Origin of the sequence: Leuconostoc mesenteroides subsp. mesenteroides, from assembly GCA_009676745.1 — a bacterium.
GTDB lineage: Bacteria > Bacillota > Bacilli > Lactobacillales > Lactobacillaceae > Leuconostoc > Leuconostoc koreense.
Map to the genome: position 1 here is coordinate 723751 of CP046062.1, position 230686 is coordinate 954436.

231 protein-coding genes, 8 tRNA genes, 2 other RNA genes and 2 other annotated features (1 of these 243 cut by a window edge) are annotated in these 230686 nt (G+C 37.3%); of the genes, 204 read left to right on the forward strand and 37 right to left on the reverse strand.

All coding sequences use genetic code 11. From position 1 onward, the window contains the following. Positions 1 to 93: 93 nt before the first annotated feature. From nrdH to nrdF, 4 genes are all read left to right on the forward strand, one after another. Positions 94 to 324 carry a glutaredoxin-like protein NrdH gene (gene nrdH, locus GJV51_03685; protein QGM25106.1) on the forward strand — a complete coding sequence of 77 codons (231 nt, stop codon included), beginning with the start codon at positions 94 to 96 and terminating at the stop codon, positions 322 to 324. A 167-nt stretch (positions 325 to 491) separates the two neighbouring features. Beyond that, positions 492 to 2663: a class 1b ribonucleoside-diphosphate reductase subunit alpha gene (gene nrdE, locus GJV51_03690; GenBank protein ID QGM25107.1), complete on the forward strand. Its 2172-nt coding sequence runs from the start codon at positions 492 to 494 to the stop codon at positions 2661 to 2663. A gap of 35 nt (positions 2664 to 2698) precedes the next feature. Beyond that, positions 2699 to 3139: a class Ib ribonucleoside-diphosphate reductase assembly flavoprotein NrdI gene (locus GJV51_03695; protein ID QGM25108.1), complete on the forward strand. Its 441-nt coding sequence runs from the start codon at positions 2699 to 2701 to the stop codon at positions 3137 to 3139. Between the two features lie 2 nt (positions 3140 to 3141). Continuing rightward, positions 3142 to 4119 (forward strand): class 1b ribonucleoside-diphosphate reductase subunit beta, encoded by a 978-nt coding sequence (gene nrdF / locus GJV51_03700; GenBank protein QGM25109.1) that lies wholly within the window; start codon positions 3142 to 3144, stop codon positions 4117 to 4119. 32 nt (positions 4120 to 4151) lie between these two features. On the opposite strand, the gene GJV51_03705 is transcribed toward nrdF, so the two are convergent. Both GJV51_03705 and GJV51_03710 read right to left on the reverse strand, forming a co-directional pair. Then, the gene (locus GJV51_03705; GenBank protein ID QGM25110.1) at positions 4152 to 4817 is read right to left on the reverse strand and encodes a phosphatase PAP2 family protein; all 666 of its coding nucleotides are present in this window, start codon (positions 4815 to 4817) and stop codon (positions 4152 to 4154) included. 114 nt (positions 4818 to 4931) lie between these two features. Further along, positions 4932 to 5927, reverse strand: a complete 996-nt coding sequence (locus GJV51_03710) for a 2-dehydropantoate 2-reductase (protein ID QGM25111.1) — start codon at positions 5925 to 5927, stop codon at positions 4932 to 4934. Between the two features lie 179 nt (positions 5928 to 6106). Here GJV51_03710 and GJV51_03715 point away from each other — a divergent pair, with 179 nt between their 5' ends. The 28 genes from GJV51_03715 to galE all read left to right on the forward strand — a co-directional run bounded on the left by GJV51_03715 (position 6107) and on the right by galE (position 25155). Continuing rightward, positions 6107 to 6757, forward strand: coding sequence for a VanZ family protein (locus tag GJV51_03715; protein QGM25112.1), 651 nt, complete (start codon positions 6107 to 6109; stop codon positions 6755 to 6757). Further along, entirely contained in the window at positions 6729 to 6950 is a 222-nt protein-coding gene (locus GJV51_03720) for a DUF1146 domain-containing protein (protein ID QGM25113.1), read from the forward strand. The genes GJV51_03715 and GJV51_03720 overlap by 29 nt, the downstream gene beginning before the upstream one ends. A gap of 148 nt (positions 6951 to 7098) precedes the next feature. After that, a complete protein-coding gene (locus GJV51_03725; GenBank protein QGM25114.1) occupies positions 7099 to 8091 on the forward strand; it encodes an MreB/Mrl family cell shape determining protein in 993 nt (330 codons plus the stop codon). Beyond that, positions 8091 to 8300: a DUF2969 family protein gene (locus tag GJV51_03730; GenBank protein QGM25115.1), complete on the forward strand. Its 210-nt coding sequence runs from the start codon at positions 8091 to 8093 to the stop codon at positions 8298 to 8300. The genes GJV51_03725 and GJV51_03730 overlap by 1 nt, the downstream gene beginning before the upstream one ends. Positions 8301 to 8422: 122 nt before the next feature. Next, on the forward strand, positions 8423 to 9637 hold the full coding sequence (locus GJV51_03735; protein ID QGM25116.1) for a rod shape-determining protein RodA: 1215 nt from the start codon (positions 8423 to 8425) through the stop codon (positions 9635 to 9637). Beyond that, positions 9637 to 10641, forward strand: coding sequence for a DUF2785 domain-containing protein (locus GJV51_03740; protein ID QGM25117.1), 1005 nt, complete (start codon positions 9637 to 9639; stop codon positions 10639 to 10641). The genes GJV51_03735 and GJV51_03740 overlap by 1 nt, the downstream gene beginning before the upstream one ends. Positions 10642 to 10684: 43 nt before the next feature. Next, entirely contained in the window at positions 10685 to 11818 is a 1134-nt protein-coding gene (locus GJV51_03745; GenBank protein ID QGM25118.1) for a D-alanine--D-alanine ligase, read from the forward strand. An 82-nt stretch (positions 11819 to 11900) separates the two neighbouring features. Then, positions 11901 to 12485, forward strand: coding sequence for a TetR family transcriptional regulator (locus GJV51_03750; protein QGM25119.1), 585 nt, complete (start codon positions 11901 to 11903; stop codon positions 12483 to 12485). Between the two features lie 40 nt (positions 12486 to 12525). Further along, complete coding sequence (gene rpmG / locus GJV51_03755) at positions 12526 to 12675, forward strand: 50S ribosomal protein L33 (protein QGM25120.1); 150 nt, start codon at positions 12526 to 12528, stop codon at positions 12673 to 12675. A 10-nt stretch (positions 12676 to 12685) separates the two neighbouring features. Continuing rightward, on the forward strand, positions 12686 to 12862 hold the full coding sequence (secE, locus tag GJV51_03760) for a preprotein translocase subunit SecE (protein ID QGM25121.1): 177 nt from the start codon (positions 12686 to 12688) through the stop codon (positions 12860 to 12862). 79 nt (positions 12863 to 12941) lie between these two features. Continuing rightward, positions 12942 to 13520: a transcription termination/antitermination protein NusG gene (gene nusG / locus GJV51_03765; protein ID QGM25122.1), complete on the forward strand. Its 579-nt coding sequence runs from the start codon at positions 12942 to 12944 to the stop codon at positions 13518 to 13520. 127 nt (positions 13521 to 13647) lie between these two features. Continuing rightward, positions 13648 to 14112: a 50S ribosomal protein L11 gene (gene rplK / locus GJV51_03770; GenBank protein QGM25123.1), complete on the forward strand. Its 465-nt coding sequence runs from the start codon at positions 13648 to 13650 to the stop codon at positions 14110 to 14112. Then, positions 14112 to 14804 (forward strand): 50S ribosomal protein L1, encoded by a 693-nt coding sequence (gene rplA, locus GJV51_03775; protein QGM25124.1) that lies wholly within the window; start codon positions 14112 to 14114, stop codon positions 14802 to 14804. The genes rplK and rplA overlap by 1 nt, the downstream gene beginning before the upstream one ends. Positions 14805 to 14841: 37 nt before the next feature. Next, positions 14842 to 14958: a sequence feature (ribosomal protein L10 leader region), on the forward strand. A 27-nt stretch (positions 14959 to 14985) separates the two neighbouring features. Further along, positions 14986 to 15522 (forward strand): 50S ribosomal protein L10, encoded by a 537-nt coding sequence (locus GJV51_03780; GenBank protein ID QGM25125.1) that lies wholly within the window; start codon positions 14986 to 14988, stop codon positions 15520 to 15522. 46 nt (positions 15523 to 15568) lie between these two features. Then, the gene (gene rplL, locus GJV51_03785; protein QGM25126.1) at positions 15569 to 15934 is read left to right on the forward strand and encodes a 50S ribosomal protein L7/L12; all 366 of its coding nucleotides are present in this window, start codon (positions 15569 to 15571) and stop codon (positions 15932 to 15934) included. Between the two features lie 100 nt (positions 15935 to 16034). Continuing rightward, positions 16035 to 16670: a methyltransferase gene (locus GJV51_03790; GenBank protein ID QGM25127.1), complete on the forward strand. Its 636-nt coding sequence runs from the start codon at positions 16035 to 16037 to the stop codon at positions 16668 to 16670. Next, a complete protein-coding gene (locus tag GJV51_03795; protein QGM25128.1) occupies positions 16648 to 17154 on the forward strand; it encodes a tRNA-specific adenosine deaminase in 507 nt (168 codons plus the stop codon). The genes GJV51_03790 and GJV51_03795 overlap by 23 nt, the downstream gene beginning before the upstream one ends. 63 nt (positions 17155 to 17217) lie before the next feature. Further along, a complete protein-coding gene (locus tag GJV51_03800; protein ID QGM25129.1) occupies positions 17218 to 17736 on the forward strand; it encodes an HD domain-containing protein in 519 nt (172 codons plus the stop codon). A gap of 25 nt (positions 17737 to 17761) precedes the next feature. Then, positions 17762 to 17844: signal recognition particle sRNA small type (gene ffs, locus GJV51_03805), an RNA gene on the forward strand. A gap of 142 nt (positions 17845 to 17986) precedes the next feature. Next, positions 17987 to 19714, forward strand: coding sequence for a DNA polymerase III subunit gamma/tau (gene dnaX, locus GJV51_03810; GenBank protein QGM25130.1), 1728 nt, complete (start codon positions 17987 to 17989; stop codon positions 19712 to 19714). Positions 19715 to 19768: 54 nt separating this feature from the next. Then, positions 19769 to 20374: a recombination protein RecR gene (recR, locus tag GJV51_03815; GenBank protein QGM25131.1), complete on the forward strand. Its 606-nt coding sequence runs from the start codon at positions 19769 to 19771 to the stop codon at positions 20372 to 20374. After that, positions 20371 to 20631 (forward strand): DUF2508 family protein, encoded by a 261-nt coding sequence (locus tag GJV51_03820; protein QGM25132.1) that lies wholly within the window; start codon positions 20371 to 20373, stop codon positions 20629 to 20631. The genes recR and GJV51_03820 overlap by 4 nt, the downstream gene beginning before the upstream one ends. 30 nt (positions 20632 to 20661) lie before the next feature. Continuing rightward, positions 20662 to 21303 carry a dTMP kinase gene (locus GJV51_03825; protein QGM25133.1) on the forward strand — a complete coding sequence of 214 codons (642 nt, stop codon included), beginning with the start codon at positions 20662 to 20664 and terminating at the stop codon, positions 21301 to 21303. Then, positions 21300 to 21629 (forward strand): hypothetical protein, encoded by a 330-nt coding sequence (locus tag GJV51_03830; protein ID QGM25134.1) that lies wholly within the window; start codon positions 21300 to 21302, stop codon positions 21627 to 21629. Before GJV51_03825 ends, GJV51_03830 begins: the two co-directional genes overlap by 4 nt. Next, entirely contained in the window at positions 21629 to 22531 is a 903-nt protein-coding gene (locus GJV51_03835; protein QGM25135.1) for a DNA polymerase III subunit delta, read from the forward strand. The genes GJV51_03830 and GJV51_03835 overlap by 1 nt, the downstream gene beginning before the upstream one ends. Position 22532: 1 nt before the next feature. Then, the gene (gene rsmI, locus GJV51_03840) at positions 22533 to 23402 is read left to right on the forward strand and encodes a 16S rRNA (cytidine(1402)-2'-O)-methyltransferase (protein QGM25136.1); all 870 of its coding nucleotides are present in this window, start codon (positions 22533 to 22535) and stop codon (positions 23400 to 23402) included. A 1-nt stretch (position 23403) separates the two neighbouring features. After that, positions 23404 to 24135: an acyl-ACP thioesterase gene (locus GJV51_03845; protein QGM25137.1), complete on the forward strand. Its 732-nt coding sequence runs from the start codon at positions 23404 to 23406 to the stop codon at positions 24133 to 24135. A gap of 27 nt (positions 24136 to 24162) precedes the next feature. Continuing rightward, the gene (gene galE / locus GJV51_03850) at positions 24163 to 25155 is read left to right on the forward strand and encodes a UDP-glucose 4-epimerase GalE (protein QGM25138.1); all 993 of its coding nucleotides are present in this window, start codon (positions 24163 to 24165) and stop codon (positions 25153 to 25155) included. A 332-nt stretch (positions 25156 to 25487) separates the two neighbouring features. On the opposite strand, the gene GJV51_03855 is transcribed toward galE, so the two are convergent. After that, positions 25488 to 26453, reverse strand: a complete 966-nt coding sequence (locus GJV51_03855) for a LacI family DNA-binding transcriptional regulator (GenBank protein QGM25139.1) — start codon at positions 26451 to 26453, stop codon at positions 25488 to 25490. Between the two features lie 158 nt (positions 26454 to 26611). Here GJV51_03855 and GJV51_03860 point away from each other — a divergent pair, with 158 nt between their 5' ends. The 8 genes from GJV51_03860 (at position 26612) to GJV51_03895 (ending at position 34990) form a co-directional block, all read left to right on the forward strand. Then, positions 26612 to 28573, forward strand: coding sequence for a PTS beta-glucoside transporter subunit IIBCA (locus GJV51_03860; protein ID QGM25140.1), 1962 nt, complete (start codon positions 26612 to 26614; stop codon positions 28571 to 28573). A 51-nt stretch (positions 28574 to 28624) separates the two neighbouring features. Further along, positions 28625 to 29890, forward strand: coding sequence for a sucrose-6-phosphate hydrolase (locus GJV51_03865; protein QGM25141.1), 1266 nt, complete (start codon positions 28625 to 28627; stop codon positions 29888 to 29890). 100 nt (positions 29891 to 29990) lie between these two features. Next, positions 29991 to 30857: an ROK family protein gene (locus GJV51_03870; GenBank protein ID QGM25142.1), complete on the forward strand. Its 867-nt coding sequence runs from the start codon at positions 29991 to 29993 to the stop codon at positions 30855 to 30857. Positions 30858 to 31238: 381 nt separating this feature from the next. Further along, positions 31239 to 31311 (forward strand) — tRNA-Lys (locus tag GJV51_03875). A 67-nt stretch (positions 31312 to 31378) separates the two neighbouring features. Then, on the forward strand, positions 31379 to 32140 hold the full coding sequence (locus GJV51_03880) for a D-alanyl-D-alanine carboxypeptidase family protein (GenBank protein QGM25143.1): 762 nt from the start codon (positions 31379 to 31381) through the stop codon (positions 32138 to 32140). A 98-nt stretch (positions 32141 to 32238) separates the two neighbouring features. Then, positions 32239 to 32886 carry an AAA family ATPase gene (locus tag GJV51_03885; GenBank protein QGM25144.1) on the forward strand — a complete coding sequence of 216 codons (648 nt, stop codon included), beginning with the start codon at positions 32239 to 32241 and terminating at the stop codon, positions 32884 to 32886. A gap of 69 nt (positions 32887 to 32955) precedes the next feature. After that, positions 32956 to 33744: a glutamate 5-kinase gene (proB, locus tag GJV51_03890; protein ID QGM25145.1), complete on the forward strand. Its 789-nt coding sequence runs from the start codon at positions 32956 to 32958 to the stop codon at positions 33742 to 33744. Between the two features lie 4 nt (positions 33745 to 33748). Beyond that, positions 33749 to 34990: a glutamate-5-semialdehyde dehydrogenase gene (locus GJV51_03895; protein QGM25146.1), complete on the forward strand. Its 1242-nt coding sequence runs from the start codon at positions 33749 to 33751 to the stop codon at positions 34988 to 34990. 78 nt (positions 34991 to 35068) lie between these two features. On the opposite strand, the gene GJV51_03900 is transcribed toward GJV51_03895, so the two are convergent. Continuing rightward, positions 35069 to 36025 carry a nucleoside hydrolase gene (locus GJV51_03900; protein QGM25147.1) on the reverse strand — a complete coding sequence of 319 codons (957 nt, stop codon included), beginning with the start codon at positions 36023 to 36025 and terminating at the stop codon, positions 35069 to 35071. A gap of 138 nt (positions 36026 to 36163) precedes the next feature. On the opposite strand from GJV51_03900, the gene GJV51_03905 reads away from it, so the two are divergent. Beyond that, positions 36164 to 37174 carry a SidA/IucD/PvdA family monooxygenase gene (locus GJV51_03905; protein QGM25148.1) on the forward strand — a complete coding sequence of 337 codons (1011 nt, stop codon included), beginning with the start codon at positions 36164 to 36166 and terminating at the stop codon, positions 37172 to 37174. A gap of 46 nt (positions 37175 to 37220) precedes the next feature. Here GJV51_03905 and GJV51_03910 read toward each other — a convergent pair whose 3' ends face one another. Continuing rightward, complete coding sequence (locus GJV51_03910; GenBank protein ID QGM25149.1) at positions 37221 to 38090, reverse strand: DNA-entry nuclease; 870 nt, start codon at positions 38088 to 38090, stop codon at positions 37221 to 37223. 75 nt (positions 38091 to 38165) lie between these two features. Continuing rightward, positions 38166 to 38819, reverse strand: a complete 654-nt coding sequence (locus GJV51_03915) for an HD domain-containing protein (GenBank protein ID QGM25150.1) — start codon at positions 38817 to 38819, stop codon at positions 38166 to 38168. Positions 38820 to 39056: 237 nt separating this feature from the next. On the opposite strand from GJV51_03915, the gene metG reads away from it, so the two are divergent. The 18 genes from metG (at position 39057) to GJV51_04005 (ending at position 55356) form a co-directional block, all read left to right on the forward strand. Beyond that, complete coding sequence (metG, locus tag GJV51_03920) at positions 39057 to 41165, forward strand: methionine--tRNA ligase (GenBank protein ID QGM25151.1); 2109 nt, start codon at positions 39057 to 39059, stop codon at positions 41163 to 41165. Positions 41166 to 41503: 338 nt separating this feature from the next. Then, positions 41504 to 42523, forward strand: coding sequence for a type I glyceraldehyde-3-phosphate dehydrogenase (gene gap / locus GJV51_03925; protein ID QGM25152.1), 1020 nt, complete (start codon positions 41504 to 41506; stop codon positions 42521 to 42523). Positions 42524 to 42728: 205 nt separating this feature from the next. Further along, positions 42729 to 43538, forward strand: a complete 810-nt coding sequence (locus GJV51_03930; GenBank protein QGM25153.1) for a phosphohydrolase — start codon at positions 42729 to 42731, stop codon at positions 43536 to 43538. Positions 43539 to 43673: 135 nt separating this feature from the next. Then, on the forward strand, positions 43674 to 44120 hold the full coding sequence (fabZ, locus tag GJV51_03935; GenBank protein QGM25154.1) for a 3-hydroxyacyl-ACP dehydratase FabZ: 447 nt from the start codon (positions 43674 to 43676) through the stop codon (positions 44118 to 44120). Further along, a complete protein-coding gene (locus tag GJV51_03940) occupies positions 44113 to 44571 on the forward strand; it encodes a MarR family transcriptional regulator (GenBank protein QGM25155.1) in 459 nt (152 codons plus the stop codon). Before fabZ (GJV51_03935) ends, GJV51_03940 begins: the two co-directional genes overlap by 8 nt. Before the next feature lie 11 nt (positions 44572 to 44582). After that, positions 44583 to 45554 carry a beta-ketoacyl-ACP synthase III gene (fabH, locus tag GJV51_03945; protein QGM25156.1) on the forward strand — a complete coding sequence of 324 codons (972 nt, stop codon included), beginning with the start codon at positions 44583 to 44585 and terminating at the stop codon, positions 45552 to 45554. Between the two features lie 75 nt (positions 45555 to 45629). Next, the gene (locus tag GJV51_03950; GenBank protein ID QGM25157.1) at positions 45630 to 45869 is read left to right on the forward strand and encodes an acyl carrier protein; all 240 of its coding nucleotides are present in this window, start codon (positions 45630 to 45632) and stop codon (positions 45867 to 45869) included. A 51-nt stretch (positions 45870 to 45920) separates the two neighbouring features. After that, positions 45921 to 46886 carry an enoyl-[acyl-carrier-protein] reductase FabK gene (locus GJV51_03955; protein QGM25158.1) on the forward strand — a complete coding sequence of 322 codons (966 nt, stop codon included), beginning with the start codon at positions 45921 to 45923 and terminating at the stop codon, positions 46884 to 46886. A gap of 58 nt (positions 46887 to 46944) precedes the next feature. Continuing rightward, positions 46945 to 47883: an acyltransferase domain-containing protein gene (locus GJV51_03960; GenBank protein QGM25159.1), complete on the forward strand. Its 939-nt coding sequence runs from the start codon at positions 46945 to 46947 to the stop codon at positions 47881 to 47883. Between the two features lies 1 nt (position 47884). Continuing rightward, positions 47885 to 48616, forward strand: coding sequence for an SDR family oxidoreductase (locus tag GJV51_03965; protein ID QGM25160.1), 732 nt, complete (start codon positions 47885 to 47887; stop codon positions 48614 to 48616). A 121-nt stretch (positions 48617 to 48737) separates the two neighbouring features. After that, complete coding sequence (fabF, locus tag GJV51_03970) at positions 48738 to 50000, forward strand: beta-ketoacyl-ACP synthase II (GenBank protein QGM25161.1); 1263 nt, start codon at positions 48738 to 48740, stop codon at positions 49998 to 50000. A gap of 3 nt (positions 50001 to 50003) precedes the next feature. After that, complete coding sequence (gene accB / locus GJV51_03975) at positions 50004 to 50462, forward strand: acetyl-CoA carboxylase biotin carboxyl carrier protein (protein ID QGM25162.1); 459 nt, start codon at positions 50004 to 50006, stop codon at positions 50460 to 50462. A gap of 79 nt (positions 50463 to 50541) precedes the next feature. Next, positions 50542 to 50973: a 3-hydroxyacyl-ACP dehydratase FabZ gene (fabZ, locus tag GJV51_03980; GenBank protein QGM25163.1), complete on the forward strand. Its 432-nt coding sequence runs from the start codon at positions 50542 to 50544 to the stop codon at positions 50971 to 50973. A 1-nt stretch (position 50974) separates the two neighbouring features. Beyond that, positions 50975 to 52351 (forward strand): acetyl-CoA carboxylase biotin carboxylase subunit, encoded by a 1377-nt coding sequence (accC, locus tag GJV51_03985; GenBank protein ID QGM25164.1) that lies wholly within the window; start codon positions 50975 to 50977, stop codon positions 52349 to 52351. 56 nt (positions 52352 to 52407) lie between these two features. Then, on the forward strand, positions 52408 to 53250 hold the full coding sequence (gene accD, locus GJV51_03990; protein QGM25165.1) for an acetyl-CoA carboxylase, carboxyltransferase subunit beta: 843 nt from the start codon (positions 52408 to 52410) through the stop codon (positions 53248 to 53250). Continuing rightward, a complete protein-coding gene (locus tag GJV51_03995) occupies positions 53251 to 54054 on the forward strand; it encodes an acetyl-CoA carboxylase carboxyl transferase subunit alpha (protein ID QGM25166.1) in 804 nt (267 codons plus the stop codon). It abuts the gene before it with no gap. Between the two features lie 52 nt (positions 54055 to 54106). Continuing rightward, positions 54107 to 54464: a transfer-messenger RNA gene (gene ssrA / locus GJV51_04000) on the forward strand. Positions 54465 to 54726: 262 nt separating this feature from the next. Beyond that, positions 54727 to 55356 carry a pyridoxamine 5'-phosphate oxidase family protein gene (locus tag GJV51_04005; protein QGM25167.1) on the forward strand — a complete coding sequence of 210 codons (630 nt, stop codon included), beginning with the start codon at positions 54727 to 54729 and terminating at the stop codon, positions 55354 to 55356. A gap of 76 nt (positions 55357 to 55432) precedes the next feature. On the opposite strand, the gene GJV51_04010 is transcribed toward GJV51_04005, so the two are convergent. The 6 genes from GJV51_04010 to GJV51_04035 all read right to left on the reverse strand — a co-directional run bounded on the left by GJV51_04010 (position 55433) and on the right by GJV51_04035 (position 58946). Further along, the gene (locus GJV51_04010; GenBank protein ID QGM25168.1) at positions 55433 to 55969 is read right to left on the reverse strand and encodes a 5-formyltetrahydrofolate cyclo-ligase; all 537 of its coding nucleotides are present in this window, start codon (positions 55967 to 55969) and stop codon (positions 55433 to 55435) included. Between the two features lie 28 nt (positions 55970 to 55997). Beyond that, on the reverse strand, positions 55998 to 56570 hold the full coding sequence (locus GJV51_04015; GenBank protein ID QGM25169.1) for a uracil-DNA glycosylase family protein: 573 nt from the start codon (positions 56568 to 56570) through the stop codon (positions 55998 to 56000). 200 nt (positions 56571 to 56770) lie between these two features. Further along, positions 56771 to 57238: a tryptophan-rich sensory protein gene (locus GJV51_04020; protein QGM25170.1), complete on the reverse strand. Its 468-nt coding sequence runs from the start codon at positions 57236 to 57238 to the stop codon at positions 56771 to 56773. Positions 57239 to 57652: 414 nt separating this feature from the next. Further along, positions 57653 to 57868, reverse strand: coding sequence for a hypothetical protein (locus GJV51_04025; GenBank protein QGM25171.1), 216 nt, complete (start codon positions 57866 to 57868; stop codon positions 57653 to 57655). Between the two features lie 46 nt (positions 57869 to 57914). Then, the gene (locus GJV51_04030) at positions 57915 to 58271 is read right to left on the reverse strand and encodes a hypothetical protein (protein ID QGM25172.1); all 357 of its coding nucleotides are present in this window, start codon (positions 58269 to 58271) and stop codon (positions 57915 to 57917) included. A gap of 60 nt (positions 58272 to 58331) precedes the next feature. Continuing rightward, positions 58332 to 58946, reverse strand: coding sequence for a peptidase E (locus GJV51_04035; protein ID QGM25173.1), 615 nt, complete (start codon positions 58944 to 58946; stop codon positions 58332 to 58334). Positions 58947 to 59506: 560 nt separating this feature from the next. Here GJV51_04035 and GJV51_04040 point away from each other — a divergent pair. The 11 genes from GJV51_04040 to GJV51_04090 all read left to right on the forward strand — a co-directional run bounded on the left by GJV51_04040 (position 59507) and on the right by GJV51_04090 (position 74606). Further along, entirely contained in the window at positions 59507 to 62191 is a 2685-nt protein-coding gene (locus GJV51_04040) for a valine--tRNA ligase (GenBank protein ID QGM25174.1), read from the forward strand. A gap of 178 nt (positions 62192 to 62369) precedes the next feature. Next, positions 62370 to 63338: a beta-ketoacyl-ACP synthase III gene (fabH, locus tag GJV51_04045; GenBank protein QGM25175.1), complete on the forward strand. Its 969-nt coding sequence runs from the start codon at positions 62370 to 62372 to the stop codon at positions 63336 to 63338. A gap of 318 nt (positions 63339 to 63656) precedes the next feature. Then, positions 63657 to 64958: a LysM peptidoglycan-binding domain-containing protein gene (locus GJV51_04050; protein QGM25176.1), complete on the forward strand. Its 1302-nt coding sequence runs from the start codon at positions 63657 to 63659 to the stop codon at positions 64956 to 64958. Next, complete coding sequence (locus GJV51_04055; protein ID QGM25177.1) at positions 64918 to 65313, forward strand: hydrolase; 396 nt, start codon at positions 64918 to 64920, stop codon at positions 65311 to 65313. The genes GJV51_04050 and GJV51_04055 overlap by 41 nt, the downstream gene beginning before the upstream one ends. Positions 65314 to 65504: 191 nt before the next feature. Continuing rightward, positions 65505 to 66608, forward strand: coding sequence for a LysM peptidoglycan-binding domain-containing protein (locus GJV51_04060; GenBank protein ID QGM25178.1), 1104 nt, complete (start codon positions 65505 to 65507; stop codon positions 66606 to 66608). Positions 66609 to 66683: 75 nt separating this feature from the next. After that, a complete protein-coding gene (locus GJV51_04065; protein ID QGM25179.1) occupies positions 66684 to 67937 on the forward strand; it encodes a peptidoglycan bridge formation glycyltransferase FemA/FemB family protein in 1254 nt (417 codons plus the stop codon). Between the two features lie 78 nt (positions 67938 to 68015). After that, entirely contained in the window at positions 68016 to 70058 is a 2043-nt protein-coding gene (locus GJV51_04070; GenBank protein ID QGM25180.1) for a penicillin-binding protein 2, read from the forward strand. Between the two features lie 119 nt (positions 70059 to 70177). Continuing rightward, positions 70178 to 70444, forward strand: a complete 267-nt coding sequence (locus tag GJV51_04075) for an autorepressor SdpR family transcription factor (protein QGM25181.1) — start codon at positions 70178 to 70180, stop codon at positions 70442 to 70444. Continuing rightward, a complete protein-coding gene (locus GJV51_04080; protein ID QGM25182.1) occupies positions 70434 to 71069 on the forward strand; it encodes a DUF1648 domain-containing protein in 636 nt (211 codons plus the stop codon). The genes GJV51_04075 and GJV51_04080 overlap by 11 nt, the downstream gene beginning before the upstream one ends. A 201-nt stretch (positions 71070 to 71270) precedes the next feature. Further along, positions 71271 to 73259 carry an ATP-binding cassette domain-containing protein gene (locus tag GJV51_04085; GenBank protein ID QGM25183.1) on the forward strand — a complete coding sequence of 663 codons (1989 nt, stop codon included), beginning with the start codon at positions 71271 to 71273 and terminating at the stop codon, positions 73257 to 73259. Between the two features lie 186 nt (positions 73260 to 73445). Continuing rightward, positions 73446 to 74606 carry a LytR family transcriptional regulator gene (locus GJV51_04090; protein QGM25184.1) on the forward strand — a complete coding sequence of 387 codons (1161 nt, stop codon included), beginning with the start codon at positions 73446 to 73448 and terminating at the stop codon, positions 74604 to 74606. 45 nt (positions 74607 to 74651) lie between these two features. On the opposite strand, the gene GJV51_04095 is transcribed toward GJV51_04090, so the two are convergent. Further along, on the reverse strand, positions 74652 to 75053 hold the full coding sequence (locus tag GJV51_04095) for a DUF454 family protein (GenBank protein QGM25185.1): 402 nt from the start codon (positions 75051 to 75053) through the stop codon (positions 74652 to 74654). A gap of 58 nt (positions 75054 to 75111) precedes the next feature. On the opposite strand from GJV51_04095, the gene GJV51_04100 reads away from it, so the two are divergent. The 21 genes from GJV51_04100 (at position 75112) to GJV51_04200 (ending at position 93943) form a co-directional block, all read left to right on the forward strand. Continuing rightward, on the forward strand, positions 75112 to 76035 hold the full coding sequence (locus GJV51_04100; GenBank protein ID QGM25186.1) for an exopolyphosphatase: 924 nt from the start codon (positions 75112 to 75114) through the stop codon (positions 76033 to 76035). Then, a complete protein-coding gene (locus tag GJV51_04105; GenBank protein ID QGM25187.1) occupies positions 76028 to 77233 on the forward strand; it encodes a hydroxymethylglutaryl-CoA reductase, degradative in 1206 nt (401 codons plus the stop codon). The genes GJV51_04100 and GJV51_04105 overlap by 8 nt, the downstream gene beginning before the upstream one ends. Then, positions 77217 to 78167 carry a nitrate ABC transporter ATPase gene (locus GJV51_04110; protein ID QGM25188.1) on the forward strand — a complete coding sequence of 317 codons (951 nt, stop codon included), beginning with the start codon at positions 77217 to 77219 and terminating at the stop codon, positions 78165 to 78167. The genes GJV51_04105 and GJV51_04110 overlap by 17 nt, the downstream gene beginning before the upstream one ends. A 41-nt stretch (positions 78168 to 78208) precedes the next feature. Next, entirely contained in the window at positions 78209 to 78913 is a 705-nt protein-coding gene (locus GJV51_04115) for an NAD-dependent protein deacylase (GenBank protein QGM25189.1), read from the forward strand. A gap of 99 nt (positions 78914 to 79012) precedes the next feature. Continuing rightward, a complete protein-coding gene (locus tag GJV51_04120) occupies positions 79013 to 79930 on the forward strand; it encodes a cation diffusion facilitator family transporter (protein ID QGM25190.1) in 918 nt (305 codons plus the stop codon). A gap of 375 nt (positions 79931 to 80305) precedes the next feature. Continuing rightward, entirely contained in the window at positions 80306 to 81700 is a 1395-nt protein-coding gene (gene mntH, locus GJV51_04125; protein QGM25191.1) for an Mn(2+) uptake NRAMP transporter MntH, read from the forward strand. A 40-nt stretch (positions 81701 to 81740) separates the two neighbouring features. Then, positions 81741 to 82208 (forward strand): universal stress protein, encoded by a 468-nt coding sequence (locus tag GJV51_04130; GenBank protein ID QGM25192.1) that lies wholly within the window; start codon positions 81741 to 81743, stop codon positions 82206 to 82208. A gap of 86 nt (positions 82209 to 82294) precedes the next feature. Next, entirely contained in the window at positions 82295 to 82609 is a 315-nt protein-coding gene (locus GJV51_04135; GenBank protein ID QGM25193.1) for a metalloregulator ArsR/SmtB family transcription factor, read from the forward strand. A gap of 75 nt (positions 82610 to 82684) precedes the next feature. Continuing rightward, positions 82685 to 82768 (forward strand) — tRNA-Leu (locus tag GJV51_04140). A gap of 318 nt (positions 82769 to 83086) precedes the next feature. Beyond that, the gene (gene rihC, locus GJV51_04145) at positions 83087 to 84034 is read left to right on the forward strand and encodes a ribonucleoside hydrolase RihC (GenBank protein QGM25194.1); all 948 of its coding nucleotides are present in this window, start codon (positions 83087 to 83089) and stop codon (positions 84032 to 84034) included. A gap of 76 nt (positions 84035 to 84110) precedes the next feature. Then, a complete protein-coding gene (gene rsmG / locus GJV51_04150) occupies positions 84111 to 84830 on the forward strand; it encodes a 16S rRNA (guanine(527)-N(7))-methyltransferase RsmG (protein QGM25195.1) in 720 nt (239 codons plus the stop codon). An 18-nt stretch (positions 84831 to 84848) separates the two neighbouring features. Beyond that, positions 84849 to 85610, forward strand: a complete 762-nt coding sequence (locus tag GJV51_04155) for an AAA family ATPase (protein ID QGM25196.1) — start codon at positions 84849 to 84851, stop codon at positions 85608 to 85610. Beyond that, positions 85600 to 86499, forward strand: a complete 900-nt coding sequence (locus GJV51_04160) for a ParB/RepB/Spo0J family partition protein (protein ID QGM25197.1) — start codon at positions 85600 to 85602, stop codon at positions 86497 to 86499. The genes GJV51_04155 and GJV51_04160 overlap by 11 nt, the downstream gene beginning before the upstream one ends. After that, a complete protein-coding gene (locus tag GJV51_04165) occupies positions 86499 to 86708 on the forward strand; it encodes a DUF951 family protein (protein QGM25198.1) in 210 nt (69 codons plus the stop codon). The genes GJV51_04160 and GJV51_04165 overlap by 1 nt, the downstream gene beginning before the upstream one ends. A 1-nt stretch (position 86709) precedes the next feature. After that, positions 86710 to 87810 carry a redox-regulated ATPase YchF gene (gene ychF / locus GJV51_04170; GenBank protein QGM25199.1) on the forward strand — a complete coding sequence of 367 codons (1101 nt, stop codon included), beginning with the start codon at positions 86710 to 86712 and terminating at the stop codon, positions 87808 to 87810. Positions 87811 to 87854: 44 nt separating this feature from the next. Continuing rightward, entirely contained in the window at positions 87855 to 88553 is a 699-nt protein-coding gene (locus tag GJV51_04175) for a DUF1129 family protein (GenBank protein QGM25200.1), read from the forward strand. 37 nt (positions 88554 to 88590) lie between these two features. Beyond that, positions 88591 to 89283 carry a response regulator gene (locus GJV51_04180; GenBank protein ID QGM25201.1) on the forward strand — a complete coding sequence of 231 codons (693 nt, stop codon included), beginning with the start codon at positions 88591 to 88593 and terminating at the stop codon, positions 89281 to 89283. Then, complete coding sequence (locus GJV51_04185; GenBank protein QGM25202.1) at positions 89280 to 90365, forward strand: GHKL domain-containing protein; 1086 nt, start codon at positions 89280 to 89282, stop codon at positions 90363 to 90365. Before GJV51_04180 ends, GJV51_04185 begins: the two co-directional genes overlap by 4 nt. A gap of 7 nt (positions 90366 to 90372) precedes the next feature. Beyond that, positions 90373 to 91707 carry a D-alanyl-D-alanine carboxypeptidase gene (locus GJV51_04190; GenBank protein ID QGM25203.1) on the forward strand — a complete coding sequence of 445 codons (1335 nt, stop codon included), beginning with the start codon at positions 90373 to 90375 and terminating at the stop codon, positions 91705 to 91707. 134 nt (positions 91708 to 91841) lie between these two features. Further along, a complete protein-coding gene (gene nagB, locus GJV51_04195; protein ID QGM25204.1) occupies positions 91842 to 92543 on the forward strand; it encodes a glucosamine-6-phosphate deaminase in 702 nt (233 codons plus the stop codon). A 47-nt stretch (positions 92544 to 92590) separates the two neighbouring features. Next, positions 92591 to 93943 (forward strand): glucose-6-phosphate isomerase, encoded by a 1353-nt coding sequence (locus GJV51_04200; GenBank protein ID QGM25205.1) that lies wholly within the window; start codon positions 92591 to 92593, stop codon positions 93941 to 93943. 119 nt (positions 93944 to 94062) lie between these two features. Here GJV51_04200 and GJV51_04205 read toward each other — a convergent pair whose 3' ends face one another. Next, the gene (locus GJV51_04205; protein ID QGM25206.1) at positions 94063 to 94677 is read right to left on the reverse strand and encodes a GntR family transcriptional regulator; all 615 of its coding nucleotides are present in this window, start codon (positions 94675 to 94677) and stop codon (positions 94063 to 94065) included. Positions 94678 to 94891: 214 nt separating this feature from the next. Here GJV51_04205 and GJV51_04210 point away from each other — a divergent pair, with 214 nt between their 5' ends. Further along, on the forward strand, positions 94892 to 96085 hold the full coding sequence (locus GJV51_04210) for a betaine/proline/choline family ABC transporter ATP-binding protein (GenBank protein QGM25207.1): 1194 nt from the start codon (positions 94892 to 94894) through the stop codon (positions 96083 to 96085). Continuing rightward, positions 96072 to 97793: an ABC transporter permease subunit gene (locus GJV51_04215; protein QGM25208.1), complete on the forward strand. Its 1722-nt coding sequence runs from the start codon at positions 96072 to 96074 to the stop codon at positions 97791 to 97793. The genes GJV51_04210 and GJV51_04215 overlap by 14 nt, the downstream gene beginning before the upstream one ends. A 37-nt stretch (positions 97794 to 97830) precedes the next feature. Here GJV51_04215 and GJV51_04220 read toward each other — a convergent pair whose 3' ends face one another. Genes GJV51_04220 through GJV51_04240 form a run of 5 tightly spaced genes read right to left on the reverse strand, consistent with a single transcriptional unit; the run spans position 97831 to position 101111 of the window. After that, a complete protein-coding gene (locus GJV51_04220) occupies positions 97831 to 98310 on the reverse strand; it encodes a substrate-binding protein (GenBank protein ID QGM25209.1) in 480 nt (159 codons plus the stop codon). 14 nt (positions 98311 to 98324) lie between these two features. Next, a complete protein-coding gene (locus GJV51_04225) occupies positions 98325 to 99545 on the reverse strand; it encodes an ABC transporter permease (protein ID QGM25210.1) in 1221 nt (406 codons plus the stop codon). Then, positions 99538 to 100431 carry an ATP-binding cassette domain-containing protein gene (locus tag GJV51_04230; protein ID QGM25211.1) on the reverse strand — a complete coding sequence of 298 codons (894 nt, stop codon included), beginning with the start codon at positions 100429 to 100431 and terminating at the stop codon, positions 99538 to 99540. Before GJV51_04230 ends, GJV51_04225 begins: the two co-directional genes overlap by 8 nt. Positions 100432 to 100443: 12 nt before the next feature. Beyond that, positions 100444 to 100911 (reverse strand): hypothetical protein, encoded by a 468-nt coding sequence (locus tag GJV51_04235; protein QGM25212.1) that lies wholly within the window; start codon positions 100909 to 100911, stop codon positions 100444 to 100446. Further along, complete coding sequence (locus tag GJV51_04240) at positions 100911 to 101111, reverse strand: helix-turn-helix domain-containing protein (GenBank protein QGM25213.1); 201 nt, start codon at positions 101109 to 101111, stop codon at positions 100911 to 100913. The genes GJV51_04235 and GJV51_04240 overlap by 1 nt, the downstream gene beginning before the upstream one ends. A gap of 140 nt (positions 101112 to 101251) precedes the next feature. On the opposite strand from GJV51_04240, the gene GJV51_04245 reads away from it, so the two are divergent. The 5 genes from GJV51_04245 to GJV51_04265 all read left to right on the forward strand — a co-directional run bounded on the left by GJV51_04245 (position 101252) and on the right by GJV51_04265 (position 103293). Continuing rightward, complete coding sequence (locus GJV51_04245; protein ID QGM25214.1) at positions 101252 to 101467, forward strand: hypothetical protein; 216 nt, start codon at positions 101252 to 101254, stop codon at positions 101465 to 101467. Between the two features lie 93 nt (positions 101468 to 101560). Then, positions 101561 to 101632 (forward strand) — tRNA-Glu (locus GJV51_04250). 265 nt (positions 101633 to 101897) lie between these two features. Then, the gene (locus GJV51_04255; GenBank protein QGM25215.1) at positions 101898 to 102272 is read left to right on the forward strand and encodes a hypothetical protein; all 375 of its coding nucleotides are present in this window, start codon (positions 101898 to 101900) and stop codon (positions 102270 to 102272) included. Positions 102273 to 102521: 249 nt separating this feature from the next. Next, positions 102522 to 102713, forward strand: a complete 192-nt coding sequence (locus GJV51_04260; GenBank protein QGM25216.1) for a hypothetical protein — start codon at positions 102522 to 102524, stop codon at positions 102711 to 102713. A gap of 7 nt (positions 102714 to 102720) precedes the next feature. Then, positions 102721 to 103293 (forward strand): hypothetical protein, encoded by a 573-nt coding sequence (locus tag GJV51_04265; GenBank protein ID QGM25217.1) that lies wholly within the window; start codon positions 102721 to 102723, stop codon positions 103291 to 103293. 140 nt (positions 103294 to 103433) lie between these two features. Here GJV51_04265 and GJV51_04270 read toward each other — a convergent pair whose 3' ends face one another. Both GJV51_04270 and GJV51_04275 read right to left on the reverse strand, forming a co-directional pair. Beyond that, complete coding sequence (locus GJV51_04270; GenBank protein ID QGM25218.1) at positions 103434 to 103724, reverse strand: hypothetical protein; 291 nt, start codon at positions 103722 to 103724, stop codon at positions 103434 to 103436. After that, complete coding sequence (locus tag GJV51_04275; GenBank protein ID QGM25219.1) at positions 103721 to 104323, reverse strand: helix-turn-helix domain-containing protein; 603 nt, start codon at positions 104321 to 104323, stop codon at positions 103721 to 103723. Before GJV51_04275 ends, GJV51_04270 begins: the two co-directional genes overlap by 4 nt. 137 nt (positions 104324 to 104460) lie before the next feature. On the opposite strand from GJV51_04275, the gene GJV51_04280 reads away from it, so the two are divergent. From GJV51_04280 to GJV51_04460, 37 genes are all read left to right on the forward strand, one after another. Then, positions 104461 to 104661 (forward strand): hypothetical protein, encoded by a 201-nt coding sequence (locus tag GJV51_04280; protein ID QGM25220.1) that lies wholly within the window; start codon positions 104461 to 104463, stop codon positions 104659 to 104661. A 245-nt stretch (positions 104662 to 104906) separates the two neighbouring features. After that, positions 104907 to 106286, forward strand: coding sequence for a hypothetical protein (locus tag GJV51_04285; protein ID QGM25221.1), 1380 nt, complete (start codon positions 104907 to 104909; stop codon positions 106284 to 106286). A gap of 279 nt (positions 106287 to 106565) precedes the next feature. Further along, positions 106566 to 106757, forward strand: coding sequence for a hypothetical protein (locus tag GJV51_04290; GenBank protein ID QGM25222.1), 192 nt, complete (start codon positions 106566 to 106568; stop codon positions 106755 to 106757). A gap of 22 nt (positions 106758 to 106779) precedes the next feature. Further along, on the forward strand, positions 106780 to 107127 hold the full coding sequence (locus GJV51_04295) for a hypothetical protein (protein QGM25223.1): 348 nt from the start codon (positions 106780 to 106782) through the stop codon (positions 107125 to 107127). A 1-nt stretch (position 107128) separates the two neighbouring features. After that, positions 107129 to 107539, forward strand: coding sequence for a DUF722 domain-containing protein (locus GJV51_04300; GenBank protein ID QGM25224.1), 411 nt, complete (start codon positions 107129 to 107131; stop codon positions 107537 to 107539). 76 nt (positions 107540 to 107615) lie between these two features. Continuing rightward, complete coding sequence (locus tag GJV51_04305; GenBank protein ID QGM25225.1) at positions 107616 to 108116, forward strand: HNH endonuclease; 501 nt, start codon at positions 107616 to 107618, stop codon at positions 108114 to 108116. Between the two features lie 365 nt (positions 108117 to 108481). After that, on the forward strand, positions 108482 to 108958 hold the full coding sequence (locus GJV51_04310) for a phage terminase small subunit P27 family (GenBank protein ID QGM25226.1): 477 nt from the start codon (positions 108482 to 108484) through the stop codon (positions 108956 to 108958). Continuing rightward, positions 108955 to 110790: a terminase large subunit gene (locus GJV51_04315; GenBank protein QGM25227.1), complete on the forward strand. Its 1836-nt coding sequence runs from the start codon at positions 108955 to 108957 to the stop codon at positions 110788 to 110790. Before GJV51_04310 ends, GJV51_04315 begins: the two co-directional genes overlap by 4 nt. A gap of 185 nt (positions 110791 to 110975) precedes the next feature. Further along, positions 110976 to 112049, forward strand: coding sequence for a phage portal protein (locus GJV51_04320; protein ID QGM25228.1), 1074 nt, complete (start codon positions 110976 to 110978; stop codon positions 112047 to 112049). Beyond that, positions 112046 to 112606: an HK97 family phage prohead protease gene (locus GJV51_04325; GenBank protein ID QGM25229.1), complete on the forward strand. Its 561-nt coding sequence runs from the start codon at positions 112046 to 112048 to the stop codon at positions 112604 to 112606. Before GJV51_04320 ends, GJV51_04325 begins: the two co-directional genes overlap by 4 nt. Positions 112607 to 112616: 10 nt before the next feature. Next, positions 112617 to 113777: a phage major capsid protein gene (locus GJV51_04330; GenBank protein ID QGM25230.1), complete on the forward strand. Its 1161-nt coding sequence runs from the start codon at positions 112617 to 112619 to the stop codon at positions 113775 to 113777. A gap of 55 nt (positions 113778 to 113832) precedes the next feature. Continuing rightward, a complete protein-coding gene (locus GJV51_04335; protein ID QGM25231.1) occupies positions 113833 to 114132 on the forward strand; it encodes a phage gp6-like head-tail connector protein in 300 nt (99 codons plus the stop codon). Then, a complete protein-coding gene (locus tag GJV51_04340; protein QGM25232.1) occupies positions 114125 to 114487 on the forward strand; it encodes a phage head closure protein in 363 nt (120 codons plus the stop codon). Before GJV51_04335 ends, GJV51_04340 begins: the two co-directional genes overlap by 8 nt. A gap of 8 nt (positions 114488 to 114495) precedes the next feature. Beyond that, on the forward strand, positions 114496 to 114693 hold the full coding sequence (locus tag GJV51_04345) for a hypothetical protein (GenBank protein QGM25233.1): 198 nt from the start codon (positions 114496 to 114498) through the stop codon (positions 114691 to 114693). Next, positions 114693 to 114881: a hypothetical protein gene (locus tag GJV51_04350; GenBank protein QGM26104.1), complete on the forward strand. Its 189-nt coding sequence runs from the start codon at positions 114693 to 114695 to the stop codon at positions 114879 to 114881. Before GJV51_04345 ends, GJV51_04350 begins: the two co-directional genes overlap by 1 nt. Positions 114882 to 114989: 108 nt before the next feature. Beyond that, positions 114990 to 116117, forward strand: coding sequence for a tyrosine-type recombinase/integrase (locus GJV51_04355; protein QGM25234.1), 1128 nt, complete (start codon positions 114990 to 114992; stop codon positions 116115 to 116117). A gap of 441 nt (positions 116118 to 116558) precedes the next feature. Next, positions 116559 to 117779: a tRNA guanosine(34) transglycosylase Tgt gene (tgt, locus tag GJV51_04360; protein ID QGM25235.1), complete on the forward strand. Its 1221-nt coding sequence runs from the start codon at positions 116559 to 116561 to the stop codon at positions 117777 to 117779. Between the two features lie 91 nt (positions 117780 to 117870). Then, positions 117871 to 118233: a preprotein translocase subunit YajC gene (gene yajC, locus GJV51_04365; protein QGM25236.1), complete on the forward strand. Its 363-nt coding sequence runs from the start codon at positions 117871 to 117873 to the stop codon at positions 118231 to 118233. A gap of 57 nt (positions 118234 to 118290) precedes the next feature. Continuing rightward, the gene (locus tag GJV51_04370; GenBank protein ID QGM25237.1) at positions 118291 to 119025 is read left to right on the forward strand and encodes an alpha/beta fold hydrolase; all 735 of its coding nucleotides are present in this window, start codon (positions 118291 to 118293) and stop codon (positions 119023 to 119025) included. Next, entirely contained in the window at positions 119012 to 121546 is a 2535-nt protein-coding gene (gene mprF / locus GJV51_04375; GenBank protein QGM25238.1) for a bifunctional lysylphosphatidylglycerol flippase/synthetase MprF, read from the forward strand. Before GJV51_04370 ends, mprF begins: the two co-directional genes overlap by 14 nt. 56 nt (positions 121547 to 121602) lie before the next feature. Continuing rightward, positions 121603 to 122256 (forward strand): HD domain-containing protein, encoded by a 654-nt coding sequence (locus tag GJV51_04380; GenBank protein QGM25239.1) that lies wholly within the window; start codon positions 121603 to 121605, stop codon positions 122254 to 122256. 1 nt (position 122257) lies between these two features. Next, positions 122258 to 122752, forward strand: a complete 495-nt coding sequence (locus tag GJV51_04385; protein ID QGM25240.1) for an NUDIX domain-containing protein — start codon at positions 122258 to 122260, stop codon at positions 122750 to 122752. Next, positions 122749 to 123405 carry a histidine phosphatase family protein gene (locus GJV51_04390; GenBank protein ID QGM25241.1) on the forward strand — a complete coding sequence of 219 codons (657 nt, stop codon included), beginning with the start codon at positions 122749 to 122751 and terminating at the stop codon, positions 123403 to 123405. Before GJV51_04385 ends, GJV51_04390 begins: the two co-directional genes overlap by 4 nt. A 196-nt stretch (positions 123406 to 123601) precedes the next feature. Continuing rightward, positions 123602 to 124792 (forward strand): MFS transporter, encoded by a 1191-nt coding sequence (locus GJV51_04395; GenBank protein ID QGM25242.1) that lies wholly within the window; start codon positions 123602 to 123604, stop codon positions 124790 to 124792. A gap of 2 nt (positions 124793 to 124794) precedes the next feature. After that, positions 124795 to 126273: a sucrose phosphorylase gene (gene gtfA, locus GJV51_04400; GenBank protein QGM25243.1), complete on the forward strand. Its 1479-nt coding sequence runs from the start codon at positions 124795 to 124797 to the stop codon at positions 126271 to 126273. A 195-nt stretch (positions 126274 to 126468) separates the two neighbouring features. Continuing rightward, on the forward strand, positions 126469 to 128187 hold the full coding sequence (locus GJV51_04405) for an ATP-binding cassette domain-containing protein (GenBank protein QGM25244.1): 1719 nt from the start codon (positions 126469 to 126471) through the stop codon (positions 128185 to 128187). Beyond that, positions 128187 to 129968 (forward strand): ATP-binding cassette domain-containing protein, encoded by a 1782-nt coding sequence (locus GJV51_04410; GenBank protein QGM25245.1) that lies wholly within the window; start codon positions 128187 to 128189, stop codon positions 129966 to 129968. The genes GJV51_04405 and GJV51_04410 overlap by 1 nt, the downstream gene beginning before the upstream one ends. 174 nt (positions 129969 to 130142) lie before the next feature. Then, entirely contained in the window at positions 130143 to 131369 is a 1227-nt protein-coding gene (locus GJV51_04415; GenBank protein ID QGM25246.1) for a glycosyltransferase, read from the forward strand. After that, entirely contained in the window at positions 131370 to 132377 is a 1008-nt protein-coding gene (locus GJV51_04420) for a glycosyltransferase (GenBank protein ID QGM25247.1), read from the forward strand. A gap of 9 nt (positions 132378 to 132386) precedes the next feature. Then, entirely contained in the window at positions 132387 to 133424 is a 1038-nt protein-coding gene (locus GJV51_04425) for a flippase-like domain-containing protein (protein ID QGM25248.1), read from the forward strand. After that, positions 133417 to 133680, forward strand: a complete 264-nt coding sequence (locus GJV51_04430; GenBank protein QGM25249.1) for a DUF1797 family protein — start codon at positions 133417 to 133419, stop codon at positions 133678 to 133680. The genes GJV51_04425 and GJV51_04430 overlap by 8 nt, the downstream gene beginning before the upstream one ends. A gap of 51 nt (positions 133681 to 133731) precedes the next feature. Further along, complete coding sequence (locus GJV51_04435) at positions 133732 to 135870, forward strand: sulfatase-like hydrolase/transferase (GenBank protein ID QGM25250.1); 2139 nt, start codon at positions 133732 to 133734, stop codon at positions 135868 to 135870. 112 nt (positions 135871 to 135982) lie between these two features. Next, positions 135983 to 137992 (forward strand): excinuclease ABC subunit UvrB, encoded by a 2010-nt coding sequence (gene uvrB / locus GJV51_04440; protein QGM25251.1) that lies wholly within the window; start codon positions 135983 to 135985, stop codon positions 137990 to 137992. Between the two features lie 31 nt (positions 137993 to 138023). Next, entirely contained in the window at positions 138024 to 140882 is a 2859-nt protein-coding gene (gene uvrA / locus GJV51_04445; GenBank protein ID QGM25252.1) for an excinuclease ABC subunit UvrA, read from the forward strand. Between the two features lie 91 nt (positions 140883 to 140973). Further along, entirely contained in the window at positions 140974 to 141948 is a 975-nt protein-coding gene (gene yvcK, locus GJV51_04450; protein QGM25253.1) for a uridine diphosphate-N-acetylglucosamine-binding protein YvcK, read from the forward strand. Next, positions 141949 to 142893, forward strand: coding sequence for a DNA-binding protein WhiA (gene whiA, locus GJV51_04455; GenBank protein QGM25254.1), 945 nt, complete (start codon positions 141949 to 141951; stop codon positions 142891 to 142893). Between the two features lie 86 nt (positions 142894 to 142979). Next, a complete protein-coding gene (locus GJV51_04460) occupies positions 142980 to 143582 on the forward strand; it encodes an ATP-dependent Clp protease proteolytic subunit (protein ID QGM25255.1) in 603 nt (200 codons plus the stop codon). Between the two features lie 70 nt (positions 143583 to 143652). On the opposite strand, the gene GJV51_04465 is transcribed toward GJV51_04460, so the two are convergent. Continuing rightward, positions 143653 to 144297 carry a CBS domain-containing protein gene (locus tag GJV51_04465; GenBank protein ID QGM25256.1) on the reverse strand — a complete coding sequence of 215 codons (645 nt, stop codon included), beginning with the start codon at positions 144295 to 144297 and terminating at the stop codon, positions 143653 to 143655. A gap of 125 nt (positions 144298 to 144422) precedes the next feature. Between GJV51_04465 and GJV51_04470 the strand changes: the two genes are divergently transcribed. The 14 genes from GJV51_04470 (at position 144423) to GJV51_04535 (ending at position 157668) form a co-directional block, all read left to right on the forward strand. Then, on the forward strand, positions 144423 to 144989 hold the full coding sequence (locus GJV51_04470; GenBank protein ID QGM25257.1) for an aminoacyl-tRNA hydrolase: 567 nt from the start codon (positions 144423 to 144425) through the stop codon (positions 144987 to 144989). After that, entirely contained in the window at positions 144990 to 148517 is a 3528-nt protein-coding gene (gene mfd / locus GJV51_04475) for a transcription-repair coupling factor (GenBank protein QGM25258.1), read from the forward strand. Between the two features lie 28 nt (positions 148518 to 148545). Continuing rightward, complete coding sequence (locus GJV51_04480) at positions 148546 to 148827, forward strand: RNA-binding S4 domain-containing protein (GenBank protein QGM25259.1); 282 nt, start codon at positions 148546 to 148548, stop codon at positions 148825 to 148827. 81 nt (positions 148828 to 148908) lie between these two features. Continuing rightward, positions 148909 to 149307, forward strand: coding sequence for a septum formation initiator family protein (locus GJV51_04485; GenBank protein QGM25260.1), 399 nt, complete (start codon positions 148909 to 148911; stop codon positions 149305 to 149307). Positions 149308 to 149338: 31 nt separating this feature from the next. Then, positions 149339 to 150631 carry a tRNA lysidine(34) synthetase TilS gene (tilS, locus tag GJV51_04490; protein QGM25261.1) on the forward strand — a complete coding sequence of 431 codons (1293 nt, stop codon included), beginning with the start codon at positions 149339 to 149341 and terminating at the stop codon, positions 150629 to 150631. Then, positions 150632 to 151171, forward strand: coding sequence for a hypoxanthine phosphoribosyltransferase (hpt, locus tag GJV51_04495; GenBank protein ID QGM25262.1), 540 nt, complete (start codon positions 150632 to 150634; stop codon positions 151169 to 151171). Between the two features lie 27 nt (positions 151172 to 151198). Continuing rightward, on the forward strand, positions 151199 to 153301 hold the full coding sequence (gene hflB, locus GJV51_04500) for an ATP-dependent zinc metalloprotease FtsH (GenBank protein QGM25263.1): 2103 nt from the start codon (positions 151199 to 151201) through the stop codon (positions 153299 to 153301). A gap of 108 nt (positions 153302 to 153409) precedes the next feature. Further along, positions 153410 to 154303, forward strand: coding sequence for an Hsp33 family molecular chaperone HslO (locus GJV51_04505; GenBank protein ID QGM25264.1), 894 nt, complete (start codon positions 153410 to 153412; stop codon positions 154301 to 154303). Positions 154304 to 154389: 86 nt separating this feature from the next. Then, positions 154390 to 155877: a lysine--tRNA ligase gene (lysS, locus tag GJV51_04510; GenBank protein QGM25265.1), complete on the forward strand. Its 1488-nt coding sequence runs from the start codon at positions 154390 to 154392 to the stop codon at positions 155875 to 155877. Positions 155878 to 155939: 62 nt separating this feature from the next. Beyond that, a tRNA-Asn gene (locus GJV51_04515) sits at positions 155940 to 156012 on the forward strand. A gap of 107 nt (positions 156013 to 156119) precedes the next feature. Further along, a tRNA-Asn gene (locus GJV51_04520) sits at positions 156120 to 156192 on the forward strand. A 4-nt stretch (positions 156193 to 156196) separates the two neighbouring features. After that, positions 156197 to 156269: transfer RNA gene (locus GJV51_04525), tRNA-Thr, on the forward strand. Positions 156270 to 156347: 78 nt separating this feature from the next. Beyond that, a complete protein-coding gene (locus GJV51_04530) occupies positions 156348 to 156881 on the forward strand; it encodes a pseudouridine synthase (GenBank protein ID QGM25266.1) in 534 nt (177 codons plus the stop codon). Between the two features lie 70 nt (positions 156882 to 156951). Continuing rightward, positions 156952 to 157668 (forward strand): YebC/PmpR family DNA-binding transcriptional regulator, encoded by a 717-nt coding sequence (locus GJV51_04535; GenBank protein ID QGM25267.1) that lies wholly within the window; start codon positions 156952 to 156954, stop codon positions 157666 to 157668. A gap of 529 nt (positions 157669 to 158197) precedes the next feature. On the opposite strand, the gene GJV51_04540 is transcribed toward GJV51_04535, so the two are convergent. Next, positions 158198 to 158269: transfer RNA gene (locus GJV51_04540), tRNA-Glu, on the reverse strand. A 333-nt stretch (positions 158270 to 158602) separates the two neighbouring features. On the opposite strand from GJV51_04540, the gene GJV51_04545 reads away from it, so the two are divergent. From GJV51_04545 to GJV51_04570, 6 genes are all read left to right on the forward strand, one after another. Further along, entirely contained in the window at positions 158603 to 160051 is a 1449-nt protein-coding gene (locus tag GJV51_04545) for an NCS2 family permease (GenBank protein ID QGM25268.1), read from the forward strand. A 119-nt stretch (positions 160052 to 160170) separates the two neighbouring features. Then, complete coding sequence (locus tag GJV51_04550) at positions 160171 to 160971, forward strand: ATP-binding cassette domain-containing protein (protein ID QGM25269.1); 801 nt, start codon at positions 160171 to 160173, stop codon at positions 160969 to 160971. Continuing rightward, complete coding sequence (locus GJV51_04555) at positions 160968 to 161696, forward strand: hypothetical protein (protein QGM25270.1); 729 nt, start codon at positions 160968 to 160970, stop codon at positions 161694 to 161696. Before GJV51_04550 ends, GJV51_04555 begins: the two co-directional genes overlap by 4 nt. Next, complete coding sequence (locus GJV51_04560) at positions 161674 to 162141, forward strand: LytTR family transcriptional regulator (GenBank protein QGM25271.1); 468 nt, start codon at positions 161674 to 161676, stop codon at positions 162139 to 162141. Before GJV51_04555 ends, GJV51_04560 begins: the two co-directional genes overlap by 23 nt. Continuing rightward, entirely contained in the window at positions 162128 to 162523 is a 396-nt protein-coding gene (locus tag GJV51_04565; protein QGM25272.1) for a DUF3021 family protein, read from the forward strand. The genes GJV51_04560 and GJV51_04565 overlap by 14 nt, the downstream gene beginning before the upstream one ends. Positions 162524 to 162669: 146 nt before the next feature. After that, the gene (locus GJV51_04570) at positions 162670 to 164760 is read left to right on the forward strand and encodes a type IA DNA topoisomerase (protein QGM25273.1); all 2091 of its coding nucleotides are present in this window, start codon (positions 162670 to 162672) and stop codon (positions 164758 to 164760) included. A 32-nt stretch (positions 164761 to 164792) separates the two neighbouring features. Here the strand turns inward: GJV51_04570 and GJV51_04575 are convergent, their stop codons facing one another. Then, entirely contained in the window at positions 164793 to 166619 is a 1827-nt protein-coding gene (locus GJV51_04575) for a DHA2 family efflux MFS transporter permease subunit (GenBank protein QGM25274.1), read from the reverse strand. 190 nt (positions 166620 to 166809) lie between these two features. Here GJV51_04575 and GJV51_04580 point away from each other — a divergent pair, with 190 nt between their 5' ends. Continuing rightward, complete coding sequence (locus tag GJV51_04580; protein ID QGM25275.1) at positions 166810 to 167358, forward strand: TetR family transcriptional regulator; 549 nt, start codon at positions 166810 to 166812, stop codon at positions 167356 to 167358. Between the two features lie 110 nt (positions 167359 to 167468). Further along, a complete protein-coding gene (alr, locus tag GJV51_04585; GenBank protein QGM25276.1) occupies positions 167469 to 168590 on the forward strand; it encodes an alanine racemase in 1122 nt (373 codons plus the stop codon). 43 nt (positions 168591 to 168633) lie between these two features. On the opposite strand, the gene GJV51_04590 is transcribed toward alr, so the two are convergent. Further along, a tRNA-Gln gene (locus GJV51_04590) sits at positions 168634 to 168705 on the reverse strand. Between the two features lie 98 nt (positions 168706 to 168803). Here GJV51_04590 and GJV51_04595 point away from each other — a divergent pair. The 3 genes from GJV51_04595 (at position 168804) to GJV51_04605 (ending at position 171308) form a co-directional block, all read left to right on the forward strand. Beyond that, a complete protein-coding gene (locus GJV51_04595; protein ID QGM25277.1) occupies positions 168804 to 169328 on the forward strand; it encodes a phosphatidylglycerophosphatase A in 525 nt (174 codons plus the stop codon). A gap of 140 nt (positions 169329 to 169468) precedes the next feature. After that, positions 169469 to 170605, forward strand: coding sequence for an N-acetylglucosamine-6-phosphate deacetylase (gene nagA, locus GJV51_04600; GenBank protein ID QGM25278.1), 1137 nt, complete (start codon positions 169469 to 169471; stop codon positions 170603 to 170605). A 4-nt stretch (positions 170606 to 170609) separates the two neighbouring features. Beyond that, positions 170610 to 171308, forward strand: a complete 699-nt coding sequence (locus tag GJV51_04605; GenBank protein QGM25279.1) for a UTRA domain-containing protein — start codon at positions 170610 to 170612, stop codon at positions 171306 to 171308. A 32-nt stretch (positions 171309 to 171340) separates the two neighbouring features. On the opposite strand, the gene GJV51_04610 is transcribed toward GJV51_04605, so the two are convergent. The 6 genes from GJV51_04610 to GJV51_04635 form a co-directional block, all read right to left on the reverse strand. Continuing rightward, the gene (locus GJV51_04610) at positions 171341 to 172036 is read right to left on the reverse strand and encodes an ABC transporter permease subunit (protein ID QGM25280.1); all 696 of its coding nucleotides are present in this window, start codon (positions 172034 to 172036) and stop codon (positions 171341 to 171343) included. Positions 172037 to 172038: 2 nt separating this feature from the next. Next, on the reverse strand, positions 172039 to 173118 hold the full coding sequence (locus tag GJV51_04615) for an ATP-binding cassette domain-containing protein (protein QGM25281.1): 1080 nt from the start codon (positions 173116 to 173118) through the stop codon (positions 172039 to 172041). Beyond that, a complete protein-coding gene (locus GJV51_04620) occupies positions 173115 to 174446 on the reverse strand; it encodes a M20/M25/M40 family metallo-hydrolase (GenBank protein QGM25282.1) in 1332 nt (443 codons plus the stop codon). Before GJV51_04620 ends, GJV51_04615 begins: the two co-directional genes overlap by 4 nt. A 51-nt stretch (positions 174447 to 174497) precedes the next feature. Next, positions 174498 to 175340, reverse strand: a complete 843-nt coding sequence (locus GJV51_04625) for a MetQ/NlpA family ABC transporter substrate-binding protein (protein ID QGM25283.1) — start codon at positions 175338 to 175340, stop codon at positions 174498 to 174500. 27 nt (positions 175341 to 175367) lie between these two features. After that, on the reverse strand, positions 175368 to 176213 hold the full coding sequence (locus GJV51_04630) for a MetQ/NlpA family ABC transporter substrate-binding protein (GenBank protein ID QGM25284.1): 846 nt from the start codon (positions 176211 to 176213) through the stop codon (positions 175368 to 175370). A 448-nt stretch (positions 176214 to 176661) separates the two neighbouring features. Continuing rightward, positions 176662 to 177321 (reverse strand): DUF1275 domain-containing protein, encoded by a 660-nt coding sequence (locus GJV51_04635; protein QGM25285.1) that lies wholly within the window; start codon positions 177319 to 177321, stop codon positions 176662 to 176664. 96 nt (positions 177322 to 177417) lie between these two features. On the opposite strand from GJV51_04635, the gene GJV51_04640 reads away from it, so the two are divergent. From GJV51_04640 to GJV51_04650, 3 genes are all read left to right on the forward strand, one after another. Continuing rightward, positions 177418 to 179259, forward strand: coding sequence for a DUF2207 domain-containing protein (locus GJV51_04640; GenBank protein QGM25286.1), 1842 nt, complete (start codon positions 177418 to 177420; stop codon positions 179257 to 179259). Positions 179260 to 179530: 271 nt separating this feature from the next. Beyond that, the gene (locus GJV51_04645) at positions 179531 to 182194 is read left to right on the forward strand and encodes a calcium-translocating P-type ATPase, PMCA-type (GenBank protein ID QGM25287.1); all 2664 of its coding nucleotides are present in this window, start codon (positions 179531 to 179533) and stop codon (positions 182192 to 182194) included. Between the two features lie 5 nt (positions 182195 to 182199). Further along, on the forward strand, positions 182200 to 182646 hold the full coding sequence (locus tag GJV51_04650) for a chemotaxis protein (protein ID QGM25288.1): 447 nt from the start codon (positions 182200 to 182202) through the stop codon (positions 182644 to 182646). A gap of 66 nt (positions 182647 to 182712) precedes the next feature. On the opposite strand, the gene GJV51_04655 is transcribed toward GJV51_04650, so the two are convergent. After that, a complete protein-coding gene (locus GJV51_04655; GenBank protein ID QGM25289.1) occupies positions 182713 to 183693 on the reverse strand; it encodes a beta-1,6-galactofuranosyltransferase in 981 nt (326 codons plus the stop codon). A gap of 173 nt (positions 183694 to 183866) precedes the next feature. Here GJV51_04655 and GJV51_04660 point away from each other — a divergent pair, with 173 nt between their 5' ends. From GJV51_04660 to GJV51_04760, 21 genes are all read left to right on the forward strand, one after another. Beyond that, a complete protein-coding gene (locus tag GJV51_04660; protein QGM25290.1) occupies positions 183867 to 184922 on the forward strand; it encodes a BMP family ABC transporter substrate-binding protein in 1056 nt (351 codons plus the stop codon). 244 nt (positions 184923 to 185166) lie between these two features. Further along, complete coding sequence (locus GJV51_04665) at positions 185167 to 186609, forward strand: ABC transporter permease subunit (protein ID QGM25291.1); 1443 nt, start codon at positions 185167 to 185169, stop codon at positions 186607 to 186609. Then, complete coding sequence (locus GJV51_04670) at positions 186606 to 187358, forward strand: ATP-binding cassette domain-containing protein (protein QGM25292.1); 753 nt, start codon at positions 186606 to 186608, stop codon at positions 187356 to 187358. Before GJV51_04665 ends, GJV51_04670 begins: the two co-directional genes overlap by 4 nt. Positions 187359 to 187424: 66 nt before the next feature. Further along, on the forward strand, positions 187425 to 188870 hold the full coding sequence (locus GJV51_04675; protein QGM25293.1) for an ABC transporter permease subunit: 1446 nt from the start codon (positions 187425 to 187427) through the stop codon (positions 188868 to 188870). A 42-nt stretch (positions 188871 to 188912) separates the two neighbouring features. Continuing rightward, a complete protein-coding gene (locus GJV51_04680; protein QGM25294.1) occupies positions 188913 to 189935 on the forward strand; it encodes a competence protein in 1023 nt (340 codons plus the stop codon). Between the two features lie 57 nt (positions 189936 to 189992). Next, positions 189993 to 191786, forward strand: a complete 1794-nt coding sequence (gene pepF / locus GJV51_04685; GenBank protein QGM25295.1) for an oligoendopeptidase F — start codon at positions 189993 to 189995, stop codon at positions 191784 to 191786. A 105-nt stretch (positions 191787 to 191891) separates the two neighbouring features. Beyond that, positions 191892 to 192281: a cytidine deaminase gene (locus tag GJV51_04690; GenBank protein QGM25296.1), complete on the forward strand. Its 390-nt coding sequence runs from the start codon at positions 191892 to 191894 to the stop codon at positions 192279 to 192281. 16 nt (positions 192282 to 192297) lie between these two features. Continuing rightward, positions 192298 to 192738 (forward strand): nucleoside 2-deoxyribosyltransferase, encoded by a 441-nt coding sequence (locus GJV51_04695; protein QGM25297.1) that lies wholly within the window; start codon positions 192298 to 192300, stop codon positions 192736 to 192738. After that, the gene (locus GJV51_04700) at positions 192738 to 193667 is read left to right on the forward strand and encodes a hydroxyacid dehydrogenase (GenBank protein QGM25298.1); all 930 of its coding nucleotides are present in this window, start codon (positions 192738 to 192740) and stop codon (positions 193665 to 193667) included. The genes GJV51_04695 and GJV51_04700 overlap by 1 nt, the downstream gene beginning before the upstream one ends. Positions 193668 to 193685: 18 nt before the next feature. Then, entirely contained in the window at positions 193686 to 194054 is a 369-nt protein-coding gene (locus tag GJV51_04705; GenBank protein ID QGM25299.1) for a transcriptional regulator, read from the forward strand. A gap of 10 nt (positions 194055 to 194064) precedes the next feature. Continuing rightward, positions 194065 to 194258: a binding site (T-box leader), on the forward strand. A 96-nt stretch (positions 194259 to 194354) separates the two neighbouring features. Then, positions 194355 to 195404, forward strand: a complete 1050-nt coding sequence (gene pheS / locus GJV51_04710) for a phenylalanine--tRNA ligase subunit alpha (protein QGM25300.1) — start codon at positions 194355 to 194357, stop codon at positions 195402 to 195404. Positions 195405 to 195406: 2 nt separating this feature from the next. Further along, complete coding sequence (locus GJV51_04715) at positions 195407 to 197863, forward strand: phenylalanine--tRNA ligase subunit beta (GenBank protein QGM25301.1); 2457 nt, start codon at positions 195407 to 195409, stop codon at positions 197861 to 197863. 80 nt (positions 197864 to 197943) lie between these two features. Next, positions 197944 to 199230 carry a UDP-N-acetylglucosamine 1-carboxyvinyltransferase gene (locus GJV51_04720; GenBank protein QGM25302.1) on the forward strand — a complete coding sequence of 429 codons (1287 nt, stop codon included), beginning with the start codon at positions 197944 to 197946 and terminating at the stop codon, positions 199228 to 199230. Between the two features lie 92 nt (positions 199231 to 199322). Further along, positions 199323 to 199589 (forward strand): type B 50S ribosomal protein L31, encoded by a 267-nt coding sequence (locus GJV51_04725; GenBank protein ID QGM25303.1) that lies wholly within the window; start codon positions 199323 to 199325, stop codon positions 199587 to 199589. Positions 199590 to 199628: 39 nt separating this feature from the next. Beyond that, positions 199629 to 201020 (forward strand): 23S rRNA (uracil(1939)-C(5))-methyltransferase RlmD, encoded by a 1392-nt coding sequence (gene rlmD / locus GJV51_04730; GenBank protein ID QGM25304.1) that lies wholly within the window; start codon positions 199629 to 199631, stop codon positions 201018 to 201020. 1 nt (position 201021) lies between these two features. Beyond that, positions 201022 to 202350 (forward strand): UDP-N-acetylmuramoyl-tripeptide--D-alanyl-D-alanine ligase, encoded by a 1329-nt coding sequence (murF, locus tag GJV51_04735; protein QGM25305.1) that lies wholly within the window; start codon positions 201022 to 201024, stop codon positions 202348 to 202350. Between the two features lie 23 nt (positions 202351 to 202373). Continuing rightward, a complete protein-coding gene (locus tag GJV51_04740) occupies positions 202374 to 203516 on the forward strand; it encodes a serine hydrolase (GenBank protein ID QGM25306.1) in 1143 nt (380 codons plus the stop codon). 35 nt (positions 203517 to 203551) lie between these two features. Next, positions 203552 to 205129 carry a DEAD/DEAH box helicase gene (locus tag GJV51_04745; GenBank protein ID QGM25307.1) on the forward strand — a complete coding sequence of 526 codons (1578 nt, stop codon included), beginning with the start codon at positions 203552 to 203554 and terminating at the stop codon, positions 205127 to 205129. A gap of 146 nt (positions 205130 to 205275) precedes the next feature. Then, positions 205276 to 206457 carry a bifunctional folylpolyglutamate synthase/dihydrofolate synthase gene (locus GJV51_04750; GenBank protein ID QGM25308.1) on the forward strand — a complete coding sequence of 394 codons (1182 nt, stop codon included), beginning with the start codon at positions 205276 to 205278 and terminating at the stop codon, positions 206455 to 206457. Beyond that, complete coding sequence (locus GJV51_04755) at positions 206447 to 207835, forward strand: MFS transporter (protein ID QGM25309.1); 1389 nt, start codon at positions 206447 to 206449, stop codon at positions 207833 to 207835. Before GJV51_04750 ends, GJV51_04755 begins: the two co-directional genes overlap by 11 nt. A 35-nt stretch (positions 207836 to 207870) precedes the next feature. Then, positions 207871 to 208479: a DNA repair protein gene (locus tag GJV51_04760; GenBank protein ID QGM26105.1), complete on the forward strand. Its 609-nt coding sequence runs from the start codon at positions 207871 to 207873 to the stop codon at positions 208477 to 208479. A 21-nt stretch (positions 208480 to 208500) separates the two neighbouring features. Here GJV51_04760 and GJV51_04765 read toward each other — a convergent pair whose 3' ends face one another. Continuing rightward, positions 208501 to 209469 carry a thymidylate synthase gene (locus GJV51_04765; GenBank protein ID QGM25310.1) on the reverse strand — a complete coding sequence of 323 codons (969 nt, stop codon included), beginning with the start codon at positions 209467 to 209469 and terminating at the stop codon, positions 208501 to 208503. Positions 209470 to 209672: 203 nt separating this feature from the next. After that, entirely contained in the window at positions 209673 to 210149 is a 477-nt protein-coding gene (locus GJV51_04770; protein QGM25311.1) for a competence protein ComE, read from the reverse strand. A gap of 71 nt (positions 210150 to 210220) precedes the next feature. Between GJV51_04770 and GJV51_04775 the strand changes: the two genes are divergently transcribed. The 12 genes from GJV51_04775 to GJV51_04830 all read left to right on the forward strand — a co-directional run bounded on the left by GJV51_04775 (position 210221) and on the right by GJV51_04830 (position 219711). Further along, the gene (locus GJV51_04775; GenBank protein QGM25312.1) at positions 210221 to 211066 is read left to right on the forward strand and encodes a bifunctional 5,10-methylene-tetrahydrofolate dehydrogenase/5,10-methylene-tetrahydrofolate cyclohydrolase; all 846 of its coding nucleotides are present in this window, start codon (positions 210221 to 210223) and stop codon (positions 211064 to 211066) included. Between the two features lie 106 nt (positions 211067 to 211172). Then, positions 211173 to 212114 (forward strand): AAA family ATPase, encoded by a 942-nt coding sequence (locus GJV51_04780; GenBank protein QGM25313.1) that lies wholly within the window; start codon positions 211173 to 211175, stop codon positions 212112 to 212114. Beyond that, on the forward strand, positions 212083 to 213093 hold the full coding sequence (locus tag GJV51_04785) for a type II secretion system protein F (protein ID QGM25314.1): 1011 nt from the start codon (positions 212083 to 212085) through the stop codon (positions 213091 to 213093). The genes GJV51_04780 and GJV51_04785 overlap by 32 nt, the downstream gene beginning before the upstream one ends. Next, complete coding sequence (locus GJV51_04790; protein ID QGM25315.1) at positions 213090 to 213401, forward strand: competence protein ComGC; 312 nt, start codon at positions 213090 to 213092, stop codon at positions 213399 to 213401. The genes GJV51_04785 and GJV51_04790 overlap by 4 nt, the downstream gene beginning before the upstream one ends. Further along, a complete protein-coding gene (locus GJV51_04795; protein QGM25316.1) occupies positions 213385 to 213786 on the forward strand; it encodes a prepilin-type N-terminal cleavage/methylation domain-containing protein in 402 nt (133 codons plus the stop codon). Before GJV51_04790 ends, GJV51_04795 begins: the two co-directional genes overlap by 17 nt. Then, positions 213764 to 213973 carry a hypothetical protein gene (locus GJV51_04800; protein ID QGM26106.1) on the forward strand — a complete coding sequence of 70 codons (210 nt, stop codon included), beginning with the start codon at positions 213764 to 213766 and terminating at the stop codon, positions 213971 to 213973. Before GJV51_04795 ends, GJV51_04800 begins: the two co-directional genes overlap by 23 nt. Continuing rightward, positions 213963 to 214376, forward strand: coding sequence for a competence protein ComGF (locus tag GJV51_04805; protein QGM25317.1), 414 nt, complete (start codon positions 213963 to 213965; stop codon positions 214374 to 214376). The genes GJV51_04800 and GJV51_04805 overlap by 11 nt, the downstream gene beginning before the upstream one ends. Beyond that, positions 214369 to 214656, forward strand: coding sequence for a hypothetical protein (locus GJV51_04810; protein ID QGM25318.1), 288 nt, complete (start codon positions 214369 to 214371; stop codon positions 214654 to 214656). The genes GJV51_04805 and GJV51_04810 overlap by 8 nt, the downstream gene beginning before the upstream one ends. Positions 214657 to 214693: 37 nt before the next feature. After that, a complete protein-coding gene (locus GJV51_04815; GenBank protein ID QGM25319.1) occupies positions 214694 to 215677 on the forward strand; it encodes an N-6 DNA methylase in 984 nt (327 codons plus the stop codon). Between the two features lie 68 nt (positions 215678 to 215745). After that, on the forward strand, positions 215746 to 217005 hold the full coding sequence (locus tag GJV51_04820) for an acetate/propionate family kinase (GenBank protein ID QGM25320.1): 1260 nt from the start codon (positions 215746 to 215748) through the stop codon (positions 217003 to 217005). Between the two features lie 70 nt (positions 217006 to 217075). Further along, complete coding sequence (locus GJV51_04825; protein QGM25321.1) at positions 217076 to 218371, forward strand: aminodeoxychorismate lyase; 1296 nt, start codon at positions 217076 to 217078, stop codon at positions 218369 to 218371. Positions 218372 to 218745: 374 nt separating this feature from the next. After that, a complete protein-coding gene (locus GJV51_04830) occupies positions 218746 to 219711 on the forward strand; it encodes a glucose transporter (protein QGM25322.1) in 966 nt (321 codons plus the stop codon). An 81-nt stretch (positions 219712 to 219792) separates the two neighbouring features. On the opposite strand, the gene greA is transcribed toward GJV51_04830, so the two are convergent. From greA to GJV51_04845, 3 genes are all read right to left on the reverse strand, one after another. Next, positions 219793 to 220275, reverse strand: a complete 483-nt coding sequence (greA, locus tag GJV51_04835; GenBank protein QGM25323.1) for a transcription elongation factor GreA — start codon at positions 220273 to 220275, stop codon at positions 219793 to 219795. A 55-nt stretch (positions 220276 to 220330) separates the two neighbouring features. Beyond that, positions 220331 to 222940 (reverse strand): YfhO family protein, encoded by a 2610-nt coding sequence (locus GJV51_04840; GenBank protein QGM25324.1) that lies wholly within the window; start codon positions 222938 to 222940, stop codon positions 220331 to 220333. A gap of 88 nt (positions 222941 to 223028) precedes the next feature. Further along, a complete protein-coding gene (locus tag GJV51_04845) occupies positions 223029 to 223646 on the reverse strand; it encodes an NAD(P)H-binding protein (protein ID QGM25325.1) in 618 nt (205 codons plus the stop codon). A 124-nt stretch (positions 223647 to 223770) separates the two neighbouring features. Here GJV51_04845 and GJV51_04850 point away from each other — a divergent pair, with 124 nt between their 5' ends. The 8 genes from GJV51_04850 to GJV51_04885 form a co-directional block, all read left to right on the forward strand. Further along, positions 223771 to 224922 carry an AAA domain-containing protein gene (locus GJV51_04850; protein ID QGM25326.1) on the forward strand — a complete coding sequence of 384 codons (1152 nt, stop codon included), beginning with the start codon at positions 223771 to 223773 and terminating at the stop codon, positions 224920 to 224922. Then, positions 224919 to 226076: a peptidase gene (locus tag GJV51_04855; protein ID QGM25327.1), complete on the forward strand. Its 1158-nt coding sequence runs from the start codon at positions 224919 to 224921 to the stop codon at positions 226074 to 226076. Before GJV51_04850 ends, GJV51_04855 begins: the two co-directional genes overlap by 4 nt. Next, complete coding sequence (locus GJV51_04860) at positions 226073 to 226363, forward strand: hypothetical protein (protein QGM25328.1); 291 nt, start codon at positions 226073 to 226075, stop codon at positions 226361 to 226363. The genes GJV51_04855 and GJV51_04860 overlap by 4 nt, the downstream gene beginning before the upstream one ends. Further along, positions 226360 to 226866 (forward strand): hypothetical protein, encoded by a 507-nt coding sequence (locus GJV51_04865; GenBank protein QGM25329.1) that lies wholly within the window; start codon positions 226360 to 226362, stop codon positions 226864 to 226866. The genes GJV51_04860 and GJV51_04865 overlap by 4 nt, the downstream gene beginning before the upstream one ends. A gap of 350 nt (positions 226867 to 227216) precedes the next feature. Continuing rightward, complete coding sequence (locus tag GJV51_04870) at positions 227217 to 228392, forward strand: ABC transporter substrate-binding protein (protein QGM25330.1); 1176 nt, start codon at positions 227217 to 227219, stop codon at positions 228390 to 228392. Between the two features lie 57 nt (positions 228393 to 228449). After that, a complete protein-coding gene (locus GJV51_04875) occupies positions 228450 to 229328 on the forward strand; it encodes a branched-chain amino acid ABC transporter permease (GenBank protein QGM25331.1) in 879 nt (292 codons plus the stop codon). Continuing rightward, positions 229328 to 230302: a branched-chain amino acid ABC transporter permease gene (locus GJV51_04880; protein ID QGM25332.1), complete on the forward strand. Its 975-nt coding sequence runs from the start codon at positions 229328 to 229330 to the stop codon at positions 230300 to 230302. The genes GJV51_04875 and GJV51_04880 overlap by 1 nt, the downstream gene beginning before the upstream one ends. Continuing rightward, positions 230274 to 230686: the 5' portion of an ATP-binding cassette domain-containing protein gene (locus tag GJV51_04885; GenBank protein QGM25333.1), read on the forward strand. Its footprint extends 373 nt past the window's final position; only the first 413 of its 786 coding nucleotides appear in the window; its start codon is at positions 230274 to 230276; the stop codon falls past the right edge of the window. Before GJV51_04880 ends, GJV51_04885 begins: the two co-directional genes overlap by 29 nt.

The following is a 230686-nucleotide window of genomic DNA, read 5'->3' on the forward strand; positions in this document are numbered from 1 at the left end:
TTAGGGCTTGTAGAATTAATTAAAAAGGGTAAACTTAAGGTCAGTAGTTATTAGATTCAAAGCAAAGTAATAAATATAAACGAGGTCGATATCATGGAAAAAGTTACAGTATATACAAAATACAATTGTGTGCAATGCAAAATGACCAAAAAGTTTTTAGAAGCGCAAGGTATTCCTTTTAAAGAAATTAATATTGAAGAGGAAACTCAATTTGTTGAGGAACTGAAGGCCAGCGGTCATCGCCAAACACCAGTTGTGGCAGTTGAAGGGCTACCAGCATTTTCTGGATTCCGTCCTGATGTGCTAAAGAAAATTTCTGCTTGATTTTCGTTGACATCGTGCGGTGAAAAGCTTATCGATGTTTTTTATTTCATTTTTTCTAGTAAGAATGTTGAAAAATTGTAGATATTTACTGTTAATCAAAAGCATTTTAATATGTAAAGTGTCAACACGGCAATCAATCACATTCAAAACCAAAGGACAATAAACCGATGTCATTAAAAGAATTAGATTTAGAAAACGTAACCTATTTTGATTTAAACAATCAAGTAAACATTCCAAAAAATAATGAGATCCAGCTTGATAAGGATCAAGAGGCATTGAATGCTTTTTTGGATGAAAATGTTTTACCTAATGTGATGCATTTTAATTCCTTGCAAGAACGTCTGGATTGGATGTTTGATAACCACTTCTTGGAACGTGAGTTTATTCAAAAATACAACCTAACATTCATTGAAAAGTTATATGCATATTTAACGGGTGAACATTTTAAGTTTAAATCCTTTATGGCCGCCTTTAAGTTTTACAATCAATATGCGCTTAAAACTAATGACGGCGCATATTATATTGAAACATATGAAGATCGTGTTGCCATGAATGCTTTATATTATGCAGATGGAAATGAAGATTTGGCTTTGCGCTTGGCTGACGAAATGATACATCAACGTTATCAGCCAGCGACACCATCTTTCTTAAACGCTGGCCGAGCTAGACGCGGAGAATTGGTATCTTGTTTTATTATTCAGACGTCAGATGATATGAACTCAATTGGTCGGACTATTAATTCAGCTTTGCAGCTATCCAAAATGGGCGGTGGTGTTGGTATTAATCTTTCAAATGTACGTGAGGCTGGTGCACCGGTCATGGGTATTGATAATGCTGCCGGTGGTGTAGTACCAATTATGAAGTTGTTAGAAGACTCATTTACATTTTCATCACAAGTTGGTGCTCGTCAAGGTGCCGGTGTTGTTTATTTATCGGTTTTTCACCCTGATATTTTATCTTTCTTGTCAACTAAGAAAGAAAACGCTGACGAAAAGATACGAGTGAAAACATTATCTCTTGGATTGACTGTTCCAGATAAGTTTTACGATTTAGCCAAGCAAAATGAGACAATGTACTTGTTTAGCCCAGACGACGTTGAAAAGGTTTATCAACAACCATTTAATTACGTTGACATCACGGCTGAATATGATAATATGGTCGCTAATGATAAAATCCGCAAGCAACGTATTAATGCGCGGTCCCTTGAAGAAGAGATATCTAAGTTGCAACAAGAATCAGGTTACCCATATGTCGTTAACATTGATACGGCTAATCGAACTAATCCGATTCCTGGAAAGATTGTATCTTCTAACCTGTGTTCAGAAATCTTACAAGTACAAACACCGTCAGAAATTGATAATAAGCAACAGTATACAAAATTAGGCTCAGATATTAGTTGTAACTTGGGGTCAATTAATATTGTGAACATGATGAAAACGAATAATTTCGGTGAATCTGTTGATACAATGGTTCGGGCATTAACTTTTGTATCTGATTCGTCTAATTTAGATGTTGTTCCTTCAATTGATTTAGGTAACAAAGAAAAACATGCTATCGGATTAGGCGCCATGGGATTAGCTGCATATTTTGCGCAAAATAAGATGTACTATGGTGATGAAGAAGCATTGGACTTCACATCAACATTTTTCATGATGTTGAATTATTATTCTATTAAATCTTCAATGAGCATTGCAAAAGAACGACATGAAACATTTTATCAATTTGATGAATCGGGTTATGCGGATGGTACATATTTTGATAAGTATGTTCATAAAAATTGGATGCCAAAGACTGAAAAAGTGATAAAAATATTTGCTGACTTTGATGTGCCAACGGAACAGAATTGGGAACGACTAAAAGAGGATGTAGCGAAATACGGTATGTATAATGCCTATCGTCACGCAATTGCGCCAACAGGGTCTATTTCTTATGTTAATGATGCAACGGCCTCTTTATTGCCGATTGTTAACAGAATTGAAGAACGTCAAGAAGGCATGATTGGTAAGGTTTACTATCCAGCACCTGGATTAAATAATGAAACAATGCCATATTATGTTTCAGCATATGATACAGATATGCGCAGAGTGATTGATGTATATGCTGCTGCACAAGAACATATTGATCAAGGAATGGCGTTGACATTATTTATGCGTTCTACATTGCCTGAAAATCTGTACGAGTGGAAGAACAAGCGTACAGATAAAATGACGACTCGTGATTTGACTATTTTGCGTAACTATGCTTTTAATAAAGGCATAAAATCGCTTTATTATATCCGTACGTTTACAGATGACAATCAAGAATCAGGTGTTAACGAATGTGAAAGTTGCTCGATTTAGTTTAAAAAGAGTTTAGCTATGAAATGAAGGAATTAATGACAACTATAAATATTCTTTATGCCTCTACTGAAGGTAATACAAAATCGTTTATTGAAAAGTTAGCAGCTGTTGCTGAATCTAATGGTGATAAATTTTCTGCACGTTTAATAGGTGACGAAACAGAGTATGCAAATGAAACACAACCCTATATTGCTTTCGTACCGACTTATCTGACAGGTGGAACAGGAACAGGGCCGGAAGTTAAAGAGGTTTTTACAAATGCCTTAGGTGAGTATATTGCATTTGGTAATAATGCACGATACTTAAAAGGTGTGGTTGGCTCAGGGAACCGAAACTTCAATATCCAATTTAACTTGACAGCGATTCGTTATGGAAAAAAATTTGATGTTCCAATGATTGCAGACTATGAATTGCGAGGTAGTAAGTTTGATGCAGAAAAGATATATAATAAGATAAAACCTTATTTTGGAGAATGACAATGGCACATATAAACAACGGTTCGTACACAGCAATTAACTGGAATAACATTGAAGATGAATTAGATAAAGCGACCTGGGAAAAGTTAACACAGCAGTTTTGGTTAGACACGCGCGTTCCTATTTCGAACGATTTACGTACTTGGCGTGGTAATATGTCTGAACAAGAACGCCAAACAATGAACTTGGTTTTTGGTGGTTTAACGACTTTGGATACGTTACAATCACAAGATGGTATGGCGCAATTGAAGTTAGATGCCACGAATCAAAAAGAAGAAGCGGTATTGAATAATATTCAATTCATGGAATCGGTTCATGCCAAGTCATATTCATCAATTTTCGAAACATTAAATGAAAAAGTTGAGATTGAAAACATTTTTGAATGGGCAGATTCTAACGAATTTTTACAATATAAGGCGAATAGAATTAATGATATTTATCATAATGGGTCCGCACTACAGAAAAAAATTGCGTCAGTTTTCTTAGAAACTTTCTTATTCTACTCAGGTTTTTACACGCCCTTGTATTTCTTAGGTCATAATAAAATGTTAAACGTGGCGGAGATTATTAAACTAATTATTCGTGATGAATCGGTTCACGGCACGTACATTGGTTATAAATTTCAAATTGGGTTTAATAAAATTTCAGCTGAAGAACGTGCAGAACTACAAAGTTGGATGTATGATCTCCTATATGAATTGTATGAAAATGAAGAGAAGTATACACATGAATTGTATGATGATCTAGGATGGACTGAGCAAGTGCTTACATTCTTACGGTACAATGCTAATAAAGCTTTGATGAACTTAGGCCAAGAGCCAATGTTTCCTGACGGAGCAGAAGATGTTAACCCTGTTGTTATGAATGGTATTTCAACTTCTACTGCAAACCATGACTTCTTCTCGGGTGTTGGTAATGGTTATTTGTTGGGTGAAGTTGAAGCAATGAATGATGATGATTATGATATTGGATTAGAATAAAAAAAGAATCGCGATTGCGATTCTTTTTTTATTTAAACTTCATCATGTGAGAAGAAGGATATTGAAGTAAGAAGTTTTGCTAGGGCTGGATATAATTTCCCAGCAAATATAATCCAAGCGTATGCGAACAATACAGCAGCTACTGTGTCACTGAAGTAATGCGCATTAAAGTATATTCGTGCCATGATAGTCATTACACCAATAACAATGATTGCCCAAGAAATTAAGGATTGTTTTCTTGGCGATTCGATATTAGGAATAACAAGCAAGGAAAGGATGAATATGACTGAAAATATACCAAACACATGACTACTAGGGAATGAGGATCCTTGGTCGTTGAGTAAATGACCAACGGGCCGGCTTCTATTGACAATCAGTCGAATAATAGCATTAAAAATATTTCCAAGAATAATCGTGGTAACCGACCAAATGGCTGGAATACGCAGATTAGCAAGTAATAGGATGGCCGCTAGAATCAATACATAAATGATATCAAGTACGGGTGAACCTAAGAAGGAAAAGACAGTCATCAAGATATCATTTAGATCAGTTTGAATGTCTGCCATGAATGAATGAATGCTGTTGTCAATGATGGTTGGAAATATAAACTTTATTTTAACAAGAACACCAAGTATAAGGGCAGATATGAAGCAGATAATCGCATGACGTAATTGCTTATTTTTTACGGAAATAATCATTGTACTGATCTCCAAAAAGAGTTTTTTAACTCTTTCTAGTATAAGGGATTCGCTATAGGAATTACAATACTATCGTCTCTGCGATGCACAATATTTGTTTCCGATAATGAAAAATTAGTTGCCTGTATAGTCAGGGGCTAATTTGTTGACGGGCGGAGTAAACTCACGCATCGATTCGGCTAAATGTACAAAGTTTGTTACTAAATGTTGGTTAGGTGCATTAACACCGTTTTTATCAGCCAAGTCTGCAATCCACCCGTTAATATAATCGACTTCAGTTGGGCGTCCTTTGACAAAATCTTGATACATTGATGGGAAATGGAGTGGATTACCAATATTTGAAACATAATCAACCTGCTTGACCATCTCATCACGTGTTTCAATTAGTGAAATGCCTGCTGCTTCGGCGGCGTCATAAGCTTCATTGATTAATGGACGGGCAATACCTTCAAGAAAATTATCATAGGCCATTAGCTGACCCATTCGCGACTGGAACATTGTAGCAATAGAATTTTCCACTGCATTGAAAAATACTTTAGTCAATAATGTACCCATAAAGTTTTCCGTATAAGATGGGTTTAAGTGCGCTGCTTTGAAGTCTTCTTGGAGGTTATCCATAACAGTTGATGGTTTTTCGGTTAAATTAGCGTAAACAGAGCTGCCCATGCTTTCTCCACCCATGAAATCAACGTCGCCGTAGTCATTTAAGACAGTGGCAATCATTGCTGTACCACCAATAATGTATTCATCATCAAAATATTTCTGCAACTTTTCAATATGACCCATACCGTTCATTGCGCCAAGGGCGGTCTGTCCAGGTTTGAATTTTGGTGAAAGGCGATCCAAGGTATCTTGGAGTTGCATTTGTTTCATGAAGAAAATCCAAACATCTGGATTACCTTCATATTCTTCAGGAGAAAAAATGTTAATGTCAATTTCGTGACGGTCTTTGTGATCGCGTGATTTCCAAACTTTATCACCTTGTTCGTGAATCTTATCGAGGCTTGCTTGCGTTGGTTCGACAAAATCAACAGGAACACCGGCATTTTCTTGAAGTAAAATGCCGTAACGAAGACCCATTGCACCTGCACCAACAACTGTATATTTCATAATTATAATAACCTCCAAAGACTTGATGAGATAATACTAATACTTTTATCACAAAAAGTCAATTTGACGGATGCGTCAAATGATAAACTTATCGATACGATAGTAACGTTTCTAATTTGATTTCAGTAGTTCGTAAATCATATAACGTTCATTTAGTCTAGCTGATATAATATTAATGTATGCATATTGTCTACTTAAATAATCAACAATATATTGCTCAAAATGTTCATGCAACAACAATAGTTTCATTAATATGTGTGTATATTTTGTCACACCACATATTAAAGTCACTGCGCAATAAAAGTTTTTCATGGCTGGGGGTACTGGGGCGAGTTATTTTTTCACTGTATGCCACGTTGGTTGTGACTGTTACACTCACCTTTTATAAGTGGCCATCATTTGCAACATATTTGGCAATGATAAAAGAGTATGGTGGTTTTGGACAGCACGCATTCGCCCATTTATCTTTTTTCAATTCAGATAATGTTGCCTTCAGCTGGTACCAGTTGACTGGTAATTTTATGTTACTGCTGCCGTTAGGATTTATGGCTCCGTTCCTGTTTCCGAAATGGCGTGGTTTAGTTCATATTGTGCCCAGAATATTTTTAACAACGCTGACTATTGAAATCATTCAGGGAACCAGCACTTTTTTTTATCTTTCAAATCGCATCTTTGATATGAATGATCTTGCTGTAAACACAATCGGGGGCATCGTGGGGTATATTGTTTATCGGATGACCATTTTCGTTATGAAAAAGAACGACAATTTTGTTTCAAACTATGTTGAGAAAGGTGATTTAAATGAGCACGATCTTTATATTAAGTCTTAATCTAGTATGTATTTATTTTTTCTTTTGGTTAATTAAACCAATAAACTTTTCCAGACTAATGCCATATACACCGCGTCAAGCTGCTTTTTTGAAAGTAGTACTCTCCATCATAGGAGGATATCTTTTGGCTAGTTTTTTTGTTTCCGCAACAAATTGGGTTATTCAAATACCAAGTACAATATTGGGAAATTAACTTTTTGAATTGTTAAACATATTTTTAGTTGAGTGTCCCAAATGTATGAGAATCAAGCGAAAAAACATCTTTACAATATGTTATAATTTAATAGATTGTATATGAAAATAATTAACATGAATAAAAGTTAAAGTCTCGGAGACATGAAATGGCAAAAGATATTGGAATTGATTTAGGAACAGCCAATGTTCTCATTTACGTAGAAGGAAAAGGTATTGTACTAAACGAACCGTCAGTTGTTGCGGTTGATGATAAAACAGATCGAGTTTTGGCTGTGGGATCAGAAGCTTATCGTATGGTAGGACGCACACCAGGAAATATTCGTGCAGTGCGACCACTTAAAGACGGTGTTATTTCAGACTTTGATGTCACAGAAGCAATGCTAACCTATTTTGTGGACAAACTTAATGTTAAAGGCTTCATGTCGAAACCTAACATTATGATTTGCGCACCTACAAATATCACAGAGATTGAGCGCAAAGCAATTATACAGGCTGCTGAAAAAGCAGGTGGTGCAAAGGTTTACCTTGAGTATGAACCGAAAGTTGCTGCAGTTGGTGCAGGACTGGATATTTTCAAGCCAATTGGTTCGATGGTGATTGATATGGGCGGTGGTACTTCTGATATTGCCGTATTATCATTAGGAGACATTGTTGTTTCTGAGTCTATTCGAATTGCTGGTGATAAAATGAATTTTGACATTGTTAACTTCTTAAAGCGCCGTCACAATTTAATTGTTGGTGAGCGCACTGCGGAAACAATTAAAATTCAAATTGGTTCTGCTCTTCAGGCTGATGAACCTTTAACAATGGAAGTTCGCGGTCGTGACAACTTTGAAGGTATGCCTAAGACTGTAACAATCAACTCAAATGAGGTTGAAGACTCATTACATGATACGTTACAACAAATTGTTCGTGCTGCACATTCTGTTTTGGCTAAATTACCACCTGAATTAGCATCTGACATTATTGATCGTGGTATTATGTTGACTGGTGGCGGTGCACTGCTGCATGGTATGGATCAATTGCTTTCAGATGCACTGGAAGTACCGGTAGTAGTATCAGATTCACCGCTAGATAATGTTGCTAAAGGAGCAGGAGCCCTACTTGAACATATGAAATCAGGGCGCCGAGGATTATAATGAGAAAAAAAAATCAAAACTTTGACGTTGAATTAATTGTACAAAATCAACAAACACAAGTCTTAGTTGATAAGAAACAAATTGGATATATTGAAAAAGCTGATCGAGGGTTTGTTGGATTTTTTGGGCAACAAGCGATTATTAATCAAGCGAAAGACGAAGACGAGGCCTTGCAAGCAATATTAGCAAGCTTTAATCTAAATCACTAAAAATAAGGCACGTTATGATTAACATGACGTGCTTTGTACATAATTTTTTAAAGAAATAAAGCGGCTAAACAAAATTGAATTCATTTTTCTTTCAGTGTGCCGTTTTATATACTGGAGATACTATGCAACAGACACGACAAACTTCAAGACGAACATCTGGATCAGAGCTTGATTGGGGAATTATTTTAGCTTTGTTGCTATTTATGATTATCGGCTTGAGTTCATTATATGAAGCAGCGATACATATGCAGGGAGCAACAATCCAAAGTGCTGTAAAAGTAGTGATTAACCAGGGCGTATTCTGGTTTATAGGCGTATTATTAATTGTCTTTTTAGTCAGATTTGATGGATCACAATTATGGAAATTAGCACCTATTACTTATGGATTAGGTATTTTCTTGTTAATTGCAGTGCTCATATTTTACAATCGAGCAATGTTTGATTCTACGGGTGCTAGATCATGGTTTGTAATTGGTCCCTTATCATTTCAGCCTTCTGAAGTTGTTAAACCGGCGTTCATTTTGATGCTGAGTCGTGTGGTTGCGCAGCATAATAGAAATTATCCGAATCATACACTATCAACAGACTGGTTATTGTTGGGGAAAATGGCGATTTGTTTTATGCCTGTTGCTGCATTAATCGCTTTACAAAATGATTTGGGAACTCTATTGGTTTTCGTTGCTATTTTTGGTGGTGTGGCACTAGTTTCTGGTGTGACTTGGCGAATTCTTGCTCCAGTAATTATCTCTGGTGCGGTAATTGGCACAACTTTGTTAACTTTGGTTATTTCTTCAACTGGGCGAATGATATTAAGTAAATTAGGTTTTCAAGCCTATCAGTTTTCTCGTATTGATACATGGTTAAACCCTGCAAATGATACATCAGGGGATGGATACCAAACTTACCAAAGTTTAAAAGCTATAGGTTCTGGTCAATTGACAGGTAATGGTTGGGGAAGTCTTAAAGTGTACGTGCCTGTGCGCGAATCAGACATGATTTTTTCTGTTATTGGTGAGAGTTTTGGTTTTATAGGTGGCGTTCTTCTAATAGCGTTATATTTCGGTTTAATTTATTTATTAATTCGTGCCACCTTTAGAGCACAAAGTGCCTTTTATGCTTACATTGCCACTGGTGTTGTCATGATGGTATTGTTCCACGTCTTTGAAAACATAGGGATGAGTATTGGATTATTGCCATTAACAGGTATTCCACTACCGTTTGTTTCACAAGGAGGTTCTTCATTATTAGGGAACATGATAGGTGTGGGATTAATTCTGTCCATAGGGTACCAGCGTCAAAATAGCACGTTTACAGAAACGACAGGTTTTTTTATTTGATGATAGAATTAGATGAATTAAAAAAAGAATTTACAACATTACGGCAAAATGTGCGTAATGGGGATGTGTTCCAATCATTAGGAGAACTAATGAAGGAGTCACTACATAAAATGCCTCCGCAATCTTTAACAACGGTTTCTTTACCTGTTGATGGAGAATTTGCATTAAAACGTATGCAGCATTATACGCAACAGGCTGATCAAATGGCTGAATCAGAAGCAGTGATAGAGAATGTTGACTTTCAAGTGAAAGACTCGGATTTAACGTTGATTGTTGAACAGTTAGCTAGTCCGTTGCCAAAGTATCGTGATACGGGAGCGTTCTTTTTCTTAAGTGATATGATTCAAAATGATTTGTTATCAGAGGAGCAATTGCGTTGGTTAACGGATTATCTTGTTTCGGATGAGCAATTATTCGCTCATATTTTAGAACCACAGAATGATGCTATTTATCGTCGTTCTTTTAGTGTGTTAGTTTTATCTTTATTATTATTTTCAAACCGTACAAAGACAGCTTTTATGTCCGAAACGCAATTAAATCATGTTATCGATCAAGTTTCATTATATGCCGCCTTGGAGCGTGATGGGCGTGGCTTTATTAATGAAAATGGTTGGGCACATGCTTTTACGCATATTGGAAACGTTGTTGCAGAAATCTTCTTAATGCCTGATTTAGTAAGATCTGATAAGGTATTTGTTTTAGGTGCGGTTCTCGCTGGCTTTCATGAATTATCACAGCCACTGACTTTTGGTGAAACAGAACGTTTGGTAGAAGTGATTACCCATATCTCCAAGCAACATGAGTTGTATGCAGACTATCTATTGTTAACTTTAAAAATATGGCGAAAAGATTTAGTGACCCAGACGCCACCAAAGACACAACAACAATGGCAGCAATTATATAACCGCTCACAGTTTTTCCATGAAATTTTGCTACGTGGGAAAAATGAAGTACCAGAGGCGGTATTTGATTATGTGAGTGTTACGAAAAACTATTTAGCATAATGATTTAAAATGTTTATTGCACATACAAAATGAGGACAAAAAGATGACTAAAAAAAGAGTAGCGCTTATTTTTGGAGGTAATTCCTCTGAACACGACGTATCAAAACGTTCAGCGCAAAATTTCTATAATGCAATCGAAGCAACGGGTAAATATGAAATTATTGTTTTTGCAATTGCCCAAAATGGTTTCTTTTTAGATACGAAAAGCTCTAAAAAAATACTCGCGTTAGAAGATGAACAGCCTATAGTGGATGCCTTCATGAAAACTGTCGATACTAGTGATCCATTGGCACGCATTCATGCTTTAAAGAGTGCGGGTGATTTTGATATTTTCTTCCCTGTAGTTCATGGTAACTTAGGAGAAGATGGTACACTGCAAGGGTTGTTTAAACTATTAGATAAACCATATGTGGGGGCACCGTTACGTGGACATGCAGTCAGTTTTGATAAAGCTTTGACGAAGGAACTATTGACGGTAAATGGTATTCGCAATACTAAATATATTGTGGTGAACGCTGAGTCAGCAAACAATTGGTCATGGGATAAGGTTGTTGCTGAATTAGGCAATATCGTGTTTGTTAAGGCTGCTAATCAAGGATCTTCAGTGGGGATTTCACGAGTAACTAATGCCGAAGAATATGCTGAAGCATTATCAGATTCTTTCCAATATGATTATAAAGTTTTGATCGAAGAAGCGGTTAATGGTGCCCGAGAGTTGGAGGTTGGTGTTATTGGTAACGATCAGCCACTTGTCTCTGAGATTGGTGCACATACAGTACCAAATCAAGGTAGTGGTGACGGCTGGTATGATTATAATAATAAATTCGTTGATAATTCTGCCGTTCACTTTGAAATTCCAGCTCAGTTATCTCCTGAAGTGACAAAAGAAGTTAAACAAATGGCTTTAGATGCTTATAAAGTGTTGAACTTGCGTGGCGAAGCGCGAATGGATTTTTTGTTAGATGAAAATAATGTGCCTTACTTAGGTGAGCCTAACACATTACCAGGGTTTACAAATATGTCCTTATTTAAGCGCCTGTGGGATTATTCTGATATTAATAATGCTAAACTAGTTGATATGTTGATTGGCTATGGGTTTGAAGATTTTGCACAAAATCAACAGCTGAGCTACTCATTTGTGTCACTTGGAGAAGAAAAGATAGGAAAGTTTAACTAATAATTTAGTATTAGTGACAGTTCCGCTTAGCTTTATTTGAAAATTGATTAATAAATACTTTAACCCTGTAATGGAGAAGTTCATGGTACAAGTCAGTTCACAAAATGAACATCGTCGCCAACAGATTATTGAAGCGGCGACAACAATCTTTTTATCAAAGGGTTTTGAGCAAACGACAACGAGAGAAATAGCAAAGAAGGTAGGTATTAGCCAACCCGCTTTGTATCATCATTTTGGTGATAAGGAGTCATTATTTGTTGAAGTAATTTCACGTGTTGGCGAGTCGACTTATAAGGATATGCAAAGTATTTTATTGCAAACATATACAGAACCAATTGATCAATTGGTTGATTTGACACAGGTCATTGTACTTCGTCATCCACGTGATGCATTCAGGTTAATACATGATAGTTTTGACTCATTATCGGCAACAAATCGAAGTAAACTGGGGATGGTTTTTGGACGCGATTATGCCGGCCCTATTGCACAATTTTTTGAAAGTATACAGTTACGTGATAATGTTGATGCACAAGTGGCTAGTTCATTTTACATTACTAGCTTATCACCGCTGTTTAGTGAATTCCATTCGCTGGGCGAACAAATAATAATGCGTGAAAGAATTCAACAATTGTTGGACCTTATTTTATATGGGGTAGAAAAAAAATAGTATCAATGGTATGATACTAGAAGAATATGGAGGCTGTCCGATGGCTAGTCACAAAGTATCATTAGCGTGCACAGTTTGTGGATCACGCAATTACACAGTAACATTATCAAAAGATCGAACAGAACGTTTGTCGGTAAGTAAGTTTTGTCAACACTGTGGCAAGCACACGTTACATCAACAAACAAAATAAGGGATTCAAAATGATTAACTATTTTAAAAACGTTGCACAGGAAATGAAAAATGTCACTTGGTTAACAGGTGAACAGACATCTAAAGAAACAATTACGGTTATTACTGTATCAATTATTTTTGCATTATTCTTAGGTGGTGTGGATTGGCTATTGCAACAAGGATTTAATTTCTTACTGGCGAAATAGTTTTTTTTTTGATATACTAATAATTACTGATACCAAGGACTCTGATGGGGTTCTTTTTTATTTTGAAAAGGGGTAAACAATGTCTGAAGAAATTGAAAAATCATGGTTCGTTGTGCATACATATTCAGGATATGAGCACAAGGTTAAGGCTAACTTAGAATCACGTACACAAACAATGGGAATGTCAGAGCAAATATTCCGTATTTTGGTTCCTGAGCAAGAAGTTACAACCATTCAAGATGGTGAAGCTAAGCAAACTGTTGAAAATGACTTTCCAGGTTATGTATTAGTAGAAATGGCAACGCCATATGAAGATAATATGACAGACGAGGCTTGGTATGTTGTTCGTAACACACCAGGTGTTACTGGTTTCTTAGGCTCTCACGGCGCTGGATCAAAGCCAAATTCTTTGCTTCCTGAAGAAGTTGATTTGCTAATGAAACGTATGGGTATGGTTACACGTGAGCAAGTTGATTTGGATGTTGCAGTAGGACAAACAGTCAAAATTATCTCTGGACCATTTTCTGGTATGGAAGGTGTAGTAACCTCTATTGATCAAGAAAAGCAGACTTTGGAAGCTACTGTGGCAGTGTTTGGACGTGAAACACCAACAGAACTAGACTTTTCAGATGTTGATACAACGTTAGATTCGTTATAATTTAGAAAAGACGACTAAAAGCGTTGAGATTTTGTTCGTTTTCTGTTATGATGTTATGGTATGTCATTGACATGCGTGGGAGCAGCACTAAAGCTGTGTTTCACCACAACACGAGGAGGAAAATATCGTGGCTAAAAAAGTTGTAAATGTAGTTAAGCTACAAATTGCCGCCGCTAAAGCAACGCCGGCACCACCGGTTGGACCTGCATTGGGACAAGCTGGTATTAACATTGCGCAATTTACTAAGGAATTTAATGCGCGTACTGCAGATCAAGCTGGATCAATTATTCCAGTGGAAATTTCTGTTTTTGATGACCGTTCATTCGAATTTGTCACAAAAACACCACCTGCAGCTGATCAATTACGTAAAATTGTTGGTAAGGGTTCAGGGGAACCTAACACAAAGAAGGCTGGAAACGTTACTCTTGACCAAATCCGTGCTATTGCGGAAAACAAGATGGCTGACTTGAATGCTAACGATATTACAAACGCTATGCGTATGATCGAAGGTACAGCACGATCAATGGGTGTTACTGTTGACGGTGTTGACTTGACTGTTGAAGGTACAGCAATCAAGGAGGACGCAGAATAATGGCTCAAAAGCATGGTAAAAATTATGTAGCAGCAGTTGCAAAGGTAGAAGCTGAAAAAGCTTACGCTTTGAACGATGCTGTTTCATTGGTAAAAGAAATTGACTTTGCTAAGTTCGATGCTTCTGTTGAAGTAGTTTTCAAGTTGAACGTTGACACACGTCAAGCAGACCAACAATTGCGTGGTGCTGTTGTGTTGCCAAACGGAACAGGTAAAGATAAGACAGTTGTTGTCTTCGCACAAGGTGACAAGGCTAAAGAAGCCGAAGCTGCTGGTGCCGATGTTGTCGGTGCTGCTGATTTGGTGCAACGTATCCAAGGTGGCTGGTTAGACTTTGATGTAGCTGTTGCTACACCTGATATGATGGCCCAAGTTGGTCGTGTAGGTCGTGCATTGGGTCCTAAGGGATTGATGCCAAACCCTAAGACTGGCACAGTTACAATGGACGTTACTAAGGCTGTTTCAGACGCCAAAGGCGGACAAGTAACATACCGTACCGATCGTGATGGAAACGTTGCAGTTCCTGTAGGTCGTGTATCATTTGAAGAAGGTAAGTTGGCTGAAAACATTAAGTCAATCGCTGAAACAGTTCTTAAGGCTCGTCCTGCTGCTGTTAAGGGAACTTACGTACAACATGTGTCAATTTCATCAACATTTGGTCCGGCCGTAACGTTGGATATTAATACATTGTAATTTGACATTATCAACTTCGTTTGGTAAAATTTATTAAGTAATTGAATCCATTTTGCCTAAGACTCAGGTGGTGCTTGCATCTTAATATCCTGCCGAGGAAGTTTAAAAACTTTTCCCGTGTGTCTTTTAGCGCACGGGATTTCTTTTGCAAAATAAATTTAAAGAAAGGAGATATATCATTATGAGTGAAAAAGCTATTGCAGTTAAAGCACAAAAAGTTGAAGAAATTGCTGACCAATTTAAGTCAGCTGCCTCTGCCGTCGTTGTTGATCCTCGTGGATTGACAGTTGCTCAATCTACTGAATTGCGTCATCAATTGCGTGAAGAAGGTGTTGTTCTTGAAGTTATCAAGAATAAAGTTTTGACACGTGCTGCTGAAAAAGCTGGTTACGCTGAATTGAACGACGTTTTCGCCGGACCTTCAGCGGTTGCCTTTTCAAAAGATGATGCAGTTGCACCAGCACGTATCTTGAAAAAGTTTGCTGATGAAAACGAAGCCTTGGAAATCAAGGGTGGTGTGGTTGATGGTACTATCGCTAATATCGATGACATTAACAAGTATGCATCATTGCCTTCACGTGAAGGTTTGCTTGGTCAATTGATGGCAGAATTCCAATTCTCAATTCGTTCATTTGCATATGCTGTTAAGGCAGTGCAAGACAAGTTGGAAGAGGAATCTGCAGCTCCTGCTGCAGAAGCATCAACAGATGCTGAATAATATTTAACTAAAAACATAACTAAAAATCATTTGGAGGATTTAGATCATGGCTTTTGATAAAGACGCGATCATCGCATCATTAAAGGATGCAACGATCTTGGACTTGGCTGACTTGGTTTCAGCTATCGAAGAAGAATTTAACGTTTCAGCAGCAGCTCCAGTAGCAGCTGCAGGTGCTGCTGACGGTGCTGCCGCAGCAAAGTCAGAATTTGACGTAGAATTGACTTCAGCAGGTACTGCTAAGGTTAAGGTTATCAAGGCAGTTCGTGAAGCAACTGGCTTGGGCTTGAAGGAAGCTAAAGACTTAGTTGATAACGCACCTTCAGTTGTTAAAGAAGGTTTGAGCGAAGACGATGCTAACGCATTGAAGGAGTCTTTGGAAGCAACTGGTGCTTCAGTTACTTTGAAGTAATCTTTCTCAATATAAAAAAAGGAGTACTTTGGTACTTCTTTTTTTGTACATAATACAATAGTATAAATATTTATTATTTAAATACCGAGGAGCGAGTGCAATGACAGCAAAAAATATTTCTGGAGAACAGTATTTTACAGCTAATCCTAACGCGGAGCATCATTATCAAAATTTTGATTTTAATTTGCTGGGACATGAATTACATTTTACAACGGATAGCGGTGTATTTTCAAAATCTACCGTTGATTTCGGGACAAGAACAATGTTAGATGCTTTAGAAAAAACAAGTATACCTACTGGGAAAGTATTGGATTTAGGGACAGGATATGGTCCGGTAGGTATTACTGTGGCAAAAGCATATCAGCACCATGTGGATATGGTTGATGTTAATGAAAGAGCATTAGATTTAGCACGCAAAAATGCCCAACAAAATGGTGTTGCCCAACGAGTGAATATTTTCAAGTCAGATGTTTACACAAATATCAATGATAAATATGCACTGATTTTAGTTAATCCACCGATTCGCGCTGGAAAGCAAGTTGTAACTGCGATGCTTCAAGAAGCCAGTAATTATTTGCAAGAGGGTGGAAAGCTGATTGCTGTCTTGCAAAAGAAGCAAGGCGCACCTTCGGCTCAAAAAAATATGTTACTTGCTTTTGGTAATGCTAAGGTAATTCATAAAAGTAAAGGATACTACATTTTGGAGAGTACTTATGGCACAAACACCAACATTTAGTAACGAACAAATTGATTATTTCATGCAAGAGGCCTTGAACGAAGCCAAAATTGCTCAAAATGAAGGTGAAGTGCCAATTGGCGCTGTTATCGTTTATGAAAATCAAATTATTGCACGTGCGCATAACCATCGTGAGGCAAATCAGTTGGCCACTGCTCATGCAGAATTGTTAGCGATTGAGTATGCCAATAAAAATCTTAAATCTTGGCGGTTAGAAAATACAGCATTATTTGTAACGTTAGAACCTTGCATTATGTGTGCTGGCGCAATTATTAACGCACGTATTCCGAGTGTTTATTACGGTGCAAATGACCCTAAAGGTGGTGCTACGCGCTCCTTATATTCTCTGCTAGAGGATAGTCGGTTGAATCATATGGTTAAAGTGTATGAAGGCATACGCGGTGAAGAATCAGGCCAATTATTGCAGGCTTTTTTTAGCGATATCCGTGCGAAACGCAAAATTCGTAAAGAAATTGCAAAGTAATTAATTGCTATTTAACATAAAAAATGTTTATAATAACATGTAGAAAATAAAAGAGGCTAATGAATGCAAAATCCGAACGCATGGCGTAATGATAAAGACTATATAAATATTATTGATGATTTGTTACAACATGAAGAAGTGCAGCAACTCGCACGCTATACACAACATCATTTCTCGAACCGTTTAACTCATTCAATTTCTGTGTCATACCAATCCTATTTAATCGCAAAAAAAATTGGCGCTGATGAAGTTGCAACTGCACGGGCAGGGTTACTTCATGATTTATTTTACTATGATTGGCGCGTAACAAAGTTTGATGAGGGATCGCATGCTTATGTACATCCACGTATTGCATTGAAAAATGCGCGTAAAATTACAAATATTAGCGATAAAGAGGCGGATATTATTGTAAAACATATGTTTGGGGCAACAATTGCCTTGCCAAAGTATCGGGAAAGTTGGATTGTTTCATTAGTTGATGATTTTGCGGCAGTTAATGAGTATCTAATTCCTAAAGCTTATCTGACTTATTTTAAGTGGCAAGAAAAATTGGCAACAAAATTTGTATCTGCATTTGCTTAAAGTAACAAAATTAGATATAATATAAAGGCAGGCAAATGTCGGCTCTCGAACCGGGTCAGGACAGGAATGTAGCAGCCCTAAGGTTGTTCGATGTTGTGCTTGTGTACATAAGTGGCCGCTCAGCGGTCTTTTTTTATAAAAACAAATGTTATAAATCGGTGGTTTTATGCAAGCTAAGAACCCCAATATGATATAAAACATATAGCCGACAAGTAGCACCAAACATGTTTACCAATGATATATGGAGGTGATGAAATTGGCATATCAAGCATTATATCGCGTCTATCGGCCACGATCTTTCGATGACATGGTTGGTCAAAAAATCATCACACAAACGTTAAAAAATGCAATAGCAACTCAGCAAACAGGACATGCTTATCTATTTAGTGGCCCTCGTGGAACCGGTAAAACATCAGCTGCTAAAATTTTTGCACGTGAAGTTAATGGTATCGCACCGGAGACTGAGGATTCACAAATTCCTGATATTATTGAAATAGACGCTGCTTCAAATAACGGAGTTGACGAAATCCGAAATATTCGCGACGGAGCGAATTACGCGCCAATAGAATCTGAGTATAAAATATATATTATTGACGAGGTTCATATGTTATCCTCGGGCGCTTTTAACGCACTGTTAAAAACATTAGAAGAACCACCAGCTAATGTTAAATTTATTTTAGCAACGACTGAGCCACAAAAGATACCAGCAACTATTTTATCTCGAACACAAAGATTTGAATTTAAACGTATTGATAATGATACTATTCAGGCTAGGATGGCTGAAATTCTGCAAAAAGAGAATGTATCGTTTGATGAGGATGCACTCCATGTTATTGCAAATGTTGCAGAAGGCGGGATGCGGGATGCTTTGTCAATTTTAGATCAAGTGTTAGCTTTTGGTGCTGACCATGTAACGCTTGAAAATGCTTTGCAAGTAACGGGTTCGACAACAGCATCGCAGTTAATGACCTATTTGGAGCAAGTCAGTCATTACGACACAGGATCCGCCCTTCAGACATTGCATGATATTTTGTTAGAAGGAAAAGATGCGATACGTTTTGTAGCAGATTTGTTAGGTGTATTGCGTGATGTGATGCTAGCGGAAGTGGCACCAAATTTAATTAAAACGACGGCACCATTGGCTGAATTAAAGGCGTTAACAATAGAGTTAGGTACTTCTCGTATTCAGCAAATGATGGTCACTTTGGATGATATTCAAAAACAATTATTACAGACTATGCAGAGTGATGTATATTTGGAGCTACTCACTGTTAAATTGTCTATGCCAGATTCTGAACAAACCTTACCGGCAAAGCAATCTCCGAAAGTTATTAAAGAGAAACCTCAAAATATTGATAATATTGTTAGGGCATCTAAAAATACAGAAGTTCACGAGGAACAAATTGTTGAACCAGCAATAGGGAAAGTACCAGTAGAATTACCTGTTGTCAAGAAGACTGAACACGAGAATTTGTTAGTTCGCACGGGACAAAGTGCAGTATTTGCCGTCTTAATTGTTGCGAAACGGGATGCCTTAGCTCGAGTTAAAAACGCTTGGCCTGACTTATTGCGACAATTTGATGTCACGCAGCAGGCGATGCTTACTACAGCCGAACCCACTGCAGCAAGTGAGCAGGCTGTTGTCTTGGCTTTTGATTATCCTGCTTTGTTAGAACAGGCGCTACACGATGCTACATTGCAAAATCGTCTGGTGCAGCAGCTACGAGCCTATAATTTAGCCGAAGAATTGGTGTTTATCTCACAAGATGAATGGGCTTCTGACCGTGCATCATATGTGAATAAATTAAAAACTGGCGAAACACCGCACATTCAATTAGAAGATGTACCGCGAGTAAAATCTTCTAATATACCAGCTGCTCCTGCAAAATCCGCGCAAGAATCAAGTAGTAAAGAGTCAAAAATTGTTAGTGAGGCTAAAGAATTATTCGGTGAAGATCTCGTGAATATCGTTGACTGATTAACATAGGAAGGAGATATGTTTAACGCACTGTGCGTAAAGCATTCTTAAAATATGCAATACCCTGAACCTATCGCTAAATTAATAGATAGTTACACGAAGCTACCTGGCATTGGTCCCAAAACGGCTACAAGGTTAGCTTTTTATACATTAGGTATGAATGAAGAAGATGTACAGGATTTTTCTAAAGCATTAATTTCCGCAAAGACTGATTTAACTTTCTGCTCTATTTGTGGTAATATTACTGCAACTGATACCAATCCGTGCGTTATTTGTCGCGACCAATCACGTGATCAGTCAACAGTTTTTGTTGTCGAAAATTCACGCGATGTCATGGCGATGGAGAATACGCGGGATTATCACGGTCTATACCATGTTTTAAATGGTGTAATCTCTCCCAGTGCAGGAACGGGGCCAGAAGATATTAATTTACCAAGTTTGATTCGACGTTTGTCTGAGCATGAAGAAATTAAAGAAGTAATTGTCGGCACTAATGCAAATGCTGAAGGAGAAGCTACTGCAATGTATTTAGCACGTTTGCTGAAACCGGCTGGTATTACAGTTACTCGTTTGGCACATGGTTTAGCTGTTGGATCTGATATTGATTATGCTGATGAACTAACACTTATCAAAGCAGTACAAGGACGGACAAAATTATGATATTTGGCAAGAAAAAAACGGGATTGCGCAAAGAATATGATAGAGCACTTGTATTTCAAATTGATAAAGCAAAAATTGACTGGGATACGGCGAAAAATTCGGAAGCAGCATTGCTTGATGGTCAAGTGAATTTGCGGCTTATACAAGCGCAAACAGCATTGGCACGTGCTAAATTTAATTATCTATATCGTGAAGCACGTCGTCGTAAAACCGTTGGGCACATGCAAACCCATGTTTTAAAAACAGATCGTATTTAATCAGTAGACAAATTACTCATAAGGATTTTTATGCCAAAACCAATATTTATATCATTCGAAGGACCTGAGGGTGCTGGAAAAACAAGTGTTCTCGAGGCATTAATTTCAGAACTAAAAATTAAATTTGGCGATGATTTAGTAGCTACACGTGAGCCAGGCGGCAATCCAATTTCTGAAGCAATTAGAGCAATTTTACAGCCAGAAGAAGATAACGGCATGGATAAACGGACTGAAGCGCTCTTATATACAGCTGCTCGACGTCAACATCTTGTGGAAAATATTAAACCAGCATTAGACCAAAATAAAATTGTGATATCTGACCGTTATGTTGACAGCTCACTTGCTTATCAAGGTGGCGCCCGTGGCCTTGGGGTCGACAATATTTGGGAAATCAATCAATTCGCAATTGATGGTCTGCTGCCTGATATGACAATTTATCTTGATGTGCCTGTTGAAATCGGCTTGGCACGTGTAAATGAGAGCCGTCAGGGAAAAATTGATCGACTAGACAAAGAGAGTATATCCTTTCATCAGAAGGTTCGGGAGACATATTTAAAACTTCAAAGTGAATTTTCTGATAGAATTAAGATAGTAGATGCCACGCAACCACTTAACAAAGTTATTGATGATACGCGGATACTCATCAACCAAATTCTGGAGGACAAATCATGAAATTAGTTACAGCAATTGTGCAAGATAAAGATACAACAAAACTCAGTAATGCTTTTGTGAAGGCAAATATTCGTGCGACACGTTTAGCCACGTCCGGCGGGTTTTTGAGATCAGGAAATACGACATTTATGATTGCCATTGAAGATGAACGTGTATCAGAGGTTATGGCAATTATTAAAAAGGTTTCACAAAAACGTAAACAATTTATGGTACCACCTATCAGTCTAGATGCTAGCGGTGACCACGCGGGTGCTTATCCAATTGAAATTGAAGTTGGCGGCGCAACGGTATTTACTCAAAGTATTGATTCGTTTGAACAGTTCTGATGTTACCGGATTTTGCAACAATTGCACAAAAAAATTATCCAGCACAGCTCGCTCATTTTGATGATTTATTGCAACAAGATAAGTTAAGTCATTTATATTTGTTTGTTGGTTCAAGCCAGTCTGCAAAGCTGGCTTTTTCGCGTTATATAGCTTGGCAAGTTGTTCATGCTGATGAGCGTAATGCCTTGCGAATCACTGAGAATGAGCACCCGGACGTACATATAATAGGCCCCATTCCGCCAGCTACTTCACTAAAAGTGTCTCAAATTCGTGAGTTGACACCTGATTTTGTAACAACAGCCACGGAAAGTCCACGGAAAATATTTATTTTAGATGCAGTTGAAACACTTACAGCAAGTGCAGCTAATTCCCTGTTGAAATTCATTGAGGAGCCTGCTGGACCACAATTAATTATGATGCTTACGGAAAATATTTCTGATGTTTTACCGACGATTAGATCCCGCGCTCAAGTAGTTCAGTTAGTATCAACTATTACCAGTGATAGTGATGGTTCAATAGATGGTGATTGGCAAAAGCAAACACAATTAGTGTTATTTAAGTGGTTTGAGCTAATGATGCAGAGAAGAATTGAAGCATTTGCATTTGTGCAGACAAAGATTATTGGTCAATTAAACGGCACAAAGCAACAGCAGTTATTTTTAAATTGGTTACATGAGTTGGCTAGAGATACAATTGTTTATGGCCGGATTCCAGATGAGCGATTAGCTTTTTCTAATCTAATTGGGCTGTATAGAACATTACAACAGCGATATGATATGTATCGACTGGTTAAAGCAATTGATAAAGTATTTGCTGACGATAAACTGCGCAAAGTGAACCTATCGCTACAAGCACGGTTAGAAAAAATGACGCTAGACGTCATCATTGCTCTGGGGGAATAAAATGCAGCAACAAAAAAGTTTTGAAAAACAAGATACAGGAACACTTTTTTTAGTTCCAACACCTATTGGTAATTTGCAAGATATATCACCAAGAGCTATTGATACATTGCGCGATGTAGATATAATTGCTGCTGAAGATACACGCCACACACAACAATTACTAAATCACTTTGCAATCACGACAAAACAAACTAGTTTCCATGAACACAACTGGCAGACCAAAATTCCTGGCCTAATCGCAGACTTACGAAATGGGAAAAATGTAGCACAAGTTAGTGATGCGGGGATGCCTTCTATTTCTGACCCAGGCAAAGAATTAGTTGCGGCAGCCGTGGATGAAAATTTAGCTGTCGTACCGATTCCTGGTGCAACAGCTGGTGTGACAGCATTAATTGCCAGCGGTTTGGTGCCACAGCCGTTTTATTTTTATGGGTTCTTGCAACGTAAAAACAGTGAACAATTGGCAGAATTACAACAGTTATCCACAATGCGGGATACAGTCATTTTTTATGAATCACCACATCGATTAAAGCAAACGTTAGTAAATATCCAAAAAGTAATGGGTGATGAGCGTCGTATTGTTTTAGCACGAGAGCTAACAAAGCGCTATGAAGAATTTATTCGTGGAACTATTGATGAACTAGTTTCGTGGTCGCAATCAAACGAAATTCGTGGTGAGTTTGTAGTAATGATTGATGGTTTTCATGAAGAAATTTCCGAAGCAGATAATAGTATGACGCTGACCGTCCAAGAAGCAGTAGCAGCACTAATCAAAAAGGGCTTAAAGCCCAATGCGGCAATAAAACAAATAGCAAAGGAACGAGGGCTTGATAGACAAGCGGTATATGCGGACTATCACGAGATAGAGTAGTATGAAAAAGTATGAAATAAAAAGACGTGTTGAGTATTATGAAGCTGATACAACACAAAAATTATCTTTACCAATGATTTTAAATTATGCTGTCTTGGCCTCTAAATGTCAGAGTGATGAACTTGGCGTGGGGCAAGATTTCCATTTAGGTCGTGGTCTCGGCTGGGTTATTTTGCAATATGAAGTAATTATTAAACGACGTCCTAAAATTGGGGAAACAATTCGTATTCAGACTTTTGCTACACAATATAATCCTTTTTTTGTTCGTCGACCATTCATTTTTTTAGATGAAAATAATCATGAAATTATTCGTGTAGATTCTATTTGGACGATGATAGATATGAAAAATCGCCGCATGGCACGTTTGCCACAAGATATTATTGATAAGTATGATGCCAAAAGAGTCAAGCAAATTGCGCGAATTCCTAACCCTGAGAAGTTTTCAGATGAGGATCAATACCTTGAAAAAGACTATCATGTGCGATATTTAGATATTGATGGTAATCAGCATGTGAACAACTCCAAGTATTTTGAATGGATGCAAGATGTGATCGCACCAGAGTATTTATTAACTCATGAAATTACATACATTAATCTAAAATTTGAAAATGAAATTCGGCTTGGACACACGATTTTATCACAAGTAGTTCAAAATGGTAATGAATCCAAGCATCGTATTATGACGGAAAATGTGGTGAGTGCAGAAGCAGAGTTCAAGTGGCGAAAAATTTGATATAATAATGTGTAGAGGAAAAAAGATATGGCTATTTTAGTTCTTGGTGGAGCCGGTTATATCGGTTCACACATGGTTAAGCGTTTGGTAGAAGCAGATCGCGATGTTATCGTTGTTGATGCGTTGTTTACAGGTCACCGCGAAGCGGTTAATCCAAAAGCAAAATTTTATCAAGTTGATATTCGCAATAAAGCAGCATTGTCAGAAGTATTTGATAAAGAAAATATCGAACAAGTAGTTCACTTTGCAGCATTTTCAATTGTTCCAGAGTCTGTGGCAAATCCACTAAAGTATTTTGATAATAACACGAGTGGTATGATTACTTTGTTAGAGGTGATGCAGGAACACGATGTCAAACAAATTGTGTTCTCGTCAACGGCCGCTACTTATGGTAATCCTGTTAATATTCCTATTAAAGAAACAGATCCGCAACGACCAATTAATCCCTATGGTGAATCAAAGCTGATGATGGAAAAAATCATGGCTTGGTCTGATCAAGCAGATGGTGTTAAGTGGGTTGCATTGCGTTACTTTAACGTAGCCGGTGCTGCTGAAGATGGCACGATAGGAGAAGATCATACACCGGAAACGCATTTAGTGCCAATCATTTTGCAAGCTGGTTTAGGGCAACGTGAATATATTGAGATGTTCGGTGATGATTATAATACACCTGACGGTTTCAATGTGCGTGATTATGTCCATGTATTGGATTTGGCTGATGCTCATATTCTGGCATTGCAGTACTTAGCTGATGGAAACGACTCAAACCAATTTAATTTGGGATCAGCTACTGGATTCTCTGTTAAAGAGATGGTAGAAGCAGCTAGATCAGCTACTGGAGTTGACATTCCCGCCAAAATTGGGCCTCGCCGAGCTGGTGACCCTGATATTTTGATTGCTAATTCAGACAAAGCACGTGATGTGCTTGGCTGGGCTCCTAAGTATGACAATGTACAAGATATTATCAAAACAGCCTGGAATTGGCATAAAAACCATCCATCAGGATATAATGACAAGTAATGATTAAAACACGAAACCCCGATGAACTAACGCGTTCATCGGGGATTTTTTATTATGAGAGAATATTTGAGAGAGAAGAGAATATAAGTTTGTTTATAGTCGCGGGGAGAGCGCGACTTGGTTCCCTTTTACCATGAGGTTTCGTGTTTCTGATGGGATGATCATCAGTTATGCTGCTTATATTTTTCAAACCTCCAAATTTAGACTTTATTATTGTTATATTTTAATTCAACTAAGCTTGTTGTTTGAGATAACTTACCTTGTTGATGTTTATAATATAACGTCTGAAAATTAAATTCACGTAAACTGAAGATAAAGTGAATATTAAATGATTATTTTTCTGTTGAATCACGTATAACGAGCTCACCGTTTAGTACAACACGTATGGTATTAGATGGATTGGTATCGCGTACAGTACTGAAAAGTTCATAAATTTTTTTACCAGTTTGGTAAAAATCATATTCAAAGCTAGTTAAGTTTGGGGTAACAGTGGTACTTAAATCGGATTTACCAAATCCAATATATTGGGCGTGCTGTCCAGTTGCTAAACCAGCTTGAAGAGCACCGATTGTAATGCGATCAGTGGCACCAATAATTAAATCGAAATGTTGAAATTGCATCGCTTGTTGTGCAGCCACTTTTGCTTCTGCTATGCTGAATTTTGAATTAACGACAGTCACTTTACTAGCTGACAGTTTTTCTCTAATATTGAGAAAACGATCATGACCAATGGCCCAATCCATCGTTTCATCAATTTTTAATAGTAAAGTATTTTTCGGATGTAGTGATGCAGCAAATTCACCGACAACAGTTCCGGCTTGCAAATCGTTCATGACGACACGATGAAAGTCAGGTTCTTCCTGTCCTTGGATAACCACAGGTGCATCAAATTCATTTAATGCGTTACGTAACTCGTCATTTAAATTAGCGGTTAAAACAATCAAACCACTGACATTTTGTGTACGTAATTTTTCAATAGCAGCGAGCTCACGTTTAGTCGATTGATAGGTATTGACAATCAAAAAAGTATCATTTTCGTTTGCGTCGTCTAGCCCACGTAGCATCTCGACTTGGGCAGATGAATCGAGTCTAGGCACGATTACGCCTATTGTGTGATTGACCTTCTGTTTTAAACTTTGCGCAAAGGTATTGGGCTGATAATTATTTTCAGTAACAACTTTGTTTATTTTTTCACGTGTTTTAGCGCTGACTGGTCCACCATTCAAATAGCGAGAGACAGTGCTTTTTGCTACTTGAGCCATATTAGCAATATCAGTTATTGTCAATTTTTTTTCCATAGACACATATTACCATGAACGAAATGAAAGCGTTGTTAACAACTTGTAATATTTAACTTAAAAAAGAGGTTGCAATTATTTTTGAAAGCGGTTACAATTAGTCTATAAAGAAATGGAAACGGTTCCAAAATCTTAGAGAAATTTAGAGGAGCAGCAAAATGGACCATAATAAAGTAGCAAAGCGTATTGCCGATGCTGTCGGCAAGGACAATATTGTAGCCGCTGCACATTGTGCTACGCGTTTACGATTGGTGATTAAAGATGTTAAAAAGATCGATCAAGATGCCTTGGACAACGATTCCGATCTTAAAGGAACATTTAACGCTAATGGACAATATCAAATTATTGTTGGACCAGGAGATGTTAATGGTGTTTACGATGAATTTGTTAAAATTACGGGTGTTGAGCAAGCTTCAACTGCCGATTTGAAAAAAATTGCAGCACAATCAGGAAAAAAGAATCCTTTGATGGATTTGGTTAAAGTATTGTCAGACATTTTTGTTCCTTTGATCCCAGCTTTGGTTGCTGGTGGTCTGCTGATGGCATTGAATAACATTCTAACTGGTGAGGGAATGTTTGGTGCTAAATCTTTGGTTCAAATGTTCCCGCAAATCACAGGGTTAGCAGAAATGATCAATCTAATGGCTTCTGCGCCGTTTGCATTTTTGCCAATTTTGATAGGAATTACAGCGACAAGACGTTTTGGCGGGAACGAAATTCTTGGAGCAGCTGCCGGTATGATGTTAGTTATGCCTAGTTTGGTTAACGGATATGATGTTGCTGAAGCAGTTGCCACTGGGAAAATGCCAACATGGGATTTGTTTGGTTTGTCGGTTGCGCAAGCTGGTTATCAAGGTCAAGTGTTACCAGTGATTGGTGTGGCGTTCATCTTAGCTAATTTGGAAAAGTTTTTCCATAAGCATTTGAAAGGGGCTATTGACTTTACGTTTACACCAATGTTGTCTATCATACTAACTGGATTTATCACATTTATTGTTGTCGGTCCAGTATTGCGAATTGTTTCTAACGGTATTACTGATAGTTTGACTTGGTTGGTTACGACGTTTGGCTTTATTGGTTATGGGGTCTTTGGTACATTCTACTCTGCTATTGTGATTACTGGGTTACACCAGAGTTTTCCTGCAATCGAAACACAGTTATTGGCAGATGTTGCTAAAACAGGTGGTGATTTCATTTTCCCTATTGCCGCTGCATCTAACGTCGCTCAAGGAGCAGCAACATTTGCTATTTATTTCTTAAGCAAGGGGAATGAAAAGGTACGTGCATTAGCTTCATCATCAGGTGCGTCAGCCATGCTAGGTATTACGGAACCAGCAATGTTTGGTGTTAACTTAAAGTACAAGTTCCCATTCTTCATCGCGTTGGGTTCAGCGGGTATCTCAAGCTTAGTTATGGGATTGTTTCAAGTTATGTCATCATCATTAGGACCAGCGGGTATCATTGGATTTATTGCTATCCCAGCTAACAAATGGGTAGGATTCTTCATTGCCATTGCACTATCATTCGTGATCGCTTTTACAGCAACCTTAGCCTACGGACGTTCACACATGCCAGCTTCTCAGTCAGATAATGAATCAGCAAATCCAGTAGTTACGGAACATGAAGCAGGATTTGAAGTTGATGCACCGGTTTCAGGACAGTTAATGCAACTAGCAGATGTACAAGATGACGTTTTCTCAACAGGTATGATGGGTCAGGGTGTAGCTATTGAACCGAGTGCAGGTACGATTTATGCGCCAGCAGATGGTGAGATTACAGTAGCCTATGAGACAAAACATGCCTACGGATTAACGACAAATGATGGAGTTGAAATTTTAATTCATATTGGTTTAGATACTGTTAGTTTAGAGGGTCAAGGATTCGAAAGCTTTGTGACGCAAGGACAAAGTGTTAAAAAGGGTGATAAGTTAGGCACTTTTGATATAGACTTTATCAAAAAAGCCGGGTATCCGGTTACGACTATGGTTATTATCACAAATACAAAAGAATTTAATGATGTTGTGGTAGATGGAATTTTTGATGATGATATTCAAGCAGGTCATGAAATTATCACGGCCATACCAAAATCTAATGATTCAGTCGTTGGTGCGCCAGCTTAAATATAAAAAAGGGGAAAGCGTATTAATCAAAATACGTAATAAAAATAATTCATGCTTATTAAAGATGACATCAATCACTTTGAAAAATATCATTTATATCCAACACAAGGTTTATTAAATGATCCAAATGGACTTGTATATTTTAAGGGACAATATCATGTGTTTTTTCAATGGAATCCACATGCTTGTAACCACAAATATAAGGAATGGGGGCATTTTGTTTCCAACGATTTGAAAACATGGACTCGTTTAGAAACTGCTTTAAAGCCTTCTCTTTCAAATCTGGATTCAGCTGGCATATATTCTGGTACAGCATTCGTTAAAGATGATAAGCTATATGTCTTCTATACAGGCAATGTCCGTGATGAATCTGGCCAAAGTGTGGCGTCTCATCAGATGTGGGCCGTGAGTGAAGATGGGATTCACTTTGAAAAACTTGGTGAACTATTCCCTCATCCAGAAGGTTTTACAAAAGATGTTAGAGATCCTAAAGTTTGGCAAGGGAAAAATGGTCGATATTATTTGATGGTAGGTGCACGATCAAATGACAATATAGGAGATATTCTCATTTATGAATCAGAAAACTTTAGTCAGTGGCAATTACATGGTTCGCTTATTGAAGGGGAATTGACTGATATTCGTGGCTACATGATTGAATGTCCAGATTTAATTGAGATAGATGGTAAGCAGATTCTAATGTTTTCACCGCAAGGATTACCAGCGGATGAAGAGAATTATCGCTATCAAAACATTCATAATACCGGTTATGTCGTCGGTACTTTTGATGAAGAGACGTTGCATTTTAAACCGGAAACTTCATTCAAAGAAGTTGACAAGGGATTCGAATTTTATGCACCACAAACCATGCATACCCATGAGGGACGCAAAATAATGTGGGGATGGGCTGGTATGATGACACCAGAACGTGAGGCTTCGACGCCAACAATTGCTAGCAACAATTGGGTTCATGTGTTGACAGTTCCACGGGAATTGCACGTAACGCCAGATGGCCTTTTGACACAGACACCCATTGCAGAAATTTTGCATACAACACCTTTAACAGATTTTGATGCTGTTGATGTGGGTCAATATACAATTGATTCTCACGACAATTGGTCAGTATCTTTTGGTGAAAATATGACGCTAACCCGAAATGAAAATCGACTGATTTTATCACGACGTCAGTGGGAGAGTGGTGAAATTGAAAAACGACAAATTGTAGGAGATATTGATCATGCACTATTGATTGTTGATGCAGACATTATCGAAGTGTTTACAAACAATAATCAATCAGTCATGACGGCACGCTATTTTTAAGTATTGAAAATATTTGTGTAAACGATTACAATGTAAGTATAGTAACTGGTTAACGTCTAACACAAACACGATGATTTCGTGAAAAAGGAGCAATTAAATTATGGGTTTATTAGGAGCAATTGAAGCAGGTGGAACGAAATTTGTGGTCGCTGTTGCGGACCACGATTATAATATTGTTGAGAGAACATCATTTCCTACGCTTGATGGTCAAAAAACAGTAGAGCAAGTCATCGCTTTTTTTGATAAGTTTGACAATATTGATGCTATTGGGATTGCAGCATTCGGACCAATTGACATTGTGGAAGGATCAACAACATATGGTCATGTTTTAGATACACCAAAGCGTGGATGGTCAGGATATGACTTTCTGGGTGCGATGAAAGAATGGCGTGATATTCCTTACTATTGGACTACTGATGTTAATGGTGCTGGATGGGCTGAGTTTGAAACTGGTGCAGCTAAAGATGTTAATAACATGGTTTATTTAACAGTTGGTACTGGTGTCGGTGCCGGTATCGTCTCTAGTGGTAAGCTAGTTGTTGGATATGGACATCCTGAAGCAGGACATATTTTCTTACAAAAGCACCCTCTTGATAAGTATGAAGGTCATTGCCCATTTCATGGTGATAACTGTTTAGAAGGCTTGGCTGCTGGTCCAGCAATTGAAGAACGTTGGGGACGTAGTGCTAAAGAAATTCCAGATGATGATATTGCTTGGAAAATTGAAGCCTTTTATCTTGCTCAAGCAGCACTTGATTACACAATGATTTTACGCCCTGAAAAAATTGTTTTTGGTGGTGGTGTACCACATCGTGAAATCTTATTCCCATTAATTCGCGAAAGTTTCGCTGAACAAATGAGTGACTATTTAGCAGTTCCTGATTTGGATGAATACATCGTGCCAGTTGCTAATGGCGATAATGCCGGCATACTAGGTTGCTTCTATTTGGCAAAAACATTACTTTAATTTTCACTTTATCTTCAGTTTATATGAATTTAATTTACGAACGTTATATTATAAACATCAACAAAGCAAGTTATCTCAAACAACAAGCCAAGTTGAAGTGAAATGTATCATTCGATAAATTATAACCTGGAGGGTTGAATCGTATAAGCGGAATAACTGATGAGCATCACATCAGAGGCACAAAACATTACGGCTTAAGAAAGCCGAGTCATGATCTCCCACGTGACTATAAATAACTCATATTCTCTCTCAATAAAAGGCCACGATGGACGTGCTAGTCCATCGTGCCTTTTTTAGTTAGATTTTTATAATAATTATATATTATGTTGCACGTTATCGAAAAATGTGATAAGATATTTTATGTTGTGAAATACGAAAAATGGTCAGCTAGCTCAGTTGGTAGAGCAACGGACTCTTAATCCGTGGGTCCAGGGTTCGAGCCCCTGGCTGACCATTATATAAAACCAGTAAACTTTGTTTACTGGTTTTTGTTTTAATTATAAATATTGGGGAGAGGAAGAATGGAACGAAATGCTGGAAAGAAGGTTAAAAAATATTTGCTTTTAATTGTGTTGATTATTGTGGCTACTATTTGTTTTTTTATTACTAAGCAACCTATCAAAAACACAGGTAAGTTTGCTAAAGAATCTTCTGTAGAAAAAAGAAATGATATACCAAAAGGTATAAAAACGACAGATTGGGATTTATTATTAGTTAATAAAAGCCATTCCTATCAAACAGAATTGAACTTTACGAAGTTCACTGTCGATGGTAACACCATTGATCAACGAATCGCACAAGCTCTTGCAAATTTCCGTTCAGCAGCTCAAAAGGCTGGCTACGCGACTACTTTAGTATCGGGGTATCGTTCTATTGCATACCAGACAACTGTTTATAATAATTCAATTAGTCAATATGAAATAAATGGTATGAGTACGGTAGAGGCCAAAAAATTAACTGAGTCTGTAATTCAGGTGCCTGGATCCTCAGAACACCAAACAGGACAAGCAGTTGATTTAGCAGGTAATGACGCCTTGGCAGCCTATCCTTCTTTAGAAGCAGGCATGGATCAATTCAAGTCACAACAGTGGTTAATCAAACATGCACCGGAATATGGATTTATTTTACGTTACCCAAGTGATAGTCAGTCTATAAAGGAAACGGGAATTGACTATGAATCTTGGCATTTCAGATACGTCGGTGTGTCGAATGCAACGTATATCACTAATCATCACATCACACTAGAAAAATATATTCAAACTTTACAAAAAGCTGAGAAATGATATATGGTTTGACAATCAAAATAATTGTTCAGCAGGAACAATGTAATTTTGATATACTATATTAGTAATATTTTTATTTGAAACTGAGGAGAAATGGCATGATTGTACTATCAGGCACCATTGGCGCTGGAAAAACGAGTTTAACGAAAATGTTGGCAAAACATTTAGATTCACAGGCGTTTTACGAAAGTGTTGATGATAACCCAATTTTGCCATTATTTTACCAAAACCCTAAGAAGTATGGTTTTTTGCTACAAATTTATTTTCTAAACAAAAGACTAGAACAAATAAAAAAAGCCCAAGTGGATGCCAAAAATATTTTAGATCGTTCTATTTTTGAAGATGCTTTGTTATTCCAATTGACAGCCGATTTGAACCGTGCAACGCAAACAGAGGTAGATATATATCAGTCATTGGTTAATAATATGATGGCTGAAATCCCAGGTAGTGTAACGTCTAAAGACCCTGATTTATTAATTCATGTTCGTGTTAGTTTTGATACGATGCTTGCAAGAATTAAAAAGCGTGGTCGCTCATTTGAACAAGTTGAAGCTAATCCAGGATTATATGACTACTACAAAGAACTTAATTCACGTTATGATGATTGGTTCGCTGCGTACGATCGATCACCAAAAATTCAGATAGATGGTGACCATTTTGATTTTGTGGAAAATGAAGAGTCAGGTGCAAAAGTTTTGGATATGATTGATGCAAAATTAGCACAAACTGGTGTACTATCATTTTGAAAAATCCCGAAACTTTTGAAGTTAGGGATTTTTTTGATATAATAATTAAAATTAACTAAGGAATATATAATGAGTAGTTGGCATAGAATTGTTATTAAAGTCGGCACGAGCACAATTGTTAATCGTGATGGACAAATTAATTACCCAGTCGTCAATCGGTTGGCACAAACACTCTCCAGTTTACAAAAATCTGGTCATGAAATTTTATTAGTTACCTCTGGAGCAATTGGTGTTGCATTGGATCAGATGAATCTGCAAAAACGGCCACAAGAGATTCCGCAACAACAAGCACTAGCTGCTATTGGTCAAGGATACTTGATGTCATTGTACAACCAAAGTTTTGCATTTTATCAGCAACTAGTTGGACAAGTTTTATTGACATATGATGTGTTCGACAATAAAGTGATGCTTGAAAATACAATGAATGCCGTTGAAATGATGTTCGCACAACATGTTATTCCCATTGTTAATGAAAATGATGTGATTGCAGTTGATGAGCTTGATCATCAACATTCATTTGGCGATAATGACCGCCTAGCCGCGATTGTGACACGTGAAATTGGTGCTGACGGGCTCATTATTTTGAGTGATGTTGACGCGTTGTACACGTCTAATCCGAATATTGATGAATTTGCACAAGCTATTGATAAAGTGACGGAAATTACTGATGATATTCGTATGAGCGCCACCGGATCGACTTCCGGTTTAGGAACAGGTGGGATGAGCACAAAACTTGCTGCTGGTGAATTTGTGATGAAAAGTGGTGGTAAAATGGTGTTAATTAATGGCAATAATCCCGCCTTGATTTTAGAAGTAATAGCTGGTAAACAAGTGGGGACACTATTTCAAGGAGAATGAAGCTATGAGCACAGTAGAACAAATTGGTCAGCGCGCCAAATTGGTGACCGCTGATGTCGCTAATTTGTCAGTAGAAATCCGTAATCAAATATTATTGGATATGTCGTCAGCTTTGATAGTTAACTGGCAAAAAATTGTGACCGCTAATAAAAAAGATTTAGATGCAGCTACCCAACTATCAGGTCCGATGCGTAATCGATTGATGCTTGATCAGACAACAATTAGCAGTATCGCGGCATCGCTATCAGCGGTTGCTAAGTTGGCTGATCCTTTGGCAGGCCCTTATGACAGTTGGAAAAACCATACAGGATTCAAAATTATAAAAAAGACAGTACCACTAGGGGTTGTGGCTATGATATTTGAGGCACGCCCGAATGTGACTGTCGATGCAGCCGCATTAGCTTTTAAATCAGGTAATGCTGTCATTTTGCGCGGTGGTAAAGAAGCTATCGAGTCAAATATCATCTTAACGAGTATATTGCGTGATGTGCTACGTAAACATCATTTAAACCCAGATATAATACAATTAGTCACGGATACAACACACGAGTCTGTTAACATATTACTGAATATGCGTGACTATGTTGATGTATTAATTCCGCGTGGTTCAGGTCAGTTTATTGATTTTGTTGTAAAAAATGCAACAGTACCGGTTATTGAAACGGGTGCAGGGAATACACATATATTTGTGGACGAGAGTGCTAAGCAAGATGAAGCTATTCGTGTTATTCATAATGCTAAAACACAAAAGCCCGCAGTTTGTAATGCTGCCGAAAAGTTACTAATTCATGAGACAATTGCGGGTGAATTTTTACCAAAGATTGTCGATAATCTACTAGCTGCTGGTGTGGCGTTACGTGGCGACCAAAAAGCCTGCAGTATAGATGGTCGAATAAGTAGCGCAAATGCTGAAGATTGGGATACTGAGTATAATGATTTAATCATGGCTATCAAAATTGTTCACGATAACGATGAAGCAATTACCTGGATTAATGACCACACAACACATCACTCAGAAACAATTATTAGTGAGAATCTTAATCATGTTACTGATTTTATGAATACTGTTGATGCTGCTGTTGTTTACCAGAACGTTTCAAGCCGTTTTACTGATGGCTTTGAATTTGGATTTGGCGCAGAAATTGGTATCTCTACACAAAAGCTTCATGCACGTGGACCAATGGGACTAAGTGCGTTAACTACAATTAAGTATGAAGTATTTGGCGAAGGACAAATTAGAGAATAAACAAAGTGTTTTTGTCCAAAAAAATAATCCACGATACGGACAACTTATTTTGGTGTCGTATGGTGGATCATTTTTATGTTATTGAAGTACAGTGAGCATTAGATTTTGAAAATCTTGAACAAATCTTTTTGAATCAACTAAAACCGCAGCTTTACTAGTTGTTGGTGTTAAAAGTTTCTCTTTATCGCCGATTGTACGGCCATAATCACCACTCTCTTTATCGTATGTTACGCGCATAGCTAAGGCAATTGATGTAACATAGCTAGGATCAATTCCAACTGCAACGGCTAGTGGATCGTGGAGAGCAGCACCATTTTTATTGATGTTTAGGTTAGCGTAGGCATCAATATAGAAATCCATTAAGTCAGCAAATTTTTGTCCGGCTAAAGATCCTAGGGCACGCCATGCTGCAGTTTCTTTTTTCGTTAGCAGTGTGCGGAGGGTCACATCAAGGCCAACCATTGTTAAATTTTGTTGATGAACGAAAGCAAAGTCAGCTGCTTCAGGGTCTTGATGAATGTTTGCTTCAGTAAAAGGCGTTACGTTACCAGGTACAGTCAGAGCACCGCCCATTAACGTTGTATTACCAATCAAAGTAGCCACTTCATGATCTTTCTCAATAGCTGCTGCCAAATTAGTGAGAGGACCAGTTGGAATGAAAATTAAATTTTCTCTATATTGATGAGCAGATTCAATTAAAAAATCAACAGCTGACTGTGTTTCAACTTGTCTTGGTGCAGTTTCTAAAGTAATTTCACCTACGCCATTTTTACCATGAATCAGTTGCGAAATAGGCATAACTTCAAAACTGTTGGTTGTACTTGAATGACTAGCACCAATAAATACAGGAACATCATCGACACCAAGTAAATGTAATAAATTCAATGAATTTTGTGCAGCTGTTTCAACAAGTGTGTTACCATAACTAGAGATAATGCCAATTAAATCGACATTTGGATCAGCTACAGCGTAGGCGAGCGCTAGAGCATCATCCACGCCAGTATCTAGATCAAGAATCATTTTTTTAGTAGCCATAAATTATTATTGTGTGCAGACGCACATTTCCTCCAAATCGTAATATATATTAATTATAACGGACGAAAGCTATTTTTGTTTTAAATTAACGCAATGTTAGAATAACGTTGCAATAAAGTAAAATCGGAGAATATTCAAATGACAGAGTTATATGATGTAGCAATCATCGGGGGTGGCCCAGTTGGCATGTTTACAGCGTTCTATGCTGGATTACGTGATACGAAAGCAGTTTTAGTTGAAAGTTTAGCAACACTTGGCGGTCAAGTAACATCGTTATACCCTGAGAAAAAGATTCTTGATGTTGCTGGTTTCACAGGAATTAAAGGATCAGCATTGATTGATTCATTGGCTGAGCAAATGAAGTTATTTCCAGTTGATATCAAAACTTCAACAACTGTGACTAATGTGACGAAAACAGGCGACTTATTCACAGTGAGTAATGACAATGGTTTGTCGTTTCAAGCCAAAACCATCATCATTACAACTGGTAAGGGGTCTTTTGAACCACGCAAAATGCAGGTGTCGGGTGTTGATGAACTGCTTGACCAAGGAATTCACTATTTTGTAACGAATAAACATGATTTTGATAATCATGATGTAGCGATTGCTGGTGGTGGTGATTCTGCTATCGATATGGCTACGATGCTGAATGAATTTACCCATTCTACAAGAATTATTCACCGTCGGGACCAATTTCGTGCGATGGAGCAAAGTGTGAAACAACTGAATCAATCATCAGTTATCAAAGAAACACCAAAAAAAGTATCACAGATTGAAAAACAAAGTGATGGTAAATTAAAAATCACGCTAGCACAAGTGAAGAATGACCAGGTAACTAATGATATTTGTGTTGATGATTTAATTATTAATTATGGTTTTATTTCTGAAAATAAAACTGTGCATGGTTGGGATATACAACCAGAAAATAAAGGACAAGCATTTTCCGTCGATCAAACAATGCAGACAACGATACCCGGTGTTTTTGCTATTGGGGATGCTAGCCATTATGAAGGGAAAGCAGATTTAATTGCTGTTGGATTTGGTGAAGCACCAACGGCAGTGAATGCTGCAATTCAATTCTTTGATCCTCAGCGACGTGGTCCAGGGCATTCGAGCTCAATGGTTATTCAAGATGGTAAGCTGACATAAGTAAAAAAGTAGTAGATGAAGTATATCATCTACTACTTTTTTTAAGCTACTTAGCGGAATCTAAAATAGTTGCTTTTCCTGTAGCATAATCAATTTCAATACCTGGCTGTACGTTAAAAATCCAATAGTTTAAGTTCAAAGTTTTACCGTTATCTTCAACTGATTTAGCCATATAGTGAACACCACGAGCAAGGCGCTCATCGCCAACGTAAAGAGGTGTGACTTGTGCACGGACCGTAATAGTTGGGTTGTTTTGGATTGCATTACGAATATCATTTTCAGGGACGAGCTGACCTGGATAGGCATTTTCAACACGTGTGCCTGTAATCATGTTCTCTGTGACCATAGTGGGTAACCCGAAAAATTGATAGCCCACAATGTGAGATTTATTCCAAAGCGCTTGCATACCGTTACCCAATTTAACGTTAGGATTATCATGATAGCCACCAACCCACTTGGTACCATCATAGCGATCGTTGATAAACCAACCGGATGGGCGGACAGTGTAGGGAATACGATCTGGTCGTTTAGTAACTTTTGATATGGCTGACTTACTGGCCACGAAATTTCCTTGTTGTGAACGGCCTAACGAATCAAGGGCTGAGAGGCTTAGCCCATCAACTGGATTGAGCTTAGATGCTTGACTTGGAAAAGTTTCTTTCATTTGATCGTCTGTGAAAGTCGCTTTATTGTCGTTAATATGAACAATATCACCATCAAGCGTGCCATCCCATTTTAAGTTAAGTAGAGCTTGGTCAGACTGAGCAGTTACCGTTGGATGAGATGTTTCAATAGAAGTATGTGTCGATTGATAATTTTGCCACAAATAAAATCCAGCAACAACAACTAGAATCAGAAGGGATAATATCTTATTTTGTGGTTTACTTTTACGTCTATACGTGCGTTTTCGTGCCATGATTTTCTCTCTTTCAAGTTCTTATATCATAACATTTATGCTACACCAAAGCATCAACAAAGACGATGATAAAAATCAACGTTTTAATTCCCATTCAGCTTTGAACTGTTCGAGAAAGGACAACATAAATTGTTGACGACTATCAGATATTTGCCGAGCGGTATCTGTGTTTAGTTTATCTTGGATACGTAATAATTTTTCATAAAAATGATTAATTGTGGTACTCTTATCATTTCTATATTCTGTTTTATCTCTAGCAATACGTGGCGGAATCGTTGGATCATATAGTATGCGATTCTTAACGACACCATAGGTAATGGCTCGGGTAATAGCAATGGCGCCCATTGCTTCTAATCGATCAGCATCTTGCACGATTTGACCATTTAGTGTTAGTTGTTTAGCACCATCAAGAGATTTAGACCAAGACATATTGTCTATAATGTAAATTATCTCATCAATGGTTTTTGGTTCAACACCTATTGATAATAAAAATGAAATTGTTTGATTTTTTGCAGTAAGTACTGCATCATCGGTTTCATATAACTTATCATCATAGACATCATGCAAGAGAACAGTAGCGCGCACTATAAATGAATCGGCTTTGTCTTCGTGAACCAGAATTTTATTTGCCAGAGATAAAGTACGTTCAACGTGATCAGTGCTATGTCCAGTTTTATCTTGGCTAAGTATATCTTTCATGTAATGCTCAATTAGTGCTAACTTTTCCATTATTCATATTTCCTTAACTTTATTTTGATACTATATTTATAAGTTTAAACTATAGCAGTACTTTTAAGTTCAAAAAATACTGCGTTTCAAATAAAACCTTAAAAAATCAGCGTTGTTCTCTATGAAAACATATTAATTTTAGTTATAATTATTTTAATATAACTTTACCTCATACGGTAAAAGACACGCTCAAACGAACAATAAAGTTGGGCGTTTTAAAGAAAGAGGAAGACTCATATGTCAGAACCAAATAACATTTTGTTTAACACTGGAAATCACACGGATTCGGCTGTCATTTATGACAAGTTTTCAAAGGCAGAGCAACAATTTTCAGTGAAAAAGGATAAGACCTTTTATATTACCACACCAATTTATTATCCATCTGGTAAGTTACAATTGGGAAACACTTATACAACGGTACTCGCTGATGCAGCAGCACGTTACCACCGCTTGCTGGGTGAAGATGTTTATTTTTTAACAGGTACAGATGAACATGGATTAAAAATCCAACAAAAAGCCGAGGCTGCAGGTATATCTGAAATAGCTTTTCTTGATGGTATGGCGAAGCAAATTAAAGACTTGTGGAAGCTAATGGATATTTCATATGACGATTTTATCCGTACGACTGAAGACCGTCATGAAAAAGCAGTCGCTAAAATCTTTACGCAATTACTAGAAAATGGAGACATTTACAAAGGTGAGTATGAAGGTTGGTACTCTGTTTCTGATGAAGAGTACTTTACAGAATCTCAATTAGCCGAAGTCTATCATGATGATGCGGGCAAAGTAATTGGTGGTAAAGCACCATCAGGACACGAAGTAGAACTTGTTAAAGAAGAAGCCTACTTCTTCAAGATGAGTAAATATGCTGATTGGTTATTGGATTATTACAAAACACATCCAGAGTTTATTCAGCCAGAAGCACGAATGAACGAGATGATTAATAATTTTATTGCACCAGGTCTGGAAGATTTGGCAGTGACACGTACATCATTTAACTGGGGTATTTCAGTACCAGGAGATGAAAAACATGTCATTTACGTTTGGATTGACGCATTAGCTAATTATATTACTGCTCTAGGTTATAATTCGGACGACACAACCTTATTTGATAAGTTTTGGCCCGCAAATGTTCAACTTGTTGGAAAAGAAATTGTTCGTTTCCATACTATTTATTGGCCAATTATGTTGCATGCATTGGGATTAGAGTTGCCTAAATCAGTGGTTGGTCATGGCTGGCTTGTGATGAAAGACGGTAAGATGTCTAAATCAAAGGGTAATGTAATTTATCCTGAAGTGCTTGAAAAACGTTATGGTCTAGATGCGGTTCGCTATTATTTGTTGCGTTCAATGCCATTTGGTAATGATGGTGTATTTACACCTGAAGATTTTGTGGCACGTGTTAACTATGATTTAGCTAATGACTTAGGTAATTTGTTGAATCGTACGGTGGCCATGATTAATAAATATGTGGATGGGGTTATTCCCGAACTACTAACAGGCAAGACTGCTTTTGATGAAGACTTGGTTCGAACTGTAGAAGATGCCATAGTTGAATACAACAAAAACTTTAAAGAATTACGTACTGCTGATGCACTTGAAAATGTTTGGAAAATCATCCGTCGTGCAAATAAGTATATTGATGAGACACAGCCATGGGTGCTAGCAAAAGATGAAAATGAAAAGGAAGTTTTGTCTAGCGTAATGGCGCACTTGGCTGGTGCATTAAGAGTTACTGCTGTTTTGTTACAGCCAGTATTAACGCAAGCACCAAAGAAGATTTTTGATCAATTGGGATTGGATTATTCTGACAAAGGTGTTGCTATTGCAGGTTTGACATTCAGTAAGTTACCAACTGGTGGTCATGTTGCCAAGAAAGGTGAACCAATTTTCCCACGCCAAGATGTTGAGGAAGAAGTTGCCTTTATTTCAGGTTTGGTTTCAAAAGATACAAAAGGCAAAGGACGTGCGGTTAAAGAGGCAGCAAAAGAAGCGGCTCATGTAGCGCCAACTAAGGATTTGATTACTTATGACGATTTCGATAAAGTTGAAATCTTAGCTGCTAAAATTACGGCAGGAGAAATTGTTGCTAAATCTGAGAAATTATTAAAGTTTACACTTGATGATGGATCAGGGAAACCACGCCAAATTTTGTCGGGTATTCGGAAATGGTATGCAGATCCTGCTGCTTTGGTAGGTAAAACGGTAGCTATTGTTGCTAACATGAAGCCAAGAAAAATGGCTGGTGAACTTTCTGAGGGGATGATTTTGTCTGCTGAGAAGAACGATATTGTTACTGTAACGATATTGCCAGATTCAATTGAACCAGGTTCAGGAATCGAATAATCAAAGAGCAGCTCTTCGGAGCTGCTTTTTTCTTTGATGTAATGAAAAATCTTTGTTCAAAATATAATATTTTTAACAACTATGATAACTCCTAAAGGCATTCAAATGAGAAAAAAATAGAATGTAAGCCTGTTAATGTGATTTATTGATCATATTAGATCATTAGATTAACTCAGAAGTCATGCTATAAATTTTAAAACTAATGGGCGTACTAGCTACACTCATGTTAAGAAAAAAACAAAATGATATATTAAACAGCTACACTCGCTCAAAAATGCACTTTGTGCTATAATAATGGTGTTGACTAAAGTCAAAAATTTTTGGAGGATCTAAAACACATGACTGTTAAGATTGGTATTAACGGATTTGGACGTATTGGTCGTTTGGCCTTCCGTCGTATTCTTGAGTTGTCAGACAAGGCTTCAGATATTGAAGTTGTTGCTATCAACGATTTGACAAGCCCAGACATGTTGGCATACTTGCTTAAGTATGATTCAATTCATGGTACTTTGAACGCTGAGGTTTCATCAGACGACACAGGTATTATTGTTAATGGTAAGCACTATGCTGTTTACTCAGAACGTAACGCTGCTGACTTGAAGTGGGTTGCTAACGATGGTGTTGATTACGTATTGGAAGCTACTGGTTTCTATACTTCAGCAGAAAAGTCACAAGCTCACTTGGATGCAGGTGCCAAGAAGGTATTGGTTTCAGCTCCAGCCGGTGCAGTTCCTACAGTTGTCTACGGTGTTAACCAAGACATCTTGACTGCAGACGACAAGATCGTTTCTGCTGGTTCATGCACAACGCAATCATTGGCTCCAATTGCTAACGTATTGGAACAAGAATTTGGTGTTAAGACTGGATTGATGTTGACAGTGCACGCTTACACAGCTTCACAAAGTTTGCAAGATGGTCCTAAGTCAGCTAAGTTCGCAAAGCGTCAAGCTAACCGTGATGCAGCTTCAAACTCATTGCCACACTCATCTGGTGCCGCTAAGGCTATTGGCATGGTTGTTCCTTCATTGGATGGTAAGTTGACTGGTTCAGCTATCCGTGTTCCTGTTCCTGATGGTTCAATTACTGAATTGACTGCAGTCTTGAAGAAGGACGTTACAGTTGAAGAAGTTAACGCAGCTATGAAGAAGTACGAATCAGATTCATTTGGTTACAATGGTGACGGATTGGTATCTACTGATATCATCAATGATACACATGGTACTGTCTTCGATCCAACACAAACTGAAGTTGTTGCTGGTGAAGGACAACAATTGGTTAAAGTTGCTGCTTGGTACGACAACGAATACGGTTTCACTTCAAACATGATCCGTACATTGTTGCATTTCGCTACTTTGTAAGATAGATTATTCTGTTTTACCTCTTAGTGTATTAAATCATAATATTTAGAAAGCACACTTCGGTGTGTTTTTTTTATTGTAAATTATTCTGTTATGTATATTTTCTGAAAGGGGGTAAGTAAATCTTAAATAAATGGTTATGTATGGGTACTTATAGTAAAAAATATGATATACTTTATTCAAATATCGAACAGGAGTTCTATTTGTGAAAATTGCATTTTCGTCTGATAATCATTTTGATTTAAATAAAATTAATGTTGAACGTGCTATGCGGGCACAAGCACTCTATTTGTTGAACAAAAATGTGAACGTTTACGTGATTGCCGGTGATTTGTTTAATGACTTTAAGCAATCTTTAGCATTTGCTCGCAATATGCAAGACCTAGTAAAAAACAAATTGACCATTCGTTTTTTGGCTGGGAATCATGATATGGGTAAAAATGTTACATATGAAGAGCTTGAAAGTGATATCGACGAGTTGTATTTTCATAACAAGTATATTGACTTAACTGATGATATCCGACTTATTGGTAATAATGGTTGGTATGATTATAGTTTTGTCGGTAATGACTATACAGAAAAAGAAATTCAATCGTTTAAAAATAGCCTTTGGTATGACCGACGTATTAAACAACCAATAACTGATAAAGAGCGTTTTAATATTAACCTAAAACAAATTAAGGATCAGTTGTTGGCTGCGGGTAATAAACAGACTATAGTTGTGAGCCATTTTGTACCACGTGAAGATTATATTAAGCGCTTTCCAAATGGGAACACACGATTGGATATAGCAAATGCCTTCCTTGGTAGTTCGAGAATTGGTCAAGCTGTTGATCAATCATATACTATCGCAACAATTACAGGACATTTACATTTACATCCCGCACCGTTAAAATTCGGTAACAATGTTTATTATAATGCTGCTGTAGGATATAGTACTGAACGTGTTCACGAATGGGCAAGTGACGATTTTCTAACAGAATGGCAAAAAAGACTAGTTGTACTTGAATTTTAAAACACCGAAAAGGTGTTTTTTATTTATTAAGGAAACACTACGATTTTAGAATACTTTGACAATCGAAATAAATTATGATAATATTTTGACTATCAGATATTTCGATTATCAAAGTATTTAAAAAAGGAATCAATCATGCCAGTTCTTACAACAACAGAAATTATGGATCTAATTCCCAATCGTTATCCTATTCTTTATATGGATTATGTGGAAGAAATGGTCCCAGATGAATCAATAGTCGCTGTCAAAAACGTAACCATTAACGAACAGTTTTTTCAAGGACATTTTCCTGGTAATCCAGTGATGCCAGGTGTTTTAATCATTGAGTCACTAGCTCAGGCAGCATCGATTTTGATTTTGTCATCACCTCAATTTCAAGGTAAGACAGCTTACATGACAGGAATTGACAACGCTAAATTTAAGAGAATGGTTAAGCCAGGCGATGTATTGAAATTACATGTCACATTTGGTAAGCTACGTGCTAACATGGGTAGTGTGTTAGTTGAAGCCAAAGTCGATGGTAAAACAGCTACATCAGCCGAGTTGATGTTTGTTGTGGCGCCAGATGAAAAAGATGAATGAAGCAATTACAACTGACTTTGAACAAATAAATACTGAACTGGTTAGTGTATTTAATAATGTCATGTGGATAGAAGAAACTACTCTAAAGCGGAGTTACTTCTCTGATATAACCTTAAAAGACATGCACACCATTGAGGCTATTTCAATGTATGATGAAAAAAGCGCTTCACAGGTAGCCAAGATTATTCATTTGACACCAAGTTCGATGACAGCGGCCATCGATAAGTTGGTTGAAAAAGGATATGTTGAGCGACGCCGTTCTAGTAAAGATAGGCGTGTGGTACGATTAGGATTAACGCATAAGGGCCGTGTTGTTTACCGTGCTCATCAAGCATTCCACAGGGATTTAACACATAATCTGGTAAAAAATATGTCACCAAAAGACGTGAGCGTTGTCAAGCAAGCGATCCATAATTTGGTTAGCTATTTAGCACAGATAATTAATCATTAAAGAGGGGAATTATGGAACAATTGAAAATCGTTGCTTCAGCACGTCAAATTCCAAGTCGACAAGTGACGAATCAAGAGCTCAGTACAATGATGGAAACTGATGATGAATGGATCTATACTCGAACCGGGATTCACCAGCGTAACATCGTGACAACAGAAAATACTAGTGATTTGGCTAGTGAAGTGGCAAAGAAAATATTGGCAAAAAGTGGTGTTTCAGCAGAAAGTATTGATTTTATCATTGTTAGTACAATGTCACCGGACAGCCTATCACCAAGCACAGCAGCAATTGTTCAGGGGAACATTGGTGCTACTAATGCGTTCGCGTTTGATTTGAGCGCAGCTTGCTCTGGTTTTGTTTATGGATTGAGTGTCGCTTCAAGTCTGTTAATGTCACGCTATCAACGTGGATTAATTATCGGTGCAGAAGTGCTATCAAAATTAGTTGATTGGAATGACCGAACTACAGCAGTTTTGTTTGGTGATGGTGCCGCAGGGGTACTTGTGGAACGAACACAGGATAATGTTGGACTTTTAGGCGAAGAGCTGAGAACTTTTGGTGCAAAAGGTGACAATTTGATAGCTGGTAGGTTTGCCAATACAAACCCATTTTCAGAAGATATTAGTCCACTAGACCCTTATTTTCATCAAAATGGTCGGGAAGTGTACAGTTTTGCAACTCGCGAAGTGCCCGAAGCCCTTCAAGCAGCTTTAGAGGCAGCTCAAGTTACGGCTGATGATGTTGATTATTATTTGCTACATCAGGCAAACTCACGTATTGTATCTTCCATTGCTAAACGGTTTGGGCAGCCCATGTCCAAGTTCCCAACTAATATGGCTTCAAATGGGAACACTAGTGCAGCAAGTATCGGTATTTTATTAGATGAATTGATAGAGTCTAATAAAATTCATGCTGGTCAAACTGTTGCCTTTGCTGGTTTTGGTGGTGGCTTAACGGTCGGCGCACAAATTTGGAAAATTTAAATCTATCGGTGTAGTCGGCTGCACCGTAAAAATCTAACGAAAATACATAAAACAGATTTTAGGAGAAAAACACTCATGACAGACGCAGAAATTTTTGACAAGACAAAAGAAATTTTGGTTGATCAATTTGACTTAGAAGAAAATGAAGTTTCATTAACAACAGACTTAACAAATGACATTGACGCCGATTCATTGGACTTGTTTGAAGTTTTGAACCGTGTTGAAGATGATTTCGATATTAAGTTGGCTGTTGCTGAAGATATCAAGACTGTTCAAGACTTAGTTGATAAGATTAAAGAACAATTAGCAGCATAATTTAGGTGACATTTTGTCACGTACATAACATAATTTTTGAGGATGAAGAACATGACAGTTAAAACGATGAACCCTATTTTTGAAAAATTAGGCATGAAATACCCAATTATTGAAGGTGGGATGACATGGGCTGGAACAGGTGCGTTGGCAGCTGCTATTTCAGAGGCTGGTGGGCTTGGCTTTATCGGCACAGGTTATTGGCATGGTGATGATGTTCGTAAAGAAATCAGACGTGCAAAAGCTTTGACAGATAAGCCTTTTGGCGTTAATGTCATGTTATTAAGTCGTCATATTCGAGAAGTTTTTGATGTTATTATCGAAGAAAAAGTTGCTGTAGTTGCAACTGGAGCAGGAGACCCATCGCCTTTTTTGGATGAGTTACATGCTGCTGGTATTATAGTAATGCCTGTCGTTCCCTCGGTTTCATTAGCGCGTATGATGGAAAAGAAAGGTGTTGACGCCGTTATTGCTGAAGGTATGGAGTCAGGTGGGCATATTGGTATGCTGACTACGATGACATTAGTACCGCAAGTAGCCGATGCAGTTGATATTCCAGTAATTGCCGCCGGAGGTATTGGGGATGGGCGTGGTGTCGCAGCTGCGTTTATGCTTGGTGCCGCTGGTGCACAAATGGGTACAAGGTTCTTGACAGCTACTGAATCAGAAGTTCATCCTAATTTTAAGTCAAAAATACTTAAAGCTAAAGATATTGATACCATTGTTACGGGTAATTTACTTGGTAATCGTGCACGTGTTTTGAAAAATAAAATGGCAAAGGCATTTGTCAAAAATGAAGTAAACGAATTACAAAAAGAGAAGCCAGATGCTGCAGCCATTGAAAAACTTGAATCTGGTACCTTGCGTCGTGCTGTTCAAGAAGGTGATAAAGAAGGCGGTGCATTTATGGCCGGTCAAATTTCTGGCTTGATTAAGGATGAGAAGCCTGCAGCTGATATCTTGTCTGATATTTGGGCGCAAGCCACTGACTTAATGGGTTTTGAAAACACAACATTATAAGTAAAGAATCCGCTTGATTTTGGGTGTCGTTATTTATATATAGTATATGGGGTTTAACATGAAAATTGGATTATTGTTCAGTGGGCAAGGCGCACAGCAAGCTGGCATGGGTACAGATTTATATGAAGCACTTCCTGAGTATAAAGCAACAATCGACCGAGCTTCTGAAATTTTAGGATATGATTTATCTGACGTGATGAAAGATGCTGATAAAATTGCACAAACGCAATATGCACAACCTGCTATCGTATCTATGAGTAATGCTATTGTGAATGCTGTGGGGAGTGCTTTGCAGCATCCGGTCGCTGCTCTAGGATTGAGTTTAGGCGAGTATTCCGCGCTGACTGCAGCTGGAGCAATGGATTTTGAACAAGCTGTTGCTATTATCAAAGATCGTGGGCAATATATGCAAACAGTTGGAGACGCAAATCCTGGTAAGATGGCTGCAATTATGGGTGAGGATCAAGAGCTCATTGAATCCGTTTTAGCACAATTGCAGGCCAAAGGAAAGCAAGTTTTCCCAGCAAACTATAATACGTTTGCTCAACTGGTTATTGGCGGAATTGCTGCTGATGTTGATGAGGCTACAGAAGCATTGAAAGCGGCTGGTATCAAACGTACAATTGATTTGCCAGTTTCTGGTGCATTTCACACACCATTATTGAAAGATGCTGCTGTTCAATTATCGGAGCGATTGTCAACTGAAGAATTTGAAGATGTGAAATATCCTGTTTATTCCAATACAACGAGTGAACCGTTTATTAGCACGGATCTCCATGAAACATTGACTAAACAAATTGTATCGCCAACATATTTTGCGCAAGCGATGAGAAAAATGTTAGATGCAGGTGTTGATACTTTTATTGAAGTTGGCCCTTCAGATACATTGATTAAGTTTGCTAAGAAAATTGCTCCTAAGGATGTGAAAAGATACGCTATTAAGGATTTAGAAAGCTTTAATGAAGTAAAAGAACTGCTCACAGCAGAAGAGGTATAACATGGCAAATTTTACAGACAAAACTGTTTTAGTAACAGGATCATCACGTGGTATAGGACTCGCGATTGCGAAGGCATTTGATGCTGCAGGAGCAAATGTTATTTTACATGCACGTTCAGAAATTAGTCCGGCAACTTTGGCGGAGTTTAAGTCAGAACCAAAAACATTACAGTTTGATATTGCTGATGCGGAAGCAGCCGAAGCGAGTTTAAAAGCATTATACAAGGAAGAAAACTTTTCAGGCATTGACATATTAATTAATAATGCTGGTATTACGAAGGATCAGCTGGCTATTGCAATGACCCCAGCAGATTTTGCACAGGTTGTTAACGTCAACTTAAATGGTACTTTTAATGTGACACAACCTGTATTTAAAAAGATGATTCGCCAAAAGCATGGTGCGATTATTAATCTAGCCTCTGTTGTTGGATTGATGGGTAATATGGGTCAAGCAAATTACTCTGCATCAAAAGCTGGTTTGGTCGGCTTGACGAAGACTCTAGCTAAAGAAGGTGCGCGTCGCCATATCCGAGTAAATGCGATTGCCCCCGGTATGATTGTTTCAGATATGACAGGGGCTTTGCCAGAAAAGACGCAAGAAGAGATTCTAAAAAATATTCCATTATCTCGTTTTGGTGAAGCTTCGGAAATTGCAGATGTAGCATTATTCTTGGCAGGTAATGATTATATTACAGGTCAAACAATTACAGTTGATGGTGGGTTATACATTTAATGCTTAATGTATTAATGTTAAAGCACTGAGAACATGAAGAAAGGAAATGCGTCCTCGGATATCTGATTTAAATTCATTAATATGATGTTTTTAATCAGTGTCCGTCCACGCTCTTAATATTATGACACGCGTAGTAATTACAGGACTTGGCGCAGTAACGCCATTAGGAAACGATACACAGTCTTTCTTGGACGGTATTTTCAATGAGAAAATTGGTATTAAACCAATTACAAAGTTTGACGCATCAGAGACAGGAATCACCGTAGCAGGGCAGGTTGATGGTTTTGATCCTGCAGCTCGTGTTGGTAAGCGTGATGCACGTAAGATGGATTTGTTTTCACAATATGCGATTGATGCTGCGGATCAAGCGTTGACAAATGCAGGTTTAAAGGCAGAAGAAGGTGCTGAAGTACCAACCACTGTTGCTGATCCTACTCGCTTCGGTGTGATTTTGGGTAATGGTATTGGTGGTTTGACTACTATCCAAGAGCAAGTAATAAAGATGCACGATAAGGGACCGCAACGTGTTAGTCCATTGTTTGTTCCTGAATCAATTCCCAACATGGTATCAGGGAATGTTTCATTACGTTTTGGTGCAAAGGGTATTAATTCAACAATCGTTACAGCTTGTGCTTCAGCAACAAATGCGATTGGTGAAGCTTTCTGGCGTATTCAATCTGGTAAAGCCGATGTCATGTTAACCGGTGGTTCAGAAGCAACAGTTAATGAAATTGGTATTGCTGGATTCGCAGCCCTAACTGCATTATCTAAGGAAGAAGATCCAACGCAAGCCTCAAAGCCTTTTGATAAGAATCGCCATGGATTTGTTTTGGGCGAAGGTTCAGGAATTTTGGTTATTGAAAGTCTAGAACATGCACAAGCACGTGGTGCGCATATTCTTGCTGAATTAGTTGGTTATGGTGCATCATCCGATGCATATCACATGACATCGCCATCTCCAGATGGTGAAGGTGCCGCGCGTGCAATTCGTGATGCATTGAACGATGCTAATTTGGAAGCAAATCAAATTTCATATATTAATGCTCATGGAACAGCGACAGGAGCAAATGATTCGGGTGAAGCGCATGCTATTGCTACCGTGTTTGGAGAAAATACAGTACCTGTTTCGTCAACAAAAGGAATGACTGGTCATTTGCTGGGTGCCGCTGGCGCTATCGAAGCTTTGGTCTCTGTAGGTTCATTGACACGCGGTCAATTACCGGTAAACGTTGGTATTGATGAACAAGATGAAGATACTAAGGTTGTTAATTTAGTTGATCAAGAAAATAAGCATCAGGCACCTGAATATGTCATGAGTGCTAACTATGGGTTTGGTGGTCACAATGCTGTCATTGTATTTAAGAAATGGCACGAAGGAGTGTAATTGATGAGTTTAAATATTGAGGAAATTCGTGGATTGATTGCTGATCTAGAAAACAGTTCTTTACGCGAATTCAAAGTTATTGATGGCGAATTCAGTTTACATTTATCAAAGAACAAAAGTGAATCAGTCGTGAACACGCCAGTTCAAACACAGGCCACTGTTCCCAACGCTATTGCACCGGAGCAAACACAAGTAGCAGCAGAATCCGAAGAGCCTAAAGCAGGAACAGAGATTGTTGCGCCTATGGTTGGAACAGTATATTTGCAACCAAAACCTGATGCACCAATGTTTAAACAAGTTGGTGACAAAGTTTCAGTCGGGGAAACGGTTGCTGTGATTGAAGCGATGAAATTAATGACAGAAATTCATAGTGAAGTCAGCGGAACAGTAGCTGAAATACTAGTTGCTAACGAAGAAGTAGTGGACTACAATAAGCCACTCTATAGAATAACAACAGATTAATTATCATTTTAAGGTTTGTATTGGTATGAAACATAAATATCATACAAACGTACATAATACGTACTACGAAGGAGTCAAAATGTCGATTTTAAATACACAACAAATTCAAGAAATATTACCTCACCGTTATCCAATGCTTATGCTGGATACAGTGGAAGAATTAGTGCCAGGTGAGAGAGCAGTAGCAATTAAAAACATCAGTATCAATGAAGAAATTTTCCAAGGCCATTTTCCTGGAAATCCAACTTTTCCAGGCGCTTTGACTGTTGAGGCATTGGCTCAAACTGGTGCGGTTGCACTTTTATCTATGCCTGAATTTAAGGGTAAGACGGCTTACTTCGGAGGCATTAAAAAGGCGCGTTATCGTAGAATGGTTCGCCCAGGAGATCAGCTACGTTTAGAAGTTACTCTGGATCGCTTGCGTGGACCAATTGGTACTGGTAAAGGTATTGTTTGGGTTGGTGACAAGAAAGCGACAACAGCAGAATTGACGTTTATTATTGGAGACTAAAATGTTCAAAAAGGTTCTAGTGGCAAATCGTGGTGAAATCGCGGTGCGTATTATTCGGACATTGAGAGAAATGGGTATTGCATCAGTTGCTATTTATTCAACAGCTGATAAAGATAGCCTGCACGTTCAAATTGCTGATGAAGCAATTGCAGTTGGTGGTGTTAAGCCAACCGATTCATATTTAAATATGAAAAACATTCTGAGCGCGGCACTATTAACAGGTTCTGAAGCTATTCATCCAGGATACGGCTTTCTGTCAGAAAATGCTTTATTTGCTGAAATGGTTGGCGAAGTGGGCATTAAATGGATTGGGCCACGTCCAGAAACAATTGAACTAATGGGTAACAAGGCTAATGCTCGTGAAGAAATGCGTCAAGCAGGTGTTCCAGTTATTCCTGGGTCCGACGGTTTTATCCGTGATTTTTCTGAAGCCAAGCTTGTTGCTGATCGTATCGGATATCCTTTATTATTAAAAGCCGCTGCTGGTGGTGGTGGAAAAGGGATGCGTTTTGTTTATAGCGAAGATGAGTTAAGCGACAAATTTGATGATGCTCAAAACGAAGCGCGTCTGTCTGTCGGTGACGATCAGATGTACATTGAAAAAGTGATGGAGCATGTACGACACATTGAAATGCAGCTTTTGAGAGATGAAAATGGACATGTTGTCTATCTGCCAGAACGTGATTGCTCATTACAGCGTAAAAATCAAAAGGTATTGGAAGAGTCACCTGCGGTAGGGGTAACGCCTGAGATGCGTGCTTATTTAGGTAGCATTGTAACAAAAGCTGCGCAAGCAATCGGGTATGAAAATACTGGAACAATTGAATTTTTGCAAGACCATGAAGGTAATTTTTATTTCATGGAGATGAATACTCGTATTCAGGTTGAACACCCAGTCACTGAAATGGTAACCAATTTAGACTTAATTAGACTACAAATAGAGGTCGCCTCAGGGCAAGATTTACCTATAACACAGGACGATATTCAAGTTAATGGTCATTCCATCGAAGTACGTTTGACGGCGGAAAAACCTGAAAACAATTTTGCACCAAGTGCAGGAACGGTCGATCTTGTATTTCTACCTACTGGAGGACCCGGTGTTCGTATTGATTCTGCACTATTTGTGGGTGATAAAGTTCAGCCATTTTACGATTCAATGATTGGTAAATTAGTGGTTAAGGCAGATACTCGTGAACAAGCAGTTCAAAAAATTCATCGTATTGTTGATGAAACCGTTGTTCATGGTATTTCAACAAGTTTAAATTTCCAAAAAGCTTTATTGGAGGATTCACATGTTCAGCGTGGTGAATTTGATACACGCTATTTAGAAACTGAATTTTTACCACAGTGGACTCGGAGCTTATCAGAAGATGAATAACACAATGCCGCATGCGTTTGACGTGTGCGGTATTCTAGTAAATGGAGACATTTAATATGGACTTATACAACAATAAAAATAGCGATACATCAAAAATTAAAAGAGATGCTTCGGTTAATGACCGCATTCCTGATGGGCTTTTTCTAGCTTGCCCTTACTGTGGTGCACAAATGTACAACAAACAGCTTGGCAAGTATCGCGTGTGTGCAAATTGTGGTTATGGGTTCCGATTGCAGGCCCGAGAACGCGTTAATTTGTTGACTCAAAATTTTGAAGAAATAGATTCAGATATTCAAATGGATCACCCTGATTTTCCTGGTTACGCAGAAAAGTTGAAACGTGCACAATCTCAAACAGAATTAACAGAGTCAGTATTAACAGGTCTGGCAGATATTGAAGGCGAACAAGTGGCTTTGGGAATCATGGATTCTTATTTCATGATGGGGTCATTGGGTTCAATGACTGGTGAAAAAATCACTCGACTATTTGAATATGCTACGGCACATAAATTACCTGTTGTTATGTTTACGGCATCTGGTGGGGCGCGTATGCAAGAAGGAATTGATTCTTTGATGCAAATGGCTAAAGTTTCAGCCGCTGTTGCCGCTCATCAGGAAGCTAAGTTATTATATTTAGTTGTTCTAACTGACCCTACAACTGGTGGTGTAACGGCAAGTTTTGCTATGCAAGGTGACGTTACTTTAGCTGAACCACATGCACTTGTTGGTTTTGCTGGGGCAAGAGTCATTGAATCAACAATACATGAAAAATTACCAAAAGACTTTCAAAGAGTAGAGACATTATTGGAAAATGGCTTTGTAGATCAAATTGTACCTCGACCAGAATTAGCGAAATTGATTGCCAAAATTGTCAGATTACATACAGCGGAGGCCGAATAAATGCCCGATATTTTAAGTGGATTGAAATTATTTAAACGTGAATTAACACCAGCACAAGTGGTTAAGAAATCCCGCGAAGACCGTTTCATGGCTCGGGAAATTATTGATGGTATTTTTACAGATTTTGTCGAATTACATGGTGATCGTCTCGGTGGTGACGATATGTCTATCATCGGTGGTATTGCATTTTTAGAAAATCGACCTGTTACAGTGATTGTTGTTGACAAGGGCACAGACATTCATGACAAATTGAGTAAGCGCAATGGTTCGCCAGAACCATGGGGATATCGTAAAGCTCAACGTCTAATGCAACAAGCTAACCGATTTAATCGGCCAATTATCATGTTTGTCAATACGCCGGGTGCCTTTCCAGGTAAAGAAGCTGAAGCGCAAGGGCAGGGTGAGGCAATTGCAAAATCAATTCTAGAGTCAATGAAGTTAACCGTTCCAATGATTTCAATCATATATGGCGAGGGCGGCTCTGGTGGTGCACTTGCTCTGGCCACAGCTGATCAAGTTTGGATGTTCCAAAATGCAACCTATTCGATACTATCACCGGAAGGATTTGCATCTATACTTTGGAAAGATAGCAAACGTAGTGAAGAAGCAGCAGCTATTATGGGACTAACGGCTAAAGATCTCTTGGAGAAGAATATTATTGAGTATATTATTCCAGAATCACGTAATCATCCTCGGGTTTTCAACTTAATTCGGAAGCGTTTAAATGACGAGATACATACATTGAGTCAACTCACACCAGAAGAATTACTAAGGAAGCGACGTAACCGCTTTAGAGGATTCTAATGCAATAAATATGTTATAATGAAGTCTCCCATATAATGGGTAGATTTTAAACGGGTCTGTTTTTGGAATTCGACAGGTCGTTTAGAGCATTGATTGCGTTTCGCCATCCGGGCGTAAAACGGGCAGAAATTTTAACTGCAAAAAACGAAAACTCTTTCGCTATCGCTGCCTAAAAACCAGTGATGCGTAGCTTAATCTTGGTTGCTGGCGTCTGAGGTTAGGCCATAAAAGGCCAGATCGTGCTACTTTTTACATCTGGAAAAGTAGTACTAAATCCATCAGGTTAGTTGTGTTGGAGAGCCTTGAGCTATGGCGGACAACATAATGAACTATAAATAATAGCCCTATAAACGTAGATATTGATGTATCGGGCGATTTGGACAGGGGTTCGACTCCCCTCAGATCCATTTAGCATTTCATGGCGTTGCATAAGGTTTCAAAAACCTTGATGTAGCGCCTTTTTATATATAGAAAAGTACCAAAATCATTCATAAGTTCATAACGTGAAATGGCTGATGAATTTGGTTGTAGGAATCAAACGATAATAGTGCGGTAAACAGACTTTAAAGTGCTATTAATTATGCGCTTAAAGTATAGAAATGAACGCATTAAATTGAGCTAGCAACTTGTTTAAAGTATATATAAATTTATATGAAAGAGGGTAAGAATTAAATGTATGCAAAACGTTTTATACAGCTATTTATTATATTTCTACTAACGATATTTTTTTCCATGATGTTTGTTTTTTACTTTAAAATTGAAGGCTATTTGGCACAATCTCTTGTTTTATCATTAGTGGGTTACATTGTTTTAGTAATTCCGTTAACAATACTAACAGTTCTTAAGCAGCGAAAAAAGTTTAATCATGATTCAGGCAGTGGAAAAAGTAATAATGTATTTCAGAGTTCGTTGAACGACTTGGATAATATTATTACTCTTTCCACCATTTCTTCAAACAACATTTCTAGTTCTAGTATTATAACGTTTAAACAATCTAATGCTGACGAGAATGTTTTCTATTGTGTTACAGGAAAAGAGACGACACGTGTTAAAAATATTAAAGCAAACAATGCAGTATCCATCACTACTTGGTTTAACAAGAAGACCGGATCTAGGATAAGTTCAAACGCTGTTGTAGCTGTTATTATTGAGGAACAGGCAATAAGTCATGAAATCATAAAACATCCAGAAATAAAAAGCCTATCAGATGACTTTAGTAATAATGTCATTATTAAGTTGACAATTCGTTCTGCTTTAGTTGAATCCTTTCAGTCTAATCCGATTGTAGTTGATTTTGCTTAATTCCATAAGTTAATTGGAATAAAAATGCTCCCATGCTATATTTATCGCAGAGGAAGCATTTTTTTATATTTGATTGTTAAGTTAACACAGTTTTTACCGGCTTATCCCAAAGGCCTTTGGAAAAATTATCAATGAGTTGTGGTGGTAATACCAGTGATATTGTTTCTCCGTCATATGCAGACAACACACGATCGAAAAATCCAGCACCGTATCCCACTCGATAATTATCTGCTGTAAAGGCAACCCCAGGAACAATCATTAAATCAATATCATTTAAGTTGTGGGCAAGATTAACTTCTTGGTTAGGCTCCAAAATACCAAAGTTAGATTTACTTAATCTATTTTTATTATATTCGAACCAGAGTAAATCTTTTTTTGAGACTCTGGGAATTAATACTTTTTTACCGGACGCAATAGCTGTGTCTATTATTGGTTGAGTATTGAGTTCGTTTCCCATACTCATGGTTATTGCCACAGTTGAAGCACGTTGCCATAATTGATAACGAAATAATTGTTCGTACAATCCAGCTTCACGTTTGAGCTTATCGTTTGAGGGATAAGCATTTAATTTTTCCAAAGTATATTTTCTAATTTTTTGTTTTTCTGACAACATAAATTAATACCTCTTATGCATTCAAATATTATTCTGACAGTATTTTATCAACAATGTTTTGTAAATTTGGGACCACTTCTTTTTCAAACCATTGATTCTTCTTAAGCCATATATTATTTCTTGGTGAAGGATGAACGATAGGAAAATAATCGGGAAGATAATTTTGATAATTTCTAATAACGTCCGTGATTTTGTCTTTACTTTTAAGCTTTAAATAATATTTTTGAGAGTAAGACCCGACTAAAATAATCAACTTTACACTAGGCATCTTTTTTAATAAACGTGGATGCCACTTATCTGCAATACCTTTTCGGGGTGGCAAATCCCCCGATTTAGACTTTCCAGGGTAATAAAAATCCATTGGTATAACACCAATCATCCCGGAGTTATAAAATACATCCTTGCTGACACCTAACCATTCACGTAAACGATCGCCTGAAGCGTCATTCCACATAATACCTGTATTTTGAACTCGTAATCCAGGTGCTTGACCGATGATAACAATTTTAGCATTTATTGGTGCGTTGTAAATTGGTTTTAACCCGAGTCGGGTGAAATCTTTATTTGCAGCGTCTTGTTCAATTTCTTCAAAAATTCCCATGTCTTTTCTCCCTAACTCTATATTTAGTAATTAATTATAAACCTGTGATGATTTGATTCAAAAAATTAGTAGGCTATAAAATGGAAAATACTTTTTATTAAATTGATTGTAAACGAAATGAAATTCAAATACATAAGTGTTTGTCTAAACGTACACTGTTTAATAACAAAGATTATTTTCTTAAAAAGTCACTCAAAAAATCAGTTTAAAATAAGTACTGAAATTGATAGGTAGGTGGCGAATAGTAGCCATAATAAATATGGCACTAATAGTAATTTAATAGGTCGCTTATCTACGAATATAATAGCAACAACTAAAATATCCATTATCATAATCATTATTGTAGCTAACAAAAAATTTGAAAATGAAAAAAATACGACTGTCCAAAGTATATTTAATGCTAATTGAACATACATATAGGTATAGAGCTCATGTCGATTGCTTTTCACAAGGTTTAGGTTGGCACAATAAATCCCTAGTAAAATATAGAGCAGAATCCATGCGGGTCCAAAAAGCCATTTTGGTGGTGCCAGTGGTGGTAAATTAAACGTACCATAAATGTCACCTATTGACACACCACGAATCCATTCCACACTGAATGATGATAATGTGCCAAGAACTAAAATAATTATGGTAAAAGCGATAGCTTTAACAAAATTTTTTTTCACGTTCAAACTCCTTTTCTTTTTAATAGCATTAACGCATCCACTAACTATAGAGTACTAAAAATCTTATCAAGTTGCTTGTTTCTTGTCTTCAGTTGGCCAATAGACACTCTGGGTTTATTGTGAATTAACAAGGTGCTAATCATGTTATTAAAGGTACTGAATCCAAGGATTTAGTATCAAAAACAAACTTGGTAAATAGGGTGCAATGTGTAACCAAATAACTTTGCCATCTTTTTTATTTCTATCACACCGGCGAAACATATTACAATGCCAAGAAATGATGATCCTATTTTTGCATATAAATGGTTGCCGGTTATTACAGAAGTTGTCATTAAAGATATAAATATAAGCACACTAATTATTGCCATTAATATGCTAATGATGTTGTGTTTCATATTTCGCCTCTGTATTGATTTAGTTAACGAAAAAAATGTATAACATTGCTAGGCCAGCAACCGTGACAAAAGCAATATCTGAATTAAATTGTTTCTTCTCACTGTAACTTTGAAAACCGAAAACAATCATCATTAATGTCACAATCAGAGCGCCGTATTTTGTATAGTTGAATTGAAAGTGGGCATACTTCAGTAGTGACATTGACATCAAAGTCACTCCACCTATAATTTTCATTATCCTAAACGGTTGTGTTTTCGTGTTTTCATGTTTAATCCCCCAATTAGTTTCTAATCAATTCTAATTTCTCTTTTGTGTTGTCCGTAATAGGCGATAGAGCGTAATCTGTACTATCCATATCTATAGAATAAGTATTAGCATAATGACCACTATTAATCTTCAAATGATCATGATCGTCTAAAATAAAAGTACTTTTCGTAGTTTTGCTATTTTTTGTAATTGTAAGCATATTCTTACTAAAATGAACAGTACCTAGTGTTTTCTTATTAGATTTAGATTGTAGTTCCCAGTTATATTTTGCTAAAATTTGTTCTGTTGTCATCGAATGTGGCGCGGTTACGATTTTCGCACCTATAACAATTAAAATAACTACTGCAAAGATACCTATAACTTTCTTCATGAAAATATTCTCCCACTGTGCTTTTAACGTGGTTCTGCATGTATATTGGTATGCTATATGTTAATACATTATTAATGTATCGTCTAAAATAGATATGGTTTCTTGATTATTTAAAGTAATGAGCTCTACCTTGTTATGGTATTTGTCAAATATAGTGCTAGTTTCATTTTCAAAAGGCATGTCGAGATAGTGTGGTAAAATACTGAAATTAGTTATGCCAAGCCCAGTATATACATTTAAGTTAGGCGCAAAGCTAGCATCATCCATTTCTTTGACATACGTAATATCAGGGGATAGTATAATTGCACCGGCTGATTCACCAACATAGGGAGTTCCGGTATTTATTTTATTGATAAGTATTTGATCTAGTCCTTGCTCTTTTAGTTTATCTAAGAGATAGAAAGTATTGCCACCAGCCATGAAGATAATTTCTGCATTTTGTATCTTATTTTGTGATGTGATTTTATCCAAAGTAGAAATATCTAATTTATCAACCGTATAATTGAGATTTAATAAGGCTTCATAAGCTTCATCTATGTAACCAATGTATTCTTCAACTTTACTAGCTGTGTCAATAAATAAGATATTTTTACTTTTAATATTTTGATTGGTCATAAATTGATTAAACTGGTCAATTGTACCTGCGAAATAGGAAGTTAATAGAATATTTTTCATGTTGGATCTCCGGTTTGGTTTTTTTAATGGATTCTGTGTATACAGTTGCGACTTAATTTATCCGTTTTTGTTCAAGTCAAAGTCTGCTAGCATTGAAAGCATGAATCTCGGATTTAATATACAGACATCATACCAAACAAGAATATACATTAAAAGGTAACAAATATTAGGAAGATTAAGATTAAAACCGCTAAAAATAATAAACATAGTCTGTGTTTGCTATACAGTATATTGGCATAACTGGTAATCAAAATAGCATAATTAGTGTGCAGTTTTACGTGTCTTGAATATCTGCTTGACGAACTGTATAATTTACGGTAACATTAAAATAATCTTAGAGGATTAAGCAAGCGCACGTTCAGAGAGTTGATGTTCAGTGGAAATCAATCGTGTTAATGCCCAAGGTTGCTAAGAAGCATAATTAAATGATATTAAATATATAAGCGGTCGTTTTAAAACGACAAATTAGGTGGTACCACGGTAAAAAATCGTCCTAATCTCTGAAATTTGAGATTAGAACGATTTTTTTCGTGCTACGACTTAAAAGAAAGGAATTAACTATGCGTGATATTGATATGTCAACAAAGTATGATCCAACTTCTGTTGAAGCTGGCCGTTATGATAACTGGCAAAACAAAAAGTTATTTGCACCCGAATCAAACAAAGAAATTCAAGGTAATGAACCAGAACCTTATTCTATTGTCATTCCACCTCCTAATGTTACAGGGAAACTTCATTTAGGACATGCGTGGGATACGACATTACAAGATATGATCATTCGCCAAAAGCGAATGCAAGGGTTTGATACTTTGTGGTTGCCCGGAATGGATCATGCTGGTATTGCAACTCAGGCAAAAGTTGAACAAAGATTACGTGGTGAAGGTATTTCACGTTACGATTTAGGTCGTGAAAAATTCGTTGAACAAGTGTGGGATTGGAAAAACGAGTATGCTGCCACTATCAAACAACAATGGGGTAAGATGGGGCTATCACTCGACTTTGACCGTGAGCGATTTACCCTTGATGAGGGGCTGAATAAGGCTGTTAATAAGGTATTTATTGATTTGTACAATAAAGGACTAATTTACCGTGGGGAATACATCATTAACTGGGACCCACAAGCAAGAACTGCCCTATCTGATATTGAAGTTATTTATCAAGATGATGCAGGCGCCTTTTATCACGTTAAGTATCCATTTACAGATGGAACAACATTTGACGGGAAAGACTACATTGAAATTGCAACAACTCGTCCAGAAACAATGTTTGGGGATGTCGCTGTGGCGGTTCACCCAAGTGATGAACGCTATAAAGATTTAATTGGTAAAAAGGTTTTGGTGCCATTAGTCGGTCGTGAAATTCCAATTATTGCAGACGAATATGTAGAAAAAGATTTTGGTACTGGTATGGTGAAAATTACGCCAGCACATGATCCTAATGATTTCCAAGTGGGTAATCGTCATGATTTGGAACGCATTAACACGATGACTGAAGATGGTCATTTGAATGAGTTTGCTGGTAAATATAACGGTATGGATCGTTTTGAGGCGCGTAAAGCAATTGTCGCTGACCTTGAAGCTGGCGATTATATGCTAAAGGTAGACCCAATTGTTCATTCTGTTGGTCATTCAGAACGTACAGGTGTCCAAGTTGAATCACGTCTATCAACGCAATGGTTTGTTAAAATGGAGCCATTGGCTGAACAAATTTTAGACATGCAAAAGCATGATGATGAAAAAGTTGAATTCGTGCCAGCTCGGTTTGAAGACACATTTTCACGTTGGATGGAAAACATTCGCGACTGGGTTATTTCACGTCAGTTATGGTGGGGACATCAAATTCCTGCTTGGTACAAAAATAAAGGAACAGATCAAGAAGAACTTTATGTTGGTACAGAGGCACCAGAAGGCGACGGTTGGGAACGTGATCCAGATGTTTTGGATACATGGTTTTCATCTGCTTTATGGCCATTTTCAACTATGGGTTGGCCAGACAATCTAGATGGCGACTTTGCTCGCTATTACCCAACAAATACATTAGTAACTGGTTACGACATTATTTTCTTCTGGGTCGCACGAATGATGTTCCAAGGGAAAGAATTTACTGGACAACGACCTTTTAAAAATGTCTTGATTCATGGTTTAATTCGTGATGGTGAAGGGCGTAAAATGTCGAAATCATTGGGTAACGGTGTTGATCCGATGGATGTTATTGAAAAATATGGTGCTGATGCATTACGTTGGTTCCTTGTCACAGGATCAACGCCAGGTCAAGATTTACGATTCACCTACGAAAAAATGGATTCGGCTTGGAACTTCATTAACAAAATTTGGAATGCATCACGTTATGTGATTATGAATTTGGATGAAGAGACACCATCTACGTTACCAGATATGAGTCAATTAACATTGGCTGATCAATGGATTTTGTCACGTCTGAATACAGTAATTACCAACGTAACACGTAATTTTGACAAATTCGAGTTTGGTGAAGCAGGACGTGAGTTGTACAACTTCATTTGGTCTGACTTTGCCGATTGGTATATCGAAATGACCAAGGAAACATTGAACGGTGATCAAGATAAGGCACCAGTTCAACAAACTCTGGCGTATGTGTTGGATCAAACATTACGTCTATTGCAACCAATTATGCCGTTCGTTACAGAAGCTATTTGGCAAGAAATGCCGGCCCAAAATGATAGTGAAGCTGATTTTGCTATTGTAAAGTACCCGATTGTGCACGAAGAATTAAGCAATCCTGAAGCAGAAAAAGCTTTCAAATCATTGCAAGACTTAATTGTAGCTGTTCGTAATATTAGATCAGAAGCAAATGCACCAATGTCTACACCGATTGACTTAATGATTCAAACCACGGATGACAGTTTGAAGCATATTTTTGAGGCGAATGCTGACTATATTAATCGTTTTGCTCATCCTAAAACGTTAACAATCAGTGATGATGTGCAAGCTCCTGATTTGGCGATGTCACAAGTAATTTCAGGTGCTGAAATTTATGTTCCACTGGCTGAACTAATTGACATTGATGAAGAAATAACACGTCTCCAAACTGAAGTGAAAAAATTTGCTGGAGAAGTAAAACGTGCTGAAGGGAAACTAGGGAATGAAAAGTTCGTTTCTGGAGCCCCTGAGGCGGTTGTTACTGCTGAAAAAGAAAAATTGGCTGATTGGCAAGCCAAACTCACTGCAACAGAAGAAAGATTACAGACACTAAAAGCAAATCAATAGGAAGTATAAAATCACTCTTAACAGGGTGATTTTATTTATTATTTGTTAAGTGAATGCATAATTGTTTGTATGGTTAAAAAATCAAGTAGTGGACTTTTTTCTTAAATTCGATACAATAGTTAGAGTATAAAATAGCGTGTAATATATGGCAGTATGCAATTTTTTAAGGAGAGTTACAATGTCCGGAAGTAAAATACTCGCAAGTGCACATTATGTACCTAGAGACATCGTGACTAATAATGATTTAGCAAAAATCATAGATACCAGTGACGAGTGGATTCAGGCTCATACTGGTATCAAAACGCGACATATTTCATTGCAAGGTGAAAATACGAGTGATTTAGCGACACGTGCCGCAGAATCAGTATTGAACCAAGCTGACATGAAACCAGAAGATATTGATTTAATTATTGTAACAACATTTACCCCAGATGGTTTAGCACCATCAACGGCAGCATTAGTACAGCGCAATTTACATGCTGAAAATGCATGGGCCTATGATATCGTAACAGCTTGTTCAGGATTTGTTTTTGGCCTGAGCACAGCAGACAAGTTTATTAAATCTGGTCAATATAGTAATGCATTAGTCATTTCGGCAGAGGTTAATTCCAAAATGATGGACTTCAAGGATCGCACCAGCACTGTCTTTTTTGGAGATGGTGCAGGAGCAGTACTAATGACAGCTGATGATGTAGGTATTGTGAGAGCCGAAAAGATGCATACAATTGGAAATGCCGATGTTGTACATTCAGGGCGAATTGAACCACTGACAAGTCTATCTGTGGATAACTATCCAAAAATAGATGCTTTTTCACAACAAGGGCGCAATGTATTTGATGAAGTAACAACTATTGTTCCAGATCATATTCGTGATTTCTTGAGTGAACATGATTTATCAACTAGGGATATTGATTACTTTATACCCCATCAAGCAAATTTGCGTTTAATCGAGTATATTGCAAATGATCTTGGTGAATCGATGGATAAGTTTTCAACAAACGTGGTTACTAATGGGAATACATCATCGGCCGGGATTGCTATTGGACTAGATGAATTAAATCGGTCAGTTAGCTTAAAAGGGAAACGTGTATTGCTAACTGGATTTGGTGCAGGCTTTACCTATGGCAGTATGATTTTGCAATTTTAAAGAAAACATTAAGGGCGTTAATTGAATTTAACAATATTAAAATGGTGAAAAATACAAAATAAAGCGTATTTTTTCACCATTTTTATGTGGACTAAGTTTGTTTTTAAATGATTAAAAAGTCTTTAAATGCCTATATATCAACGCTTTTCTTCTCGTGACATATTTCAGTAATATTGTCACAATATTGATATAGTTGCACAATACACACGTTACAACAAACGGATATACTAGTTAATGTTATTAAGATTTGTTTAACAAGTAAATCTAAAATTTAATTATTACGAATTAATATAATTCATTCAGGAGTTACATAAGAATATGAGTAAATTTTTTAAGAAGACTTTATTGACCACAGCAGCTAGTGCTGCAGCTTTTGTTGGTGGCCATGCGGCAGTTTCTGCTGATACAGTAGAAGTACAATCAGGCGACACTTTGTCAAAGATTGCAGCAACAAATAATACTACCGTTGATGCGTTAGCCAAGGCTAATGGAATTAGTAATAAAGACTTGATTTTAGCAGGGGAATCTCTAGAAATCAGTGCAACACAAGAAATTTCTGGTCTATCAGAAGACGGCGCATCATATAAAGTGCAGTCAGGTGATACATTATCAAAGATCGCCGAAAAAACTGGTATAGATGTTTCAGTATTGTCTTCATTGAATAGTTTGTCAAATACTGACCTTGTTTTGACTGGTCAAGAATTGTCGTTGAAGGCTGCACCTACTCAAGCAACTAGTTCAACTGCCACAACTGTAACAGCAGCGGCTACACAAACACCATCAGTTGATACAAGTGATTTGACATATATTGCAGCGGCCGATTCAGATAGCAATAACTTTATGACGCTTGATGAATATAATACATATGTTGCAAATGGTGGCTCAACATCTTCAGCTACTACAGAACCAGGGACTCCATCAACAAGCGCAACATCAACTAAAGAAGATGTTGCATATATTGCAGCGGCCGATTCAGATAATGATGGTTATATGACATTGGCTGAGTACAATGCCTATAAAGCGAATGGTGGTTCAACAACATCAACGCAAACTACTACATCAACGACTTCATCTTCAGTAAGTACATCAAGTGATTCATCAGCAACTACTGACAACGTCAGTTATGTTGCAGCGGCCGACACTAACAATGATGGTTACATGACAATGGCTGAGTATAATGCCTATAAAGCGAATGGTGGCTCAACGACTAGCGTATCATCAGTTTCTTCATCAGCGCAAACAACAACGGCTAACACTACTGCTACAACAACTAATGTTTCAACTGGCAGCGCAACGGCTGATGCAACAATCAATGCATGGAATGCAAAGCGTGCAGAATTAGGCTTATCACCTGTTACGGTTTCAGCATCATTGACAGCACAAGCTCAAGGTCGTGCGCAAACAATGGGAACATCAGCAAACTGGTTTGGTACACATATGTCTTCTGGTACGGCCGAAGTTGTAGCAAATGGCTTTGGTGCTGGAGCTTCTGTTATTAATGCCTGGTATTATGAAACAGGTATGGTGAACGGCGGCCACACAGCATTTATTGTTAATCCTAGCTTCACACAAGCAGGTGTTGGCTATTACAACGGTTGGATTGTTATTAACGCACAATAATATGCAAAATGACTATTTAAAATTAGCATTAGATAACTTAGGGGAAACATTCAACGACTACAATAGTGGTCGTTTTGTTGCTCAACAGCTTATAAAAGCACAAGTACCATCACCCGAAGGTACCCGCTGGGATTCTTCACCAGCAAACCTTATTAAGCAGATGCATCACTTATTGGGTGTTTTACAAGCGACACCAGGAGACTTACTATTTTGGGGTACACAGAATGCGCCATATGAAATGGGTATCTATGTCGGTGGAAACCAATTTATTGCTGTAGACAACGTGGACCACGTAGTTAAAATTCAACCATTATCAAAAAGCTGGTATCCATGTATTGCGGGTTCTGCATTTTGACACACAATTGTCATCTGGATGTTTGTTTTGTTACAAAAGAAATTACTTTGATATATTGACAACAAAGTGCAAAGTAGAGAAAATGTCCATGACACAGCCGATTGCTATACTAAGAATTGTCGAGAAGACGGAACTAAATTTAAATTAAAATATATTACTGAATATAAGTCCCTATTAGGAGTTTGACTATTATGAAAAAATCTACTATTGCTAAATCTGTTGTTACAGCTGCCGGTGCTTTTGCCGTTGCTGGTGCTGCTCAAGTTTCTGCTAACACTGTATCAGTTAAAGCAGGTGACACACTTTACAAGATTGCAGCGGCAAACGGTACAACTGTTGACGCTTTGGTTAAAGCTAACAACATTTCAAACGCTAATTTGATTTTTGTTGGACAACAACTACAAACTGCTTCTTCTTCTTCAACTACTACACAAAGTTCAACATCAGAGAGCTCAACTACAACAACTTCATCATCAAATGGCTCATACACTGTTAAACCGGGTGATACATTAAATAAGATTGCAGCAGCAAATGGTACAACAGTAGCAAATTTGGTAGCTGCTAATAAAATTTCAAATGCTAACTTGATTACTGTCGGTCAAACATTGACATTGTCAGCCTCAACAACTACGCAATCATCAACTACCACAACTCAAACTACCACAACTCAAACAACATCAAATGATACTGCAGCTGGATCAAATGGTTCATATATTGTTAAGTCAGGTGATACATTAAACAAAATTGCGGCAGCAAATGGTACAACAGTAGCTAACTTAGTAGCTGCTAATAACATCTCAAATGTTAACTTGATTACTGTTGGTCAAACTTTAAAGTTGTCATCATCATCTGCTTCAAGCTCAACAACAACACAAACAGCAAATACGACACAAACAAATACGACACAATCGTCAAGTTCTAATAATAACGTTCCAGCAGAAAATACAAACAATTCATCAGCGGCAACGACAGCTGATGCTACTATTGATGCTTGGAATGCAAAGCGTGCTACTCTTGGTTTGTCACCAATTAAGATTTCTGCTTCATTGACAGCCCAAGCCCAAAGTCGTGCACAAACTCTTGCAACATCATCTAACTGGTTTGGTTTGCATGAATCATCATCAACTCCTGAAGTTGTTGCCAATGGTTTTGGTGCAGGTGCAACTGTCATTAATGCTTGGTATTATGAAACAGGTATGGTTAACGGTGGACACACAGAATTTATTGTTAATCCTAGTTTCACTGAAGCTGGTGTAGGTTATTACAATGGTTGGATTGTCATTGACGCACATTAATAACACCAAAAAGTGGATAGTTGCTATCCACTTTTTTTGTGTTCTCATGTATAGTAGAGTGCAGAGGTATAAAAAATGTTGTACAAATTTACTGAATTAACAAAAGAAGAATATGTAGATTTTGAAAAGCAAAGTACTGTGGGTACTTTTTTACAATCAGGTGAACAAGCTGAATTATTACAAAAACGAGGCTATAAAGTATGGTTGTTAGGTGTCAAAGCTGACGACCGTGTAGTGGCTGCAGCGTTGGTCATGCGCGAAAAGGTACATATGGGGTATATCTTTTCGATTGATCGTGGGCCATTATTGGATTTTGAAAATCATGAATTATTGACCTTTTTCATGTCTAATTTTGTAAAGTTTTCTCGCCAGAACAAAGGACTTTATATTGAAGTAAGACCAAATGTGACTTTCAAAATGACAAATAATCATGGTGAGCTGCTAGGTCAAGAGAATACAGCATTTATCGAAGAGATGAAAAATCTAGGATTTAGCCATCTACCATTTATAGATGGTTTCACTACAGCTGGTTCTCCAGAGTGGGAATATATCAAAGATTTGTCAGAATTAACCGATGAGAAATCTGTTCGCACCTCGTATAATAAGAAGGCCCAGTACTATTTGAAAAAAAATGCGCAGTTTGGCATTCGGTTGCGTCAATTAACGCGAGACGACTTACCAGATTTTAAAGAATTAACACAAAAAACTGCCGATAGGTTACATTATAAAGATAAAAACTTAAATTTTTATCAAACAGTGTATGATGTATATGGCGATGATGCAACATTTGTTTTTGCTGAATTAAACTTTGATAATTATATTAAGGAAGAGAATGAAAAAATCTCTGAATTAGATGCCAAACTGGCCAAAATTCATCAAAAGATTGAAAAATATCCGGCGAATGACAAATTCAAGCGTCAGTATGCTGAATTTGATGATCAAAAAAATCAACATAACAAGCGCATATTAAAAGCAGAACAACAAAAAGAAGCTGCTGGTAAATCGACAGTCGTTGTTGCCGGGGCATTGTTCATACAGCAACCGCAAGAAATGAATTATCTGTATTCAGGTACTTATGAAGAGTATATGGACTATTACGCACCTTATCAGATACAAGACGTTATGATTAATAAAGCTGTTCAGGCAGGAATCAAACGTTATAACTTCTACGGTATTGCTGGTAAATTTGATGGTAGTGATGGCGTATTGGGATTCAAAACGACTTTTGAGGGACAGGCACGTCAACTGGTGGGAAACTTCATGATGCCTGTCAATCCGTTTAAATACAGTATTTACCGGTTACTCAAAAAAATGATGGGTCGTGCTTAAGATGAGCTTTTTTAGCGAGTAAAACCCGTTTTGTGGTATGGTATATAAGGTAATTATTAAATTGGCGGTATAATACTTATGAAACATAATCCATATCTAGAAGAGCGAGACAATAAAAATGATGCACGTGCTAACTTACCAACACGTCTGCGAATTTTGTTGTTTATATCGTTTATACTCATGGTTGCCCTAATTGCACAATTAGGGTTTTTGACGATCAAGCAAGGAGCCAATTATTTGGCTGAAGTTAACCGAAGTGAAGAGACTGTTGAAAAAGGTAATACACCACGAGGTTTGGTTTACGACTCAACAGGTCGTGTTTTAGCTGGAAACAAGGCACAAACTGCGATTACATTTACGCGCGGTACCAATATTAATCCTAGTACGATGCGAAGCACTGCAATTAAACTTGGGAAATATTTGACAGTTGATACGACCCGTCTCAGTGAACGTTCGAAAGCCGACTTTTACTTGGCTAACGCAACTAACGCAGCTAAGGTGCAGAAACGTGTTGTTAACGAACATAAGAATGGTAGTAGTTTGACGACTGCAGAGATTAATAATCTGTCAGTAAATTATGTAGAAAAGCGTAATTTACTTTCAAAAGTTAGTGATAATGATGCAATGATATTTCAGAGAATGAGTGGCGCTTATTCATTGTCAACGACATTCATCAAAGAAGACGATGTGACAGAAGCAGAGTTAGCAGAGATTGGGGAGCGTTTAAGTCAGTTCCCAGGTATTAAGATAGGTACAAGCTGGGCAAGGCAATATCCTGAAGGAAACGATTTTAAGGCTTTGATTGGTACAGTGACTAGTGAAGATAATGGATTACCTGATGATAAGTTACACACACTCTTGGCGCAGGGATATTCACAAAATGAATCAGTTGGTAATTCTAATTTGGAATCGAGTTATGAATCATTATTAAAGGGATCGGATTCACAAACAGTAGTTACAACTGCTTCTGACGGCACGGTAAAATCATCTTCTGTAAAATACAGAGGGCAATCTGGAGATAGTCTTAAGTTAACCATTAATGCTGATTTTCAAAAAGAAGTGCAGAAAATTTTGGAAGACAATTTGCCAACCGGTGATGTTGAAGGTGCTTATGCTACAGTCATGAATCCCTATACTGGTGGTGTCTATGCTATGGCGGGTGTAGACAGAGATTATGCAACCGGAACAAAAACAGCTGATCCATTAGGAAATATTAATCATGCTATTGTCATGGGATCTGTAGTTAAGCCAGCGGTGTTAGCTACGGCTTTCCAAAAGGGTGTGATTACTCCTTCGAATTCTACTTTGTTGGATCAAGCTATTAAAATTGCAGGAACGCCAACAATCACATCATATTGGAATAAAGCAGGTACACCATTGCCCGTGGATGCACAAACGGCATTAGAGCGTTCTTCGAACACTTATTTTGTTCAATTGGGTATGAAAATTGGTGGACAAACCTATAGTCCGGGATCTGCATTAGGGCTGAACTCCGACGCCTTTCAGACATTACGCAATGGGTTAGGACAATTCGGATTAGGGACAAAAACTGGTATTGATGTTAGCGGAGAAACTGCTGGTTATCGTGGAGATACAACTGGGGCAAGTATTGGTAAATACTTGTATGAATCATTTGGTCAATACGACACCTACACGACACTCCAACTTGCACGATACGTTTCTACTATTGCTAATGGCGGGTATTTGGTTCAACCTCATTTGGTAAGTTCAATATTACAAAGTTCAAATAATAGTTCAAAAAAGCGTACAGTGTGGACAGCAACACCGAATATACAGGGGCAAGTTCAGTTGGATTCTGACGAATGGAAAGTCATCCATGAAGGAATGAATCGTGTTGCCAATGGTACTGACGCGTACAATACGGGTGGAACGGATCTACATAAGCTTGAACCACATGTTTATGCTAAAACAGGAACCGCCGAAACGATAACCAATGATCATACAACTTATACAGAGTCTATCGTGGCATATGTACCAGGACAACCGATGGTCATGGCTATGGCTATCCCAGGTATGAATAATTATTTAGATGGTACCAACGGTAAGATTGCGGCAGAAATAATTAATGCTTATTGGAAGTATGTTCAAAATAAACCATAATTTTATAAAAAAGACAGTAATTATGATTACTGTCTTTTTTATTCTTACCTATTTTGCTATATTTCTAAATAGATGTTATAATCTATTTAGAAATATAGCAAAATAGGTAGTGAAGAAGAATGAGTTTACAAAATACATTAAAGGCGATTTCGAATCCTGTCAGGCGCGATATTCTTACATTATTGAAAGGAGGGCCTCAGTCAGCGGGGAATATTGCGGACCATTTTGAACTAAGTAAAGCAACAATATCATCACACTTAGCTCAATTAAAACAAGCTGATTTGATACGAGAAGATAAATATAAAAATTTTATTTATTATGAATTAAATTTATCTGTGTTTGAAGAAACGGCGTTATGGTTGAAAGGATTTACTAATGAAAAATAAAAAAAGTTTCTTGCCGCTAATTATTACCTTATTACCCATTTTTTATGGACTAATATTGTGGACCAAGTTGCCGGTTGAACTTCCAGTTCATTTTAATATCAATGGAGAAGAGGACAGATATGCTGATAAAGTGTGGCTTATCATTGTTTGGCCAATGATAGCAACACTCTTGCATTTATTTCTAATTACATATCGTACGAAAATAGTTGCTCATAGTCAAAATAATAAGATGCATACAATTATTAGCTGGTCAATTCCATTAGGTATCAATATTTTATTATCTTATATATTTGCTTATGGAATGGGCATTCATATCAATGTAACTAGCATAATGCTGCCAACTAATGGAATTTTATTTATAGCATTAGGCAATTATATGCCCAAAACACAGCGAAATCGCTTTGTTGGGATACGAATACCGACCGCTATGAATAATAATATAAATTGGTTTAAGACCCAACGTATAGGTGGTATGATGTTTGTTGTTGGCGGGTTTATGATGATTTGTGGTGGATTTTTAAGCATTATTTCTGAATCTTGTACTGTAGTATCAATGATTGTAGCTTTGTTATTAATTACCGTCGTACCGATTAGTTATTCGATAAAGTCTAGCCATAAGTCTTGACTTAATTCCAAATAACAGTGTTGTTCATATTTCTTCAAACAGAAAAATAAATAAGAAACTAAAATATTTAACAGAAAAGGTTGAAAAAGAGCATGACTATTGTATACTGGATTGTAACTAGCCAAAAATAGTGTACTAGTTTACCTATTTTTAAAAAGGCTGCATATTAAACGACATAGTAAATTGAAAAAGGAGCAAAGTATGTCATTTTTAGAATTAAAAGATATTCATAAATCTTATTTTTTAGGCAAAGATGAATTTCCAGTTTTGAAGGGGATTAACTTATCATTTGATAAAGGTGAGTTTGTTTCGATTCTTGGTGAATCAGGTGGCGGTAAATCAACACTAATGAATATTATTGGTGGCCTTGATCGAAACTTTTCAGGTGATGTGTTGGTCAATGGAAATAGATTAGACCATAAACAAGAAAAGAAGTTAGATGTTTATCGTCGTGAGACGATTGGTTATATTTTCCAAAGCTTTAACTTAATTAATTATCAAACAAACTTGGAAAACGTTGAAACCAGCTTAAACATGACCACCTTATCATCTGCGCAACGTAAAAAGCGGGCCATGGAATTATTGGAAAAAGTTGGTTTGAGCGAGCATGTTCATAAGTATCCATCACAACTTTCTGGTGGTCAAAAGCAACGTGTCGCCATTGCACGTGCGTTGGCAGCTGACCCTGATGTCATGATTGCTGACGAACCAACGGGCGCGTTAGATTCTGTGAATACCACTGAAGTACTAGAGCTTCTTGAGCAAATTTCCCAAGAAGGCAAGTTGGTTATTGTTGTTACGCATTCACAAGCGGTAGCTGATTACGGAACGCGTATTTTGCATATGGCCGATGGCAAAATTGACGAAGAAAAGAATTTGAAAGACAAATTTGAGGCGCCAACGGAACCTGAACGGTTAACATCTAGACCATTGTCAAGTAAATCAGTTTGGGACATGGCCTTTGATCATTTGAAGTATAAGAAATTACAAAACTTTTTGATTATTCTCGGATCGGCTATTGGTGTTTTTTCGGTCATACTATTCCTTGGATTGGGTAATGGTATTAAAGGGTATATTAACCATCAAGTTAGTTCTTTGGCTAACCCTAACTATCCAACCGTTCTTAAAAACACGTTAGATGATGACGATGCATCAAACAATGAACGTGTTCAATCTAGAGCGCAAGCAGCAGCGACAAATTACTCTTCGGTTGTTTTTTCTGATAATGTTATTAAAAAAGTGAGCGATGTAAAAAATGTTGCCAAGACTTATCAGGGGTACCAGTTTAACGGGGCTGTATTCAAATACGGGGAAACACAGTCACAAGCTGGTACGCAAGTACAAACATGGTCACCAGCCTATGCTGATAAAGTTATCAAAGCAGGGCACAAGCCATCTGGTGATAATGAAATTGTAATTGACAAAGCATTCGCTCAAAAAGCTAATAAAAATTGGAAATCTTTGATTGGTAAGAATATCACGTATACTTACGTAGCTTATAATCAAGATAATCAAGCAGTTCCAGTTACATCAACAATGAAAATTGTTGGGATCACTGATGGTGGACAAGCTGGAGCAGTGTTTGCAACTACATTTGACGCAATGAAAAAAGATTTAGTCAAGGCTAATGCTATGACCGAAGCTAACTTTTTGACATTGAAAATTAATGATACAGAAAACGTAAAGTCAGCAGTAAATGCTGTTAACAAGATTAAGGATAATGGTAAGCAAGCCGTAGTGGCAGTATCCATTGGTAGTATGCTAGACACGATTAACACAATTACAAGCTTGGCTTCATATGTATTGGCTGCCATTGCCGGAATTTCATTGATTGTGTCAGCAATTATGATTATTGTGACAACTTATATGTCTGTTTCTGAACGTACCAAAGAAATTGGTGTATTGCGTGCACTTGGTGCACGTTCAAAAGATATTCGTGGCTTATTTACAAATGAAGCCCTATTAATGGGAATTATTTCAGCTGTTCTTGGCATTGTCACAGCTTATTTGGGACAATTTGCTATGAACGCAGCTTTGTATGGATTAATCAAATTTGATATTGTACAGGTTTCTCTTGGCAATGTGATATTTGCAGTAGTCATTTCTCTTCTTATCGCTCTAGTTGCTTCATTTGTCCCTTCACGTCGAGCGGCTAATTTGAATACAATTGATGCATTAGCAGCTGACTAATAGTTTGACTAAAAAACATTCACTTTTTGTGGGTGTTTTTTGTTATGAATTAGCCAAGTTATAAATAAAAATGTTAACAAAAATTTTAAAATCAATCAGTTAAATGATTCATTTAATTGTATTAGCGCCATTATTGGTTTTAATGGTATAATATTAAATCAGAATATCCTTGGAGGGTACAAGACAATGGATAATAACATGAGTCGCATGGCACGTCAAAATCAAGCGCCAAGACCAGATGATAGGCAACCAAGAAAGCCTAAAAAACGACATAAAATGTGGCGTTGGATTGTCAGTATCATTGTTATTCTGATGATTATTGGTGGCGTTGTGATATCGATGCTATTGAGTAATATCAAACAATCAGTTGACACAATGCATCGTAGTGCGAATATGACCAAGGCTCGTGATGTTAATCAAGTTTTAAAAGAGGGCAAACCTTTCTCGATTCTAGTACTGGGTACAGACACAGGTGCTTTAGCGCGTGATCGAACAGGGTTAACCGATTCTATGATGCTAATTACTGTTAATCCAAAATCTAAAACAACGACAATGTTGTCAATCCCTCGTGATATTATGGTTTCGATTGTCGGGCGAGAAGACACTTTTCCACAAAAACTTAATGCAGCATTTCCAATTGCTGGTGTTGGAGCGACAATGTCCACGTTACAAAACTATTTGAACGTACCAATTGATTTTTACGCTTTAGTCAACATGGGTGGGCTTGAAAAAGTTATTGATCAAGTGGGCGGTGTGAAAGTTAATTCGCCATTAACGTTTACTTATCAGCCTGAAAATGATAAGCCTGATGTTTATAAATTTTACAAAAATCAAGAAAAGTATGAATATGCTCCTGATGGCAAGAATTTTAAAACATATACGACAATGGATGGCTACGCTGCATTGTCATTTTCAAGAATGCGTTACGATGATCCAGAGGGGGACTACGGTCGACAAAATCGTCAACGGTTAGTTTTGAAGGCTTTGGTAAAAAAATCAGCCAGTGCTAAAACGCTGTTGAACGCAAAGTTTATGAAGTCAATATCTAAAAATGCAGAAACAGACTTAACCTATAATGATATGACAAAAATTGCTTTATCCTATATGGCAGCGACTAAAAATCAGAAATCTGATCATTTACAAGGTGTTGGTGACATGTATGATGGTGTGAGTTATCAAATGGTGAAAGCATCAGAAAAACAACGTGTTACCAACTTACTACGCAAATCATTAAACTTGGGCAGTAAAACAACAGGAACACAGTTTGGTAGTTCAGTACCCGCACTATCTTATGACGTTGCTGAATATAATTTAAATGTTATTGGTGAAACATTAGACGCACAATAAAAAAACTTCCTTCATATTTATATGAAGGAAGTTTTTTGAAGCAAATTACTGACGTGTTTTTGCTTCAGTAAAAGGGATTCCGTTGCGCCAAAGATAGCCACGATAGTAGCTTTCCATTGATAGAATCTGTGCTAGTGAAGTGAGCGGCAGTACCCATTTTAACCAAACCATATCTGTCTTAAAAAATGGGATAGCCATCATGGTAGCAGTCACTAAATAAATTAAAATCCGTCCCTTTAATGAGAGTTGTCGATTAAAGACAGCTTCATCAACGTATTGTTGATAGTATTTATTGTTGTGTAGCCAAGAATCTAGTTTTTTAGAAGATTTAGACCACAAAATTGCGGTTAGGACATAAAATCCTGTTGTTGGCAAACCGGGAATCCATATTGCAATGGTACCAATAGCAAAACTGAGTGCCCCAAGGGCAATTAATAGTATTTTCATATATATAGTGTACCATCACATGGTACAATTAAACTAATAAATTGATTAGGATGTCTATATGAGTTATTTAGCAATCGTTGATCTTGGTAGTAATTCTGCCAGAATGGTAGTCGAAGAGCTGCATGATGGTGGCACTCATACCGAGTTAATCCGCGAAAAAAGAGATACGCGTATTGCTCAAAATATGGGAGAAGAACTACTACTAAAAGAAATACCAATTGTGCGTACTATTGAGGCGCTAAAATATTTTCAATCTAAATATATCGAATTTCATCCGAAAGTTCGTGCGATTACAACGGCAGCGGTGCGCATGGCTAAAAATCAAACTGAGTTTTTAGATCGGGTCGTACAAGAAACGGGAATTCGGTTTCAGGTTTTGACGGGTGATCAAGAAGCATATTATGATTACTTAGGTGTAGTTTCAACGTTAGATGTTACCGAAGGCGTGATTTTAGATACTGGTGGTGCTTCCGTTGAATTGATTGCCGTAGATAATCGACGTAATAAGGAAGCTGTAAGTTTATCTTTTGGTGCGGTTACTTTATCAGAACAATACCATTTAGCTAATAATATCATACCGAAAAATCTGGCCTCTGCAAATGACTACATACTAAGTCAGTACAGCACGCTACAGTGGTTGGAAACGCAATATCAAAAACCAGTCATTTTACTAGGTGGAGCCAATCGTTCGCTTGCGCGTATGGCACGTACCCGAATGGGGGAATCCGAAGCCAGCATGATTCATGGCTTTGAGATGTCAGTTGACTTAGTTGAGCAAATTTTTGAAGAAATCAGACAAATGACACGAAAAGAACGTGAAAAAATTGCCGGATTAGAGACCTCTCGTGCTGATATTATCGTCAGTGGTTTATTACCACTATTGAATCTTATGAGAAAAATTAATTCACCTAAGGTTATATTTTCAGAAAGTGGGGTTCGCGAAGGTCTAATCGCTGAGACTTTAGCACAGCAGAATGAATAAAAAATTTTATGAATTATCACCTGATGAGCGTTTACTCGCATTAAATTTAAAAGAAGACGTACGATTATCATTATCAAGTCGTCAAAGCCCGGTCAATGCTCAGATGGTTGAGAATTATATTAGTGATTTTCGTATGCCTATGGGTGTTGTCCACGATATTCTGATTGATGGACAACATTTTAGTGTTCCGATGGCTATTGAAGAACCAAGTGTGATTGCAGCAGCCAACAATGGTGCCAAAATGTTATCGAATGGGGTTCATGTCATCATGGCAGATACTGCTATGATTGGTCAAATATTGCTGGTCGATGCTACTGATGTGAATAAATTCATTGACCGACATCGTGCTGAGATTTTTGCTAAGGCAAAACAAGCCAAGCCATCGATTTATAAGCGCGGCGGTGGTTTGCGTGATGTACAAGTAAGAAGCGTTTCGAAAACAGAAACGAGTGTTGACTTTATCATCGACACAAAAGACGCAATGGGTGCTAATATTGTTAATACAATTTTAGAAGCAGAATTACCATTGTTTGAAAAGTTTACACCTTTAGGTGTGATTTTATCTAATTACGCCACAAATCAACTAGTCACGGTAACTGGTGATGTGGATTTTGATCGCATAGGCGGACATGAAGTAGCCCAGAACATAGTGGCATTAAATCATTTTTCCAAAAACGATCCTTACCGTGCAACTACAGAGAATAAAGGCCTTTTTAACGGTATTAGCGCTGTAGTTTTGGCGACAGGTAATGATTGGCGAGCTGTAGAAGCTAGTGGTCATGCTTACGCAAGCCGTGATGGTCAATATCGTGGTTTAGTAACTTGGACAATTATAAATGGTAGACTTCATGGTGAGCTGACATTACCAATATCTGTGGGCACAGTTGGCGGTGCGATTTCAGCTATGCCGGATGCTAAGCAGGCTTTGTCAATCATAGGCAGTGTGAATGCTAACACACTTCGTGGTGTGATTTTATCTGTTGGGTTGGCGCAAAACTTAGCAGCCTTAAAATCAATTGCCTCAGGTGGTATCCAACAAGGACACATGCGGATGCAGTATCGTGCGTTAGCGATGCAAGTAGGCGCAAAAATTGAAGAAGTTACCGCGGTAGTCACACGGCTAATATCTCTCAGCCATGTGGACGAAAGTGTTGCTAAAAAAACATTAATGGAGATAAGAAATGAACCCAAAAATTAAAGATTTATTGGATAACGTTAATAGTGTCTATCCAGGAACGGTGATGACACGCGTTAATGGAGAGGAAACTGGGGAATTACATATCGACCAAGTTTCACAAGAAATCCTAGGACAACGTTTGCTAATAGAGATTGCTAATAAAACAGAGAGTGACTTCTTGCTTGGTAATGAACTATTAAAAATGTTATTAACATTGAATGGTATTGCCCCCCAAGTATTTTTTGCGCTCACATTCAATAATGAAAGACTGGATGATCAGTTGATACAAATTGCAACACGAATGCACCGTACAGTTGTTCATGCAATTACCTATCGTGAATTAGCCAAACAAGGTATTACAACTTCAACAACCGCAAAGGCTTATTTTTCTGGGCTTCATGCTGAATTGACACCTGAAAATGGTGAAATAGATGATGAAAGCTTATGGCGTTTACTCATGATTTTGGATGCACTAGTATTTGCTGATACGATTTCTGATAGTAGTTTTATTGACGAGTTGCAACAAAAATATCCACTAGCATATACGGCGGCGAGTTCGCTTATTAAACCTGTATTGGCAACTGATTTGAAGCAAGCACGTAATATTCGTCATCAAATGGTTTCTTTGTTTGAAGGAATTGACGAGGTGTTGACAAAATGGGGCAAGCCTACTGTAAATGCTAAAGAATATGTGACATTAACAAGTGTTTTGTCAAAACGTCAGTTAGATTTACCAGTTAATCAAGTATTTACAATTTACCATTCAGAAATGACTGATTTTCAGACGCAGAAGACGGCTTACGTTGGTTTAAGTAAAAATGATAATCAAAATAGCTTTGTTGTATCGCCACCGGATAATGAAGCTGACAAATCAACTTTTTTCAAAGAACTATATGCATTAAAAGTGTCGGAACTATTCCAAAAATTAGCGCTACCTTACATTGAAAGAGACTAAATTAATTATTGTCAGTTAACATTCATAAAGAAAGGATATTCATGTTAGTCACAGCAGAAATTCAAAAGCGCTTTGACAACGCCAAAAATGTTGTATTCATGACCGGAGCGGGTGTTTCAACTTCATCAGGAATACCGGATTATCGTTCCAAAGATGGCATTTATGATGGTGTTAGTCTGCAACCTGAATATTTATTGAGCGCAACAGCTTTTCATAATGAACCTGAAAAACAGTATCAATTTATGATTGACAATATGTACTTTCCTGAGGCTGTTCCAAATGTTATCCACAAAAAAATGGCTGCTTTAACGCGACAAGGCAAGGCAAAAATTATCACGCAAAATGTTGATGACTTACATGTCAAAGCGGCATCGGATCCAGAAAAATTAATCCGTTTTCATGGTTCATTATATGATGTGTATGCACCTGTCGATGGCAAAATTTCTCCTTATCAGGATTACTTGCATGCAATGAGGCGTGCAGACAACGCCTTATTACGTCCGCGAATTACATTTTACGAAGAAATGCCTTTTGATGTTGAAAAATCAGCCTTATGGGTGCGAAATGCTGATTTAATTGTTATCGTGGGTACGAGTTTTAAAGTTTACCCTTTTGCTGGATTATTGCAGTATGCTCGTCTGGCAGTTCCAGTAATATCAATCAATTTTGAACATATTACTACGCCATTTAATGTGGATCAGATTGTTGGGGATGCGGATGCATTCTTTTCAGAATTAATAGTTTAAATAAATATGAATACTTAAAAGTAGCAGATTAAGTTGCTACTTTTTTAATATATGAATTATTTTTCAGATAAAGTGTTAAAATAGAAGCGAGGTGAAAACATGAAGAAACCGACTGAACAGTTAAAAATGAAACAAACACCTTATTTGATAGGTATTTCTTTAAATATGATTTTTGTTTTATCTGAGTTAGTATTTGCTAAATTGGCACATTCAACCGCACTATTTGCTGATGCTTTCCACAACTTGAGTGATGTATTAGCATTAATGATCGCCTGGCTTGCTGTTGTCGTATTTGGTCTGCAAGCTACTAAACGCCATACTTATGGATGGCATAATATGTCCATTTTAGCTAGTGTATTTAATACAATCTTGTTGATATTTGCGGTGATAACGATTTTCTACGAGAGTATTCGTAATCTGATTTTGCCAGAAAATACTGTTACTACAGGTTGGTTAGTAATAGTTGTTGCAGCGATTGGTATTGTGATTAACTTTGCTACTGCCATGCTTTTTAAAGCATCAGGCGTTCCTGATGAACATGGTCATCATCATGAACAAGATTTGAATGCCAAAACAGCCTATATTCATCTTTTAGCTGATGCTGGTGTGTCAGTTGGTGTGATTGTTGCTGGAGTTTTAATTCAAGTTACTGGTTGGCACGTCATTGATCCTATCGTATCAATGATTATCGGTGTTGTTATTGCCGTGACTTCATGGCCAGTTATGAAATCAACATTCAACTTAGCATTAAATGGGGTGCCTGATAATGTGAATGAGTCAGACGTTTTACAGTACTTATCAACACATGAAGGTGTGGAACGACTTCACGACTTGCACATTTGGCCTCTTTCTACGACTGAAGCTGCCATGACTGTTCATTTATCTGTGAAAAAAAATATAGATGAACAAGAATTATTATCGAATATATCTGGTGACCTACGAGAAAAATATGATATAAGTCATGTCACGATTCAAATTGAAACAAACGAATTTGATCAGTCTTGTAATGTTATTTGATGTAAAGGTAAAATTATGTCACGTAACTAATTTGTAATATTTTAATAAAATAGCATTTATCCCTTTTAATACAATGTTTTTCTATTATAAAATGAATAATACACAATTTTATTTTTGTAGGTAAAAAAAATTTTTGTTGACGAATTTAGAATTGAGTGTATTATAAAGTATGTATTAGAGCGATTATAGCCGAGTTAGGTAATTTTCATAAGCTTTCAACAGCCAAGTTGAATGAAATTCTTTATGAAATTTATTTAGCACTTGATGTTTTATTTTAGTGTTTATTAATTGTTAAAAAGTGAATATTTCACGATATTTCAGTCAAGTCGAAATTCGTTTATTTAGCTCTGAGGAGAAATCTAAAGGAGAGATAGAATGCAAGATTCTACAAGTGTTAATCCAAAGCACCACCTTGTCGAGAAGACAGATGATGATTTGAGTTTGGGAGATGTTAATAGCTCCATTGAGGTACCAGTAAATGGTTCTTTTTGGCGTAAGTTGTTGGCATTTTCTGGTCCCGGAGCCTTAGTGGCTGTTGGTTATATGGATCCAGGTAACTGGGTTACTTCGGTAGCTGGTGGTGCGCAATATCGTTATACATTGCTGTCTATTGTTTTAATTTCTAGTTTAATCGCTATGATGCTACAGTACATGGCCGGTAAGTTGGGAATTGTTAAGCAAGAAGACTTAGCACAAGCTACACGTGATCGTACAAACAAAGTTGGTGGATTCATTTTATGGATTATGACAGAGCTAGCTTTAATTGCGACGGATATAGCTGAAGTTATTGGAGGGGCTATAGCACTTCATCTATTGTTCGGTTGGTCAATGATAGCATCTGTTTTGACAACCGCCTTTGATGTTATTTTGTTGCTATTGTTGATGAAATTTGGTTTCCGTAAGATTGAAGCTATTGTCATGACATTGATTATTACTATTTTGGTTATTTTTGCCTATCTAGTTATTTTATCAAAACCACAATTGGCATCAATGTTTGGTGGCTATTTACCTCAATTACAAACTTTGAGTACGCACACGCCAATCGGTGGTGGTGATTCTCAGTTAACGTTAACATTAGGAATTATCGGTGCTACTGTTATGCCGCATAATTTGTACTTGCATTCATCAATATCACAAACACGTAAAGTAGACAGAAGTAACAAGGCAGAACTTAAAGAAGCTGTTCGCTTCATGACTTGGGATTCAAATATTCAATTATCATTGGCTTTTGTTATCAACTCATTGTTGTTAATCTTGGGTGCAGCATTATTCTTTGGACACGCTGATCAAGTTGGTACTTTTGGTTCGATGTATAATGCTTTGAAAGATAATTCAATTGCCGGTGCTATTGCATCACCAATTCTATCAACATTGTTTGCTGTTGCTTTGCTCGCTTCAGGACAAAACTCAACAATCACTGGAACACTTACTGGTGAAATTGTCATGGAAGGTTTCTTACACTTGCGCATTCCAATGTGGCTGCGTCGTGTCGTTACTCGTGGTTTGGCATTGATACCAGTTGTTGCTTTCACACTGATTTATGGTGGTTCTGAAGGAAAATTAGATGACTTGATGGTTCAATCACAAGTGTTCCTATCAATTGCTTTGCCATTTACTATGGCCCCATTGATTTATTTTACTTCTTCAAAGAAAATTATGGGAGAAGAGTTTGCTAATCCAAAGTGGATTGCAATTTTAGGATGGATTGCATTTGCTATTCTGACTTACCTAAATATTCGACTTGTCGTACAACAATTAATGGGCGCTTAATCACTATAGATACTAAGCGCGATACTAGAGGAGAGATAAAATGAGTGAATTAAACTTAAACATCGAACCAACACAATTTAAGAACATCTTAGTCGGTGTTGATGAATCAGAACAAGGTTACTTTGCTTTGGCAAATGCGATTCATCAAGCTAGCGAAGATGGCGCCAAATTGATCATAGCAACAATTCTTGAAATGGGTGACCTGTCAACAATTGAGGCACTACACCTTGACTTTATCAAGGAAAAACGTGCCGAATTTGAAGCTAACCTAATTCGCTACAAAGAATATGCATTGTCAAAAGGGGCTACGAACGTTGAAACAGTTTTCGAAGATGGTTCTAAAGCTGGAGAAGTGTTAGTCCAGAAAATTGCACCGCAAGTAGGTGCTGATTTGATTATTGTGGGTGCGCATTCTCGTGAAGGCTTCTGGGGATCATTAGGATCCCAAGCGTCTTACATTGCTCGTCATGCGAGAGTATCTTCAATGGTTGCACGTAAAGAAAATTAAACATGATTAATGAAAAGTCACTGAATAGTGACTTTTTTTGCTCTATTTTAATACATCGCGGTTGTGTAGGCTGTTATAATTAATGTATGAAAAAAGAAGCCATTATAGAACTTGAAAAAATATTTAAACTACTAGGCAATAAGCAACGTCTGATTATTTTAGAATTACTCAGAGATCGCTCCTATAGTGTTTCAGAAATTATTAACTCTTTAGGTATGGAGCAATCTGCTGTGTCACATCAATTGAAATTATTGCGTGAAGCGCAACTTGTTGAAACAGAAAAACGTGGACGTGAAGTACTGTATGGGTTAAGTGACTCGCACATTTTAATTCTATTAGATAATGCACTTAAGCATGTGAGTCACACCATTATAGGAAATGTTAATGATACAATTCGTTAAGTAAAATAAAAAGCGAAAAAGGGTTGACGAACTCATATTTTACTGGTATTCTAGTATAGTTGTTTAATATTCAACGCCGCTGTGGCGGAATTGGCAGACGCGCTGGACTCAAAATCCAGTGGTGGCAACACCGTGTGGGTTCGACTCCCACCGGCGGCATCAATAGAACTAATAAACAAAAAGCATTACACATACAGTGTAATGCTTTTTGTTTATCTTAAAAAATATTGTGTATTAGGGAATGTAGAAAAATAAAAACCACAAAGCAGAATCTAAATCAAACTTGCTTCGTGGTTGCTGCAATCGAATCGACCGCTTTTCCTATTAAGCGGCCAAAACGATTGAGCGTTTTCCGTTAGAATTACTCAAAAGTTATGACCCCCTTTCCTAGATTACCTATATAGTAAATCCACTCAGCAAAAAAGTCAAACCTTTTGTTCTGGTATAATTAATTGAATAATATATAGAGGTAAAACAATGACGATTCCACTTATTTTTGATACTGATCCTGGCATTGATGATGCAGCAGCCATTGCTATTTTATTAACTAATGATGAATTTGAAGTGCGCCTGATTACGTCCGTTGCTGGTAATGTATCTGTTGATAAAACAACAAACAATGTTTTAAAATTAACACACTATTTTAATCGACCAGACGTTAAGGTGGCTCGTGGTGCTGAGAAACCATTGGTCAAACCATTTAAGGATGCATCAAATATTCATGGGAAAAGCGGAATGCCGGGTTATGAATTCGGCGAGATTTCCACCAAGACTGTAAGTGAAAAAGCTGTAGATGCCATTCATGAAACGTTGAATAGCTATGATGGTCAAACAACATTAGTAGCTGTTGGTGCATTCACTAATATCGCCAACTTGATCCAAAAGTACCCACAAGACATACAGAAAATAGAGCGATTAGTCGTAATGGGTGGTTCGCTTACCGGTGGGAATTTAACATCAGTGGCTGAGTTTAACGTGTTTACAGATCCAGACGCAGCAAAAATTGTTTTTGAAAGTGATTTGGATATTACAATGATTGGGCTTGACGTTACTGAAAAAGCATTGTTAACTAAACAATCTATGTCTGAATTACTTCAGATGAATGAGACTGGAAAAATGTTGATGGGACTGTTTGGACACTATCAAGACGGTTCTGCTGCTGGTGGTAAACCAATGCACGATGTCAATACGCTTTATTACTTACTACACCCTGAAAAATATCAGTTAGAAGATTTATGGGTTGATGTGGTGACAGATGGACCAGCGATTGGTGCCACGGTAGCTGATATTCTGCATAGTACGCATAGTCAGACGAATGTTCATGTTGCCAAGGATATCGATGTACCCGCATTCAATGCTTGGTATTTACTACAAATCTCGGGCATTTCTGATGGAAATATTAATGCTGGAAGGCTTGAAAATTAAGCGTTTTTTAGGTATTCTGGTATTAGCTGAAACTGGCGCTTTTTCGTGCTGAATTAACTGAAATCGGAGCAGAATATTGACAAACGAAGACTTCATCGAAGCATTAAGTAGTGGTGGTATAGATTTAACAACACAGCAGGTTCGGCAATTTGAACGTTATTACGAGTTGTTGGTTGCAACCAATGGACATGTTAACTTAACGGCTATTACTGAAAAAAAAGATGTGTACTTAAAACATTTTTATGATTCTTTAACTGTAGCATTGTATGAACAAAAGTTAAAAAATTCTGAAAGCACTTTAATTGATATTGGTACAGGCGCAGGTTTTCCGTCATTACCCTTGAAAATAGCCTTTCCAGACTTGAAGATTACAATGGTTGATGCGCTAAAAAAACGTGTTAATTTTTTGCAGGAAGTAGTTGATACGCTCGGCTTAACTGGCGTAGAAATTGTTCACGGGCGCGCAGAAGATATCGGACAAAATCCCAAGTATCGGGAAAATTTTGATTATGCAACAGCGCGAGCAGTTGCCCGTACTAGTGTGTTAGCTGAATATACATTACCTTTTGTTAAGATTGGTGGCAAGTTCTTAGTCATGAAGGGATCAGCTGCTCATCAAGAGCTCCTCGATGGCCAAAAAGCATTAGCTATGCTTGGCGGTCAAGTTAACGAGGAGTTTGTATTTACACTACCAAATGGCGATCAACGCTATATACAAACAGTAGATAAAAAAAATAAAACACCTAAAAAATACCCTAGGCAAGCTGGAACACCAAGCAAAAAGCCAATCTCATAAATAAAGGAGGCACCTAAAATGGCGCAAATAATTGTATTAGCTAATCAAAAAGGTGGTGTGGGTAAAACAACAACCAGTATTAACTTAGGCGCAGCATTAGCACAAGCTGGACAACGTGTGCTACTGGTTGATATTGATGCACAAGGAAATGCTACAAGTGGTTCGGGTGTTGATAAATCTTCATTAGAGCACGATAGTTATGATGTAATTGTTGAACAAACGCCACTACACGAAGTAATCATAGCCACCGATAATTATGACCTAGTCCCAGCCACCATTCAATTGTCAGGTGCTGAGATTGAACTTGCTAAGCAATCGAAACGTGAGTATCGTTTGAAAGCGGCGCTTGAAGCAGTGCGTGATGATTATGACTTCATTTTAATTGATAATCCGCCAGCTTTAGGATTAATGACTGTTAATGCATTTACAGCTGCTGATGCCATTCTGATACCCGTACAGACTGAATTTTATGCTCTAGAAGGTCTAGGGCAATTACTAAATACGATTGAACTTGTTCGGCAGCAGTTTAATCCAGATCTTGATGTTGCTGGTATTTTGTTGACAATGTACGATGGACGGACAAACCTTGCTAAACAAGTAGCCCAAGAAGTGCGTAGTTATTTTGATGATAAGGTTTATGATACAATCATCCCGCGTTCCGTACGCCTGAGTGAAGCACCATCTTATGGGCAAGCAATTATTGATTTTGATCCGCGAAGCGTGGGTGCACAAATGTACAACAATCTCGCACAGGAGGTTCTGAAACAATATGGTAAGTAAAAAAGGCGGACTTGGTAAGGGCATGAATTCACTTTTTGGTGCAAATAATGTGTCCAAAGAAGCCGTTGAACATACAAAGGTCGTTACTAAAGAACAAGAAGCAACGGAACAAGTCGTTAAGTTACCATTAAAAGATATTAAACCTAATCCGTTTCAACCGCGGCATTACTTTGACGAAAGTAAGCTAAAAGAATTATCGGCATCTATCACAGAAAATGGTGTTTTGACACCAATTATTGTGCGTCAAATTGGTCAGAAATTTGAAATTATTGCTGGTGAGCGCCGTGTTCGTGCTTCAAAATTATCTGGTTTGAAATCAATTTCAGCTATTGTACGCCACGTCGATGATGATACGATGGCAGCATTGGCATTAATCGAAAATTTGCAACGCGATGATTTAGACGCTATCGAAGAAGCACAAGCTTTTGACGCACTTATGTCACGTTTACAAATGACACAGGCAGAAATAGCTGAAAAAGTCGGTAAGGATCGCGCAACAGTCGCTAACCTACTGCGTTTATTGAAATTACCTGAATCTGTACAAGTACTGATTCAAAATGGCGAGTTATCAATGGGACAGGCTCGGGCATTACTAGGGTTAAAAAAGAAGACGCAAATTGAAAAGGTAGCAGAAACGGTTGTCTCCCGTGGATTGAATGTGCGTCAAGTGGAGAACTTGGTCAGGCAAATGAATGAGGGTGTACGTGAACCCAATACGAAAGAAATTTCACCTTTTGTTGTTGCGCTATCTGATCAACTGGAAGAAAAGTTTGGGACCAAGGTCAAAGTCAACGCGGGTCCTAAGGGAAATGGTAAAATTGAAATTAATTATATTTCAAATGAAGACTTAAGTCGTATTTTGGCATTGTTAGATATTGAGGTGGACTAATGGCAATCGTACCGGACTATAAACTTCATGATATCGTTGAGATGAAAAAGCCACACGCTTGCGGCACCAATTCTTGGGAAATTACACGTATTGGTGCTGATATTAAGTTGTCATGCACAAATTGCGGTAGAGGTATTATGATGTCACGTTTTGATTTTAACAAACGAATAAAAAAAATTTTACAAGTAGCAAATCAGAAAGAAGAATAAAATGGCACTAACTGCTGGAATCGTCGGCTTACCAAACGTCGGCAAATCAACACTATTTAATGCAATTACTAAAGCTGGTGCTGAAATGGCAAACTATCCGTTTGCCACGATAGAACCAAATGTTGGCATGGTAGAAGTACCAGATAATCGCTTAGCGCGTATTCAGGAAGTTGTACCTGCTGATAAAATTATTCCAACCACGTTTGAATTTACCGATATTGCTGGTATTGTTAAAGGCGCTTCTCAAGGAGAAGGTTTAGGGAATAAATTTTTAGAAAATATTCGTCAAGTGAATGCCATTGTACATGTTGTACGAGCATTTGATGGGGATGAAATTATTCATGTGAATGGGGTAGTTGACCCGCTAGATGACATTGAAACAATCAATACTGAATTAATTTTGGCTGACTTAGAAGCTGTCGACAAGCGTTATGCTAAAGTTGCACGTGCAGCAAAAGGAAATGACAAGAATGCTAAGGCTGAGTTTGCTGTACTAGAAAAAATCAAACCTGTTCTTGAAGCGGGTAAGTCTGCTCGAACGATTACATTTACTGAAGAAGAGCAAAAAATCGTTAAAGGCCTGTTCTTATTGACAACAAAACCTATTTTATATGTTGCCAATTTAGCTGAAGATGATATGGCAGATCCGATGGGCTCAAAGTACTTTAATCAAATCAAAGATTTTGCGGCTACTGAAGGAGCTGATGTAATTGGTTTGTCTGCTAACGCAGAAGAAGAAATTGCGCAATTGCCAGAAGAAGAAAAAGCCGAATTTTTAGAAATGGCTGGAGTAGAGGAAGCTGGCTTAAATAAGTTGATTCGAGCAGCCTATCACCTATTAGACCTACGAACCTTTTTCACTGCAGGTGGTAAAGAAACTCGAGCATGGACCTTCACCGCGGGATCAAAGGCACCACAAGCTGCTGGTGTGATACATTCCGATTTTGAAAGAGGATTTATCCGTGCAGAAACGATTGCGTTCTCTGATCTTGATGAGTTAGGGTCTGTTAAGGCAGTCAAAGAAGCTGGTAAATTACGTTCAGAAGGTAAGGAATACGTTGTACAGGACGGCGATATCATTGAATTCCGTTTCAACGTGTAAATGGCGCTAATCGCGCTGTACATAACATTTTAGGGAGACATTTTATGTCAGAACAAAAAAAAGAATTAACGAAAAAAAACCAGGATTTTATCTTTCAATTTAAAAAGTTGTTAGCTCAAAACAGCAAACTAAATGGTGAACAAATTGAAGATATTGTGGCTGAGGTTGAAAATAACCTTCTTGAAACCCAGGGAAAAGGACAAACAGCGGCGCAAATTTATGGCACGCCAACAATGGCTGTTCAACAGTATCTTGATCCTAAGCGAACAGCTAAGAAACTTTTTGACTATAAATTTAGTACTTTGGCAATTGATACATCTTTAGCTATCTTTATGTTATTTGCTGTGGTGTTTGGTTTAACGCTGCTCTTTTCCAAAAATACTAGTAATCAAGGTGCGGGAATCGTTTCCTTGCTTCTCATCGCAGCATTGGGTGGTTCAATCTATACAGGTGTAGTCTTAAAATTAACACCAAATCCTAAAGGGAAAGACAAACAAGAACCCACGAGCCGTCGATGGGTTTACCTATTACTGGCTGTTGTGGCTTGGCTTGGTGGCTTTTTGGTACTAGGCATGTTACCACAGGTCATTAATCCAACCTTACCACCAGTTGCATATATTATTCTTGGTGTCGTAGCATTTGGTGCCTTTCGTTGGAACCGCAAAAAATACGGTTTAACAGGTGGATTCTTCGCAATCAGTCAATTATCACAGCAAGCACGTTTAGAAGCATCTAAAAAATAGTTACTATATGTAGCAAACATTTAAGAGGATAATATAAATGAAAATTTTAGTAGTTGATGATGACATTGAAATTGCAGAATTACTTGAAATTTACCTAAAAAATGAAGGCTATGAGCCAATTATGGCCGACGATGGTAAGGAAGCGCTTTCTAAGTTGAATACAAATCCAGATATTGCCTTAATGATTTTGGATGTTATGATGCCAAACATGAACGGTTTAGATGTTGTGAAAACAGTTCGTAAGGATAGCCGCATTCCTATTTTAATGTTGTCAGCAAAATCTGGTGATATGGACAAAATTCAGGGACTTATTACAGGCGCTGATGACTACGTTACCAAGCCATTTAATCCGCTTGAGGTTATGGCTCGTGTCCGTTCATTATTGCGGCGCGCGGAGAATGCCGTTCAAGATCAGACGCCGGATGTTTTGGATATTGGCTCGCTAATCATCAATAAAGACAGCCATGAAGTCAAGACGTCGACTGGTGATTTGGTCAACTTAACGGCTTTAGAGTTTGGTATTTTGTATTTATTAGCATCGCATCCTAATCGTGTTTTCTCGGCAGATGATATTTTCGAGCGTGTTTGGCAACAAGAATCTGTTGTTTCTGCAAAAACCGTTATGGTGCACGTTTCACATTTGCGAGATAAAATTGAAGAAGCCACAAATGGCGATCAAGTTATTCAAACAGTTTGGGGCGTTGGTTACAAAATTGAAGTGAATCAATGACAAAAGTAGCGTTGATACTCAAACGTAATCGCACTAAAATATACTATTTGATAGTGACGATATTATTACTGTTTCTTTTTAGTTGGACGGTTGTGACGGCATTTGATAGGATAAGATATCGATTTTCTTTTATCTCATTAAATATTTGGAATGTCTTAGAGTTTGTGACTTTTGTTTCAGGAAATATCAGCATTGTGCTTTGGCAGTATTTAAAGTGGCGTCGTGATGAAAGTTTGTATCGTTTGATTAGAGAAATGCGTCAGGTCGCACGTGAAAATTCTGATATGACAATTTCGTGGCGTGCTCCCTATGCGCCGACAACGCAAGCGTTGATTGATGTATCTAACACAATTGCTGAAAATACTCGTCGTATTCGAGAGGAAGAACGGCAAAGTGAACGTTCTAAGGATGAGATGATTACCAATATATCTCATGACTTACGAACGCCACTAACCGCTATTATCGGTTATCTTGGCTTGGTTGAGATGGGACAAGCCTTGAGTGAAAAGGATCAAAAAAAATATATTCACACAGCATATAGCAAGTCTAATCAAATGAAAATTCTAGTTGAAGACTTATTTGAATACTCACAGACACAAGCACAAGATGCCGCCTTAAATATTACGTCACTTAGTCTAAATGATTTGTTTGGCCAATTACTTGCTGGCTATGAATTAGAAGCACAAGAGAAGAATATTGCCTTGAATCAATTAACAAATCCTGAAATGATTGTTATTGAAGCTGACTCTGACAAATTAGCACGTGTCTTAATGAATTTGGTTTCTAATGCGTTTAAGTATGGTGATGGAGCTACTTTCATAAAACTTACGGCACAAGCTGATGATAAAAATGTTGTTATTCGTGTGACAAATGATGGTATTAAGATACCAGATGACGCAATCGGCGATATTTTTGATCGATTTTATCGCGTTGAAAGTTCACGAAATAGTAAAACCGGTGGTACGGGATTGGGACTTGCCATCGTGAAGGGGATTGTTGTACAGCATCATGGCAGTGTAGCTGTTGAGTCTGATGATGATATCACTGCATTCATTATTACATTACCGTTGAAGCAGACATGAGGGGAATATGTTACAAAATAAGAAATATCAAGTGAAAAAAATATACTTTATTATCATTGCATTAGTGGTTATATTATTGGCTATATTTTTTGTGATTCCTCGTCATGAGCAATCAACACTGTCAACAACCAAGGTAACAACAGTCAATGATCAGCCGGTTCAATTAGAAACTAGTGCAACCTCTGCTCTAGTGGTTGATTTGACCACAGGGCAAATTTTGGGCCAAAAAAATTCTTCAAAACAGGTAGCGATTGCTTCGCAAAGTAAAATGTTGACAGCTTATGGCGTGCTTAAAAGTATTAAGTCAGGCAAAATAAAATGGTCTACGATGGTTCCAATTACTAGTAAGGCAGATTTATCAAAAGAAGATAGCCATTTGTTTTCTCATATCGCAATCAAAGCTGGAGACAAAGTATCAGTTCGTGAACTCTACGATGTCATGTTTGCTAATTCTGCTAACGATGCCGCTTTTGCATTGGGTGAGTTTGTTACTCCTAAGGGAAAAACGACACAGCAGGCTTTAGAATCATGGGCTGAAGAATTACATTTGAGTGGTTCACAATGGTATAATGCTGCTGGGCAGGTAAATGAGAATGCTTTTGAAAATGAAATCACATCGGCCCCTAAAACAGCTTCTAATAAAGCTAGTAATCAGCAGTTAGCTATGATTGCACGAGCTATCTTAAAATTAGATCCTTCGCTGCGTCAATTATCAAAAAAGTTGACGATTTCATATCATATGACGCCTAACTTTGTTGTGACAGATAAAACTGATTATTGGCAATTAATGACTGAAACCATGCCAAACCTTAGTAATCCCAACCAGCTAACCATAGAAGGACTCAAGACAGGATCTTCACCCGAATCCGGTGCTGGATTTACTGGTTTAATTAAAGATAAAGACGGTCACGAATTCATAACTGTGGTCAATGGTATTGCTGATTTCATGGATGAAACGCAGCGCTATCAAGAGTCACTACGTGTTGTTGATCAAGTATTAGCAAAAAAACAGCCAAACTATGTTAAAGAAAATCAAACCGTTGGCCATGTAAAAGCACTGACGTTCCCGCATACAAAGCAAGAACATATAGTTGTGAAGGCCGCACAAACAAAACATTATTGGACAAATAAAAATATAAAATTGTCATTTACACAACCGACTTCTGATCCGAAGTTAGCCAATATAAAAGAGAATCAAACCGTAGGCTATACAACTGCTGCGTTAAATGCTCAATATCTACCGCACATCCCAAAAACAGAGAAGAGAATTGCATTAAAATCAACTTCTTCATCAAAACCGGTTAACGGGTTTGTTAAATTTTGGCGTGATAGAACAAAATAATTGTTAAAAAGACCATAATTGGTCTTTTTTTATGTCATCCACTATTTCTTGAAAAACTTGCTACAAGACTAGAAAGGTGTTATTATATTGGTATAGACCAAAAAGGTATAGACCAATTTGAAAGAGGTTGGATGATGAAAATTATTAGAGTTAAAGATGCTGAACAAGGTGCAGAAAAGGCACTTGAAATTTATCATAGGGCTGTAAAACATGGTGCGAATGTACTAGGTTTGGCAACTGGATCAACACCAATACCCTTATATCAAAAGATGGCAACTAGCCAAATTGATTTTTCTGAATTGGTGTCGATAAACTTAGATGAATATCTTGGTTTGGATGGCGAAAACGAGCAGAGTTATCGTTATTTTATGACCAAACACTTATTTCAATATAAAACATTTAAACATTCCTATGTGCCAGATGGTAAGTCTGAGGATCATGAAGCAGCGATTAGAGCTTATGACAAAATTATTGCTGATAACCCAATTGATTTACAATTATTAGGTATAGGACGCAATGGACATATTGGTTTTAATGAGCCAGGTACACCATTTGATTCAACAACCCATATTGTGAATCTCACACAATCTACAGTTGCTGCTAACGCTCGTTTCTTTGATAAAGAGTCGGATGTTCCTACACAAGCAATTTCTATGGGAATTGCTTCAGTAATGTCTGCCAAGAAAATTTTGCTGATAGCTACGGGAGAAAGTAAAGCAGATGCAGTGGCAGCTACTATCAATGGTCCAATAACCGAAGAAGTGCCAGCGTCGATTCTGCAAAAACATTCGGACGTTACAATCATTATTGATGAGGCAGCAGCGTCAAAGTTGTGATAAAATAAACTTGTAACCGATTTCATAATTTTTAATAGGAGTAAAAAATGGCACATATTACATTTGACACAAAGAACATTGAGAATTTTGTTGCAGAGCATGAACTTGATGAAATGCAACCACTAATCACAATGGCAGACGAGCAGCTTCGTAATCGAAGCGGTGCTGGTGCAGAATATTCGGATTGGATTACCTTACCAACTGATTATGATAAAGATGAATTTGCCCGCATTCAAGCTGCTGCTAAGAAAATTCAATCCGATTCGAAGGTCTTGGTTGTTATTGGTATTGGTGGCTCATATCTTGGCGCAAAAATGGCTGTTGATTTCTTGAATCCAATGTTTAATAATGAATTGGCCGACAATCAACGTCAAGGTGTTAAAATTTATTTTGCTGGTAATTCGACATCTGCTTCGTATATCAATGATTTGGTACGAGTGATTGGTGATCAAGACTTTTCCGTTAATGTTATTTCAAAGTCTGGGACAACAACGGAGCCATCAATTGCTTTCCGTGTGTTCAAACAATTACTGGAAAAGAAGTACGGTACTGAAATCGCTAAGGAACGTATTTACGCTACAACTGATGCGAACCGTGGCGCATTGCATGATGAAGCAAAAATTTCAGGATACGAGACATTTACAATTCCTGATGGGGTTGGAGGTCGCTTTTCTGTCTTAACAGCAGTCGGCCTACTGCCAATTGCTGCTTCCGGTGCTGACATTGAAGCTTTGATGGCAGGTGCTAGAGATGCTCAAGAGGCTTATTCTGATTCGGATATAAAAAATAACGAAGCCTACAAATATGCTGCTGTCCGTCGTATATTGTACGATAAGGGTTATACAACTGAACTATTGATTAATTGGGAACCAACAATGCAGTACTTGTCTGAGTGGTGGAAACAGTTAATGGGGGAGTCAGAAGGTAAGAACCAAAAAGGTATCTATCCATCATCTGCAAACTTCTCAACAGATTTGCATTCTTTGGGGCAATATATTCAAGAAGGACGTCGTGATTTGTTTGAAACAGTTGTCAAACTAGACAATCCAGTTTCAAATATTGATCTTCCCCATGAAGATGGTAATAATGATGGGTTACAGTACCTTGAAGGTGTTACAATTGATGAAGTCAACACAAAAGCTTCACAAGGTGTTACATTAGCTCACGTTGATGGTGGGGTACCAAACTTGGCTGTCCACTTACCAGCACAAGATGCCTATTCATTGGGCTATTTGATTTACTTCTTTGAAATCGCTGTTGGTGCATCAGGATACACATTCGGTATTAACCCATTCAACCAACCCGGTGTCGAAGCTTACAAAACAGCAATGTTTGCTTTATTGGGTAAGCCTGGTTATGAAGAACAAACGAAGGTTTATCGAGCTCGTTTAGGTGAATAACCAAATTAATTATATTTTATAAAAGCATGCTCTTATCTTAAATTTCGGGTAAGGGTTTTTTATATGGATAATAAAAAAGGCCTGGCAGGCCCATAGCATTATGATGAAAAATTAATACGTTATTGGAAAAAATTTTGAACAGCATGAAAAGCCATTTCAGTACCAACAAAATAAAGTGTATCCCCGCTCTCAATGACAGCATAGGGTCCAGGTGATACGACAAGTTCTTCATTATGTAAAATAGCGATTATAGTTGCGCCGGTATTTTGCCATATATTCAGGTTGCCAATTGATTCGCCAAGTTGTTTAGAAGAATCTGATAGGCTAAATTCGTAAGGTGTTAATGGATTATGACGTTGTACACGTTGTGTTTGGTCAAATAAAGCCGTTAGGGAATCAGAAAGACTATTTAAAGACGTTCTTTGGGTCTCAATTAAATCGTTAATCTGATCATGAATTGTTTGAATATTCGTCGTTTCTTGGGCTTGATTCAAAAAATATTTTGCTCTTTCACGTGATAATACTTCAATACCACTACCGTGTATGGGTTTAACAATATCGAGGTCCGATAAAATATTAATAGCTTTTCGAGCAGTCTCTGCTGAAACACCAAACGTTACGGACAAAGTTGACCTGGCGTGAAGTTTGGATCCGACTTTGTACTCGTTATTAACAATTTTTTCAGCTATTTGAAAGGCTATTTTTCGGTAACGCGGTTCTCTGATTTTTGACATTTGTATATCCTATAGATTCAAAATTTGACACAAGTGACAATCTATGTAAAAATTGAAGTTGTCAATTAAAGAGACAACTTGTTATAAAGTATAGGTTGTCACTATATTTTATACGGAAATTCGAAAAGAAGCAAGGAGGAGATGTGTGTGGTGCCATTCGAAATGATGTGCATGATGTAATATTTTATATTACGCGGCACCACCACTTTAGAACATGCCAAAAGTAGAAATTAAGCATCTCACCAAAATATTCGGTAAGCGTCCAAAAGCTGCGATGAAAATGGTGAAGCAAAACAAAAGTAAGAACGAAATCGTTGAGAAGACAGGGAGCACGGTTGGTGTCTATGATATCAACATGTCAATTGAAGAAGGCGAAATTTTTGTTATCATGGGGCTGTCTGGTTCAGGAAAATCAACGTTGATTCGCTTACTAAACCGTCTAATTGAACCAACAGCGGGGCAATTGTTTATTGACGGTCAAGAAATTACTAAATTGAATAAAAAACAGATGATAGAAATTCGTCGTAAAAAAATGAGTATGGTTTTCCAGAACTTTGCTCTATTCCCACACCGTACTCTGTTAGAAAACACAGAGTACGGTTTAGAAATCCAAGGTGTAGGGAAAGAAGAACGACGTAAACGAGCAGAGCAAGCTTTAAAAAATTCTAAATTGCTATCATTTAAAGATCAATATCCACACCAATTATCTGGTGGTATGCAACAACGAGTTGGTTTATCTCGAGCACTAACCAATGATCCTGATATTTTGTTAATGGATGAAGCCTTTTCAGCATTAGATCCTTTGGTACGTGGAGAAATGCAAGACGAGTTATTAGATTTGCAGGCGAATGTTGAAAAAACAATTATTTTTATTACCCATGATTTAAATGAGGCCTTACGAATAGGTGACCATATCGCTATTATGAAAGATGGTCAGGTACAACAAATTGGTACTGGGGAAGAAATTCTTACGAATCCAGCCAATGATTATGTGAAAACCTTCGTGGGTGATGTTGATCGTTCTAAGGTATTGACGGCGGACAGTATTATGATCCCAGCTTTAACATCAAACATTTATGTTGATGGGCCAACTGTTGCGCTGAGAAAAATGACGGCAGAAGAAGTTTCAGGCCTCGTTGCAGTTAATCGTCATCGTCAACTTGAAGGCTATTTGTCATCAGAAGAGGCGATTCGCGCACGTCGTGAAAAGATGCCACTTGCAGATGTGCTCACGGAAATGCCAAAGATTAAACCTGACACGCTTATCATGGATATCATGCCTATTATTTATGATGCTCAGACACCTGTGGCCGTTGTAGATGACGATAACCGTGTGAAAGGTGTTGTTATTCGTGGCGCAGTATTGAAGGCACTTGCTGATACGGAAGGGGAAGATGACAATGAATAATTTAGTAAATATTCCAAAAATTCCACTTGAAGATTGGGTCAGTTCAGCGGTTTCGTGGTTAACTACTAATTTATCCGGATTTTTTGATGCCATTCAATCTGGCGGTCAATATATCATGGATGCCTTAACAAATGGTTTAATTGCTGTACCTATGCCACTAATGATTATTGGTATCACAATAATTGCCATTGTTACGTCACCGAAAAAGATTGGTTTTCCATTATTCACATTCTTAGGACTTTTGTTAATTGCCAATCAAGGACTTTGGTATGACTTAATGAATACTGTTACATTGGTAATCATGGCGTCTATTGTTTCGTTGATTATTGGTATACCGCTTGGGATTTTAACAGCAAAGTCGCAAAAGACTGCGGTAGTCGTTCAACCAATCTTAGACTTTATGCAGACTATGCCAGGATTTGTTTATTTGATTCCTGCTGTTGCTTTCTTTGGTATTGGTGTGGTGCCTGGCGTCTTTGCGTCGATAATTTTTGCCTTACCACCAATGGTCCGTATGACTAGCTTAGGTATTCGTCAAGTTCCAGTTGACTTAGTCGAAGCAGCTGATTCATTTGGATCAACTACTTGGCAAAAATTATTTAAACTAGAACTGCCTAATGCCAAAAATACTATTTTAGCAGGTGCTAATCAAACAATCATGTTAGCATTGTCGATGGTTGTTACGGCTTCTATGATTGGTGCACCAGGTCTTGGACGTGGTGTCTTGTCTGCAGTTCAACATGCCGATGTTGGTTCTGGATTTGTTAATGGTCTTGGATTGGTGATTTTAGCAATTGTTATTGATCGTTTTACACAAAAGTTTAATACTCAACCAGGACAAAAGGCAGTGACAAAACCATGGCGTCGTTGGACGGTACTTGCAGCTTTGTTGGTTATGATTGGTGGTGGTGTTGTCAACGCCTTCACTTCCGATAAAACAACGGGTGAAAAAGTTACTATTGGTTACGTTGAATGGGATTCAGAAGTTGCCTCTTCGAATGTACTGGCTGAATCATTACGACAACATGGATATGATGTCACGTTAACGCCATTAGATAACGCTGTTTTGTGGCAATCACTATCTAATAAGCAAGTTGATATTTCAGTTTCAGCATGGTTGCCGGATACACATAAGCCTTTGTATGATAAGTACAAAGATGATGTGACATTGCTTGGTACTAATTTGAAAGGTGTTAAAACTGGATTAGTTGTTCCTGATTACATGGATGTAAATTCTATTAGTGATTTAACAACTCAAGCAAATAAAACAGTCACGGGCATTGAGCCAGGAGCCGGTGAAATGGCCACAGCCGCTAATGCTTTGAAGTCTTATTCAAACTTATCAGGTTGGAACTTATCAGCCTCGTCTTCAGGTGCTATGGTGTCCGCATTGGACAAAGCTTACAAAAATAAGCAAGATATTGTGGTGACTGGCTGGTCACCACACTGGATGTTTAGTAAGTACCACTTGAAGTTCTTGTCTGATCCAAAAAATGTATTTGGATCTGGAGAAACCATTAATACGGTTGTGAATAAGAAGTTTAAAACTTCTAACCCTAAGGCCTATAAGGTTGCTGACAAATTTAATTGGACGAAAGAAGACATGGAATCAGTCATGCTTGACATTCAAAATGGTCAAACACCAAAGCAGGCTGCTGCTAAATGGATTAAATCACATCAAAAGTTAGTTGATAGTTGGTATAAATAAAAAATAACGCTAGGCTGATTTTCAGCTTAGCGTTATTTTATTTGTTATTTTGAATCGTCATCTTTTTATCTTGTGTAATGATAAACTGACACAAGTCTATGTCATCAATACGGGTGGGATTTTCTTTTAGAAATCGTTTGTATAAGAAAGCGATACGTGGCTTAAAAATCAAAGTATTGGGTGCTACTAGATCATCGCTCAGTAACTGATAGCTTCGAATCGCATACGTTATCAGTTCATGTTCTTTTTGCCATGATTCTGTACTTAACCCGTTTTTTTCAATGAATAAGTGTTGACGTTCTGCATATCCCAAAGCTTGTTGAAATCGATTTAAATTATCAGGATCAATAGAAGAGTCAGGTCCAATGGTAATCATTGTTTGTTTAAAACTAGTTATTGCTTCTGGTGATGCGTGTTTCGTTAATTCAAAACGTTGAAAGGGGATGCCATTGCTAGTCTGACGTTCTTCATATTTATACCATTTGGGATTTTTTAAGAAGTATGGTGTATTGTCCAAATGTGTTCCTCCGTTTACCTGCGACGCAGTCTTGCTGTTAATTGTTTCATAATTGGTTCATCAGAGTACGATAGCACGTTTCTGGCGTAAATTCCTTGACCGAACCATAGTAGTAACAATAAAGTGATAACAGCAATAAGCAATGCAATTATTGCTGCCGGCCAGCCTTCAGTATGCGTAACAAGTCGTATTGGCATCATACTTTGAGAGGCAAATGGTATATAACTAAGAATACGAATCAAGAGATTATTCGGCATTTGAGTCATGATAAAGCTAAATACATAGCCAACCATAGCAATCATGGAAATGGGTTGAATAGCCTGCTGAACTTGTGCATTATCATTAATTAGGGAGGCAATCATTGAGGTTAGCACTAAGTACAGCGCAACGGAAACAAGAACAAAAATTACTGCATAGATTATAAATGATAATGTCACACCATTTAAGTTAGATGCTAATCCTTTTACAAAACTGTTTTCTTTAAAGAAGTTGAAAGCTGCAAATCCAGCGATGACGTAGATCAGCAGATGTGTGGTTACTAGAGCAAAAATGCCGATAATCTTCCCAAAATATTGTACGCGTGCAGATGTCGCTGCCAATAGAATTTCCATAATGCGAGATGATTTTTCATTGGCGATTGTATTTGCAATCATTGACGTATACCACATGACTATAATCATAGTGATGATACCAATTGCACTGGCTATTAATTGGTTAGCACTTTCAGTATTGCTACTATTAGTTGATTGCTTTGCTTGTTTGACAACGCTTTTCAAGTTATAAGGTTGGACTAAATTAGCCGTTTGTTCAGCTGTTAGTCCATATTGAGTAGCTTTTTGTGCGCGTGAGAGATTACCTAATATAGCAGTGATTTGTTCTTTTGGAATTTGTTCACTTTTAGGTTGTGTGGTGATTGTGGCATCATCCTGGTTGACAGTCAATATGCCATCTAATTTTGCGTTTTGCAGTGCCTCATTGGCTTTTTTCTCATCGGTTATGTTGGAAACATGGATGTCTAATTCTTTTTCTGCTTGGACTAAAATATGGCGGACATCTGAATTACCAACAACAGCAATATTAGGTGTTGTATTGCCTTGCATTTTGGTAATACCAAAGATAACAGCACCTGCTACAGCAGCGAAAATCAAAGGAGAAAGTACAAGCATCCAGTAGCCACGTGATTTAAATTGGCTGAGAAAAGTGTCTTTAATAACAATAAAAAGTTGATTAGTCATGAATAGCGACCTCCTGGCGGAAAATATCATCAAGTGTTGGTGGTTGTTGGCTGAAAGCGGGAATATAGCCATCTTTTGTAACGATATCAAACACACGGTGACCAGCCTTTTCTTCTGACAAAATTAAGTTATAGCCGACACCATGTGGGGTAACTGATGTGACGCCATCAATAGCTTTCAATGCTGCAATTGAAGTAGAGGATTCTACGTAAATACGTGTGCGACCAAATTGTTCACGAATATTTTGCACAGGACCTTGAAGAACAATTTTTCCACGTTTTAACATAGTGAGGTTATCAGAGATTTTGGTCACATTATTCATGTCGTGACTTGAAAAAATAATCATTGCACCATTATCACGTAGACGCATGATTTCATCCATCATTAAACTTGTATTGACGGGATCTAAACCAGAAAAAGGTTCGTCGAGTATAAGTAGACTAGGTTCAAAAATTAGTGAAGCAATCATTTGAACTTTTTGTGCGTTTCCTTTGGAAAGTGACTGTACTTTATCGCTTGCTTTACCAACGACATCAAGCCGTTTCATCCAATCCTTTAATGCAATGCGGGCATCTGATCGTTTCATACCATGTAATTCTGCAAAGTATAGTATTTGTTCTTCAACAGTTCGTTTTTGGTATAAACCACGCTCTTCAGGTAAGAAACCAATACGCTGTTTATCATTTTGGGTAATGGGTTGGTCGTTCCAAGTGATTGTGCCCGACGTTGGTTTAATGAAGTTTAAAAGCATACGGAAGGTGGTTGTTTTGCCGGCGCCATTTTGCCCAATAAGTCCCATTACTTTGCCCTCAGTCAGTGTCATGTTCATATCAGAGACAGCAATTTTTTGCCCAAACGTCTTGTTAAGATTGGTCAGTTGAATCATATTTTTTATTCCTTATAATATTTTATTTAGTAGATATCGTACACCGCTATTGAATAAACAAATTAAGACAATTATTAAATATAGATATCCAGCTCTTCGGTCCCAATAAAAAGTTGCCCAACAAATAGCGATATAGCTCACAATTAGTAGCATCATAAAGGTTATCTTGTTTGCACGGTGAGCAATGTCTTGTAGTCGTTCATCGGTTGCTTTTATCTTGCTTTTGTGTAGATACTTGCGATTATGAATTAGTATTCTAGATGTAATGATGGCACCGATACCGCCACCAAATATACCGGATGAAAATCCATGTAGAAAACTTCGTGAATTTGGTGACTTTTGTAAGCTTGCTAAAATCATTGTAATAGCGACAGTCAATATGATGACGATTGTCCAAAAATTAACTTGATATTTGATTTTTGTACGGTAGTCGTCGTCAGTTATTCCCGCTTTTGGTGATGCGAATAGTTTATTAATCATTATTTTCCCCTTTCAAAAATAAAGACATCCTCAATCGGTAGGTCAAAGAACTCGGCAATTCGATGCGCCAAAAACAAAGAGGCATTATATTTACCTTTTTCGAGTGATATCACGGTCTGACGTGTTACTTCAAGTTCAGCAGCAAGCTCTGCTTGAGTTAATTTACGTGATTTCCTTAGTTCTTGAATACGATTTATCAAAGTACGCCTCCTATAGTTTGGCTATTCAATAAAAATAGTATAGCGTACTTTACATAATATGTAAAGCTTTGTTTACATTTTTAAAAAGTTGCAATCAGGGGCAATAAGAACTATAACTGATATAGAAAGGGGGCCGAAACATGGCTGATGAAAAATTTGAAACATTGGATCTTCCAATGAGCGAAGTCTTTAGTTGGAGCGAGGACAAAACCCCACTACGCGATGCATTGTGGAACCATTATATGGACACGAGCAACAAAAACACTTTGGAAACTTTAAAGCATTTAAAGGCTTATGAAAGTATGAGTGCTGATGAGCTTAAGCACAAAGCTCAAGAGGTATTGCAAGAGGCGTAATCAAAAAAAGAGATTGATATTATTTCAATCTCTTTTTATTACAAAAAAGCATTGACGTAAGCTGTTTTTTTCGGTATACTTAATATCTGTTATGGCGCTATGGTCAAGTGGTTAAGACGTCGGCTTCTCAGGCCGAAATCGAGGGTTCGACTCCCTCTAGCGCTATTAGTATATTTCATGGCGTTGCAAAAGGTTTCAAAAGCCTAATGTAGCGCCTTTTGTTATGGTTTATCATTTCATAAGATTGCATGGTATTTCAAGCGAAATAACACAAAAATAACACATAAATTGAAACGATGATTGAGCGACAGAACGGCATTTGAGCCGTTTTTTGTTTGTCCAAATAACACATAAATCAGCATGTGGTACATATTACATAAATATACGCATATCCGTGTATATAAACATAAAAAATACATAGGAATAACATATGATCATAGAGACAAGAAATGAAGATATTTTGGCTGATTACTTCACTGGTAGATACATCTCTTACATCGATTACGTTAGTAGTGTAGATGAACCAATCAGTGATAAGAAACGTTTTATATTAGATGTAATGGATAAGCTAGACCCGTTTGTGGATACTTTTACTTCAGAACAGTTGGCCATGTATGTTGACAAATATAGAACCCATCAACCATTCACACATTACTACGATAAAGGTATACCAAAGTCCACTATTGTTTTTCAGAAGAAGAAGTTAAATCAGTTAGTAAAAAACATTCCTAGACCAGATACAGGTGTATTTTCAGGTACGGAGGCAACAGCTGTTTTTGCAAGCATACAACACAAGTGTAGGTAAACATACGGTTGTTATTTTTGTACAATTCTGAATAAAACCACTTTTATTTCATTTTTGAGTAAAATACCTTTGTTCCTGTCAGTATGCCTACATAACAAAAAAACAAGAGATACATTCAGTGTTCATGTATATAATTATATACATGAATATATGCATATTTCTTTTTTTAGTTACATAAGTGATTTACAATAAAATTACATTATGATTAGATTCGAAATAAAAGCGTCATTTTGTATAGGAGGTGGAATTATGGTATTAAGAGACAAAGATGTTGTTATTAATATTACTTCTGAAAAACAAGAAAATAGAATTCGAAAAATCTTGCAGCCGACAAATAATGAAATGGAAAGTGCAGAATTTCAAAAAAGGGTTACTAAAGTCGCTACTGGGTTTGTTAGTGCCAGAAAGGGAATGGACAACATTCGTAAGTTATTAGGTTAATCACGAGATGGAATTTGAAATTGTAGCATACAATGATATGCTTAATAAAAGCGACTTAGATGGATATGAAACAGGTTTTCCTGGCTTAGACAATTTTGTTAGTGAGGAAATTAATGATTTTGAAAAGGCAAACCGTTCAGCACTTAGTGTAGCGTATTATAATGGTATAGTAGTTGGAATGTATGCACTATCAGTTACACAAACAGTAATAAGCAACAATCATACTGAAAAAGTTTTGGGAAAAAAGATGGATCGAAGTCCTTTAATTAGTTTAGATCATTTTTCTGTCAATAAAAAATTTCAATATGATCCTAAAAAAGAAAAATCTGAACAACTAAGTGTAGGAAAAAACTTGTTATATGAAGTTTTTAAATTGATGGCGTCCATACGAAGAGTACAGAACGTTGCTATATCTGGTATGGTTGCGTGTGCAATTCCTGATGCAGTTGATTGGTATTGTGATCGTGGCTTTGATTTCATTTCTGATGATGAAAGAGATGCAATTAACAAAGATTGTTATCAAATGATAATTGGTTATCCTTTTATGGAAAAGTCTTACTTAGAAGCAAAGGATAATTGATAATTATAATTAATAAAAGAAAAGACCACTGGCTTAAAAGTCGGTTTTTTTTATTTTCTAAAATACTACTTGCAAATGGGAGGTTCGACAATTAAATAGCAATAATAAAAGCCTCCGAATAATCGGGGGCTTGTTGCTATTTAAAAATGAATGATTGGAAATATGATTTTAATAAATGTCAAAAGATTTAATACGCTAACCAGTGCGTAAGCTGAAAAGGGTAGCCATTTTTTCTCTTGCAATCTTTCAAAGGCATAAGTTCCCATCACCGTAGACAATAACAGTGATAAAGTAGCTCGTGCATAGGTTTGCGTATAACTATCAACTGATTGAGTAAAACCAACGATTGCTATAATAATGGCAAATACAGCTAACAACACTCTGAATTGAAACATCTGGCTATGAATATTTATATTTTCCATAAATTTTATCTTTCTGTCTCTGGCTTATCGTCAGAGGCTTTTTTATTTTGGGCTTTTAGGAAGTTTAAATACTCTGAATCAGATAGATACTTTATCTCGTTTGATCCGTGAATAACGTGCTTTTTTGATTGCAGTTTTTTTATAGTTTGATTTAAGAGATTTAGACCTTCATCAACACCGCTTTGGCCATTGCTTGGCTCAATACCCATCACTATTTCATTACTGATAAGGCTCAATGCAGTAATTAAAGCATCAACATCTGCTATTTTTTTATCAGCTTTACTTTGCTCATAGAGAGAAGTAATGAACATTAGCCAACCTTTAAATACTTCATCATCAGAATTTTGCATGTAGTTATTAGAAGAATGTATAGTCTGCTGAATTAGTTGATTGTAGTATTCATCTTCGTTTTCAGGAGAGCGAATACCTTGAAGATATCCAACCGGGACATCAAAATAATCAGATAACTTTATCCAAGTTTCTAGCTTAGGTTCCCGGTCCCCACGTTCATAGTTTGACAGTGTATTGACTGGGATTTTCAAGTCTTTTGATACATCTTTAAGCAATTTTTGTTGATGCTTACGCACTAATCGAATGTTATTGGTCATACTAATATCCTCATAAAACATTCTAACATTAAAACCCCAAATTGAGAAAATAAATATACATTTAGTGTTGACTAATACCCCAAAACGAGGTATATTTAAAATATATTAATTCCCAAAATGGGGTATAAGGAGAAAGAATGATTGAAATTAGTAGTGCTGTTCTTTTGAAATTTAAAAGAAAACGTGGTGAGCGAAACATTAACGTCACGGTTTTGTCAGAAGAAACGGGTGTTAGTCGTTGGACTTTGGCTGATATCCTTGCAGGTCGTAGGAAAATTATAAGGAAATCGACTTATCATAAGATCGATAACTGGATTGCAGAAAGCAGTGAGGAGTAGTGACATGATGGAATGGTTAGGTGAAGTAATAGCATTACTAATTTTAATCGGTGGTGCGTTCATAGCCGGTGTGGTTATTGGAGATAAAGAAAGTGAGGGCAAGAGATGAAAGAGGTGAAAAAAAAGACCCTTAACGATAGTTTGGTGACGAACGTTAAAGGACTCAAAAAAATATTTTATACTCGTAATTCTAGCACAATTATTGAAAATTTGGTAGAACGAGTAATTAAACTAAGGGGGAATTAATGAAAAGTATTGAAAATAAAACTAATGAGGGAAAGAACATACAGAAACAAAAACTACCAAAATTTATATTTATAGATGACAAAAGCAAGCAAAAGATTGATCAATTAATTGTGGTAGAAATAGTCATAGAAAAAACGAATTTCTTCTTCACCTCTAAAAACTTATCTGGTTATTTTTATAATGGTCAGTACTGGGAACAGTTCAAAACGCAAGCAATAAGAGATAGAGTTCTTAAGTCTTTTATTAGCAAAACATTGGGAAACTATGCTACAGCTCGTCTTATAAGAGACATATTGGAATTACTACTTTCAAAAGCTTTAAAGGATAACTTGATTAATGTGTTTAACCATCGTCCATCTGTTGTATCATTTAAAAATACAGCAGTAGATGGTGACACTATGGAGTTTATACGTAATCGTCCTGCATTATATATATTAGGTGGTTTTGACTTTGAAATAAAAAAAGGCAGTTGTGAAAGAACAAAAAAATTGTTCAAACAGACGTTGGGTGAAAATGACCAGTTCATGATTGAGTTCTTTGGTTCTATGTTTCATCGTGATTACAGACCATTTCAATACATGGTGATTGTACAAGGTGGCGCGGGAACTGGGAAATCTTACTTAGTAGAGTTAATGAGAACATTTATAGGTGAAGAAATGACCACAAGTTTATCACTGGAACAAATAGCCAAGGACAAGTTTATGACAGCTAACCTGTATGGTGCATATGCAAACATAAAAAGTGACTTAAATAATGATTATATCCCAAGTTTTGAAATAATCAACAACTTAACAGGATCTGATTCATTACAAGTTCAGTTCAAAGGTGAGAATAGTTTTAGTTTCACTAATCATGCTAAGCTACTATTTACGGCAAACGAAGCTCCGACTATCAAAGTAAATGCAGGCATTAGACGTCGAGTTAAGATAATGAATTCCAAATCCTCCGCACATGTTTCTCAACATGATGACGATGATAATTACACGGAGTATATGAAAGAACGTGGAGCATTTGTATACTATGCAATGGAAAAATTCAGGATAGCCAAACAAAATCGAAAAATGAGTTTAACAGATGACATTGATAAAACAACTAATGAATGGTTTTTGCAAGGAGACGATATTCAGCAATGGGCTAATGAACATTTGGTTACTGATTCTTCTATCAATCAACGAAAAGACTTCCTTTATTTTCAATTTTCGCAAGATTTGAAAGATGATGGATTTATAAAACCTATTACAAAACAAATCTTCTATAAAAGGCTATCAGATCTAGGATATGAATTCAAAAAGGCTAGATCATCAATAACTGATAATGATGATACCCAAGATATAGGAACACCAGCAAACAGAATCATCGGGGCAAAATATGTACGATAGATTGTTCCAAAAAACATAAGATGTTCCTAAAATGTTCCATAAATGTTCCATAAATGTTCCTAGCTAAACCATTGATAATATTGAGTTGTTCCATATGTTCCATAAAATATAAAGTCAGTGGTATATAAAAAATAATAATTATAAAAATATATAAAGAGCTAGTCACTATTTCCTGGAACTTTTGGAACAACCTTTGGTACTACTGGGTTTTAACTGGAACTTTATTGGAACAAAGGTGGAACAAATACAAATTAAACGGAACTTTAGGAGAACTAAACCATGAACGATAAGAATTTATTGATGATGTATTTGAATACGACGATTGATCACTTAATCAGTGATGTAGAGTCAGTTGAAGATTATAACTCATCATTTTGGAAACAAGAAGAATTGAAGAAACAAACAGACCGCCTATCAAATACAGCATTATTACTAGGTGATTTGTTAGATAACTTGAATGAAGTAATTTAATTGCAAAAGGAGAATTTGAATAATGGTAGTTAAAGTAAAAAGTAATACAACAATGAGTGATGTAACTGGTCGTGTCAATTACTACTACAAGCGTGCGAATGAAATTCATAAGCTAATTGCAGATGATGAGAATGAAGCCGAGAGGCAGTATACAATATTGTATAAACGGCAAAAACAAGATAACCACGAGCTTTGGTTAGTTAGAAATGAAGCCATTATAAATAATAATCGTCCATTAGAGTTGTATAGAGGTTTTCTATCTCACCTTAGTTTTATAGAAAATACTAAGCAAAATATTAAATGGAATTTAAATGAGTTCAGGCAAGGGAAAAACTGGTTTGATGAAGAACTGAAAAAGATGGGAGATTAGTATGGCGGATAAGACAGATGAATTATTAACCAACTATTACAGTGGTGTGATTGATATGAAGATTCTTTTACGTAGATCAGAACTACAATGGCAACCACATGATGATGACAATGCTGGTATTAAGTCATTAAACAAGCACACACGACCTTTAGATGATTTGATAGCTAAGTATGAGGCAGACAGCATCTTACATGAACTAACAAAGCAACGTGATGCTATTAAACGATTAGAGACGACATTCAGTGAAGAAACAAAGCAGATAGTACAAATGCACTATGATAGACGTGAACGGCTGTCTTGGGTAGTTATCTCATTACGTATGAATTTATCAGAGCGAACATGCCGTACTTATCAAAAGACATTTAAGGATAGTGTTGCACAAACATTTAATGAGTTAGACATTGCTGTATAAGTTGCCGTCATTCTGCCGTTTCTGACTATCAATACATGGCATAATTGTAGTATGCAATATTAGATGGAGGTACTCAATGAGATTACATAGATGTGCCGAGATTGGTTGCCATGAACTGATTAAGTTAGGCTTTGATTATTGTGATAAGCATTATCAACTAAGAATAAATGATTACCACAATAGAAAGTCTGAAGCAGATAAACTAAGTTCCAAAACATTACGAGGTCAGCATGACATTGCAGAACGTAACCGAGAATACAATTCAAGTGTTCGAGATGAGTTAGGACATGAGTTCTATAATACTAAGCAATGGAAACGGATTAGTGAATATATTAAGCAACGAGATATGTATACCAGTTCTGTTGATGGTCGAGTATATGGTAAGGGTGATCTAATTGTTGACCACCTCATACCAAGACGACTACTCAATACTATGGCTGAACAATATGATGTGAGTAATCTATGGTTACTGACAAAAGCACAACATAATCATAAAACAGCTATTGAGAATAAAATAAGTGATAACAAGTTGAAACATTTAAGCCGTGACTGGTGGATAAAGATATTAAAGGATTGATTGAGTTCAGTCCTTTTTATATTGCGTACATGGTTGGAGGGTGGGTACGTGAAGCATATTGACTGTAATGCTTGTTCGGCATTGTAGTTGTTCTAAAAGTCATATTTTTTCTACTCGGGTGGGTGGGAACGTTTTATATTTTTAACGACAAAAAAATATCCCCCGCGCTATCAAGCGTAGAGGAAGCGACACACAGAGTCGGCATCTTCGATAAAAGAAGCAGTTATTTTTTCAAAAAGGCTGGGACTGATTTGAAACGCTGTTATATCAACGTTTAACGTGTTAATTACTTGACTTAAGTATAGCACATTTAACGAGATATGTCTGTGTGTTGGTACATATTTCAAATAAAAAAGGAGGTAAAAATGCCTAGAAAAGCAAAAATAACAACAGATGATACAGACCGTGCCTATCAAAGAGAACGTACTGAAGCCTTGAAAGAGGCTAATGCAGATATTAAACAGTTACCAAAGACAGCGCCTAAGCATCTGACGGGTGTAGCTAGTCGATTGTGGACTACCTTAGTACCAGCGTTGAATAAATTGGGCTATATCACAGTAGCTGACAAATCGACACTTGAAGCCTTTTGCATCAATTACAGTGTTATGCGTGAAGCCTATGAGAATATCAAAGAAGTTGGGGCTATCTATGAAAATAGTGGACGATACTATAAGAACCCAGCCACAGCCGTTTTGAATGATGCCACTGGTAAGGTGAAGTCATTAGGTGGCGAGTTAGGATTAAGTCCAAGCTCTCGTGCAACCTTGATTGATTTGGCTAGTGCTGATGACGGTAGCTTGAATGCTGATGCCATTGCTGACATGTTTGGTGGTAGCCAATGATTGAACAATATCAAGATGTTATCAATGATTTTGGGATTGGTGAACCGACTATCAAATATGCTGTTGGTGTCTTGACTGGTCATATCATTGCAGGAGAGAAAATCAAACTATCATGTGAACGTCACTTATCAGATTTACAACGGATTAAAACTGATCCAGAATTTCACTACGCTTATGATGCAGAGCGAACAGAAAAAATTATCAAGTTTAGTACATTATTGGTTGATTTAGAAACAAATGAGCCGTTTAAAATTAGTCCTTATGAAGCGTTTATTGTTGGTCTATTAGAGGGTTGGAAAGAGCCTGAAACAGGTGGTAAGCGCTTTGATAGGGCAATTATATCAATGGCACGTGCAAATGGGAAAACAGCCGTGATGGCGTTGATAAGCTTGTTTAATTTCTTGTTTGGTCAACCTAAAACGAACCGACAGTTAGCGGTTGCCAGTGCTGATACGGCTCATGCTGATGCCTTGTTCAAATACATGTCTAGTCAGTGGGCTAACCTAGCAGGTGGGACGTTTTCTAAGATGGCTAAGCAGTGGGGTATTGAGTACAACCAACGTGAGATGAAAATTAAAAGCCAGTCGACAACCATGCGTAAATTAAGTGCCTCATCAAGTACAACTAGTGATGGTATTGGTCATTTTAGTTACGCTGTGGTTGATGAATATCACTTATTCAAAGACCGTTCGTTTATCAATTCAATTACATCAGGGCAAACGTTCCTACCATACTCACAAACGATATTTATTAGTACCAGTGGGACAGATGTGCGCAGTCCAATGTTTGCAGATTATAAGCGGTATAGCTCATATATGGAGCAAAAGACATGGCGTGAGATTGATAATATTCTGTTTCTAGCATGGGAACAAGACAATGATGATGAAGCCTTTGGAGACCCAAGTGTTTGGCAGAAGTCTAATCCATTATTTGAGTTAGAATCTAAACGCAAGTCAGCGATACCAAAAATGACTGCTGAACGAGATGAATTAAATTCACAGGGACGTTTACCTGATTTCTTAACCAAAAACATGAACAGGTGGCAGAATGCAAAAGAGAATGCGTTTCTACCAGTTGATTTGCTCACACAGTCGATTATTACAGCGTTCAATATGCAAGGTAGAGATGTCTATATTGGGTTTGATTACAGCCAAACTAATGATGATACAGCCATAGCCTTTGTATTCCCTTATACAGATGATACAGGTAACCAAAAGTTTCACTTATATCAACACTCATTTATCCCATTGGCTAAGTTAGGAACGATTGAAGCCAAAGAACAGCGTGATGGCATCAACTATCGAGATGTAGAAAGTAAGGGCTTTGCTACAATTACTCGTGACAGATTTGGGTTGATTGATGAAGATGAGGTATTTAATTTCATGTTGTCGTTCATTGAAAAATATGATCTCAATGTTAAGGCTATCTTGTATGACCAATGGGGAACAGGGACGTTTATCAGGCGACTAGATGAGGTCAAGAACGATTATCTGATTATTCCAGTTCGTCAGGGTATCAAGTCATTAAACGAACCCACAAAGTTCTTACAAACAGCGTTTATCAAGTCACAAATAACTATGCTTGATGATGAAGCCATGTTTGGCGCTTTATCTAATGCGGTTATTGTACAAGATAACAATGGTATCAAGATTGATAAGAACACCAACAGTGCAAAGATTGATGTGGCTGATGCCATTGTCAACGCCTTATTTGAGGGTATGTTTTACTTTACTTCATTCTCAAACGCCCCAGAAGATAAGAGCCACAGTCCATTTGCTGGTATGAGTGAAGACCAGGTAAATGATTATTTTATGAATGAGTTTAAATTTTAAGAAAGGTGGTGCTGAATGAATAAATTAAAAAATATTAGTCAATACATACCGTTTGTACTGATTGTGTTGGGTATTATTGCGATTGTGATTTGTGCCTTTCAATTAGCTACACAAGTCGGTTGGCTTGCCATTGGTATTGGGCTATTTGTCTTAGCTTATATCCTAGCGCCTAAAGGTGGTCAATCATGAGTATTAAAAATCCATTTGAAACAAGGCAGATGATTACACCTAGTAATTACATGCCTTTTATTTTTGCTGACAGTGGCGTGGCTATTGTCCCTAATGATTTGATTAGCGCTGATGTTGCTTTACACAACAGTGACCTATACAGCGTAACAAGCCTTATCAGTGCAGATATTGCAGGTGCTATTTTTACAGGAAGTAATCCCAACGCCTTGAACGTTTTGAATAAGCCAAGCCATTTGACGAGCCGTTACAATTTTTGGCAGACGGTTGTTTTGGAGATATTGCTATCAGGTAATGCCTTTGTAGTGATTGATGGTCAAGAATTGCGCTATGTTCCTAATCAGAATGTGATGCTTGATTTAACCAATGATGTGCTGACTTATCAAATTACACCCTTTGGCGATTATCAAGGTGGGACATATCAAGCCAGTGCTGTACTTCATTTCAAGATTATGGCTCATGGTGTCAATGGTGCTGAATTAATCGGTCACAGTCCACTAGAAAGCCTAGTGAATGAAGTTCAACAGCAGGAACAAGCCAATCGGTTGTCGTTGAGTACGATAGCGAAAGCACTTAATCCCACGTCAGTTATCAAAGTACCTGAAGCAATAGTGAGTCCTGAAGCTAAGGATAATATCCGTAACGAGTTTGAGAAAGCCAATACAGGTGCGAATGCTGGTCGTACTTTGGTATTAGATCAGAGTGCAGACTTTCAAAGTATCTCAATCAATGCAGACGTTGCCAAGTTCTTAAACAATGCAATTTATCAACGGACACAGATTAGTAAGGCATTTGGTGTCCCTGATAGCTACTTAAATGGTCAAGGCGACCAACAAAGTAACTTAGAAATGATACAGAGCATGTATGTGAATGGTTTAAATCGTTACATTGAACCAATTATTAGTGAAATACAAGCTAAGTTTAGTGACGATATTTCATTAGATATGAGTAGCATTTTGGATTATTCCAACGCCACTTTAAAGCAAGATTTACTGAATTTTGTTGATAAAGGTATCTTAGACGGCTCTCAGGCGCAAAAAATCTTAGTTGACAAGGGGGTAATCAATTTATGAGCGATAAAGAGGTTAGAACCTTTGATATTAAAGGGTTAGAAGTGCGTGATGCCACTAGTGATGACTTTATTGGTCAAATTAGTGGGTATGCCGTTGTATTTAATGAACCGAGTGAAAACTTAGGCGGGTTTATCGAATATGTTAATCCTGATGCGTTTAATAATGTCAATCTAAGTGACGTAGTTGCTTTGTATGATCACAATTTTGCAAACGTATTAGGCAGAACATCAGCAGATACCTTAAAACTTGATGTTGATAAAAAGGGCTTGCATTTTATTTTAGATATTCCGAATACAACGTTAGGTAATGACGTATACACCAACATCAGAGCAGGTAATTTAAAGGGCATGAGCTTTGGCTTTACGGTTGATTCAGATGAATGGGGTAAGGAAACAAACGACACACCAAAACGAACTATCAACAGTATAGGGGCGTTATATGAAGTGTCAGTAGTTACTATGCCCGCTTATCAGGAAACAACCGTGGCAGTAACCAGAGCGCTTAAAAATGATGCCTACAAGCAAAAGATGTTGGCAATGTTGAAGCTATATGAATAAGGAGGAAATGATGAAAATTTCAGAAATAGAAACAGAGCTAAATGCTTTAAAAAAGCAAAAGGCAAACAAGATTGTAGAAGTTCGTGCATTAGCAGATTCTGATGATTCAGATGTGGCAGATGTGCAAAAGGGTGTTTCTTCTATTGATGACTTGCAAGAGCAAATTGATGCTTTACAGGCGCAATTAGATGCCATTAAAAAAGCACAAGGGCTGTCAGACGATTCAACTGATGACAGTACACGAGATGATGACCCAGATTTACCAGAAGAACGCAGTTTGAAAGGACGAGAAAACATGGAAATTAAATTGAATCAAGAACAAGAAACAGCCGAAGTACGAGACTTCATGCACTACTTAAAGACTGGTGAAAAGCGTGACAACGGTATTACCACAACTGATGCAGGTGTTGTCATTCCAAAAGAGATTTTGGATATTCAAAAAGTACCAACAGATGTGCGTAACCTGTCTGCTGTTATTAATCGTGTCTCTGTTACATCAGGAATGGGTTCACTGCCAATTCTACAAAAGAATACGGCACGTTTAACAACAGCAGAAGAACGAGCTGAAAACCCTGAAATTGCAAAGGCAGTTTTGAAGAGTGTCGATTATAAGGCACTTACTTATCGTGGTGCTTTGCCATTGTCTATGGAAATGGTACAAGATGCACCTAACCTTAAAACATTGCTCAACACGTATGTTCAAGAGGCTAAGGAATTAACAGAGCAGTACCAAATTGGAAAGATTTTGCAAACAGCCACTGCTGTGTCAGCAACTACAACTGATGACTTAAAGACAGCATATAATAAGGGCTTGGCAAACTATCAACGCCAATGGATTGTGACTGAAAGTTTCTACAATGCTGTTGATTTGTTGAAAGATGGTAATGGTCGTTACTTGTTACAAGATTCAATCGCTAGTGCATCAGGTAAGGCATTGTTTGGAGCTAGTGTACTTGTTGTTTCTGATGATGTGCTTGGTGTTGATGGTGATGCAAAAGCCTTTGTTGGTGACCCTAAAGCCTTCGTGTTGGAAGCTATGCGTTCTGATGTCGCGATTGAATGGGATCACAATGAAAACTTTGAACGTATTCTCGCAGTAGCTTTGCGTGCAGACTTTAAGCCAGCTGACACTAATGCAGGTAAGTTCATTACATTTGGTTCAGGTAAGTAAACTCATGTACCCAGTAGTGGGTGCGTACATATTAAATAACCACAGGAGGTGGCACATGGCGTTAATTACACCACAAGAGCTACAAGATGAACTAAATATTGATGATGAAGAGAACGAGCTTCAAACACTTACGAGCTTGATTAGTGGCGCCACTGCCATGATTAAGGCATCTATTCAAATGAAAATCACAGATGATGATATTTTAGCGGTTGATGCAGAGCTGTATAACCGTTTGATTAAGACATTGGCTACTTCAATGTACTATGATCGTGAATTGAGTAATGGTTATTCAACTGGAGTTCGTATCATGTTGACAAATCTTAGAAGTGAGATTGTGGGGGCTGCCAATGCTTAGATATAAATTACTTAAATACAAACCAAGTGACTTCAATAAAAGAGCACAGTTTGGCACAGTTAAATCAGTGGTTAATCCTAACACAGGACAAAAAGTTAAACAGTTTGTCTCGCAAATAGGATTAAAATATGCGCCACGTACTCGTAGCATGACACAGCAATATTCCATTACAGGAACAAGTTTAGAAGACACTATTTTGATTGTAGTGAGGCATAACAAAGCGATTAATAAGAAGTTAATTGTTATGTTACCAGATAAAACTTATTACGATATTGCTAGTATCAGTCCAGATGATTCTAACAACGTGATCACATACGATATTGTAACTTTGAAATTAAACACATCAATACAATAGGGGGCATTATGGCTATTCAAACAATTATTATTATTGGCATTCCACTGTGGTTGATAGCATGGAAAATGTATACAACAATAAAGCTATTAACCAACGAAATTAACTACTTCTCAAAAGAAATCAAGGGGGTAGTTGAGAGTATGGAACGTCTAAACAGTCAAGTACAAGTACATGAATCTAAAATTAAGGCATTGGAGAATAAATGATGCAACAATTACAACGTTGGCCAAAGTGGTTAAACAGAAATGAAGCACATCAATATATCAGTGTTGCTGATAACACATTCATGAAACATTATGTTAAGAATGGCAAGGTAAAGGGCTATCCGACAGAACATGGTATCAGATATGATCGTGATGAAATTGATGAAGCAGTGAAACATTACTACGATTAAAACGTGCAACCAGTCAAATAGTGTGAAATAATGAAAGCGTGTTAGTTTGAAATTACCACGCTTTTTTATTTTGACCTTTTGTCTCAATCATCAAAAGGAAGTATAAAAATGCAGATAAAACAAGTTGATAGCAAACATGGTAAAGTCTATGAAGTTGTGGGCTACATTGGTAGGCATCAGGACGGAACGCAAGCAAGAGCCAAGAAACGAGGTTTTGACAGTAAACGTAGTGCACAACAGTGGTTTAACAATGAGGTGGCTCTGTTTAGCAATGGACAGAGTAAATACAATAAAAAAACAACCCCTAACGTTATGACCGTTAAAGAGTTGTATGATATGTGGATAAACACCTATCAGCAAAGCGTTGAAGAAAGTACGTTAGGTAAAACCATGACCATATTTAGGCTTCACGTGCTTCCACAATGGGCTGACATCAAGGTAAATGAAATCAAACCCATTGACTTACAACTATACATTAACACATTACAACGAGAAATGCAGATGTACAGAAAAGTTACAGGGTACTTCCGTAAAATGTTAGATGTGGCTGTAAAGATGGATATGATAGAAAATAATCCATTTGTTAAGGTTGAGTTACCAAAAGAGAGACGAGTATTTGATAAGCCTAAGCAATTCATGGAGGCATCAGAATTTAAAGAGTTTATAGATGTTTTAGATAAGAAATACCAATATGTCAATCGACAGGCATACACACTGCTTAGATTAGGCGCTTTCACTGGTATGCGAACAGAAGAAATACTTGCGTTAGAATGGCAACATATTGATTTTGATGGCGGTTATATCAGCATTGAGCAGGCATTGGGCCGTGGCTTGGCAGGTAGCACTTATCTAAAAGAACCAAAGAGCAGAACAAGTAAGCGTACTCTGAAAATTGAGAGTTCAATGGTTAGAGCATTGGCTAGTTGGTATGATACCACCCAATATAAAAATGATGATGATTTTGTATTCACCAATGGCGGTAAGACATTACAACCGTTACGACCTAATAAGTGGCTACATGATGTTAGTGATAGGTATGGTGTAGCAGTTGGCTTATCAATGCACAAATTACGCCACACTTGGGCTACATTGGCTATTGATCAGGGCGCAAGTGTTAAGCAGGTACAGACATATTTAGGTCATGCAGATGCCAGTATCACACTTAATATTTATAGTGGGATAACTAAGCGAGCGAGTGATGAAACAGGTAGTATTTTAAACGGACTAATTGATTAAAATAACACACAAAGTAACACAAAACGCCTTATGTACTGGTGTTAAAGGGTTTTATAAACTCCCTCTAGCGCTATTATAAAAAAACGATCAATATTATTATTGACCGTTTTTTTGTTGGTAACCACATGTATGTCGTTAGTTGCCAAGAAAATATGAATGGTATTTCAAAAATAGGTGTGGTGCTTTAATCAAACCACAAGATAAAATATCATGGATTTAGGGTTCAAGAAACCACGGTGTGTACTATTGAATTAGTAGGGCGGATATGGTTTGATCATTTGTTAAATGATTAAAAAGAGAAGAATCCGTCATATGCTGGAGGGGTTGATTAAGTTGACAGTGTTCGGATTTTTCACGTACAATGGTAAAGTATCAAATTATCATTTTCGTGGTAATTTCAACATGAAATGGTCGATACATTGCTAGAAATGGAGAAGACACATGGCAAATGAAAAACATCCTGCAGTATGGTATGAACATCTTCATACTGAAAAGTATACAGGTGCTCGACGAGGTCGTATTCACACGCCACACGGTACGTTTGAAACACCGATGTTTATGCCGGTTGGCACACAAGGTGCTGTAAAAGGTGTGGGCACACGCGAATTAAAAGACATTGGTTCACAATTCATTTTAAGCAATACATATCATCTATGGGTACGTCCTGGAGATGAATTAATTGCTGAAGCAGGCGGTTTGCATAAGTATATGGGATGGGATCAGGCTATTTTAACTGATTCTGGTGGCTTTCAAGTTTTTTCATTGTCTGATGCACGTAAATTAAAAGAAGAAGGCGTAACTTTCCAGAATCATGTTAATGGTGACAGAATGTTTCTATCACCTGAAGTAGCTATGCGGATTCAAAATAACCTTGGGTCTGATGTTATGATGCAGCTAGATGAAGCCATTCCTTATTTTGAAACTTATGATTATATCAAGAATTCAATGCAACGCTCATTACGGTGGGCTGAGCGAGCTAAAGTAGCGCATAAGAAGACAGATACACAGGCTTTATTTGGTATTGTTCAAGGAGCAGGCTTTAAAGCTTTGCGTACTGAATCGGCTAATAACTTGGTCGATATGGATTTACCTGGATATGCAGTCGGTGGTCTATCAGTCGGTGAATCGAAAACTGAAATGAATCGTGTTCTTGACTTCACCATGCCACTATTACCAGAAGATAAGCCACGTTACTTGATGGGGGTAGCAGCACCTGATTCATTAATAGATGGCGTTATGCGCGGTGTTGATATGTTTGATTGTGTATTACCAACTAGAATAGGACGCAAGGGAACATTGATGACACGTTATGGTCGGGTTGTCATCCGAAATTCAAAATATAAAAATGATTTCACGCCGTTAGATCCTGATTTGAGTTATTACTCGCCAAATCCTATTCGTAAGGAACAATTTGGCAATTTAGCGCAGTATGATATTCCAGGCTACAATCCTTTTAAAACATTAACTCGTTCTTATTTACATCACCTATTTAATGCAAATGAATTATTGGGAGCACAATTGGCTTCGGAGCATAATTTGCGTTTCTTATTACAATTCATGGAAGATATGCGTACTGCTATTGAAAATGATGAACTGTTAGCTTTCCGTGAAACTGTTATGGAAGAATATGGATATAATAAGCCTAATGCACGATTATTCTAAGTTTGGTATAATAATAGTATTAGCAAAATGAGTGAAAGTTACTGTGAAATGGAACACGTAGCTAAACTCGCTTAAGAAAGTAGGAGTTAGAATGTCGTTGAATTTGATTTTGCCATTAGTAATTATTGTGGCAATGTTCTGGTTTATGTCACGTCAGCAAAAGAAGCAACGTGAACAACAACAAAATATGCAAAAAAGTATGCAAAAAGGTAGCAAAGTTGTTACCATTGGTGGTTTGCATGCAGTTGTTGATAGCGTGGATAACGCTGCGAAGACTGTTGATTTAGATGCTGAAGGTGTTATTTTAACATATGAATTATCAGCTATTCGTTCTATTAGCAATCCAGTAGATACTGAAAAGCCAACTGTGGCTGACATTACACCTGCTGATAAGGTTGAAGAAACAAGTGAAAAAATTACTGACGATGCTGAAAAGCCAGCAGATGACAAGTAATATATAGTGGCAGTATAATAAAAGGAAGCGTAAGCTTCCTTTTATTATGGAGAAAATATGAAAACAGTCACAAAAGTTATGTCGGATGGTACAAAAATTGTATATGACGAATATGGTAATGATCAGTTAAAAACTGTTTTTTTATTACATGGAAATGGTAGCTCCGCTCGCTATTTTAAGCGACAATTACCTAACTATACGGCATACTTTCATGTGATTGCGATAGATTCTCGAGGACATGGTCGCTCTTCTAATACAAAAAAATCTATTAATATGGTAGATGTGATTCGTGATATCGACGAATTGAGACAAGGACTTTCTATCGATAAAATAATTCTAATTGGTTATAGTGACGGTGCAAATATTGCATTGAAATATGCCGTTAAAAATCCAAATCATGTTTCTAGAATGGTTTTGAACGCGCCTAATCTAACGGCCGATGGTGTTTATCGTATTTTATGGTGGGGGGATGCTATTGCACGATTTGTAACTGAATTATTTTCACCAATTAGTCAGAAAGCACGTCGCCGTCATGTACAACTTCATGTCATGAGTGAGCCGCTGAATATTACACGGGCACAATTAAAGACACTAGCTATACCGACATTATTTGTTATCGGGCAATTTGATGTCGTTAAACGGCAACACATCGAAAATATTTCAAAAATTATGCTAGTTGCCAAAGTTTTGATTCTTCGTGGCCACGGGCACTTCGTAACGTACACCAATCCGCGGAAGTTTGCACAGTTGATTACACCATTTTTACTTGGGGGAAAGCATGAAGGGTATTAATCACGTTTTATCAAAGTTAATTATATTAGTTATGACACTGGTGTTGATTAGCCAGCTGTTCATTATGACACGAGAAATCACGTGGCATGCAATTTTATCGACAATGAATGACATTGCTTGGTGGCAAATGGTATTGCTATTGTTAGCTGGATTTTTGGTGATTGTACCAACGTTATTCAATGATCTTATTTTGCGAGAATGGCAAGGTTACGAACTAACTACGAGTGAAATGTTGCAGCGTGCATGGTTAGTTAATATTTTCAACCTAAATGCTGGTTTTATTGGTGTTTTAAGTGTATTTTTACGACGTATTTTTTATAATGATCAGCCAAAAGAAAAGCTGATTAAGCCGTATATACAAATGTATATACTTGGACAAAGCGGTCTACTCTTTGCAACTATTATTGCTTTTATCATTTTAATATTAGATTCTAGTAGACAATTAACAGAACAATTAATGTGGTTAGCTCTGTTCATTTTAGTAGCTATTATTGGGATTATTGTTTCCTTTAGTAAACGAATAAATATTTGGCAAGATTTGAAAAGTATAGTTGTTATACGTTTTATAGTCAATTCAGTTATTACGCTGTCCGCTCAAGTAGGGTTGTTTATATTAATTGGTCGTTTTATTGATATTGATATTAGTGCATCAGAAATAATACTTAGTTTTATTATTGCTAGTGCAATTGCTCTGATCACCATGACACCTGGGACCTGGGGTTCATTTGACGTTGCAATTATCATTATGTTGTCGTTTTTTGATGTAACCCGTGTGGATGGTTTTATCTGGCTCATATTGTATCGCGTTAGTTATAATTTATTTCCTTTATTGAGTGCTGTGGTTCTTTTATTTTTACGTATTTCTAAACGAATTAATGCTAGTTTTCGAGGTGTGCCACATTACGTTGCTCAATCGGTTGTTCACCAATTTTTGATTATTATACTCTATTTATCTGGTGTGTTGTTTGTCTTAGCAGGCACAATGCCAAAAGTTGCAGCACAAATATTCGTTTTTAATCACTTACGCTCTTGGCCGGTCACATATACCCTAATCAACCAATTACCCAATATTTTATTTGGCTTTTTAATCTTAATTAGTGCACGTGGCATTGCTAATCGGGTACAACGTGCTTATGGAACGACTATTGTTGTCTTGTTACTAGTGGCTACATACGTATTTTTCTTTTACCAGTATGTGCTCCCGTTATTTTTGATAGCCATTATGCTAATAGCAGCATTGTTTAGTAAAAAGTCTCTGTATAGGAAGCAGTTTATTCATTCCTGGGAAGAGCAAGTCGTAGATTTTCTGATTTGGGCTGCACTAATTATTAGTTATTTGGCTTTGGGCGTGATTAATCTACCGCCAATTCATCACCATTTCCGCCATGTTAGTAGCTTACCATCTATGCATTGGTGGTATGTCGGTCTCATTATGATCAGTGTGGTCTCTATTTCTGGTTTGGCTTTGTCTAAATTTTTGCATGCACAGCAAATTCAGCTTGGAGTAAGCTTAGATGAAGCAAGAGTGAATAAAGTTTTGGCGATAGGTGATAATCATTACACTAATCTCGTTTTTTTGGGTGATAAAAGATTATATTTTTACCAAATCGATGATGAAGATGTTGTTGGTATTCAATTTCGAATTATTAACAACAAGGCGATGGTTATGGGCGACCCTTTTGGGAACGAGGAGTACTTTGCTGCAGCGATGGAGCAATTTGTAAACGAGTCAGATATTCTTGGTTATGTGCCAGTTTTTTATGAAATTAGTGAAAAAATTGCCATGATAGCTCATGAATTCGGTTATGATTTTTTCAAATTAGGTGAGGAAGCATTGGTTATCCTTGATGATTTTTCGACGGCTGGTAAAAAAATGCAGAATATTCGTTCTGAAATGAATCAGGCAACGCGTGCTGGTTTCAAATTTAGAGTATTAGAACCACCATTTAATCATGACGTGTTACAGCAAATGAAAATAATTAGTGATAAATGGCTTGCTGGACGTGAAGAAAAAGGATATTCACTTGGGTTCTTTGATGAAAATTATTTGCAGCGTGGTGCCATAGCTGTACTGGAAAAAGAAGGACAAATTGAAGCATTTGCAACGCTAGTGACTTCATATACAGAACAACAAATGTCAGTTGACCTAATGAGATTTACGCATGCTGCACCAAATGGTGTCATGGATGTCTTATTCGTCAATGTATTTGATTATGCTAAACAGCGACATTTTAAAATATTTAATTTGGGTATGTCACCTTTGGCTAATGTAGGCCAGCATCGCCAAAGTTTTGGACGTGAGCGCTTGGCTAATTTGGTCTACCAATTTGGATCAAAGGTTTATTCCTTTGAGGGCTTACATCATTATAAAAATAAATTTACTAAAGTTTGGCAGCCGATGTATATTGGCTACTCAAGAAAAAGTAGCATTGTTGCCGTTATGGTTGGCTTGTTAAAAATAGATAATAGAGGAGTAAAACATGCACCGAAAGAAGATATAAGATATACTAGAAGCAATTAAAATAGGAGGAAAAACATTTAGCATAAATTGTAAGTGGCTAAATGTTCTGATAAATAATGCCAATGCATCAATACTTCATGGGAATGAGTCAACTTGAACTCATTAACCGAGCTCCAGGTTTTTTTAAATACCAGCCCCATAGTGTAGCCTCACACTCATGGAAAGTCACTCAAATTGCTCAATTTTTAGCTGATGTTGAAGAACAAAATGGTGCTCAAATTAATTGGAAATCAGTTTATGAAAAAGCTTTAAATCATGATTATACAGAAAGATTTATTGGTGACATTAAAACACCAGTAAAATATGCGACATCAACATTACGTTCAATGTTAGCTGATGTTGAAGAATCAATGACAGAAAACTTTATTAAAACAGAAATCCCTGAACAATTTCAAGCTGCATATACACGCCGCCTAGGCGAAGGAAAAGATGATACGATTGAGGGTAAAATTTTATCTATTTCTGATAAAATTGATTTGCTCTATGAGGCATACGGTGAGTTAGAAAAGTTTAACCCGGAACCTGTCTTTGTGAATATTTTTCAAAGTAGTTTGGAAGCACTCGCTGAATTCACAGATATGGCCAGTGTGAAGTATTTAGCAAAAGAAATATTACCAGAAGTTTTTAAAGAAGATTTCATTCATAAGGATTTATTGTTCGACTTAGCTAAAAGTCTATTACCTGATTTTGCTGAGGTGGTTAAGAGTTAATATGGAAAAGAACTACATTGCGCGTATGCGTGAAAAAGTCGGGCATGAAGGCATGATATTTGTCTCTGCATTTGGTGTATTGTGGAATGATGCACATGATGCAATATTATTAGAAAAACGTTGGGACTCCGATGATGGCTGGGGATTTCCTGGTGGTTATCTTGAGTACGGTGACTCACCAATGCAGGCAGTTAAACGAGAATTTAAAGAAGAAACGAATCTGGATGTTAAAGTCACTCGCATGTTAGGAATTGCTACAAATGAGGTAGAAAAAAATTCTTGGGGTGATGCGCAAGAAACCATTGGCATTGGGTTTGAAGTTGAACATGTTGGTGGTGAGATGTTGAAAGATGGTACTGAAACGCTTGATTTACAATTCGTGCCAGTTTATCCAGAGCCAAAAATGTTCGTTCCACAAGCACAAAAAACAATGCATCTGATATTGACACAAAATGAGATTAGTGAACAACCTTGGATGAGGGAGACGAACGAATGAAACTTTATGTTGTACGTCATGGTCAGACAATATTTAACATATTAAATAAAGTGCAGGGTTGGGCTGATACACCGCTAACCAAGAAAGGTGAAAAAGATGGCCAGGAAGCTGGTAAAAGACTAAAAAACGTAGCTTTTGATGCAGCTTTTTCTTCAGATACTTCACGTGCGATGCATACAGCAGAATATATCTTAGCTGAAAATATTCACGAGCACACCAGGTTACAAATTACACCAGAATGGCGTGAATACTTTTTTGGTAGCTTTGAGGGTGGTAGTAATGATGTGCTGTGGGGTGCTGTGGCTAAAGAATTTGGTGTTGCTAAAGGGACACCAGATGCTATTGCCGCAGAGGTGCAAGATATGACGGCAATTATGGACAAAATTTACGAAGTGGATCCAGAACATCTAGGCGAGAACGCTACAAGTTTTTGGCAAAGAATAGACGCCGCATTAGAGAAACTTCTCATGACACAAAAGGCTAATGCTAATGTCTTATTGGTTACACACGGGCAGCTTATAGGTAATCTAGCACAGCACTATGGCCATTTTATCAAAGCTGAAAGACCCAAAAATGGTGCGGTAGCAGTTTTCAATCTTGATAATGATGGCTTGCAAGTGGAACTTTTTAATGATATTGACACTATATTTTGATAAAATATGGTCAATACTTTATTTTTTTTAAGAACAAATTGATCCAAACAAATCGTTTAATGATAATGTTTTCACTGATGTTTCAGAAAACACACTCGTTATTTTCTTCACAAAAAGTGTATTAAACGATTGACATTTCATGGTGGAACCGGTTACAATATTATGGTAAGCGATTATCATAAATGAAGGAGATAACATGGTTAAACAAGATAGTTTGCTCACTAAAATTGCTTTTTTGGGCATTTCATTTGTCTTGACAAGTGCATACGCTATTAACGGCGCATTGCCACAAATGACAGAGGCATTGCATATTTCATCTACCGAAGCGCAAGTGCTGGCCACTACACCTTCTATTACTGTGACTATTTTTGTTCTTTTGAGCAGTTTTATAGCTGCTAAATTGGGCGATAAAAATACAATCATTTTAGGTGTAACATTGGTTGGAATTGCTGGAGTGATACCATTTTTTACTGATTCATATGTACTTATTTTAGCATCACGAACGGTATTAGGTGCTGGATTTGGTATTTTCAACTCACTGGCGGTCTCCATGATTGCTGTGATGTATGATGGCAAGACACGGTCTTCGATGCTTGGATACCGTGCAGCTGCTGAACAAGTCGGACAAGCAGTATTAACATTGTTAGCAGGATTGTTGTTAGCATTTGGTTGGCACGCAACATTCTTGGTATATCTAATTGCATTTCCGATTTTGTTCTTGTTCATTAAGCGAGTTCCTGATACATCAGAAATGACACCGCTTAAGACAGAAACAACGGACAGCACACAAGTGGAAGAAGTAACTCGTATTAGTCCCTTAGTGTTGTTACTGACACTATTTGCTGCTTTCCTTGTGATTGATTATATGGCCATTCAACTAAGCTTTCCATTTATGGCGGCTGACTTGAAGGGAGACGGATATAATACTTCACCAATATTGTCAGCCATGTTGATTGCAGCAACAATTGGTGGTGTGACATATGGTTGGTTTGTTGCTAAGTTTGGTCGTTTCACACTACAAATTGGATTAGTATTAATGGCACTTTCAAATTTCTTGGTTGCCTTCTCAAATGGAAACTTTGGTATGTTGATTTTAGGAGTTTTGTTAATAGGATTCCCGCTACAACTAATTTCACCATTTATTTTTAACCAATTACCAAAGTTGGCACCACTTGCACGCCAGTCATTGGTAACATCAATCATATTAATCGGATTTAACGTTGGTGTATTCGTTGAACCGATGGTTGTTGCAGCATTTGCAAAAATCATTGGTCATGGTGGTGGCAGTGCTGCGGCGTCAGCCTATGCAACTATTCCATATTTGGGATCAGTACTTCTTATTATCGCAATTATTACAATTATAACTAACAGAAAGCAGGAAAAATAATTATGGAAATTCAAAACAAAGCAATGCTTATCACATATGCTGATTCATTGGGTAAAAACCTTAAGGACGTTCATAAGGTATTGAAGGAAGATATTGGTGATGCTATTGGTGGTGTTCACTTGTTGCCATTTTTCCCATCAACCGGAGATCGTGGTTTTGCACCGTCTGATTATACACGTGTTGATTCAGCATTTGGTGATTGGAGTGATGTAGAAGCATTAGGTGAAGAATATTACTTGATGTTTGATTTCATGATCAACCACATTTCACGTGAGTCTGTTATGTATCAAGATTTCAAGAAGAATCATGATGAATCAAAGTATAAGGATTTCTTCATTCGCTGGGAAAAGTTCTGGGCCAAGGCTGGTGAAAATCGTCCAACACAAGCTGATGTTGACTTGATTTACAAGCGTAAGGATAAGGCACCAACTCAAGAAATTACTTTTGATGATGGTACAACTGAAAATTTGTGGAACACATTTGGTGAAGAACAAATTGATATTGATGTAAACTCAGCTATCGCTAAAGAATTTATCAAGACAACTCTTGAAGATATGGTGAAGCATGGGGCTAACTTAATTCGTTTGGATGCCTTTGCATACGCTGTTAAAAAAGTTGACACAAATGACTTCTTCGTTGAACCTGAAATTTGGGACACATTGAACGAGGTTCGTGAAATTTTGACACCTCTAAAGGCCGAAATTTTGCCAGAAATTCATGAACACTATTCAATTCCTAAGAAGATCAATGATCATGGTTACTTCACATATGATTTTGCTTTGCCAATGACTACACTTTATACATTATACTCAGGTAAGACAAATCAATTGGCTAAGTGGTTAAAGATGTCACCAATGAAGCAATTTACTACTTTGGATACGCACGACGGTATTGGTGTTGTTGATGCACGTGATGTCTTGACTGATGAAGAAATTGATTATGCATCTGAAGAGTTATACAAAGTTGGTGCTAACGTGAAGAAGACATATTCTTCTGCTTCATACAACAACTTGGATATCTATCAAATTAACTCAACATATTACTCAGCTTTGGGAAATGATGATGCTGCGTACTTACTGAGTCGTGTCTTCCAAGTGTTTGCACCTGGTATTCCACAAATCTATTATGTTGGTTTGTTGGCCGGTGAAAATGATATTGAATTGCTTGAATCTTCAAAAGAAGGTCGTAATATCAACCGTCACTACTACTCAGTTGATGAAGTTAAGGAAGAAGTTAAGCGCCCAGTTGTTGCTAAATTATTGAAGCTTTTGTCATGGCGTAACAACTTTGCTGCATTTGATTTGGATGGATCAATTGATGTTGAGACACCATCTGACACAACAATCAAGATTACTCGTAAGGATAAGTCTGGTGAAAATGTTGCAGTCTTGGTTGCTAATGCTGCTGATAAGACATTCACAATCACTGCAAATGGTGAAGAAATATTAGTTAACAAAGAAGCTGATAAGAAACAATTCTAATGTTAAATATATAAATGATTAAAAAATCAGTACGAAAAGTACTGGTTTTTTATGTGCTGAAAAATAGTAAATAATTAGTATATTTTACATTGACAGGAAAAGTAATCTTTCCTATACTAATTGCGTATTAAGTAGTTGAAAAATGACATTCTATAGCGTAACATTAATTTTTAATGTCTTGAAAGAGGAAATAAAATGCAAATTTTAAAAGAACATGCAAAGCCGTATACTCGTGATATTATGTTTTCAATTATTGCGGTGGTTATTATGGCTGTTGCATCATTGTGGCAACCACGGTTACTGCAACAGGTTATGAAAGCAATTATCGCTGATGATCAAAATAAGGTTATTACTTACGGATTTCAACTGTTATTTTTAGCTTTAATCGGATTGGTCGCTGGTGTAATTAATACAGTTTTTGCATCCAAAGTTTCACAAGCGATTGCTGCAGATATTCGTGCACACGAGTATAAAAAAATACAATCATTCTCATTTGGCAACATTGAAAAGTTTTCAGCAGGTAACTTGGTTGTCCGTATGACAAATGATGTCAATCAAGTGCAGCAACTAATCATGATGATTTTACAGTCTTTGACACGTATTCCGATACTGTTTGTAGGTGCTTTTATTTTGGCATTGATTACATTACCGCGTTTGTGGTGGATTGTCATTTTAATGGTTGTATTGATTTTTATGGCTTCGCAAGTGATTTTTAAGCAAATGGGAAAGTTCTTTGCTAAAATTCAAACGCTAATTGATAAAACGAACACATTAGCCAAGGAAAACCTTCAAGGTGTTCGTGTTGTCAAGTCTTTTAACCAAGAAGAAAATGAAACGAACCGCTTTACGGATAATTCTAACAAGTTGACGCATGTCAACACGACGGTTAGTTATTTATTTTCAACTATGATGCCGATGTTCATGTTAATATCTTATGTTGCCATTGGCGCAGCTATTTTAATTGTAGGCCGCGATGTTGTCAAGCATCCTAATGATTTAGTTGCGATTACTTCTTTTACTTCCTATTTAATGCAAATACTCTTTGCTATCATGATAGGTGGTATGATGGCCACCTTTGCATCCCGTGGTTTTGTTTCTCTAAGACGTATTAAAGAAATTTTGGATACCACACCAGACTTAATCTATGCACAAGATGCGCCCGAGCGTGATTTGAACGGAGACATTTCATTCAAAAATGTTTCTTTTACCTATCCTGGAGATACTAAACCAGCTTTAAAAAACGTAACGTTTGATATTAAATCAGGTGAGATGATTGGTATCGTCGGCGCAACTGGATCGGGTAAGACAACACTTGCACAATTAATTCCAAGATTATATGATCCTACGGAAGGTGAGATAGCTGTTGGTGGTGTAAATCTTAAATCAGTAAATGAAAAATCGTTACGAACTGCGGTTTCGTTTGTTTTACAAAAGGCTATATTGTTTAGTGGTACGATTGCAGCAAACTTGCGTCAAGGTAAAAAAGATGCTAACGAAAAAGATTTTCAAAAAGCTGCTGAAATTGCACAGGCTGCGGAATTTGTTAGCCGGTATGAAGATAGTTTTGACCATACTGTTGAAGAGCGGTCTGCCAATTTCTCTGGTGGTCAAAAACAACGTCTTTCTATAGCGAGAGGTGTTGTTGGTAGTCCTAAAATATTGATTTTAGATGATTCAACATCGGCATTAGATGCGCGATCTGAAAAGCTGGTTCAAGAAGCACTTGATCGAGAACTAAAAGGAACAACGACAATTGTAATTGCTGAAAAAATTAGTTCAGTTATTCATGCTAATCGCATTTTAGTAATGGATGAGGGTAAGGTAGTTGGTATCGGTACACATAACGAGTTGTTAAAAAATTCACCTGTCTATGCTGAAATTTATCAAACACAAAAAGCGAAAGGGGCAGAATAATGGCAGATATTAAACAAGCAATTAAATATTTCGCAAAATACCTTAAGCGTTATTGGTTAGCATTGTCTTTTGTTGTTGTTGTGACAATAGCTTCAACTTATTTTCAAGTTAAAGCACCAGTCTACATGGGAAAAGCCATCACAGAATTATCGACCTATTTAGGTCAATATTTGAATCCTCAAACGCAGGCTTCTGCTAGCAAAACACCTTTCTATCATGCGCTGGAAGCAATGATGGTTTTCTTTGCCTTAACAGCATTGACAATGTTTATTTCTAGTTTTATATCTAGTCGTATTAGTTCAGAAGCATCAGGTCGAATGAGAATTGGTCTATTTGCTAAATTGCAAAGGATGACGATTAAATATTTTGACACACATCAAGATGGTGAAATTTTATCTTTGTTCACGTCTGACTTAGACAATATTTTTAACGCGATGAATCAAGCTATTTTCCAACTTCTATCACAATCTGCTTTGTTTGTTGGCATCATTATTATGATGTTTCAGCAGAATGTCAAATTAGCATGGGTGACGATGGCTTCGACCCCAGTTGCTATTGTTGTTGCTTGGTTTGTGATTAGTCGTGCTAGAAAATATATTGACACGCAGCAAGCTGAAACCGGCCGTATGAATGGCTATATTAACGAACAAATTAATGGTGAGAAGATTATTATCACGCAAGGATTGCAACAAGAATCAATCGCTAATTTTGGTCCTTATAATGAGCGAGTGAAGCAAGCTACTTATAAGGGACAGATGTATTCTGGTATGTTGTTTCCTCTAATGCAAGGATTGTCATTGTTGAACTTAGCTATTGTGATTTTCTTTGGATCATGGTTAATTGTTCATGACGGTATGGATAAGTCGGTTGGCTTGGGATTAATTGTGGTGTTTGTTAACTATTCACAGCAATATTACCAACCAATTACACAAATCACATCTATTTATAATATGTTGCAGTTAGCTGTTACTGGGGCCAAACGTTTGAGTGATGTCCATGAACAAGCTGAAGAAGTTAACCCTGAAAATGGTCAGAAATTAGCTAACTTAAAGTCAGGTGTTACTCTAGAAAATATTCATTTTGGATATAATGATGACAAAGAAATTCTTCACGGCGTTTCAATTGACGTTAAAAAAGGCGAGATGATAGCCCTTGTTGGTCCGACCGGTTCAGGAAAAACAACAGTTATGAACTTATTGAATCGATTCTATGATGTGACAGAAGGTGCTGTGAAGTTTGATGGCACTGATGTTCGTCAGTTAGACTTGCAGTCTTTGCGTGATCATATTGGCATTGTGCTGCAGGAATCAGTATTATTTAGTGGTACTGTTGCAGACAATATTAAATTCGGTGAACCGAATGCTACCGAAGAAGAAATGATTGATGCTGCCAAACAAGCGAACATTCATGACTTCATTATGACTTTGCCAGAAGGTTATCAGACCAAAGTAGATGACGAAAATTCAGTCTTTTCAACAGGGCAAAAACAGCTATTATCAATCGCTCGCACAATTTTAACTAATCCGGATTTCTTAATACTAGATGAAGCAACATCTAACGTGGATACGGTAACAGAGGCAAAAATTCAAGCAGCGATGGATAATGTTATTGCTGGACGCACGAGTTTTGTTATTGCGCACCGATTAAAAACAATACTTGGTGCTGACAAAATTGTTGTTCTTAAAGATGGTCAAGTGATTGAAAAAGGATCACATCAAGAATTAGTTGCTGAAGGCGGATTTTATTCAGAATTGTACCATAACCAAATGGTATTTGAGTAACATAGAAAAAACCAACAAATATTTTGAATTCCTAGGTTGTAAAGGATGAAAAAATATTTGTTTTTTTTATGTAAAGAACAAATGCATCAGTATTCGACCATTTTTACGTAAAATGTTATAATAGCAGTATTGCTTTTATAGAAATTTGTATATTTTTAAACATTGGAGAAAACAATGAACATTGGTTTGTTTACGGACACGTACTTTCCACAAGTCAGTGGAGTTGCGACTTCGATTAAGACACTTAAAGAAGCACTTGAAAGTCAGGGGCACGAGGTTTATATTTTCACATCTACTGACCCCAAGATACCTAAAAATAAATTTGAATCGCATATTTATCGTTTTTCCAGCCTACCATATCTTGGATTTAAAGATCGGCGACTCGCATTTCGTGGCTTGATTCAAGCTGTTGAAATCGCCAAATCCGTACATCTTGATATTGTACATACCCAAACAGAATTTTCTTTGGGTTTAATGGGTAAATTTGTAGCACGACAATTAAAAATTCCTGCTGTTCACACCTATCATACGATGTATGAAGATTACACCCATTACTTTGCTAAGGGAATGTTGATTGGTCCACATGGCGTCGGACGTATTATGAAGATTTATATGGCTAGTATGGCGGGTGTGATTGCACCGTCGAATCTCGTTCAAGATACGTTGCGTCGTTACGGTGTTACTGCGCCTATGAGAGTTATTCCAACAGGTGTGTGTTTACCAGAGCATAGCACGAAACAAACTAACTTACGAGAAAAGTATCACTTCTCTGAATCACAACCTATTGTTTTGTCGCTGGGACGTTTAGCGTTTGAAAAGAATATTAGTGTGACAATTTCTGTATTTTCTGAGGTATTACAGACCATACCCGAAGCACGGTTAGTTATTGCTGGCGATGGTCCAGCACGTAAATCTCTAGAAGAGCAGGTTGAAGAACTCGCTCTGGCAGACAAAATAATATTTACAGGAATGGTCAATCATGACGATATCTTTGATTATTATAAAATGTCGGACGTATTTGTAAGTTCTTCAGATACTGAAACGCAAGGCTTAACATTTATTGAGGCGATGGCAGCAGATAGACCGTTTGTGGCTATACATTCACCTTACTTAGATAATTTGGTTGATAATGAAGCTATTGGTACATTGGTGAGTGATTATGATGAACTACTAGCAGGTATTACAAAATATCTTAGACGACCCAATACGGAACATGATATCGCTTATCGGCATAAAAAAATGAAAGACGTGGATGCAAATACTTTTGCAACACGTGTTTTAGCATTTTATGACGATGTTTTGGCCAGTTATCATGCTAGCGATGTGGAAGATGAGTATCCCAATGATGAAGAAGTGGGATATATGAAACGTATCCTACGTAATCCATTCAGGAGAAATTAATTGAAAGTTTTACTTTATTTTGAAAATCAAAATTTAATAGCTAAATCTGGTATTGGGCGTGCGTTAAAGTTACAAAAAGAAGCATTATCTTACACGGATGTTGAAGTAACTACTGATATCAAGTCCGTTGATTATGATATATTGCACATTAATACATATGGTGTGAATAGCCATCATATGGTTAATAAGGCGCATAAATTGGGAAAAAAAGTTGTTTACCATGGGCATTCAACTTATGAAGATTTTCGAAATTCTTTTACTGGTTCTAATGCTATTGCACCGCTATTTAAACGATACTTAGTATCGCTTTATAGTAAGTCTGACGCGATTATTACGCCGACACCTTACTCGAAGCAGTTGCTGCGCGGATACCGTTTAAACCAACCAATCATTCCTATTTCTAATGGTATTCCCTTAGAAAAATATCAGCATGACGATGATAAAATAAAAAAGTTTCGTGAATACTTTGACTTGGCAGATGATCAAAAAGTGATTATGAGTGTAGGGCTTTTCTTTGAGCGGAAAGGTATTTTAGACTTTGTTGAACTAGCTAAAAGGCATCCTGAGTATATTTTTATTTGGTTTGGTTACACTGATTTAAGATTAGTACCTCATAAGATAAGTCGTTTGATAAAAGGCAATCACCCACGAAATTTAATTTTTCCTGGATATATCGCTGGAGATGTCATTCGTGGTGCTTTCCAAGGTGCAGATTTATTTTTGTATCCTTCTCACGAAGAAACGGAAGGCATTGTGGTACTAGAAGCTTTAGCTTCCAAGCAAAATGTTTTAGTTCGTGACATTCCTGTATATAAAAAATGGCTACAAAATGGGGTAAATTGCTATAAAGCCTGTGATTTAGATGAATTTGAAATCAAAATGCAAAAAATTTTAACCGGGGAGTCACCTAACTTAAGTGAAACAGGCTATAAATTAGCTCAAACACGAAATCTACCTGAAATTGGGAAAAAGTTACAAGCGGTATATGAAATGGTGTTAGAAGGGTGAGTAATTGCGATGTTCAAACGTAATAGATTATCAATGATTGTCGTTATTGTTCTGACGGCTATTATCGTTTATTTTTTAACCAAAGAATTAAGTGGTAAAGGACACCAGTTGTCCGTAGCGTTGGAAAATTTGGATTGGCATTGGTTACTGTTTGGTCTGCTCACGATGATTTTATCAATTTTCCTTGAGGCGGCTGCGACAAGGACCTTATTGAGCAAAGAAGATCGGCGTCACACCACAGTTTTGTCCTTATTAAGAGTTCCACTACTAAATTTGTTGGGAACAGGCGTCACGCCGTTTGCAACTGGCGGCCAGCCGGCACAATTATACGGCTTATCGCGATCTGGAGTAGAAACTGGTCGAGCAATGTCTGTTATTCTTATGAAGTTTTTAGTCTATCAAGTTGTTGTTGTGGTATTCTTTATAATAGGCTATATCTCTGCCGAACATTTTATTTATCAACAGGTTGATCCCACCTTCGCAACATTCATTCCTTTTGCCATAGCAATTCATGCTGTAGTAATTATTGGGATTATATTAGTTATGTTTTGGCCATCATTAACATTACGCTTAGTTGATTTAGTGTCAATAGTTGTAAAAAAGATGATGCGTCGCGAGCGTTTTGAGCGATTAATTGCGAATATTAAGCAAAAGATTGATAATTTTCATACCGAATCACGTCGCGTGATTAGCAGTTGGCAAGCATTGATTGGCGCCACTTTTTTTACTTCACTACAACTAATTACGTTCTATATGATACCTTATTTTGTCATACGTGCCTTTGGATATCAGTCTGTTAATCCATGGCTGATAGTAACAATGAATATTATGATTGTTATGGTGATTTCTTTATTTCCTATTCCAGGTGGTGTTGGTGGTGCGGAGCTTAGTTTTCAATTATTGTTCTCACCTTTTGTTAAAAATCCAGCGACATTGATTCTCGTTATCTTACTCTGGCGATTTATTACTTATTATTTTGGTATCTTTGCAGGAATCATTGCTTACATTATTCCTGCTCACCATTATAGGAGAAGTGACGATGCTTGACAACAAATACAATACGAGTAATTTGAAACAAATTTTAAGTCGGTTACGTGCTATGATTGATTCAACAGATGGCAGCGTACAAACGCGTCGTTTTGATGCTTTTGGCATTGAAGCTTTACAGGTTACGTATGATCAATTGACAAGAATCTGGACAGTTCAAGAACATCGTGAAATACGACAGTTTCAGTTTGATGACATTGATTTAGTTGCAATTGAAATTTATGATGTTTTACATGATTTCAAACTAATTTATTAGGAGGGTGCCCAACACATGCGATTAGGATGTTACCAGGCACGTTTATAACAAATGATAAGTTTATTAAAACGCATCTCAAACCCCAAAAACCTCTGGCACCAAGTAAAACGGACCATGGATACTTCGGCACCGATAGTTTGGTTTTTTATATTAAACGTCGTTCTGGTGTGGTTGAAGACATATGCCGAATATCATATGAATTTTAATTTAGGCGTGGAAGGTTCAACGCAGCAATTTTTACTATTTTTGAATCCCATTCCAACGGCTATTATATTTTTAAGTATTTCCTTGTATTTTCGTGGTGTAACCAGTTATTGGTTGGCAATTATTTTTAATTTGATTCAATCAGTATGGTTATTTGCGAATATGCTATACTACAGAGAATTTTCAGACTTCCTATCGATGGGTATTTTGGGTTCAGGTAGTTCAACTGGGACAAATCTTGGTAAATCGATTGCGGCAATTATTCATTGGACAGATTATCTTGTATTTATTGATATTGTAATCTTAATTCTACTGGTTGTTTTCAAGCAATTAACGATTGACCATAAAGGTGTTCAAAAAAAGTTTGCTATTTTAACAACACTTTTTGGTGTCATCTTGATGTTAGTAGATTACGGTATCGCATCAACAGATCGTTCAGGTTTATTGACTCGTTCGTTTGACAATAATTACATTGTTAAATATTTAGGATTGAATGAATATGCTGTGTTTAATGCTGTACAAACGTATAATCAAACTGAAAGTCGAAAACGAGCAAAGCCATCTGATTTAGCTGAAGTAAAAAAGTTTGTTGCTACGCAAAAATTACCTGCCAATATTCAGTATTATGGTACGCAAAAAGGTAAAAATGTCTTTATGATTCATTTGGAATCATTTCAGCAGTTCTTAATAGATTATAAAGTTGATGGGCAAGAAGTTACCCCCAACCTGAACCAGTTCTATCACGATCAAAATACACTCAGTTTTGATAATTTTTATAACCAAGTTGGTCAGGGTAAAACATCTGATGCAGAGATGATGCAAGAAAACTCTCTATATGGTTTGGCTACGGGGTCTGCCATGGTCAAGTATGGTACGAGTAATACGTTTGAGTCATTACCAGCTATCTTAGGACAAAGAGGCTATACAACTGCCGCCTTCCACGGGGATGTTGCAAGTTTTTGGAACCGGGATAACACCTATAAATCATTTGGTTATAATTACTTTTTCTCTAAAGCTTATTATGCTAATGCAAACAAAGCAAACTATAACATTGGTTATGGGATGAAAGATAAAATTTTTTTGCGAGACAGTGCGAAGTATATTGAACAGCTCCCACAACCATTTTATGCGAAGTTAATAACTGTAACAAATCACTATCCATATGATTTAGATAAACAAAATATCAGTTTCCCAGCAACAAAAACTGGGGACAAAACAGTTGATGGTTATGTTCAAACAGCGCACTATTTGGATCAGGCATTTGCTGAGCTGATGAATTATCTTAAAGAAGTTGGCTTGTATGACAACTCTGTATTTGTTTTGTATGGTGATCATTATGGCATTTCTGAAAACCATCAAGATGCCATTGCACAGCTACTTGGTAAAGATAAACTTACTAATAATGACTTAGCTACCTTCCAAAAAGTACCATTTATGATTCATGCGACAGGACTAAAAGGTTTTGTTGACCATACATATGGCGGTGAAATTGATATGTTACCAACTTTAATGGACGTTCTTGGTATTCCAGATGAGAATATGACCATGTTTGGCCAAGATATGCTATCTTCTAAGTACGATGGTAAAGTTGTTTTCCGTGATGGTGATTGGGTAACGCCAGCGTATACGAAATATAATAACCAGTATTTTAATACTAAAACTGGTGATCAAGTTACGCTCAAATCAGATAAAAGATTACAAAAAGTTGCCAAAGAAATGTCCGATTATGCAACAAAAGTTTTGGGTCATTCAGATGCAGTTATTACAGGCGACTTACTACGCTTTGATACGTCAAATTCTGATTTTAATCTGATTAACAAAAAGAATTATAGTTATAAAAAAGATGAGGGACTAGCTTCCCTTAAAAAAGCACTCGAGTCTAACCCTTCGAGTGTATTGGCTAAGAATAAAGGGAAATCAACACTTAGCGATTATGTCACAGATGCACCGGAATTAAAAAACGATTCTGATGATGATGACAAGTGATCACAAAAAACGAACAAGCGCTCATGTAGAACGTTTGTTCGTTTTTTGTTATAATGAAACGATAGTGTACTAAGTATGAAATAATAAGCAGATTTATGAAAAGAGAACGTCAATGGTAGAGCGACAGATAGAACATGAATTTGAAATTAAGTCTCAATATGAACCAACCGGTGATCAGCCACAAGCTATTGAAAAATTAGTTGGTGGCATTAATCATCATGTTAAAGAACAGATATTACTCGGAGCCACGGGAACGGGTAAAACCTTTACTATTTCAAATGTGATTAAGGAGGTAAAGAAGCCAACGTTGGTTTTAAGTCATAATAAGACTTTAGCTGGACAGTTGTATGGTGAGCTAAAAGAGTTCTTTCCTAACAATGCAGTAGAATATTTTGTCTCGTATTATGATTATTATCAGCCTGAAGCTTATGTTCCAAGTTCTGACACATTTATTGAAAAAGATTCAGCTGTGAATGATGAAATCGATAAATTACGAAACTCAGCGACTAGTTCGCTGCTTGAACGTAATGATGTTATTGTAGTCGCCTCCGTTAGCTCTATTTTCGGTTTAGGAGACCCGCACCAGTATAAGGATCATGTTATCAGTTTACGTGTTGGATATGAGTATGAGCGGGATCAATTAATGTGTGATTTGATTGATGTGCAGTTTACTCGTAATGACATTGATTTTCATCGTGGAACATTTCGTGTTCGTGGTGACGTGATTGAAATTTTCCCTGCTTCTCAAGATGAAATGGCTTTGCGCATTGAATTTTTCGGTGATGAAGTTGAGCGGATTCGAGAAATTAATTCTTTGACAGGAGAAACGATAGCAGACCGTGATCATGTAGCTATTTTTCCAGCAAAACATTTTATGACCGATGACGATCAAATGCAGGTGGCATTGGACGGTATCCGTCAGGAAATGAACGATCAAATTGAATTGTTCAAAAAAGAGGGTAAGTTATTAGAAGCGCAACGTATTAAACAGCGTACAGAATATGATTTAGCTATGCTTGAAGAAATGGGATTTGTTGGTGGTATTGAAAATTACTCACGCTGGATGGATGGTCGTCAGGCGGGTGAACCACCATTTACATTAATTGACTTTTTTCCAGATGATTTTTTGATTGTTATTGATGAAAGTCATGTTACCATGCCGCAAATTCGTGGCATGTTCAATGGGGACAAAGCTAGAAAAGAAACGCTAGTTAACTATGGCTTTCGTTTGCCAAGTGCGCTAGATAATCGACCTTTAAAACTTCCTGAATTTGAAAAACATGTTAACCAGATTATTTATATGTCAGCGACACCTGGTGATTATGAAAATGAGCGTGTCGATTCAAAACATGTTGTTCAACAAATTATTCGACCAACGGGCCTGCTTGATCCAGAAATTGAAGTGCGACCTGTTATGGGACAAATTGACGATTTGGTCGGGGAAATAACGAAGCGATCGGAGCGTGATGAACGTGTGTTTATCACAACATTAACCAAACGTATGGCTGAAGATCTAACCGATTATTTGCAAGATTTGGGAATTAAAGTAGCTTATCTACATGCGGATATCAAAACACTTGAACGCACGGAAATTATCCGTGATTTACGTTTGGGTAAATACGATGTTTTAATTGGTATTAATTTATTGCGTGAGGGAATTGATGTTCCTGAAGTATCCTTAGTAGCAATATTGGATGCCGATAAAGAAGGATTATTACGTAATCCACGTTCATTGATTCAAACGATTGGTCGTTCCGCGCGTAATGAAAATGGACATGTTATCATGTATGCGGATAAGATGACTAAATCTATGCGTGAAGCTATTGATGAAACAGCCCGCAGACGAGAAATTCAGATACAATATAATACCCAACATGGTATTACACCGAAAACAATTAAGAAAGATATTCGTGACTTAATATCTGTCACACATGCTGCCACTAAAGAAAAAGCTGTTGATTTGACAAAGGTGGCGTTTAACGATTTGCCTAAAGATGAGCAACAGTCTATTGTGGATAATATGACGAGTCAAATGAAAGCAGCAGCTAAAGCACTTGACTTTGAAGAGGCGGCCCAATTACGTGATACGGTAATGGAATTAAAAGCACGTGCTAATCTTTAATTGAACTAAGATAAACGAAAAAGAGAAAATAATGGCAAAAAATCATATCGAAATACGCGGTGCTCGCGCCCATAATTTAAAAAATATTGATGTAAATATTCCTAAAAATCAACTCACAGTCGTTACTGGTTTATCTGGATCAGGTAAATCGTCATTAGCTTTTGATACCCTATATGCAGAGGGACAAAGACGCTATGTGGAAAGTTTAAGTTCTTATGCACGCCAATTTTTAGGACAAATGGATAAACCAGATGTCGATTCTATCGATGGTTTATCACCTGCTATTTCTATCGATCAAAAAACAACATCTAATAATCCACGCTCAACCGTCGGTACGGTGACCGAAATCAATGATTACTTCCGCTTATTATACGCACGTGTTGGGAGACCAGATGATCCAGAAGATGGTACAAAAATTATGTATACAATCGACCAAATGGTTGAATATACATTAAATAACCTACCTGAGGGTACAAGATTACAAGTGTTTGCGCCAATTATTAAAGGAAAACGAGGTTCACATGAAACAGCATTTGATCATATGCGCAAACAGGGGTATATCCGCGCTCGTGTAGATGGCGATATTATTGAGATTGATTCACAGCAATTGAATCTTAATAAGAACAGGTCTCATGACATTGACGTTATGATCGATCGAATTGTTTTACGTGGTAATTCTAGGTCGCGCTTATTTGACTCGATTGAAGCAGCTATTCGTTTGAATGACGGTCAAGTTGAACTCGACGTGGTAACCCGTGATGATGAAAAAACAATTGCACCGCTGAAGTTTTCTGATCATTATCTTGGAGAGTTGAAGGATTTTCGTGCAGGGCGATTAGAACCACGCTTATTCAGTTTCAATGCACCATTAGGCGCTTGTGAGTTTTGTCAGGGATTGGGTGTTACGCGCGAAGTGGATATTGATTTGGTAATTCCTGATGACACGAAAACTTTGAATGGGGGCGCTATTCTGCCATGGAATCCAATATCATCTAACTATTATCCAGAAATGTTGCGTCAATTTGCTGAGCAATTTGATATTGACATGGACACACCATTTAATAAACTTCCTAAGAAACAACAAGATTTAATCTTGGATGGTTCTGATGAAAAGGAGTTTCACTTTCATTATAAAAATGATTTTGGCGGGGTTCGTGATGTTGATATTTCTTTTGAGGGGGTAATGAATAATATTTCTCGTCGTTTCACAGAAACAAATTCAGATTTCACACGCGAGCAGATGACTCACTATATGACAGAATTAAAGTGTAAAGCCTGTGGCGGCTATCGCCTGAACAAGGCAGCACTTTCAGTCAAAATTAATGGCAAACACATTGGTGAGGTATCAGAGTTGCCAGTTGACCAAGAATTGGCATTTTTTAATAGTGTATCCTTGGGGCAACAAGATAGGGAGATTGCCTCGCCTATTATCAAGGAAATTAAGGATCGTCTTGGCTTCTTACAAAGTGTTGGTCTAAAGTATTTAACACTTTCTCGTTCAGCACGAACACTTTCTGGCGGCGAATCTCAGCGAATTCGTCTGGCTACTCAAATCGGGTCTAATTTATCAGGAGTTCTTTATGTTTTAGATGAACCTTCTATTGGGTTGCACCAGCGAGATAATGATATGTTGCTAGAGTCAATGCATCGTATGCGTGACTTAGGGAACACCTTAGTTGTTGTCGAGCATGATGAAGATACAATGCGTGCGGCGGATTATTTGATAGATGTCGGCCCTGGTGCTGGTGCTTTGGGTGGTACTATTGTGGCCAGTGGTACGCCAGCTGAAGTTGAAGCTAATAAAGGCTCATTAACAGGACAATATTTATCTGGGGAAAAATTTATTGTAATTCCTGCCAAGCGCCGAAAAGGCAGTGGCAACTGGATTACTGTGAAAGGTGCCAAAGAGAATAACTTAAAAAACATTACAGCAAAAATACCTTTAGGAAAGTTTGTCGCAGTAACTGGTGTTTCAGGTTCTGGCAAATCAACCTTAGTCAATACAGTGTTGAAGCGAGCTTTGAAGCAAAAACTAAATAACAACTCTGAAAAGCCAGGTGCGTATCGATCAATCGAAGGTATTGACAATATAGAGCAAATAGTTGATATTGATCAATCACCGATTGGACGTACACCACGTTCTAATCCTGCGACTTATACAGGTGTGTTCGATGATATTCGTGATTTGTTTTCACAAACAAATGAGGCTAAAATGCGTGGTTACAATAAAGGACGTTTTTCATTTAATACAAAAGGTGGTCGTTGTGAGAATTGTCGTGGCGATGGTGTGATCAAAATAGAAATGAATTTTTTGCCTGATGTGTATGTTGCTTGTGAAGTTTGTGGTGGTACTCGCTATAATTCAGAGACGTTGGAAGTTACATATAAAGGCAAAAATATATCACAGGTCTTAGATATGACTGCTTCAGAGGCACTTGAATTTTTCACGCCTATTCCCAAAATAGCTAAAAAACTACAAACGATTAATGATGTAGGTCTAGGTTACGTAAAACTCGGACAATCAGCAACGACTTTGTCAGGGGGTGAAGCCCAACGTATGAAATTAGCATCAGAACTTCATCGACGCACTAATGGTAAAACAATTTATATTCTAGATGAACCGACTACTGGTTTACATACTGACGATATTGCTCGTTTGCTCGAAGTGCTAGAACGATTAGTAGATGCTGGCAATACTATTGTAGTGATTGAGCACAACTTGGACGTGATTAAATCAGCTGATTGGATAATCGACATGGGGCCAGAAGGCGGTGCTGGTGGTGGAAAGATATTGGTTGCCGGCACACCAGAAAAGGTTATGAAAACGGCAGAATCTTATACTGGTAAGTATTTGAAAGAAGTTATTGAACGAGATTTGTCACGAGCTTAAACGAGAAATCTTTCAACCAACGGCTAAAACCACCTAGCAATTTGTTGGGGATGTTGTGTTAAAATGAATGTAAGTATACGGAAGGTTAACCATTTATATGAAACCCAAAATCGTCATTATTGGTGGTGGTTCGGGTCTGCCTGTAATTATTAAGCCACTTGTGAAACAAGAAGTTGATTTATCAGCAATTGTGACAGTAGCTGATGACGGTGGATCAAGCGGACTACTACGAAACTACATTAATATAGTACCTCCTGGAGATATTAGAAATATCCTCGTAGCAATGGCAGATACGGATGCTGAATTTTTAAAGGTGATGCAGTATCGTTTTGATGCAAAAGATGATTTTTTTGCTAAGCACGCTGTGGGGAATCTAATTATCGCTGCAATGACTGAAATGCATGGTAACATTTTTGATGCAGTGCAATACTTAGCTAATTTCATGCATGTTCAAGGGCATATTTATCCTGTTTCTAACGAGCCTCTGGTATTGCATGCTGAATTTAAAAATGGTGACACAGTTGCTGGAGAAGCCGAGATAACACGTGCACATCAGACAATAGACCATGTTTGGGTAACAGGTGATGAGCCGGGCGAAGAGCCTAAGGCTGCTCCAGAAGTTGTTGAAGCAATTTTGAGCGCGGACTTAATTGTCTACGGCCCAGGAAGTCTGTTTACGTCAATTTTACCTAATGTGGTTGTTCCTGAAGTCCGAGAGGCATTACAACTTACTAAAGCTAAACAAGTTTACATTGCCAACATTATGACTCAGAAAGGCGAAACAGATGCGTATACAGATGCGCAACATCTTCTTGCTTTAAATGCACACATTGGTATGCAGGCAATTGACTATGTTATTTCAAATAGTGAAAAAGTTCCTGATGATTTTGTGGACTTTCAAAAATGGAATGAGATTTCTAATCAAGTGAAGCTTGACGAGAAAGCAGTTGTGGTTCAAGGAGCCACTCAAATTTCAGGTGATTTTTTGCAGTTACGTGATGCTGGCGCATTTCATGATGGCCAAAAAATCACTGAAGAACTATTGAAAATTTTGGAGCAATGCTAAATGTCATATGCAGCAGATGTAAAAAAAGAACTGACAGGTTTGATTGTTCATGCCGGAAATGCCAAAGCTGAATTAGCAGCTTTAATGAGAATGAATGGGGTTAGTACCCTTGGTCTTGATCAAACTATTCGGGTACAAACTGAAAACGCCGCCATTGCCCGTCGAATTTATACACTCTTAAAAGAAACGTACGTTGAAGTTGAAGTTGAAGTCAGCGTAACAGATAACAATCATTTATCACAACACAAATCTTATGGAGTATTACTAAAAACTAAGATTGATGAAGTGCTGGATGATTTAGGTATTGATCCATTTGGCCTGCATCCGGAAGTACCACCGCGTATTCTAAATCAGGTTGACAAACGACGTTCTTTTTTACGTGGTGCTTTTTTGGCTGCTGGATCAGTTAATTCACCAGAACGAGCTAATTATCATTTAGAAATTTATACGACTCACGAAGAATTGGCTGAGCAATTGATGACAATGATGCAAGAATTTGATTTACCATCAAAAATTTCTGAGCGAGGTAATGGTTTTATTGTCTATTTAAAACGTGCAGAAAAGATAGTGGACTTTCTGCAGACAATTGGTGCGACTCAATCTATGCTCAAGTTTGAGGATATTCGTATGATGCGTGATATGCGTAATTCAGTTAATCGTTTGGTCAATGCTGAAACAGCAAATATGCAAAAAACAGCAATTGCAGCAAATAAACAAGTTAGTCAGATTAATTTAATTATTGACACACTAGGCAGTCTAGATTTATTGCCCAAAAAACTTCGTGATATCGCGAAGGTGAGATTAGAATATCCTGATGAAACATTAGCAGAATTAGGTGAAGTACTAGATATTAGTAAATCAGGTGTTAATCATCGTATGCGCAAATTGACACAGTTAGCAACAATGATTGAGCAAGGAATAGAGTATGATTTAACTAAGTTATAATTTTTTTAGCACTCTCATCTCTAATGTGCTAAAATATATATAAGTTAATTATTAAATTAACCACGCTAAGATATGAGGTAAAATATATGTGGCCAGGAGTTATTGAACAGACAGCCAATGGACGTGAAAATTATGATTTACCATCACGTTTGTTAAAAGATCGTATTATTTTGGTACAGGGTGAAATTGAAGATGGTATGGCAACATCGATTGTTGCGCAATTGTTATTCTTAGAAGCCCAAGATCCAACAAAAGAAATTTCTATGTATATCAATTCACCAGGCGGATCAGTGACAGCTGGACTATCAATCACTGATACAATGAATTTCATCAAGGCGCCAGTGACAACTATTGTCATGGGGCTAGCAGCATCGATGGGAACAATCATTGCTGCATCCGGTGAAAAAGGTCATCGCTTTATGTTACCAAATGCTGAGTACCTCATTCATCAACCAATGGGTGGTGCTGCGGGCGGCACACAGCAAACTGACATGGCAATCATTGCAGAACAGTTGACAAAGACACGTGCTAAGTTAAACAAAATCTTAGCTGATGCTTCAGGTAAAGATTTGAAGACAATTGGTCGCGATACTGAACGTGATAACTGGATGAGTGCTGAAGAAACATTGGAATATGGCTTCATTGATGGTATTTTAACTAAATCAGGTGAAAAACCAGCGACAAAGTAATACGTAGTGCATGAAAAAACACCATACCAAGGTTTTATTACCAAGGTGCGGTGTTTTTGTATACTACTTATTATTTAAAACGATCTAAATTCTCCACGCTTGAAACATGATAACCTTTCTTTTCTAAGCGTTTGATAAGTTTGTCCAACTGTTTACTATCCTCTTGCAAGGGAAGTGTAAAAAGAACGGTTAAGGGCTTAATCTCAGATTGAATGGAAAGTAATGATTCGATATTTGAATATCGTGTGATGATCTTAGAAATTTTGTTCAAATCTCCTTGCGTGTTATGTGTTGAAATAGCTATGGCAACACCACCGGAACGAACTGACCAACTCTGTGACAATAAGTCCATTAAGGCATCATGGGTAAAAATACCATAAAACTGATGATTTTCGTCTAAGACAGCAATAAATGGTAAATCTCTAATCGCAAAAAAAACTTCATAAAATTTACTATTCGTGTAAATGAATTTTGTTGAGTTACGCATAATGGCTGTTGCGGGTAGGTTCATATTTCCATTTTTTGCAACGTGTTCAAAAACGTGTTGTTTATAAACATTACCACGAAAAAGCTTACCTGATTCGTCAAGAATAGGCATGGTACGTGTATGGGCATTTTCTGGATTATTAAAAATATCATACACTTCTTGAATTGTTGCATTTTCGGTTACGGTTGTTAATTCCGATTTAGGGATCACCAAAGATTTTTGAAACATTATCCTGTCCTAATCTAATTTTTTTATCATTAAATAGCCATACAATATGATAACACAAAATTGTAGTGTGTGCGTGGTATACTGGAGGTTAGATTATTTTAGAATGCTTTAAGAGGAATAGAAACGTGAAATTTATATTTGGACTTGGAAATATTGGTGCAGAATACGATCAAACACGACATAACATTGGCTTTATGGCTGTGGATGCTTTTGCAATAGCAAATCATATGTCATTTTCTCCAAGTAAGCAATTTGCTATGGTTGCCAAAACAATCATAGACGGAGAATCAGTTATGTTAATTAAGCCAACAACATACATGAACGATTCTGGTAAAGCCGTTCGATCCATTTTAGACTATTACGATGGAGATATTGATGATGTGTTAGTACTGGTTGATGATATGGACTTACCATTTGGGAAAATGCGGTTTCGCGCAAAAGGCTCAGCGGGTGGTCATAATGGTTTAAAGAGTATCATGACGCATACTGGTTCTCAGTCATTTCTACGTTTGAAATTTGGACTAGGACATCCTGCTCATGAACAGAATGTAGTTGTTAATTATGTTTTGGGAAAATTTACTGCGGCAGAAAAACCAGATATAGATGCAATGTTGGATCGCAGTACGCAAGCAATAACGGATTGGGTTCAGGGTGCCACAGCGCCTGAACTAAGTAATCGATATAATGGATAAATGACATTAATAGACTTTTTAAGTGACACACTAACAATTAAAAAACTTAACAAACAGGCAACTGTGAATTCGGTACAGTTGCTTTTGGGCGTGAATGGAACTGCTCGTGCCGCTAGTATTGCTGCCTTATATCGTAAAAATCCTCGACCAATGTTGGTTATATCTGACACGCAAGTGCATGCTGATCAATTTTTTGATGATTTGTCATCTTTGCTTGAAAATCAAGTCTACAACTTTCCAGCAGAAGAGTCTATTGCTACAGAAATGGCCATCAGTTCCTCTGAATTACGACTACAACGTGTACAAACATTACTCGCTTTAAAAACAGAAAAACCAATAATTGTGGTTACAAGTTTGGCAGGGGCAGAACGTTTGGTGCCTAAAAAACAGGCATTGGAACAAGCGCATTTACATGTTAAAGTTGGGGATGCTTACGATTTGAATGTCATTAAAGACACTTTAATGATGATGGGGTATACGCCGACTAAATTGGTCCAAACCCCAGGTGAATTCGCACATCGAGGATCAATTATTGATGTTTATCCAATTACTTCTGATGATCCAATTCGACTTGATTTTTTTGATGATGAATTGGATCAATTAAAAAGTTTCGATGTTACAACGCAAAAAAGTAGTACCAGTTTGGACGAAATCAATATTGATCCGGCGACAGATTTTATTGTATCAGAGCGTCAGTATGATCAAGCAAAGTTAGCGATTGAAAGTGCTTTTAGCGATTACCGTACCAATTTAAGCGGAATTGATAAAAAGCATGCCACAGATGGATTTGCTTCGACACAGTATATGCTGAACGAACGAGAAAGAGGGAGTAGGTTAGTACCGTACGCTACTTTTTTCTTTGATGGCCAGACAACCCTACTTGACTATTTCCCAGTCGATTCGCTACTCATCATTGATGAATACACACGATTAATGGAAACACGACTGCAGCAGATGACACGTGATCAGGAATGGATCGAGCAACAAGTTGAATCGTATCAGTTATTACCAAAACAAACGTTTCGAGCTGAAATCGCAGACTTATTATCAAGTAATCAACATGCGACGATTTATTTAGCTAATTTTCAGCGTGGACTCAACCGAATTCAGTTTACCAATATTGAAGAAGTGACAACGCGTCCTGCCAACCAGTATTATGGACAAATTAAAGCATTGAAAAATGATTTAATATATGCACAGGAATCTGGTAATACAATGGTATTATTAATTCCTGATGCCAAACGACGGGCTAATTTCTCACGCAGTTTATCTGAATTAGAAGTGCCAATTACTGAAACACGAGATGTGGTGACAAACAAAGTACAAATGATGCCAGGTGAGCTATCAGCTGGATTTGAATGGCCAAAATTACATTTGACCGTACTAACTACACATGAACTATTTACACAAGCAAAGCGTTCTACACCGCGAACCCGTAAAATAGCTAACTCAGAGCGTTTGAAATCCTATAATGAGTTAAATGTGGGTGATTACGTTGTTCACATTAATCATGGTATTGGCCGCTATGAAGGCTTGCAAACCATTGAAGCAGATGGTGGTAAACAGGATTATTTGACGGTTGCTTATCAGCAAAATGCGAAAATATTTATTCCTGTCACACAACTTAATCTAATTCAAAAATATGTTGGTGCATCTGATGTTGCTAAGAAACCTAAGTTGAATAAATTAGGTGGTAGTGAGTGGGCTAAAACAAAAAGGCAAGTTGCGGCAAAAATTGAAGATATTGCTGATGATTTATTAGAGTTATATGCTAAACGCGAAGCGCAGCAAGGGTACGCTTTTCCACCTGATGATTATGATCAAATTAAGTTTGATGATTCGTTTGGCTATCCAGAAACACCTGATCAAATTCGTAGTATCGAAGAAATTAAATCTGATATGCAAAAGCTACGACCAATGGATAGATTACTTGTGGGAGATGTTGGTTTTGGCAAAACAGAAGTTGCTTTACGTGCTGTTTTTAAAGCTGCCCACGCTGGTAAACAGGTTGCTTTTCTAGCGCCAACTACAATTTTGGTTCAACAACATTATGAAACAATGTTGGCTAGATTTAGTGATTTTCCAGAAATTAAAATTGGTGTATTAAGTCGGTTTCAAACACCTGCCCAGAATAAAATCATTATTGAACAGCTTCAAAATCACGAAATTGATGTAGTTGTCGGTACGCATCGTTTGTTGAGTAAAGATGTGGACTTTGTAGATCTTGGTCTACTGATCATAGATGAGGAGCAGCGATTTGGTGTTAAGCATAAAGAAAGACTAAAACAGTTACGAACAAGTGTTGACGTCCTAACACTAACTGCAACGCCAATTCCACGTACGCTTAATATGGCCATGGTTGGTGCCCGTGATCTATCTGTCATTGAAACACCACCTGCAAATCGATATCCAATTCAAACTTATGTTTTGGCAATGGATTGGAAAATAGTTCGTGATGCGATTGAAAAAGAAATTGCACGTAACGGCCAAGTTTTTTATCTACACAATCGTGTTGCTGACCTAGACCGTATTGTTAGTCAAATAGAAGAGTTAATCCCGTCGGCAAGGGTAGCTGCAATTCATGGGCAAATGTCAGAAACACAGCTTGAAAGCATTCTCTATGACTTTTTGAATGGACAATATGATGTTCTAGTAACAACCACAATTATTGAAACAGGTGTCGATATTCCTAATGCAAATACTTTAATTATTGAAAATGCTGACCACATGGGTTTGGCACAGCTTTATCAATTACGTGGTCGTGTTGGGCGTTCGACACGTTTAGCGTATGCATATTTTACTTATCCGTTTACGCGGACACCTTCAGAAGAAGCCGAAAAAAGGCTTGAAGCCATACGCGATTTCACGGAACTGGGTTCAGGGTTCAGAATCGCTATGCGTGATTTAAGTATTCGCGGTGCCGGTGATTTGCTCGGTAAGCAACAACACGGATTTATTGATTCAGTGGGGTATGACATGTATACTCAAATGTTGAAAGATACTGTGGCACAAAAACAAGGAAAGCAAGTTACGACAACCAAACCAGAGACGGATGCAGAATTAATCTTAGGTGTGCTGGCCTATTTGCCAGATGAGTACGTTAGCGATAATGCACAAAAAATTGAATTATATTCGCGCATCCGGCAGGCTAGAACAGATGCAGAATTTGAAGATATTGAATCTGATATGCTAGACCGTTTTGGTGAAATGCCAGATGAGGTAGCTCGTTTATTGCTCGTAGGTCAAATTAAGCAGTTAGCTGATCAGTCACAAATTACGAATATACGACGTCAAAGGAAACAATTAATCATAACTTTTAATGAATCAGCTACGACAAGCTTAGCGGGTGAGGCCATATTTGAGACAATGGTTGACGTGCCTTTAAAAGCAGCTGTGCGAACAGAAAAGAATAATTTACAAGTGATTTTCACTGTGAATGATGTCGCAGAAAGTAGTATCTGGCTCAATATTTTACGTAACTTTTTGTTAGTTATTATTGACAAATTATCAGCAAAAACATTCAATTGAACATTATCATCAAATATAGGAGAAGAATATGCGTTTAGATAAATATCTTAAAATTTCGCGGTTAATTAAGCGTCGGACGGTCGCAAAAGAAATTGCTGACCAAGGACGAATATCAATTAACGGTAAAGTTGCTAAATCATCATCGGATGTGTCTACAAATGATGAATTAGAAATACGCTTTGGAAACAAAACGTTGACAGTTAAAGTAAGTAAAATTGTTGAAACAACTAAAAAAGAAGAATCTGCTGATATGTACGAAGTGATTAGTGAGAAATTTCAGCAAGATTTCCGTAAAATTGGTGATGAATAATACCCGAAATGTTTAAGTTAGTTTAAATATTATTGTAAAATAATAAAGAACGTGACAAAATTACATTAGGTAGAATTCATTATGGCGGGTAATTTTAAAAGAAAACAATCAAATATTGCACCGTTAAACCCAGCGATAGCACGTGAAATTAAAAAATCGGAACGTGCTAACTTGGAAGCGGCCAAATATTATCGCAAAGCACATGCGCGAAGAGAGAAAAGAATTCTTCTCATTGGCGGATTGATAGCGATGGTTTTTGTTGTGCAGCTCTTGATAGGACAAGTGAAGTTGCATGCGGCTAACCAAGAATTAACGAACACACAAGGTCGTTTGGAAAAAGTCCAAAAAACCAATAATGATTTGACTGCTAATACAAAACGTTTAAAAGACGCAACGTATTTGCAACAATTGCTACGAGACAAGTATGGTTATTCGAAGCAAGGAGAACTTGTTTATAATTTACCATCCGATAATAATTAATTGAAGCGCCCTAGGGGTGTCTTTTTCGTATATGACAAAAAAAATTTTACAAACTATACAACAGTATAAATGGCCAGAAACAGTGATTGTTGCAGTTTCTGGTGGCGTTGACTCCGTCGTTTTAGCGCATGCGTTGTCAAAAACTAAGGCAAACCTTGTTATTGCACACGTGAATTACAGGTTACGTGAAGAAAGTGATGATGATGCTGTCTTCGTTCGTCAGTTTGCGACTCAAGCTGGTGCTATATTTGAAGAACAGGTCTGGCAACATATTCCAGAACATGCGGTGGAAAAAGCAGCTCGTCAATTTCGTTATGATTTTTTTGAGGATTTAGCTCAAAAATATCACACGAACACAATTGCTGTTGCCCATCATGCGGACGATCAAGCAGAAACAGTCCTTCTTAAGATGATACGAGGAGGGCAACTACAGCAAATGGGAGGCATGCAAACAAAGAATCATAAAGTGATTAGGCCCTTTTTGTCGATAACTAAACAGGAACTAATTACTTATGCACAGGATAATCAATTGGAATGGCGTCAGGATAAAACGAACTTTGACGTTGATTATACGCCGAGAAATTTATTGCGTAACGATGTCTTACCAAAACTGACAACTGTTAATCAACAAGCCGTCAGACACATTAATAATATGGCTACACAAATCGCACAACAACAGCGGTTAATTGATCATCAGGCTAAAATATACGCTAGTGACATTCAAAACTGGCAGAATATTCCTATACTTTGGCAACTACCAACATTGAAATACTGGCTACAAAAAAATAAACTATTCAACATTAAAGAAAATCAACTACAGCAAATGGTTCGATTATTGAGTAATACCCATAAACCGAATGGAAAAATTGCTTTAGCGGATAATTTTGAGTTTATAAAAAGTTATCAAAAAATCAGTATACAAAAACAAAAAAATATGGCGCAAGTTTTGACGCCAGTTATGTTAAAATTGAATCAATGGCATTCTTTTGCAAAAACAACATTTATGTGGACTGATAGTGTCCCTATAAATGGCCAATCATTTATTAAGTTTCAGCTTACGCGTTCATTACCATATCTAAGCTTGCGTCCAGCAAAAGCGAGTGATAAAATTGCTCTCATAAACGGCCATAAAAATTTACGACGTTTAGCAATTGATGAGAAACTGACGCCGCAAGAACGTACAATGATGTGGGTTCTTGCGACAGCTGATGATGAAGTAATTGCAGTGCATTTACGTAGTAATCAGTGGCGTATAAATGCGGATTTTGCTGTTAAAGAAAATACACAGCCATATTGGCTCGTATGTCAAATTGAGGAAACCTAAGTGGATAACGATATACAAGAAGTGTTGTATGACCAAGAAAGTATTCAAAAAGCGGCAGAGCGTTTGGGAAAACAAATAACCCAAGATTATGTGGGTTCAACGCCTTTGTTTTTATCAGTTTTGAAAGGTGCCTACCTTTGGACAGCAGATTTACTGCGCGAAGTAGATCTGTATGCTGAACTAGAATTTATAAAAATCTCTAGTTACCATGGTGGTGTCTCGAGTTCTGATGAAATAACGCTCGTAACAGACGTTCGCTCAGATGTTCGAGGACGAGATATTATCATTTTAGAAGACATTGTTGATACTGGACAATCATTACTGTTTTTGAAAGAATTACTTGCAAAACGTGGTGCAAAATCAATTAAGGTAGCGACTCTACTTGATAAGATTGAAGGCCGAAAAGTTGAAGTAGATGCTGACTATGCAGGATTCAATGTTCGTAATGAATTCGTGGTTGGGTACGGTCTTGACTATGAAGAACATTACCGCAATCTACCTTATGTTGGTATTTTGAAAAAAGAAGTATACACTAAATAGACTTCAAACGAGAATTGAGGAAATACAATGAACAATAATAAAGGTGGCTTCTTACGAAGCAGTGTATTCTATATTTTCATATTTCTTGCTGTTGTAGGAATGGTTTATGGGTTGTTTGGTAACGATAAGACAACCACGAAAACTATTACATCAAGTGAATTTATTAAAGCACTGAATGATAAAGAATTGAAGTCAGTTACAGTACAGCCTGGTAACAGCATCTATAATGTTACTGGAACGTATAAAAAGGCACAAACAGCAAGTAAAGATAAAGGGCTTAGTTTATTCCAACCCACCCAAAAAGTAACTAAGTTTACGTCAACTTTGCTACCCAATGATGCGTCATTAAAGTCAGTGACAGATGCTGCTACAAAGACAAAGACAGAGTTAGTGACTAAACAAGCTGAAAATTCTGGTTTTTGGTTAAATTTGTTGGTATCCCTAGTTCCTGTTTTGTTGATTGTTGCGGTATTTTACCTGATGATGAACCAAGCTGGTGGTGGAAAAGGTGGACAAGGTGGCATGATGAGCTTTGGTAAATCCAAAGCTAAACCTTCAGACCCTAAGGATAACAAAGTACGTTTTGCTGATGTTGCTGGTGCCGAAGAAGAAAAACAAGAACTGGTTGAAGTAGTTGAATTCCTAAAAGCGCCAAAGAAATTCGTGAACTTAGGAGCTCGTATACCAAAAGGTGTATTGCTAGAGGGACCTCCCGGAACAGGTAAAACACTTTTGGCCAAAGCCGTGGCTGGTGAAGCTAGCGTACCATTTTTCTCAATGTCAGGATCAGATTTCGTAGAAATGTTCGTTGGTGTTGGTGCATCCCGTGTTCGTGACTTATTTGAAAATGCTAAGAAATCAGCACCAGCTATTATCTTCATTGATGAAATTGATGCAGTCGGTCGTCGTCGAGGAACAGGTATGGGCGGTGGTAACGATGAGCGTGAGCAGACTTTGAACCAAATTTTGATAGAAATGGACGGTTTCGAAGGTTCTGAAGGTGTTATTATTTTAGCATCTACTAACCGTTCGGATGTCTTAGATCCCGCATTGCTTCGTTCGGGTCGTTTTGATCGTAAGATTTTGGTTGGAGCACCGGATGTCAAAGGGCGTGAAGCAATCTTGAATGTCCATGCAAAAAACAAACCATTGGCAGATAATGTTGATTTAAAAGCTATTGCTCAACAAACTCCAGGGTATGTTGGAGCGGATTTGGAAAACTTGTTAAATGAAGCGGCATTGCTTGCTGCCCGTCGAAACAAGTCCAAAGTGGATGCTGCAGATATTGATGAAGCTGAAGACCGTATTTTCCAAGGTCCGGCCAAAACAAATCATAACATGTCTGAATCAGAACGTCGTACAACTGCTTATCATGAAGCTGGTCATGCGTTAGTAGGGCTAGTTCGTTCAGAAGCTTCAGTTGTTCGAAAAGTTACTATTGTTCCTCGTGGCCGTATTGGCGGTTACGCATTAATGACGCCTAAGAATGATCGTTATAACTTAAAATATTCAGAGGCTAAGGAGCAATTGGCTGGTTTGATGGGTGGTCGTGCTGCAGAAATATTTATGTTCAACGAATCTAGTTCAGGCGCCTCAAATGATTTCCAACAAGCAACTGGTTTGGCTCGTCAAATGGTTACGGCTTTCGGAATGTCTGATAAATTAGGCATGGTTCAACTTGAAGGAAATGCTAGTGTTGGCTATGCTGATCAAGCTGGTAATCGTGCGTACTCTGAAGAAACAGCCCGTTTGATCGATGAAGAAGTACGTCGATTGGCACGTGAAGCGTTTGATGATGCTATTGCTATATTACGTGACAACAAAGACAAATTGACGGCAATTGCTGAGGCTCTGCTTGAAGTGGAAACATTAGATGAAAAGCAAATTAAAGATATTTATCTAACAGGAACCTTTACTCGTAAGGACATCCAAGATGATACAGAGCTTGCAAAGGCAAAGTCGTTTGAAGAGGCAAAAGCTGCTGCTGATGCTAAGGATTCACAAGCTGAGCAACGTTTTGAAAAGCAAGATGAAGAAAAATCATCTGACGATCACTCAGAGTCACAAAGTGAAGACACTGATTCAACAGATAAGTCAGAAACAGATGACATTAATTCAGAAAATAAGTAAAATAGAAGTTGGCGGTGACGTCGGCTTTTTATTTTGTCGTGTATTTAGCAAATATAAAAGTAATAAACTGTTAAATACCAAAATAATGAATGAAACATAGGGAAAATTATGGCAGATCAATTTATCAAAGCAATTACTAAAAACAAATATTTTCGTACGTTTGCTATAAATGGGACTAATCTCGTCCATCAGGGGGCACAAATTCATGAAACATCGCGTATTGCTGCTGTTGTTCTTGGACGTGGCTTGTTGGCTACTACCTTGACAGCTCAGGCTGTTTTGAAAGGTGAAGAAACCTTATCGACAAAAATTAATGGACGTGGACCAATTGGCAATGTTGTAGTAGAAGCTGATACTAAAGGAAGCGTACGTGGTTACGTAACCAATCCAAATCTTGAGACACTTATAAATGACGCGGGACAACTTGATGTGGCCAAGGCTGTTGGAAAAAATGGTTTTCTACAGGTGACAAAATTTGCTCCATATTCTGACCCTTACATAGGTCAGAGTCAATTAATTAGTGGAGAAATTGGCGATGATTTTACATACTATTTAGCACAATCAGAGCAAACACCATCAGTTATAGGTGTTTCCGTCCATATGAACAATGATGATACAGTTGCTGGAGCAGGTGGCTTTCTTGTTCAGGCGCTACCTGATGCTACCGATGAGGCAATTGATCAACTTGAAGTAGCTCTAAAAAACATGAAACCACTTTCTGAAATGATTCAAGAAGGATACACGCCATTAGAAGTGCTTGAGGAAATTTTTGGGAAAGGTGAAGTTGATATCCTTCAAACGGCTGGCATTGGGTTGGCTGCAGAGCCATCCAAAGATGCGTATGCTAAAATGCTGCTCACCCTTCCAGCAACTGAAATTCAGGCAATGATCAAAGAAGATCATGGTGCTGAAATTGTGGGAAAGTTCTCTGGAAAGCGTTACTTTTTCACAGAAGAACAATTATCCGAAATTTTGAAACAGATTGAAAAAAATAACGAGTAACTTTGAGATTATTAGTTTTTTTTGGTATGATATTTAATTAGTAGGCGTGTATTTAAAAAACGCGCAATAGGGAAGGATTTATACAAATGGCTGAAGAAAAAGCCCTTAATGATCAAATGCTAGCGCGTCGACAAAAGTTGGCGACAATCGTTAGTGATTTACACTTAGACCCATTCGGTAAGCGATTTGAACGTACGGCAAAAGCGGAAGAACTGCACAAATTATATGATGACAGCTCTTTAGAAGAATTAGAGAATGCAAAACATGAAGTTGTTATTGCAGGTCGTATGATTGCAAAGCGAGGCGCAGGGAAAGTTATTTTCGCTGATTTCCGTGATGTTTCTGGAAAAATTCAAGTTTATGCAAAACGTGATGATTTAGCAGATAACTATCCGATTATTAAAAGAGCAGATTTAGGTGATTTCCTTGGCATCAAGGGAATCATGATGAAGACTGAAGCTGGTGAATTAACAGTTTTGGCTACAGAATTAACACACTTATCTAAAGCGCTACGTCCAATGCCTGATAAGTTCCATGGTATTTCTGATGTCGAAACACGGTATCGTAAACGCTATTTGGATTTGATTGCCAATGAAGATTCTTTCAAAAAGTTCCAAAAGCGCTCACACATCATTTCTGCTATTCGTGCATACATGGATAAAAATGATTTCCTTGAAGTTGAAACACCAATTTTGCAAACAGAAGCGGGTGGTGCTGCTGCTCGTCCATTCATTACACATCATAATGCTTTAAATATTGATATGTATATGCGTATTGCAACAGAGTTATACCTTAAGCGTTTAGTTGTTGGTGGTATGGAACGTGTTTATGAAATCGGTCGTATTTTCCGTAATGAAGGTATGGATCCAAAGCATAATCCTGAGTTTACAACAATGGAATCCTATGCAGCTTATATGGACTTTAACGACGTCATGGATGAGACTGAGGGAATATTCAAAGCTGCTGCTGCTGTTGTCTCAGATGACTTGAAAGTCACTTATCAAGGTACTGACATCGATCTTGGCTCAAAATTTGCCCGCAAGCACATGATTGACTTAATTAAAGAGCAAACAGGTATTGATTTCTGGCAAGAAATGTCGATTGAAGATGCGCAAAAGTTAGCGGATGATAAGCATGTAAAGTATGAAAAGTACTGGGGTGTTGGTCATATTATTAATGCTTTCTTCGAAGAATTTGTTGAAGATACTTTGGTACAGCCAACATTTGTTTATGGACACCCAGTTGAAGTGTCACCACTTGCTAAGAAAAATTCTGATGATCCTCGTTTTACTGATCGTTTTGAATTGTTCATTATGGGTAGCGAATATGCGAATGCCTTTACTGAGCTAAACGACCCGATTGATCAGCGAGCACGATTTGAAGCACAAGCAGCAGAACGTGAAAACGGAAATGACGAAGCTGAAGGCATCGATGAAGACTTCATAGAAGCTTTGGAATATGGTATGCCACCTACAGGTGGTCTTGGTATTGGTATTGATCGTTTGGTCATGTTATTAACTGATTCTGACACAATCCGTGATGTTGTCTTGTTCCCAACAATGCGTCCAGAATAATAAAGTATTGACAAGTCGTTACATAATTGGTTATAATAATATAGTTGTGTTAGCGACATCATTCCGACTTAGCTCAGTTGGTAGAGCACCTGACTGTTAATCAGGTTGTCGCCGGTTCGAGCCCGGCAGTCGGAGTTTGAAAAGAAGCAAATCAAGATGATTTGCTTCTTTTTTTGTATGATAAACTATTGACAGATTTTCTTACTCATGGCATAATAATATAGTTGTGTTAGCAACGTTATTCCGACTTAGCTCAGTTGGTAGAGCACCTGACTGTTAATCAGGTTGTCGCCGGTTCGAGCCCGGCAGTCGGAGTTTCGCCGACGTAGCTCAGTTGGTAGAGCACGGGTATCGTAAACCTGGGGTCGGAGGTTCGAATCCTCTCGTCGGCACTATTATGCAAACCTTGCAAAGCAAATCATCAGAGGTTTGCTTATTTTTTTATAATGAAAAGGACACAATTGCAAAATATGATTGTACTATTCAATAAACCGTACAACGTTTTAACTAAGTTTACTGATGCTGATGGGCGGCAAACTTTGGCTAACTACATTGATATTCCACGGGTGTACGCTGCTGGTCGTTTGGACATGGATAGTGAAGGACTATTACTGTTAACGGATAGCGGTAAACTGAATCATGAATTGACTGATCCCGGTAATAAAGCCTATAAAACTTATGTTGTTCAAGTAGAAGGTGTTCCGACGAAGGCACAGTTAAAGCAACTTGAGCAAGGTGTGGCATTAAAAGATGGGTTAACTTTACCAGCTAAAGTCAAACGAATTCCTTATCCAAAATGGCTGTGGGAACGAGAGAAACCGATTCGTATTCGTAAAAATCAACCAACAAGTTTTATTCAATTAAAAATAAAAGAAGGCCGTAATCGGCAAGTACGCCGTATGACGGCAGCTGTCGGTATTCCAACATTACGTTTGATACGGACACATATTGGTGAATATCATATTGCTGACTTAAAGCCAGGGCAATATCGAATTGTGAAGTAATGATTTTGTGGTGCAAAAGCAACATAAATGGTTATAATAGTAAAAGATGTAAATTTAAAGAGGTGAACTCATGGGACGTAAATGGGAAAATATTAAAATGAAGAAGGCGCAGACTGACGGTGCTGCTGCTAAAGTTAATAGTAAGTATGGCATTGAAATTTATGCCGCAGCAAAGCAAGGTGGCAGCCCAGACCCTGAGGCTAATTCAACATTAAAGTTTGTTATTGAACGTGCGAAGCAAGCGCAAGTACCAAAGCATGTTATCGAACGTGCCATTGAAAAAGCAAAGGGTTCAGGGAATGAAACTTTTATCGAGGGACGTTATGAAGGATTTGGTCCAAACGGTTCATTGATTATTGTTGATACGTTGACATCAAACGTTAATCGTACAGCAACAAATGTGCGCACAGCTTTCAATAAAAATGGTGGTACTTATGGTGCTGCTGGTTCTGTTAGTTATTTATTCGATGAAACAGGTGTTATTGTTTTTGAGGGTGAAGATGCTGATGCTACATTGGAAACACTGTTAGATGCTGAAGTTGATGTTCGTGATGCTGAACAACAAGACGATCATATTGTTGTGTACACAGAACCAACTGCTCTTCATCAAGCAATTGCTGCTCTGCGTGAAAATGGTGTGAGCGATTTCTCAACTACGGAAATTAGTATGTTGCCACAATCAGAAATGACACTGGCAGGCGAAGACTTAGAAATTTTTGAAAAGCTAATTGATGTATTAGAATCTGACGATGATGTTCAAAAAGTGTATCATAACGTTGAAATATAATAGTAAATAAAAACGCAATGTATATCATTGCGTTTTTTAATTTGTGAATGAATTTTGTAAAAAAATTGAGCATGACAGTTTCCTGTTTAAAGATATCATGATTTTTAACATGCATTTCTTTGATGATTTTCAAGCAATTGGCTACGAATATGGTACTTACTCTTATTGCATTTTTGATGTTTTGACTAGATGAGTCATTAAAGACTTGTTTAACCCACTCAGTTGGCCTAAATCGAGATTTGAAAACTTGGTAAGTATTATCACCTAACACGCTCCAAAACGCCTTGTGTGGCTTATAGGATACCACGATAAACAATTCATTTTGACTACAATTGCTGAATGTGTTCAACTACTTTATTACCAAATTTGTTGATAACCATCTGCTGACTTTATTGCTCCTTTAGGCAAAATTTTACTTCTTAAAACCAATTGACAGAGCAATTTTGGTGTTTATACGGAAATAATTTTTAACCTAAATAGATATCAAGAAGATAAAATAAAAAGCCGCAACCGAAGTTGCGACTTGATATAGCTCGTGAGAGAATCGAACTCTCGATTCCGCCGTGAAAGGGCAGCGTCTTAGCCACTTGACCAACGAGCCATGGTCAATAATGTCAATCTGTATTAGTTGACTATAATATAATATCAAGTTTTTAGGCACTCGTCAAGTGATTTATAAGTATTTTTTGGTAAGTAATTATTATCATTTCAGATTAAGCACTTGTCTTCTTCAAATATCAATGCTAGACTATTCTATGTGAAATTTAGCTGATATAGTATCGAATAATGGTCGATTGTTTCTAGCCAGCACCCATGCTGGAACTATCATAAATATGTTATTTAATTGATAGCCACCTGTGCATCAATTTTTTATTTTCCATTGATTATTCATACAAATAGGCTGATGAGTTACATAATTGTATAGGAGAGAATAATGGAAAAATTATTTCAATTGAAAGAAAATAAAACCACTGTCCGTCGTGAAATTGTTGCAGGGATTACGACATTTGTATCGATGGCGTATATTTTCTTTTTGAACCCTCAAATTTTAGGGCAAGCGGGTGTGCCAACACAAGCCGTATTTTTAGCAGCTATTCTAGTAGCAGTTTTTGGTACATTATTTATGGGTTTGTTTGCTAATGTACCGTTTGCTTTGGCACCAGGTATCGGTATGCAAGCCTACTTCACGTATACTATCGTATTTGGGTTCGGATTTACCTGGCAGCAAGCATTAGCTATTGTATTTTTAGTTGGTGTAGTTGATATTGTCATTACATTGACACACGGTCGCCGTGCGATTGTTAAAGGGATTCCATCTGAATTAAAAGCCGCTATCGGTGGTGGTATTGGATTATTTGTAACCTACATTGGTTTGAAAAACGCCGGCTTTATCAATTTCATGATTGATCCAAGCAATATTATGACGCTAAATGGTAAGCCGTTCACTGGTGAGGTACATGGTGCAGTAAATAGCATTTTGGCCAACGGCGGTGTAACACCGGAATTGACAAAATTTAACAATGCTAGTACCTTATTAGCATTAATTGGTTTTATTATTTTGGTTGTGTTGGTGATGAGAAAGGTTCCGGGTGCTTTCCTTATATCATTGATCGTGACAACGTTAATCGGTATTCCAATGGGTGTTACGAACACGCATATCGGGGCTGGAACATCAGTTGGGCATGCGTTCGGTGAATTAGGGCAGGTGTTCGGTCAATCGTTGGGCGCTCAAGGATTAGGGAGTTTATTTAATAACTGGCATCACGCGTCACTAGCGTTAGTTACAATTTTTGCTATGGGGCTAACCGGATTATTTGATGCGATTGGCACATTGATTGGTATCGGTAATCAAACAGGCATTTTTTCAAAAGAAGATCAGCAGTCATTTGAGTCTAGTAATGGTTTTAATTCTAAAATGGACCGTGCATTGGTTGTGGACACATTTACAACAGCCTTTGCTGGTATTGTTGGCACATCAAATACGACAACCTTTATTGAATCAGCTTCAGGTGTTGCGGCCGGAGCAAGAACCGGATTGGCTAATGTTGTGACGGCTGCAGGATTTGCCTTAATGATTTTATTTGCTCCTTTGGTTGGTGTTGTACCGACAGCAGCTACATCCCCATTACTCATTTTGGTGGGTATCATGATGATGGGCGAATTTAAGAAAATTTCATGGGAATCATTAGAAGTTGCTTTACCGGCTTTCTTTACTTCTGTGTTTATGGCCTTTAGTTATTCAATTTCTTATGGTATCGCTGCTGGTTTCATTTTCTTTATTATCGTCAAATTTGCTTTAGGAAAGTTTAAGGAAGTTTCACCAGTGTTATTAATTGTATCTGCATTCTTCTTGCTTAACTTTGCTGTACTTGCATTTATGTAATGTCAGCGAATTATATTAATAAGTATTTTCATTACTTGTATTCAACCGCTTATCACAAAAGCGGTTTTTTTATACCCTCAATTGCTACAATAAAGTCAATATTAGAAGGGTGATAATATATGTTAAACATAGAAAATTTAAGCGTGTCTTATGGAAAAAAAGTTGTTTTAACGGTGCCAAAACTATCCATCAACAAGGGTGAGATTATAGGGGTAATGGGTAAATCTGGCTCTGGTAAATCGACGTTAGTTAATAGCTGTCTCGGGTTAATTCCTTTTACGGGTCAGGTGAAAATTGATACTGATGATGTTGGCATTTTAATGCAGGAACAGCACTACGTTGATACGATGACAAATCAAAAAATGATAGAAGGTATGCTGAACACGCGTATTAAGCGAGATAAAAAATTAACTGATTTAATCGACTTTTTTGACTTCAGTGCGCAATTATCACTTCGTTTTAAAAACTTGTCTGGTGGGCAAAAACAACGAATGAGCTTGATTATGGTACTTTATCAAGAGCCAGAATTATTATTTTTAGATGAAATGACGACGGGCCTTGATTTTGAAAGTCGACAGGAACTAATCAGTCAATTAAAAGTTTATTTTAAACAACATCAGACAACCGTATTGATGGTCACGCACTATGCACAAGAAATTAAGGCGTTAGCTGACAAACTTTTGATTATTGATGATGGTCAATTAAAAGCTTTTGATGAACCAAAAAATTTGTTTAAGCAGTATATCGGATATTCGGCTTTTATAGTAGACAATCATACTGAAAAAAGTATCAAAGTCCAACAACCAGAAGATGAGTACAAGGTTGCACGTCGACTGATTGATGACGGAGATGATTTTAGGCGGACACAAAGCGATATTGAATTAGTTTATACGGAAGTTATGAAGGGGCAACGGGCATGATTAAAAAAAGGAAGTTAGTTTTTGAATTTCAAAATTTATTAGGCAATATCATCACATTATTTTTTGGGTTTGCGTTTGCACCAATGATGGCATTAGTATTTGGCAATAGCTATGCTAATGTGCCGCAAGCCTTGAACCAGCTTTACTTGAGCTTCTTTTGTACGATACCGCTTTCGATGGTATTTGTTGGTTTTAGTTCATTGTTTTCACAAGAAGTTGAGCAAGGTTTCACATTGCGTGCTGAACTTTTCGGTTATTCACGTATTTCACAAGCTTTACATAAATTTTTGGCATTAACGGTGTTTGTGCTATTATCAAGCATCATCTACTCTTGGATTTTTCTATCACATTTTAATTTACCTTCGCCAAATGTAATAATTATCGGCCAAATGGCAATATTTCAAATATTAAATACAGCTGTATATTTCATCATCATTTTTATCCTAACAACGATTTTTAAAAAATTTTCCCGTGTCTACGGTATTTCTATGATTAGCTATTTTGCTATCATGATTATTTCAGGAATCATGGGTAATATGGATGTTGGTAAGTTAGGAGATTATTTGCCAATCAAATTATTTGTCACCAATTATACTAATCATCTTAATGACACTGATTATATATCTGGTAAAATAGGTCTATATCTACTTATTTTATTAGGTATTCTGGGTGTGATTTTAAAAGCGATTGTGAGAAATAAAAATGGAAATAAGCATCAATATTGATGATAAATTGAAAGATGTTCAAGTGGTTATTTCAGGTAGTGATATTGAGCAATTAGCTGATATTGCGCAGTATCTTAAATCTAAAAACACACCTTCACGCCAACTTGCTATCAAAACAGCTGACAATATTCGTGTTGTAGATAAAGAAGATATTATCTTAGTTGAAAGTTATGGAAATGATTTAACTTTTACGCTCAAAAACAATCACAAAATCACAACTAGAAAAACGTTGAAAAGGTTCTTGGAAGAAAATCAAAAATCTGATTTCGTGCAAATTTCCAAATCCGAAGTGATGAACTTATCTTATTTATCGAAGATGGAATCTGCGTTTTCTGGTAATTATTACGCTTTTTTGACCAATCAATCTCGAGTAACCGTATCAAGACGGTTTATCAAAGGCATTCTAAAAAGATTAGAAGGGAGCGCAGAAGATGAAGCATTTTAAAGAAGCAATTGTATATCTATTTATTGGTATTGGTGTTGGATCATTTATCTCTCTATTGTCGTTTACCTTGAATCATTCAACACCGTCGATGAGGCAATTTGGGCTGTTAATGACTATGAGCGCAATTATGGGCTTATTATCTCTCATATATGAGTATGACAAGATAACGTTTATGACACAGCTCATGAGCCATTTTATTTTGGAGATGTTGACATATGGCGTTTTCATTTGGCTAACATTTGAAAGTGCGGTGATAACGTTTAGCAATATACCAACATTTGTGATTACCTATGTTATTATTTTTCTCTATTTTAGGAAACAAGGCAGAGACAATGCACGCCGTATTAATGAGCAACTGCAAAAGAAAGCCGGTAAAAAGTGATTCAATAAACTAAAGCGATGTTGAATTGCTTTTTATATTGACCAGAAATTCGTGGTTTGACTTTCTAATTGACTGTCTTCGCGGATTAACTTGTAATCTGTTAAAATAGAATAAATCAACTTTAAGAAAGACTAAAAATATATCTTATGCCAAATTATCTCATTTTAACTGAAAAACCTTCAGCGGCAACTAATTTTACAAAAGCGCTTGGTGGAAAAACAGGGAATTTTGGTGATTTTACGTATAAAATTACCCATTTACGTGGTCATGTTATGACCTTGAAAAACCCTGAAGAAATGGTGGCTGAAGATTTAAAAAAACAATATAAATCTTGGTTGGTGAAACATTTACCATGGCATTTGGAAGATTTTTCTTGGGCAAGGACTTATATTCGTCAACGCAACATGCGTACAGGAAAGATTGAATCAACCAAAAAACTGATTGATGAATTAAAAAAGGAGTCTAAATCCGGGTACGATGCGATTATCATCGCAACTGATACGGACCCGTCCGGAGAAGGAGAATTACTTGCTTGGGAAGCATTAGATGCAATTGACTGGCGTGGTCAAGTATTACGAGCTAATTTCATGGATGAGTCAGTGTCTGGTATTCAAAAGGCTATGCGTCAATTAAGAAATGTTTCTGATAAAATGGCGGACGGGGAATATGTAAAAGGTGAAAGTCGAAATCGCTGGGATTTTGTATCTATGCAACTGACACGTATTGCAACTACTGCCGCTAAAAAAGCGGGATTTAAAGTGGTCGCACGTGAAGGTCGGTTAAAATCTGTGATTGTTTGGCGTATTTATCAACAACTTGAAGCGATTAAAAATTATGTTAAAACACCATATTTTGAAGTGAAGTTTAAAGATCCAGCCGGGCATATTTTTGGGCGAGTGACGCCACAAGAAGAAGTAATCCCATGGCGTTTTGCAAAAAAAGAGCAAGCACAAGTAGATTTCAACAATTATCATGAAACTGAAGTCATTAACGAAAAACACCAAACACGTACACAAGCACCTGGCAAGCTATTAGATTTAGCAGGATTGGCTTCTATATTGGCCCCTCGTGGGTTTTCTGCCAAAGAAGTATTAAGTACTTACCAAAAAATGTATGAAGCACAAATCGTGTCTTATCCACGTACAGAGGATAAGACTGTGACACCAGAACAGTTTAATGAGTTATTACCCTTGATTGATCAAATTGCAGACGTCGTGGGTGTTGATAAGAATTTATTAACACAACGTTCACCACGAAAAACTCATGTTAAGTCACAAGGGGCACATGGTGCCAATCGCCCTGGTGAGAATGTGCCACAAAACACGCAAGCTTTAGTAAAATTTGGCTCTAGTGGGCCAGCGATTTATGAAGTGTTGGCGAAAAACTACTTGGCAATGTTAGCAGAAGATTACGTTTATGACCATGTTACGGCCAATTTGAAAGATTATCCGGAATTTAAGACAGTCTTCAATATCCCAATTAATCTGAATTTTAAATTAGTATATGACTCACAAAAAGCCATTAAAATTGAAGAGAATGAAGAAGAGACATCAACTAGTAGTCAATTAGGGCCACAAGCGATGCCTTATTTGTATGAAGGTGCGAATCCAAAGCCACAAGCACCAACAACCAAATGGATTATGGCATTTCTAGAAAGGCATCATGTTGGTACTGGTGCGACGCGTGTGTCAACACTGTCTGAAATGTCTCGTGGCACCAAAGCTATGTTAACTGAAAAGCGTGGTAAATTAGGTTTGACAGAAACGGGAAATGTATCCGCAATCATGGTGAAAGATACTTGGATTGCTTCACCAAAAATCACAAAGCGTTTATTTGAAATGATGGATCAAGTCGGCCGATTTGAAATGACAATGGTTCAGCTATTAGATTCGGCGACAAAAGTAGTTGAACATGATATGCCGATTATGTTAGAAAATGCGCAGACACTTGAAACGTTGCTTGGCGAACCCAAACCAAGCAAAAAAAAGCCACGTAAAATATCTGAAAAAATAACCGGTATTTGGCAAGGCAAGGAAATTACTTTTGCTCGCGAATGGAGCGGGCACACTTTTACAGACGAAGAACTGCAAAAGTTATTAGCTGGGTCAGAAATAAGTTTTCCGGCGAAGTCTAAAAGTGGCAAGGCCTACACAGCTGTTGGAAAAATGGCGAAACAAACTTTTAAAGGCAATCCTTTTTATGGTTTCAAGTTGAACCCAAAAACAAAAAAAGCATAATCAACGCTACGTTGATTATGCTTTTTTGTTTATTAGTGTGTTTTCTTTTGATGTTTATCCGATAACAGAGCGATAGGAGAGCAAACTAGTAGTAATAAAGCACATATGACATAGGTTTTACTGAATGCATGGCTTAATGATGTATTTTTTTCCTTTTTAATTTCTGATAAAGTACGCTTCAATTCATCGCGTTGGGCTAGTAGTTTAATAGCTTCTGGTATCCTTTTTTGAGCATGTAGTAAAGTTAAATTACCATCGGATAGCGACATAATTTGACTGTTTAAGACTTGATTTGTTGTAGTTGCGCTTACTAATTTGTATAAAGAATCATTGATTCGTTGGTTAGCCTCACTAATTTTAAGTGTGGCATCATATAGTTTTCGGTAGTTTGTGTCTTTTTTAGGTTGGGGCAGGTTACTTTTGTTTAAAGCAGCTTGTTTTAGTTGTTTAGTGAAGTGTTTTTGTTGCGATGTATAGTTAATATTTTTTTGATCATTACTTGAAAAAATCTGCTTAATTCCAGATTTTGCAGTCTTTTTAACATTTGGAGACAAATTTTTTCGATTAATTATGGCTACGGAATGGTGTTGTATATGAGATTTGGCGGTTGATATATTAGCATTGAGGACAGTAACTAATACCGCCATTCCCAGACACGTACCAATCTGGCGCGAAGCATTCGTAATACCTGAGCCAATGCCAGTTTTTGATTTTGGTAAATGCCTAACGGAAGAAACAAAAGAAACCGTAGAGAAACCGAATCCAGAACCGATAAGAATCGAGCAAACTATCATGATCATTTTAGGTGTTGTTGTAGTTATCAATGAAAACAATAGTAGGCTACCAGCTATAAGTATCATGCCAATCAAGTTTACAGGGATGGCGCTTACTTTGTCAGATAGTCGTGTAGCAAGCGGCATTGTGATAGCAATGGCTAACGAGACGGGAATAATCATCAAAGCAGCATGTAAAGCATCATAGTTGAGTACATTTTGTAGATAATAATTAAAAATAACAGCTGGGGCAACTAGCGCAAATCCAGTCGCAAAATAAATAATACAGGATGAAGTGAATGTTTTTTCACGAAAAAGATTAAGTTCAACAATAGGTGAACTAACTTTTAGCTCTATCAGAATGAACACGATTAATCCTATAATGCCGGTTAGCAAACTTGACAAAATAAGTGCTGATGTCCAGCCGTATTCACGACCTTCAAGTAAAGCAAAGGTAATGCCTGTTAGTGATATGGTTAAAAAAAACATGCCAGCAATATCGAAATGACCAACAAGTGTTTCATCAAAAGAATCTTTTGTAAAGAACAGCACTAGTAGTAGAGATAATAGGCCAATCGGTACATTAAGGCCAAATATCCAGTGCCAAGACATATATTCTAAAATAAAGCCACCAGCAGCAGGGCCGCCAGCTGCTGCAAGGGCAGTAATTGCACCAACAATTGCTGCAATTTTTGACATATGTTGTTTACCAAAGAGTTCAACACCCATTGGCAATACCAGTGGTGTGATGATTGCACCGCCCAATCCTTGAAAAGACCTAAAAACTAAAAGGTACATGAGTGAAGGAGCAAACATGCATGCTGCCGAAGCCCCTGTGAAAAGGAGCAAACCAGTAATCATGATTTTTTTTCGACCAAATTTATCGCCTAATTTCGTTGCTGTAATCATAAAAACGGCTAAGGCAAGCGTATAGGTAGTAGCTACCCAACTAACGCCTGCTAAATTAGTGTTGAATGTCGTCATTAGTTTTGGCAAAGCAATATTGACTATGGTACTGTCTAATGTCCCCATAAACATGGCGATTGTCAGACCAATGAATCCCAAACGTTTTTTTGATTTAATCATCTTAAAATTCTCCTACTATTTTTATTCACGTTGTTTCTCCTTTTTGTACTTTGACACAGAAGTGTATTTGTGGCACAATTGTGCCAACAACGTATAGTATAGACTTAAACAAATGAAATAGAAGCGCTGAAATAAAATTATAACTAGTTACACAGATTAACAGATTTGTGTCAAATAAAGGAGAAACTGGATGAATAATCGAATGTCGTTGCAAACAAGAGAATGGGTGCGTAGTGCACTCTTGGCGTTATTGGATGAAGTAGAAGATATTAAATTAATTACCATTTCAGACATAAGTCAACGATCAGGCATATCGAGGAGAACATTTTACCGTTACTATGCTGCTAAAGAAGATGTTTTGACAGAATACATCGATATTCTAATTGAGCAGTATGGAAATGATTTACGTTCAAAAGAATTAGCAAATTTTAAAGAGTTTATCGCTTATTTCTTTAATTATTGGGGTCAGTACGATCATGAGTTATTTATACTACAAAAGAATGGTTTATTCACCTATGTGTTAAGTGAGTTTAACAAAATGATTCCTGAATTGTACGCAACTATTTCTGCACCTTGGCATATTCAAAAAGAAGTGAATAGTCGTGAAGTAATATATACAACCAGATATGGGGTTGGTGGCTTGTGGAACGTATACGGGGAGTGGCTTGAATTTGATCGTGAAAAGATTGAAATAACAGAAGTTGCCAACATACTAATTCAATCGTTTGATTCCTTATAAAAATTAGGAATAAATATGCAGCAACGTATCGTTTTATAAATTCCTTGTATTATTGTATAATTAAGAGGATTACATGAGAAAATATTTATAAAACGAAAGTGTGAAAAGGAATGAACTATAATGCACCGCATCGACATGCTGTAATCGAGTTGTCGCAATCAGCAGTTGTGCATAATTTAAAGGTGATTAAAGAGAACGCGCATGCCAAAGAGATTATGGCTGTTTTAAAAGCTAATGCTTTTTCACATGGACTACCTGAGATGGCCGCTTTGAGTATTGCGGCCGGGGCTACACGTTTTGGCATGGCCATGCTCGATGAAGCTTTGGCACTACGTGATTTGGGGTATACGCAACCAATTGATATACTCGGACTAACAGATTCACGTTATGCGCGATTGGCTGCCGAACGTCATATTACGTTAGCTTTTAGTACTAAGGAGTCGATAAAAGCCGCTGCCGAACAGTTAGCTGGTACAGGATTAACATTAAAGGTATCATTACCTGTTGATACGGGATTAAATCGCATTGGGTTTAAAAACCGTGAAGATTTAGTAGCAGCAATTCAAGAGGTATCGGTGCAAGATACACTCATTTTTCAAAGTATGTGGACACATTTTGCTACTGCAGATACACCAAATGTTGATTACGTGGACTTTCAAATTTCTGAATGGCAACGCTTGACACATGATTTACCAGCAGAGCCAAATGAAAAGCATTTTGCGAATACGGGCATTGCTACTTGGTATCCTGAAAAAATTAATACAGACATTATTCGTTTGGGTATTGGATTATTTGGCATTAACGGTTCCGTGCCGGTAATGTCGATGCCATTCGAGTTAATACCGGCTTTATCATTGAAGGCTGACGTTGTTAACAGCAAGCCGTTGAAAAAAGGTGATGCAGTCGGTTATGGGGCAGAATATCATGCACCAAATGATGGGTATTTGATTACTATTCCGATTGGGCATTCTGACGGTTATCCATTCAATGGGAATGGGATGCGTGTGCTAGTTGCTGATGGACAAATTGGTCATATTGTTGGAGGCGTAGCGATGGATCAATCAATGATTTTTGTTACTAATCCAGTTGCAGCTGGTACTACGGTGACTTTAATTGGTTGTGTTGGTGATCAAAGTATAACGCTGCAAGATTTGGCTGATCATACACAAAGTAGCATTGTAGCGTTAATGAATAGTTTTGCACCGAGATTACAGCGAATAATTGTTTCGTAATAGAAAAAGGTGGACGACATTAAGTCGTCCACCTTTTAAAATATTGCCCCTGCTGGATTCGAACCAGCGCGTAGTGGCACCAGAAGCCACCGCCTTACCGCTTGGCCAAGGGGCAATTACTTTATATATTTTACATAATTTGTGATCAATTTGCAAGTGGAAATTAAAAGATAAATTCGTTATACTGGTTAAAATACTTTAAGGGGGAATACTATGCAATATGCAACATATGAAAACACAGTCGCAAAGTTAGCTGCGCATCATATTACGATTTCAGATATCGCGCGAATAGCCTTCAATAATGAGCAATCGTATGTCGAAGGATTAACACTTGAACAAGTAGAAGATGCCGTTGAAAGTATCTTACATAAGCGAGTTGTTCAGCATCAAGTATGGGTTGGTTTAGAACTTGACCGTTTAGCCGAAGCCCATTTGCTAGAAGCACCATTACAAGATTTGGTTGAAAATGATGACGGGCTTTTTGGAGTTGATGAAACTATCGGTACAGCAATTGCAATGTCCTTTGATACAATTGGTGTCACAAACTATGGTTATATCGATAAAACAAAAGTTGGCCTTGTCGGTGAGTTAGATCGTAAAGGAAAAACTTCTGAAGCGGTAACGACATTTGCAGATGATATTGTGGGCGCACTGGCCGCAGCTGCAGCATCTAAGGTCGCGCACAAGTACGCGACCGGTAGAGTTGATTCTGTTCTACCAAACCAAAATAACGCGTAGGCGTTATTTTTTTGTAGTTAAATTTGCATAATAGGTCTAGACCAATTATACTATAATTATAGACTTCATTATTATCGTTGTAGAGGCAAGATTGAGGAGGAATGTGCTGCGTGGTAACTTCGCTTCGCGTACGAAATATTATGGCAAAACTAATTAAAAACATTGATCTTTACACAGGGTATCAACATATAGAAGATGCCTTCATGCGTTTTACAGATACGGTTGAGGAAGTCGGTTACATGATTGACTTCAAGGAAAAAGCTGATGACGAATTGATTAATGAGGCCTCAGGAAAGATCATTGTTCCAGGGTTTATTGATGTTCATAAACATGGTGGTTATGGACTGGACACAATGGATGGTGATCCCGAAAAGTTAAACACAATGATTAATAAGATGGTTACGGAAGGCATTACATCATTATTTCCGACAACAATTACACAATCACCAGAAAATATTGAACGTGCGTTAAAAACGATTAATCAAGTTGCCAAAATTAATCCGGTTATTCAGGGGATCCATTTGGAAGGCCCTTTTATTAACAAAGCCTTCATGGGTGCACAGCCTGAAAAATATATTATTGATCCTAACACAGAACTTCTGAAAAAATGGTACGCACTTTCTGGTGAGCGTATTCGATTAGTAACTTATGCGCCAGAAAATGGTGGTATTCCTGAATTTGAAGAATTTATGCTACAGCATAACATTATTCCATCAATTGGACATTCTAATGCTACACGAGAACAATTGGTACACTCGCGCGCAACCCATGTTACGCACTTGTATAATGCCCAAAGACCATTACATCATCGTGAACCTGGTGTCACGGGTCATGGTATGCTAGAAGGCGCAATCACTGGTGAATTAATTGCCGATGGTTTTCATATTGTACCTGACATGTTACAATTAGCTTTTAGAATCAAAGGTGCTCATAAATTAGAACTAGTAACAGATTCTATGCGAGCTGAAGGATTAGGAAATGGTATATCTGAACTTGGCGGACAAAAAGTTACGGTTAAAGATAAGCAAGCACGCTTAGATAATGGTCATTTGGCTGGTTCTGTGCTGGCTTATGATGATGCGTTCGTCAACATTCAAAAATTCACAAGTGCTGATATTAATGATGCAGTACAAATGAGTTCAGTGAACCAAGCACATGAGTTTGGGCTAACTCAAAAAGGCAACTTATCTGAAGGTAAGGATGCTGATTTTAACATTTTCGACAAGGAATTGCATTTAGAGGCGACGTATTCACTTGGTCGCCGTTTTGCACGGTAAAACAATGGCTAAACCTCGATATATTGAAATTCATAACCAAATATTGTCACGTATCGAAGCTGGTGAGTGGCAATCACAAGAACGTTTACCTGCTGAAAGAGATTTGGCACTTGAATTTAAGGTGTCACGTATGACATTAAGACAAGCAGTTCAAACGTTGGTTGACGAAGGGATATTGGAACGCAAAGTCGGCTCAGGTACTTACGTCGCTGAACAAAAGGTTTCTGAACGTGCCCTGGGTGTTACTAGTTTTACAGAATTAATGGCAGCGACAGGTCGAATGGCGCACACGGTGACGGTTAGCTATAAAACCACAACACCATCTGCTTCGGAAATTGAGCATTTGCAACTTGATAATACGGATAAAGTGCTAATTATGGAGCGGCTACGTTTGGGGGATGATGAACCTATTTTACTAGAACGTACAACCTTGCCAGCCAAATTAATTGAGTCGTTCACTCGTAAGGCATTAACAGAATCATTGTACGCTACACTAGCATCAGCGGGGGTATACCCTGGACATGCTGAACAAACAATAACAGCCACGTTAGCAAATGAACGATTATCGGAATTACTGCAGATAAAAAGAGGTGATCCTATTTTATCTGTACGACAGGTTTCATATGATCAACATGATACGCCATTTGAGTATGTGCGATCATATTATGTGGGTGAGCGTTTCGAATTTACTTTGACCAGATAAAAAGATGGTTGATCTATGATCAACCATCTTTTTTATTTATGATTAAATTTTTTAGCTAGGAAATCACCGGTCACTTGGACAGCTAATACCAGAATTAAGACAAGCAGTGTCGCTACCAAAGTGGTGTCAGTTGCAAAACGATTGTATCCGTATGAAATGGCCATATTACCTAGTCCACCAGCACCGATGGCGCCAGCCATGGCAGTCAAACCAATCAGACTAATTAAGGTTACAGTTGATACACGAATGATTTCTGAAAGGCCTTCCCGTAAATAAACCCCAAAAACAATATCCCAAAATGATGAACCCACTGACTGAGCAGCTTCAACAATTCCACTGTCAACTTCGCTCAAGGCTACTTGTATTTGACGTGCATAGAAAGGGAATACGCCCAATGATAATGGCACTAAAGCAGCTGTAGTACCAATTTGCGTACCAATGAGGAGCTTTGTAAATGGTGCAATAAAGGCTAGCAAAATAATAAATGGAATAGCACGGAAAAGGGACACGACCTTATCAAAAATCCAAAATGAAACTTTATTCGGTGCAATACCGTTGGGGGCAGTAATGATTAATCCGAGACCAAAAATTAGCCCAAGTATACCACCAAAAATAGCTGACCAAAAAGTCATATACAGCGTCTGAATGATTGATGTCCACCAACCAGTATCGCCGCTCCAACCTTGATAAACAACGTTAGGAAATGTATTTGTAAACCATTGACTCATAATTAGTTGCCTCCTTTAAGAACTGTTACTTCAACATGATGATCATGCAATGTAGAAAGAGCTGTTTGCACTTGTGAGGGGTCCCCTGATAAAATAACTAGCAAAGATCCAACCGGCGTATCCTGTAAAATTTCAATATTACCATACAGAATATTTGCCGTAACATTGAAATCACGGAACAAGCTAGCAATTAATGGCTCATCAGTTGTTTCACCAACATATGATAGACGAGCAAAAATTTCGCCTTCTTTTAATTCATTAACGAGTGGTTCGTTTCTAATTGTTTCAATGGCCTTATCAATATTTGTGGCTGTTTCAATGAATTCTCGTGTCAACTGTTGCTTTGGCTGAGCAAATATTTCCAACAATGAACCACGTTCAATAATTTCACCATTTTGCATCACAGCTACTTTATTTGCAATCTCTTTAACGGCCTGCATTTCGTGTGTAATTAATACAATGGTTAAACCAAATTCCTGGTTTAACTTTTTCAATAAGGCCAAAATTTGATTCGTTGTTCTAGGATCCAATGCCGAAGTTGCTTCATCAGAAATTAAAATTTCGGGATCATTGGCTAATGCACGAGCGATAGCGACACGCTGTTTTTGACCACCAGAAAGTTGTGAAGGGTATTGATCTGCACGATCAGATAGATCAACTAATTCGAGTAGCTCAGCAACTTTTGCTTTCTGTTCTTCGTCCTTTAATTTACTGTGTTGCAATGCGAAGGCAACATTTTCTGTGACTGTTCGTTCATTTAATAAGTTGAAATGTTGAAAAATCATGCCAATTTTCCGACGGCGAACACGTAAGTCATTTGCGCCAATGCGTGTTTTCTTAGCATTCTGACTATCAGCCTGGAAAAAAGTTTCTCCATTAACGGTTACAGACCCATTAGTTGGTTCTTGTAGCAAGTTAATGACACGTACAAGAGTTGATTTCCCAGCACCAGAATAGCCTACAATACCGTAAACATCACCACGTTCAATATTAATGGAAACGTTTTTGACAGCTTCTATAGTGCGCTTTTTTTGATGGAAAGTGACATCGATATTTTTTAGTTGAATGATTGGTTCTGTCATTGTTCATAACTCCTAATTAGTTCTTTGATTACAGCAATATGCTGATTATAATCTGTTAATCGGATATTTTCATTGGGGGCGTGGTCCAAAGTATGCGCGTATCCTACACCTAAGCTAGCTATTGGTGCATGCAATGCTTCATGAATGTAATACATAGGGCCAGTGCCAGGAGACGTTGGCATAATAACTGGGTGCTGATGATAATATTTTTCAGTGATATCAATCACACGCAAAATTTCTGGGTTCGACATGTCACTGCGATATCCTGGTTGACCTAACGTCTTAGTTACCACGATATCAGAAAATCCTTCATTTTGGAAATGCTGTTTAATTTGTTGCAAGGTTTTGTCAGGATTCATATGAGGAACTAAACGTGCCTCAAGTTTAGCAGAGGCGACAGCAGGCAAAACGGTTTTGACCCCATCACCTAAATAACCACTTTGAATACCTTCTATATTTAGCGTTGGTTGAAAATATAATGTTTCTTTTAAATCATCACCAGTTTTATCACTTAAAAGAGGCGAGGTTAGACCGTGTTGCTGAATCAAAGTGTCTCTTGTTGTAGGCAGATTTCTAACTAGTTCTCTTTCGCGTTGATTAGGGATAGGTACATCGTCATAGAATCCTGGGACAGTAATGTGGCCTTCTTTATCAAATAGAGTTGCTAAAGCTTGGGTGAGACGCCATGCAGCGGAATCTACGACGCCAGCCAAGGAGGAATGTAGATCGGTTTTTGCTGTTTGTACATCAACATTGAATGTTACGATGCCCTTGTTACCACCAAAAATTTCCACCACATCATGAACGTTTTTCCCGCCTGATTCCCAAATAACTAAATCTGCAGATAGTTTATCTTGGTATTTATCTAAATAATCATCTAAATGTTGAGAGGATGATTCTTCAGAACCTTCAATAATAAATGTGATATTTACTGGTAAGCGACCTTCGTGTTCGGTTAAATAATCTTCGAGGGCTGTTAGGCGCGCAGTGATATTTCCTTTGTCATCATCAGTTCCTCGTCCATATAACTTGCCATCATGTTCAGAAAGTGTCCAAGGATCGGTGTGCCACAATGCTATTGGTTCTACCGGTTGTACATCATAGTGATTATAGATGACTAGCGTCTGAGCATCGGGAGCACTACTTTTAAATTGCGCTAATATGAATGGGGCAAAATAAGTGTCATCATAGGTTACTTGAGCACCTAATTCACGAAAAATTCTCGCCAAGAGCTGAGCTGTTTCAGGTAGACGGCGACGAGTTGCCGAAACACTGGGTAGAGCAACTAAATCACGAAGTAAATTTAGATATTTTTGAGTAGATGTCATGTTAATTGATTACCTTCCACAGAGGTTATGTACGCGCCGAAGCGCATGTTTTTACTTGTTATAGTCCCAAACTGTAACTTCAGCTGAACCGTAATACTTTTTAACTAGTTTCTTTGTTTTATCAGTTTGCAATGACTTCACGACTTTTTTGTAAGTTTCGTTGTCTTTGTCTTTCTTATTGGCAGCGATGAAGTTGAAGTATTGCTCTGTTTCCTTATTCAAACCTTCAACGTAAATAGCTGAATTGACATCTAAGTTTGCCGATACGGCGTAGTTGGTGTTGACCACTGCACCAGCGACTTTTGAATCATCTAACGACTTAGCAGTTTGTGAAGCATCAACCGGCGTAATCGTTAAGTTTTTAGGATTTGATGTGATATCTTTTGGTGTGGCAGTATCAGTATCTTTAATTTTAATTAATCCTGCTTCGGCCAAAAGATGAATACCTCGGTTTTCGTTAGTAACATCGTTAGCTACCAAAATTTGGTCACCAGACTTAAATTCAGAGATTTTCTTATATGAAGTTGAGTATATACGAAGTGGTGTTGTCCAAGTGTCGCCAATAGAAACAATATTGGTCTTGTGAGCCTTGTTCCAGTTCTTCAAAAAAGGATAGTTCTGGAAAGCATTCAAATCAATATCACCGTCTGCTAGGGCTTTGTTTGGCTGTGAATAATCAGTGAATTTCTTTGTTTTCAAAGTGATGCCGTATTTATCTTTGGCAGTTTTAGTAGCAGATGACCAAATCTCGTCTTCTGCTTTTGAGCCAGCCATTACACCAATGGTAACGGTCTTAGATGCTGATTTTCCTTGTCCACCAAATGATAGGTAGGCCGCACCAGCAATAACAACTACGGCAACACCAGCGATAATATAGTTCTTTTTCTTACTCATAGTAAATTCTCCCTTAGCATCTCTTTCTTATTTTGAAAAATCTTTATCCCAAGCAGGTAGCTCAACACCATCGTATTGCTTATTAATAGCTTTCTTAACAGCATCTGTTTGGTAAGCCTTCACAACTTGCTTATAAGTTTTATTGTCTTTATCTTTGCTATTCGCAGCAATAATGTTTACCCATTGATGTGAATTCTTGTTGATTGGTTCAACGAAAATCGCCTTTTTATAGTCTAATTTTGCTGAATCTGCATAAGTACCGTTGATTACCGCGCCTTGGATGTCAGATAAGGTACGAGCAGTTTGATCGGCAGCTAATTCTTTAATTTTCAAATTTTTAGGATTTTTTGTGATGTCTTTAACTGTTGCAGTCGTTAAACCATTTTTTAAATCAATTAATCCAGCAGATTTTAAAACATACAGTGATCGACTTTCATTGGACGGGTCATTCGGTACGGCGATTGTATCACCACTTTTGAACTGAGAAACCTTGGTGTATGTTTTAGAATACAACCGGATAGGAGAGATAACCGTGTCACCAATCGAAACGATTTTATTACCAGTTGCTTTATTTGACGCCTTTAAGAATGAATAATGTTGAAAGGCGTTAAGATCAATGTCACCGGCTGCCAAGGCTTTGTTTGGTTGTGAATAATCTGTAAATTCTTTGAATTTAATTGTAATATCATACTTATCTTTAGCGGTCTTTTTAACAGTATCCCAAATAGCTTGATCTTGTTTAGAACCAGACATTATACCGATGGTTACTGTTTTTGATGATGTTTTTGAATGCTGCCCAAAGCTAGCGTAAGCGGCGCCGGCAATTATAACCACTGCAGCACCACCAATAAGCCATTTATTTTTTTTACTCATAATATGTAATCTCCTCAATATTCTCAAATAACGTGCAAAACAGATTTTTAAAACAAAAACAGAACGAAAAAGTTTTGATAGGTGCAAAAAAGCCGTTTCCATATCATAATAGTCATAGATACAGAAACGGCTAAAATAGCGTGTTACCATTCTGAGTTGTAGATATTTGTTACCAAATATTTTCTCACTAACCATCAGGCATCGGGAGATGATCCTAGCCGAATGGTGTGCCCGGTAACGGGGGCCAAGTCGTTGTATGCTTAACGGTAAACCGATTCACATACACCAATCACAGGTCATTTTCACAATCGCACTCACGCTGGTTCTCATCAACCACCAGCTTTCTTTGCTTCGATAAATTGCTACTTTTCTGTTCAATTTGTTTTCGTTTTAAAAATCGTTATAGCTTATAATAACTAGATTATAATTATTTGTCAAATATTTTAATTTAATTCTTGAATAATAACAAGAAAACAATAAACATAATAATGCTAGAGCCAAATAGTGCGAAGGTACCAAATATGCTAGAAAGAATAGCAGAAGAGAAGGCGCCAACCATGAAAAAAACAACTAATATTGAAAAAACCCACGCATTATGAAGAAAAATATGATCACGATTAATAAAATATTTTACGAGATTGGTGCCCACATTGCGTAAATTACCAGTTGACATTACGCTTGTGAAAGGTAAACCACGTAATTTTGGAAATGAGTCTAGTTGCATGGCTAATAGAAAGGATAGTGCCGATATGATGACCGTACTAGCCAAGTGATGATTAAAGATACCAATCATTGCAATACCAATAAATTCAATTAAAATACTGTGTTGTTGTAAGGATAATTTTCCGGCTGGGAAAAAATGATTTAATGCGGTATTAAATGCAGCCCCAAGCATGAAGAAAATGATTGGAATAACAAAAAATAATGTTGCTTCCCAATGTCCTTTAGCAAGGTGGAATCCTGCTTGGATTATATTCCCAGTTTGTAAACTAGCAAATCGTTCATGGTGGTATTCAAATGTATACGAGTCGATAAAACCCGAATTCATGACGAGCAGTAGACCAATACGCAATCTTTCTTGCATTGGATTTTTATTCTTCAATATCATAACGTCTCCTAAAAAATATTATTTTAACACGACTGATTTGCTAATACTAGTAAAAAATAGATATACTGATACTACCATTAGGAGAGGGGAAATTTATTGAGAAAATTGAGAATAGCATTATTCACATTTTTATTTGCTATGATGGGTAGTTTAACTGTTTCCGCAGACAGTAATTATCGTATTACTGATTTGGATGAGGTTGTACGAATTAATACCAATGGGGATGCGCATATTACTAAACAGGTTACTTACCATTTTGATGAGAAGATGAACGGGGTTTACTTGAAGGAATCACTTAAGCAAGGCACTCATTCACAACCGTTACAGTGGGGAGGATTAACTTCAATTGAGGTTAGCCATAATAATGGAAAAAAACAGCCTCTTTTACCTCGTCAGGGTGACAGTAGTTATGGTTATGTTGAAACAAAAACGAGTCAGCAAGTTCAAGAAAAAATATATTATCCGGTCCAAGAAAATGATCAGTTGACAATGTTTTATCATTACACTTTAAAAGATGTCGTGGTAAATTGGGATGATGTGGCTGAAATGAACTGGATACCTGTAGGAACTAGAGATGTTGCCATCGAAAAAATACGTTTGAATTTTGTACTGCCTAATCAACCAGCATCAACCTTAAAGGCTTGGGCGCATGGTCGTTCGGTGGGAAATATTCTTGTGAATAAGAAACAGGCGAAAATAACGGTTAACAGTGAGAATATTGACCCTGATGATACTGTTGAGGTTCATACCTATTTTGATACAAGTCAAACGCCACTGAATACGAATAAACAGTCAGGGAATCGTGCTAGTTATATTCAAAGGCAAGAGAGAGCCATTGTGTCAAAAAATAAACGATCCCTGCAGATAAAGAAAGTAATTGGATTCATTGTTTCTCCAATTGTTATTTTGATACTTGTACTCATTAGTATGTTGAAGAATAGCCAACGAAGAAGGTTATTACGCAGCGCGCGACAAAAGAGTGGTGTAACTGGTGACATTATCCATATTTTTGATATACCAAATGATGTTGGACCAGCTTTGGTTAGTGAGCGGATTGCTAAATCGGTTACAAATACGAAACTTATTATTGCAACACTACTCGATTTGATTGCTCGTCGTAAAATTACAATGACCTATAACGATATTCAAAATCAAGATGACATAACCTATTCCGTTTTGGATGAAACGAATTTACAGCCATTTGAAATAGTTTTCATCAATATGATTTTTGGTAAGTATCGTAAATCAGTTGTACATGCTGAATTTAAGCAATCAGAATCAGGGGTATCAAATCGGATTAAAAAAGAAATCAATTCATTTACGAAAGCAATAAAGCAAGCAGAAAAGCAGGACGCTATAATTGACCATGTTCTGACTAACAAAATAAAAAGTCAGCAACTTTTTCTAACGTTATCCTTAATTATTAGTACAATAATATCAACATTTTTATTAGGTATTTTTGCCTATAGTACAAAAGTATGGTCCATGTGGTATGTTAGTTTTACCGAAATTATTGTTGTCATAACAGTGCTTATTTTTAGCACTAGACCAGCCATATTTTATAAAGTTCCCGATGGCTTTCAGGAAAAATGGCAGTGGGATGGATTTGCTAAAATGTTACACGATATTGCTCATTTAGAGAATAAGACGGTTTTAGACGTACAACTTTGGGATAAGTTATTGGCCTATGCTGTCATATTTGGCGAAGCAAAAAAAGTCGCAAAACAAATGAAAGTTTGGTCACAAAAGGTTAATACAGATGATTCTATAATTTTTATTCCAATCATGTTATACGGTGCTGACTGGAGTGAGAGTTTGATTTATCATATTGAAAATGACGGTGCATTTCACGTCGATGATAATGTGAACGGCACTGGTGGAGGATTTTCCGTTGGCTCATCAGGCGGTGCTGGTGGTGGCAGCGATGGTGCTTTCTAAAATGATAAAATTTCCGCATAAAAATGACACGTACTTAGAAAAATTTGTTATACTATATCCATAAGTTAATTTCTGAGGGAGTAACTGACGGAATGATCGTGGCTGAATCGTCAAAGCAAAACAGCAATGTTTTATATCGCGCTTTATTGCGCCGGTTTAGCATTAAACAGTGAGACTCATGTAAACACACTTTTATTTGTGTTTACATGAGTTTTTTCTTTTGTTGGTAAAAACTTAGGGATTTATTTGAAAGAATAAGGAGATATTCAACATGGCAGATAAGCCACTCTATAATCAAGATAGCACCGAAGTGTTATCTCATCTGCAGACGGATGCTAGTCAAGGGCTTTCGAGTCCTGAAGCGAATAAGCGTCTTGAGCAAAATGGCGCTAATCAATTGAATGAAGCTAAGTCAACAAATTTAGTCCAAAAATTTATCAATCAGTTTAAGGACTTTATGATTGGTATTCTATTGGCCGCCGCCATCGTTGCCGCATTTACTGGAGAAGTGGTTGATGCAATTTTCATTTTAGCTATTGTCATTATTAATGCCATTTTTGGTGTTTTCCAAGAAGCTAAAGCTGAGGATGCAATTAATGCCTTAAAAGAAATGTCGACACCAAATGCTAATGTAATTCGTGATGGTAAAGAAACTACAATTAAGTCCACGGAATTAGTAGTCGGTGATATTGTCCGTTTGGAAGCTGGAGATATTGTACCAGCCGATGTACGTTTAATTGAATCTGCGTCCTTACAGATTGAAGAGGCATCATTGACAGGTGAATCTGTGCCAATCAATAAGCGTGCGGACACACTGCAAGAGACAGATTTGCCCCTTGGTGATCGTACAAATCTGGGATTCATGAATACGAATGTGACTTATGGCCGTGGTGTTGGTATCGTTACAGGTACTGGTATGCAAACTGAGATGGGTCATATTGCAGGCATGTTAGAATCAACGGATGAAACTAAGACACCATTGCAAGCAAACTTGGCTAAGTTAGGACAAGTGTTAACTTATTTGATTCTTGGTATTGCTGTGGTTACTTTCATCGTTGGTCTAGTACGTGGTAAGGAAACAATTATTGATATGTTGTTGACATCCATTTCTCTAGCGGTGGCAGCAATTCCAGAAGGCTTACCAGCCATTGTCACAATTACCTTAGCACTAGGAACAACGCGTATGGCTTCTCGTCATGCACTGGTTCGTAAACTACCAGCGGTAGAAACATTAGGTTCTACAGATATTATCGGTTCTGATAAAACAGGCACCTTGACACAAAACAAGATGACAGTGGAAAAATTAGTTGTCAATGCTGAAATTTCTGATGCTGCTACTACCAAAGAATTGACGGGAACCTACGCTCGCTTGGCAGATATTCTAGCTTTGAACAATGATACAAAGCGAACTGAAAATGGTTTTATCGGTGATCCAACAGAAACAGCGTTGATTGCTTTTAATGAAAACCATGGCCGTGATTTAGATAGGTTGTTTACAGAAATGCCACGTGTGGCTGAAATACCGTTCGATTCAGAACGGAAGTTAATGTCAACGGTTCATCCGGCACCAACTGGGTACCTGATAACCGTCAAAGGTGCACCTGATGAATTACTTAAGCGTGCGACACGAATTGAGATTAATGGTGAAATTAAACCATTGTCTGATGATATTCGAGAAAAACTTTTGTCGATTAACTCAGAGTTAGCGACGCAAGCTCTTCGTGTACTTGGTTTTGCTTATAAGTCAGTTGACAAGATACCTGATAATTTGGATACAGAAACGGTTGAACAGGAATTAGTATTTACAGGGTTCGTTGGTATGATTGATCCTGAACGTCCTGAAGTGGCACAAGCCGTTGCCGAAGCTAAGGCAGCTGGCATTCGTCCAATGATGATTACTGGCGACCATCGAGATACAGCCGCAGCTATTGCTATTCGATTGGGTATATTGGATGAAGCAGATAAAGAAACAGCTGTCATCTCAGGATCCGATTTAGATGCGATGAGTGAAGAGCAATTTGCACAAAATGTTGATAAGTATAATGTTTATGCACGAGTAGCACCTGAGCATAAAGTTAAAATTGTTAATGCTTGGCAAAAGAAGGGCAAAGTCGTTGCCATGACAGGTGACGGTGTTAATGATGCCCCAGCCTTGAAGACAGCTGATATTGGTATTGCCATGGGTATTACTGGTACAGAAGTATCCAAGGGTGCTTCTGACATGGTTTTGGCTGATGATAACTTTGCTACAATTGTTCATGCCGTTGAAGAAGGACGTAAGGTTTTTGCCAACATACAAAAAGCTTTGCAATACTTATTGGCCTCAAACTTAGCTGAAGTCATTGCAATTTTCGTTATGACATTGCTGGGCTGGAATATATTGGCACCAATCATGATTTTGTGGATTAACTTAGTGACAGACACTTTACCAGCTATTGCATTGGGTATTGAACCGGCTGAAAAAGGTATTATGAAGAATAAGCCTAGAGGCCGTGGTGCTAGCTTCTTATCAGGTGGTGTTGGACCAGCAATTATTTGGCAAGGTATATTGCAAGCTGTGATTGTGCTAAGTGTTTATGGTTTTGCGCTGGCAGCTCCTGTTCATCCGGAAGTACATTTGGCGCACCAAGATGCCTTGACGATGGCCTTTATGACACTTGGCTTAATGCAAATGTTTAATGCCATTAACGTTAAATCTGTCTATGGCTCTATGATTGGACCGCAAGCTTTCCAAAATAAAATGTTTAACTGGGCATTGTTAGGATCTGTCTTAGTAATGGCTGCGGTTGTTGTTATTCCAGGTTTGAATCCGCTTTTCCACGTCTCGCATTTGGATGGCTATCAGTGGGCTATTGTATTAGTGGCTGGAATGAGTATCATTGTCATCGTAGAACTGGTAAAATTGATACAAAGATCAATTTTCAAAAAAGGATAAAAACATTGGCAAAATTCAACCCCAAACAAGCACAAGTTTACGTACAAACATTGCAAGAAGTATTAACAATAACGCAAGACACAGCTGATCGTGTAGCACCATTTTTTACAAAGTTAGATGATGCAAAGGAAGCAAATGCCGTTGCGGATATTCCTGCACCAGAATTTGCTGAAATCAAAGCAGAATTTGAAGACGCTGTAGCAGCGTATCAAAAAAATGCTCAGATTTTAAATACTGTTCAAGCACCAGTTCGTTTGTTGGGTCTGCACAAGTCATTGGCCAAAAATTATAGTGCCTATGCTGAAGCAACCGATATGATGAGCAAAGCATTAAATGTTGCCGATCAGGCGGTAGATGATGCATTATATGTTAAATCAGAAGAAGACCAAGAACTTTATCTTGGTAAAATACAAGCAAATGTCTCAAAAATTATGATGGGCGCCGGTCGTTAAGAACGGTAACTTGTTATAATGTAAGGTTCGAAAAACGAGTAACTTATTCAGTAAGTTACTCGTTTTTTATGACATGAATTTTTTAAGTGTTTGCTTTGTGAAATAACCATTCTCTAGCTTTTTGGTTAAAGGCATAATATTTTTTTGCCAATGGGCATATTGTTTTTCCGATATCGAAGAAACTTTCTCAAGATCAGACAAGGATTCAATAACAAACCCTATGTTGTATTGAAGGATTAAATGACCGATTGCACTCTGATTCCAAGCGATTAATGGCAATCCGGCTCGTAAATATAAGCTAGCTTTGTGTGGTGCATTGAAACGTGTGTAGGTTTGGTATGTTTTGTCCTCGAAATCATTATCCCATAATAAGCCGAAACCATCATGAAAAGCAGATAAAATACTGGTGGGGTCGAAATTTTCACGATAGTTAATGCTGGACGGAAAGGTCACGTCAGCCCAACGTTTTGGTTTTGAACCAAAAAGATCCATTTTAGGACCAGTATAATGTTTAAGCCACGGAGATTTTTGAAAAGTGCCCGCAAAGTTAATTTTATGACTAAAGGCAGCTATTTTAGTCCCATTGCCTAAGTAATCAAAAAAAGGTTGAATAATGGCAGGTACGAGAACACCTAATTTCTTAAGTTCATCATACATTGCTTGTGAGTGAACAATAATAGTATCATAACCATTTAATACATTCAGTTCCCAAGGTGTTGTTTTATGCAAGCGTAAGGGTTCAATATCATGAATCAATAATGCGCTCTGTACGTGATGTTGATTCAAGGCTGTGATAAAGTCAATTTCAAAATCAGCGCTCATATAAGTTGGGAATTGGTGGATAACTTGATCACCGGGCGCCACCATATTTAGCCATGCTTGAATCTTTTGCTGGCGTGTTTCGCTGTCAAAACGACTATCGTTATAGCGTTCTAAAGGTAAAACTTCCCAACCAGTTGCAGCTGCAATGGTTGCGTAGTCCGCTTTGGCCTTTAAGGCACCTGGTGGCATCCAAGGTTCTATTGTATGAGTTATAAAGTTTGTCATAGTACGATTATATCAAAATCCGAACGTTTTTAAATTGTTTTTATCAAAAAGCGAACTATAAAATAACAAAATATTTAATATTCGGATATAAAACATACTTTTAACCAAATTTTAAGAAAATAACTTCTTAAAAAACGGATAATAAGAGGATAAAGAATATTTGGAGAAAAAATATGCAACGTTCAGCAAAAATTGGTATTGGTGTAGCAGCAGTAGTCGTTATCGGTGGTGGTATTTATGCCGCAACCCAAAAGTCTTCTACTAAAAGTACAGGATACGCTGTGGCTTTGGTGACTGATGGTGGCGGTATTGATGACCGATCATTTAACCAATCAGCATGGGAGGGGTTGAAAGCTTACGGAAAGGCTAACAGCCTCGAACAAGGTAAAGGTGGCTATAACTATTTCTTAAGTTCAGATACTTCGGATATAAAAACGAATTTCCAAACTGCCGTTAAGGGTGGTTACAAATTAGTGTATGGTGTGGGATTCGTAGCTGCGCCTGCTCTTACAAGTGTTTCCAAGGCCAATCCTAAGACTAATTTTGCTATTATTGATTCAGTCGTAAATAACAAAAACGTAGCTTCATTGCTCTTCAAGTCAGAACAGTCATCCTATTTGGCAGGTGTTGCTGCGGCAAAACAAACAAAGTCAAAGACTGTTGGTTTTGTTGGTGGGATTCATAGTGATACAATTGATACTTTTGAAGCTGGTTTTAAAGCCGGTGTAAAAGACACAGACAGTAGTATTAAGGTCCTTACGCAGTACACAGATTCATTTTCAGATGCAGCCAAAGGAAAGACGATTGCGGCTTCAATGGTTGCAAATGGTGCTGATGTGATTTTCCAAGCTGCCGGTGGTGCGGGTAATGGTGTATTTGCCGAAGCTAAAGCTGAAAACCAAAAGTTAGCTGCAAATGCAGATAAAAAGGTTTGGGTAATCGGCGTTGATCGTGACCAAAAAACTGATGGTAACTATAAAGACAAAGACGGTAAAACTTCTAACTTTACTTTAGTATCTGCAGTTAAGCGTGTTGATAGTGCAGTTGAAGATATCGCAAATAAGGCGAAAAACGATAAGTTCCCCGGCGGAAAGACCATTACATATGGACTGAAGCAAAAAGGGGTAAGTTTATCAAAGGATTCAGCTTCAGATGATGTTTGGTCAGCAGTTCAAACGGCACAAAAGAAGATTATTAGTGGCAAAATTACTGTGCCAGTGCATCCTTAAAAAGGCATTACTTAAAGTAAAAAAATTATCGATGGATAAGTCGATAATTTTTTTGATTTGATATTGAATTCAAAAATAAAGAAGTGAGTTTCTGGCATATAGATTAATAACACAGCTGACAATGGTTTAACATTATGTTATCAACAAAATAACTGCATGTTATAATCAGGTGTTACATGTTTTTAGATTAAAAACTAACAATATCTGGTCTAACCATTCGTTTTTTTGTTATACTAAATGTATTATGAAAAAAATATGGATAATTCTCACAACGTTTGCAGTTAGTTTCATTGCAATGACTTCTGTAACAACAGTCAGCGCAGCGAAGCCAAACTACACTATCACAACAGATGCAACATACCCACCGTTTGATTTTCAAGATAGCAATAATCAATATACAGGTATTGATCAGGAAATTTTGAAAACTATTGCCAAACGTGAAGGGTTTACGTATACATTAAAACCTATGAGCTTCAATGCGGCAACACAATCAGTTACATCAGGTCAAGCTGATGGTATTATTGCTGGTATGTCAATTACTGACGAACGAAAAGAAGTGTTTGACTTTGGCACACCTTATTATAAATCAGGGATTGCATGGGCTGTGAAAAAGGGATCGAATATTAAATCACTCAATGATTTAAAAGGAAAAACCGTTGCCTTAAAGACAGGAACTGCCGGTGCTGACTATGCATTATCAGTTCAAAAACAATATGGTTTCAAAGTCACTTATTTTAATGATTCAGATACTTTATATAATGATGTTGTAAATGACAATGCACAGGCAACATTTGGCGATTTGCCAGTGTTACAATACAGTATTAAAAACGGCACAAAATTGAAAGTTATGAATGCAAATTCACCATACGAAGCAGGATGGTATGGATTTGGCGTTAAAAAGGGCCAAAACAAACAACTTTTAGCTTCTTTTAATCAAGGATATGCATCAATTAAAAAAGACGGTACATATGACAAAATTATCAAAAAATATCTTGGTGCACCTGCATCAGATTTCACTGGTAAAAAGTCGGATAACAACTCAGTATTAGGTATCCTAAAAGCAAACAACGGGGCGTTCATGCGTGGTTTGTGGCAAACATTGTTGTTAACCGTTCTAGGTATTATCCTGGCGTCCATTTGGGGCATAATTCTAGGCATCATGGGCGTTAGTCAGAACAGTGCAGTTCGTGGTTTATCAACAACACTGATTTATATTTTCCGAGGCTTGCCATTGATGGTGTTGGCATTCTTTATTTATATTGGTTTACCAGGAGTGATTGGGACAAAGATACCAGCGTTTACAGCAGGGTTAATTACGTTAATTTTAAATGAGGGTGCTTATACAGGTGCCTTTGTACGAGGTGGCTTTGAAGCTGTTGATAAAGGTCAGATGGAAGCAGCACGAAGTCTAGGGTTCACCTATAAACGTGCAATGCGTAAGGTCATCATGCCACAGGGATTGAAGATTATGGTACCAAGTTTCGTTAACCAATTTATCATTACGTTGAAGGATACCTCGATCTTGTCAGCCATTGGTATTTTAGAGTTAACACAAACTGGCACGTTGATAGTGTCACGTAATTCGCAAGGTTTCCGAGTGTGGGCTATCGTGGCTGTGATATACTTAATCGTTATTACATTGCTCACATGGTTGAGTAATTGGGTAGAAAAGAGGACACGTGCATGAGTGAAGCACAAACTAAAGTTAAAGTACATGTCGATAAAGTTAATAAATCATACGGTTCTAACCATGTTTTGCGTGATATTTCTTTAGATATTAATGAAAATGAAGTCGTTGTAATGATTGGACCATCTGGTTCAGGTAAGTCAACATTCTTACGTATGTTGAATCAATTAGAAACGCCTGACAACGGTACAATCGTTGTTGATGGATATGATATTTCTGATAAAGGCACTGATATCAATAAAGTTCGTGAAAATATTGGTATGGTATTCCAAGGCTTCAACCTATTTAATAACTATACTGTTTTAGAAAATATCATGTTGGCACCTGTTGAACTTGGCAAGATGGATAAAGAAAAGGCCGAAAAGAAGGCCCGCGAATTACTGGAAACAGTTGGTCTAGCTGAAAAAGCAGATGTATCAGTAAACTCGTTATCTGGTGGACAAAAGCAACGTGTTGCTATTGCACGTGCCCTAGCCATGGAACCTGATATTATGCTCTTTGATGAACCGACATCTGCTTTGGATCCAGAAATGGTTGGGGATGTTTTGGATGTTATGAAGAATTTGGCCGAATCAGGTATGACAATGATCATTGTGACACACGAAATGGGATTCGCTAAACAAGTGGCAGACAGAGTAGTGTTCTTTGAATCAGGTAAAATTCAAGAATCTGGTGTACCAGAACAAGTTTTCAGCGCACCAAAAAATGAGCGTTTGCAAGAATTCTTGAGCAAAGTTATGCATGCATAATAGTGTAAATAAACAATAATTAAGTAAGATGGCTTAAATTGCCATCTTTTTTTGAGAGGGAAAAACATGTTCAAAAAAGCTTTTATTCTTGCTGTTACGGTGATTACAGTATTACTATCTTTTTCATTGACGGTAGATTATATTCATGCCGATAAACCACATTACACAATTTCGACAGATGCCACGTATCCACCATTTGACTTTCAAGATAAGAACAATGATTATATTGGTATTGATCAAGATATTTTGAAAGAGATTGCTGAGAGAGAAAATTTCACCTATACATTGAAACCAATGAGCTTTACCTCAGCGGCGCAACTAGTTGCTAATGGTCAAGCGGATGGGATTATTGCTGGTATGGGTATTACTGATGAACGCAAAGAAGTTTATGATAATTCAACACCATATTACAAAACCGGTGTTGCTTGGATTGTAAAAAAAGGTAGTGCAATCAAGTCTTTAAAGGATTTGAAAGGTAAAACAGTTGCTTTAAAAACGGGCACATCTGCCTCGGAATATGGTAAGTCACTGCAAAGAAAATACGGTTTTAACATCAAATATTTTAATGATACTGATACGATGTATAGTGATGTCGTTGTGGGTAACTCAGCTGCTACTTTCGAGGATATGCCCGTCATCCAATATGCTATTAAAAATGGTGTAAAGCTTAAAGTAATGAATGCCAATAATCTAGGTAATGCAGGGTCGTATGGCTTTTTCGTTAAAAAAGGCGAAAATAAAGAATTGTTGGCCTCTTTTAACCGAGGATATACATCAATTAAAAAAGATGGTACATATGATAAAATTATCAAAAAATATCTCGGTGCGAATCAGTCAACGTTTACCGGTTCGGAAAAGAACAATCATTCAGTATTAGGTATCCTAAAAGCAAACAACGGGGCGTTCATGCGTGGTTTGTGGCAAACATTGTTGTTAACCGTTCTAGGTATTATCCTGGCGTCCATTTGGGGCATAATTCTAGGCATCATGGGCGTTAGTCAGAACAGTGCAGTTCGTGGTTTATCAACAACACTGATTTATATTTTCCGAGGCTTGCCATTGATGGTGTTGGCATTCTTTATTTATATTGGTTTACCAGGAGTGATTGGGACAAAGATACCAGCGTTTACAGCAGGGTTAATTACGTTAATTTTAAATGAGGGTGCTTATACAGGTGCCTTTGTACGAGGTGGCTTTGAAGCTGTTGATAAAGGTCAGATGGAAGCAGCACGAAGTCTAGGGTTCACCTATAAACGTGCAATGCGTAAGGTCATCATGCCACAAGGATTGAAGATTATGGTACCGAGTTTCGTTAACCAATTTATCATTACGTTGAAGGATACTTCAATCTTGTCAGCCATTGGTATTTTAGAGTTAACACAAACTGGCACGTTGATAGTGTCACGTAATTCGCAAGGTTTCCGAGTGTGGGCTATCGTGGCTGTGATATACTTAATCGTTATTACATTACTCACATGGTTGAGTAATTGGATAGAAAAGAGAATACAGTGATAAAAACCCCTCTAATTCGTATGATGCATTAGAGGGGTTTTTATGATTATTGCATGTGATAGTAACAAAAAATATGTGCGGGCCGACGAAGCGAATAAAAGCAACGATTATTTTTGCCCTGGATGCCATGAAAAAGTTATTTTAAAGAGTGGGGAAGTCAAACAAAAACATTTTTCCCATTGTTCCGGTACGGCATGCGTGACTTTTACGGAAAATGAATCGGTGCAACATTTAGCTGGTAAATTGCAAATCGCTTCTAAACTACAGTATTATGGCAATGTTCAAATTGAAGCGGTATTACCAGAAATTCAACAGCGACCAGATATACTGCTGATACATAAAAACAAAAGAATAGCTATCGAGTATCAATGTAGTCCAATATCGCAAAAAAGAATTAATATGAGAAATAAAGGATACTTAACTGAAAATATTCAGGTTATTTGGGTTTTAGGTCAAACATATTTTAATAGAGTAATGACACAAGCCACTATTATGAAATTCATGGCTGATAATGCACTGGTCTTTTATTTGCCTGATCAACAACATTTTGTGCATCGTCAGCATTTTAGCAAACCAGATTTTTCACGTGTACAGTTTGTTGATAAAATCGGTGCAACACTATTTAGTACGAAAGTACCAAAACAAAGAACGAAATTAAATGTTGCTAAACAAGCCTATAAACTGCAAGGCATCATTTTACAGAAACGAGTTGATCCTAAGGTGGTTGATTATCTATACAAAAATAATCGATTACTAATGAATGTGCCTGTGTGGGTACATGGTGGAAATACTTTTGGGCTCAAGGTACCCAATTGGTACTGGCGCTTGATTACTATCTTATTTTTAGAAAAAATAGGGCAGCAAAATGTTGTGAAAAAGGCAGAACTAACAGTTAAACTAATCCCTTTTTTGTTAGGTGATGATACATTTAAGCAACAACAAGTTGCAGAGTTGTACCACGATCTCGAAGTACATGATTATATCTTGCAGCAAGATAATTACATATTAGTGCGGCGTTTACCACATTGGAAAAATGCACGTCAACAAAGTATAGTGAAAATATGATAAAATGATTAGTACTGAATGATAAGGAGTATGCGTTTAATCGCAAATTAAATAATTATGTCTGAAAAACAACTATTACGTAACCAAGTACCAGAAAATTTAACATGGGATCTATCTTCAATTTTTTCGACAGACGAAGCTTGGGAAGCGGCTTTTGATGAGACACGGCAGTCTGCACAAGCATTAAGTAAATATGCTGGACACGTCGGCGATTCTGCTGAAACTCTGAAAGAAGCCTTAGAAGCAGATTTAGCAGTAGAACGTCAATTCGAAAAAGTTTACGTATATGCACATCAAATTTTTGATCAAGATACAACGAATCAAAAGTATAGTGCGTATAATGCTCGTGTTCAAGGTTTATATGCTGAATTAAGTGCGAATACAGCTTTCTTCCAGCCTGAGGTGTTAGCATTGTCAGACGAGAAACTAGATGCATACTTAGCAACAGATGGTTTGAGAAAATATGCACACTTCTTTGATATTTTAAAGGCGCGCAAACCCCATACGCTACCTGCAGAACAAGAAGCTTTACTAGCAGGAGCAAGTGATATTTTTAGTGCTTCTGAACAGACATTTGGTGCATTGGATAATTCAGACATTGTTTTTGGTGATGTGCATACTGAAACAGGCGAGATCGTGCCATTGACAAATGGACTCTATTCATTGTTGTTGGAGTCTAAAAATCGTTCATTGCGCGAGGAAGCATTTACAACGCTTTATGACAGTTATATTGCGTTGCAAAACACATTTGCTTCAACTTTATCTTCACATGTCAAGGGACATAACTTTTTGGCTAAAACTCGTCACTATGATTCAGCTCGGCAAGCGGCTATAACAGCTAATGATATCCCGGAGTCGGTTTTCGAAACATTAACTAAGACGGTTGATGCCAATTTACCATTATTACACCGTTTTGTATCATTACGCAAAAAAATTCTTAATGTTGACGATGTCCATTCTTACGATTTATATGTGCCACTTGTTGATGAAATTAATTTTGAAGTAACATACGAAAAGGCAAAAGATATTGTTTTGGCGGCTTTGGCACCGCTAGGAGAGGATTACATCGCGATTGTTCAAAAGGCTTTTGATGAACGATGGATTGATGTGGTTGAAAATAAAGGGAAGCGTACTGGCGCTTATTCGAGCGGTTCTTATGATACAAAACCATTTATTTTGCTCAATTGGCAGAACAATTTGAATAATGTTTATACGTTGGCTCATGAAATGGGTCATTCGGTTCACTCATACTTTACACGTCATAATCAAGAGTACCATTATGGTGATTATCCAATATTCTTAGCTGAAATTGCTTCAACTACTAATGAGGGATTGTTAACGGATTACTTGCTAAAAACAAATGATGATCCTAAGTTTCAGGCTTATGTATTGAACCAGTATCTCGATGGATTCAAAGGGACAGTTTTCCGACAAACTCAATTTGCTGAGTTTGAGCAATGGATTCACGAACAAAGTGCGGCTGGAGTTGCTTTGACGGCCGATGAAATGAGTAAATTCTATGGTTCGTTGAACCAAAAGTTTTATGGATCAGACTTATTCCCAGATGAAGCTATTGCTTATGAATGGGCACGCATTCCACATTTTTATTACAATTTTTATGTTTATCAATATTCGACTGGCGAAGCTGCTGCCACAACTTTGGCAGAACGCATATTAACACAAAATGGTGCTGAGGATTATAAAAATTATCTGAAAGCAGGTAATTCGGATTATGCTTTAAATGTGATAAAAAAAGCTGGTGTTAATATGAGTCAACCAGACTATTTAAATGAAGCTTTCAAAGTGTTTGAAGAGCGATTAAATGAGTTTGAAAACATCATGTTAAAGTAAAATATTTGTTTATAAATTAAATAGTAATTACTAAACATGTATGCAAAAAAACTAATCAGTCCTTGTGGCTGATTTTTTGCTAAAATGATATTAGGAGAAATGATCATGGCCCCACGAAAACTTGTTGAAGTTGCGAATCAAGCACTGAATGATACATATACACCTTACTCTCATTTTCCTGTCGGTGCTGCGTTACTCAGCGAAAACGGTGAAATTTTCAAAGGCGTAAATATTGAAAATGTATCATTTGGTTTAACCAATTGTGCCGAGAGAACTGCAATTTTTACAGCTATAGCAGCAGGGCAACGCCATTTTCAGGGGTTAGTTATTTCAGGACGTACAGATGAGCCTATAGCGCCGTGTGGCGCTTGTCGACAGGTGATGGTGGAGTTTTTTGACCCCAAAATGCCGATTTGGTTAATTAACGATCAAGGTAAAGAAATTGAAACAAGTGTTGCAGAATTAATGCCAGGATCCTTTAATTCATTAAAATAAAGAAAGAAGAATAATAATGTCACAAATTTATCTTGCAGGCCCTTTTTTTTCAGATGAACAAATCGATCGTATGAAACGTATTGAAGCTGCTCTGGATTCGAACCCAACTGTTACTGATTATTACTCACCCCGCAAACATCAAAAGACTGAAAATCCTGAATTTACCGCTCCGTGGGCAGCAGAAATTTTTAAACGTGATACTAAAAATGTTACAGATGCGGAAGTTATTTTGTCAGTTATTGATTATCGTGATGATGATGCCGATTCAGGAACAGCATTTGAGCAGGGTATGGCGTGGGTACAAAAAAAACCTATTATTGTATTTAATGAATTGAAGTTCCCAGTGAATTTGATGCTATCAGAATCTCTGACTGCCTACATAACTAATTTTGATGATGTTGCAACCTATGATTTTGACAAAACACCAAAGTTACCATTTACGGGAGAACTATTCTAATGAAAAAAGTATTAGTGGCTAGTATGACATCTCCAAAAGCTGTTGACTACCTTGAATTCAAAGGATACCAAGTAATTAAAAGTGATCAGGCCTCAGATGATGATTTTCTGGCACATTCAGATGTTGATGGTATGCTAATTATGATGCATCCTTTTGGTGAAAGTTTGATGTCTAAAATGCCCAATCTCAAAGTTGTTGCGCGTCATGGTGTTGGATATGATAATGTTGATTTAGATGCAGCTAATGTCCATAATATTGTTGTGACAAATACCCCTGGAGCTAATGCAACTGCGGTCGCCGAAACAGCTGTGATGCATATGTTGATGGCTGGACGATTATTTTACCAACGGCGTCAAGCTATCACTGATAATAGGAACCAGCCTTATTTAGCAGCACATAACGGTCAAGAGTTAACGGGAAAAACGGTTGGCATTATTGGCTATGGGCATATCGGCCAAGAAATTAATCGTATGTTGACAGGATTTAATGTAAAAGTACTGGCTTATGCACGACACCAACATGAGGTAACTAACGGTCGTATGGCAACGCTAGATGAAATATATGAGCAAGCCGACTTTGTGGTGACAGCGTTGCCAGCAACTCATGAAACAAAGCATATGATTAATGCGGATGTTTTTAAAAAAATGAAAAAGAGTGCAGTGTTAGTTAATATCGGACGTGGGGCACTTGTTGATGAGGTTGCATTGGTTGAGGCATTAACTAATGAGGAAATTGCTGGTGCTGGAGTAGATGTTGTTGAAAAAGAACCCATTACAGCAGAAAATCCATTGCTACATTTGCCTAACGCATTTGTTACACCGCATGTCGCTATGATTTCCAAGGAGGCCATGGACAATGTCGCGTTGAAGGCGGCAGAAGATATTGTTCGTGTTTTGGAAGGTGAACAAGCTGTATTTCAAGTGAATTAACTAAAAAAGGGGGTTATGATGGTTAAAAAAACAAAAAATACTGAAAATACTTTGTGCAAGAACTTTACGTGTACTTTCGAACTTTTGGGCCGTAAATGGAACGGACTAATTATTGAAACATTGCTTATTAGTGGGGCCAAAAGATTTTTAGAAATATCACGTGCTGTTTCAGGTTGTTCGGATCGTGTATTAGTTGAGCGTCTAAAAGAGCTTGAGGCTGCAAACATAGTAATTCGTCAAACTTACGAAGATTCGAACTTGATTGAATATAAATTAACTGAGGCGGGAGAAGCAATGCGACCTATGATGGCCGCGATTCATGAATGGTCAGACCAATTTAATAACGTTGCTAACTTGGAAGAACCTGACAGTGCAACGAAATTTTGATATACTAAATAAGCATACGATGAATGACCCAGTAATTGTATTGATGCCCTCAGCGAACGGTGACTAGTGAAAGACCGTGGCTAAGATACGGTGAAATTCAGTCAGGAGTATTGGTTTAATCACCAACGGTTGTCTCCGTTATAGACACCTAAGCTGGATTTATCCAGGAATTTGGGTGGTACCACGGTATTTAACGTCCCATGTAGTTCTTTTTTGGAAGAATTACATGGGACTTTTAATTTGTAAAGTATAGGTGGCTGGTAAAGATAAAAACTAGTCACAATAGTGAAAGGAAAAAATATGGGCTTAATTGAAGATCTTACGGCTTTAAAAGATTCAGCAGTGGAACGGATTAATGATAAAAATGCTGATATTGAGCAATTACGTGTAAAATTATTAGGAAAAAAAGGTGAGTTAACAGGTTTGCTGAAGGGGATGAAGGATGTCGCCGCAGAAAATCGTAAAATGGTTGGTGAAGTTGGTAATGATGTTCGTCAAACGATCACAGAATTATTACAACAAAAAAAACAAGCTCAAGAAGAATATGCTTTAAATCAACAATTATTAGCAGAAAAAATTGATGTTACTCTACCAGGTAGCGCGCATCCGGTGGGACAACCACACGTTTTACAACAAATTATTGATGAAATTGAACAACATTTCTTGGGCCTTGGTTTTGAAATAATCGATGATACAGTTGATTCACCAGAAGTTGAAACTGATGAATATAACTTTGAACGTGAAAATTTGCCTAAGGATCATCCTGCTCGTGATATGCAAGATACATTTTACATCACGCCAGAAATTTTATTGCGTACGCAAACCTCTCCAGTTCAATCTCGATCGCTTGAAAAACATGATTTTTCAAAGGGACCACTGAAAATGATTGCCCCTGGAAAAGTCTATCGTCGTGATACCGATGATGCTACTCACTCGCATCAGTTCCATCAAGTTGAGGGCATGGTAGTTGGCGAAAATATCACAATGGCTGATTTAAAAGGAACATTGCTTTCGATTATGCAAGAATTATTTGGTGAAAAACATCAAATTCGCATGCGACCTTCTTATTTTCCGTTCACTGAACCGTCTGTGGAAGTAGATGTTTCTTGGAATGAAGTGACACCGGATATGAATCCAGAAGACATTGAGTGGATTGAAGTTCTTGGAGCTGGAATGACACACCCAAATGTATTAAAAATGGATGGCATTGATCCTGAAAAGTATTCAGCTTTCGCTTTTGGCTTAGGGCCGGATCGGTTTGCTATGTTGAAATATGGTGTAGATGATATACGCCAATTTTACTTGAATGATGTGCGTTTCTTATCACAATTCAATCGAAAGGGGAACTGATTATGAAAACAAGCTTAACATGGTTAAATGAATATCTGAATAATGCAATTGATTTGCACCCTAAATCAGTGAGTGATTTAGCGGAAAAGGTAGAGCGTACAAGTGTAGAAATCGATAGTAACACAACGATTGCTTCAGGGCAAAATGGTCTTGTAGTAGCTAAAATATTATCAGTCATGCCACATCCAGATTCTGATCATATGGTCATTACACAGGTGGATACTGGTGAATCAGAACCAATACAAATTGTCACAGGCGCGCCTAACGTAGCTGAGGGGCAAATGGTTATTTTAGCTAAAGTCGGTGCACATATTATTAATCGTGAAAATGGTGAGCTAATTGAGTTAAGTGCAGTTAAGCTACGCGGAGAATCCTCTTACGGCATGTTGGTTGCACTACAGGAGATAGGCTTTAGTGAAAAAATTGCCCCCAAAGCGTTTGAAGCAGGGATTTATGTTTTTAATGAAAGTGATGATGTCAAACCTGGAGATGATGCGCTTGTTGCTTTGGGCATGAATGAGCCGGTACTAGATACTGATTTAACACCTAATCGAGCAGACATGCTATCAATGATCGGTACAGCTTATGAATTTGGAGCGATGCTAAATAAGCCAATTACGCTACCATCATTTGAGCTGGTTGAATACGAACAAAAAGCAGACAGTCAAGTTGCTGTCCACATTGATGATCAGGAATTGGTTTCAAAATATGCGTTGCGTGTTGTGAATAATGTAACCATAAAGGATTCTCCCTTATGGTTACAAAAACGCTTATGGAATGCTGGTATGCGACCAATTAACAACATCGTTGACATCACGAATTATATGATGCTAACTTATGGTCAACCACTACATGCATTTGATTTAGACAAATTAAATGGTTCAGATATTTACGTACGCCGTGCGCAAGATGGTGAAAAATTAGTAACCTTAGATGGTGAAGAACGATCATTGCGATCTGGTGAAGACATAGTCATTGCTGATGAATCAAAAGGGTTAATGTTAGCTGGTGTCATGGGTGGTATGGACTCTGAAATTGATAATAGCACGAAAAATATCGTGATTGAAAGTGCTATATTTAATCCAAGTTTGGTTCGAGCAACTGCAAGACGGCATAATTTGCATTCTGAGGCTTCATCGCGATTTGAACGTGGGTTAAATTGGGACGCAACACTTGACGCTTTGGATCATGCAGCTAGTTTAGTGGATGAATTAGCAGATGGTCAAGTAGCACGTGGACAAATTATTGCTGCTGATGATGTTCGTAAAGATATCCAATTATCATTATCAACGCAACGAGTAAATAAAATTTTAGGTACTTCATTAGAAATGGATGAAATTACCAATATTTTTGATAAGCTGAACTTTGTTTATGAAAAAAATGATGAAAAAATAGTTGTTGATGTGCCAGCACGTCGCGCTGATATTTCTATTGAGGCTGATTTAATCGAAGAAGTCGCACGCTTGTACGGTTATGACAACTTACCAGTTACATTACCGTACGGACCTACAACGGCGGGAAAATTGTCTAAAGAACAACGTCAAATTCGTGCTAGTAGACATATTATGGAAAGTTTGGGATTAAATCAAGCAATTTCATACGTGCTAACAACGAGTGAAAAAGCCCAGTTATTTGCTGAGGATAAGGCAGATGGTGTTGTAACATTAAACTATCCGATGAGCTTGGACCGTACAACGGCTCGTCAGAATTTGTTGGCAGGTTTATTAGATGATGTCAGTTATAACGTGAGCCATTTTGTACCTAATGTTGCGTTATATGAGCAGGGTCGAGTGTTTATTGCTAATGAACCGAATGAGCAACCAAAAGAAATTGAACATGTAGCGGGAATACTGACTGGTAATTTACAAAAGTCATCATGGCAAGAATCTAAGCAAAAAAAATCTGTTGATTTTTATGATATCAAGGGAATTGTAGAAAGTTTTTTGGATCAAATTGGTGTCGATAACGTCCGTTATGTTGCGACAAAACGCCATGAAAGTATGCACCCTGGTCAAACGGCTGATGTTTATATTGGGGAACAATATGTCGGTTTTGTTGGTCAAATTCATCCAAAAATTACAAAAAAACAAAAGCTAGCGGCAGTGTTTGGGTTTGAGCTTAATTTATTTACTGTATTTAATCATGTAACAGATGCTATTCAATTTAATCCTATTTCACGTTTTCCACAGATTAGTCGTGATGCCGCATTACTAGTTGATCAGATAATAACAAATAGTGAAATTAGTGAGACAATTGCAGATACAGCAGGAGAACACTTGGTAGATGTGACTTTGTTTGATGTTTATACGGGTGACAACTTGCCAGAAGGCAAAAAGTCACTTGCCTACACGTTAACTTATCAAGATAGTGACGGCACATTGTTAGAAAGTGATGTAAGTTCTGATTTTGAACGTATTATGAGCAAATTGCAATCTAAATTTAATATAGAAATACGCTAATTATTTTTCTAATGTTATTTGAGTTGTCATTGTAAATACGATATAATGGGTTGCAGACTACAAAGTTACAGGATAATTTCATGGCAAAAATAATCGTACACGGCGGTAAACGCATACGTGGAGAAGTCACAATTGGTGGCGCTAAAAATTCAACAGTAGCATTAATCCCGGCGGCCATTTTAGCTGATACACCGGTGAAATTTGATACGGTACCACAAATTCTAGATGTTAAAAATCTGCAATTGATTTTGCAAGCAATGAATGTGACATCTAAGTTTGAAAATGGCGTGCTAGATATTGACCCAACACGTATTGAAGAAAGTGATTTGCCTAGTGGCGCTATTAAGTCATTACGCGCTTCTTATTACTTTATGGGTGCATTGCTTGGCCGATTTGGTCGTGCAACAGTAACTTTCCCTGGTGGTGATAATTTAGGTAGACGGCCTATTGATCAACATATAAAAGGGTTCGAAGCACTAGGAGCCGTGGTGACTGAGAGCAATGATATTATTCATATTGATGCAACAGACCATGGCCTGATTGGTGCGCGTATCGCTTTAGATACCGTATCTGTTGGTGCCACTATTAATATCGTTTTGGCTGCGGTTCGAGCAAAAGGTCAAACAGTTATTGAGAATGCTGCACGAGAACCTGAAATCATTGATATTGCAACATTTTTGAATAACATGGGTGCCAACATTCGTGGTGCGGGGACAGATACTATTCGTATTGCTGGCGTCCCGACTTTGAAAGCACGTAATACGCATACTGTTATTCCAGATCGTATTGAAGCTGGAACATACATGAGTATGGCAGCAGCGTACGGTGATGGTGTAACGATTAAGAATGTTATTCCAGAACATTTAGAATCATATACATCAAAACTAATTGAAATGGGTGTTAACCTTGATATTGGTGAAGACGCAGTTCATGTATACAAATCAGATGCACTAAAGCCAGTTGCCATCAAAACGATGCCTTACCCTGGTTTTGCTACTGATTTGCAACAACCCATCACTCCTTTATTGTTAATAGCACAGGGTGAAAGTACAATTACTGATACTATTTATCCAAAACGAGTAAAGCATATTGCTGAATTACGTCGTATGGGTGGCGATATTGCTTCAGCTAAACCAGGCGAAATTAAAATTAATCAGTCTCCACGTTTGGTCGGTACAGATGTCGAGGCAGCGGAAATTCGTGCAGGAGCGGCGTTAGTCATTGCAGCAATTATGGCTGATGGTAAGACAATCATTAACGATGCCGATCATATTTTACGTGGATATGATCGTATTCAAGAGAAGTTAACAAGTTTGGGTGCTGATATTAATATCGAAGGCATCGACCTCATTAATTTAATGCCATAGTGTATTGCGTTACGAATTAATATTTGGTATACTAGTTTGGTTAATAACTGACTCTGGGTCACGAGACTCAGGGCGCTAAGGAGAAATGAACAATGCAAGCAGAAATCCACCCAGATTATCATCAAGTTGTTTTCATTGATGCTTCAACAGGAAAGAAGTTTTTATCAGCTTCAACTGTAACATCAAATGACACAACTGATTTTGAAGGTAAAGAATATCCAGCAGTTCGTATGGATATTACATCTGACTCACACCCATTCTATACAGGTAAGCAAAAGTTTACGCAAGCCGATGGTGCAGTCGACAAGTTCAACAAGAAGTTTGCTGGATTTGGTTTCAAGAACAACGAAGACAAGTAATTGTTCTTTTAAAAGCGTTCACTTTAGTGAACGCTTTTTATGTATGAGGTGAAAATTATCGCACGCACAATTTTACCAGTAAAATTAAATCAAGAGTTGACAGCTGTTATTGATGATATTCGAATCGATGGTATGGGTATTTTTTATGTTACATCAGAGTATCCACTGTATGTTGCTGATGCACTACCAGGAGAGAAAGTTCATTTACTGGTAACCCAAGTAGACAAATTTTCTGGCTATGCTAAAGTTCTTAATCGACTGGAAAGTTCAGATAAACGACAAAATAGTGATCGACAATATTTGATTGATGCCGGTACAGCACCACTAGTGAATCTAAAATATGATGCACAACTTGAACTAAAACAAGCCCAGGTGAAGAGACTTTTTGAAAAGCAGCATATTGATGTGTCAGTTGATCGAACAATTGGGATGGACAATCCAACATACTATCGTAATAAGACTATTGTCCCTGTAAAATGGCAAAATAATCATCTGACCAGTGGGTTTTACAAAAGAGGGACACATGATTTAGTACCCATGGATGACTATTTTGTTAATGATGCAAAAATTGACCAAGCAATTATTGTGATTAGAAATATTTTGGAGAAGTATGATATCACGGCATTTGATCCTGATTTAGAACATGGTGCCATTCGTTATATAATGATACGCCGTGGCTATTATTCTCATGAATTAATGGTTGTATTAGTTTCAAATGAAGAAGTCATTTCGCACGAAACAGAAATTATTAATGATATCAGAAGTCAACTGACAGAATTAAAAAGCTTAATTTTGAATTATAGTCCTAAAAAAGACTATGTTTTATTAAGTCCAAATAATCGAACACTATGGGGTGAAAAAGCCATTTATGATACTTTACTTGGATATAAGTTCATTATTGGTCCTAATTCGTTTTATCAAGTTAATCCGCAAACCACCGAAGTTCTATATGATTTAGCTGCCCAAAAAGCTGATTTGAAGCCGACAGACACTGTTATTGATGCTTATTCAGGTATAGGAACAATTGGCATTAGCGTTGCTAGTCGGGTTAAAAAAGTACTTGGCGTTGAGGTTGTTCCCGGTGCAGTTGCTGATGCACAGTTTAATTTACAAGCCAACAATATTACTAATGCTGAATATATTTTGGCTGATGCACCTGTGCAATTTAAAAAATGGCAAGAACAAGGACTGAAACCAGATATTGTTTTCGTGGATCCGCCAAGACGTGGCTTAACGACTTCTCTCATTCAAGCCACAACCGACATGTCACCCCAAAAGATAGTATATATTAGCTGCAATCCAGTAACTTTGAGTCGCGATGCCGTTGAAATTATTGAAAATGGTTATCATATTGATGGTTCGGTCTTACCAGTAGATCAATTCCCACAGACCTCTCACGTCGAAAGTATTACAGTGTTCCGAAAGGATTAAAATGAATTACTCAGTAAAAAAGATAGGCCAGATATTACATGCGACAACTCAAATAGATTCCAAAATAGTAATTGGTGTATCTTTTGATTCTCGTAAAGTCAAACCTGGAGATTTATTTGTTGCTCTTGTTGCTGAAAACGACGGGCATGACTATGTGGAACAGGCGATGGCAAAAGGGGCCACAGCCGTTTTAGTGGACGATAAGCACCAAATTGATTCAAAAATACCAGCTATTATTGTATCAGACACATTGTTAGCTCTTCAGCAATTGGGAGAATATCGTCGTCACCAAATTAATCCTAAAGTTATTGCTATTACAGGTTCAAATGGCAAAACAACAACAAAAGATATGACGTCAGCCATAGTAGGTTCTCAATACAAAACCTTTAAAACGCCCGAAAACTTTAACAATGAAATCGGTGTGCCTTTGACATTGCTCACCATGCCAGATGATACAGAAGTTTTAGTAGTAGAGTTAGGTATGGATCGTCCTGGCCAATTGACGACATTATCTGAGTTAGTAAGTCCAGATATTGCCATTATTACTATGATTGGTGAGGCACATATTGAGTTTTTCAAAACACGTGAAAATATTGCTAAAGCAAAACTTGAAATTACTAAAGGTCTCAAACCAGAAGGGACATTATTGATTCCTTATGATGAACCTCTTCTAACAAAGGCACAAGTTAAACAAAATGTGCAAATTTTTGGACAAGATATTACAAATATAAATTCATTAATGTCAAAGACAACTTTTACTTATCAAAATACTCGATTTGCTATTCCGCTGTTAGGTCGGTATAATATAATGAATGCGCTCGCAGCGATTTCAGCGGGTATCTTATTACATATTGAATTAAAAAACGCTGCAGAAGCGCTTCAGCATTTTGATTTGACAAAAAATCGCACAGAACAGCTCACTACATCTCACGGCGTGAACTTGATTAGTGATGTTTATAACTCAAATCCAACAGCTGTTGCTGCTGTCTTGGCAACATTAAAAATCATACCGGCCACGCACAAGTATGTTGTGTTAGGTGATATGTTAGAATTAGGCGAACAAGCTGCAAGCTTGCACGCTTGTCTGGCAGAAACGGTGATAGATGCGAATGTTGATGGCGTTTACTTGATTGGACCATTGATGAACAAGTATTTATATCCAATCTTGCAACAACGCTTTGATTCAGCGCACTTGCACCAATATGAAACAGATCAGTTAGCCGAATTAATCAAAGATTTACAGACGTTAGGTGAACATGGGGACATGATTTTGTTAAAAGCAAGTCATGGGATTCATCTTGAGAACGTTGTTAACGCATTGGTAAAATAGTTTTATGTGTTGAGGGGCACAAAATGAAACGCAGTCAGAAGCCACAACTTAAGATTAGAAAATGGGCTGCGTTCTTAGTATTAGTTTGTACCGCAGGATTAGTGTTATGGCCGCATCGGTTGAATGAAGGTCAATATATGATTAATCCAGTTACTGATGACAAGTATAGTGTTAATAGTCTGTCAGCACTGAAAAGCAATATCTCACCGCAAAATGAATTTGCTGAGACATTAGATCAAAAACTTCAGTCAGAAAACTATATAGGTACAGCACTGATTGTGCACCATAATAAAATTATTTTGCAAAAAGGTTATGGTGAGGCTGATGAACAACAGCATCGTCATAATGATGCTTCAACACTTTTTCAGTTGGCCTCAATTGAAAAAGCAATGACTGCTGTATTAATCATGCAGCAAATAGAATCAGGTAAACTGTCATTTGATAGCAAGTTGAGTGATTATTATCCGAATGTGGTTAATGCTGATAATATTACGATTAGAGATTTAATCACCATGAGCAGTGGTTTAAGCCAACGCATACAACCAACGACATTTGAATCCGAAGAGGATAACATTGAGTTTTCCGCTATTCATGCTGTTAAAATTGGTGAACCAGGTAATGGAATTGGTTGGTCTTATCAGCCCGTTAATTATCGTTTGTTAGCCGGTATTTTGATGAAACTCACTAATAAAACGTTTGCTGTATTGTTGAACCAAGTATTTAATAATACTTATCATCTAGATGCGAGAAGCTACCAAGATTTCATCAAATCTAAACATCGTTCTATTGGTTATGATAATAGTTACGACAAAGCTTATGGTGAAAATCAAGTGATATATAATCGGGAAACTGGTACTGGAAATATTGCTATGACAACTGGTGCATTGTATCGTTTCTATCGATTAATGATTGATAAGGTAATTATTAAGCATCCCAGTCAACTATGGCAAACACGAGTTGGTGAAACATATGCCGCGGGAATGTATCACGAGGGAAAGTATTTTAATGCTCATGGTATTTTGCCAGGATTCGAACCCACGGTTGTTATAAGCAATACTGGACAGGATGCGGTAATATTACTTAGTAACCAATATTATAAGAACCATAGTTTTCAACCATTAGCCAGAGAATTATTTACAAAAATGACTGCCATTCCAACAAAGTAATGGCAAACGTGCACGAAGCACAAGGAGAAAAAATTTTGAAATTTAGTGAATTAGGTTTGTCACAAGACATTTTGGATGCTATTGCAACGCACGGATATGTTGAAGCTACACCAATCCAAGAAAAGACAATTCCATTAACATTAGCAGGTCGTGATGTCATTGGACAAGCACAAACAGGAACTGGTAAAACAGCAGCATTTGGTTTACCAATCTTGGAGCACATTGATTTAAATAATAAAAACATTCAAGCATTGATTGTATCACCAACACGTGAATTAGCAATTCAAACAGCTGAAGAATTAAAAAAATTGGGACGCGACAAGCGTGTTGATGTACAGGTTGTCTTTGGTGGTGCTGACATTCGCCGTCAAATCCAAAATTTGAAGTCACATCCACAAATTCTAGTTGGTACACCTGGTCGTTTACTTGATCACATTAACCGTAAGACTGTAAAAATTGATAGTGTTCGTACATTAGTATTGGATGAAGCCGATGAAATGCTGAATATGGGCTTCTTAGATGATATTGAAGCAATTATTGCCAAGACACCAGCAGAACGTCAAACACTATTGTTCTCAGCAACAATGCCACCAGCAATTAAGCGTATTGGTGTCAAGTTTATGACGAACCCTGAACATATTCAAATTGAAGCAAAAGAATTAACAACTGATTTAGTTGATCAATACTTTGTTCGTATGCGAGAAAACGAAAAGTTTGATACCATGACACGTATCTTTGATGTACAGGCACCAAAATTGGCAATCGTTTTCGGTCGTACAAAGCGACGCGTTGAAGAATTGTCAAGAGGATTGGAAGCACGTGGTTATCACGCGGCTGGCTTGCATGGTGATTTAACACAACAAATGCGCTCACGTGTGTTGGCTCAATTTAAGTCACATGAAATTAATATTTTAGTAGCAACGGACGTTGCTGCGCGTGGTTTGGATGTTAAAGACGTATCTCACGTTTATAACTTTGATATTCCACAAGATCCAGAATCTTATGTTCACCGTATTGGACGTACTGGTCGTGCTGGCGCCAAGGGTGTGTCTGTGACTTTCGTTGCACCAAACGAAATGGATTACTTACGTGCTGTTGAAGATTTGACTAAAAAGCGCATGACGCCGCTTGAACCAGCATCTTTAAAGGATGCCCGTATTGGAAAGATTAACAATGCTGCTGGCGAAGTTGCTAAGTTAATTGATACAACTGAGGTTTCAGAAATTCAATCTCAGGTAGATGCGTTGACAGCAAAGTATACAGCTGAACAATTGGCTGCTGCTGTATTATCTAGCGTTGCTGATTTAGAAAAGCAAAATACACCAGTTGAAATTACTCGTGAACGTCCATTACCACGTCGTAAGGGTGGTAATGGTGGTCGCGGTGGTTCACGTAATGGCGGTGGACGTCGTAATGGTGGCGGTTACCGTGGTAATCGTGAACGCCGTGGTAATGGTGACAACCGCAATAATGATCGCCGTCGAGGCAATGGTGCTACTTCTAGCGAACGTCGTTTTGGAGATTACAAGCGTCGTGACGGCCGCTCAACTGAAAGTCGTCGCAATAGTGGTGGCGGATCACGTCGTGAATTTACTGTACGTGAAAAAGATTAATAAATTAAAATGTTGTTTGAGGCGTATTGTTGTATAATGTCTTATAAACAGGTGGTCTTCAGCTATTATTAAGTTGTTATCCGCACATTTTGTAACACGATGAAACCGTCCAAACATTTTGGACGGTTTTTAGTTGGAGAAAGTAAATGAAAACAGTTGAAGACGCTATATCTTATATCCATAATCGGCCAAAAGGTGGTCAAAAAGAATCACTATACCGTATGACCAGACTGTTAGCAGCCTTGGGGAATCCACAAAAAGATTTACCATGTGCCATACATGTTACTGGTACGAATGGGAAAGGCTCAGTATCAACAATGGCTAGTAACATGCTACGTGTGGCCGGTTATGATACTGGTTTGTTTGTTTCACCTTTTATTACTAACTTTCGAGAAAGAATTCAAATTAATAATGAAATGATTTCGAAAGATGATTTATTGTATACTACTAACAAAGTGGCGCAAGTACTAGTAAATGTTGATGCAGAATTATATCCGGATATTCCTGTTGAATTTGAAGTTTTGACAGCAATTATGTTTACTTATTTTGCTTCAAAAAAATTGGATGCATTAGTGATAGAGGTAGGTATCGGTGGCTTACTTGACTCTACTAACATGATGCCAAACACAAAAGTAGCGGTTATCACCAGTGTAGGATTGGATCATCAGAAAATGTTGGGCAATACAATTACTGAAATTGCATCACAGAAGGCTGGTATTATTCACGATGGTGTTGCTGTTGTTACCGGTGATTTACCAGCTGAAGCACGTTCAATCATTGAAAAAAAATGCTCACATGTGATAACAGGTTTGCAGCATGAATTTCAATCCGGATTGCCAGGAGAATATCAGATAGAAAATACAGCTACTGCTGTTGCAGCAGTACGTGCTTTTGATCAAAATATTTCTAATGATATCATTGTAAAAGGGCTAGAAGAGAGTCACTTTTCAGGCCGGTTTGAATTAATTGCACCAAATATTATGGTAGATGGTGCGCATAATGCTCAAGGACTTCGTGCTTTATACAAGTCGTTGGTAGCAGCATATCCAAGGAAAAAAATCACTTTGATTATTGGTAGTTTGATGGATAAAAATGTTACTATTGAATTCAACGAAATATTGGAAAATGGCAGATTTAATATTGTGCTTGTGCCCTTTACTGGACCTAATGGTCGCCCTAGTTTATCCATTGATCAGACATTAAAACAGTATCAAGTATCTGCGATGCCACATTGGCAGGAGGCAGTTGAACAGTCAACCGCGGATTTAACAGTATTAACTGGATCATTATATTTTATAAGTGAGGTAAGAGAGCAATATGGTAGATGATAAGTTATCACCACGTTTAGTGCTAAGTGTCTTAGCGATTGGATTACTGGGATTTACTGATATTATGTTGGAAACTGCCTTGAATGTCAGCTTTCCAATGTTGATGACAGAATATAAGGTAACTTCTAGCACAGTACAATGGTTGACCTCAGGTGTCATCTTATTGACAAGCATGGTAGTTATTTTGTCTCCATGGTTGAAGAAAAATTTCACTAATCGAAGTCAATTTCTAGTTGCCACAGTTATATCGATTATAGGTGTGTTGATTGATGCTGTAAGTCATACTTTTATGATTACATTGTTCGGCCGATTATTACAAGGCATTGGTGGTGGGGTCGGCTTACCATTAATGTATAACGTTATTTTCGAACAGGTTCCTGAGAAAAAACGTGGCACGATGGTCGGGCTTGGTGCATTAATTATTTCTTTTGCCCCAGCAATTGGTCCAGCGTTTGGTGGTTATCTAACTCAAAATTACGGTTGGCACATGGTATTTTGGGTTGTGCTGCCCGTTCAAATTGTTTCTCTCATACTTGGGTGGGTAACAATTAGGCAAGTCTCAACAATTAAAAAAGAAAAATTAGATATTGTTGGCTGGCTGTTATTAAGTCTTTTTTTTGTCTCTGGCATTTTTGTTATTGAGAGAATCAGCACACATGGATTAGTAAATCCCTTAAGTTTGTTGATGACTGTGGCAATGCTTGTCGGTATTATTGGTTATATTCTTTATGCCAAAAAAGTTGATAATCCATTGTTAAGTCCAGAAATATTTAAATTTAAGGTTTTTCGTTTTGGTATAGCGGCAGCATTTATAGCTCAAATAGTCAATCTAACATTTAACTATGCAATACCGATGGTTTTACAAATAGTTTTGCTTAAAAATCCACAAGTTGCTGGTCTTGCCTTACTTCCAGGGGCTTTAAGTTATGCTATGATGGCCATAATTTCTGGCCGTCTATATGATCGATATGGTGCACGGTTACCAATTACAATTGGTGTAACATTGATGTTTGTCGGGACATTATTAATTGCCTTTATCCCAATCAATCTCATCAGTTTAACAGGTGGCTTCATGGTTATTCAGATAGGGGCTGGTTTCTGGTTTGGTAATAACATGACCTATTCGGTAAGTAGTGTGCCAGTTGAATTTCAAAGTTCAGGAAATTCTATTTTTTCTGCAACAACGAATTATTCTGCTGCAGTGGGTATTGCACTTGCTGCTGGCATTATTGCTACATTTCAAAATCACGCAATTAACGTCAATGAGTTGGCTTCATCAACAAGCAGTGGTGCGTTATGGACATTTAGAGTAGACATCGTACTGATTCTTCTAGCTGCTATTCTTTCATTAAGTACTTTGGGGTCTACGAGAAAATAGCGAGAATGTCGTATCATATTGTAGAGGTAAACAATATGGTCAAAGAAAAAGTAGAGAAATTTTACAATGTTTTGGGATATAAGGAAAAGAAAGATATTCATATTTTTCAACGTTATTTTCCAAATAACTATAATTTAAATGAATTGACAAATGATCTAGTAGAAGATTTTTTATCTCATAATCCAATTGCCAATGAAGCTTTGCTATTAGGAATTGAAATTGGGAAACACGTTGCACATCAACGACGGCCGCAGTTACTAAATGCCAAATATTCAGCAGAAATAGGCCGGTTTGCGCAACAACAAATTGGTAATTTAATGCAGGAACAATTAAGTGTAGCTTTGCTTGATACGCAGTTGAATGTTATCGGTTGGGAAGTAGTATTTGTGGGCACTTTAAGTCAAGTACAAGCTTCACCACGAGAGATATTTCAACGCGTTTTAAAGGCCAATGCATTTGGATTCATGATTGCACATAACCATCCCAGTGGTAATATAATGCCTTCCAATGCAGATATTAATTTCAGTCAGCGTTTGGCAACAATCGGTCATCAAATGGATTTACGTTTATTTGACTCATTCATTGTGACACAAAATGAGTATTGGAGTATGTCAGAAAATCAACAATTAAAAAAAGTTATCTGAAAAATCAGATAACTTTTTTATTTAGACAGCAACGGGCGCTTTAATGGCTGGTTCACTATCGTAATCTAATATTTTAATATCATCCATCGTATAATCAAACAATGATTTAACTTCTGGATTTAACCATAATTTTGGTAATTTGTGCATAGGTCGCGACAATTGTTCTGATATTTGATCAACATGATTATTGTAGATATGTGTATCACCAATAGTATGAATAAATTCACCAACTTCGTAGCCAGTTTGCGCTGCCACCATGTGAAGCAACAGTGAATAGCTGGCAATATTGAATGGAACTCCAAGGAAAAAATCACCAGAGCGTTGATACATTTGCAAACTGAGTTTACCGTCTGCAACATAAAACTGGCTAAGCACGTGACAAGAAGGTAGAGGTGCTTGCGGTGTGGTTTCGGCATTCCAAGCTGTTAAAATAAGTCGACGTGAATTTGGTGTTTCCTTAATTTGATCAATAAGTCGGGCAACTTGATCAATAGTTTCATCACCAGCGGTTAGACTATTTGTTTCCCAGCTGCGCCACAGTTTTCCATAAACATTACCAATATAACCAAATTCTTCTTTGAATTTGTCATCATTTAGAATGTTATTCACGAAAATTTCTTTTTGTTCTTTGTATATTTCGGCAAACGCTGCATCGGTTTGTGAACGAAGACCAAAATCAGTCATATCAGGACCGGTGTACTTATCCGATTCAATCCATTTTTTAAATGCCCACTCATCCCAGATATGATTATTGTGTTCAAGTAGGAATCGGATATTATTATCTCCTCTTAAGAACCATAATAGTTCACTTTTAATCAAGCCAAAAAAAACTTTTTTAGTAGTTAAAAGAGGGAAACCTTCAGCCAGGTTAAATCGCATTTGCGTACCGAACAATGAACGAGTTCCAGTACCAGTGCGGTCTCCTTTATGTGATCCTTCATCAAGAATCTTTTGTGCGAGGTCGAGATATTGCTGCTCATTTTGAGACATGTGTCAAAATACGTAATGTGTACGACTAAATCATTGGCATGAAATGCCTTTAGGTGATTCCTTATCAAACACATTTCCTTTCAAAATTAATCTTTAATTAAAATACTAACGAAAACATCGCTAAATAGCAAATAACTCAGCGCTGTTTTTGCAGTGGTTTTTCTTTCTATATATGAATTGAAAAAATCTGATGTATATCACTTTCATACAATGAATTGGTTCATATCGATTTGCTGTGCTGTAAGTGCTGAAAGTGGCACTTGTTTTAATTCAACTCCTTTTTGTACTAATAATTCTTCGGCAAAGGTATTATTTCGATAATCTCTCATAAAATAAATTTTATTGATGCCAGCTTGTAAAAGTAGTTTGGTACATTGGACGCAAGGAACGTCTGTTACATAAACTTCCGATCCATCAATTGTTATCCCCATTTTTGCTGCTTGCATCAAGGCGTTTTGTTCTGCGTGAACTGCTCGAATACAATGGCCGTCAACCATCAAGTCACCAACTTCTGTACAATGGGGAGTACCAGATACAGAGCCATTGTACCCACTAGCAATAATGCGATGGTCGCGAACAATAATGGCACCAACGTGTAATCGTGTGCAGGTAGATCGTGTCGATAATATTGCTGCCTGTGCAATGAAATATTGATGCCAACTAATACGTTGATCTGCCATGAATAACTTCCTTTATCAAATAAATCTGTTAGAATGATAATAACACATTTTTATTTGAAGGAGCAAAAAACATGACAGAGATTTTAGATGGTAAGGCGGTTGCAAAAACCATCAATGAACAAACAAAAACACGTGTGGCTAAACAAGAAAAACCTGTCACTTTAGCAGTTATTTATGATCCTTCAAATGATGGTAGTCAATTATATGTTGGTATGAAGTCACGTCAAGCAGCTAAACTAGGCATTACAACCCGAGATATACCAATTTCAACTGATGCAACAACAGAAAGTGTTATTCAATTGGTAGAAAAGCTAAATGATGATGATAGTATTACAGGAATTCTTGTCCAGAGTCCATTAGCTAAAGGCATTAAAGAACGACAAATTTTTTCTGCTGTCGCACCGCATAAAGATGCTGATGGTCTAGGAGCGACAGTTCAAGGAATGCTATTTGGCGATGCTTTGGAGAATTATACTGTTGCGGCAACGCCTCAAGGTGTAATGACACTTTTGGCGCAATATGATATTCCCTTAAAAGGGAAAAATGCGGTGGTTGTTGGCCGCTCACAATTGTTTGGCCGGCCAATGTTTGCTTTGCTCACTAATGCAGACGCTACGGTAACGCTAGCACACCGCTATACTGAACCAACAACGTTAAAGACACTTTTAAAAAATGCAGACATTGTGGTCGTTGGTGTTGGAATTCCACACTTTATTCAAGGTGAAGACCTGAAAAAGGGTGCTACAGTAATTGATGTTGGTATGAATGTTGTGGATGGAAAAGCCACTGGGGATGTGGATTTCTCCTCAGCTCAAGGAATAGCTGACTATATAACGCCTGTTCCAGGTGGTGTTGGACCAATGACAATTGCAACGCTGTTAGAAAACACGGTAACTTTAGCAGAACAGCATCAATAAAAAGACAAACAAAAAAGCATCTGGCATATTCGCCAGGTGCTTTTTTGTGCGAAAAAATAGCTAAACTCGTATGATATTGTGAGCTCAAAAAAGAAAGGAGTTAATAATGGAAATTGATCAATTACTTGATAAGGCTGTTGCCGAAGAAACTAGTGATATTTACATATTGCCTAATGATGATAAGTTTATGATAAAGTTTCACGTTGGTGGCTCAATAGTCATGCAAGAATATTTGGACACTAAGACTGCTGAAAAAATGATTTCAGCTATAAAATATCGTGCTAAGATGAATATTTCTGAGCGGAGAAGGCCACAACTCGGACGTTTTCAAAAACAAGATATTTGGATACGTGTCTCGACGGTAGGAGATTTTTTGAACCGAGAAACAGCTGTTTTGCGTGTAATTTATCCAGGTCACCGTACACAAAATTGGTTGGCTAAAAAGCAATTCGATGAGATGAAATCAAAGTTACCTGATTCAGGATTATTTTTAATTTCAGGACCAACTGGATCAGGTAAAACAACCACACTATATCATTTATTAAAAAGCATTGCTGAAAATAAATTAGTATTAACCATTGAAGATCCCGTAGAAATTAATGCCCCGGAATTCGTTCAACTGCAGGTTAACGAGACAGCGGGTATTGACTATACAGAATTAATTAAAGTAGCTTTACGCCACCGACCGGAAATTTTACTAATCGGGGAAATTCGTGATGTTAAAACAGCTCAAGCTGTGATACAAGCAGCCTTGAGTGGCCATCTGGTTTTTAGTACTATCCACGCAATGTCAACAAAAGATGTCGCTCTACGACTGTTGGAGCTAGGCATTGATAAGAGTCAGCTGGAAGCAGTACTAACCAAAACTGTTTATCAAAGATTAGTGCCCACGATAGACAATAAACAGGCAGCTGTTGCTGATGTTGTAGAAGGAATGCCTTTAAACAGTTCACCAAAATTTACTAATAGATGGCGAGAAACGCTTGCGGATGCCTTGAAGGAAGGAAAAATAACAAGTGAAACCTATCAAAAATTTAGCGCACTTTAATAAGCGAGACCAGGTATTATTTTTCCAAGAGTTGGGGGAACTATTATCATCAGGTTATAGTATCGCACAGAGTATTGATATTTTAGCTAGCGCCCATCAAAAATGGCAATTAATACTTAATCAGGTTCAGGAAGGTTTATCAACAGGGCAAACATTATATCAAGCACTCGAGTCGTTTATTAGCCCAAATATTTTATTGCAATTACGATTATCAGACCAACATGGTAATATTTCAAATACACTAGTTCGAATTGGGCGGACCCTTGCCAAATTTCAGCAACAACAAAATAAATTATCACAGGTCATGCGTTATCCAATTATTTTACTGGCTATTCTTGGTTTGTTGTTGATTGGACTAAAATGTTTTTTGTATCCAATGATTAATCAATGGCGAGAAACTAATCAAGAAGTAACCAATCATCCATATGCATTTATTTTCTGTACTGGAATCTTAATTTTAACCTTCTTAATGATGTGGTTATGGTATTGGTGTCATTTATCATTGATTCAACAATTAAATTTACTGGCTAAATTACCGTTTGTGGGGACGATGGTGCGCAGTATTGTTACCTATCAAGTTAGTCAACAATTATCGATGTTAATGTTTAGTGGACTAACGTTACCAGAAATTATTGATGAAGTTGCACAACAAAATAATAAAACATATTCAGTGGCGCTGGCGCATGATATTCAAAAACATCTTAAATTGGGCGACAATATCGAAAGATACATATTATCACAGTCATTTGTTAATGATTCATTAGCTGGATATTTTATTCGTGGACATCAGCCGAAGATACTGGCTCGATATCTCGATTATTATGCAAAAACACAATTCAAATTACTTATGCAACAAACTGACCGTTTTATTGGCATGCTACAACCATTATTTTTTGGTATTATCGGCATTGCAATTGTTGGTCTGTATATAAGCATGCTATTACCAATGTATCAAACCATCGGAGGACTATATCAATGAATATTTTAATAAAACCGAAAAAAGCATTCACACTAATTGAAGCAGCAATTGTGCTGTTTATTATTAGTTTGTTAATGTTACTTATTTTGCCAAATTTAAATGTACAACGTAAACATGCGGTGGAAAGTCATGCGACAGCGATGGCATCAACCGTTCAAACACAAATTGATTTGTATCAAAATGATCATCCCAATCAGGATAATGTGACACTCGCCACACTGAAGTCAGAAAATTATTTAACTGAGAAACAATTTCAAAAAGCACAGGATCTTAAAATAACAATTGTTCATAATGAAGCACGTAAATAGTGGGTTCACATTAATCGAGTCCACTTTAACATTAACGATTGTGAGTTTACTACTTCTTATTGGGACACAAACATTCACACAACCCAAAATAGACAATCAACAATGGTTAGCGACATTTCAAACCTATTGGCAAAATGCAAGACTAACCGCACAACATGAACAAAAAGCAGTTGAGATTATTTTTGATAAAGAAGAGGTTAGATTTAATGATCAAGTGTTAATTTATCCCAAAGGCATAAAAAAGGATACACGACAAAAAATAAATGTCTTAGCAACAGGCTATGTTGCGCCAACCACAGTGACACTGACAGGAGAGCAGACAATCAAATTAATATTTAGTCTTGGAGGAGGAGAATATCGTGTTGAAACAAATAATTCAAAATAAGCAGTCCGCATTTGTTTTGGCAGAATCAATGTTAGCTCTAACACTAGTTTCAGTTTGCATATCATTTGAGTATGAACAAGTTCATCAATTTAACCTTCAAAAGAGCAACTTGGAAAAAAAATTAAAAATTGCAGAACGAGAGCGAATTGATGCTATAAATCAGTGGGAAGAGTGTAATGAAGAGTGATGGATTTACATTGCTAGAAGCTCTGATATCATTGATTATAGCTTCGTTAGTTTTGGCTTCTTTACAATTTACTATTCCTTTTCTAAAGCAAATTTCTGATGTTCCAAAGGAAACGGTTATGCAAACAATCACGCACCAACTCGAAACTCAAAAATATACCATTACATCAACAACATTGACATCAGCAAAACTGAAAAGCTACGAGGGTAAAAATATGTATCTTGAAGTCAAAAATAATAAATTACAAATAAGTGGCAGTGGTGCGGGACAGATAATTTTAATGCAAAACGTAACAGAGTTAGCAGTGGATGACTGCGGTAATTATTTGAACTTAACAATTACAACTAATAAAGGTAAATGTTCCGGTATATTGCACTTAGAAAAGACAGTACAAAATGAATAAAAAAAATGCCTATGTCCTAGTACCAACTATTCTTATTTTAGGAACATTAAGTATGTTATTTATTTTGCAGAATATGGCCTTTAATCAACAACTACGTGCACAAACTCATTTGATTGAAATAGCAAAGATTGACAAGATACAAATGAATGTTAGTACCCAAGTATACAAAAATAATACGACTAAATGCCATTTTGATGAGGCTAAGGTTACCGTTGTTGATAAACAAATAAAAATCGACTTAGGGAATCGAATATATCAGCGCGATTTGCTTGTGAAATAACCTTGAAAAGTAGGCATAAAACCGCTAAAATAAACCTATGACACAAGAAAAAATAGCACAATATTTTGATGCTTTAACTAACGCTTCACAATCTCTGGTTAAAGATACGAACATCAGTTACATCGACGCACTAATTGAGATACTGGAAGACATTAATTCGCGTACTGTCCATCGTGAGTTTGATAAGCCAAGTAAGGATGTAGTACAAGTAATACAGTCAGCAATTGATATGGATTGGTCTTCATTATCACCAGCTGAAAAACGTAAAACACTACAGTTAGCTATTTTGAAAGCTAATAAAGAGGATCAAACTCCTGCTAATTATCAAATCACCCCCGATGGAATCGGTTACTTATTGGCTAATTTCATCAACCAGACAGCTGGTTTACAAGATGGTAATACGATTATCGACATGAACGTTGGTTCAGGTAATCTTTTATGGACAATAAGCGAGATGCTAGATGTTTCAGTTAAACGTATAGGAATTGATAATGATGAAACACAACTAGCACTCGCATCCGCCACAGATGAAATAATCAACAGCGATGAAACAACGTTATACAAAGGAGATGCCATTAGCATAGAAGATACTCCTAAAGCTAAAGTTGTTATAGCTGATTTACCAGTTGGGTATTATCCACTCCAACCAAGTGACAAATTGACAACTCGTCATCAAAATGGGCGTTCCTTTGTCCATCACCTACTCATTGAAAAATCATTGGATTTTGTTGCAGATGATGGATGGATATATTTACTTGTACCCGCAAATGTTTTGAACGGTGATGAAGCAAAAAAGGTATTACAATTTGTTACATCACAGGCACAGCTAAAAGCATTTCTACAATTACCAAATGAATTTTTCCAAGACGCGCGTGCAGCCAAAGCTATTTTAGTGCTTAAAAAGCAGAGAACTAAAAATAATGAAGTGCTCATGGGCCAATATCCCTCGCTCAAAGATCTAAAATCATTGCAAAATTTTTTGCAAGAAATCGAAGCGTGGGTTAAACTAGAGAATGAATAAAATTGATGTATTCGTGGTACTGCCACTTATAATTTAGGTAAGGAAGAAAGACAGGTAAAAAGAATATCATGGCTAAAACAATGGCTGTTAACGCAGGTAGCTCATCACTAAAGTTTCAATTATTAGAGATGCCTGCAGAACAAGTAATTGCACAAGGTGTCATCGAACGTATTGGGATGGACGATGCCATAGTAACGATTAAATACGGTGCAGAAATCAATGCAGAACGCTTGGTTGGCCATTCAGAAGATGACGAACATATTACTTTATCCAAAGATGGTAAGGGTAAGAAGTACGAAAACGTTACTGCAATTAAAGATCACCAACAGGCTATTAACTTTATGTTGCAAAAGTTAACAGACCTAGGGATTATTAAGGACTTTAATGAAATCACTGGTGTTGGACATCGTGTAGTTGCTGGTGGTGAATGGTTTAATCATTCCGTGGTAGTCACAAATGATGTGTTAGCTAAAATTGATCGTCTTGCAGATTATGCACCACTTCATAACCCAGCCAATGCTATGGGAATACGTGCTTTCCAAAAGCTTCTACCTGATGCACTGTCAGTGGCAGTTTTTGATACATCTTTTCATCAAACAATGCCTGATGAAAACTTTCTTTATGCTTTGCCATATGAATACTACACACGTTATGGTGCTCGTAAGTATGGTGCTCATGGCACATCACATCGATATGTTGCATCACGTGCAGCTGAAATGCTCGGTAAAGATTTAAAGAGCTTGAAATTAATCACACTGCATTTGGGTGCCGGAGCCTCAATTACCGCTATTAAAGATGGTAAGTCATTAGATACTTCTATGGGATTTTCTCCCTTAGCTGGTGTTGCTATGGCAACACGTTCAGGAGATGTTGATGCCTCGTTAGTTGATTATATTCAAGAACGCGAAGGACTTTCTAACGAAGAAATGTTAAATATACTGAACAAAAAGTCTGGTTTACTTGGTATTTCGACAATTTCAAGTGACATGCGTGATCTATTAGATGTCCAAGATACTAATGAGCATGCTGATATGGCGATTAGAATATTTATTAATCGCGTTGTGAAATATGTAGGACAGTATGTTGCTGAAATGGGAGGGGTCGATGCTATTGTATTTACAGCTGGAATTGGTGAAAATTCAGTTCCAGTCCGTAAAATGATTATTGATAAATTAAACTACTTTGGTGTGAAATTAGATGAAGAGAAAAATAATGTTCGCGGCAAAGAAGTTGAAATATCAACAAATGATTCCGAGGTAAAGGCCTTACTAATCCCAACCAATGAAGAACTAATGATTGCTAGAGATGTTGAATCTTTGAAAGCATAATTAGATGTAAAAGTATGCAGACGGCTAGTGGACAACACTAGCCGCTTTATTACGATGTAAGAGGTGAGATATGCAGTCTAGAAAAGAAAGACATCAGCACGAAATCAAAAATGCTGAAGCGATTGAGAGAGGCCTCGATCCATTTGCTAATACAACGAGTAGTGAGGGCGGTGGGCCTAGAAAAAAACGTAGGAAGCCCCATCGTTTGATATTACTTCTGTCACTTTTAGTGATAGTGATAGGTCTATTTTTTGGTTTGAAAGTATTGTTGACAGATAATACAGCTGCATTAGATCCGAATGATACAACGTTCAAAACCGTGAAAATACCATCCGGATCTACACCCTCTCAGATGGCAAAAGCATTGCAAAAACAAAATGTTATTAAGAATTCTGATGCTTTTTATAAATATTCATTAAAGCACGGTGCTGAAAATCTTCAAGCAGGTACCTATAAAATATCACCTTCTCAAACTGTGCAATTGATTTTTAAACAGTTGACACTCGGGCCTAATGCTGGTCCTCAATTAGGTAAAGGATATATTTTGGTGGCAACCGGTCAAGATCAGGGGACTATCGCCAAAAACATTGCCAATGAAACTAAATTGTCACAAGACAAAGTGAATCAGGCATTTAGTGATAAATCTATTATTTCTAGTATGAAATCAAAGTATCCGGATTTATTGAAAAATATGTCTTCTAAGAGTAACTTGGCCGATTACGTTTACCCAGCAGCATACGATTTAAATAAAGTGACAGATATTACTGATTTAATGACAAAATTGTTGGCAACTTCAGACAAACAATTAAAGTCTTATTATAAAGATTTGAACAAAGACGGTATAAATAAGCCTGCTGTTATAACATTGATGGCCACTTCTGGTAAAGGTGAATTCGAACACCGTTTGGCTTTTGTCAATAAAATTGCGCCATATGCTCAAACGCTTAGTAAGAAATATGGTATTTTAGCATCAATATCGATAGCTCAAGCAGCGCATGAGTCGAACTGGGATAACTCAAAACTATCATCTAAATACAATAACTATTTTGGTGTTAAAACTCAAGATGAAACACCTGGAAAATCAGTTGTTTTGGAAACGACGGAGTATGTTGATGGGAAACCTGAAATACAAAAAGCACGTTTTGCTGTGTATAGTGATTGGAAAGATAGCATGAAAGAACATGCTGAAACCTTAGTAAATGGTAATACTTGGAATCCTAATCAGTTCCAAGACGTGTTAGATGCAAAGAACTATAAGGAAGCTGCTACTGCTCTGTATAAGAATTCATATGCAACCGACATTAATTATCCAAAATTGATTGTAAATCTGATTGAGACATGGAATTTACAACGGTTTGACAAATAAAAAAATGTAACCGATCATCTAGATTTTCTGGATGATCGGTTTTTAATATGCAGTATAACTGAGTATGTTGTTAATAACTATTTCTTATTTGATTTTAAGAAAAAGTATCAATTTATAAAAATAATCGTATAAATAATTGTATATTACTTAATAAAAGTAAGTGTAAACCTTTAGTAATAGATATTATCAATAGTATTATAATATAATTTTTTTCATGATTTTTATTCCAAAAGTTTAAGAAATTAACAAGCATTTGAAAACGTTTACAGAAATTGTAAAAAAGACTTGTGTAAACGGTTTCACTAATGTAAAATAAACAGTGTTAAAAAATGATGTCTCGCAGAACATCATATGAAAAAGGAGCAATATATAGCATGAGTTTAGCAATCTTATTGGCCCTAGTGCCTGCACTAGCTTGGGGTTCTGTTGGAATCGTCAACACGAAAATGGGAGGAACAGCAGGGCAACAGACATTAGGTATGACCTTTGGTGCTTTGATATTTGGCCTAGCAACAATGTTTTTCTTTGTTATCCCACGTCACATTGAATTAAGTAGTCATATTTGGGTTGTCGGTATTGCTTCTGGATTAGTCTGGGCAGTGGGAACAGCCGGTCAATTTTTGGCTATCAAAGATTTGGGTGTTTCACTTGCTATTCCATTGTCAACGGCCGGCCAAATTGTAGCAAATGCGTTAATGGCTGCGGCTGTCTTAGGTGAATGGAAAACTGCTAAAATGTGGGCAATTGGTGTGATTGCAATCATTACGGTTGTCATTGGAGCAAGTTTAATTTCCGCGCGTGATAAAGCAAAAAACAGCGCGGGAATTGAAGCGCAAGAAGAGAAAAAAGATTGGACCAAAGGCTTCATCTATCTGATTGTTTCAACTATCGGATTCATGTTCTACTTTGTTTTACCAAACTTTTTAAATAAAGTTGGTTACATCTCTGATGCTATTAAAGCACGTGGTAATGGTGTCGATTATATGACTGCCATTGTGGGACCACAAGCTATCGGTCAAGTTATTGGTGCCTTTCTAATTGTTGCCTTCGTTCTGAAAGAATCAAGTATCATGTTTAAGTTACCAACTTGGCGCAATATTCTAACAGGTTTAGTTTGGGCTGCTGGTAATATTTTCATGTTCATCTCAGCTGCCAACCCTGATGTTGGTCAAACTATCGCGACAACATTCTCACAATTAGGTATCATTGTTGGTACTTTTGGTGGTATTTATATATTAGGAGAGAAGAAGTCAAGTTATCAGATGAAATTAATTGTAATTGGTACAATATTAGTTGTGATTGGTGCAATTATCATCGGCAATATTTATACTTTCGCATAATATAAAACGTCTGAACATTATTTCAGACGTTTTTTAATGTAATAAAAAAGCACCTAAGCAGGTGCTTTTTGAATATTGAAATTATTTAGTTACGTTAATTATTTCAACATCAATGCTAATACCATTTGGTAATGGAACGGCAACAGTCTCTCCGACTTTTTTACCAATTAAGGCATTAGCCATTGGTGACTCGTTGGAAATTTTTCCTGCCAAAGGATCCGCTTCTACAGAACCAACAATAACATATGTTTCAGGCTCTTCATCTGGTAATTCTTTGAATGTTACCGTCTTACCTAATGAGACCTCGTCTTTAGCTGTTGCATTAGAATCAATGATTTCAGCATTATCAATCATGTTTTTTAATGTTTGAATACGACCTTCTACAAAGGCCTGTTCATCTTTAGCTGATTGATATTCTGAGTTTTCTGATAAATCACCGTATGATCTTGCAATCTGAATACGCTTTGTAATTTCTGGTCGTTGGTTAGCAATAAGATCTTCCAACTCAATTTGAAGCTTGTCACGGCCTTCAGCAGTCATTGGATATGTTTTTTCTTCAGACATAAGTGTTTCCTTTCAATTTGCGTTTTTTTTCGCAAAATATAACGGAAAAAGCATATCATGTGTGGATTTTTTTTGCAATAGATTTTCGATTAATTATTAATAATATCAACAAGGCGAGTAAGCTAATGATCACACCGTAATAGAACAGAGGTGGTGTATAAACAAAAGATATCTTATGAAGGCCCGGCTTTGTTTTTACTGCTATAAAATAACTAGCTACTTCGGTCGTTTTGACTATTTTACCGTCAACCTTAACTTGCCAGCCTGGAATTGACGGAATAGTTGTCATAATAAGTGGATTTTTTGTTGTTGTTTTGACAGTGCCTTCAATACGTCGCTGTGAGCGTTTGCTTATCTCGAGACTATTCTGTTTCAAATTAGTTGAATCATTGGCTATTCGCTTATTATCAATGTGATACAGCGTCACATTTGTCAGCGCTAGTGTCTGGGTATCTTTAAGCCTGAGCGTAATAGTTTGCAGTTTATTTTTGGCATTTGTGGCCAAATTAACAACAACAGTGTGCCGGTAAGTATTGAATTGCGTGATGACCCTACCGTTAATTAATAAATCAAAATTTTTAATGTCTAATCCGTTACCAATCGTTAGATAATAACTATCATTTGTTGTGGGTGTAAATTGTAAGTCAAGGCTTGCAGGTTTTGTAGGATTTTGTCGAGTGATGATTGAACCTGTAATCATACTTGGTGCGATAAGATTATGCCCAATAGACTTTTGAAAATTATCTACATGAACAGTTGAATCGGTTGATCCTGTTATACCTTGCCAAAGATTACCTTGATTCTGAATGGGATTATTCAAAAGCATTTTGGTGTTCAGTGCACCGGAACTCGCTGCAAATGCGAGTGGTAAAGCATTTTTATTTTGATAGATATTTGTGGTTTTGGTGGTGGCCTTAAGTTGATACTGTTTAGTATCAGGACGGAAACCAATTAAATGTTGGCTAGGCTGGCCAGCATCTTTGTCATCTTTACCGTTTGGCGCAATCAAATATTTCATTCCTAAAAATGCATCAGATAATACGCTACCATTACTATAAACAACATAATTATCACCTTCTGGTTGACCGAAATTGCCAAAGAAAGTCGGTGTTGTTTTTGGTAGCGCCGAACTAAAATGAGCACCACCGTAGTAATTAAACATCATTGAATCGCCACGTGTTCGTTGAAATGTTTGTGCCACGCGGTACCAAGAGTGATCTTTTTTAATTTTTTGATTTGCATCGGAAAGAGCGTGAATGGCATTCTGGTATTCGGTGTTCGTAAGATATGAAAAATGATTCAGTGTTAGTGCTAAATTGCTACCAAGAGAAATGATAGTGATTAGACTGAGTATCGGTAGCCAAATACGATCGTGACTTTTAAAAGTGAATTGGGCTAGTGTTAATAAAGCTAATCCAATAAAAATGGCAATGCTATTACTGTCTATGTAGCTTATCTTTTTGTCGTTAATGAACGCATATGCCGTGATGCCTACAATCGCGAAAAATAACAGAACTAGTGTTATTTTGTGAGGTTGCCAGGTTGGTTGCCAACTCATTGCCGCTAAGTAAATAACAAAAAAACTAATTAGAAAACTAAACCGGTAAGGATACCAAACTGGATATTGAAAACCATGAAAAAGTAAGGTTAGGGGGGACCATGTTGTTGCCAGGATGAGAAAACTTAAAATAACAAACGCACCAATTTTGACACGCCAATGTATGACACGAGTGGTAATAAAGGAAACCAATGTAATTAAAATAAATGCGCTAACATAGAAATTGGCTTGACCACTCTGCATCTGTTCAAAATCAAAGCTGCCGGGAATTAGCTTGAGCAATAACTTTAAAGGATTGTTATCGAATTTAAAAGAAAATTCGGAATTATATTGTGATTTACCAAGTGTTAATTGGAAGTAGGTTGGTAAAATAAGCCACGCAGACAATGCACCGCCAATAATAGAACCAAGAACAAAATGCCATAAAATAATGAGACGACGCTGAATATTAGGCCAAGTGAAGCGCCATAAAAAATAAAGAACAATAAAGATGGCTACCATGAAGCCAATATAATAGTTTGTGATGATAGTAATAGACAACAAGATGCTATAACGCCACCAGGTTTGACGGTAGAATATTTGTTCAAGTTGATAAATGACAAGGGGCAGCATGACAGCTGTATCAAGCCACAATAAATTAAGATTATTAGCGACAAACCAACCAGATAAGGCATAATTGATTGCAAAGAGAGTAACATAGTAATTATGCTGTAAATGCAATTTTTGTAAAAGATAACCCATTGAGAGACCGGCTGCACCAATCTTTAAACAGATAGTCAATAGAATCGCAGCAGGTAAATTAGTGTTTGGCACAAAAATAAAAATGAAGTTAAATGGGCTCATCAAATAATAGGCCCATTCGCCCAACATATCTCCACCTAGTGCGTTGGAAAATGAATAAAAAAAACTGGAGGGGTGATGTAAAATAGTGTACTTGAATGCTGCAAATTGATCAATGTATTGTTGACCTAGATCAACCGTCAGAATAGAATTGGTACCAAAAGGTGCCATTTTTCGATAAGCAAAATATACTATTAAAACAAGAAAAGGAATCCAGAAACTAAGTGCAAACGGTGAAATTGTGTATTTTTTTATTTTACTTTTCATAAATATTACCATACCAAATTTTATTTAAATGGCGAAAAATTAAAACCAGAATCTTCTTCCTTATTAGAAAATTCTGGCCAAATTACTGTTATTTAGTTGAAGAAATGGCAACAGATTCTGTAATATGTTGCTCGGGGTTTAATAATAGCTGAGCAATAAACTCCGCGACGCTTGTTCTAGTGATTGGGCCACCAATAATTTTTTCGTGAGGATCAATTTGGACATTCAGCTGTTGCATTTTATTATCATCTGTTAATTCATTGGGGCGAATGATTGTATAATCTAATTGAGACTCTTCGATACGTTTAGCTGCAGCAGCTTGATCACCCATGTAGGTATTTTCATTGTCTGGGGTACCCAAAATATTGCGCCAAATGTCAGCAGTTTCGGTAGGTATCTCATTGTAAATCCCAATTGTTGCGATCCAAATCAAACGCTTTACGCCAGCAGTATGCATGGCATTAACTAATGCATTAGCGACATTTTTTTGCCGACCTTCAGCGCCAATATTGGCATAAACAATATCGATGCCTTTTAGTGCATGAACTAAGTCTTCTTCTTTCGTTGCATCAAGTGATTTGATGGACTTTTCAGGTCGAGCGTGAAGAGAGGTTAATTTAATTTTTGTATCGGTATTTACCATTATGTCAATCACGATTTTAGCAATTTGACCGTTGGCACCGAGGATTAAAATGTTTTTTGTCATGTCTTCATTTTAGCACGATTGTTTGTGTTGCGGTAGAATATACTTAGAAAGGGTATAGAAATAAACGTGGTGATAGTTATTAGCTTTTACACACGGTTGGCTATACATAAAACATGGGGTTTATATGAGTTTAACTTATCAAAAATTATTAGTAGCTGTACCTTTAATTTTACGTGGTGGTAACGTACCGACAATTGTGGGTGAAGCTGGAATTGGCAAGTCGGCCCTTGTTGCTGAAATAGCTAAAAAATTAGATGCAAAACTTTTTACAACAGTAGTTTCACTATCGGAAAAAGGAGATTTAGCAATTCCAATTCCACCTTTGAATGAGACAGCATTTTTGCAAACTAAAGATTATGGTCGATTGGCTGATATTAAATTTGGTTATACCCACACTTTGATACAGATTATAGAACAAGCTGAAATCGAACCGGATCGAACAATTATTTGGTTTTTAGATGAATTCAACCGAGGGTCACAAGCGGTACAAGGTGAACTAATGAATCTCGTTTTACAGCGACAGATCAATGATTTGGTATTGCCTGATAATGTTAAACTCATCCTCGCAGAAAATCCTGATGATTCAATGCGAGGATTTGAGAATGCCGAATATGCAGTGCAAACATCTGATGCAGCGATTAAAGATCGAACTACGCGATTGGTTATGGATGTTTCGGTTCGTGATTGGTTGCAATGGGCCGCATCTGGAAAAAAGCGGGCACATATACACGAATTGGTTCGCCAATTTATTGCCGAAAATGCCGAATTATTATACCCAAAAAATCGAGACATTGATTTGAACCCTACACCGCGTGCGTGGCAGCGCGTATCTGATCATTTATTCCAGTTGCAACAATTAACCGATGAGCAGCAGGATGAACTGCTATTTGATATCGTGGCAGGAGATCTTGGAGACAATTGTGCCACACAATTTGTGACTTTTGTCCAAGAAAAAACAACTAGTTTAACAGCTGAAGATGTCTTTAATTCAGCACCAAGTGGTCCCAAATTACCACAGACAATACGGGAAAGATTTCAGAATTTTTCAGAAATTCAAAAACTAAACGTGATGAAAACCTTATTATTAACGGCGGATATGAGACTAGATAATAATGCTGGTCGCTTCAGTGAGTTACTCAATTTGATTGCACCTGATGGGCAGTATGCACTGGTAAAACAAATGACGAGCGCGCCAATTTTGGATGATTTATTTGCTTCTGACAACCATTATGCCAACGTGTTGTATCAGCAGATTATGGATATTGCTACACGATGAAATTGGAGAATGACAATCTAATTATTGATGGTGTTAAAACATTGCTTGATGTATCGCCTCTCTATGGTAATATTGTAATGAATTTAGTCCGAGAGATTAATCCACAGGCTGCTAATGCATTAGCATTAAAATGGCAAGGACATCACTGGTGTTTAGTAGTTAATCCTAATTTATTAAGGGTACGTTTTACATCACACAACCAGGTTGCTGCTGCTTTAGCTCATGAGGCTCTTCATGTTATTTGGCAGCATCCGACTCGTTATGCGCTAGAACGAGAGCATAATCAAATGGTTGACGTAGGTACTGACTTAGCGGTCAATCAATATTTACCAAGAGATTTGGGCGAATTACCTGGTGCGATATCTTTTCAAAGCATTAATGAACTCTATCACGTTAAATTGCCGCACAATCAGGATTCATCGACCTACATTTCTTTATTGTCAGAAGTTAATCAAAAAAAATCACAGGCAAAAAAGAAGACTTTGCCAAAACATACAGAATGGCAAAGCGCAAGTAATGCAATAGAAGAAGCTGAATCTGCACTTAAAACTGTGATAAAAAAAGCTAATGACGATACGAAATACGCTGGGCGTGGTAATGTATCGGGTGCGGTTTTGCAAAAAATTAGTGAGGTTGTTGTACCAAAACGTAACTGGAAAAGTATTTTGCGAGCTAGTATTAGTCAAGTGCCGAATAAAAAGAAAGATTCACGAGCTAGATTTAATCGCCGACAGGCTTATCGACTTGATCTACCAGGAGAAATTAGTCGTTATGATACGGAAATTGCTGTTTTTATCGATAATTCTGCCTCGATATCTAATTCACAGGCAAGTATGTTTTTAGCTAATGCAATGCAAATAACAACACAATTTGATATTAATGTGCATTACTTTTCATTTGATACGAAGGTGCATCAAATAAAAAATATAAAAAATTGGCAACGCCATGCCGGTGGTGGGACAACTTTCCAAAGCATATTTGATTCATTGCCTGCTTTAAAATTTTCTCCTTTGCAAACACTGGTAGTTATTTTTACGGATGGTGATGGCGAAAAGGAGGTGATCCAAACCAAATTTAAACGTGTGTATTGGTTACTACCACCGGGGCAAACCTTAAGCATACCATCACCATTTGGAAAGGTTATCACGCTATGAAATTAAAACCTCGAGATCTTAAGAGTTTTATTGATAAGGACATGCGTTACAAACGGGCAGAAGCATTATTGAATGGCCAGTGGGAATCATTGCTACTAAATGAGCCGTGGGGTATGACGATGATTACACGAGCTGATGTTTCTTTTGCCAAAACATTAAAAGAAGCAAATATTGTCAAAACAAATGTTGATTTGTCAACGTTTAAGGGCATACAAATATTTATAAGCTACAACAGTCATCGACTAACACCAGATGTTGTTCAACTATTAAAGGAGCCGTTTTTATGAAAGTCAACTTAGTATTAGCACCAGAACAGTCAGTTTCGGAACTGTTAACATTACAAAATGCGCAACCAAAAAATATATTTTATTTAGGCAAAATTTCTCAACTTGCCGGGACAAATTTACTTATCGTTGATGCACAGGATATTGTTACAAAATTTGCCCGCCCCATTGGATTTGACAGTCGCGTAGTTATTGGACCATTGAAGGGGAGTGTTGTCCATCAAATTGCCTTTCAGGCTAAAGATAACAATGATGAATTGATTGCAAAGTTATTAACTGGGAATGCTATTATGGCTCAAAATGATAATGGTAAGTCAGAGTATATGATTTGGTCGTTTTGGTCTACTCATGATGAATTAGCACGATTTCTGGCTAGTGAAATCTATCAACAAATGCACGCTTTGATGAAAAATCCGTATACTACAACTTATCAACGAGTGATGGATGCTTCGCAGTTATCCTTGACGACTAGAATGCGTGACTTTGACAAGGAGTGGTGGGGATAAGAAATGACGAAAGATAATTTCTACATTTTTATTGTGTGAAGTCCGATATGTCCTTGACAATGTTTTTACCGGCCTGTATGATATTAGATATTAAGAAATTAGGAGGCAACGCATCATGAAAAATATGAATCAAAAGCAAAACTCATCTCAAGCCCTCCTTCTCCTCCTCATGCTGTAGTCATGATGAGGTTTTTCGCGCTCATGACTAACTGGTATCAGTTTTCATGGGTGTTGAAGTGATGAGTATAACTACTATCATTATTAACGATTAGTGACCCATGAATCTTGGTATTCATGGGTTTTTTGTTTGTGAAAAGAAGGAATAGAGAGAAGAAATTGGAGAAGAAAGAATGAAAAAAATTATAATTGTTGGCGCTGCATTTATTGTTGCTGTTGGTGGTATTGCTGCATTTGGAGTAGTCAATAAGTCTAGTAAAGTATCGACATCAAATGTGATCAAAATCGGGGGTGTTTTTGATACATCTGGTGATGCATCTTCATATGGAAAAGCTGAACAAGATGGTGCTGATTTTGCTATTAAGCAAATTAATGCTAATGGTGGTGTTAAAGTTAACGGAAAAAATTATAAGTTTAAAATCATTAACAAAGATGCGAAGACGGACAATACTGAAACTGCTTCGGTAACAAGTAGTTTGATCAACAACGAAAAAGTTAGTGCTATCGTTGGCCCTGTGATTACCTCTGGTGTTCAGTCAGCAGTACCAGTTGCCACTCAAGGTAAGACACCAATGATTTCACCAACCGCTGGTGCAGACAATATTACTTTGCAAAAGAATGGGGATGTTCAACCTTACGTATTCCGTGCACAATACAAAAATTCTTTTATGGGTACAAAGATGGCGCAGTTTGCCACAGAAAATTTAAAAGCTAAAAATATTGTAATTTTCCAAGACAATTCTTCCGATTATGGTACAGGGATCACATCTGCATTTAAAAAAGCTTTCAAGGGTAACGTTGTAGATGTTGAATCTTATCAAGCAGGTACGAAAGACTTTCAAGCAGTCTTGACAAAAATTAAGGATAAAAAGTTTGATGCTATTGCAATTAATGGTTATTACACTGAGGGTGGCGCAATTTTGAAACAAATGCGTGATATGGGGATTAATGTGCCGGTTATTGGACCAGATGGCATTGGTGATCCTAAAACAGCTGAAATTGCAGGAAATAAAAATACAAGCAATGTTTATTACGCATCGCATTTCTCAGTTGATGCACCAGCTACTAAGGTTTCAGCGCCATTTGCCAAAGCTTATAAAAAAGCTTACGGTAAGTATCCATCACAATTTACAGCTTTGGCTTATGATTCAGTTCGCATGATAAAAGCAGCTATTGAAAATGAAAATTCAACTAGCAAATCGGCAATTACTAAGGGATTGGCTAACTTGAAAAACTTTGATGGTGTAACTGGTAAGATGTCAATTGACAAAGACCACAATCCTGTCAAATCAATGGTTATGGTCGGTATGACTGATGGTAAAGAGTCATCTGCCGTAGTTGTTAAGTGAACATATTTTCTAAGAAACGTATGAAACCACTACGTTTTATAATATTTTGAGGTTAAAATGACTACTTTCATTCAACAATTAATCAATGGGCTTATGCTAGGTAGTGTATATGCACTACTAGCTTTAGGCTACACAATGGTCTACGGTATTATTAAATTAATCAACTTTGCACATGGTGATATATACATGCTCGGTGCGTACTTTGGCTATTTTTTCATCAAGGTGTTACATTTAAATTTCTTTATAGCATTAATTCTGGCAATGGTAGTAAGCGCCGTTATCGGCGTGGTCATTGAGTACATTGCCTATCGACCATTACGTCATTCTCCAAGAATTGCGGTTCTAATCTCTGCTTTAGGTATATCGTTTTTTCTAGAAAATGGTATGACTTATTTATATGGATCAGATCAACGTTCATTTCCACAGGCTATTAAGACAGTACAGTACCAATTTTGTGGCATACAAATTTCAAACATTCAGTTGATTATCGCTGTAACTTCAATAGTTTTGATGCTGTTATTGACTTACATTGTTAAAAATACAAAAATGGGTCGTGCGATGCGGGCAGTATCCGCAGATCCAGATGCAGCTTCATTAATGGGCATCAATATCAATCACACAATTTCATTTACATTTGCAATTGGGTCAGCATTGGCGGCGGCTGGTGGCGTTTTGATTGGATTATATTATAACAGTATTGATCCACTGATGGGGATGACACCTGGGTTGAAAGCGTTCGTTGCTGCTGTTTTGGGCGGTATAGGAATTATTCCAGGAGCAGCAGTAGGCGGTTGGCTAATCGGTATATTGGAAACAATGGTTCAAGCGACACCTTTTTCAGATTACAAAGATGCGATTGTGTACGCTATGTTGATTGTCATATTACTTATTAAACCGACTGGTATTTTAGGGAAAAACAAGCGGGAGAAAGTTTGATGGATCAAGCGCATATTAAATACACATTATCTTGGGCATCTTTGGCTGCAATGGGGTTCATTTTAATATTTGTAGCACAAATGGTTGGCCTTATTGGTCATTATGGTATCACAACAATTGTGCTAATCGGTATTAACATCATTGCTGCACTGGGACTTAATCTGGTAGTGGGTATTTCGGGACAGTTTTCGTTAGGACACGCCGGATTTATGGCTATCGGTGCTTATGCAACAGCATTAGTTATGGAAGTTGTTCCCGGTGTCATTGGCTTTATTTTGGGAATGGTTTCAGGTATCGTAGTCAGTGGTGTGATTGCCTTAGTTGTTGGGATTCCAACTTTGCGTTTACGTGGTGATTATTTAGCTATTGCAACATTAGGATTTGCTGAAATTATTCGAATTGTCATTATGAATTTGAAAATAACTAACGGGCCAGCTGGTATCTTTGGTATCGCACCTTTTGTGAGTTGGCAATTAGTTTATGTATTAGCAGTCATAACATTGATTATTGTGGTTAACTTTGTTCGTAGTATGCCGGGGCAAGCTATTATTGCTGTTCGTGATAATGAAATTGCTGCTGAGTCTCTAGGGATTAATACAACTAAGTATAAAGTAATTGCTTTTGTGACGGGCGCATTATTTGCTGCTATGGCTGGTAGCTTGCGTGCAAGTTTCATCCAATCTATCGCGCCTAAAGATTATGCTTTTATGCAAAGTATTATGATCTTAATCATTATTGTGATAGGTGGGATTGGATCAATGAGTGGGACAGTTGTGACAGCAATTGCGTTAGGTCTGTTAGACACGATGTTACAAAATTTTGGTTCTTTGCGTATGGTTATCTATGCTGCTATTTTAATTGTTGTGATGTTAATTAGACCTCAAGGTATTTTCGGTAGTCGAGAACTATCGTTAAAAAAATGGTTATTTGATGAAGGAGACAGACATGGCTCAGACAATACTGAAAACGCGTGATTTAAGTATCCGTTTTGGCGGTGTAACTGCTGTTGATGGTGTTAATATTGAGGCTGCCGAGAATGAGCTAATTGGTTTAATTGGGCCAAATGGTGCTGGTAAAACCACATTATTTAATTTATTAACAGGTGTGTACTCACCAAGTGAGGGAGAAGTACTCTTATTTAATGGTCAGCAGTTAGCTAATGTTAACCATCAATCTCCTGCAAAACGTGCTCGATTAGGTGTTGCGCGTACTTTTCAAAATATTCGCTTGTTTGAAAGTCGAACGGTATTAGAAAATGTTATGATTGCTATGAATTCTAATACTCAGGCACATGTGTTCAGTTCATTATTTCGTTTACCTTCATTTTATAAAAATGAAGAGCAACTAAAAAACGAAGC

Coding starts and splice junctions, on each gene's coding strand:
- GJV51_04755 (QGM25309.1), top strand. CDS start 206,447: ATGGTAGATGATAAGTTATCACCACGTTTAGTGCTAAGTGTCTTAGCG.
- GJV51_04670 (QGM25292.1), top strand. CDS start 186,606: ATGAGTGAAGCACAAACTAAAGTTAAAGTACATGTCGATAAAGTTAAT.
- GJV51_03750 (QGM25119.1), top strand. CDS start 11,901: ATGGTACAAGTCAGTTCACAAAATGAACATCGTCGCCAACAGATTATT.
- GJV51_04550 (QGM25269.1), top strand. CDS start 160,171: ATGTTAAACATAGAAAATTTAAGCGTGTCTTATGGAAAAAAAGTTGTT.
- GJV51_04825 (QGM25321.1), top strand. CDS start 217,076: ATGCAGTCTAGAAAAGAAAGACATCAGCACGAAATCAAAAATGCTGAA.
- GJV51_03710 (QGM25111.1), bottom strand. CDS start 5,927: ATGAAATATACAGTTGTTGGTGCAGGTGCAATGGGTCTTCGTTACGGC.
- GJV51_04575 (QGM25274.1), bottom strand. CDS start 166,619: ATGATTAAATCAAAAAAACGTTTGGGATTCATTGGTCTGACAATCGCC.
- GJV51_04655 (QGM25289.1), bottom strand. CDS start 183,693: ATGACAAACTTTATAACTCATACAATAGAACCTTGGATGCCACCAGGT.
- nrdH (QGM25106.1), top strand. CDS start 94: ATGGAAAAAGTTACAGTATATACAAAATACAATTGTGTGCAATGCAAA.
- GJV51_04560 (QGM25271.1), top strand. CDS start 161,674: ATGGAAATAAGCATCAATATTGATGATAAATTGAAAGATGTTCAAGTG.
- GJV51_04030 (QGM25172.1), bottom strand. CDS start 58,271: ATGAAGAAAGTTATAGGTATCTTTGCAGTAGTTATTTTAATTGTTATA.
- GJV51_04110 (QGM25188.1), top strand. CDS start 77,217: ATGAACCCAAAAATTAAAGATTTATTGGATAACGTTAATAGTGTCTAT.
- GJV51_04635 (QGM25285.1), bottom strand. CDS start 177,321: ATGATATTGAAGAATAAAAATCCAATGCAAGAAAGATTGCGTATTGGT.
- nagA (QGM25278.1), top strand. CDS start 169,469: ATGGCAAAACTAATTAAAAACATTGATCTTTACACAGGGTATCAACAT.
- GJV51_03870 (QGM25142.1), top strand. CDS start 29,991: ATGGGTTTATTAGGAGCAATTGAAGCAGGTGGAACGAAATTTGTGGTC.
- GJV51_04715 (QGM25301.1), top strand. CDS start 195,407: ATGAAAACAAGCTTAACATGGTTAAATGAATATCTGAATAATGCAATT.
- GJV51_04095 (QGM25185.1), bottom strand. CDS start 75,053: ATGAAAATACTATTAATTGCCCTTGGGGCACTCAGTTTTGCTATTGGT.
- GJV51_03800 (QGM25129.1), top strand. CDS start 17,218: ATGCAAAATCCGAACGCATGGCGTAATGATAAAGACTATATAAATATT.
- murF (QGM25305.1), top strand. CDS start 201,022: ATGAATTACTCAGTAAAAAAGATAGGCCAGATATTACATGCGACAACT.
- GJV51_04690 (QGM25296.1), top strand. CDS start 191,892: ATGGCCCCACGAAAACTTGTTGAAGTTGCGAATCAAGCACTGAATGAT.
- greA (QGM25323.1), bottom strand. CDS start 220,275: ATGTCTGAAGAAAAAACATATCCAATGACTGCTGAAGGCCGTGACAAG.
- rplL (QGM25126.1), top strand. CDS start 15,569: ATGGCTTTTGATAAAGACGCGATCATCGCATCATTAAAGGATGCAACG.
- GJV51_04300 (QGM25224.1), top strand. CDS start 107,129: ATGGCGGATAAGACAGATGAATTATTAACCAACTATTACAGTGGTGTG.
- GJV51_04265 (QGM25217.1), top strand. CDS start 102,721: ATGGAATTTGAAATTGTAGCATACAATGATATGCTTAATAAAAGCGAC.
- dnaX (QGM25130.1), top strand. CDS start 17,987: ATGAAATTGGCATATCAAGCATTATATCGCGTCTATCGGCCACGATCT.
- GJV51_04290 (QGM25222.1), top strand. CDS start 106,566: ATGAACGATAAGAATTTATTGATGATGTATTTGAATACGACGATTGAT.
- GJV51_04260 (QGM25216.1), top strand. CDS start 102,522: ATGGTATTAAGAGACAAAGATGTTGTTATTAATATTACTTCTGAAAAA.
- GJV51_04315 (QGM25227.1), top strand. CDS start 108,955: ATGATTGAACAATATCAAGATGTTATCAATGATTTTGGGATTGGTGAA.
- nagB (QGM25204.1), top strand. CDS start 91,842: ATGAAAATTATTAGAGTTAAAGATGCTGAACAAGGTGCAGAAAAGGCA.
- GJV51_04665 (QGM25291.1), top strand. CDS start 185,167: ATGAAAAAAATATGGATAATTCTCACAACGTTTGCAGTTAGTTTCATT.
- fabZ (QGM25163.1), top strand. CDS start 50,542: ATGTCGATTTTAAATACACAACAAATTCAAGAAATATTACCTCACCGT.
- GJV51_04615 (QGM25281.1), bottom strand. CDS start 173,118: ATGACAGAACCAATCATTCAACTAAAAAATATCGATGTCACTTTCCAT.
- GJV51_04625 (QGM25283.1), bottom strand. CDS start 175,340: ATGAGTAAGAAAAAGAACTATATTATCGCTGGTGTTGCCGTAGTTGTT.
- GJV51_04675 (QGM25293.1), top strand. CDS start 187,425: ATGTTCAAAAAAGCTTTTATTCTTGCTGTTACGGTGATTACAGTATTA.
- GJV51_04750 (QGM25308.1), top strand. CDS start 205,276: ATGAAAACAGTTGAAGACGCTATATCTTATATCCATAATCGGCCAAAA.
- GJV51_03780 (QGM25125.1), top strand. CDS start 14,986: ATGAGTGAAAAAGCTATTGCAGTTAAAGCACAAAAAGTTGAAGAAATT.
- uvrA (QGM25252.1), top strand. CDS start 138,024: ATGGCAAAAAATCATATCGAAATACGCGGTGCTCGCGCCCATAATTTA.
- GJV51_04380 (QGM25239.1), top strand. CDS start 121,603: ATGCCAATGCATCAATACTTCATGGGAATGAGTCAACTTGAACTCATT.
- GJV51_04765 (QGM25310.1), bottom strand. CDS start 209,469: ATGTCTCAAAATGAGCAGCAATATCTCGACCTCGCACAAAAGATTCTT.
- GJV51_04340 (QGM25232.1), top strand. CDS start 114,125: ATGCTTAGATATAAATTACTTAAATACAAACCAAGTGACTTCAATAAA.
- GJV51_03910 (QGM25149.1), bottom strand. CDS start 38,090: ATGGCACGAAAACGCACGTATAGACGTAAAAGTAAACCACAAAATAAG.
- GJV51_04115 (QGM25189.1), top strand. CDS start 78,209: ATGTTAGTCACAGCAGAAATTCAAAAGCGCTTTGACAACGCCAAAAAT.
- galE (QGM25138.1), top strand. CDS start 24,163: ATGGCTATTTTAGTTCTTGGTGGAGCCGGTTATATCGGTTCACACATG.
- GJV51_04395 (QGM25242.1), top strand. CDS start 123,602: ATGGTTAAACAAGATAGTTTGCTCACTAAAATTGCTTTTTTGGGCATT.
- GJV51_04720 (QGM25302.1), top strand. CDS start 197,944: ATGGCAAAAATAATCGTACACGGCGGTAAACGCATACGTGGAGAAGTC.
- proB (QGM25145.1), top strand. CDS start 32,956: ATGAGTAGTTGGCATAGAATTGTTATTAAAGTCGGCACGAGCACAATT.
- GJV51_03950 (QGM25157.1), top strand. CDS start 45,630: ATGACAGACGCAGAAATTTTTGACAAGACAAAAGAAATTTTGGTTGAT.
- GJV51_03865 (QGM25141.1), top strand. CDS start 28,625: ATGCTTATTAAAGATGACATCAATCACTTTGAAAAATATCATTTATAT.
- GJV51_03960 (QGM25159.1), top strand. CDS start 46,945: ATGAAAATTGGATTATTGTTCAGTGGGCAAGGCGCACAGCAAGCTGGC.
- GJV51_04425 (QGM25248.1), top strand. CDS start 132,387: ATGTTCAAACGTAATAGATTATCAATGATTGTCGTTATTGTTCTGACG.
- GJV51_04070 (QGM25180.1), top strand. CDS start 68,016: ATGAAACATAATCCATATCTAGAAGAGCGAGACAATAAAAATGATGCA.
- GJV51_04105 (QGM25187.1), top strand. CDS start 76,028: ATGAATAAAAAATTTTATGAATTATCACCTGATGAGCGTTTACTCGCA.
- rplA (QGM25124.1), top strand. CDS start 14,112: ATGGCTCAAAAGCATGGTAAAAATTATGTAGCAGCAGTTGCAAAGGTA.
- GJV51_04415 (QGM25246.1), top strand. CDS start 130,143: ATGAACATTGGTTTGTTTACGGACACGTACTTTCCACAAGTCAGTGGA.
- GJV51_04335 (QGM25231.1), top strand. CDS start 113,833: ATGGCGTTAATTACACCACAAGAGCTACAAGATGAACTAAATATTGAT.
- GJV51_04025 (QGM25171.1), bottom strand. CDS start 57,868: ATGAAAATTATAGGTGGAGTGACTTTGATGTCAATGTCACTACTGAAG.
- accD (QGM25165.1), top strand. CDS start 52,408: ATGGACTTATACAACAATAAAAATAGCGATACATCAAAAATTAAAAGA.
- GJV51_04530 (QGM25266.1), top strand. CDS start 156,348: ATGATTGTACTATTCAATAAACCGTACAACGTTTTAACTAAGTTTACT.
- GJV51_04080 (QGM25182.1), top strand. CDS start 70,434: ATGAAAAATAAAAAAAGTTTCTTGCCGCTAATTATTACCTTATTACCC.
- GJV51_04855 (QGM25327.1), top strand. CDS start 224,919: ATGAAATTGGAGAATGACAATCTAATTATTGATGGTGTTAAAACATTG.
- GJV51_03885 (QGM25144.1), top strand. CDS start 32,239: ATGATTGTACTATCAGGCACCATTGGCGCTGGAAAAACGAGTTTAACG.
- pepF (QGM25295.1), top strand. CDS start 189,993: ATGTCTGAAAAACAACTATTACGTAACCAAGTACCAGAAAATTTAACA.
- GJV51_04165 (QGM25198.1), top strand. CDS start 86,499: ATGGCAATCGTACCGGACTATAAACTTCATGATATCGTTGAGATGAAA.
- tgt (QGM25235.1), top strand. CDS start 116,559: ATGGCAAATGAAAAACATCCTGCAGTATGGTATGAACATCTTCATACT.
- GJV51_04185 (QGM25202.1), top strand. CDS start 89,280: ATGACAAAAGTAGCGTTGATACTCAAACGTAATCGCACTAAAATATAC.
- GJV51_04040 (QGM25174.1), top strand. CDS start 59,507: ATGCGTGATATTGATATGTCAACAAAGTATGATCCAACTTCTGTTGAA.
- GJV51_04660 (QGM25290.1), top strand. CDS start 183,867: ATGCAACGTTCAGCAAAAATTGGTATTGGTGTAGCAGCAGTAGTCGTT.
- GJV51_03740 (QGM25117.1), top strand. CDS start 9,637: ATGATAGAATTAGATGAATTAAAAAAAGAATTTACAACATTACGGCAA.
- GJV51_04010 (QGM25168.1), bottom strand. CDS start 55,969: ATGTTGTCAGAAAAACAAAAAATTAGAAAATATACTTTGGAAAAATTA.
- GJV51_04050 (QGM25176.1), top strand. CDS start 63,657: ATGAGTAAATTTTTTAAGAAGACTTTATTGACCACAGCAGCTAGTGCT.
- GJV51_04485 (QGM25260.1), top strand. CDS start 148,909: ATGGCGGGTAATTTTAAAAGAAAACAATCAAATATTGCACCGTTAAAC.
- GJV51_04210 (QGM25207.1), top strand. CDS start 94,892: ATGCCAAAAGTAGAAATTAAGCATCTCACCAAAATATTCGGTAAGCGT.
- GJV51_03730 (QGM25115.1), top strand. CDS start 8,091: ATGAGAAAAAAAAATCAAAACTTTGACGTTGAATTAATTGTACAAAAT.
- GJV51_04630 (QGM25284.1), bottom strand. CDS start 176,213: ATGAGTAAAAAAAATAAATGGCTTATTGGTGGTGCTGCAGTGGTTATA.
- GJV51_04880 (QGM25332.1), top strand. CDS start 229,328: ATGGATCAAGCGCATATTAAATACACATTATCTTGGGCATCTTTGGCT.
- GJV51_04320 (QGM25228.1), top strand. CDS start 110,976: ATGAGTATTAAAAATCCATTTGAAACAAGGCAGATGATTACACCTAGT.
- GJV51_04460 (QGM25255.1), top strand. CDS start 142,980: ATGTGGCCAGGAGTTATTGAACAGACAGCCAATGGACGTGAAAATTAT.
- ychF (QGM25199.1), top strand. CDS start 86,710: ATGGCACTAACTGCTGGAATCGTCGGCTTACCAAACGTCGGCAAATCA.
- GJV51_04075 (QGM25181.1), top strand. CDS start 70,178: ATGAGTTTACAAAATACATTAAAGGCGATTTCGAATCCTGTCAGGCGC.
- GJV51_04760 (QGM26105.1), top strand. CDS start 207,871: ATGGTCAAAGAAAAAGTAGAGAAATTTTACAATGTTTTGGGATATAAG.
- mntH (QGM25191.1), top strand. CDS start 80,306: ATGCAAGATTCTACAAGTGTTAATCCAAAGCACCACCTTGTCGAGAAG.
- secE (QGM25121.1), top strand. CDS start 12,686: ATGATTAACTATTTTAAAAACGTTGCACAGGAAATGAAAAATGTCACT.
- GJV51_04155 (QGM25196.1), top strand. CDS start 84,849: ATGGCGCAAATAATTGTATTAGCTAATCAAAAAGGTGGTGTGGGTAAA.
- GJV51_04695 (QGM25297.1), top strand. CDS start 192,298: ATGTCACAAATTTATCTTGCAGGCCCTTTTTTTTCAGATGAACAAATC.
- GJV51_04180 (QGM25201.1), top strand. CDS start 88,591: ATGAAAATTTTAGTAGTTGATGATGACATTGAAATTGCAGAATTACTT.
- GJV51_04100 (QGM25186.1), top strand. CDS start 75,112: ATGAGTTATTTAGCAATCGTTGATCTTGGTAGTAATTCTGCCAGAATG.
- GJV51_04120 (QGM25190.1), top strand. CDS start 79,013: ATGAAGAAACCGACTGAACAGTTAAAAATGAAACAAACACCTTATTTG.
- GJV51_04160 (QGM25197.1), top strand. CDS start 85,600: ATGGTAAGTAAAAAAGGCGGACTTGGTAAGGGCATGAATTCACTTTTT.
- GJV51_04005 (QGM25167.1), top strand. CDS start 54,727: ATGTATGCAAAACGTTTTATACAGCTATTTATTATATTTCTACTAACG.
- GJV51_04345 (QGM25233.1), top strand. CDS start 114,496: ATGGCTATTCAAACAATTATTATTATTGGCATTCCACTGTGGTTGATA.
- alr (QGM25276.1), top strand. CDS start 167,469: ATGAACTATAATGCACCGCATCGACATGCTGTAATCGAGTTGTCGCAA.
- GJV51_04725 (QGM25303.1), top strand. CDS start 199,323: ATGCAAGCAGAAATCCACCCAGATTATCATCAAGTTGTTTTCATTGAT.
- metG (QGM25151.1), top strand. CDS start 39,057: ATGTCAGAACCAAATAACATTTTGTTTAACACTGGAAATCACACGGAT.
- GJV51_04355 (QGM25234.1), top strand. CDS start 114,990: ATGCAGATAAAACAAGTTGATAGCAAACATGGTAAAGTCTATGAAGTT.
- fabH (QGM25156.1), top strand. CDS start 44,583: ATGGAACAATTGAAAATCGTTGCTTCAGCACGTCAAATTCCAAGTCGA.
- GJV51_04790 (QGM25315.1), top strand. CDS start 213,090: ATGAATATTTTAATAAAACCGAAAAAAGCATTCACACTAATTGAAGCA.
- GJV51_03915 (QGM25150.1), bottom strand. CDS start 38,819: ATGGAAAAGTTAGCACTAATTGAGCATTACATGAAAGATATACTTAGC.
- GJV51_04820 (QGM25320.1), top strand. CDS start 215,746: ATGGCTAAAACAATGGCTGTTAACGCAGGTAGCTCATCACTAAAGTTT.
- GJV51_04275 (QGM25219.1), bottom strand. CDS start 104,323: ATGACCAATAACATTCGATTAGTGCGTAAGCATCAACAAAAATTGCTT.
- nusG (QGM25122.1), top strand. CDS start 12,942: ATGTCTGAAGAAATTGAAAAATCATGGTTCGTTGTGCATACATATTCA.
- GJV51_04480 (QGM25259.1), top strand. CDS start 148,546: ATGCGTTTAGATAAATATCTTAAAATTTCGCGGTTAATTAAGCGTCGG.
- GJV51_04235 (QGM25212.1), bottom strand. CDS start 100,911: ATGATTAATAAACTATTCGCATCACCAAAAGCGGGAATAACTGACGAC.
- GJV51_03725 (QGM25114.1), top strand. CDS start 7,099: ATGGCAAAAGATATTGGAATTGATTTAGGAACAGCCAATGTTCTCATT.
- GJV51_04060 (QGM25178.1), top strand. CDS start 65,505: ATGAAAAAATCTACTATTGCTAAATCTGTTGTTACAGCTGCCGGTGCT.
- GJV51_04570 (QGM25273.1), top strand. CDS start 162,670: ATGCCAAATTATCTCATTTTAACTGAAAAACCTTCAGCGGCAACTAAT.
- GJV51_04580 (QGM25275.1), top strand. CDS start 166,810: ATGAATAATCGAATGTCGTTGCAAACAAGAGAATGGGTGCGTAGTGCA.
- hflB (QGM25263.1), top strand. CDS start 151,199: ATGAACAATAATAAAGGTGGCTTCTTACGAAGCAGTGTATTCTATATT.
- GJV51_03855 (QGM25139.1), bottom strand. CDS start 26,453: ATGGAAAAAAAATTGACAATAACTGATATTGCTAATATGGCTCAAGTA.
- GJV51_04175 (QGM25200.1), top strand. CDS start 87,855: ATGTCAGAACAAAAAAAAGAATTAACGAAAAAAAACCAGGATTTTATC.
- GJV51_04620 (QGM25282.1), bottom strand. CDS start 174,446: ATGACATCTACTCAAAAATATCTAAATTTACTTCGTGATTTAGTTGCT.
- GJV51_04775 (QGM25312.1), top strand. CDS start 210,221: ATGACAGAGATTTTAGATGGTAAGGCGGTTGCAAAAACCATCAATGAA.
- GJV51_04385 (QGM25240.1), top strand. CDS start 122,258: ATGGAAAAGAACTACATTGCGCGTATGCGTGAAAAAGTCGGGCATGAA.
- GJV51_04200 (QGM25205.1), top strand. CDS start 92,591: ATGGCACATATTACATTTGACACAAAGAACATTGAGAATTTTGTTGCA.
- GJV51_03695 (QGM25108.1), top strand. CDS start 2,699: ATGACAACTATAAATATTCTTTATGCCTCTACTGAAGGTAATACAAAA.
- GJV51_04870 (QGM25330.1), top strand. CDS start 227,217: ATGAAAAAAATTATAATTGTTGGCGCTGCATTTATTGTTGCTGTTGGT.
- GJV51_04135 (QGM25193.1), top strand. CDS start 82,295: ATGAAAAAAGAAGCCATTATAGAACTTGAAAAAATATTTAAACTACTA.
- GJV51_04700 (QGM25298.1), top strand. CDS start 192,738: ATGAAAAAAGTATTAGTGGCTAGTATGACATCTCCAAAAGCTGTTGAC.
- GJV51_04850 (QGM25326.1), top strand. CDS start 223,771: ATGAGTTTAACTTATCAAAAATTATTAGTAGCTGTACCTTTAATTTTA.
- GJV51_04035 (QGM25173.1), bottom strand. CDS start 58,946: ATGAAAAATATTCTATTAACTTCCTATTTCGCAGGTACAATTGACCAG.
- GJV51_04770 (QGM25311.1), bottom strand. CDS start 210,149: ATGGCAGATCAACGTATTAGTTGGCATCAATATTTCATTGCACAGGCA.
- GJV51_03965 (QGM25160.1), top strand. CDS start 47,885: ATGGCAAATTTTACAGACAAAACTGTTTTAGTAACAGGATCATCACGT.
- GJV51_04190 (QGM25203.1), top strand. CDS start 90,373: ATGTTACAAAATAAGAAATATCAAGTGAAAAAAATATACTTTATTATC.
- GJV51_04865 (QGM25329.1), top strand. CDS start 226,360: ATGAAAGTCAACTTAGTATTAGCACCAGAACAGTCAGTTTCGGAACTG.
- GJV51_04280 (QGM25220.1), top strand. CDS start 104,461: ATGATTGAAATTAGTAGTGCTGTTCTTTTGAAATTTAAAAGAAAACGT.
- whiA (QGM25254.1), top strand. CDS start 141,949: ATGTCATATGCAGCAGATGTAAAAAAAGAACTGACAGGTTTGATTGTT.
- GJV51_03735 (QGM25116.1), top strand. CDS start 8,423: ATGCAACAGACACGACAAACTTCAAGACGAACATCTGGATCAGAGCTT.
- GJV51_04285 (QGM25221.1), top strand. CDS start 104,907: ATGAAAAGTATTGAAAATAAAACTAATGAGGGAAAGAACATACAGAAA.
- GJV51_03900 (QGM25147.1), bottom strand. CDS start 36,025: ATGGCTACTAAAAAAATGATTCTTGATCTAGATACTGGCGTGGATGAT.
- GJV51_04295 (QGM25223.1), top strand. CDS start 106,780: ATGGTAGTTAAAGTAAAAAGTAATACAACAATGAGTGATGTAACTGGT.
- GJV51_03940 (QGM25155.1), top strand. CDS start 44,113: ATGAATGAAGCAATTACAACTGACTTTGAACAAATAAATACTGAACTG.
- GJV51_04085 (QGM25183.1), top strand. CDS start 71,271: ATGTCATTTTTAGAATTAAAAGATATTCATAAATCTTATTTTTTAGGC.
- rlmD (QGM25304.1), top strand. CDS start 199,629: ATGTATGAGGTGAAAATTATCGCACGCACAATTTTACCAGTAAAATTA.
- GJV51_04390 (QGM25241.1), top strand. CDS start 122,749: ATGAAACTTTATGTTGTACGTCATGGTCAGACAATATTTAACATATTA.
- GJV51_04430 (QGM25249.1), top strand. CDS start 133,417: ATGCTTGACAACAAATACAATACGAGTAATTTGAAACAAATTTTAAGT.
- GJV51_04325 (QGM25229.1), top strand. CDS start 112,046: ATGAGCGATAAAGAGGTTAGAACCTTTGATATTAAAGGGTTAGAAGTG.
- GJV51_03795 (QGM25128.1), top strand. CDS start 16,648: ATGGCACAAACACCAACATTTAGTAACGAACAAATTGATTATTTCATG.
- GJV51_04780 (QGM25313.1), top strand. CDS start 211,173: ATGGAAATTGATCAATTACTTGATAAGGCTGTTGCCGAAGAAACTAGT.
- GJV51_04410 (QGM25245.1), top strand. CDS start 128,187: ATGGCAGATATTAAACAAGCAATTAAATATTTCGCAAAATACCTTAAG.
- nrdF (QGM25109.1), top strand. CDS start 3,142: ATGGCACATATAAACAACGGTTCGTACACAGCAATTAACTGGAATAAC.
- GJV51_03830 (QGM25134.1), top strand. CDS start 21,300: ATGAAATTAGTTACAGCAATTGTGCAAGATAAAGATACAACAAAACTC.
- GJV51_04545 (QGM25268.1), top strand. CDS start 158,603: ATGGAAAAATTATTTCAATTGAAAGAAAATAAAACCACTGTCCGTCGT.
- GJV51_03955 (QGM25158.1), top strand. CDS start 45,921: ATGACAGTTAAAACGATGAACCCTATTTTTGAAAAATTAGGCATGAAA.
- GJV51_04090 (QGM25184.1), top strand. CDS start 73,446: ATGGATAATAACATGAGTCGCATGGCACGTCAAAATCAAGCGCCAAGA.
- yajC (QGM25236.1), top strand. CDS start 117,871: ATGTCGTTGAATTTGATTTTGCCATTAGTAATTATTGTGGCAATGTTC.
- GJV51_04875 (QGM25331.1), top strand. CDS start 228,450: ATGACTACTTTCATTCAACAATTAATCAATGGGCTTATGCTAGGTAGT.
- GJV51_04605 (QGM25279.1), top strand. CDS start 170,610: ATGGCTAAACCTCGATATATTGAAATTCATAACCAAATATTGTCACGT.
- GJV51_03995 (QGM25166.1), top strand. CDS start 53,251: ATGCCCGATATTTTAAGTGGATTGAAATTATTTAAACGTGAATTAACA.
- gtfA (QGM25243.1), top strand. CDS start 124,795: ATGGAAATTCAAAACAAAGCAATGCTTATCACATATGCTGATTCATTG.
- GJV51_03835 (QGM25135.1), top strand. CDS start 21,629: ATGTTACCGGATTTTGCAACAATTGCACAAAAAAATTATCCAGCACAG.
- lysS (QGM25265.1), top strand. CDS start 154,390: ATGGCTGAAGAAAAAGCCCTTAATGATCAAATGCTAGCGCGTCGACAA.
- tilS (QGM25261.1), top strand. CDS start 149,339: ATGACAAAAAAAATTTTACAAACTATACAACAGTATAAATGGCCAGAA.
- GJV51_04845 (QGM25325.1), bottom strand. CDS start 223,646: ATGACAAAAAACATTTTAATCCTCGGTGCCAACGGTCAAATTGCTAAA.
- GJV51_03720 (QGM25113.1), top strand. CDS start 6,729: ATGAGCACGATCTTTATATTAAGTCTTAATCTAGTATGTATTTATTTT.
- GJV51_04435 (QGM25250.1), top strand. CDS start 133,732: ATGATAAGTTTATTAAAACGCATCTCAAACCCCAAAAACCTCTGGCAC.
- GJV51_04810 (QGM25318.1), top strand. CDS start 214,369: ATGAATAAAAAAAATGCCTATGTCCTAGTACCAACTATTCTTATTTTA.
- GJV51_04205 (QGM25206.1), bottom strand. CDS start 94,677: ATGTCAAAAATCAGAGAACCGCGTTACCGAAAAATAGCCTTTCAAATA.
- GJV51_03705 (QGM25110.1), bottom strand. CDS start 4,817: ATGATTATTTCCGTAAAAAATAAGCAATTACGTCATGCGATTATCTGC.
- GJV51_04610 (QGM25280.1), bottom strand. CDS start 172,036: ATGAGTCAATGGTTTACAAATACATTTCCTAACGTTGTTTATCAAGGT.
- fabZ (QGM25154.1), top strand. CDS start 43,674: ATGCCAGTTCTTACAACAACAGAAATTATGGATCTAATTCCCAATCGT.
- GJV51_04015 (QGM25169.1), bottom strand. CDS start 56,570: ATGGGAATTTTTGAAGAAATTGAACAAGACGCTGCAAATAAAGATTTC.
- GJV51_04830 (QGM25322.1), top strand. CDS start 218,746: ATGAGTTTAGCAATCTTATTGGCCCTAGTGCCTGCACTAGCTTGGGGT.
- GJV51_04065 (QGM25179.1), top strand. CDS start 66,684: ATGTTGTACAAATTTACTGAATTAACAAAAGAAGAATATGTAGATTTT.
- GJV51_03895 (QGM25146.1), top strand. CDS start 33,749: ATGAGCACAGTAGAACAAATTGGTCAGCGCGCCAAATTGGTGACCGCT.
- GJV51_04535 (QGM25267.1), top strand. CDS start 156,952: ATGGGACGTAAATGGGAAAATATTAAAATGAAGAAGGCGCAGACTGAC.
- GJV51_04245 (QGM25214.1), top strand. CDS start 101,252: ATGGCTGATGAAAAATTTGAAACATTGGATCTTCCAATGAGCGAAGTC.
- GJV51_04305 (QGM25225.1), top strand. CDS start 107,616: ATGAGATTACATAGATGTGCCGAGATTGGTTGCCATGAACTGATTAAG.
- GJV51_03860 (QGM25140.1), top strand. CDS start 26,612: ATGGACCATAATAAAGTAGCAAAGCGTATTGCCGATGCTGTCGGCAAG.
- GJV51_04505 (QGM25264.1), top strand. CDS start 153,410: ATGGCAGATCAATTTATCAAAGCAATTACTAAAAACAAATATTTTCGT.
- GJV51_04370 (QGM25237.1), top strand. CDS start 118,291: ATGAAAACAGTCACAAAAGTTATGTCGGATGGTACAAAAATTGTATAT.
- GJV51_04805 (QGM25317.1), top strand. CDS start 213,963: ATGAAGAGTGATGGATTTACATTGCTAGAAGCTCTGATATCATTGATT.
- GJV51_04310 (QGM25226.1), top strand. CDS start 108,482: ATGCCTAGAAAAGCAAAAATAACAACAGATGATACAGACCGTGCCTAT.
- accB (QGM25162.1), top strand. CDS start 50,004: ATGAGTTTAAATATTGAGGAAATTCGTGGATTGATTGCTGATCTAGAA.
- GJV51_03880 (QGM25143.1), top strand. CDS start 31,379: ATGGAACGAAATGCTGGAAAGAAGGTTAAAAAATATTTGCTTTTAATT.
- GJV51_04465 (QGM25256.1), bottom strand. CDS start 144,297: ATGTTTCAAAAATCTTTGGTGATCCCTAAATCGGAATTAACAACCGTA.
- GJV51_03790 (QGM25127.1), top strand. CDS start 16,035: ATGACAGCAAAAAATATTTCTGGAGAACAGTATTTTACAGCTAATCCT.
- rpmG (QGM25120.1), top strand. CDS start 12,526: ATGGCTAGTCACAAAGTATCATTAGCGTGCACAGTTTGTGGATCACGC.
- GJV51_03745 (QGM25118.1), top strand. CDS start 10,685: ATGACTAAAAAAAGAGTAGCGCTTATTTTTGGAGGTAATTCCTCTGAA.
- GJV51_04215 (QGM25208.1), top strand. CDS start 96,072: ATGACAATGAATAATTTAGTAAATATTCCAAAAATTCCACTTGAAGAT.
- GJV51_04795 (QGM25316.1), top strand. CDS start 213,385: ATGAAGCACGTAAATAGTGGGTTCACATTAATCGAGTCCACTTTAACA.
- GJV51_04330 (QGM25230.1), top strand. CDS start 112,617: ATGAAAATTTCAGAAATAGAAACAGAGCTAAATGCTTTAAAAAAGCAA.
- GJV51_04740 (QGM25306.1), top strand. CDS start 202,374: ATGAAACGCAGTCAGAAGCCACAACTTAAGATTAGAAAATGGGCTGCG.
- GJV51_04130 (QGM25192.1), top strand. CDS start 81,741: ATGAGTGAATTAAACTTAAACATCGAACCAACACAATTTAAGAACATC.
- GJV51_03715 (QGM25112.1), top strand. CDS start 6,107: ATGCATATTGTCTACTTAAATAATCAACAATATATTGCTCAAAATGTT.
- GJV51_03825 (QGM25133.1), top strand. CDS start 20,662: ATGCCAAAACCAATATTTATATCATTCGAAGGACCTGAGGGTGCTGGA.
- rsmI (QGM25136.1), top strand. CDS start 22,533: ATGCAGCAACAAAAAAGTTTTGAAAAACAAGATACAGGAACACTTTTT.
- fabF (QGM25161.1), top strand. CDS start 48,738: ATGACACGCGTAGTAATTACAGGACTTGGCGCAGTAACGCCATTAGGA.
- GJV51_04840 (QGM25324.1), bottom strand. CDS start 222,940: ATGAAAAGTAAAATAAAAAAATACACAATTTCACCGTTTGCACTTAGT.
- pheS (QGM25300.1), top strand. CDS start 194,355: ATGGGCTTAATTGAAGATCTTACGGCTTTAAAAGATTCAGCAGTGGAA.
- GJV51_04680 (QGM25294.1), top strand. CDS start 188,913: ATGATTATTGCATGTGATAGTAACAAAAAATATGTGCGGGCCGACGAA.
- fabH (QGM25175.1), top strand. CDS start 62,370: ATGTCCGGAAGTAAAATACTCGCAAGTGCACATTATGTACCTAGAGAC.
- GJV51_03845 (QGM25137.1), top strand. CDS start 23,404: ATGAAAAAGTATGAAATAAAAAGACGTGTTGAGTATTATGAAGCTGAT.
- GJV51_04705 (QGM25299.1), top strand. CDS start 193,686: ATGGTTAAAAAAACAAAAAATACTGAAAATACTTTGTGCAAGAACTTT.
- GJV51_04645 (QGM25287.1), top strand. CDS start 179,531: ATGGCAGATAAGCCACTCTATAATCAAGATAGCACCGAAGTGTTATCT.
- GJV51_04255 (QGM25215.1), top strand. CDS start 101,898: ATGATCATAGAGACAAGAAATGAAGATATTTTGGCTGATTACTTCACT.
- gap (QGM25152.1), top strand. CDS start 41,504: ATGACTGTTAAGATTGGTATTAACGGATTTGGACGTATTGGTCGTTTG.
- GJV51_04225 (QGM25210.1), bottom strand. CDS start 99,545: ATGACTAATCAACTTTTTATTGTTATTAAAGACACTTTTCTCAGCCAA.
- nrdE (QGM25107.1), top strand. CDS start 492: ATGTCATTAAAAGAATTAGATTTAGAAAACGTAACCTATTTTGATTTA.
- GJV51_03905 (QGM25148.1), top strand. CDS start 36,164: ATGACAGAGTTATATGATGTAGCAATCATCGGGGGTGGCCCAGTTGGC.
- GJV51_04595 (QGM25277.1), top strand. CDS start 168,804: ATGCAATATGCAACATATGAAAACACAGTCGCAAAGTTAGCTGCGCAT.
- GJV51_04230 (QGM25211.1), bottom strand. CDS start 100,431: ATGATTCAACTGACCAATCTTAACAAGACGTTTGGGCAAAAAATTGCT.
- GJV51_04405 (QGM25244.1), top strand. CDS start 126,469: ATGCAAATTTTAAAAGAACATGCAAAGCCGTATACTCGTGATATTATG.
- GJV51_04565 (QGM25272.1), top strand. CDS start 162,128: ATGAAGCATTTTAAAGAAGCAATTGTATATCTATTTATTGGTATTGGT.
- recR (QGM25131.1), top strand. CDS start 19,769: ATGCAATACCCTGAACCTATCGCTAAATTAATAGATAGTTACACGAAG.
- mfd (QGM25258.1), top strand. CDS start 144,990: ATGACATTAATAGACTTTTTAAGTGACACACTAACAATTAAAAAACTT.
- uvrB (QGM25251.1), top strand. CDS start 135,983: ATGGTAGAGCGACAGATAGAACATGAATTTGAAATTAAGTCTCAATAT.
- accC (QGM25164.1), top strand. CDS start 50,975: ATGTTCAAAAAGGTTCTAGTGGCAAATCGTGGTGAAATCGCGGTGCGT.
- mprF (QGM25238.1), top strand. CDS start 119,012: ATGAAGGGTATTAATCACGTTTTATCAAAGTTAATTATATTAGTTATG.
- rihC (QGM25194.1), top strand. CDS start 83,087: ATGACGATTCCACTTATTTTTGATACTGATCCTGGCATTGATGATGCA.
- GJV51_04860 (QGM25328.1), top strand. CDS start 226,073: ATGAAATTAAAACCTCGAGATCTTAAGAGTTTTATTGATAAGGACATG.
- GJV51_04815 (QGM25319.1), top strand. CDS start 214,694: ATGACACAAGAAAAAATAGCACAATATTTTGATGCTTTAACTAACGCT.
- GJV51_03820 (QGM25132.1), top strand. CDS start 20,371: ATGATATTTGGCAAGAAAAAAACGGGATTGCGCAAAGAATATGATAGA.
- GJV51_04555 (QGM25270.1), top strand. CDS start 160,968: ATGATTAAAAAAAGGAAGTTAGTTTTTGAATTTCAAAATTTATTAGGC.
- GJV51_04350 (QGM26104.1), top strand. CDS start 114,693: ATGCAACAATTACAACGTTGGCCAAAGTGGTTAAACAGAAATGAAGCA.